Here is a 230,686-nt window from a genome sequence, read left to right as displayed (position 1 = left end):
GGCTGCCGGTGATCAGGCTCGCGGGCCGGCCCACCCAGATTTTCGAAGTGGCGGACAAACCGCTGTCACAACTCGATCTGGAAGAGCTTGTGTTCCGCCTTCCGCTCGAATACGGCGTGATGTTCTGGCGGGCTCGCGCCGACAAGGACGCACTGGTCGTGCAGCTGGAAGTGACCGACGAGCACGCTCGATCGGCATGCTCGGAGTTGGAAGCTTCGATCCGGCGAGTGCTGTCAACTCCGTGCGAGGTGACGCCGGTCGAACCTGGAACCCTCATGCCGACGGATGTTCTCACTCACAGTCGAGACATACTCAAGCCGCGAAGCCTCTTTGGCCCTGATGAGGATTGGGCAAGTGGAATTCTCTACTATTGATGCACCCGCGCAGGACACGCAGACCATGGTGAGCGTGGGGCTTACCCATGAAATGCCGTCGTCCACACGTATGTTGCTGGCCGGCGACGGCTCGACCACAGTGCTCTTGGAGGCCCTCGTAGGCACGCGCCTACGTGTACGCGTGGCGTCGCAGCAACTCGTGCCGTTCACAAGAATTCCGAAGTCGATTCGGGAGGCCCTGGCGGCTGACGGTGTGTCGTGTTTTGTCGAGCGCCGCTCGGAGCTTCACAGTTCGAAGAACGTGGTGGTCAGCCGCAATCGTGTCATCTCTGTCCATAGTGGATTCGAGGCACACTTTCCCGCCCACGACACCAAACCGATCGGTCATCGGCTCCGCGAGGAACGCCTGCCGCAGGCGCGGGAGATGCTTGCCAGCGGTGTCACCCTTGCGTCGGCCGAATTCGACTCCCGATCCTGCGCTTTCAAGGAGTACGTGATCAACAGCCCTTCGCGTTCTCCGCTTTACGTTGCCGAGACGTTCAACCCGGACGTCGTTCGGTGTGCTCCACTGCGTCAGATACCAGGCACAAAGGAGAGACATGAATTCCAACGATGATTGCTCAGATGAAACAGAGATCTTCGACGCAATCGTGGTGGGCGGTGGCCCCGGTGGATCCACGACGGCGTCCTTGATCGCTCGCGACGGGAACCGTGTGCTGCTGCTGGAGGCCGAGACTTTCCCGCGCTACCAAATCGGAGAGTCCCTCCTGCCCTCCACCATCCACGGCGTGTGCGCCCTCCTTGGCGTCGACGACCAACTCCGCGAAGCCGGCTTCCCCGTCAAGCGGGGCGGCACCTTCAAGTGGGGAGCCAACCCCGAGCCGTGGACGTTCGCCTTCGAGACGTCTCGCAACCTGCCTGGTCCGGTCTCCCACGCCTACCAGGTCGAGCGCATGAAGTTCGACAAGATCCTGCTGGACAACGCCGAGAAGCTGGGCGTCGACGTGCGGTACAACCACAGCGCGACGGGAGTCGTACGCGACGACGACGGTCGCATCGCCGGAGTGACCTACCGCGACACCACGCAGCAGACGCGTACCGCCACGGCACGATTCGTCGTCGACGCCTCCGGTTCGGGCAGCCGACTGCACAACGAGGTCGGCGGCCGGCGCGAATACTCCCCGTTCTTCCGCAACCTCGCTCTGTTCGGATACTTCGAGGGCGCCAAGCGCCTTCCGGCGCCGAACTCGGGAAACATCCTGTGCGTCGCCTTCGACGCCGGCTGGTTCTGGTTCATCCCCCTGAGTGACACGCTGACCAGCGTCGGCGTCGTCGTGAAGCACGAGATGGCCGCAGAGATTCAAGGCGACCCGGCCGAAGCTCTGGAAAAGCTGATCGCGAAGTGCCCACTGATCTCCGACCATTTGGACGGTGCTCGCCGAGTGGAGGAGGGACCCTACGGCCAGTTGCGGGTCCGCAAGGACTACTCGTACGACCGCACGAGCATCTGGGCGCCAGGAATGTGCCTGGTCGGCGACGCCGCGGTCTTCATCGACCCCGTCTTCTCGTCAGGCGTCCACCTGTCGACGTACAGCGGCATGCTGGCGGCACGCACCATCAACAGCGTTCTGGCCGGCGACATCGCCGAGGAAGCCGGATGGCAGGAGTTCGAATTCCGCTACCGCCACGAGTTCGCGCTCTTCCGCGACTTCGTGACCGCCTTCTACGAGATGCACGTGGATGAGGACTCCTACTTCTGGCAGGCTCGCAAGATCGCGGGGCAGCCTGGCGATGCGAAAGCGGCGTTCGCCGAGCTCGTCGGAGGCGTGGCGGGCCTCGACTTTGCCAGGCCCGACCTGGACAGCCCTGAAGGAAACACCACCGATCTGGTCCGAGCTGCTGCCGCGCTGACCTCGGTGACCACCAACAGCGACGAGGACGGCACATGCCCCGTCCCCGAGGACACGTCACCGGTCGTCATCGGCGCCTTGAGCGCCATGGTTCCCCACAGCGCCAAGCACGACGCGGCGTTCACGGACCGTCTCGCGGTCTCCCCCGATGGACTTCGCTGGTGCTGACCGACGTCGTGAGCGAATCCGGGTAAGGCGGCCCCGGCGAGGGAGAGTTGGGCCCGGCAGGTGCAACGACTGCCGGGCCTTTGGCATGTCCGGCGTCGAAGCGGCCTGCCGTGGCTTCCACCGGTTCAGCCGGCCATCAGCTTGCGGACCTCGGTGATCAGGCCGACGAGGGCCTCACGTTCGGGGAGCGTTGTTTCCGGGTGCCACAGGTCCACGAGGAGGCAGGTGCGCGGCCTGGCGCCGTTGTTCCACGCCTCGTGCACGAAGGAGTAGTCGAACAGCAGGCACTTGCCCTCCTCCCAGCGCCGAGTCTCGTCGGCGACCGTGATGCCACACCCCTCGGGGATGTCGACCGCCAGGTGCAGATTGATGCTGAAGTTCCACAGGTCGCAGTGCGGGGCGATCGACGCGCCGGGAAGCAGCGTCGAGAAGTGACTCTCCAGGAGGGGACAGAGCTTGCCCTCGTCGACGACCTCGCGGGTCAGGATGTCGTACGCGGTGGGCACCAGAGCGGCCGAGGACTCGACCGGCCCGCCGTCGCGGAAGAGGTACAGCGCCTGCCAGTTCTCCTGGCGCGTCAGATAGTGCTCGTAGTCGGAGAAGGCGCTCTTGCGATCGGACCAGGCGTCCGCGAGCTCCCGCTTGATGGCGTCGTGTCCGGCTTCGAAGGCGCGGACCACGGGTTCGATCTCGGGGTGCTCGTAGGGATCGTGCCAGGGCGTCCGGGAGATCCCGGGCATGATCCACTTGGCGTCCTTCTGCAGCGGATGGCGCTCCTGCCGCTTGGCGTACACCATCTCCTCGACGCGTGTGAGGGAGCCGGCTCCGTGCCGGTCCTTCACGTCCTGGAAGATCTGCTCTATCTCGGGTGTCATGTCTCGCTCTCTCTGGCCACGCATGTCTGCTCGACGTGCTCGTGCAGGGTGGGAAGGCGTGAGGGCAGCGCGGTCATTTGGCTGCGACTTCGACTTCTCGTCGCTTTACGGGAGTTGGTTGCTGCTGGGCGGCAAAGCGGTCGATCAGGGTGAGTGCGGGTGCCGTCAGCACCGTGGTCACCAGCGTCATCACCACCAGCATCGCGAACACGGTGGGAGTGATGATCTTGAGTTCCAGTCCTACGCCGAGCACCACGAGCTCGGTCAGCCCCCGGCAGTTCATCAGGGCGCCGAGTGAGAGCGACTCCTGCCAGCCAAGGCCGGTCAGTCGGGCCGCACCGGTGCTCCCCGCCCATTTGGTGACGGTCGCGACGGCGATGATGAGGGCGCACCAGCCCCACAGGGCGGGGTCCGCGCCGATCAGCCGGAAGTCGGTGTGCAATCCGGAGTAGGCGAAGAACAACGGCAGCAGAAGCACCACGGTGACGCCTCGCACCTGTTCCACGGCTGCAGTCTGCACCGCACCGCGCGGAACGATGACGCCGAACAGGAACGCCCCGAAGATCGGGTGGATGCCGATCCAGTCGGTGGCGAACGATGCCAGCAAGATCCCTGCGAGGAGCACGAGCAGGAGTGCTGTTCGATCGCCCAGCCGATCCGCGTGACGCTCGGCCAGCCGGGCCAGCAAGGGCCGCAGTCCGTACATCATCACGGAGATGAACACGGCGGTCAGGGCGGCAGTGGTGAGCACCGAGGTCCAGGAGGTGCCCCGTCCCAGCGCTGTCGCCAGGGCAAGCAGACACCAGGCGGTGATGTCGTCGACGGCTGCGCACGTGAGGGCGAGTGCACCTACAGGGGTGCGGTCGATCTTCCGGTCCGTGAGGATCCGGGCGAGGACCGGGAACGCGGTGACGCTCATGGACACGGCGATGAACAGCGCGAACGCCGGGAATCCGATACCGCGGTCGGCGAACCGCCCGTACATCACGAAGGCGAGGAGAAACCCGCCGATCATCGGCACAGCCACGCTTACGTTGCTGACCAACGCCGCGACTTTGCCGCGACTGCGGACGTGCTCCACGTTCAGCTCGTACCCGATCAGGAACATGAAGAAGACCAGGCCCACCTGGGCCAGTGCGTTGATCACAGGCAGTAGGTCCGCGGGAAAGAGCCACTGCTGCCCTGAGGGCCAGACGGCTCCGAGCAGTGAGGGGCCCAGCGCGATGCCGGTCAGGATCTCACCGATCACCGGGGGCTGTCCCAGCCGCCGGCATCGGCGGCCCGCGACATGGCCGCAGACGATGATCAGGGCAAGCATCAAGAAGAGATGCGACATTTGAGAGACGGGCGGCGGGTCAAAGGCGAGTTCAGTCATTACAGTTCCCCCGTCCTGGCGATGCCCGGCCATATTGCGGTCAGCGATTCCGGTCGAGCCATTTCCGCATGACTGCAGGCGATCTGGGTGACTTCGAGGCGTCCTGATACGTGCGCGTTCCACTCGGTCGCGGTGTCCACTTCGGCGGGCCTTCCGTGGCCCGCCTCGTAGAACTGGACATCCCCGTCGAATTCTCCGGGAACGTGTTCCGTCATGATCCGGTGGTTGTTCCTGTATATCGCGGCGATTTCTGCGAGATGCCGCTCGGCGAGCTCGGTGAACAGGCTGCGGTCGCGGCGCAGTGCTGCCACGATTCCCGTCATCGTGAGTGGCTCCTCGCCGTCCGCGGCCCGCACGCCGAAGAATTCGGCGAGTCCCGCCGCCACCTCGTCCTCGGTGACCGGGAGCGGCGTCTCTGTCTCGTGCGCGGGGTAGGCGTCGAGCAGTGCCAGGGTCTCGACCTGCTCGCCCTGTGCCCGTAGTTGGACGGCCATCTCATGGGCGACGACGCCGCCGAAGGACCAGCCCATCAGGTGGTACGGGCCCGATTCCTGTACGGCACGGATCTGCCGGACGTAGTCGGCTGCCATTTCCCGGAGAGAATCCGGGAGCGCGTCCTTGCCGTCCAGACCTCGCGCCTGGAGGGCGTAAACGGAGTGTTCCGAGGAGGCGATGCCGGCCAATGGCGCATAGCACCAGCCGATTCCGCTCACGGGGTGGACGCAGAAGACGGCCGAGCCGCCGCCGTTGTCCTTGATGGGCAGGAGCACGTCGAACCCCTCCCCGGTCGAGGACCGGCCCAGCTCGTCAGTGAGCGTGGCAACGGTGGGCGCGGCGAAGAGGGCTCGAATGGCGAGTTCGTCGCCAAGGACGTCCCGAATGCGGTTGATCAGCTGCACTGCCAGGAGGGAGTGGCCGCCCAACTCGAAGAAGTTGTCGTCGATGCCGACCGTGGGCACGCCCAGGATTTCCGCGAACAGGCCGCACAGGATTTCCTCCCGCGGGGTCCGCGGACCGCGCCCGGCCGCGTCCGCTTCGAACACGGGTGCCGGCAGAGCCCGCCGGTCCAGCTTGCCGTTGGCGGTCTGCGGGAGCCGGTCGAGCATCACGAACGCGGACGGAACCATGTACTCCGGCAGCAGTCCGGCCACGTGCTCGCGCAGGGCCTCGGTGTCCACGGTGCCGTTCCCGGCCTTGGCGACCACGTAGCCCACGAGGCGTTTGTCGCCGGGCTGGTCCTCCCGGGCTATGACCGAGACCTGCGACACCCCCGGGAAGCGGCCCAACACCGCCTCGATCTCGCCCAGTTCGATGCGGAACCCTCGGATCTTCACCTGGTCGTCGACCCGGCCGACGAACTCGAGCTGCCCCTTGTCGGACCAGCGGGCGAGGTCGCCGGTGCGGTACATGCGGCTGCCGGCCGGACCGAAGGGATCGGCCACGAACCGCTCCGCCGTCAGATCCGGACGCTTGTAGTACCCCCGGGCCAACCCCGCACCCGCGATGTACAGCTCCCCGGCGACCCCTGCCGGAACCGGCTGCAGATTGCCGTCCAGGATGTAGGTCTGCGTGTTGTGCAGCGGGCGGCCGATCGACGGCGTTCCCGTGAGGGGGCCGTCCGTGGACCAGATCGTGGCGTACACCGTTGCCTCGGTCGGGCCGTAGACGTTGCAGACGCGGCCGGCTCGGAGTTCGGCCTTGACCTCGGTGGCGGCCTGGGCGGTCAGGGCCTCGCCGCAGAACACCACGGTTTCCGCCGTGGTGCGCACGTCGCTCTGGGACACGATCCGGGCGAGCGCGGACGGCACCCCACTCACCAGCACCGGCGAACGGTCATCGGCGTTCCGGTCGGCGAGGGCCAGCAGATCGCGCAGTACCTCGATGCGACCGCCGGTCAGCAACGGTCCGAACATCTCGAACACGGAGACGTCGAAGTTGAGCGACGTGGTGAACAGGACGTGGGCCAGGGGCTGTTCACCGAACTCGGCACGGGCCCAGGCGACCAGGTTCGCCACGTTGGCATGGGTGACGACGACGCCCTTGGGGCGGCCGGTGGAGCCCGAGGTGTAGATGACGTACGCCGGGTGCAGCGGTTGCAGGACGCTGATCCGGTCCCGGTCGGTCGGGTCGGTGGCGGGCCGGGTCTCCAGGGCGGCGACCACCTCGGGAGAGTCCAGGACCAGGCGAGGAGTCCGGGAGTCGTCCGGGAACATCCGCTCGGTCTCCTCGACGGTGAGAACGAGCGCCGGATCGGCATCCTGCAGCAGGTAGGCGATCCGGTCCGCCGGATACGCGGGGTCGAGAGGCATATAGGCAGCTCCCGCCTTGAGCACGGCGAGCAGCGCCACCATGGTCTGCGCCGTACGCGGCAGAGCGAGAGCGACGAACTGTTCGGGGCCGGCTCCGTGCGCGATCAGGTGGTGGGCCAGGCGGTTGGCCCGCTCGTTCAGCTCGCGGTAGCTCAGGTCGGTGTCCGAGGCCAGGACTGCCGGGCGCTGTGGTGTCAGGGCGGCCTGCGACTGGAAGAGCGTGGGAAGAGTCGTGTCGGTCAGCTCGGCCTCGGTGTCGTTCCACTCCTCCAGGATCTGCCGCTGCTCCTGCGCGGACAGGATCTCGACCTGGCCGAGCGACCGGTCCGGATCCGCGACCGCCGCTTCCACCACGCGCACCATCCGGGCCACGATGGCTTCGACGCTCGCCTGGTCGAACAGGTCCGTGCTGTAGTGCAGCAGGCCGTCGATCCCGGCCGGACCGGTGTCGGCCCCGTACTGCTCGGTGAAGTTGAAGGCCAGGTCGAACCTGCTGTACTCGAACGCGACCGGCTCCTGAGCCACCGTCAGGCCGGGCAGGTTCAGCGCACTGCCTCCGGTGGCGTCCAGGCCGAAAATGACCTGGAACAGGGGGTGGCGGACCAGAGATCGCTGGGGGTTGATGGCCTCCACGAGGCGTTCGAACGGTACGTCCTGGTGGGAGTACGCGGCAAGGTCGGTCTCCCGGGTCCGGGCGAGCAGTTCCCGGAACGTCGGGTCGCCCGACGTGTCGTTCCGCAGGACCAGGGTATTGACGAAGAAACCGACCAGGTCGTCCAGTGCCTCGTCGGTACGTCCCGCGACCGGAGTTCCCAGCGGAATGTCCGAGCCCGCACCCAGCCGGCTCAGCAACGTGGCAAGAGCGGCCTGGAGCACCATGAACAACGTGGTGTTCGTCTCCTGGGCCAGACCGACCAGCGCACCGTGCAACTCGGCGTCGAACCTGATCGGAACGGTGTCACCGCGATAGTCGGTCACCTTCGGCCGGGGGCGGTCGAAGGGCAGCTCGAGCTGGTCGGGGATGCCGTCCAGGGTGTTGGTCCAGAACTCCAGCTGCCTGCTCACCACAGAACCGGGGTCGTCCTCCGTACCGAGGAGCTCGTGCAGCCACAGGGTGTAGTCGGCGTACTGCACCGGGAGTGCGGACCACGCCGGTGCCTGGCCCTGGAGCCGGGCGCGGAACGCGGTCTCCACGTCGCGTCCGAGCGGCCCCATCGAGGTGCCGTCGCTCGCGATGTGATGCACGAGCAGCAGCAGGACGTGCTCGTCGGAGCCGACGGTGAACAGCGTCGGCCGGAGCGGGAGCTCGGTGGCCAGGTCGAACGCGTACTGTCCCGCGTCGCGCAGCACTGTGTGCAACTCGCTTGCGGAGCAGGTGACTCGGTGCAGTTCTACGTCGACGGTGTCGATCCCCAACACGACTTGGACCGAGCTGCCGTCGATCTCCTGGAAGACCGTCCGCAGGCTCTCGTGGCGTACCACCACATCCTTCAGTGCCTGTGCGAGGACACCCGCGTCCAGGTCTCCGGTGATCCGGAATGCCACCGGGACGTTGTACGTGGCATTCGCACCCTCCAGCTTGTTCAGGAACCAGAGCCGGTTCTGCGCCGGCGACAGCGGGATCCGGGGCGGACGCTCCGTCGCGGTCAACGGGGACCTGGCTGAATCCGCCTCCGCGATCTGGGCGGTGAGGGTGGCGACGGTGGGGGCCTCGAAGAGGGTGCGTACCGGAAGTTCGACGTTCAGGGTCGAGCGGATGCGGCTGGCCAGGCGGATGGCGAGGGTGGAGTGGCCGCCGAGCACGAAGAAGTTGTCGTCGATGCCGACCGTGGGCACGTTCAGGACCTCGGCGAACAGGCCGCACAGGATCTCCTCCTGCGGGTTCCGCGGGCCGCGCCCGGTACCGGCCGTCGCCGGCAGGTCGGGGGCGGGGAGGGCGCGGTGGTCGACCTTGTTGTTGGTGGTCAGCGGGAGCTGGTCGAGGACCATGAACGCGGTGGGGACCATGTACTCCGGCAGCAGGCCGGCCGCGTGCTCGCGCAGGGCTTCGGTGTCCACGCTGTGTCCGGTTTCGGCGACCGTGTAGGCCACGAGGCGTTTGTCGCCGGGCTGGTCCTCGCGGGCCATGACCGCGACCTGGGCGAGCCCCGGGAAGCGGCTCAACACCGCTTCGACTTCGCCGAGTTCGATACGGAAGCCGCGGATCTTCACCTGGCTGTCGGCTCGGCCGACGAACTCCAGCAGCCCCTTTTCGGACCAGCGGGCCAGGTCGCCGGTCCGATACATACGGCTGCCGGCCGGTCCGAACGGATCGGCCACGAACCGCTCCGCCGTCAGATCCGCACGCCCGAAATACCCCCGCGCCAACCCCGCACCCGCCAGATACAACTCCCCGTCCACGCCTGCCGGAACCAGCGACAAGTTCTCATCGAGAACATAGGCGCGCATGCCGTCCAACGGACGCCCGACGGGTATCGGCGCGGGCACCGAATCGGCGGTGGTCCAGCGGGCCTGGGTCGCGAACAGGGTGGTCTCGGTCGGGCCGTAGGCGCAGCGCACCACCGTGTCCGGGCAGTGCTCAAGAACCCGGCGTACCGCGGTCGGGGAGATCACGTCACCGCCGGTGATCACCTCTCGTACGTTCGCGAAACAGCCCGGATCCTCCTCGGCCATCACCCGGAACAGACCCGCGGTGATGTCCAGGCCGGTGATCTCCTCCTCGATGATGAGACGCGCCAGTTCGGCGACGCCCAGCTCGCCTTCCGGTGTGATGACGGTGCGTCCGCCGTGCAGCAGCGGGACCCAGAAGGCGTACGTCGAGGGGTCGAAGGCGTACGAGGCCAGCAGCAGCACCCGCTCATGCGCGCCCGCCCCGAACATGCCGTCCACGACCAGGTCGAGGATGTCTTGGTGGGTGACCGCAACACCCTTGGGACGCCCGGTAGAACCCGACGTGTACATCACGTACGCCAGCTGATCAGGCCTGCTCTCCACCCCCGGGTCTCCGACGGGCAGTCCGGCCAGCTGCACGTCCTCGTCCACCACCACCAGGACAGGCGCACCGGGCACTCCACGGTCACGCATGGCCCGGTCGGTCAGCAATACCGGCGCGGACGTCTCATCCACGATCGACTGCATGCGCTCCAACGGATAACCACTGTGCAGCGGCAGGTAGAACGCCCCGGCCTTGAGCACTGCGAGCAGGGCGACGGCCAGGTCCACCGAACGTTCCATCAGCACCGCAACCGGCGCCTCCGGACCCACCCCCAAATCCAGCAGCCGGTGCGCCAGTTGATTCGCCCGCTCATCCAACTCCCGGTACGACAGCTCCCGCCCGGCACACCGCACCGCCACCGCACCCGGCGAACGCAACACCTGAGCCGCAAAAGCCGCCGGCACCGAACCGGCCTCTAGCTGCTCGCCGGGCTCCGCGCCGGCCCACGACTCCAACAACTGCACGCGCTCGTGCGTATCGATCACGTCGATTTGACTGATCGTCAGTGCCGGATCAGCAACGGCAGATTCCAGGACGCGGACGAGGCGGGTGAACAGACGCTCCACGGTCTCCCGGTCGAACAGCTCCGCCGCGTACGTGACATACGCGCGCACCGGCCCAGGAAGACCTTGATCGGTGTACTTCATGAGGAAGTTCAGGGACAGGTCGAATTTCGCCGTCTGCTGTTCCCCCACGATCTCCTGGACCGTCAGGCCGGGCAGCTCCAGGGCGTTGCCCTCGCCGGTCTGGACATTGAGCAGGACCTGGAACAGTGGGTGGCGGGCCAGTGAGCGCTGGGGGTTGACCGCCTCGACCAGCCGCTCGAACGGCACGTCCTGGTGGGAGTACGCGGCCAGGTCGGTCTCCCGGACCTGCTCAAGGAGTTCCAGGAACGTCGGATTCCCCGATGTGTCCGTCCGCAGGACCAGGGAGTTGATGAAGAAGCCGACGAGGTCGTCCAGTGCTTCGTCGGCGCGTCCTGCGACCGGGGTGCCGATCGGGATGTCCGTCCCGGCGCCCATCTTCGTCAGGGCCACCGCCAGTGCCGCCTGCGCCACCATGAACGTGGTGGCGCCCGTCGAACGGGCCAGTTCGGCCATCCCGCGGTGCACATCTGCGTCCAGCTCGAAGAAGACCGAGTCGCCACGGTAGCTGGCCACCTTCGGCCGGGGGCGGTCGAAGGGCAGCTCGAGCTGGTCCGGGATGCCTTCCAACGCTTGTGTCCAGAAGGCCAGTTGTTCACTCACCAGGGAGTGCGGGTCTTCTTCCGGGCCGAGGAGCTCGTACTGCCACAGCGTGTAGTCCGCGTACTGCACCGGCAACGCCGGCCACGACGGCTCGCTCCCCTGGAGTCGGGCCCGGAAGGCGATCTCCAGGTCACGCCCCAGCGGCCCCATCGAGGCACCATCACTTGCGATGTGGTGCATGAGCAGCAGCAGTACCTGCTCTTCGGGTTCGACGGTGAACAACGTCGCCCGCAGCGGGAACTCGGCCGACAGGTCGAACACATACTGACCGGCATCCCGCAGCACCGCGTCCAACTCGTCCGCATCACAGCTGACCCGATGCAGCTTCACGACGGCGGCATCCTTGTCCAGGACCACCTGGGCCGGGTTCCCGCCCACCTCCTGGAACACGGTCCGCAGGCTCTCGTGCCGTGCCACCACATCGCTCAATGCCTGTTCGAGCGCATCGGCGTCGAGCTTCCCGACGATCCGGAACGCCGCCGGAACGTTGTAGGTGGTGCTCGCCTCTTCGAGCTTGTCGTGGAACCACAGCCGGTTCTGTGCCGGTGACAGCGGGATCCGCTCCGGGCGTGCCATCGCGGTCAGCGCGGGCCTGGCCGCCCCTGCTTCCGCGACCCGGTCGGCGAGGGCGGCGACGGTGGGGGCCTCGAACACGTTGCGCACCACGAGTTCGGCGCCCAGGACCGAACGGATGCGGCCGGCCAGGCGGGTGGCGAGCAGGGAGTGGCCGCCGAGCTCGAAGAAGTTGTCATCGATGCCGACCGCCGGCACGCCCAGAATCTCGGCGAACAGCCCGCACAGGATTTCCTCCTGGACAGTCCGCGGACCCCGCCCGCCCACTGTCGTCACCTCGTACACCGGCGCCGGCAGAGACCTCCGGTCCAGCTTGCCGTTCGTGGTCAATGGCAGGCGGTCAAGGATGACGAAGGCGGACGGAATCATGAACTCCGGCAGCAGCCCGCCCACATGGGCACGCAAGGCGTCCGCGTCCGCCCCCTCCTCGCTCCCGGCTCCAGCGGCCACATAGGCCACCAACCGCTTGTCACCCGGCTGGTCCTCGCGCACCACGACCACCACCTGCGACACGGCTGGGTGACGACCCAACACCGCCTCGATCCCGCCCAGTTCGATGCGCAGCCCGCGGATCTTCACCTGGTCGTCGACCCGGCCCACGAACTCGAGCTCGCCATCCCCCCGCCACCGCACCACATCACCGGTGCGGTACACCCGTGCCTGGGGGTCGTCCGAGAACGGGTGCTTGATGAACCGCTCCGCGGTGAGCTCCGGGCGGTTCCAGTAGCCCCGGGCCAGTCCAGGGCCGCCCACCCACAGTTCGCCAGGAACGCCCGGGGGCACGAGAACACCGTTCTCGTCCATGACAAACACCTCGGTGTTTGCCACCGGCCGGCCGATGGGGATCTGCGCGCTCCGGGGGATGTTCCGGTCCACCCGGTAGCTCGTGGTCAAGACCGTCGCCTCGCAGGGCCCGTATCCGTGGATGATCCGTTCGGGCGCCCACGGCCCGTCCACCAGCTCGTCCACCACCGGCCGGTCGATCGCTTCACCGCCGTAGAAGACGGACTTCACTCCGGCGAGGAGGTCGGGGCAGTCCTGCAGGTGCTGGCGCAGGAGGGGGGCGGTCAGCCACATCATGGTCACCTTGCGGCGACGCAGAGCGGCCTTGAGCGTGGCGGCGTCGAGGAGAACCTCCTTGTCCATGACCGCCAGGGCGGCTCCGGACGTCAGCGCGGGCCAGCATTCGAAGGTGAAGGCGTCCCAGGAGAAGTTGGAGGGCTGGGCCATGACGTCGCCGGGCCCGAGGCCGGCGAAGAGGTCGCTGTCGACGAACCGGCAGATCGAGCGGTGCTCGATCATGACGCCCTTGGGGGTGCCGGTGGAGCCCGAGGTGAAGATCACGTGGGCGAGACTCTCGGGGCCGACCGGCACACCGGGGTCCGTGTCCGGCCGGGTGGCGATCTCGGGCCAGTCCTGGTCCATCAGCACCGGCTCGGCGGATGTGTCCCCCAGTCGGTCCTGGAGGCGGGCGTGGGTGATGACCAGCGGAGCACTGGTGTCCGCCACCATGAACTCCAGTTGATGTACCGGGTATTCATGGTTGAGCGGCACATAGACAGCGCCCGCCTTCAGGACGCCCAGGACGGCGACCACCGCGTCAAATCCCCGTTCGACACAGATCGGAACCAGTTGCTCCGGGCGCACTCCGCGGGCGATCAGGTGGTGGGCGAGCTTATTCGCCCGTGCGTTGAGCTCGCTGTAGGTCAGCTCCTCCGCGCCGCGCAGCACCGCCGGCGCGTCCGGCGTTCGGGCCGCCTGCTCCTGGACCCTCTGGTGCAGGGTGGTGTTGTCGGCGTAGGGCGCCGTCGTGTCGTTGCGCTCGATGACGAGCTGGTGATGTTCCTCCGGGGAGAGGATGTCGATGCGGCTCAGCGAGAGGTCCGGGTCCACCGCGACCGCGGCGAGCAGCCTCTTGAAACAAGCCGCGATCCGCTGTGCGGTTTCCGCGGTGAACAGATCGAGGGCATAGCCCAACCGTCCGCTGATCCCGTCGGGGGCGTCGCCGTCCGCGTGCTGCTCGAAGAGTTCAAGTGTGAGATCGAACTTGGCGACCTCGGTGTCGCTCAGACTCGCGTCCGCGGTCAGGCCCGGAAGGTCCAAATCGACGGACGTGTTGTTCTGCATGGCCAGCACTACCTGGAAGAGGGGGTGCTGGGCGGTGGAGCGCACCGGGTTGAGTTCGTTCACCAGGAGCTCGAAGGGGACATCCTGGTGCGCGAAAGCCTCCAGGGACACCTCTCGCACCCGGGCCAGCAATTGCTGGAAGGAGGGATCGCCGGTGGTGTCGGTCCGGATCACCAAGGTGTTCACGAAGAATCCGACCAGGTCGCCCATCGCCTCATCGGTCCGGTTGGCAATGGGCGTACCCACCGGGATGTCGTTCCCCGCGCCCAGCCGCGAGAGCAGCGCGGCGAAGGCGGCCTGCATCACCATGAACAGACTGGCCTGGTGGGTACGGCCCAGGCTGATCAGGCGTCGGTGCAGCTCTGCGTCCAGCTCGAAGGAGGCCGTGTCGCCGCGGTGGCTGGGCACGTTCGGCCGGGGACGGTCCAAGGGCAGTTCGAGCCGGTCCGGGATTCCTTCCAACGCCTGCGTCCAGAAGGCCAGTTGTTCACTGACCAGGGACTGGGGATCTTCTTCCGCACCGAGGAGCTCGTACTGCCACAGCGTGTAGTCCGCGTACTGCACCGGCAACGCCGACCACGACGGCTCCTCCCCCGCACACCGTGCCGCATAGGCAAGGCTGATGTCGCGGGTCATCGGAGCCACCGACCATCCGTCGGATGCGATGTGATGCGTCAGCAGCAACAGGACGTGTTCGGTCTCCGACAGGGCGAACAGACGGAACCGTACCGGCGGGTTCACCGCCAGTTGGAAACGCTCCCTGACAAGGGCCGAGATCGCCGTGGGCAAGGCGGCCTCGTCGGTCTCCACCACCTCGAAGTCCCGCATCGCCCGAGCCGCCGGCAGGATCTGCTGGAACGGCACGCCCTGGGCGTCCTCGGGGAAGACGGTCCGCAGGCTCTCGTGCCGGTCCACCACATCCTCGAGTGCGGCCCGCAGCGCGGACCTGTCCAGCTGCCCGGAAAGGCGCACGGCGAGGGGGAGGTTGTAGGTGGCAGTCGTCTCTTCGAGTTTGTCGAGGAACCACAGCCGGTTCTGTGCCGGTGACAGCGGGATCCGCTCGGGGCGTGGCCTCTTGGTCAGCGCGGGCCTGGCCGTCCCTGCTTCCGCGATCCGGTCGACGAGGGTGGCGATGGTGGGGGCTTCGAAGAGGGTGCGTACCGGGAGTTCCACGTTCAGGACCGAACGGATGCGGCCGGCCAGGCGGGTGGCGAAGAGGGAGTGGCCGCCGAGTACGAAGAAGTTGTCGTCGATGCCGACTGCGGGCACGCGCAGGACCTCGGCGAACAGGCTGCACAGGATCTCCTCCTGCGGGGTGCGGGGACCGCGTCCGGTCCCGGCCGTCGCCGGCAGGTCGGGGGCGGGCAGGGCCCGTCGGTCCAGTTTGCCGTTGGTGGTCAGCGGGAGCCGGTCGAGCACCACGAACGCCGAGGGCACCATGTACTCCGGCAGCCGGCCTGCCACCTGCGCGCGCAGGGTCTCTGTATCCACCACGTCGCTGTGGCCCGGCTCGGCGACCACGTAGCCCACCAGACGTTTGTCGCCGGGCCGGTCCTCCCGGGCTATGACCGAGACCTGCGAAACCCCCGGGGCACGGCCCAACACCGCCTCGATCTCGCCGAGTTCGATGCGGAACCCGCGGAGTTTCACCTGGTCGTCGGCCCGGCCCAAGAACTCCAGCACACCTTCGTCGGACGAGCGGGCCAGGTCGCCGGTGCGGTACATGCGGCTGCCGGCCGGCCCGAAGGGATCGGCCACGAACCGCTCCGCCGTCAGGTCCGCCCGACCGTAGTAGCCCCGGGCCAGCCCCGCGCCCGCCAGGTAGAGCTCTCCGTCCACTCCCGCCGGGACCAGCGACAGCGCCTCATCGAGAACGTAGGCCCGCATGCCGTCCAGCGGGCGCCCGATCGGCAGCGGCGCCGGCAGCTCGCTCCCGCTGGTCCACGGACGCGTCGTTGCGTACAACGTGGTCTCGGTGGGGCCGTACGCGCTGCGCACGACGATGTCCGGGCAGTGCTCCAGGACCCGGCGCACCGCGGTCGGGGAGACCACATCACCGCCGGTGATCACCTCGCGCGCACCCGCGAAGCAGGCCGGATCCTCCTCCGCCATCACCTGGAACAGACCGGCGGAGACGTCCAGGGCGGTGATCTCCTCCTCAGCGATCAGCCGGGCCAGCGCCGCCACGCTCAGATCGCCGTCCGGCGTGATGACGGTGCGCCCGCCGTGCAGCAGCGGGACCCACAAGCCGTAGATCGAGGGATCGAACGCGTACGGAATGACCATCAGGACCCGCTCGTGCACGCCCGGCTCGAAGATGCCGTCCACGACCAGGTCGAGGACGTCTCGGTGGGTGACCGCCACCCCCTTGGGACGACCCGTCGAGCCCGACGTGTACATCACGTACGCCAGCTGCTCGGGCCTGCTCTCCACACCCGGATCACCGACCGGGAACCCGGCCGACTCCTCCTCGTCGTCCACCACCACAACCACAGGAGCAACAGGCAGACCACGGCCGCGCATCGCCCGGTCGGTCAGCAGTACCGGCGCGGACGTCTCGTCCACGATCCACTGCAACCGCTCCAGCGGATGAGCACTGTGCAGCGGCAGGTAGAACGCGCCCGCCTTGAGCGCCGCCAGCAGGGCGACCACCAGGTCCACCGATCGGTCCATCAGCACCGCGACCGGCGTCTCCGGACCCACCCCCAAATCCACCAACCGGTGGGCGAGTTGATTCGCCCGCTCGTCCAACTCCCGGTACGTCAACTCCCGCCCGGCACACCGCACCGCCACCGCACCCGGCGAACGCAACACCTGAGCCGCGAAAGCCGCCTGCACCGATTCGCCGACCAACGCCAAACTCGGCTCAACTGACCGACCGTCGGCAAGATCACCAGCATGTGCAGCACGCATCGCCAATCACTCTCTTTCGGTGTTGAGGTCGCACGAATTCGCAGCTAGTCGGAAGTGCGGGGCCCCGGCAGCATGGATCGGCGCGGAAAATGGAAAGCATTCAGGAAATCGGCTTCGAAGAGCCGGTCGAGGATCACCGAACTACTCGTCGGGTCCGTCCGGCGTGGCGGCGCCGAGTCGCCGATCGCGGAATCTCTGGAGAATCTCCACTGCGGGAACCCTGGAGCCGGGCGCGCGGAGACTCGATTCGCGATCGCCGCCGAACCTCGAGCAGACGAATATGTGCGCGTCGTAGGCTGTCGACATCGCCTCGAGCAGCACCTTGTAGGACTTGCCGACGGCCGGAGCGGGCGACGCGACCAGCGGCTTGACCCGATGGAACAAATTGAGCAGTATCCGGTGATCGCGCAACTGGAGACCGCTGAACTTGGCATTGATATGCGGTGGCAGCATCGCAGGCCGTACCGCGTCCGTGTAATGCGTGCGCGTGAAGTCTCCGGCGTACCGCAGCGACGCCCCGGACCCGATCATCAGTACCGTGGCGTCCTCAAGCAGCCGGCAAGCGCTGTCGATGTCTTCCGGATCGTCCTTGAGGCAATCCTCAAGGCAGCCGACCGACACGATCAGCGCCTGGATGAGCGCGAAGAACACTTGATGACCGAGACGCCAGCGGATCAGGGGATCGCCCTTCGCGTGGACGGCCCCCATGTCCGTGCCCTGCACCTGAGCGCGAGCTGCGTACTCGAACGGTGTGCCGGCCACTCCGATGCGCCACAGCATGTGGAATGTGGTCCAGAACGCCTCACGCAATTGGGCTCGTTCACCGCTGCTGAGACTTATCCCGGCTGACAGCGCGTCGTTGAGCTGGCTGCGGAGGGCTTCGAGCATCGTGCAGGTGAACGTCTCCACCGAATTCCCGGTGACCCTGATCGCGCCGAAGAACAGATCGTGTTCCTCGTAGAGGTCCTCCGGCAGGGTCTTTCGCTCCGCGTCGGTGTACTTGGTGGCAGCGGCCGGTGCGGCCAGGCAGGCCAGGGCGGCATCGACTGCGGACAGTGCGCGTCGGTCGGAGTCCTGTGGCGTGATGTCGATGACGGTCCGCAACGCGTCCGCGGTGCGCTGGTTCATCGTGCCGGTGAGGGCGCCTCTTGAGACGGGAAGCTCCTCCGCCTTCAGCAGGTGGAGGGGTGGGATATCAGCATGATGAGCCTGCACTTCACCATCTGCAGCACGCATTGCCAATTACTCTCTTTCGGTGTCGAGATCTGGAAAAGGCCGAGAGCTACGCCGCCGGCGCGTCCTCCGTGTCACGGTTCCACTCGGACTTCGAGGACTGCCAGCCGTCTTCGTCCGCCCCGCGTCGCCAGTAGCCGGAGATGGACAGCTGATCGCGTGTCAGGCCGCGTTCCAGCCGAAAGTGATGCCGAATCGCTTTCACGAAGTGCGCCTCACCATGGACAAAGGCATGGACCGTTCCGGTCGGGAAGTCCAAGGCGGAGACGGCCGCTTGGAGCGAGTCGCCGATCTGACGCTCTCCGCGGTGCAGCCAGATGATCTCGGCATCGGCCGGTGTCTTGATCTCCTGCTCCTCTTCCGGGCCGGAGACCTCGACGAACGCTTTGGCGATCGCTCCTGGCGGCATTGCCTCCAGGGCAGCCCCGATCGCGGGCAAGGCGCTCTCGTCTCCGACGAGCAGATGCCAATCGGCCTCCGCCGCGGGCGAGTAGCCGCCGCCGGGACCGCTGAAGTAGATCTCTTCCCCGGGCTTGACCTTCGCGGCCCAGGGGCCGGCCAGACCGCTTTCACCGTGACAGACGAAGTCCACGGACAGTTCGACCGCAACCGGGTCCCACCGACGGACCGTGTACGTACGGGTCCTGGGCCACTGATCCCGGGGGAAGTCCCGGCGAATGGCCGCGATGTCGAAAGGCTCGGGGTACCGGACATCCTCCAGAGGGAAGATCAACTTGATGTAGTGATCGGTGTGCTGTCCGGCGGTGAATTCCCGCAGGCCCGCACCGCCCAGCACGACCCTGGCCATGTGCGGGGCCACCCACTCGACGCGCAGCACCCGCCCTCGGTGCAGCCTCGACCTATTGGACGTCGGTTTGTCGGACATCATTGGCTCCTCGCCTGCTTCATCATCAGGACTGCTTCTTCAACGCTGCTTCTTCAGGCCTGCTTCTTCAGACCTGTTTCTTCAGCGCTTGAGCCAGAACCGGAGCAATATCCGCGAGCGCATCCGCACTCATCATCTGCATGTGCTCGAACGGGGTCGCGTGCCTTTCGATCCGACCGTTCACATACGGTTCCCAGACGTCCGCAAGTCCGGTGGACGCACCGTCCCGCCCGGCCGCTTCGAAGAAGAGCATGTCGCCGTCGAACTTCTCGGGGGCTGTCGCTCGGCTGATCCTGAGGTTGTTCGCCGTGATGTCGATGAGAGCGGCAACGGTGCGTTCCTCAAGGCTGGCCAGCGTTCCGCCATGGGACTTGAGAATTTCGAGGATCCGTGGCATCTCGATCGGGTCGTCGCCCGGCTCGGCGTAGAAGGCCCCGATCCCGTCGAACGCGAGCTCCAGGAGATCACGCCGGCTGCGCGTGCTGTCCTCGCTGGCATGCCCTCCGGTACCGGCATCGACCACAGCCAGCAGGGACACCTCCTCGCCCTGCTGCTGGAGGCGGGCCGCCAGGTTGTGGGCGACCTTGCCGCCGAAGGACCAGCCCAGGAGGGCGTACGGGCCCGACGGCTGGATCGCCCGGATCTCATTCAGGTAGTCCTCGACCATTTCATCCAGATCGGCGGGGAGCGGCACGTCCGCGGCCAGGCCACGGGCCTGGAGCCCGTACACCGGGTGCCCCTTGGGGACGTAGCGCAGCAGCCCGGCGTAGCACCAGGCCATGCCGCCTCCGGGGTGCACGCAGAACAGAGGCGAACGGACGCCGGCCGGTCGCAGGCTGAGCACGGACTCCAGTGCGCTGTCCTGCTCCCCGCTGTCCGCCTGACCCAGGTTCGACAGAGCGGCCACGGTGGGAGTTTTGAGCAGGCGGTGAATCGAGAGCTTCACGCCCAGGATCGTCCGGATCCGGCTGATCAGGCGGGTGGCCAGCAGGGAGTGGCCGCCCAACTCGAAGAAGTTGTTGTCGATTCCGACCTTGGGCACGTTCAGGACCTCGGCGAACAGCCCGCACAGGATCTCTTCCCGCGGTGTTCGCGGACCGCGTCCGGCTCCGGCTGTCCTCGACATGTCCGGGGCGGGCAGGGCCCGTCGGTCCAGTTTGCCGTTGGTGGTCAGCGGGAGCTGGTCGAGGACCATGAACGCGGTGGGGACCATGTACTCCGGCAGCAGACCCGCCGCGTGCGCACCCAGGGCCTCGGTGTCCACGCTGCGTCCGGTTTCGGCGACCGCGTAGGCCACGAGGCGTTTGTCGCCGGGCTGGTCCTCCCGGGCGATGACCGCGACCTGCGACACCCCCGGGAAGCAGCTCAACACCGCCTCGATCTCGCCGAGTTCGATGCGGAACCCGCGGATTTTCACCTGGTCGTCGACCCGGCCGACGAACTCGATCTGCCCCTTTTCGGACGAGCGGGCCAGGTCGCCGGTGCGGTACATGCGGCTGCCGGCCGGCCCGAAGGGATCGGCCACGAACCGCTCCGCCGTCAGATCCGCACGCCCGAAGTAGCCACGGGCCAACCCCGCACCCGCCAGATACAACTCCCCGTCCACGCCTGCCGGAACCAGCGACAAGGTCTCATCGAGAACATAGGCGCGCATGCCGTCCAACGGACGCCCGACCGGCACCGGCGCAGGTACCGAATCGGCCGTGGTCCAGGGGGCCTGGGTCGCGAACAGGGTGGTCTCGGTCGGACCGTAGGCGCAGCGCACCACCGTGTCCGGGCAGTGCTCAAGAACCCGGCGCACCGCGGTCGGGGAGATCACGTCACCACCGGTGATCACCTCCCGTACGCCCGCGAAACAGCCCGGATCCTCCTCCGCCATCACCCGGAACAGACCCGCCGTCACCTGAAGCCCGGTGATCCTCTCCTCGATGATGAGACGCGCCAGCGCCGCCACACTCAGATCGCCGTCCGGCGTGATGACGGTGCGCCCGCCGTGCAGCAGCGGCACCCACAGTTCGTACGTCGAGGGATCGAACGCATACGGAGCCACCATCAGCACCCGCTCATGCGCCCCCGCCCCGAACATGCCGTCCACGACCAGGTCGAGGATGTCGCGGTGCGTGACCGCAACACCCTTGGGACGACCCGTCGAACCCGACGTGTACATCACGTACGCGAGTTGCTCCGGACGGCTCTCCACCCCTGGATCGCCGGCCGGCAGCCCGGCAAGCTGCACATCCTCGTCCACCACCACCAGGGCAGCACCAGTGGGCAGACCACGCTCGCGCATCACCCGGTCGGTCAGCAGTACCGACGCGGACGTCTCGTCCACGATCCACTGCATCCGCTCCAACGGATAACCACTGTGCAACGGCAGATAAAACGCCCCCGACTTCAACACCGCGAGCAGGGCGACGGCCAGGTCCACCGAGCGGTCCATGAGCACCGCCACCGGCGCCTCCGGACCCACCCCCAGATCCAGGAGTCGATGCGCGAGTTGATTCGCCCGTTCGTCCAACTCCCGGTACGACAGCTCCCGCCCGGCACACCGCACCGCCACCGCACCCGGCGAACGCAACACCTGAGCCGCGAAAGCCGCCGGCACCGATTCGCCAACCAACGTCAAATCCCACTCAAGTGACCGATCGTCGACGAAATCGGCAGCACCTGCAGCATGCATTGCGGATCACTCTCTTTCGGTGTTGAGGTCGCACGTGTGTCGCATGGGGAGGGCACTGTCACGTTGCTTGAGCCTCGTGAAGTGATCTTCTGTGTCGGCCATCCGGGTCCCGGGAGGGGCTGCTCGTGGACGCCGCGCCGTCGTGCGAGGGGGCGCAGGTGGTGCGCCAAGTCCGGCCAGGGCTACGCCAACCGGCTGCGCCGCCTCGTGAAGGGCTGCGAGTACGCGCCCGGGGTGCTGGTCACCGACAAGATCCGCTCTTACGGAGCTGCCCACCGCGAGGTCATGACGTCCGTGGTGCACCGAAGTTCGAAGTGCCTCAACAACCGTGCGGAGAACGGCCACCAGCCCACCGCCACCTGCTCGCCGACCGCACCTACCGAGCCGAAATGACCGAACTCTCGTAAGCGAGCGAGCCTGTCTCGTGACGGTGGGTCTCGGTGGCGACGATCGTCGGAGTCATAGGGGTTCCCTTCTCGGTGGTTCGCCCGTTGGCGCCGGGGCCGCCCCTTCGGCGAGGCCTGCTCCTGCGAACACCTTGCGGGGCGGCGCTTGAGATCCCCTTGAGAAACGGATCGGCCGTGCTGGACCACCCCTGTCGGCACGAACGCGTCCTGGCCGAGAACGTCTGATCAAGGCCTCGACCGGACAAGCACAAGGCCCCTTGCGAATCGCGGTGACGCGCGGCCGCTCAGGCCGCGGCCGGCAGCAGGCGCCTGGTCAGTTCGCCGATGAGGTCGGCGTCCGCATAGTCCGCGAGGACGCCGGGCGCGGTGAGGTCGTCGAGGTTCATGCCGTGCAGCGTGAGGTAGAGCAGGACGACGTCGATGCGGTCGCCGGGCAGGCCCGCGTCCAGGTGGAAGCGGACGTTCTCCTCGACCACCCCGCTGAAGATCTTGTTGAGCTCGGCGCCGAGTTCGGGGCGGCGGGTGCCTTCCAGGCGCAGTTCCAGCATCGCCAGATAGCAGCTGCGGTCGGCGTCCATGCGCTCGCGGACCTGCCGGAGCAGGAGCGCCACCAGGTCAGTCGACGGCGCGGCCCGCATCGTCGTGGCCAGCGCGGACGGATCCGGGGTGAGGCGCTCGCTGGTGCGTTCCATGATCTGCCGCAGCAATCGGGCGCGGTTCGCGAAGTAGTTGGAGCAGGTGCCGATCGGCACCTTGGCCTCGGCGTCGACAGCACGCAGGGTCAGGCCGCGCGAGCCCTCGCGGGCGAGAACTTCGATGGCCGCGTCGAGCAGTGCGGTGCGGCGTGCGGGGTTCTGACGCATCGGATCCTCCGGGGGATGTTGACACCACTGCATCTGCAGTACTACATTCAAAGTACCACGAACGAAGTGGTCACCGAAAAGCCAAGGAGAACCCATGCGAATCCGTTCCAGCAACGAGACCGGCACCAGCGCCTTCACCCAGTTCAACGGCGGCGGCCGACGCGGCCAGGGCTTCCGACAGCCCAAGCCGCACTCCGTACCCCGACCGCGCCCGCTGCCCAAGCCCGGAACCCGCCGGTGAGAACAGCGCAGGAGAACCGCACAGCCCTCGCAGCGCCCACGCAACGCACCGCAGAACACAACCCGAGGAGCCCCATGCGAATCCGCATCACCCACCAGGCCGACACCAACGCCTTCACCCAGCTCAACGCCGGCGGCCGACGCGGCCAGGGCTTCCGACAGCCCAAGCCCCGCTCCGTACCCCGTCCGCGCCCGCTGCCCAAGCCCGGAACCCGCCGGTGAGAACAGCACACGAGGGCCGGACTACCGCCCTCGCGCCGACCGCCCAGTCAGCAGTGACCTCAAGGAGCCCCCATGCGAATCAACTTCACCCACCAGACCGACACCAACGCCTTCACCCAGCTCAACGCCGGCGGCCGACGCGGCCAGGGCTTCCGACAGCCCAAGCCCCGCTCCGTACCCCGACCGCGCCCGCTGCCCAAGCCCGGAACCCGCCGGTGAGGTTCAGTGGGCGGGGGTCGGGCGGGAGCCCTCCGGGAGTGTCCGGCCCGGAGGGCAGGCGATGGACTCGGCCTCCACCAGGGCGAGGAACTCGGGCCAGTCAAAGACCCGTTCGGCCCGGTGGTCCGCGATCGGGGCGTGACACCACAGCACCGGGCGGGCATGGCCGGCATCCACCAGGGCATCGCAGTTGCCCGGCGAGTCGTCGAGGAACACATCGGTGGGCCGGCAGCCCTTGTCGGCGGCGATCGTCAGCGAGTCGACCGGGAAGTCCCACTTGCCGAGCCACTGGGCCGTGCGATGCCAGGCCAGTGACGCAGGCACCCCCGCGACGGCGCGGGCGGTGACGTAGTGCAGGCGATGACCGGCCCGGGCAAGGGCATCGGCCGCCTCCAGGGCACCCGGCAGCGGGTCGCCCTGGGTGAACAGCACACCGTCGTGCACCGCACGACCGCACAGCGCGAAGAACTCCTCGGCCGTCAGGCCCCATTGATGGACGTACCAATCCCAGGATTCGGGCTCCGCCGAGCACGGACGTTCCAGTACGTCGGTGGCGTAGCGCGAGATGACGTCGACGAAGGGGTAGAGCACCCCGTCGATGTCGAGACCGATGTCGAGCTTGCGGGTCATGGCAGCCCTTCCTGACACCTTCCGGCAAGACCTGCCCCGCATCGTGGGGCGCCCCGCGCAAGGGGCGCGCAACACCCGCTCCGGCAGCAGCCGTCGAGCAGACACACACCGCACTTGCTCCGCACTTGCCCCCCTCTGGCTTTGGTTCAAGAACGAGCCAGGACCCCCCAGGACCCCCCAGGACCCCCAAAAGGACCCACCCCTCACACCGGAGGCCGTAGACCCGTGACGCAGCGACAGCAAGCCGAACCCATCGCCGTCATCGGCATCGGATGCCGCCTCCCGGGCGGGATCGACACCCCCGACGCGTACTGGCAGTTCCTCCTCGACGGCCGAGAGGCGGTGGGCGAACTGCCGCCCGAGCGCTGGCAGGCGTACGCCGACCGGCCGGGCACGGCCCGCGCCCTGCGCAACGCCCCGCGCAGGGGCGCCTTCCTGGCCGACGCCGCCGGTTTCGACGCCGCGTTCTTCCATGTCACGCCGCGCGAGGCCGAGTTGATGGACCCTCAGCAGCGGCTCACCCTGGAGGCGAGCTGGGAGGCCTTGGAGGACGCGGGGATCGCGCCCCACACCTTGGCGGGTGGCGACGCCGGCGTGTTCATGGGCGTGGGGTCCGACGACTACGGGCGGCAGATGCTGGAGGACCTGCCGTCCATCGAGGCCTGGTCCGGGATCGGCGCCTCGCTGTGCGCGGTGGCCAACCGGGTTTCGTACGCCCTCGACCTGCGCGGCCCCAGTCTGATCGTCGACACCGCCTGCTCGTCGTCGCTCGCCGCCCTGCATCTGGCCTGTCAGAGCCTGCGTGGCGAGGAGTGCGGTGTCGCGCTCGCGGGCGGGGTGCAGTTGGTGGCGGGGCCCGGACTTTCCCTCGTGCTCGGCGCGGCGGGTGCCACCTCCCCCGACGGCCGGTCGAAGTCCTTCGACGCCTCGGCCGACGGCTACGGCCGCGGTGAGGGCGTCGGTGTCCTGGTCCTCAAGCGGCTGTCCGACGCGTTGCGCGACGGCGATCCGGTACGCGCCGTGATCCGCGGCAGCGCCCTGCGCCAGGACGGCCGTACGAACGGCATCATGGCGCCCAGCGGCCCGGCCCAGGAGCAGGTCGTGCGCCAGGCGCTGCGGCAGGCCGATGTCGACCCGCTGACCGTTGATTTCGTCGAGGCGCACGGCACCGGCACCCGGGTCGGCGACCCCGTCGAAGTGGGCGCCCTGGCCCGGGTGTTCGGGGCGGACCGGCCGGAGGGCAGGCCCTGTCTGATCGGGTCCGCCAAGGCCAACATCGGGCATCTGGAGGCGGGCGCCGGGGTCGCCGGCGTGATCAAGGCGGTGCTCGCCCTGGAGCACGGGGTCGTGCCGCCGACCGCGAATGTCACCACCCTCAACCCCGATGTGGACTGGGCGAGTTCGGGCCTGGATGTGCCGACGGCCCCCGTCGAGTGGCCCGAAGGACAGGACGTACGGCGGGCCGGGGTGTCCGGTTTCGGGTACGGCGGGACGGTCGGTCACGTCGTTCTGGAGCAGGCTCCCGAGCGGGCCGGCGAGGAGCGCCGGGCCTCGGACGGGCCCCGCCTGTTCGCGGTGTCGGGCGCCTCCGAGGACGACGTACGGGCACAGGCCGCCTCGCTCGCGCGGTGGTTGCGCGAGCCGGAGGCCCGGCCCGGTCTCGACGACGTCTCGCACACCCTGCTCGCGCACCGCACCCACGCGGCGTACCGCGCGACGGCGGTCGCGGCGGGCCCCGAGGAGCTGGCGGCCGCCCTGGAGGAGCTGTCGCGGAGCGGGGCGAGCCCCGCCACCGCGACCGGACGCGCCCTCGGCTCCGGTGCGGGTGATCCCGTGTGGGTGTTCTCCGGGCACGGATCGCAGTGGGTGGGGATGGGGCGTGAACTCCTCGCCGAGGAGGCCGAGTTCGCGGCCGTCGTCGAGCGGGTCGAGTCCGTCTTCCAGGAGGAGCTGGGGATCTCGCCGCGTGAGGTGCTGCTGCACGGGCCGTTGACGGACACGTCCGTGGTGCAGCCGATGATCTTCGTGGTGCAGGTCGGCCTCGACGCCGTGCTGCGCGCCAAGGGGCTGCGGCCAGGCGCCGTCGTCGGGCACTCCGTCGGTGAGATCGCGGCCTCCGTGAGCGCCGGGGTGCTCTCCCTCGACGACGCCGCCCGGCTTATCTGCCGCCGCTCGCGGCTGCTTCGCCGGGTCGTCGGCGCCGGTGCGATGGCCATGGTGGGCCTGGAGTTCGCGACGGTGCAGGAGCGGCTGGCGGGCCGCGAGGACGTGGTCGCGGCGATCGCCGCTTCGCCCGTCTCGACGGTCGTGTCGGGCACGCCCGAGGCGGTGGCCGAGCTGTGTACGCGGTACGAGGCCGAGGACGTGATGGTGCGCCGGGTCGCCTCCGACGTCGCCTTCCACAGCCCGCAGATGGACCCCCTGCTCGACGAACTCGCCGCGGCGGCAGCAGGGCTGACGGTACGTGAACCGGCTGTTCCCCTCTATACGACCGCCCTGGACGACCCCCGCTCCCCCGCGCCGCGCGACGGCGCCTACTGGGCGGCCAATCTTCGCAACCCCGTCCGCCTGGACCGGGCCGTCGTCGCGGCGGCCGAGGACGGACACCGTGTCTTCGTCGAGCTGTCCGGGCATCCGGTGGTAACCCACTCGATCGGCGAGACCCTTGAACACCTCGGCCACAGCGAGGTGTTCGTCACCGGCACCCTGCGCCGCGAACGGGGTGAGCGGGCGACGCTGCTCGCTCACCTCGGCGCGCTGCACTGCCACGGCGGCGTACCGGACCCCGGAGCGCTCGCCCCCGACGGGGCCCTGGTCGCGCTGCCGCGGCGGGCCTGGCAGCACACCCCGTACTGGCGCACCGGGTCACCGGGCGGTGCCGCGCCCGAGGAGCACGACGTCGACTCGGGCACCTTGCTCGGCGCGGAGCTGACGGTGGCGGGGGCGGTGTCGCCGCGCGTGTGGCGGACCCGGCTCGACCACGACAGCCGGCCCTATCCGGGCTCGCACCCGATCCACGGCGTCGAGGTCGTGCCCGCCGCCGTGCTCCTGCAGACGTTCCTCGCCGCCGGGGGCACCGGCGTACTGACCGACGTACGCCTCAAGGTGCCGGTGACCGTGGCGGGCGAGCAGGAGATCCACGTGGTGCGCCAGGACACCGAGGTGAGCATCGCCTCGCGGCGGATCGGCGCCGACGGTCAGGGGCAGGACGGGGACGGCGGCGCGGGCGCGTGGAGCGTCCACACCGTGGCCTCGCTGCGGGACGCCGAGCATGCCACGGACTGGCTCGACGACCTCGACCTGGGCGCCGAGCTGCCGGAGCTCAGCCCGGACGCGGTGGTCAAACGTCTTGACGCGGTCGGCGTCGGCGACATCGGTTTCCCCTGGGAGTCGCAGGCGCTCGCCGGGGACGGCGACCGACTGCGCGCCCGGCTGCGGCTGCTGCCCGCGACCGCGCCCCGGGGGCTGGCCGCGGCGTCCCTGCTCGACGCGGTGTTCTCGGTCGCCCCGCTCGCCTTCCCCGACGACGGGGTGCTGCGCATGCCGTCGGCCGTCGAACGGCTTTGGCTGGCCGGGGAGTTGCCCGACCACGTCACCGTGCATGTCCTCACCGACCCGGCCTCGCCGGGCGACACCACCCATGTGGTGGTCACCGACGACGGCGGGGCGGTGCTCAGCACCCTCGACGGGCTGCGGTTCGCGACCCTGGAGGGCGACGTACGGTCGTCCGTGCCGCCGCAGCGGCTCGCCCACACGCTCGACTGGCGGCCGGTGGAACTCGCCGCGGAGCGCCGGTCCCGGCTGCGCACCGTGGCGCTGGTCGGCGAGGCGGCGTACGCGGACCGGGTGACCGCGACCCTGACGGCCGCGGGCCTGCGCTGCCTACGGGTACAGGCGGCCGACGAACTGGGGCCGCTGATCGACGAGTTGGGCCGCGACGACGCGGTCCTGGTGCTGCCCGACCTCGAAGGCTCCGCCGCTGGTGCGCAGCGCTCGGCCTGGCGGCTCGCCGCCACCGCCCAGCTGCTGCTCGCCCGCTGTGGAGCGCTGCCGCCCCGGCTGTGGGCACTCACCTCGGGCGCCTGGCAGGCACGCGGGGCGGACGCGGTCGCGCAGAGCGCGATGTGGGGGCTGACCCGGGTGATCGCGGGTGAGCATCCCGAGCTCAACGCGCGCGCCCTTGACCTCGACCCGGATGTCGCACTCGACCTGCTGCCCGACGTGCTGCGCTGCGCACCCGAGCCGGAGATCCTGCGGCTGACCGCGGGCGGTGCGACGGCGGCCCGCATGGTGCCGTGGTCCGCCGGCGACACCGGCCCGCGTGGCGAAGGCTCCGCCGACGGGCTGCGGTGCCGCGCCGACGGTACGTATCTGATCACCGGCGGACTCGGTGCGCTGGGCCTCGAAGTGGCGAAGTGGCTGGTCGGCCGAGGCGCGCGGCGCCTGGTGCTCGCCGGCCGGACGGCCCTGGAACCGCGTGCCGCCTGGCCGCAGCTCACGGACCCCGCCGCGCTGAAGCGTGTGGAGGCGGTACGACATCTCGAAGCGCTCGGCGTGACCGTGCGGAGCGTGTCCCTCGATGTCGCCGACCCGGACGCGGCGGCCGCCGCCCTCGATCCCGAAGCGCTCGGCCTGCCGCCGATCTGCGGCGTGGTCCATGCGGCCGGCGTGCTCGACGACCGAATGCTCGCGGACCTCGACGAGGCGTCGCTGGAGGCCGTGCTGCGGCCCAAGGCGAAGGGCGCGCTCGTCCTGGACGCGCTCTTCCCGCCCGGCAGCGTCGACTTCTTCGTGCTGTTCTCCTCGGTGGGCTACCAGTTGGGGCTGACCGGCCAGTCGAGTTACGCCGCCGCCAACGCCTGCCTCGACGCGCTGGCCCGCCACCGCCGGGCCCTCGGCGACACGGGCGCCACGAGCTATGCGTGGACGTCGTGGCGCGGCAGCGGCATGGGCATCAGCGACTTCGTGGAGGCGGAACTCGCCGACCACGGGGTGGGGTCCGTCGATCCCGCCGACGCCCTGCGCGCCTGGGAGTACACCGGCGACGGCGGGAGCGGCTATGTGGCGGTGGTCCCGGTCCTCGGAGCGGTGACGCTGCCCGTGCTCCAGGAGCTCGCGGCCGCCGAGGCCGACGCGCCGGGCGAGCAGGACGATCCGACCGAGCTGATCGGAGGGCTCGGGCCCGACGAACTCCATGCCCTGCTCCTGGCCGAGGTGGGCAAGCAGATCGAGGCCGAACTGGGCCTGCACGCCGCCCAGTTGGACGTACACCGGCCGCTGACCGAGCTGGGGCTCGACTCCGTGATGACGCAGTTGCTGCGGCGCGGACTGGAGAAGAGGTTGCGGATCAAGCTCCCCGCCACGCTCGTGTGGAAGCACCCGACGGCTGCCGCCGTCGCGGGCTTCCTGACCGAACGACTCAGTTCCGCCTCCGCGTAGCCGCTCCGCTGGGAGGCCGGTTTCGAATCTGCGGGCGCGTCGTGGCTGGGCGCGCAGTTCCCCGCGCCCCTTCGGGGCACGACCTCCGAACCCCCATGAAAGGACCCGGACGATGCGACACGACGACATCTTTCTCGCCGGTACCGGCGCCTGGCATCCCAAGACCGTTCCGGTCGACGATGCCATCGCCGACGGCCGCTACACCCGTGAGTTCCAGCGCGAGACCGGGCAGCAGCGGGTCGCGGTCGCCGACGACCCGGCCGACTCGCAGCCCGCGATGGCGATACGGGCCGCGCGCACCGCCCTTGCCCGTTCGGGGCTGAGCGCCGACCGGTTCGCCCTGCTCCTGCACGGCGTGGCCACGCACAACGGGCTCGCGGGCTGGAACGCCGCGTCCTACATCCAGGACCAGGTCCTCGACGGGCACGGCATCTCGTACGAGATCCACCAGCTGTCCAACTCGGCGGTGGGAGCGGTGGAGTTGGCCGCCGCCCACCTGGCGGCCGCCGCCCCGGGGACCGCCGCGATGATCACCGCGTCGGACCGGTTCGGGGAGGGTGCCTGGGACCGCTGGCGGGCCGCGCCGCCCGTCTTCGTCTTCGGTGACGGCGCGGGGGCGATCGTCCTGAACCGTGGTGCCGGCTTCGCCAAGGTCGTGGCCACGGTGTCCGTCGCCGACACCGGCCTGGAAGGGATGCAGCGCGGCGCGATGCCGTTCTCGCCCGATCCGCAGGACGGCTATCCGATCGGCTTCTTCGACCGGGTGATGGAGTTCTCCGACACCCTCGACGACGGCCTGGACGAGGCCAAGCGGCGGATGGCCGACCTGATGCACCGGGCCGGCGAGCGCGCGTTCGCCGAGGCCGGTGTGGCCGCCGCCGACGTACGCCATGTGGTCACCCCCGCGCTCGGCCGTGAGGCCCTGTACGAGCAGTGCCTCGACCCCCTGGGCGTCGGCATCGACCGCAGCACCTGGCACATCGCCCGCGAGCTCGGGCACGCCGGCTGCACCGACCAGTTCGCCGCCCTCGACCGGCTGGTCGAGGACGAGGCGTTGGAGGCGGGCGACCGCGTGCTGCTCGCCGGTGTGGGCGGCGGCTACAACTGCACCCTCGTGGTGCTGGAGTTCACCGAGACCCCGGAGGCGGTGCGATGTACCCCATGACCAGGACCGAACGGCAGACACCGAAGGACGTTCAGCGGTTTCTGACGCCCGGCACTTACATAGACAGCGACCACCCCGCGGTGCGGGAGGCGGCCGGGCGCATCGCGCCGGACGCCGAGGGCACCGACAAGGCTCGCGCGCTCTACGAGTGGGTGCGTGACTCGATCGGCTACTGCAGCATCCCGCCGGGGCGCCGCATCTCCATGGGCGACTATCTGCGCGATCTGGAGACGTACCGGGCCAGCAGTGTGCTCGCCGAGGGACACGGCTTCTGTGTCAGCAAGGCGTCCCTGTTCACGGCGATGTGCCGGGCGTCGGGCATTCCCGCGCGGCCGGCCTTCGCCGATGTGGTCAACCACCACTACAGCGGCCGCCGGATCCGGGGGGCCACGGGCACCAACGTGTTCGCCTGGCACGGCTTCACCGAGGTCTGGCTGAACGGCAGTTGGGTCACCCTGACGCCGATGTTCGACAAGGCGCTGTGCGCGCGGCTCGGCGTCGACCCCGTCGCCTTCGACGAGGAGCGGGGTGCGCTGCTGCCGCAGACGGACCGGCGCGGTGCGGCGTTCTTCTCGTACGCCGCGTCGCACGGCAGCTTTCACGACGTACCGGCCGGATACATCGCCACGGAGATTCCGGGGCGCTATCCGGGTCTCGACGACTACCGCCAGGTGTCGGACTCCCGCACGGGGCCGCCGCCTGCCTCGGAAGGATGATCACTTTGGAAACGGCACGACTTGTCGCGTTACTTGCGGCGACCTTGGCGGCGGGCCTCGTGAGCGGCCTGTTCTACGGGTTCGCCTGTGCGGTCATGCTGGCGCTGCGCGGCAGTGACGACCGTACGTTCATCGAGGTGATGCAGCGCATCAACGTCTCGATCCTCAACGGGTGGTTCGTCCTCGGCTACATCGGCTCGTTCCTGTTCACCGCGGCGGCCCTCGGGCTGCAGCTGGTGGGCGACGGTCCGCGGGGCCCGGTGTGGCCGACGGGCGGGGCCCTGGTGGTCTACCTGGTGGCGATGAGCGTCACCAACCGGGTGAACATCCCGCTGAACAACACCCTGCAGGCGGCCGGAGCGCCCGCCGGGATCGCCCAACCCGCCGTGGTGCGCGAGCAGTTCGAGGCCACCTGGGCGCGCTGGAACGTGGTGCGGGCGGTGCTGTGCACGGCCACCATGGGCCTGCTGTGCTGGGCGCTCGTGGCGCACGGCGCCGCGTACTGACCCGATCCGACGCTCTGTTCAGCTGGCTCCGCACCGGTGCCGGGCCGCTGAGGCCCCGCACCGGTGCGGCCGTCTCTAGTGACGCGACGCCGATTCGGCTGCCGTCTCGCGGCCGTGCAGCTTCAGGGCCTGGGCGACACAGCCCACGGCGACCGTGCACAGGATGGTGCGCACGATGTTGGTGGCCGACCAGACGCCCTTGAACTTGTCGATGACCGACAGGTCCTTGGCCTTGGCCGGGTTGCCCAGGTCGGCGAGTTCCATGTTGATCGGGATGTTCACGGAGAACGTGATGAGCAGCGCCACCAGGTAGAGGCCGGCGGCGATCCCGGCCCAGATCGCCACCTTCTTGCGGCCTCGCTTGTACTCGAGGATCGCGGCCCACACGATGACGACGAGCGCGGCGACGAAGACCATGCCGAACGGACCGCTGTTGTCGATCAGGTCGTTGAAGTTCTGCATCGCGGTCAAATACTGGACGTCGTCGAGACGCTTCAGGCCCGGCATGATCGACAGGTCGAAGGTGAAGAACAGACCGGCGAGCAGCCCCATCATGACGGCCGCCGCCACGAGCAGGGGTCCGGAGGCGCCCGCTCCCTTGCTGCGTGGCTGGAGCGGCTGCGGTGCGAACTGGGGGCCGGGCTGGTAGCCCGGACCACCGGGCCCTGGTGCGCCGTGCCCCGGACCACCTGGTCCCGGAGCGCCGGATCCCGGAGCACCGTACGGGCTGTACTGGTTGGCTGTCATCGAAACGACCTCACTCTGGTCGTGCGGGGATTCGCGGACAGGACTGCGGACAGGGCTGCCGACGCGCGAGCGCAGTGAGCATAGGCGCGCCGACGCACCTTCTGCCATGGCCCTTTGACCAGGTCTGGATCAAATTTCGACCAACTTCTGTGGCGGGCTTCGAGTGAGGCTTCAGCGCTTCTCCGGCGGTCCTTGGGACGGTGACCCCCGACCTCCCCGTCCATGTCGTTGTCAGGAGGCGCCCATGTCGGCGCAGATATCCGCGCAGGTGTCCGCGGAAGCGGCCACCGAGGTGTCCCGGCTGCCGGTGGCACCCGTCCCCGAACCCCTGCAGAGCCCACTCGCGAAGCCCTCGCGCACGCGCGGCCGGCTGCGTCGCGCGACCGCGCTCGGGGTGATCGCCGGGTGCAACGCGATGATCCAGCTGGACGATCCGATCGTGAACATCGCACTGCCCGGGATGCGCGAGGGGCTCGGTCTGTCCGCCGTCGACGCGGCCTGGGTGATCAATGCCTATCTGCTGGCGTTCGGCGGACTGCTGCTGCTCGGCGGCCGGGCCGGTGACATCCTGGGCCGCCGCAAGGTGTTCCTGGTGGGCGTGGGCCTGTTCACCGCGGCCGCCTCGCTGCGCGGGCTCGCGTCGTCCGGGGAACTCCTCGTCGCCATCCGCGCCGTGCAGGGCATCGGCGCCGCGCTCGCGGCGCCCAGCGGGCTGGCGCTGCTCCTGAGCATGTTCGCGGAAGGGGCCTCCCGGAAGCGGGCGATCGCCGTGTGCACGGCGGTGGGCGCGGTCAGCACGGCCGGCGGGCTGCTGCTCGCGGGGGCGCTGGCCTCGCTGAGCTCCTGGCGCTGGGTGCTTTTCCTCGATGTGCCGCTCGGCCTCGCGATCCTGGTGCTCGCGCCGCTGGTGCTGGCGGAGACGCCGCGCCACCGCGGCCGGTTCGACCTGGCGGGCGCCCTGGTCTCGGCGCTGGGCGCCGCGAGCCTGGTCTACGGGCTGGCGCAGGCGGCCGAGCGGGAGTGGAGCGACCCCTTGGTGCTCACCTGTGTGACCGCCGGGGCCGGGCTGCTCGCGGTGTTCGCGCGGATCGAGCGGCGGGCGCAGCAGCCGATCGTGGTGCCGCGGCTGTTCGCCGACCGGGACCGGGTGCTCGCGTACGCGGTCACGCTCGCGGTGCCCGGGGCGCTGATCGGCACGTACTTCTTCCTCAACCAGTTCTTCCAGCGCCAGAACGGCTGGTCGCCGCTGATGACGGCGGTGGCGCTGCTGCCGCTGCCGGTGACGATGGCCGTGACGGCGGGGGCCGCGGTGCGTCTTGAGCGCCAGTTCGGGCCGAAGCGGCTGCTCGCCGGCGGGGCGGTGCTGCTCGTGACCGGCAACCTGTCCCTCGCGACCCTCGGGCAGGGCGGCTCGTACGCGACCGTCGTGCTGCCCGCCCTGGTGCTGCTCGGCGCCGGGATGGCGTGCAGCGTGCTGCCGCCGACGATCCTCGCCACGTCCCGGCTGCACAGCAGCGAGGCCGGTGCGGCGGCCAGTGTCCTCAACGCCCTGCAGACGCTGGGTGGTTCCATCGGCCTGGCGACGCTGGTCACGGTGTCGGTGCACGGCGACGGCATGTCCGGCGGCTTCCTGACCGGCGCGGTGTTCGCCGTGGTCGCGCTGCTTTCCGCGGCGTTCCTGCGGCCGGGCAGGACCGCCCAGTGAGCAGGGTCCACCGGGCGGGCCCCGGGCATGTCTCGTCGATACATGCCCGGGTCCGTCCGGTGGACCTTCTGATCAGGTGCGTCAGGTGCGTCAGGTGAGCCGGATGCGTCAGGTGATCTTCATCTGGGCCATCATCCCCATCGCGGAGTGGTCCAGCATGTGGCAGTGGTAGACGTACGTACCGCGGTACGTGTTGAACGTCGCCTGCACCTTGACCGTCTCGCCCGGCAGCAGCCGGACGGTGTCCTTGAGTCCCGACTCGGACCCGTCCGGCTGCTGGCCGTTGCGCTCCAGGACCCTGAACTGCACCAGGTGCATATGGAAGTTGTGCGGCGCCTGCTTGTTGGGGTTGGTGACGGTCCAGATCTCGCTGCTGCCGTGCCGCACCGTGACGTCGATGCGGTTCGGGTCGTAGATCTTGCCGTTGACGTAGCCCTGGGCCCCCTCGCGGCCGTCCTCGTCCATGCGCAGCTCGATGGCGCGCTCCCCGGTGACCGCCGGCAGCGCCGGCAGGGTGCGCAGCTGGGAGGGGACGGTGCTGGGGTCGGACTCCTTGCGTACGACGTCGAAGCGGAGCACCTGGCCGACCTGTTCGGGGGTGCCGGGTCCCAGGGTGTTCTCCAGGACCAGCTTCGTGCCGACCGGGTAGCGGGCGAAGTCGATGACGACATCGATGCGTTCGGCGGGTGAGAGCATCAGCGCGTCGGTGGGGTGCGGGCGCGGCAGCAGGCCGCCGTCGGAGCCGATCTGGGTGATCGGGCCGCCGTCGGCGAGGCGCAGCCGGAAGAAGCGCATGTTGGACGAGTTCAGCAGCCGGAAGCGGTACTTGCGGGCCGCGACGGCCACGTACGGCTGCGGCTTTCCGTTGGCGAGGATCGTGTTGCGGCCGAGCACGTCGTCCATGATGTGGACGAGGGCGCCGTTCCCGTCGAAGTGCGCGTCGCGCAGGGCTATGGGGATGTCGTACGCGCCCGACGGCAGGCCGAGGCGCTGCTCGACGTCGTCGGTGAGCAGGTAGGACGCCGAAAGCCCGCGGTAGACGTGCTCGGACTCCATGTGGTGGGCGTGGTCGTGGAGCCACAGGGACGCGTGCGGCTGCTTGTTGGGATAGGTGTACGTGCGGCTCTTGCCCGGGGCGAAGGTGTCCATCGGGTCGCCGTCGCTGTCGGCCGGCACGGACGCGCCGTGCAGATGCACCGAGGCGGGCATGGTGAGGCCGTTGAGGTGCCGGATGACGACCGGGCGGCCGGACCTGGCCTTGATGGTGGGGCCGGGGAACGCGCCGTTGTAGGTGAGCACCTCGGTCTGCAGCCCGCGGAATATCTCCTTGCGGGCTGGGCGCATGGTGATCGCGTACGTGTCCTGCCCGCCCGCGGTGGACACGGGGGTGAGCACCGGCGGGATCGGCAGGGCGACCCGGAACGGCTCGACCGGCGGGGCGGCGATCGCGGCGGGTGCCGTGCCGTCGTGCTCGGCGCCGGCGGCCTCGCGCGCCGAGAACACCGGGGTGAGTGCGGCCGAGGTGACCAGCCCCGCGCCGGTGGTGGCCAGGGCTGCGCCGAGCACGCTGCGTCGGGTGACCATGCTGTCTCCTTCGGGACCTGGGTCCGGGGAACGGCGCGGGCGGGCGGTGGCCGCCGGGGCGCACCGGTTGCGGGGTGAGTGCAGCACGCGGCGCCGGAGGGACCCTCGGGTACCGGATGAGTGCCGGATACGGCCAGGCCAAAATGCGGTATTGCGCCTGTCTTGCGGGGTGTTGCGTATACCTACTGCGTCCGATCCGACGCACCCGGAAGGCGCTCCCGTGGATCTTCGCTATTGGCTTCCGCGTGCCGTGGATGTGATCGAACGCTGGGGTGAACGGTTCGGGCCCTACACACCGCACCGCTCGCACCAGATCGACGACGACGAGTTCGCCCTCGCCTTCGAGCGGCTTTCGAAGCGGCTCGACGACAACTACCCCTTCTTCCACCCCAGTTACGCGGGGCAGATGGTGAAGCCGCCGCATCCGGCGGCCGTCGTCGGCTATGTCACGACGATGCTGTTCAACCCCAACAACCATGCCGCCGAGGGCGGCCCGGCGACCACCGAGATGGAGCGCGAGGTCATCACCGCGCTCGGTGACATGTTCGGGCTCACCGAACCGCTCGGGCATCTGACGACCAGCGGCACGATGGCGAACCTCGAGGCCCTGTACGTGGCCCGTGAGTCGCACCCCGGTCGCGGTGTCGCCTTCAGCTCCGAGTGCCACTACACCCATGAGCGGATGTGCCAGGTACTCGCCATGGAGGGGCACCGGGTGCCGGTCGACGGCCTGGGGCGGATCGAACTCGACGCCCTGGAAGGGCTGTTGAGGACCGGCCGGGTGGGCACCGTGGTGGTCACCACCGGCACAACGGGCCTGGGCGCGGTGGACCCGGTGCACGAGGTCCTCGCGCTCGCCCGCCGGTACGGGGCGCGGGTGCATGTCGACGCCGCGTACGGCGGCTTCTACGCGCTCCTCGGCCGCTCCGACCGTACGGAAGGCATCGACGCGGCACCCTGGCGGGCGATCTCCGCGTGCGACTCGGTGGTGGTGGACCCGCACAAGCACGGCCTGCAGCCGTACGGCTGCGGCGCGGTCCTTTTCAACGACCCGCACGCGCGGCGGCACTTCGCGCACGACTCGCCGTACACCTACTTCACCCAGTCCGAGCTGCACCTGGGCGAGATCAGCCTGGAGTGCTCGCGCTCGGGCGCGGCCGCGGCGGCGCTGTGGCTGACGCTGCAGCTGCTGCCGCTGACCCGGGACGGCTTCGGCGCCCAGCTGGCGGCCAGCCGCAGGGCGGCGGTGCGCTGGGCGGATCTCCTCGTCGAGTCCGAGGTGTTGGAGCTCTATCAGCGCCCGGAGCTCGACATCGTCACCTATGTGCCCGCCGCCCGCCCCTGGTCGCTGTCCGCCGTGGACGCCGCCAGCGGACGGCTGCTGCACGACAGCATGCACGCTCCGCAGGACCCGGTGTTCCTGAGCGTGCTGCGGGCGGACGCGGATGCGTTCGTACGGCGTCATCCCGGGGTGGTCCGGGACGCGGACACCGCCCGGGTGATGCGCAGTGTCCTGATCAAGCCTGAGGCCGAGCTCCATCTCGACCAACTGCACGCCCGGGTCGAGCAGTTCGCCTCCCGGAGCGCGGACGAGCAGGACGAGCGGCCCGTCGGCACCGTTTCGCAGAAGGGAATTCCCGTGTCCTTGTCCCAGGTTCCGGCGACGTCCGGCGCTGTGCGCCCGGCCTCGCCGGCCGACGCGGAGGAGCTGGTCGCCCTTCTCGCGGCCGCGTTCTTCGACGATCCGCTGACCCGGTGGATCACACCGGACGACCGGCGCCGGGCCGAGGTGCTGCCCGGATTCTTCCGCGTCTTCCTCGATCTCTCGCTGGAGCACGACGGCGTGCTCACCACTCCGGACCGCTCCGCGGTACTGCTCTTCCTGCCTCCCGGGGCCTGGGAGCAGGTGGAGGCGCGCGGCGACGAGTTGGAGCGGCGCTTTCGCGAGGTGCTCGGCGACGAGGCACAGGCCCTCGCGACGATCACCGCCCTGCAGGCGCAGCGCCATCCCGTCGACCGTCCGCACTACTACGCCTCCTTCGGCGCCGTGCGCGCCGACGTCAGGAAGAGCGGCCTGATGTCGGAGCTGATCGGGGAGATGGTGGCGCGGGCCGACGTGGCGGGCTGCGGCACGTACGCCGAGGCGAGCTCGCCGGGCGGCGCCGCTTCCTGCCTGCGGTTCGGCTTCGAGTACGCGGGTGACGACATCGTGCTGCCCGACGACGGGCCGCGCCTTCGCCCGCTGTGGAGGGAGCCGCAATGAGGGGCGACGAGAAGCTGCGGATCTTCTCACCCGCCGAGGTGGAGCGCGGCGAGGTGGAGTTCGGCCCCGTGTCGCGCGAGGAGGCGTTCGGCGAGCATCTCGGTGCCCTGCGCCAAGTCCTCGACTGGAGCGTCGAGTTCCTGGTGTCCGGGCATCCCTCGCTCGGCCGCTCGGGGCCGGTGTGTCCCTATACGCAGCCGTCCCTGCGCAAGGACCTGTTCCTGCTCGCCCTGCCCGCGAACGGTGCGGGCGGCGCACACCTCACTGATGCGGTGGCGCGGCTGCGCGAGTGGTACGAGAAGCTGGCGACGGACCTCGACGCGGACGAGCAGGAGCTGCTCACGCTGCTCATGGTCCTGCCGGAACTCGACCGCGCCGACTCCACGGAGCTGGACGCGCTGCAGTTCGCGGCGAAGGACGAGTTCGTCGCCGACGGGCTGATGCTCGGGCAGTTCCATCCGGTGTGTGAGGAACCCGGCCTGTGGAACGAGGACTTCAGGCCGCTGCGCTCTCCGGTGCCGCTGCTCGCGGTGCGCCGGCTGCTCGTCTTCGATCTGCCGTTCCTGATCGGTGCCGACCGTCATCTGACCGACTATCTGCAGCGGTTCGCCCCGGGGATACCGGCGCGGATGCGGGACCAGCTGGTGAGCCGGGTGGTGTCCTGACGCGAGACACGACGAGGGCGGCGACCTCCCGGTGGGGAGGTCGCCGCCCTCGTCGTGTCAGGCCGCGCGCAGGCAGTCCTCCAGGAAGGCGAGGGCCCGCAGGTGATAGGCGCGGGCCGCGTGGCCCATGCTGATGTTGTGGCCCGCGGCCGGTTCGCGGTCGACCCGCACGCGCGGGGCCGCGGTGAACTGGCCCGCCAGGGACGCGAGGGACGCGTCGTCGGTGCGCCACCAGATCTCGTGCTCGGCGAAGGTCAGTCGCACCGGGACGCGTACGTCGGCGGCGAGGCGCGGGAAACGGACCGGCCACGGCGGCAGCCGCTCGTGCTCCTCACGGTCCGGCGTGGGGGTCATCAGTCGGCGCGCGGCGCGGAACGTGCCCGGCGGATAGAGCCGCATCGGGCCCCAGTTGAGCCGGAACGCGCCGTCGGCGAGCGAGGCGGGAAAGCCGTACGCCTCCGGGGCGTAGTCGCGCCCCATCCCCGAGATGTCCATCCCCACAAGGGAGTTGTCCCTGTCCCCGGCCGCGAGCTGCAGGGCGAGCTTGCCCCCGTAGGAGTGGGCAAGGAGGAAATACCCGGCGCCGATGTCGTACTGTTCGGCGTACGTGGCGAGCGCGGCCCGCACCGTGACCGCCTGCTCGGCGAGGGGCTGTCCCATGGGCAGTTGACGGGCAGAGAGCCCGTACCCGGGGCGGTCGAGTGCCAGGACGGGATGGCCCAGGCGGGTGGCGAGGGCGAGCAGGGAGGCGTCGGGGTGGGCGCCGCCGTGGAAGTACCCGGCCCGCATGCCCCGCCCGTGCACGGCGACGATCACCGCCCGCGGCGCGCGCATCCCGTCCGGCTCGGCGTACAGCCCGGACAGCGTGATGCCGTCGGCGTCGAGCGTGATCTCCCGGACCCGGGGGACGGGGGCGACGGGCAGTGTCCGGACGGGGGTGGGTGCGGTCATCGGGAGGGTTCCTTGTCGGGGTGACGAAAGCGGCGTACGAACGACGGGGCGGGGTGCCCCGTCGTCGGTCCCGGCCCCGGTGTCACACTCCCCCGGCCGGCGCCGCGAGGCGCAGGGTGCGGGTGTCCGTGGTGCGGGAGCGGTCCAGTTCGGCCAGCCACTCCTGCGGCCGGCCCGTGCGCAGCAGGGCGGTGGCGACCAGGAGGCCGGCGAAGCCCTCGTCGAGGAGGCGGGCCGCGGTGCGGGGCGAGTCGATCGCGCTGGCGCTGACCGGGCAGGGGGTGCCGGTGGCGCGGACCGCGGGGAGCAGGGCGAGGCTGCGGTCGATGTCGCCCGCGCCGCGCTCACGGTTGCGTATGTCCTTGTTGTTGACGGCGATCACGCAGGCGTCGGCATTCGGGACCGCCGCCAGCTCCTCCTCGCCCGTGATCTCCACGAACGGGGTGAGGCCGATCCGCAGGGCGGCGGTGACCAGGTTGCGCAGGCTGGACGCGGGCAGCAGCGCCGCAGTGAGCAGCACGGCCGACGCGCCGAGTTCCTGGGCGGTCTCCAGCTGGCTCGGCCGGGTGATGAAGTCCTTCTGCAGCAGCGGCAGGCTGGTCATCCGGGCCACGTCGCGCAGCAGTTCCGGGGTGCCGCCGAACCAGCGTCCGGTCACCACGGAGATACAGGGCGCGCCCGCGGCCTCGTAACCGGCGACGATGTCGGCGGGGGTGCGTCCGGCGATCAGGTCGATGCCGTCCGCGTCCTGGCGTTTGACCTCCATGACGAGCGGGCGTTCGGCTCTCAGCAGGGCCTCGATGAAGTGGGACGTCATGTCTGCTCCTTCGCGAGCGGTACGTACTGTGCGGTGCGCCAGGCCCGCGTGAGGTCTCGCACGGCGTCCGCGGTGAAGCGGCCACGGTCGTCCCGGGCCGCGGTGTCGACGTCGATGCCGTGGAACCGGGGATGCTCCGCGACGGCGTCGTAGCCGGACCGGCTCTGCGGGCTGATCCCGCCGGCCAGCCAGAACGGCAGCGTGAACCGGTCGGCGAGGCCCAGTACGTCCCGCTCGTCGAGCCGGACGCCGGTGCTGCCGACGCGGCCGTCGTCGGTGGCCGCGTCGAGGAGGAACAGATCGGTGCCCGCCCGCTCGTACGCGCCGATCAGCGGGCGTTCGAGGCAGCGGCCGCCGCGTACGTGCAGCACCTTGATCAGGTACGCGTCGGGCAGCAGGGAGCGCAAGTCCTTGACGAAGGCGGGTGGTTGGTAGGCGTGCAGCTGGATGTGGCGGATCCCGGCGGCGCGGGCGACCGCGGCCAGGGCGCCCGGGTCACCGAGGAAGGTGACCAGGACGGGGTGCAGCACGCCGGTGGCGCGAGCCGCCGCCGCGAGGGCGGTCAGCTCACGCTCCGGCAGTTCGGCGGGGCCGCCGGGGACGCCGTGCCACAGTCCGACACGGTCGGCTCCGGCGGCCGCCAGTACCTCGATGTCGTGCGGGGCGGTTGCCCCGCAGACCTTCAGTACGGGTGCGGGTGCCGTTTTCATTTGCCCAGGCCCAGCATCGAGGCGATGCGGGTGTACTGGATCTCGTTGGTGCCCGAGTAGATCGTGCCGCCGACGGCGTTGCGCACGTCCTGCTCGAGCCCGTACTCCGACATGTAGCCGTGTCCGCCGAAGATCTGGACGGCGGCCAGACTGCTGGCCACATTGGACTCACTGGTGATCAGCTTGGCGATGGCCAGGTCCGTGGTGACGTTCTCGCCGGCGACGAGGCGTTCCCCGGTGTCGTACAGCCATTTCCGTGCCGTCTCCAGGCCGATCTTGGTGTCGACGATCTTGTTGGCGACCGCCTGGTACGAACCGATCGGCTTGCCGAAGGACTGGCGCTCCTTCGCGTAGTCGACGCAGCGGGTGAGCCGGTGCTGCATCTCCCCGACGTTGACGATGAACGAGTAGAGGATCTCCCGCTTCATCACGTAGTCGAGCACGATGAATCCGCCGCCCACGCGGCCGAGGACCCGGTCCTTGGGAATGCGGCACTCGTCGAAGTACAGCTCGCTCAGCGGCGAGGTGCGCAGTCCCATCTTCTTGACCGGGTTGCCGACCGTCAGGCCCGGGGTGTCGCGGTCCACGAGGAACGCGGTGACCCCGAGGGCGCCGCCGTCGGGACGGGTCCGTGCGTAGACCACGAACACATCGGCGACGGGGCCGTTGCTGACGAACGTCTTGCTTCCGCTGAGGACGAAGTGATCGCCGTCGCGGACCGCGCGCGTGGCCATCGCCATCGCGTCGGACCCGCCCTCGGCCTCGGTGATGGCATGCGCACCGATGGCCTCGCCCGAGCAGATCAGGGGCAGGTACCTCTCCTTCTGTCCGGCGGTGCCGAACTTCTCCAGGGGGACGCCGGTGCTGGCCAAGGTGGTGGTCACCGAGAAGTTCAGCCCTGCGTCGCGGCAGTGTTCTCCCAGCCCTTCGAGGACGTACATCGTGGTGAGCAGGGACTGGCCGAGGCCGCCGTACTCCTCCTCGAAGGGCAGGGCGAGAATGCCCGTCTTCTGGACCAGCTTCCACTTGTCCCAGGAGAACGTGGAATGCTCGTCGTTGACTATGTGGTCGGCGCTGAGCGCCTCACCCCACCGTGCCACGCCTTCCCTGAGGTCGGCCTGGTCGGTGTTCCATCGGATCACTGAGGACCACCTTCATAGGTTCGCGTTCAGTACGCGGAAGACATCTGATCGTCGAGGCTGTGCACCTCGTTGCCGTTGAGTGCGGGGCTGAAGACACACACGAGCCGGAGGTCCTCCTGCGGGCTGGCCACCAGGTAGTGGGCGTCGTGCTTGTCGAGCGCGTACATCCGCCCCGGCCAGATCGGGTGCGAGGTGCCGTCGAGCTCGATCACTTCTCCGGAGCCGCCTATGCAGTAACAGGCCTCCAGGTGGTTGCGGTACTCCAGGCGGGACTTGGTGCCGGCCCGCACCACGGTGTCGGTCAGCGAGTAGCCGACGCCGTCCGACGCGAGCAGGAAGCGCCGGCTCAGACCGTTGCCCCACTCGACTGTCTTCACGTTCTTGATGTCTCGGATGATCATTGGCAACTCCCGGTTCTGTCAGGTGCGGTGGCCCGCACGGGTTGGAGGGACCGGACGAACGAACGGAAGTCGCCGACCACGTCGCGCCCCTCGGTCAGGGCGGTCTCGATCCGGGCGACACCTGCGGAGCCGATGATCACGGCATCGGCTCCGGCGGCATGTACTGCTTCCACGTCGTCGCGGTTCCTGACCCCGAAGCCGACGGCTATCGGGGACGTCGTGTGGGCCCTGAGCGCGGTCACGGTCTCTTGGAGCGCCGCGTGTCCGGCGACGGGCGCGGTGCCGCTGCGTCCGTAGTGGGCCACGAGATACAGATAGGCGGAGGCCTCGGCGCCCGCCTCGGCCATGGTCGGCTCGGGGCTCTGCCGGTAGCAGGTGGTGACCACCGGCAGGCCGGCGGCGCGGGCCGCCGCGTAGTAGGAGGTACGCAGCCGGGGCGGCAGGGCGTGGACCAGGAGGCCGTCCGCCCCGCTGCCCGCGATGTCCTTGACCGCGCCGTCGAGGTCGCGCCCCTTCAGGGAATGGCTCCAGTCGGCGAGCAGGGCGATCCGCAGCCGCCGCAGCCGGGGGCGTACCCGGGCGATGAACGCGAGGACGTCCTCCAGGTCGACGCCGCGCTCCAGGGCGCGCGTCGCGGAGCGCCTGATCACCGGGCCGTCGGTGACCGAGTCCGGGAAGGGCACGGCCAGTTCGAGGCAGTCCACGCCCTCCTCGTCGAGCATGAGGACGAGGTCCTCGAAGACGTCGAGGGGCGGATCGCCCGCGTTGAGGAACAGCGCGAGGCCGGCGCCCGGGGCACCCCGGTGGGTGAAGAACTCAGCCATGAGTCGCCTCCGGGACCAGGGCTTGTGTCGGAAGTGGCGTCGTCCGCCCGGAGGGCGGGCCCTGCGGCGTCCGGTGCGTGCTCTCGGCGTGCCGGCCGGAAGTCCTCGTACTGGACGTACTTGGGCTTTCGGCCGGTGCGGCGAGAGTGCGTGCCGGGCGTCGCGGGGCAGACGCCACTTCCGACACAGGCCCTGGAGTTCGGGGCCGGCGGGCTGCGGCACGCATCCGCTCGACGAGGTCTCGGGCCGCACCGGTGGCAACGGCTTCGCGGGCGGCGGCGTACGCGGTGGGCCAGTCGGCGCTGTGTCCGCTCGCCACCGCGAGGGCGGCGGCGTTGAGGCAGACCGTGTCGGTGGCCGGTCCGGTGCCGCCGAGCACGGCGAGGAAGTGCTCGGCCGCGTCGGCCGGCGCCACCGGGCGCAGCGCTGCGAAGGAACCGCCGGCCGGGGTGAGCGAGTCGGGCAACAGCCGTACTCCGCCCGGGCCTTCGGGACCGTACGTATGGATGGTGTTGTCGGCGAAGCCGAGCAGTTCGTCGGCGCCCCGGTCGTTGGCGGTGAGCCAGATGCGGCGGCCCGCCAACCCGGCGGCCAGGTCCCGCAGTTCGGGCCCGGGCATGGTGTGCGAGACGCCGGTGACCTGCGCGGCGACGGGCAGGTCGGCGAGGAACGGGCCGAGCGCGTTGAGGAAGCGCCCGAACGGTTTCATGCTCAGCGGAGCCACGGTCCGGGCGAGCCTGGCCAGTTGGGCCGGGTAGACGAAGGGGCCGGCGAAGGCGATGCCGTACTGCTCGAGGGTCCTTTCGGTCTGGGAGTACGAAGCGGTGAGCCGCACGCCGAGCCGTTCGAGCAGGTCGACGGAGCCGAGGCTCGAGGTGTAGGCGCGCGAGCCGGTCTTGACGACCGGCACCCCCATGGCAGCCGCGACGAACGCGGCTGCCGTGGAGATGTTGAAGGTCGCCGGTCCGCCGCCGGTGCCGACGATGTTGACGGCGCCGGGCCAGGGGCCGACGGGTGGCGCGGGGCGCCGTTCCAGGAGGGAACCGAGCAGGGCGCGCAGGGTCTCGGGGCCGGGGAGCCTGGTGGTCAGGGAGGCCAGCAGGACGACGGCCTGCTCCTGTCCGAGCGAGCCGTCGTCGAGCTGGTCCCACAGTGACCGCCATGTCTCGCGCTCGGCCACCGGGCGCTGTGCGAGCAGGCCGGTGAGCGCGTCATGCATGTCAGCCACCGACCCCCTGCGGCGCTGCCGCGATGAAGGTGTCGATCGCCGCCACGCTGCGGAAGTTGTTCGGGTCGAGGTCGGCGTCGCCGACGTCGAGGCCGAAGTGGTCCTCCACCCAGGCGATGAGCTTGAGCACGCCGAGGCTGTCGATGACGCCGTCCGAGAGGAGGTCGTGGTCGTCGCTCAGCTCATGGACGCCGAGGTCGGGCAGGAACTCCTCGATGACGAACTTCTTGATGGTGTCGATGTTGTTCATGACGTCCTTCCTTCGGCAGTGGACAACTCGCTGAGACGGTCGAGCGCGGTGCGGTCGACCTTTCCGGTGGAGGTCTTGGGGAGCGGCTCGTCGACGATCCGCAGGGTGGAGGGGACGGCCGCCTTGGGCAGGCTGCGGGCGCAGTGCTCCTTGAGCTGCAGGCTGTTGAGGGCGGCGCCGGGGGCACGCTGGACCGCGGCGATCAGCTTGCGTCCGGTGAGCGGGTCCGGCTTGGCGACGACGCCGGCCTCGAGGACGGCTGGGTGGCCCTGCAGGATCTGCTCGATCTCGGCCGTGTTCACGGCCACGCCGCGGACCTTGACCTGGAAGTCGCTGCGGCCGGTCAGGTGCAGCGTGCCGTCCGCGCCGCGGCGCACCAGGTCGCCGGTGCGGAACCAGGCGCGTTCGTCGAGGCCGAGCGGGTGGCCGGTGAACTTGCCCTGGTGGCGGGTCCGGTCGAGATAGCCGGCGGCCTGGAAGGGCGTGGAGACATAGAGTTCGCCGGCTCCGGCGCCCTCGACGGCGGCGCCGGCCGCGTCGATGACGAGTGCGTCGACGCCGGGCAGCGGCCGGCCGATGGGGACGGGCGGGAACGCGGTGGCCGTGGTGTCGACCTCGTGCACGAAGCTGTCGTTGGTCTCGGTGCAGCCGTAGATGTTGTACAGCCGCGCGTTCGGGAAGAGCCGGGGCAGTTCGGCGAAGGTGCGGTCGGGCACGGCGTCGCCGGTGAACATGGCGTGCCGTATCGCGGGCAGGGTGGCGCCCTTGCGCCGGGCCGCGTCGATGAGCAGGCCGTAGAGCATGGGCACGGCCTGGACGACCTGTACCTCGTGGCGCTGCAGCAGATCGAGCAGGTGCCGGCCGTTGACCGCGTGGTCGGGGTCGACCAGGACGACCCGCCCGCCGTGGGCGAGCGTCGTCCAGACGTCGAGCAGGCACAGGTCGAAGTTGAGCGGTGCGTGGTTGAGGACGGTCGTGCCGGGGCCGATGCCGAAGGCGGGGCCCGCCCAGCCGGTGAACCGGTCCACGGCGCCCGCGTTCAGCGGCACGATCTTGGGCAGTCCGGTGGAGCCGGACGTGGTGAGCATGAAGGTGGTGCCCTCGGGCAGCGGCTGCGGCTCGGCCGCCGTGGCCGGAAGCAGCCGCTCCGGCTCACCTTCGGGGGCGAGCACCTGACGGCAGCCCGCCTGGGCGAACAGGTCGGCGAGCGAGGTGTCCGCGAGCGCCGGGGACGGCAGCAGGAAGGGACGCCGGGACGTCAGGCAGGCAAGGACCAGGGCGATGGCGCCGGGTGACTTGGGGGCGAGGATGCCGACGGGTTCGCCCGGGGCGAGACCGAGCACGGCGAGGCGCTCGCGTTCCCGGCCGACCGCCTCGTACAGCTCTCGGTACGTCGTCTCCTCGCCGTGCCAGACGAGGGCCGCGGCGTCGGGCTGTGCACGTACGCGGGTGAGGAAACCGCCGACCAGACCGGCGTGCTCAGTCATCGCGGCCTCCGTCCGGCACGGGCGGCGCGAGCTCGACCCAGCCGCTCTTGACCGCGGGGCCCGCGGGCGTGCGGCAGGTGAAGCGCACCGTGCGCAGCTCGGCGTCCGGCTGCAGCGTCACGTCGAGGGCGACGCCGGGCGGTACGGGTGCGGAGAAGCGGCCGCCGACGGCCCGGACGCGGGCGATGTCGCCGTCCGCGTACCGGTCCGCGATGTCCTCGCAGACCAGGGCGATCACGCTCATGCCGTGGGCGATGACCGTCTCGAATCCGGCCGCGCAGGCGGCGTCCGCGTCGAGGTGGATGGGGTTGAGGTCGCCCGAGGCGTGGGCGTAGCCGCGTATCGAGTCCGGGGTCAACTCGTGGGTGACGGTGTCCGCTTCGCCGACCGGTCCTGCCGGGGCCGGGGGCGAGCCCGCCGGGATCGCGCCGAAGGGCTCGATGCCCTTGGCGCCCACCAGGAGGGCGCTGGTGACGAGTTCGGCGAAGGTGTCGCCGTCGGCGCCGGTCAGCCGGGTGCGGACGGCGACGCGGGTGCCGCGCGGCTCGCGGCGGGCGCCGAGCACGTCGAGGGCCACGGTGACCCGCTCCCCCGCGCGCACCGGCCGCTCCAGGCGGATGTCCTGGCCGAGGTGGACGACGGACGCCTCTTCCCCGGCGGTCAGGGCCCGCACGGTGCGGTCGGCGACCGTGTGGCCGAGGACGAAGGTGTGGACCGGGGACGCGTCGCCGCTCGCGGGGGCGCCCAGGGCGACGCGGACCGCGGTGCGGTAGGCGGCGATCTCCTGGGCCGACGCGGTGCGTTCGGCGGACCGGACCGGGCCGCTCGTGGCGGTGGTCGTCGCTGTCGTGTCGGTCGTGGCGGTCGTCGACGTCGTCAGGGTCGTCATACCGGCACCACCACCACGGAGGCGTTGTGGCCGCCGAAGCCGAAGGAGTTCGACAGGGCGGGCCCCGAGGCGACGGCACGTGGGCTGCGGTGCACCACGTCGATGTCCATTCCTGGCTCCAGGCGTTCGTGGTTGGCGGTGGGCGGTACCTCGCAGGCGCGCATGGCCCCTACGGCGGCGATGAGTTCGACGGCGCCGGCGGCCCCGATGAGATGGCCGATGACGCTCTTGGACGCGGTGACCGGCGGGCCGCCGGGCCCGAACACCTTGTTCAGGGCGGCGGCTTCGGCCCGGTCGTTGTGCGGGGTCGAGGTGCCGTGGGCGTTGATGTGGACGATGTCGGCCGGGGTCAGGCCCGCGTCCGTCAGGGCCGCGGTCATGGCCCCGGCCGCGCCCGCACCGTCCGGCAGCGGCATGGACAGGTGATAGGCGTCGGAGGTGGCGCCGTACCCGGCGACCTCCGCGTACTGACGGGCGCCGCGCGCCTTCGCGTCGGCGGCCCGCTCCAGGACGACGAAGCCGGCGCCCTCACCCATCACGAAGCCGTCGCGGTCGGCGTCGAACGGGCGGCTGGCGCGCTCGGGTTCGTCGTTGCGCAGGGATACGGCGTTGAGGTTGCCGAACCCGGCCAGGGTGACCGGGCTGAGCGTCGCCTCGCAGCCGCCCGCGATGACCACGTCGGCGCGGTCGCTCTGCAGCAGGGCCACCGCGTGGCCGATGGCATCGGCGCCGCTGGCACAGGTGGTGGCGATGGTGGTCGCCGGGCCTGTCCAGTGCAACCGCATCGCGATCTGCGCGGCGGCCGCGTTGGGCATGGTGAGCAGCGGCATCAGCGGGTTGACCCGGTGGGGTCCGTCCGCGGTGAAGTGCGCCGATTCCTGGTCACTGGTGGTACGGCCGCCGACCGCGTTGCCGACGACGACCGCGGTACGGGCCGGGTCGGGGGCAGGTGCGCCCGCGTCCCGGTGGGCCGCGAGCGCCGCCGTCGTGCCGTACAGCGCGAACGGGTCCATCCGGCGGGCGTCCTTGGCGGACACCAGGCCCACCTCGTCGAGTCCGCGGACCCGGCAGCCGATGCGCACCTTGTGCCGGCTCAGCTCGAGGTGGTCGAGCGTCGCCGCCGTGGACCGGCCGGATCGCAGCGTCGCCCACAGCTCGTCGGGGGTGCAGCCGCCGGGGGTGACCACACCGATGCCGGTGATCACTACGGGGGCCCTGCTGGTTGCGGTGGCCATGTTGGGTTTCCCTGCACTCTCGTCCGGGTCCGGCCACTCAGGCCGGGATGATCCGGCACTCGCGGGCGGACTTCAGGAAGGCCTCGGCGGCGAGGTCGATGTCGGCCTCGGTGTGCCGGGCGGTGACGGCGATCCGCAGTCGGGCCAGGTCGTTGGGGACGGCCGGGGTGACCACGGGAAGTCCGATGACGCCGTTCTTGCGGCAGGCGGTGGCGAGGTCGTACGCGGCGTCGTCGGAGCCGGCGATCAGCGGGAGCACCGCCGTCTCGCTGTCCTGGGTGCGCAGCCCCTCGGCGTTGATGATCCGGCGCAGCCGTGCCGACTGCTCCTGGATGTGGGTGACCCGCTCGGGCTCGCGCTGCAGGATGCGCAGCGACTCCAGGGCGGCGCCGGCCTGGGCCGGGCCGAGGGCGGCGGAGAACAGGAACGGCCGTGCGGCGTACCGGAGATGACCGATGAGCTCGCTCGGCCCGGCGATCCAGCCGCCCATGGAGGGGATGGCCTTGGAGAGGGTGCCGAGCTTGATGTCGACCTTGGCCTGCCAGTCGAAGTGCTCCTCGATGCCGCGGCCGGTGGCGCCGATGACGCCGAGTGCGTGCGCCTCGTCCACCATGAGCAGCGCGTCGTGCTCGTCGCACACCTTGCGCAGCTCGGGCAGCGGGGCGATGTCGCCGTCCATCGAGTAGACGCTGTCGACGATGACGAGCCGTACGCCGCCGGGCTCGGCGGCGGCAAGGCGGCGGGCGAGGTGGTCCACGTCGTTGTGGCGGAAGCGGGTCACGGTGGCGCCGGAGAGGCGGCAGCCGTCGACGATGCTGGCGTGGTCGTACTTGTCGATGAAGACGGTGTCGCCGGGGCCGACGATGCCGCCGACGGTGCCGACGTTGGCCGCGTAGCCCGAGCCGAAGACCATGGAGGTCTCGCGGTCGGCGAACCGGGCGACCTCCGCCTCGAGTTCCTCGTGCAGCGGGATGGATCCGGCCAGTGCGCGCACTCCGTGGTTTCCGGTGCCGTAGAGGTCCACGGCCGCCTTGGCGGCGGCGACCACGCGCTCGTCGCCGGCCAGGCCGAGGTAGCTGTAGCCGGACATCATCAGCAGCCTGCGGCCGTCGAGGTCGGCGTACGCGCTGTCGCGCTCGACGGTGTAGGCGACGAAGCTGTTGCGGCGGTCCGGGCTCCACTCGAGTGACTGCACGCGCCGTCGCGTGGCCGCCAGTTTCGGCTCCAGGCGTTCCCATCCTCCGGATGCGTTCACGTGCGTCTCCTCATCCACTTCTCGGTTCTTCGTCAGGTCCCGCGCGAGTTCTTTTCTAGGTCGTGGCCCGCAAGGCGGCCGCAATACGCCGCCGTGGGGCACGAATTGCGCTTGCTCGAGCGGGAATTGAAAGGACCTTGAGTTCGCGATGGCAGGGTCCGAGCTGTCTACGCGCGAGCGTTTCGGCCACTGCTGAATGTCATGCCATTCCGGGCGCCGGCTCCAGGGGGATTCACGTGCTGATCAGAATCGTTGGCCTCGTCACGATCGAACACGACGGCATTCCGCCGCAGCATTTGTCGAGTGCGCAGGCCCAGGTGGCCTTCACCCGGCTGATCCTGGAGCGCACCACCGGCACCAGCCGGGACCAGCTCGCCGACACCGTGTGGCCGGAAGGGCTGCCCGACACCTGGGCCTCGGCGCTGCGCAGTGTGGTGAGCCGGGTGCGCGCCTATGTCACCAGCCCGCTGCAGAAGCCGGGCGAGACGCCGCTGATCGCGCAGAGCGGCCGGTATCTGCTGCATCTTCCCGACGACGCGGCCGTCGACCTGGAGGCCGCGGACATGGCGGTGACCGAGGCGAAGGAGGCCTTCGCCGAGCGCGCGTACGCGGTGGCGCAGCAGCTCGCGGCGGGCGCCGTGTCCAATCTCCGGGGCTCGTTCCTGCCCGCCCACGAGGGCGAGTGGGTCAACGGCATCCGCGACCGGGTGGACGAACTGCGCCTGACCGCACTGGAGTTGGCGAGTCTGTCGGCGTCGGCGCTGCGCGACGACCACCACGCCCTGCGGTACGCCGACGAGGCGGTGCGGCGCTCGCCGCTCCGCGAGAGCGCCTACCGCTGCCGGATGGCGGCGTACGCGGCCGTGGGCAACCGGGCGGACGCGCTGCGCACCTACCAGCGGCTGCGCGAGGTCCTCGCGGAGGAGCTGGGCATCGATCCGGCGGCCGAGACGCAGGCGGCGTACCTGGAACTCCTGCAGACTCCGGAGCTGCCGCAGCCGCGCGACATCGCGCCGGGGCCGGGGCCCCAGGACTCCCTGGACCCGCACCTGTTGGGCGCGTTCGACGCGCTGCTGCCGCCGGGGCGCTGACCCGGCGACGTACCGGCCAGAAGCTCCCCCCGCGGACACACGGAAAGGGAGCGGCCGGCTGCGGGGGAACAGCCGGCCGCTCGGGAACATCGACGCGTCAGGTGATCGAGACCCCGCTGTCGATGCTGATCACTTGGCCCGTCATGCAGTCCTGTTCCAGGAAGAGCCGCATGCTGCGGGCCACCTCCTCGACGGTCACGAAGCGGGGCACCGGGGCCTTCTCCTCCATGCCGTCCTTGACCCGGTCCGGGAGGTCCACGGTCATCCCCGTGATCATGAATCCCGGGGACAGGGCGTTGACCGTCACCCCGCGGCGGCCGCACTCGGCGGCCAGGGTGCGGGTGAAGCCGATGAGCCCGGCCTTCGAGGCGGAGTACGCCGTCTGGCCGGCCGTCGCGATCAGACCGGACGGCGAGACGATGTTGACCACCCGTCCCCACCGCTGCCGCAGCATGTGCGGGACACTGGCCCGCGCGGTGTGGAACGAACCGATCAGATTCGTCTGGATCACCTGTGCCCAGTCGTCCGGCGACTGCATCGCCATCAGTCCGTCCTTGCGGATCGCACCGTTGTTGACGAGTACGTCGATGGGGCCGAGCCGCTCCTTGACCTCCTCGTACAGCGCCGTGACGGCGGCGTACGAACCGACGTCGCCGGTGACCACGGCCGAGTCGTTGTGCAGTTTCTCCTGCACGGCCCGGGCCGCGGCTTCGGAGCTGTTGTAGTGGACCGCCACCCGGCAGCCGAGCGCGTCGAGTTCGACGGCGAGGGCCTGGCCGAGGCCGCCCGAGGCGCCGGTGACCAGGGCCACCGGCTGCTCGGGGCGGCTTCCTAGGGTCTTGCCACCGCTCATGTCTTGTCTCCACCCCACTCAAGCAGGACGGATCCCCAGGTCATACCTGCGCCGAAGCCGGCCAGCAGGACCAGGTCGCCGTCGTGGATGCGGCCTTCCTCGAGTGCCTCGGTCAGGGCGATCGGGATCGACGCGGACGCCGTGTTCCCGTACTTGTGCAGATTGGTGACCAGGGCCTCGGGCCGCAGGCCCGTATGGCTGAGGATCGAGTTGATGATCCGGATGTTGGCCTGGTGCGGGATGACGTGCTGTACGTCCGCCGCGTCGACCTTGGCGGTCGTCAGGGTCTCCCGCACCGTGCGTACGGTGTAGCGCACGGCGTTCAGATAGATCTCGTTGCCGTTGATCTGGGCGTAGTGCAGGCCCTCGCGCACGGTCTCCTCGGTGGTCGGCATCCGGCTGCCGCCGGCCAGGACCTTGAGGCTGCCCGTGCAGCTGCCGTCGGCGCCGAGGTTCCATCCCTTGACCCGGTCCTCGGCGGCCGGCACGAGCACCACCGCGCCCGCCCCGTCACCGACGAGGATCGACAGATCCCGGTCGGCCGGATTGGCCGTGAGGGTGTGCGTGTCGGAGCCGATCAGCAGGATGGGCCGCGGATCGATTTTGATCAGTGCCATGGCCTGGACGAGGCCGTAGACGAAGCCCGCACACTCCGAGTTGACGTCGTGTGCGCTGCCGGCGATTCCGAGTTCGTGGTGGACGAACGCGGAAGTCGCCGGCGAGGGCTGCTCGGGGGTGGCGGTGGCGACGATCAGATGGGCGATGTCGCCGCCGCCGAGCCCCGCCTTGTCCAGTGCACGTCGGCCGGCCTCGACAGCCAGAGAGGCAGTCGTCTGGCCCGGCCCGACGGCCCGTCGCTCTTGGATCCCGCACCGGCTGACGATCCACTTCTCGTCGACGCCGAAGCGCTGCGCGAGCTCCACGCTGGAGACCACACGCTCGGGTACGGACATGCCCCACCCGGTGATGTCGAAGCCGTTCACAGGCGCTCTCCCGCTCAGACCTGGGCCGGCGCGAGCGCGACGATCCGGTCGTAGACGACGCGCAGCGTGGTCGTGTCGTCGATGTCGGCGAACAACGACTCGTCTGCGGGAATGTGCGGGTACTCGTTCTGGAAGCCGTACAACCACTCCATCAGGTCAAGCGAGTCCACATCCGCAATGTGCTGCAGCGGGTGGTCGGGGTCGACCTTCTGGGCTCCCGACACGGCCTCGAGCTGGCTCGCCAGTTCTTCGATGGTGGGCAGGGACATGAGGTTCGGTCCTCTCTCGCGGGTGCTCCGGCTGCTCCGGACGTCCGGCTGTTCGTGAGATGCATGGAAGCCGGTGGCACGCAAGGCGTGCGCAACAGCGCCGTTCGGCGTCCGTCTTGCACATCTGTTGCGAGCAACACGCTTGTCTCGACCCCGACAGCCCTATGCCGGACAGGAGTTGAGGACGCAATGACGACGGTCACTGACAGGTCGGTCCCCGAGGTCGACGCGATCAGGCACCACTACGAGGTGAGTAACGACTTCTACCGCCTCCTGCTGGGCCCGACGATGATGTACTCGGGCGGCTACTGGGAGGAGGGCGAGGGCCTCACGGAGGCGCTCGACGAGGCTCAGGAGCGCAAGCTCGACCGGTTCGTGGAACTCGCCGACGCCGCGGGCGCACGCCGCGTCCTGGACGTGGGCTGCGGCTGGGGAACCATGATCAACCGCGCCACGACCGTGCACGGCGTGGAGCAGGCGGTGGGCCTCACGCTCAGCCGCACCCAGGAGGCGTTCATCGCCGGCCTCGACAACCCGCGTCTGACGACGCGCGTCGAGAGCTGGGAGGACCACACCACCGACGACCCCTACGACGCGGCGTTCTGCATCAACGCGCTGGAGCACTTCGTCTCCTCGACGCTGCCGCCGCGCGAGCGCACCAAGAAGTACCGGGTGTTCTTCAACAAGGTCGGGAAGAACCTCAAGCCCGGTGCGAAGTTCGTGCTGCACACCATGACCGCCGAGGCCCTGCCGATGAACCGGCAGCTGCTCGACGACCTGAAGTTCCTGCAGCGCTCCGAGTTCGAGAACTGCCACATCCCGCACCTGCACGAGCTGACGCAGGCCGCCGAGGGTCTCTTCGACGTCGTCGAGATCGTCAACGAGCGTGAGTCGTTCGCGGTCGCGTGCCGCGCCTGGCTCGAGCTGCTCGCCGCGCGTCGGGACGAGGCCGTCGCCCTGGAGGGCGAGGAGGTCGTGGCCCGCTTCGAGCGCTACCTGGACATCTTCGCGTACACGCTCGAGGACAAGTTCTTCAACAACTTCCGCATCACCGTCGCACGGCGCTAGGAGGGCCGACATGACTAGCATTCTCGAACCTCCCGCCCAGAGGGGGGCACCCGCCGCCGAACGCACCGGCGGCGGACCCACCCGGCATCTGCGGGTGGCGGTCATCGGCACCGGATTCTCCGGCCTCGGCATGGCGATCCGGCTGCTGCAGAAGGGAATTGACGACTTCCTCGTCTTCGAGCGGGCCGACGAGGTGGGCGGCACCTGGCGCGACAACTCCTATCCGGGGTGCGCCTGCGACGTCATGTCCCACCTCTACTCCTTCTCGTTCGCGCAGAACCCGGGGTGGAAGTCGACGTTCGGCAAGCAGGCCGAGCTGCACTCCTACCTGCGGGACTGCGCCGACCGTTTCGGCGTACGTCCGCACATCCGCTTCGGGCACGAGCTGCTCGGCGCGACCTGGGACGAGCAGACCCGGTGCTGGCACCTGCAGACTTCGCAGGGCGAGTACACCGCCCAGGTGCTGGTCACCGGCACCGGGTATCTGAGCGAGCCGGCCGTGCCCGACATCGAGGGCCTGGCGGACTTCGAGGGCGAGGTGTTCCACTCCTCGCGCTGGAACCACGACCACGAGCTGGCCGGACGCCGCGTCGCCGTCATCGGCACCGGTGCCTCCGCCATCCAGTTCGTGCCGAAGATCCAGCCCGAGGTGGGCCACCTCGACCTGTACCAGCGCACCCCTCCGTGGGTCGGCCCCAAGAACGACAAGGCCACCAGCGCGCTGCAGTCCTTCCTGCTGCACAAGGTGCCCGGCTACCAGCGCTTCCGGCGCAACTTCAACATGTGGGGCCGGGAGATCCTCGCCTTCGTGATGGCCCGCCCCAAGGTCGCCGGGAAAATGCAGAAGATGGCGAGCGACCACCTCGCAAAGAGCGTCGCGGACCCGGAGCTGCGGGCGAAGCTCACGCCGGACTATGTGATGGCGTGCAAGCGGCTGCTGTTCTCCAACACCTGGTATCCGGCGATCCAGCAGGACAACGTCGAGCTCGTCACGGACTCGATCGCACGGGTCGGTGCCAAGTCGGTCGTCTCGGCCGACGGCACCGAGCGCGAGGTCGACACCATCATCCTCGGCACCGGCTTCCAGGCCACCGACCGGCCGGTCGCCGGGCGGATCACCGGCCGCGGCGGCGCGCTGCTGCGGGACGTGTGGCGGGAGAACGGGATGTCCGCGCACCGCGGGACCACGGTGGCCGGCTTCCCGAATCTGTTCATGCTCCTCGGCCCCAACACCACGCTCGGACATTCCTCGCAAGTGGTGATGATCGAGGCGCAAATCGGCTACGTCATGGACACACTCAAGGAAATGTCCAAGCGCAATCTCGCGAGCGTGGAGGTTCGCTCGACAGTCCAGTCAGCCTGGAACGAGGCGCTCGCCGCACGACTCGACGGGACCGTCTGGAACGCTGGAAACTGCCGCAGCTGGTACCTCGACGAGCACGGACGCAACCCCTCGATCTGGCCAACGTACACGTGGCGATTCCGCCGACAGACACGGCGATTCGATCCGCACGAGTATCAGCTCGCCACAAGCGTCGGAGCGGGGAGACCGTCGGTGCACCACGCTTGAGCAACGGGAGTTGACGACGATGACGAGGAAGCTATCGCGCCGCGGGGTCCTGGGCGGCATGGCCGCCACCGCGGTGATCGGCTGGAGTGCGACCCAGGGCTGGGCCACTGCGGGCGAGGCGGTCGACGCCGGGCCGCTGGCCGCGATCCCCCCGCTGGACGGCACGCTGGAGACCACGCCCGAGCAAGTGGCACCGTACGGCGAGGACTTCGGCAAGCTGAAGAGCGGGGCCCCGTGGGCGGTGCTCAAGCCCGGCTCGGTGCAGGACATCGTCAAGATGGTCAACTACTGCCGTGAGAACAAGCTCAAGATTGCGATGAACGGCCGCAGCGGGACGGGCAACGACATCGAGTCGCACTCCTGCTACGGCCAGGCCGAGGTACCGGGCGGCGTCTCCATCGACGCCCGTGGCCTGTCGAAGATAGTGAGCATCGACTCGCAGAGTGCCTGCGTGGAGGCCGGTGTCACCTGGGCCCAGCTCACCAGGGCCACCGCCGACAAGGGCAAGACGCCGCCGGCACTCACCGACTATCTGCACCTGTCGGTGGGCGGCACGCTCAGCCTCGGCGGCATCGGCGGCACCGTTCAGCGGTACGGCCTGCAGACGGACAACGTCCTTTCGGTCGACGTGGTCACCGGCACCGGCCAGCTGGTGACCGCGACGCCGTCCAGCCCTCCGGGTCTGTTCGACGCGGTGCTCGGCGGCGGCGGCCAGTGCGGCATCATCGTCCGCGCCCGGCTCAAGCTCATCCCCGCGCCGGCCCGCGCGACGGTCTTCAGCCTCTACTACAAGGACCTGACGACCTACCTGGCCGACTCGGAGAAGGTCATGGCCGACGGGCGCTTCAGCGCCCAGGCCGGCGAGCTGCTGCGCACCGCGGACAACACCGCTTGGCAGTACAAGCTGGAGGCGGCGGCGTACTACTCGGGCACGACGCCTCCCGACCGGGCCAAGCTCCTCGCGGGGCTGCGCGACGACCGGCCCGCCGCGACCATCGAGGACGGCACCTTCCTCGACTACATGTTCCGCCTCGACGCCTACGAGGTGTACCTGAAGGAGCAGGGGTTCTGGGACCAGCCGAAGCCTTGGCTGAGCCTGTTCCTGCCCGCGTCGAAGACGAAGGAGTTCATGCAGCTGGTGGAGAGCCAGCTGACTCCCGAGACCCTCGGCGGCGGCTTCCTCCTCTTCTACCCGTATCCCATCTCGAAGGTCCGCCGCCCGCTCACGGTGCAGCCCGGCGGTCAGATCGGCTATCTCTTCGACCAGTTGAACTTCCCGTCGCCCGGCACCGGAAAGCCGGAGATCGACAAGATGCTGGAGCAGAACCGCCGGCTCTACGACAAGGCCGTGGCGCTCGGCGCCAAGCGCTACCTCGTCGGTGCGATACCCAACATGACCCAGGCCGACTGGAAGCGGCACTTCGGTTCGCGCTGGGACGCGTTCGCGGCCGCCAAGAAGCGGTACGACCCCGCGAACATCCTCACCCCCGGTCAGGGATTCTTCGCCTGACCCTGCCCACAGGAGTTACGGCATGACTTACGACCTCATCGACGAAGCAGTCGTCGACGCGCCGCCCGCCGCTGTCTGGGACGCGCTGCTCGACGAGTTCCGCGGCGGCGGCCGCTGGTGGGTTCCGTCCAACACCTTTGCCCCCGGGTCGGGTTCGCCCGACGAGGTGGGCGGCGAGGTGAAGGTGACGGTGCACACCAAGGGCGTCGACAAGGGCGGTCCCAAGCTCAGGTTCACGGCCCGGACGACCGCGGTCGAGCCCGGCAGGCGCCTGGAGATCGAGTACGTCGACGGGGTCTTCCGGGGGCCGAGCGAGTTCGTGCTCGACCCGGTGGACGGCGGCAGGCGGACGCGGATCGGCATGCACTTCCGGGGCCGTCCGCACGGCTGGCTGAAGCTGCTCGCGAAGGTCGCCGACGTCGGCGCCGAGCACTCCAAGGCCACCAGTTCCGCCTTTGTCGCCCTGGACGGCCTGCTGGCGAAGGAGCGGGCATGACGACGGCACTGACCAGGCCGGTGGCCGCGGAGACGACGGTGCACACGGACGACGGCGCACGCCTGGCCGTCACCGTGCTCTCGCCGCTCGGTCCCGCCTCCGGCACGACGGTGGTCCTCGCACACGGCTGGGCCGCGGCCCGCCGGGTGTGGGGCACCGTCGCCGACCGGCTGATCCGCGAGGGTCATCGGGTGGTCCTCTACGACCAGCGCGGGCACGGCGCCTCGACCTCGGGGCGGGAGCCGTTCGGGATCGACCGGCTCGGTGCGGACCTCGGGGCGGTGCTCGACCACGTCGAGGCGCCGGACGCGATCGTCGTCGGCCACTCCGGCGGCGGCTTCGCGGCCCTGTCGTACGTCGCCGGGGGCAGCCGGAAGCTGGCCGGCCTGGTGCTGCTCGGCACGGCCGCGCACGATCAGGACACCCCGGACAGCGAAGTGAAGATGATGGGCAGCGCCCTGTTCTCCCGGGCACTGCGCAGGCCGGCCCTCGGCCGCAAGCTGCTCGGCCAGACCATGGGCAAGCGGGTCGACCGGCGGGCCCTGGAGGTCAACCGGCAGATGTTCGCCGCCACTTCGCCCGAGGTGCGGGCGGACGCCTTCCGTTCGTCGCGCGGCATGGACCTGCGCGAGCCGCTGGCCGCGGTGCGCATCCCGGCCGTGGTGCTCGCGGGCGACGGCGACCGTGTCATCAAGCCGGAGCTGGGCCGTGCGGTGGCCGACGCCCTGGTGGAGGCCCGCTTCGAGGAGCTGGCGGGGGCCGGACACATGCTGCCCCTGGAGACCCCCGAGGCGGTCGTACGGGCGGTACGCGAGCTGGTGGACCGGCAGCCCTGAGCGGGCGTCCGGGCGGTCCTGAGCGGGCGGCCGGGCCACGCGGATACGAGCGCGGGTGTGGGGACGTCGAGTGACAACTCGACGTCCCCACACCCGCGTTGTCGTACGCGGCACGCCTGCGGCGGAGCTCGTCCGACGTGCCGCCCAGCCGGGCCGCTGCGGGGCGCAGCCGACATCGCGGCCACCCGGCCCGTGATCGGGCTCGGCCGACGTCACGCCCAGCCGGCGCACGGCTGGACTCGGCCGGCGTCGCCCCCGCTCAGCTCGCGACCAGCCTCAGTCGACATCGCGCCCACCCAGCCCGCGCCGAGGCTCAGCCGCCCAGGATCACCGTCCCCGAGGGCGCCTCCAGGTCCAGCGCCTCCTTCGCGGCGCGGCTCGTGCGGTACTCCTGGGGGCTCATGCCGCGCACCCTCTTGAAGGCCGAGCTGAGGGCGAACGCGCTGCTGTAGCCGACCCGGTGGGCGGCGGTGGCCACGGTGATGTCGGGCTCGCGCAGCAGGTCCGCGGCGAGCGTCAGGCGCCAGGACGCGAGGTAGGCCATCGGCGGCTCGCCCACGACGGCCGTGAACCGGCGGGCCAGGCCCGCCCGTGAGACGCCGACCTTGCGCGCGAGGGAGTCCACCGTCCAGGCCTGCCCGGGGTTGTCGTGCAACAACCGGAGCGCGGGGCCGACCGTGGCGTCGGACTGGGCCCGGTACCAGGCGGGGGCCCCGGCGCCGGGTTCGGCGAGCCAGGCCCGCAGCACGCTGACGAAGAGCAGGTCGAGGAGGCGGTCGAGTACCAACTCCTGGCCGGGCTCGTCGCGATGGATCTCCTCGGCGAGCAGCGGGACGAGGGGGTTCTGGTCGTTGCCCACCGGGCGTACGAGCAGCGCCGGCAGCGCGTTGAGGAGCCTGCGGCCGACCTCGCTGGGCGCCTGGTAGGTGCCGCTGAGCATCACCGCGGAGCTCTGCCCCTGGATGTCTCCCCAAGTGCGCACGCCGAGCGCCATGGTGTCGGTGACGTCCTCGCCGGCCGTGGTGTTGCAGCGCTGTTCGGGGCCGACGACGATCTGGACGGGAGTGCCCCGGGTGTCGGCGATGGTGTACGCGTCGGGGCCGCGCAGCACCGCGACGTCGCCGGGACGCAGCAGGACCGGGGTGCCGTTGTCGGGCATCGCCCAGGCGTCGCCGCGCACCATGGTGACCAGGGAGATCGGGGCGCGGTCCTCGATGCGCATCGCCCAGGGCGGGTTGAAGACCGACTTGAGGAGGAAGGCGCCACGCGCCTTCGGACCCTCCAGAAGGCCGGTGAGAGCATCCATGTAAGGCCCCACTGCTCGGAGTTGGTCGCGCTCGCCCCCCACGCGGGGGAATTGGAGGGGGGCGAGCGCAGCTGCGGGACGGGGTGGTGCGCCCCGTCGGGGGTGCGGTCCGCGCCGGTCAGCCGGCCTTGGTCCGCAGGGTCAGGGCCCGGCCCAGACAGAGCAGGGCCGCGGTGCAGGCCAGGGTGCGGACCTTGTTGGACGGCACCCAGGTGTTGGTGAACTTCTCCCGGAGTGCAGCGAGTTCACGGATGGTGTCCGGGTCGCCCGCTTCGGCGAGCCTGCGGTTGAGCGGGACGTTGATGCCCACCGTCAGGGCGACGGCGGCGGCGTAGCAGGCCAGCGCTCCCCAGGTCCAGCGGGCCGCGGCCCGCCGCCCGTGGCGCTGCAGTTGGCCGCCGGCCACACCGGTGGCCAGGAAGGCGCCGAAGAAGACGAGGCCGAACAGGCCGTTCTCGATGGCCTCGTTGATGTTCTGCATGGCGGCCAGATAGGTGCGGTCGTCACCGCGCTCGAGTCCCGGCATCACGGAGACGTCGAAGGCGAAGTACAGGCCGGCGCTGAGCCCCATGGCGATCGTCGCCGCGTACAGCGCGGGCCCGGCCGCCGGGGCGGCGGCGAGGTCGGGTGCGGGTCGGTCCGTGGGCATGGGGGCTCCTAAGCGCCGCTTGGTCAAAGGGAGTTGTCCCGTGGTGGAGTGGTGGTCGGGAGCGGTCCGGCCAGCGAGCGGAACGCCCCCGCCGTGTTCGGGGGCGTGCTGCTCGCTTCGAAGGCGACCTGCTGTCAGCGTGGCCGGGTGATCGCGCCGAGGCCGCGTTCGTACCTGCGACGCAGCACCGTGCGGCCGAGCAGACGTACCGGCGGCGGCATCGTCGCCGACACGTGCCGCACCGATGCCTCGCCCGCGCCGTCGAACATCCACGGCGGCAGATACGTGAGGACCTTGGGCGGCGCGGTCCGCACCAGGCGCTGTTCCAGGTTCAGATAGTCACGGGGCTCGAGCCGCATGAAGACCGGGAAGACGATGTCCTCCTCGTCCTTGAGGTGTGCGTGCAGCACCTCGCCGAACCGGCCGGCGGCCGGCGCCACCGCGGCGGGGTCGCCGCCGGGCCTGAGCGCGGCGGACACCCCGTCCATGGCGGCGTCGAGTTCGGTGTGGTCGTCCGCCAACTTGCGTGCCTGGTCGGCACATTCGGGCAGCTTGCGCAGCAACTCGGGCCAGAGCAGCTCGTCCTCGCTGCGGTGGTGCCAGTCGATGACGCCGCGCAGGCGTTGCCACCACTCGCCCGCGCCGGCGAGGCCGGCGCCGGTCAGGGCGGGTGCCGCGGCGGTGAGCCGGCGTGCGTCGCGGCGCATCGCCACGTGCATCAGGGCGAAGCCATGGAGGTGGCCGGGGAGCACGTCGAGCCGTTCGCTGGACATGGGCGTACTCATGGCCACTCTCCTGACGTCGCCGGTCGGACGGTGTACTCAGACGTTCCAGACGCCGGTGGCTGCGGCGTCCCGGGCGAACTCGGCGAAGTCCTTCGGCTTGCGGCCGAGGGCCTCCTCCACGCCGTGCACGAGGTGGGCGTTGCGCCCGTCGAGCACGTTCTCGAACAGCTCGGCAAATTCCTCGGGCAGACCGTGCTCCACCAGGGCGGCGCGGTACTGGTCCTTGGTGATCGGGATGTACTGGATCTGCCGGCCGGTGGCCTTGGAGATCTCCTCCGCCACGTCGCCGAAGCTCAGCAGCCGGGGGCCGGACAGCTCATAGGTCTTGCCGATGTGCTTGGGGTCGGTGAGCGCCGCCACGACGACGTCGGCGATGTCGCCGGCGTCGACGAACGCCTCCACGGCCGATCCGGTCGGCAGGGCGATCTCGCCGGCCAGGACGGGGTCGAGGAAGAAGCTCTCGTCGAAGTTCTGGTTGAAGAAGCTGGAGCGGACGATGGTGAAGTCCGCACCGGAATCCTTGACCTTGTTCTCACCGATGACGGCGCCCTCCTCACCGCGGCCGGAGAGCAGCACCAGGCGGCGCGCACCCTTGGACACGGCGAGCTTGGAGAACGCTTCGACGTGCTCGGCTGCTCCCGGGAAGGCGAGGTCGGGGTAGTAGGTGATGTAGACGCCGGAGACGCCTTCGAGGGCGGCCTCCCAGGTGCCGGCGTCCTCCCACACGAAGGGCGGCTCGCCGGAGCGTGATCCGACACGCACCGGCAGTCCCTTGGCGGTGAGTCGCTCGGCAACCCTGCGGCCGGTCTTGCCGGTTCCGCCGATGACCAGTGTCGTGGACTGCGTGTTCTCTGTGTTCGTCATAGGGATCAGTCAACTCCTGTGCGGTGAGACGAGCCATAGCCACAACGCTCAACCACATACGCGGACGTCTACGAAGGAGCGGATGGCATGCGCGAACACCGGGAAGCCTAGGCAGCCACGAATCCCGGGGCCATTGCCGGGCCCGAATTCTCCAGCGGCCCTCTAGCGCGATTCGAGCGAGGCACTGCTGAAATCATTCCGGGGAATGCCTGGGGGACCGGCCTTCCGACTTGGCTGCGGGCCGAAATTATTCCTTGGAAGCTGCACTCCGATTCTTTTCCGTCACGGCTTTCCGACGCTTCTGTCCCGCGTACAAGGCACTGTTCGGCGCCTGGCCCGCTGTTTCTCCACCGTTGCTCTAGCGGATTCGGCCACTGTCTCCACCATCGCGAGGTTCTCCAGGAGCGCTTCATGACGCATGCAGTGATTGTCAGTAACCGGCAGAGGTACGCATTGTGGCCGAGTGGCACCGAACTGCCCGCGGGCTGGCACCTGACCGGCTGGAGCGGTGCCGAACAGACCTGTCTCGACCTGATCGCCGAGCTGTGGGACGACGGGAGCTTCACCCCGCCGCGCCAGGCTCCCCGGGTCGCCCGCAGGCCGTCGCTCGTGCTGCTTGCCGGCGCCCGGCTGTGGGTGCGCGAGGCCCGGGCCGACGAGGCGCGTTCGATCGCCGCCGGCGACGGTGGCGGGCTCAACTGGGCGGAGGGCAACCGGAGTTCGCTGCCGCAGGCGGCGGCGCATGCGCACTGTGCGGCCCTGGACGCCGGGACGCACCGGCCGGGCTGGGGCCTGTATCTGCTGATGCGCACCGCCGACGCCCATGTGGTGGGCACCATGGGCTTTCGGGGGCCGCCACGCGACGGGGCGGCGGAACTCGGCGGATTCGAGCTCGTCGAGCAGGCCAGGGGCCAGGGTTTCGCCGGTGAGGCCCTGGACGAGCTGGCCCACTGGGCGCTGCGGCAGAGCGGCGTCCGCGAGGTCGTCGCCCGCGTTCCCGCCGTCCCTGCCGCCGCCTCCCCCACTGCCCTCTCCCCCGCCATGCCCTCCCCCGCCTCCGCCGGGCACCTCGCGGCCCGGCGCGCACTGGAACGCGCACGTTTCGAACCGGAGCCCGAGACCGATGGGCACGTCCGCTACGTCCTGACCCACTGACCGCGTACCGCTGAGGAGCAAGGTGTCCGAACGCCGTACGCCCCCGTCCCCGTCCCCCGCACAGGCAGGCGGAGCCCGGCCGGCAGCGCCGGCCGCGCCGACCCGGCCACCCCGTGGCCCCAGGCAACCACTCGTCCGTCCACGCCCGTATGGGAGGCTCCGATGCACGACCGCACCAGGCCAGAATCCAGCCCGGCCACCCCACCGTCCCCGGGGCCCGCGCTGACCGAGCTCGACCAGCTCGCCACGGACGTGGGCAGGCTGCTCGACCGGATCGGGATCGCACCGGACCGGATCGACACCCGGTTCGCGCGCACCGCGGCCCGGCACCCCGCCCGTACCGCCACCTGCGACTCCGACGGCGAGGCCACGTATCTGGAGCTGGAGTGGCTGGCCGACGACGTGGCCCGGCGGCTCGAGGGCCGTGCCGAGCCCGGTCGGCCGGTGGCCGTGCGGGCCGCGCGCACCCGGTTCGCGCCGGCGGCGGTCATCGGCGTACTGCGTGCCGGTGTGCCCTGCGTGCCGCTGGACGCCGACGACCCGGCGGACCACCAGGCCTATGCGCTGGAGGACTCCGGCGCCGGGCTCATCCTCACCGACTGCGGTCTGCTCGAGGACGAGGTGCCGCTCCTGAAGGCGGGCCCGTTCGTCCTCGCCTCGCGCCTCCTGTACGGGGCGGACTCCGGGCACGAGCCGGCCTCGCTCCCCCAGGGCAGCGCGTACGTGATGCACACGGCGGACTCGGGCCCCGAGGGCCGGGTGGTCGGGCATGCCCAGGTGCTCGCCCACCTGGATACGGCCGTGCCGCTGGTCGACACCGGCCCGGACGACGTGTGGACGCTCTGCCATCCGCTGAACGCCGACCTCAGCGTGTGGGAACTGTGGGGCCCGCTGCTCCACGGCGGCCGCCTGGTGATGGCCGACCACGAAGCCGCCACGGACCCGGATCAGTTGGCACGGCTGCTCGCGGACCGTCGCGTCACCGTCCTCAGTCAACGTCCGGACGCCTTCGGCCAGTTGGCGGCGGCGACCGGCGACGGGAGGATCCGGCTGCCCGCACTGCGCCGCGTCGTGCTCGCCGACGGGGGCTCGGCGGCCGCGGATGTACGCAGCTGGCAGGACGGCGGCACCGCGCCGAACGCGAAGGTGGTCGCCCTGCCCGATGGAGCAGGGCTCCTCTGAGGCGATTGCACCGTCCCGACCGAACGGCTGGGGGCCGCCACCGCGTGAGCGGTGGCGGCCCCCAGCCGTTCGTGCGACCGGCGTCGGTCAGTACGTGACCGGTGTGGGTCAGTAGCGGTAGTGGTCGGACTTGTACGGGCCCTCGACCGGGACACCGATGTAGTCGGCCTGCTCCGGGCGCAGTTCGGTGAGCTTCACGCCGAGGGCGTCGAGGTGGAGGCGGGCGACCTTCTCGTCCAGGTGCTTGGGCAGCACGTAGACGTCGGTCGGGTACTCCTCGGGCTTGGTGAACAGCTCGATCTGGGCGAGGGTCTGGTCCGCGAAGCTGTTGGACATCACGAAGGAGGGGTGCCCGGTGGCGTTGCCCAGGTTCAGCAGACGGCCCTCGGACAGCACGATGAGGACCTTGCCGTCGGGGAACGTCCAGGTGTGGACCTGCGGCTTGACCTCGTCCTTGACGATGCCCGGGATCTGGGCCAGGCCGGCCATGTCGATCTCGTTGTCGAAGTGACCGATGTTCCCGACGATCGCCTGGTGCTTCATCTTGGCCATGTCGCTCGCCATGATGATGTCCTTGTTGCCGGTCGTGGTGACGAAAATGTCGGCCTTGTCGACGACCTCGTCCAGCGTGGTGACCTGGTAGCCGTCCATCGCCGCCTGCAACGCGCAGATCGGGTCGATCTCCGTGACGATGACGCGGGCGCCCTGGCCGCGCAGCGACTCCGCACAGCCCTTGCCGACATCGCCGTACCCGAACACGACCGCGGTCTTGCCGCCGATCAACACGTCGGTGCCACGGTTGATGCCGTCGATCAACGAGTGACGGCAGCCGTACTTGTTGTCGAACTTCGACTTCGTCACCGCGTCATTGACGTTGATCGCCGGGAACAGCAGCGTCCCGTCACGGTGCATCTCATACAGACGGTGGACACCGGTGGTGGTCTCCTCCGTCACACCGCGGATCTCCGAGGCGACCTGGGACCAGTCCAGCGTGGTGCTGTGGAGGAGTTCGAGGATGACGCGGTGCTCGTCGTTCTCGGCCGTCTCGACCGCGGGGACCTTGCCGGCCTTCTGGTACTCAAGTCCCTTGTGGACGAGGAGGGTTGCGTCGCCGCCATCGTCCAGGATCATGTTGGGGCCGGGCTGGCCGGGCCAGGCCAGGGCCTGCTCGGTGCACCACCAGTACTCCTCCAGCGTCTCGCCCTTCCAGGCGAACACCGGGATGCCCGCGGCGGCGATGGCGGCCGCCGCGTGGTCCTGGGTGGAGTAGATGTTGCAGGACACCCAGCGGACCTCCGCGCCGAGCGCGACCAGGGTCTCGATGAGGACGGCGGTCTGCACGGTCATGTGCAGCGAGCCGGTGATCCGGGCGCCGGCCAGCGGCTGCGTGGCGGCGAACTCCTTGCGGATCGACATCAGGCCGGGCATCTCGTGCTCGGCGAGCGTGATCTCCTTACGGCCGAACTCGGCAAGGGACAGGTCCGCGACCTTGAAATCCTTGAAGTCAGCGTGGGGCTGCGAGGACATGAGCACTCCTTGAGTTCTGGATGTTCTGGTGGATCTCGAGCGTCGCGGTCGACTTGTTGAGCGTGATGTAGTGCAGCCCGGGGGCGCCTTCGGCCAGCAGCCGGTCGGCCATGGCGGTGGCGTAGGCGACCCCGATGCGGTGCCCTTCGGCCGGATCCCCGCCGGCTGCCTCCAGGCGGCGGGCGAGCTCCGGTGGGAAGGCCGCGCTGCTGAGTTCGGCGAAGCGGCGGATCTGGCGTACGTCGGTGGCGGGCATGATCTCGGGGATGATCGGGGTGTCGCAGCCCGCCGCGGCCACCCGGTCGCGCAGCCGCAGATAGTCGTCGACGTGGAAGAACATCTGGGTGATGGCGTAGTCGGCGCCGGCCCGGCACTTGTTGACGTAGTGCCGGATGTCGCTGTCCCAGTCGGGTGAGCGCGGGTGCCGCTCGGGGAAGGCGGCCACGCCGACGCTGAAGTTCCCCGACTGCCTTACCAGGGAGACCAGTTCATGGGCATGGGAGTAGCCCTCCGGATGCGGGATCCAGGGGGCGTTGGGGTCGCCCGGCGGGTCGCCGCGCAGGGCGAGGACGTCGCGTACGCCGGCGTCCGCGTACTGGCCGATGATGTGGCGCAGTTCGGCGACCGAGTGGCCGACGGCGGTGAGGTGGGCGACGGGCCGCAGGGTCGTCTCGGCCGCGATGCGCTTGGTCACCTCGACCGTACGGTCCCTCGACGAGCCGCCCGCACCGTAGGTGACGGACACGAACGTCGGTGCCAGGGGCTCGATCCGGCGGATCGCGTTCCACAACGTACGTGCGCCCGCTTCGGTCTTCGGCGGGAAGAACTCGAACGAGAAGGAGCGCTTCCCGCTCGCGAGGGTGTCGCGCAGGGAGGAGGTCATGCCCGGCCTCCCGCGTTGAAGTACGTCGCTTCGGGGTGGTGCAGCACGATGGCGTCGGTGGACTGCTCGGGGTGGAGCTGGAACTCCTCGGAGAGCTGGACCCCGATCCGCTCCGGCTGCAGCAGATCGGCGATCTTCGCCCGGTCTTCAAGGTCGGGGCAGGCGGGATAGCCCAGGGAGTAGCGGCAGCCCTGGTATTCGGTGCGGAACATGCCGTCCATCGAACCCGGGTCGTCCGCGGCGATGCCCAGTTCGGTGCGGACGCGGGCGTGCCAGTACTCGGCGAGGGCCTCGGCCAACTGGACGGACAGGCCGTGCAGTTCGAGGTAGTCACGGTAGGAGTTGGATTCGAAGAGCTCGGCCGTGGCCTCACCGATCTTCGAGCCCATGGTCACGACCTGCAGGCCGACCACGTCGATCTCGCCGGACTCCTCGGGGCGGAAGAAGTCCGCCAGACACAAATAGCGGCCGCGACGCTGACGGGGGAAGGTGAACCGGGTCCGTTCGTTGCCCTGCTCATTGAGAATGATCAGGTCCTCGCCCTTGGAGACACAGGGGAAGTAGCCGTGGACCACAGCCGCTTCGAGGAGGTTGTCCGTCTGCAGCCGGTCCAGCCAGCCGCGCAGGTGGGGACGCCCCTCGGTCTCGACGAGTTCCTCGTACGTCGGTCCGTCGCCCTTGCGGGCCTGCTTGAGGCCCCACTGGCCCTTGAACAGGGCGCCCTCGTCCAGCCAGGACGCGTACTCCTTGAGCTGGATGCCCTTGATGACGCGGGTGCCCCAGAACGGCGGGGCGGGGATGGGGTTGTCGACAGCCACGTCCGAGCGGGCCGGGCCCTCCTCGATCCGCTCCTCGACCACAGCATTTGAAGTCGCCTTGACGCGGCGCTGCTTGAGCTCCGGGAGCGTCGCCCCCGGTACTCCGCGCTTGACCGCGATCAACGCGTCCATCAGACGCAGACCCTCGAACGCGTCGCGGGCGTAGCGGACTTCGCCCTCGTAGATTTCGTGCAGGTCCTGCTCGACGTACGCCCGTGTCAGCGCGGCGCCGCCCAGGATGACGGGGAAGTCGGCGGCCAGCTTGCGCTGGTTGAGCTCCTGAAGGTTCTCCTTCATGATCACCGTGGACTTCACCAGCAGACCGGACATGCCGATCACATCCGCACGGTGCTCCTCGGCCGCCTCCAGGATCGCCGAGACCGGCTGCTTGATCCCGAGGTTGACCACGTTGTAGCCGTTGTTCGACAAGATGATGTCGACCAGGTTCTTGCCGATGTCATGCACGTCACCGCGGACCGTGGCCAGGACGATGGTGCCCTTGCCCTCCGCATCGCTCTTTTCCATGTGCGGCTCCAGGTGGGCGACCGCGGTCTTCATCACCTCGGCGGACTGCAGCACGAACGGCAACTGCATCTGCCCCGACCCGAAGAGCTCACCGACGACCTTCATGCCCTCCAGGAGGGTGTTGTTGACGATGTCCAGGGCCGGCGTGCTGGTGAGGGCCTCGTCGAGGTCGGCCTCCAGGCCCTTCTTCTCGCCGTCGATGATGCGCCGCTGCAGACGCTCCTCCAGCGGCAGGGCCAGAAGCTCCTCGGCCTTGCCCGCCTTCATCGACTTCATCGTGGCGCCCTCGAACAACGCCATCAGCTTCTGCAGCGGGTCGTAACCCTCCGCACGGCGGTCGTAGATCAGGTCGAGGGCGACCTTCACCTGCTCCTCTTCCAGCCGGGCGATCGGCAGAATCTTGCTCGCGTGCACGATCGCCGAATCCAGGCCCGCCTTCACACACTCGTCCAGGAAGACGGAGTTGAGGACGACGCGGGCGGCCGGGTTGAGACCGAAGGAGATGTTGGACAGGCCCAGGGTGGTCTGAACATCGGGGTGGCGGCGCTTCAGCTCGCGGATCGCCTCGATCGTCGCGATGCCGTCGCCCCTCGACTCCTCCTGACCTGTGCAGATGGTGAAGGTCAGGGTGTCGATGAGGATGTCCGACTCGTGGATGCCCCAGTTGCCGGTCAAGTCCTCGATCAGACGCTCCGCGATGGCTACCTTGTGCTCGACCGTGCGCGCCTGGCCCTCCTCGTCGATGGTCAACGCGATCAGCGCGGCACCGTGCTCCTGCGCCAGCTTGGTGACCTTCGCGAAGCGGGATTCGGGGCCGTCGCCGTCCTCGTAGTTGACGGAGTTGATGACCGCGCGACCGCCCAGCTTCTCCAACCCGGCCTGAATCACCGGCACTTCGGTGGAGTCCAGCACGATCGGCAACGTAGAAGCAGTGGCGAAGCGGCCCGCCAGCTCTTCCATGTCCGCGACACCGTCCCGGCCGACGTAGTCGACGCACAGGTCGAGCATGTGCGCACCCTCACGGATCTGATCCCGCGCCATCTCCACACAGTCGTCCCAACGGGCCTCGAGCATGGCCTCACGGAACTTCTTCGACCCGTTCGCGTTCGTCCGCTCACCAATGGCCATGTAAGAGGTGTCCTGCCGGAACGGCACCGTCTGATACAGCGAGGCGGCACCCGGCTCCGGACGCGGCTCACGAGCAGTCGGAGCCATGCCGCGAACCCGCTCCACCACCTGGCGCAGATGCTCCGGCGTCGTACCGCAACACCCACCGACCAGGGACAGGCCGTATTCACGTACGAACGTCTCCTGAGCGTCCGCCATCTCCGAAGCGGACAGCGGATAGTGCGCGCCGTCCTTACCGAGTACCGGCAGGCCGGCATTGGGCATGCAGGAGATCGGGATCCGCGAATGCCGGGCCAGATAGCGCAGATGCTCGCTCATCTCCGCCGGGCCGGTCGCGCAGTTGAGGCCGATCATGTCGATGCCCAACGGCTCCAACGCCGTCAGGGCGGCGCCGATCTCCGAGCCCAGCAGCATCGTGCCGGTCGTCTCCACCGTCACCGAACAGATCACCGGAAGGTTCGTACCGGTCGCCTCCAGAGCCCTACGGGCACCGAGAATCGCGGCCTTGGTCTGCAGCAGGTCCTGCGTCGTCTCCACCAACAGGGCATCCGCACCACCGGCGATCATGCCCTCGGCATTGATCTGGTACGCGTCCCGCAGCGTGACGTACGGGGCATGGCCCAACGTCGGCAACTTCGTGCCGGGACCCATCGACCCGAGCACCCACCGCTGACGGCCGTCCTTCGCACCGAACTCGTCCGCGACCTCGCGGGCGATCCGGGCGCCGGACTCCGAAAGCTCGAAATTCCGCTCGGGAATGTCGTACTCGTTCAACGCGGCGAAGTTCGCACCGAACGTATTCGTCTCCACGCAGTCCACACCGACCGCGAAATACTCCTCGTGCACCGACCGCACAATGTCCGGCCGGGTCACGTTCAGAATCTCGTTACAGCCCTCGAGCTGCTGAAAGTCATCGAGCGTGGGGTCCTGCGCCTGAAGCATCGTGCCCATCGCCCCGTCGGCCACCACCACACGAGTGGCAAGCGCCTCACGGAGAGCGGAGATGCGGGTCGCCGTCATGGTGTGCGCTCCAGGAGCGGGGCGAGTTCCGCCGCGGCCTCGGCGCCGTACGCGCGCGTGGCCGTCGCCAGGAGCTGTGCGGCGTCCACGCTGTACGACTGTGAGCCGACCGTGTCCAGGGCGAGTGAGGCCAGTACGCAGCCGAGTCGGGCCGCGGACTCCAGTGGCAGTCCGTCGCCGGCCGCGGCGAGGAAGCCGGCGCGGAAGGCGTCACCGACGCCGGTGGGGTCCGCCACGTGGGCGTCGGGTACGGCCGGGACCTTGACCGGTGGCTGGTTCGCGGCCTCGATGCGTACGCCCTCGCCGCCCAGCGTGGTGATCCAGGTGCCGACGCGTTCGAGGACGTCGCCGCGTTCCCAGCCGGCACGTTCGAGCAGCAGGGCGGACTCGTACTCGTTGGTGAACAGCCAGCGGGCGCCGCACACCAGGTCCCGTACCTCCGAGCCCTCCAGGCGGGCGAGTTGCTGGGAGGGGTCGGCGGCGAAGGCGAGGCCGAGGTCCCGGCACTCCTCGGTGTGGCGGAGCATCGCGGCCGGGTCGTTCGGGCCGATCAGCACGAGGTCGGGCCTGCTCTGCCCGCCGGTGAGGTGCCAGAGGTCGATGTCGCGGGCCTCCTGCATGGCACCGGCGTAGAACGACGCGATCTGGTTGGCATCCTGGTCGGTGACGCAGGTGAAGCGGGCGGTCTGCCGTTCGGTGGAGACGTGGACGGCGCCGGTGTCGACGCCGTGTTCCTTGAGCCACACCTCGTACTCGGCGAAGTCGCTTCCCACGGCTCCGACGAGGAGCGGTTCGAGACCGAGGCTGCCGAGCCCGAAGGCGATGTTGGCCGCGACTCCGCCCCGGCGCACTTCGAGCGCGTCGACCAGGAAGGAGAGCGAGACATGGGCGAGCTGGTCGGGGATCAGCTGATCCGCGAACCGGCCGGGGAAGACCATCAGATGGTCTGTGGCTATGGAGCCTGTCACCGCGATACGCACCTGAACTCCTGAACTCCTGATCGGGCGGCCGAAGGCCGGGGCCGGTGTCGGGGTCGGGGCCGGGGGATGCTGTCCGCCCCCTGGGCCGGTGAGGTGGCGCCCTCGGCGCCGGACGGACGCCGGTTCGGACGCCCGTCGGACGCCCGTCAGACTCCTGCGGCCGCCTTGAGCGCCTGCGCCCGGTCGGTCCGCTCCCAGGTGAAGTCCGGCAGTTCGCGGCCGAAGTGGCCGTATGCTGCTGTCTGGGCGTAGATCGGGCGGAGCAGGTCGAGGTCGCGGATGATCGCGGCCGGGCGGAGGTCGAAGACCTCGGTGATGGCCTTCTCGATGCGTTCCTGGGCGACGGTGCCGGTGCCGAAGGTCTCGACGAAGAGACCGACGGGTTCGGCCTTGCCGATGGCGTAGGCGACCTGGACCTCGCAACGGGCGGCGAGGCCCGCGGCGACGATGTTCTTGGCGACCCAGCGTGTCGCGTAGGCGGCCGAGCGGTCGACCTTGGACGGGTCCTTGCCGGAGAAGGCGCCGCCGCCGTGGCGGGCCATGCCGCCGTAGGTGTCGATGATGATCTTGCGGCCGGTCAGACCCGCGTCGCCCATCGGGCCGCCGATCTCGAACCGGCCGGTGGGGTTGACCAGGAGGCGGTAGTCCTCGGTCTCCAACTTGATGTCGTCGTCGGCGAGTTGGGCCAGTACGTGCTCGACGACGTGCCGGCGTATGTCGGGGACCAGCAGCTCGTCCAGGTCGATGCCGGCGGCGTGCTGGGAGGAGACGACGACGGTGTCCAGGCGGACCGGGCGGCTGCCCAGGTACTCGATGGTGACCTGGGTCTTGCCGTCGGGGCGCAGGTAGGGGACGGTGCCGTCCTTGCGGACCTCGCTGAGCCGGTGCGAGAGGCGGTGGGCCAGCTCGATCGGCAGCGGCATCAGACTGGGCGTCTCGTCGGTGGCGTACCCGAACATCAGGCCCTGGTCGCCGGCGCCCTGGCTGTCGAGCGCGTCGTCCTCGGCGCCTTCGACGCGTCGTTCGTAAGCGGTGTCGACACCCTGGGCGATGTCGGGCGACTGGGCGCCGATCGACACGGACACACCGCAGGACGCCCCGTCGAAGCCCTTGCCCGACGCGTCGTAGCCGATCTCCAGGATCTTTTCGCGCACGAGGGTGGCGACATCGGCGTACGCGCCGGTCGTCACCTCGCCCGCGACGTGCACCTGGCCGGTGGTGATCAGGGTCTCGACCGCGACGCGCGAGGACGGGTCCTGGCGCAGCAGCGCGTCCAGGATCGTGTCGCTGATCTGGTCGGCGATCTTGTCAGGGTGTCCCTCGGTCACGGACTCCGAGGTGAACAGGCGACGGGACATGGCTCTCCAGAAGGGTGAGTTCTCAGTACGTTCGGCGTGCAGGGAGGTCATCACGTTCGGCGTGCATGAGGTTCCTCGCGTATGAAGTTCATCCCGCGCGTTCCGCGGCGGCTTCGAGCGCCCGCGCGAGGTCGTCGACGGGGGTGGCGGCGTTGGTGAGCACCACCAGCGGCGGGGCGGCGCCCTCCGCCACCAGGCGCCGGGCGAACTCGTACGCGGCCGCGCCGCCGCCGGAGAAGCCGCCGAGCACCAGGCGTTCGCCGTTGCCGATGAGGGCCGGGAGCACGGCGTGCCGGTCCGCCGCCGTGGCCGGCACGGAGCTCAGCAGGACCACCGCCTCCGGGCCGGGGTAGGAGCGGGCGAGCTGTTCGTATCGGGAGTCCGGCAGTTCCGGCGCCGCGATGAGGCAGACCGTGCCGGCATCGGCGTGTGCGGCGACCCTGAGCGTACGCAGCAGCGGCTCGGGGCGCGCTGGGGCGGGGCTTGCGAGGGCGCCGAGCAGCTGCCGGATGGTCATGAACTCGTCGGCGTCGTAAGGGAGTCGGCGCAGCAGCCGGCCGACGTCGGCGAGGACTTCGGAGGCTTCCGGGAGCCAGGCCAGGTCGTGCGAGAGGGCCAGGACGAGGCCGTCGGTGCTGTCGCGGTGCGCGACGAGGGTGAGGGGGAAGGCGGTGTCGGCGTCGAGGGTCGTGGGCGTCGACACGCGGATGCCGTGGGCGGCGAGCTCGGCGGGTGGTGCGACGGCGGGCTGCAGGTTGCTCTGGAAGACGAGCAGGCTCCCGGGGGCGGACTGCCCCTCTCCGGCCTGTCCGTCGCCGGGCTGCCCCTCTCCGCGCTGCCCCTTTCCGGGCCGCCCCTCTCCGCGCTGTCCGTCTCCGCGCTGTCCGTCGTCGGGCTGTCCGTCGCCGGCCCGTACCACTCCGATCTCGGCAGCCGGCCGGTCGGTCCAGGCGCGGATCTGGCCCGCGGAGACCCATTCGTACGCGGACAGGGCGAGGACGTCGTCACGCAGCACGGTCAGCAGGCGCGGCACGGTGGCGTCCGGGTCGATGTCGACGGAGAGCGGCAACGGGTTGCGCAGGGCGCCGGGCATCCGTTCCACGCTCTTGAGGGGAATGCCGCGGCCGGACACGGTCACGCTGAAGGTGACGGGGGCCGTGCCGTCGGCGCCCGTGCCCCGGTAGAGCAGCAGGGCCCAGACCGCCTGCAGCGCGCTGGACTCGGTCGCGCCCCAGGTGCCGGCCCACGCACTGAGGCGGTCCGTCTCCTCGGGGGTGAGGCGCAGCCGGGCCCGGCCCGGTCCGCCGCGCCGGCCGCTGCCGCCCACCGGGCCGGGCAGGCTCGCCGCTCCGGCCGACCGGGCGGCCCGGGTCCAGAACTCCCTTGCGGGGGTGAGGTCCTGGGCGGCCAGCCAGTCGCTGTAGTCGCCGAGGTCGGGGCGCCGGTGACCGCCGGGCAGCCGGCCGTCGGCGAGATAGGCACGGAAGAACTCCTGGACCAGGAGGCGGACGCTGAAGCCGTCGAGCAGTGCCTGGTGGTAGGTCAGCAGCACCCGGTGGGGCCGCTCGGTGCCGTCCGGGGACGCGTGCGGCGGCGAGGCCTCGCCGGACAGGACGGTGACACGCAGCGGTCCCGGGCGCCGCGGGTCCACGCCGCGCGACCGGTCGGACTCGACTAGGGCGTCCCAGACATCGGCGATGTACGGCAGCCGTACCACCTCGGGCGTGACCCGCTCGTGCAGCACGATCCGGGCGTCGGGGGCGTCGTCGAAGGCGGCCCGCAGCACGCTCTCGTGGTCGAAGACCGACTGCCAGGCGGCCACGAACCGTTCGGGGTCGAGCGGCCCGTGCCAGTCGAAGGTGAGCTGTTCGATGTGGCGGCCCGCGCCGGGCTGTGCGTCGGAGGCGGCAAGGAGCTCGCACTGGAGCGGGCTGGGTGTGACGAAACCGCTGACCGGTCCCGGCGGCGGCGCACTCGTCACGGGCGCACCGTCCTGGGCATCCGGCGGGCCGTAACGGGCGTCGTCGGTCGACCACTTGGCCGTCGGACCGGCGGTGAGCAGATCGGCGAGCAGCCCCACGGGGAAGTCGTCCGGCGCGCCTGCGGGGACGGTGGACACCGCGGTGAGCGTCAGCGTGTGGTGGCGGGGGCCGTGCCGGTGCAGCTGATAGCGCCAGACCGGTCCGTGCGGGCGGTGGGCGGTGACCTCTTCGACGGCCGCCTCGAGCCCGGCGACGTCCAGGGTGCCGCACAACTCCAGGGCGGGCACGGTGCCGTGAGAGGGGCTTCCCGGGTCGACGACCACGGTCAGCGGCGCGCCCCGGGGCACGTACGAGGATCGGTCGGTGGTCATCGGAGCACCCCCTCCTCCCCTCTCTGCGAGCGCGGAACGAGTATGCGAGGGTCCGCCCATACGGGGCTGACACGGCGCTGACACGGCGGTCGGCCGGAGGGTCCTTGCGTCCCGTCCGTCACCTCGCCGCGCCTGTCGTGCCGGCCCGTCCGTCACCTCATCCCGTTCGTTGTGGCGTCACCTCGTCGCGGTCCGTACGTCGGTGTGCGGGGCCGGCCGCGGCGGTGGGCCGGCCGGTCGTGGTGGCGGAGCGGCCGGTCGCGGAAGCGGGGCGGCCGGCTGGGCGCAGCCCCGTCTCGAACGCGTAGATCGCCGCGTGGACGCGGTTGCGCAGCCGGAGCTTGTTCAGCAGGTTCTGCACATGCGTCTTGACCGTGTGCTCGGAGAGGGTCAGGACATCCGCTATCTCCGTATTGGACAGGCCGCGGGCCAGCAGGCCCAGGACCTCGCACTCGCGTTCCGTGAGCTGTTCGGGCCCCACGTCGGAGACGGTCGTCGCGCAAGGGCCGCCCGGCGCCTCGGACCCGAGCTGCTGTTGTGCGGAGTGCGGCACGACGGCGTATCCGGCGGCGGTCAGCACGACCGCGGAGGCCAGCTGGGCGGCCGTCGCCGTGCCGGGCAGATGGCCGCACCCGGCGGGTCCCTCGGCGGGCTCGGGTCCGCCGACGGTGAGCAACCGGCAGTCCCCCGGCGGCAGTTCGGGCTCGGAGGTGCCGTGTGCGAGCAGTACGTCGGGGCGCAGGGCCACCGCGTCGGCGAGCGCGTCGGGCCCAGGCTCTCCCTCGCCGACCACCTGGACGGCGGGCTGCCCTTCCAGGAGCGCCTTGATCCCGCCGCGGGCGAGGGCGTCGGTCCCGAGGACGTACACCCGTACCGACTCGTTCGCTCCGGTGGCACGCTCGGGAGGAGTCGACGCGCCACCGGAGAGCACCTGCAGGGAGGCAGGGCGGGTCAACGGCAGCGCCGAGAAGCCCGACTGTCCCACGACGGCCTCCTCGTCTTGAGTCCGCAACCGTCGTCCAGCACGCTAGTCCCGCGCGCGTGCCCGGCTCGCGTTCCTCCAGCGCGCCTTGACCGGGGCCCGAACAGCTCTCTGCCCGCGCTCTCGGCCCGCTCCTTCGAGCAGCCCGGCTCAACCGTCAGCTTCGAAGAGCCCGGGTCAGCCGTCCGCTTCGAGGAGTTCGGCGACCGCGCCCATGAAGCCCTCGTCGAGCATCGTGCGGGCCGCCGTATCGCGGGAGGTGTCCAGGCCCGAGTCGTGGCAGGCCACGCTGATCAGATAGCGGCCGAGCACCCGGTGGGTCGCGAACGCCCACTCGTCACGGGCGGCCGGGGTGCCGTCGGGGGCAAGGAGGCCACCGCTGTCGACGCCGAATCCGAACTCGGTGAAGCCGAGGCGCAGCCCCTGGCCGAGGGCCTTGGTGTAGGCCTCCTTCAGGGTCCACAGGCGCAACATGCCCGCCACCTGCTCCTGTTCGGGCAGCAGGTCGAGTTCGGCGCGTTCGGCGGGCGTGCACACATGGCCCTGGAGCAGCTCGAACGACATCTGCCGGTCGGCGGGTTCGGCGTCCACGCCGATCCGTCCGCTGCGGCTGATGCCGACGGCGATCAGGTCGTCGGTGTGGGTGAGGCTTACATCGATCTGGTCGAGGCCGCGCAGGTACGGTCTGCCGCCGATCTTGTACGCGAGGTCGAGCTCGGCGGGTTCGGTGCCGAGGGCGGCGGCCGCCGTGAACTTGACTGCCAGGCGGGAGGCGACGAACCGGTAGCGGATCGTCGGGTCGGCGGTGTTGCGGTAGCGCTGCCAGTCGCGGCCGAGCAGCGGGCGCAGCGCGGGGTCGGCGACGGCGACCGAGAGCCATTCGCCCCAGGTCGTGTGGACCACGGCGTTGCCGCGCAGGTCCATGCCCTCGCGCACCTTGTGCCAGGGGCCGCTGGGGCCGCTGATGTGTACCGGGGCGGTGATGCGGTCGGCTCCGGCGTCATGGGTGCCGGGCAGTCCGGTGGCCTGTGCGGCTGCCGGCCCGGTGGACTGTCGACCGGGCCGGTCGGTGGGTCGTGGGCCGGCCGACTCGAAGGCCTGTGTGACGGGCACCTCTGTGTCGTAGGTGCTGGTCAGCCCTGCGTCGTAGCTGCTGGTCAGCCCCGTGTCGTAGGTGCTGGTCAGGGCCATGTCCTGACTGCTGGTCAGCCCGGTGTCCGTCAACGGTCCGTCCTCCCTGGATGGTGGTGCGAGGCCGTGGTCTGGTCATTGCGCGAGCGACGTGGCGTCCAGGTCGCAGCTGAGGCCCTGCCGGTAGCGGCGGACCAGTTCGTCGAGGACGTGGTCCAGACAGCCGTCGGGCAGTTCCGGCACGGCGATGCCGAGCCGGTCGCCGATGCGGGACAGGGCGAGCACCGCCCAGGCCGGGTGGGCGAGGAACGAGTCCGTGCCGTCCTGGCCCTCCCAGATGCCGAGGACCGCCGCGGCGGCGACGATCAGGCAGTAGCGGTCACCCAGTACGCACACGGCGGGGTCGGCGAGTGCGGTGGCGCCGTACGCGGGCAGGTTCCGGCACTGTTCGCGCAGTGCGCGCAGCTCGTTGACGAAGCCCTCGGCCAGTTCGGCCAGTACGGCGATCTGGCCGCCCACGCCGCGCGACGGGGCGAGGCGGGTGGCGGAGCCGATGAGGGAGGCGGCCATGAAGTCGCCGCCGCCTGCGATGCCGAGCAACCGGTAGTCGAGGGCGGGCAGTTCGGCTCCCCTGCGGAAGAGCTCGGGCGGCGGCTCCTCCTCGGCGAACCAGGCGCGCTCGGCGAGGGTGCGCAGCTGCGGGACGATCACCGCCTGGCAGGAGGCGGTGCCGGCGTGGCCGAGCCCGGCGACCGGCAGGTCGCGGACGAGCTTGTCGAGGGCTCCGTACTCGGGGCTGTCGTGCTGGTAGCCGCGGGCGCCGAGGACGGTGGCCAGCTCCTCGAGGTTCTCCCGCAGCAGGTCGGGCACGACGTACTTGACGGCTGCGGCGGCCACATGGGCGCGGTCGGGGAGCAGGCTGAGGGCGCGCAGCACGACGGTGGCCATGCTGTCGCAGGCGAGGAGGTCGGCGAAGACCCCGGCGAGCGGCTTGGTCCAGCGGCGGGCGATGGGGGTGCTGCGGCCGGTGGTCGCGGCCCGCACGGCGGAGTGCAGGACGGTGTCGGCGGCCGCGGTGACGACGCCGCAGATCAGGCTGCGGTTGACCTGGAAGGTGCGCAGGGCGAGGGCGACGCCCTCCCCGGTGCGGCCGACCAGGGCGTCGGCGGGGACCGGGCAGTCGGTGAACTCCAGGCCGGAGAAGAGCGCTCCGCGCATGCCGGGGGTGGCCACGCGCGGCAGGATCCGCGCCGCTTCGGCGGGCAGCTGCGCGGGGTCGAGGAGCAGCACCGAGTGGCTGCGCGGGCCGCGGGCCTGATCGGTGCGGGCCCAGACGACGTGAGCGCCGGTGCGGGACGCGTTGATGATCACGTCCTTGCGGCCGTCGAGGCGGTAGCCGCCGTCCGGTGCGGCGCCGGCGGTGAACTCGTGCCGCAGGATCGCGTTGGCGTGGGCGAGTTCGTGGTGCAGGATCGTCGCCCGGCCGCCGCCGAGCAGCAACTGCGCGAGGTGGCGGCGCTGTTCGGGCGAGCCGGCCGCCCAGACCGCGGAGACGGCGAACAGTGAGCTGATGCCGAAGCCGAAGCCGAGCGCGACATCGCGCCTGAAGACCGGGCGCAGGGCGCGGGCGAGCAGATCGGCGCGGGTGAGCCGGCCGCCGTGCTCGACGGGCACGAACTCGGCACCGAGGCCCGTCGAGGCGAGCAACTGCTCGGTCCGCGCGGGGGGAATGCACCGGGCGTCGGCGTCGAACAGGGCGTGCAGCCCGTGCGGGTTGGTGGTGTCGTACGGGTCGCCAAGGAGCTCTTCGAGTCGGCGGGCCCGGTCGAGCGCGTCCGCTTCCCACCGGCCGGGGTCGGCAGCGGCGGCAGCGGCGAAGGTGGCGGCGGCAGTGGTCATGGCGGCGGTGTCAGCTCCCTCGTCACAGGACGTGCACCTCACTCGCGCCCGTAAGCAGACCCTGGCGTTCTCGACTAGACGCCCGCTCGACAACGCCTCGACGCCCCGCCCTGGAGTCGGCCACGACATCCGGAACCGTGGCTGCCGTTCTGGCCGGAAGTGACTGATCAGCGGCCCAGAAAATCAATTCGGCTCCAGCGGTTCCGGAGCGGATGTGGACCATTCTTCGAGCGTTCCTCGAACCTCTGCGGGTGATTCCTCGATGGAAAACAGAGGCTGCCGCGACCCGTCCGTACCGGACGAGCCGCGGCAGCCGTGGTTGGTGCTACTGCGCGAATTCCTTGCGAATCAACCTGTCTTGCGACGGAAGAAGCGCTTCTGGCCGGCGGGTCCGCTCATGTTCTTGACCCGCATACGGCCGTCTTCATGCGCCTGCTTGTTGCGTGATGCTCGGGTCTTCGCCTCCAGGGCCTTCTTGAATTTGTCCTTGGCCTCGGTCTGCGACGAAGAATCGGAGTTGAATGATTCGGTCATGCAATCCTCCAGACATTTCTATGCGACTGCTTCGGCGGGATTTCCGGTCTTGCTCGGCGCCTCGGCCGCCTCCGCCTCGGCCTCTGCCGGGCTGGGACGGCCGCCGAGGAAGGAGCCGAGTACGGCTGCCAGGACGAAGAGGCCGACGTTGACGGCGAGCGTGCTCGCCGTCGCGGAGGGGAAGTCGCCGCTCGGGGTCTCGCTGCCGACGCGGCTGAAGTAGACGGCGCCGACGCCCGCGACACCGGCGGCCGAGCCGAACTGGATGGCCGCGTTGAGCACGCCGGAGCCGACGCCCGCGTCCTGCGGCGGCACGTCGCCGAGCACCACGGCGGTGAGGACCGGGGCGGTCAGCCCGAGGCCGAAGCCCATGACGAGCTCCGCGGCGGCCAGGGCCACCCAGTTGAGGTCGGAGCCGCCGGAGGTCACGGTCCAGATCACCCCGCCGGCGCCGGCCGCCATGAGCAGGGCGCCGAGCCGTACGAAGTCACGGCCGCGGCCGCCCGAGAAGCGCCAGGCGATCTGGAAGGTGGCGATGATGCCCACCGGCCAGGCCGCGAGGACCAGGGCGGTCTTCAGGACGGACCAGCCCAGGCCGAACTGCAGGTGGAAGGTGAGGACCAGGAAGAACGAGGCGACGCCGCCGTAGCAGAGCACCGTCAGCGGCAGGCCGACCTTCGCGGACCGGTACTTGAACAGGGTCGGCGGGATCAGCGCGGCTCCGTCGCGGCTCTGGCGGCGGCGCTGGTGCGCGACGAACGCGCCGAGCACGAGGACGGCGAGCGCCACCATGGCGAACATCCAGCCGGGCCAGCCCTCTTCGCGCCCCTGCACCAGCGGGTACATGAGGCCGAGGGAGGCCGTCGTGAGGAGCAGCACGCCGACGATGTCGAGCCGCAGCGGGGTCTCGGAGCGGGTCTCGGGCATGAACTTCGCGGCGATCGCGAGGGCGGCCACACCGAGCGGCACGTTCACCAGGAACAGGGCGCGCCAGCCGAGGCCGAAGACGTCCCACTCGGCGAGCAGTCCGCCGAGCAGGGGTCCGCCGACGCTGCCCACGCTGAGGGCGATGCCCATGACGGCGAACGCCGACGGCCACTCCTCCTGCTTGAACATCGTGATGATGACCGACACGGCCTGGGGCACCATCAGTGCCGCCATGAAGCCCTGACCGAACCGTCCCGCCACGAGTACCTCGGCGTTGGTGGCGACGGCGCACACGACGGAGGCCGCGGTGAAGCCGGTGACCCCGATCAGGAACAGGCGCTTGCGCCCGTAGATGTCACCGAGCCGGCCGCCCGTGATGAGGAACAGGGCGTACGCGAGGGTGTAGCCGGCGAGTGTCCACTGCGCGGTGCCGAATACGGCTCCCAAGTCCTTTTGGATATCGGGGAGTACGACCGTGACGGCATTCGCGTCGAGATTGTCGAGGAATGACGCAAGCGTCACCACGGCCAGTGCGATCCAGCGGTTACGCACCACCGGCTCTTTGTCTTCGTTCTTTGCCGTAGGCACTGAATCAGCTCCTAGTGTTGCGGTCTTTATGGGGGGGTTCGGTCACGCACCGGGCCATAGGAGCCCCGGCCGTACGGCTTTCGCTTCACGCCAGGTCGCCGAGTACGGCGTCCAGGGCCCGGTCCATTTCGTCGTCCGACAATTCCTCGGCGGCCTGAAGGGCGTCCGCGGCCGTCTGCGCGACCGTTTCCCCTCCAGTCTTGGGCCCGGCGAGGTCGAGGAGTTGGGCGAGGAGTCCGCTCTGCTGCAGCTGTTGGGGGGAGATCCGGCCAAGCGCCCACGCGGCCTGTTCGGCCGGGTCCTGCGGCGGGGTGTCGGCCGTCGCGGCTCCGTCGTCGCCCGGGCCGGAGCCGAGGGCGAGGCGTACGTGGAGGAGTTCGGCGATGGCTCGCGGCGTCGGGTAGTCGAAGGTCAGGGTGGACGGCAGCGTCACCCGGGCAAGGGCGGCGAGCCGGTTGCGCAGCTCGACGGCCATCAGGGAGTCCCAGCCGAGCTCGCGCAGCGCCTTGTCGGCCTCGATGCTCCGGTCGTCCGACAGGCCGAGCACTCCGGCCACTTCCTGCTGGACGGAGCGCAGCAGCGAGGCGAGCTGTTCCGCCGCGGGCAGGGCGACGAGCCGCTCGGTGAAGGCCGCGCTCTGCTCGGCGGCGGCTGCGGCACGCCGCGGCCTGGGTCGCACGAGTGCGCTGAACAGCGGCGGCACGGCCACCGAGTCCCGTTGCAGCTCGGCCGTGTCGAGCTTGATCGGCACCAGGTGAGCCTGCGGCCGGGCGAGGGCGGTGGCGAACAGGCCCATGCCCTCCTCGGGGGTGAGTGCCCCCGAGCCCTGACGGCGCAGCCGGCCCAGCTCGGCGTCGTCGAGCCCGGCCGTCATGCCGATGCCGGCCGACTGCCACAGGCCCCAGGACAGGCTGAGTGCCACCAGGCCGCGGCTGCGCCGGTGGGCGGCGAGCGCGTCGAGGAACACGTTGCCCGCCGCGTAGTTGCTCTGCCCCGGCGCACCGAGGGTGCCGGCCGCGGAGGAGAACAGGACGAACGCGCTGAGGTCCAAGTGCGCGGTCAGCTCGTGCAGATGGACGGCGCCCGCGAGCTTCGGGCCGAGGACGCGGGTGAACCGGTCGGCGCTCTGGTTGAGCACGACGCCGTCGTCGAGGACGGCCGCCAGGTGCACGACGGCGGTCAGTGGGTGCTGCGCACCGGCCTCGTCGACGATGCGGGCGACCTCGGCGCGCTTGGACACGTCGCAGGCCAGGATCCGCACGCTGGCGGCTCCGGCGTCCTCAAGTTCCCGGATCATCTCGTCCGCGCCGGGGGTGTCAGGGCCGCGCCGGGAGGTCAGGACGAGGTGGCGTACGCCGTGTTCCCGCACCAGGTGGCGGGCGACGAGGCGGCCCAGCTCGCCGGTGCCTCCGGTGAGCAGCGCGGTGCCGTCGGGGTTCATCGCCGTCGGGACGGTGAGGACGAACTTTCCGGTGCTGCGGCCCTGCGCCATGAGCCGGAAGGCGGCGGGCGCCTCCCGGACGTCGAAGGCGGTGTGGGTCAGCGGACCGATGGCACCTTGCTCAAGGAGGCCGACGAGGGCGAGCAGCATCTCCTGGATGCGGTCCTCGCCGCTCTCGATCAGGTCGAACGCCTGGTAGGCGACGCCGGGATGGGCGGTCGCGGTCGCGTCGGCGTCGCGCACGTCCGTCTTGCCCATTTCGAGGAAGCGGCCGCCCCTGGGCAGCATGCTCAGGGAGGCGTCCACGAATTCGCCGGTCAGGGCGTTGAGTACGAGGTCGACGCCCTCGCCGTCGGTGGCGTCGAGCCAGGTCCGGGCGAAGGCCGTGTCCCGGGAGGACGCGATGTGGTCGTCGGCCAGGCCGAGTTCGCGCAGGGCGGACCATTTGCGGGTGCTCGCGGTGCCGTAGACCTCGGCGCCGATGTGCCGGGCCAGTTGGACGGCGGCCATGCCGACGCCGCCGGCCGCCGCGTGGATGAGCACCTTCTCGCCGGTGCGCAGGGCGCCGAGGTCGGTGAAGGCGTAGTACGCGGTGAGGTAGGCGAGCGGCATGGTCGCCGCTTGTGTGTGGGTCAGCGTGTCGGGGATCTTCACCATCCAGCGGGCGTCAACGGTGACCTCGGTGCCGAACGTGCCGACGGCCAGGCCCATGACGCGATCGCCGGGCCGCAGTCCGGTGCCGCCCGGGGCGGCCTCGACGACGACTCCGGAGCATTCGAGGCCGAGTTTCGGGGCGTGCACCATGTCGAGGGCGTTCAGTACGTCGCGGAAGTTCATGCCCGCGGCCCGGATCTGCACCCGGACGTGGCCCTCGGGCAGCGGCTCGCGGTCCGCGGCCCGGAACACGAAGGTGTCGAGCCGGCCCTTCTCCTCGATGTCGAGCTGCCAGGTGTCGCCGTGCGTCGGGACGGCCGGGGTGGCGGCCGAGCCCGGCGCCACCGCGCGTATCAGGCGCGGCGCCAGGGCCTCGTCGCCGCGCAGGGCCAGCTCGGGCTCGCCCTCGGCGGCGAGTGCGCGCAGCAGCAGGGCCGGGTCCGGGGTGTCCGCGCCGATGTCCAGGAGGCGCAGGTTCCGCTCGGGGTGTTCGGCGCGCGCGACGCGGATGAGGCCCCACAGCGGGGCGTCGGCCAGTGCGGACACCGGGTCGGCGGGTCCGGCCGCGACGGCTTCCCTGGTCACCCAGATGACTTCGGTGCGTTCGAAGCGCGGGTCGTCGAGGAAGCCCTGGAGTCCTTCGAGGGCTTCGATCACCGCGTCCCGTGCCTGCCGGGCCAGGGCGCAGCCCTCGCTCGCGGACGGGTCCGGGTCGGCGGCCGTCAGGTCGACGATGATCCGTCCCGGCTCGCCCACGCCGGGCTCCAGGACGGCGCCCGGGTCGGACAGTGCCTCCACGCCGATGAGGCCGGCCACGACGCCGCCGCGTCCGATCACCAACTGCGCACCCGTACGGGGCTGTTCGCCCTCTTCGAGCTCGGGCAGGGAGCGCGTCTGGTACTCCACCTGGTAGAGGTGGTCGGTGGCGCCGGGTTCGCCGATGCGCAGCTGTTCGGCACTGGCCCGGCGCACTTCGAGCCCGGCGACGGCCGCGACCGGGCGGCCGGTGGTGTCGGTGGCCACGACGGTCGCGCGGGAGTCCCCGGTGAGTTCGACGCGTACGCGGATCTCGGTGGCGCCCGAGGCGTGCAGCTCGACCCCGGACCAGGCGAACGGCAGCAGGACGCTCGACGGGTCCCGCTCGTCATCCTGTCCACCGGTGGCGGCGAGGGTGTGCAGGGCGGCGTCGAGCAGTGCCGGGTGGACGCCGTAGTCGCCCGCTTCGAGCGGGTCGGGCAGCCGGACGACTCCGTAGCCGACGCCGTCCTTGCGCCAGAGTTCGGTCAGGCCGCGGAACGCGGGACCGTACTCGAGGCCTTGCGCGAACAGGTCGTCGTAGAACCCGTCGAGCGCCACGCGCTCCGCACCGGGCACGGGCCACCGGCCGAGCTCGGCGAGCGCGTCGGCGGCCGGAGCCTGCGGCTGCTCGTCCACTGCCTGCCCGGAGGCGTGCAGGGTCCAGGCAGCGATGTCCGGGCTCTTCTCCCGGCAGCTGTGGATCTCGATGGTGCGGGTGCCCTCGTCGGTGGCGGCGCCGACCTTGACCTGCAGCCGGACCGAGTCGTCCGCGCGCAGTACGAGGGGTTCCAGGATGGTCAGTTCACCGATCCCGGCCGCTCCCGCGCGCTGGGCTGCGGCCAGGGCGAGCTCCAGCAGACCGGTACCCGGGACCAGCACCGTGCCGAACACCGCATGGTCCCTCAGCCACGGCTGAGCCGACGCGGACAGTCGGCCGGTGAACAGGTGCCCCTCTCCCCCGGCCAGGGTCAGCGCCGCACCCAGCCACGGGTGCTCCGGCGACTCCAGACCGGCGGTCGTCACGTCGCCCGACCCCGACGAGGGCTCGGTCCAGTACCGCTCGCGCTGGAAGGCGTACGTCGGCAGCTCCGCCGGCGTCGGCGACGTACCGGCGAAGAAGCCCGCCCAGTCCACGTCCTGCCCGCAGGCATGCACGGCGCCGAGCGCCCGCAGCAGGGCGCGGACCTCGTCGAGCTCCGGCTCGTCGCGCCGCTGCGTCAGGGAAGCGGTGAAGCGACTGGCGGAGTCCTCGGCCACGCAGCCTGCCGCCATCGCGGAGAGCACGGCAGCCGGGCCGCACTCCAAGTACCTTGTCGCCCCTGCCTGTTCGAGGGTGGTGATCGCGTCGAGGAAGCGTACGGCTTCGCGGACCTGGCGCACCCAGTAGGCGGGGTCGCGCAGACCCTCGCCCTCGGCAAGGTCGGTGTCGAAGCGCTCGCCGGTCACCGTGGAGACCAACGGGATCCGGGGCGCTGCGAAGGCGCAGGTCCGTGCCACGGTCTCGTACTCGGCGAGCATCGCGTCCATGTGCGGGCTGTGGAAGGCGTGCGACACCTCAAGGCGGCGCGTCCGACGTCCCACCCCGGTGAAGTGCTCGATCACCTCGGCGACCGCGGCCTCGTCGCCGCTGACGACTGTCTGTACGGGGCCGTTCAGCCCGGAGACGGAGATCCTGCCGTCGATCCCGGCCAGGACCTCCAGGACCTCTGCCTCCGGCGCCTCGACCGAGGCCATCGCCCCGCCCGACTCACACGCCTGCATCAACCGGCCGCGTGCGGCGACCAGTTGGGCGGCATCCGGCAGCGAGAGCACCCCGGCCACGTGCGCGGCGGCCAGCTCACCGATCGAGTGCCCGGCCACCACCCGAGGCTCCACACCCCAGGCGGTCCACTGCCGGTACAACGCCACCTCGAACGCGAACAACGCGGGCTGCGTGAACTCCGTCTCGTGCACCAGCCGCGCTTCCGCGCTGTCCGCCGCGGCGAACACGACGTCCGTCAGCGGCCGGCGCAGGAAGGGATCGAGAGCCGCGCACACCTCGTCGAAGGCGGCCCGGAAGACCGGGAGCGCGTCGTAGAGACCACGCCCCATCCCCACTCGCTGCGAACCCTGACCGGTGAACAGCACCGCCAACTCACCCTCGACCACGGCGTCTTGTGCGACATTCGCGTGCGGGGTGCCCTCCGCGAGTGCGCGGAGGAGTCCGGCAGCCTCCTGCGTGGTGGTCGCCAGGACGCTCGCCCGTGTGTCGAAGTGCGTACGGTGCAGGGCCGCGGTCGTCGCGAGGTCCGCGAGCGGCAGCTCGGGGCGGGTCTCCAGCCAGGACGCCCAGCGCCCCGCCTGCTCGCGCAGCGCCTGCTCGCCCTGCCCCGACACCAGCACGGGATACGGGCCGTGCGGCTCTTCGGCTCCGGTTTCGGCCTCGACCCGGGCGGGTGCTTCCTCCAGGACGACGTGCGCGTTCGTACCGCTCAGGCCGAAGGACGAGACGCCCGCCCGGCGCGGACGGCCGGGGTTGCGGGTCCAGGGCTTGGCGTCCTGGAGGAGCTGGAGGCCGCTGCCGTCCCAGTCGACGAGGGAGCTGGGCTCGTCCGCGTGCAAGGTCTTCGGAAGCGTCTCGTGCTGCAGCGCGAGGATCATCTTGATCACGCCCGCGACACCGGCGGCGGCCTGCGCATGCCCGATGTTCGACTTCAACGAGCCGAGGTACAGGGGCCGGTCGGCGTCACGCTCCGGGCCGAACACCTCGGCCAGGGCGCCCGCTTCGATCGGGTCGCCCAGCGACGTGCCGGTGCCGTGGGCCTCGATCGCGTCGATGTCCGCGGGCGTGAGGCGGGCGGTCTGCAGTGCCTCCCGGACGACGCGTTGCTGGGAGGGGCCGTTGGGGACGGTCAGGCCCTGGCTGCGGCCGTCCTGGTTCACGGCGCTGCCACGGATGACGGCGAGCACGCGGTCGCCGTCCCGCTCCGCCGCCGACAGCCGCTTGAGGACCAGTATGCCGACGCCCTCGGACCAGCCCGTACCGTCGGACGCGGCCGAGAAGGGCTTGCAACGCCCGTCGGCGGCAAGGCCCTTGAGGCGGGAGAACTCCACGAACGGGGTCGGGGTCGACATGACGGTGACACCACCCGCGAGCGCGAGTTCGCATTCACCGGCACGCAGCGCCTGGGCCGCCAGATGGATCGACACGAGCGACGACGAGCAGGCCGTGTCGACGGTCATCGCCGGACCCTGCAGACCCAGCGTGTAGGAGACACGGCCGGACAGGACGGCACTCGCGTTGCCGGTGCCGAAGTAGCCGTCCAAGGCGTCCAGGCTGCCGTTGCCGTAGTCGGAACCCATGGTGCCCAGGTAGACGCCGGTCCGGGACTCGTTGAGCGTGGCGGGCCGGATGCCCGCGCGCTCCAGGGCCTCCCAGGAGGCTTCGAGGACGAGCCGCTGCTGCGGGTCCATCGAGATCGCCTCGCGCGGGCTGATCCCGAAGAAGGACGGGTCGAAGTGCTCGATGTCGTCGAGGAATCCGCCGGTACGTATGTAGCTCTTGCCGACGGCCGCGGGGTCGGGGTCGTACACGTCGAGGGCGTCCCAGCGCTCCGGGAAGGTGCTGATCGCGTCCCCGCCGGAGGCGAGGAGGTCCCAGAAGCGCTCGGTGGTGTCGACGCCGCCCGGCAGCCGGCAGGCCATCGACACGACGGCCAGGGGCTCGTCGGGCGTGGCGCGGTCGTCGGTGCGGCGTGCGGCAGTGTGCTGCTTCTTCGCGGCGGCGCTCAGGTCGAGGCGTTCGAGCAGCAGGCGTGCCACCGCCGTGGGCGTGGGGTGGTCGAAGGCGAGGGTCGACGGCAGTTGCAGGCCGGTCGTGGCGGCGAGGCGGCGGCGCAGTTCGACCGAGGTCATGGAGTCCATGCCGAACTCCTGGAAGACCTGATGTTCGCCGATGCCGTCCGCGCCGGAGCCGCCGAGTACGGCCGCGGTCTCGGCGCGGACGAGCTTCACCAGGGTGCGCAGGCGCTGCTCCTCGGGGAGCGCGGCAAGGCGGCCACGGAAGTCGCCGGTGTCGGTGCGGCCGCTGTCCGCGCGGCGCGGCCTGGTGCGGACGAGCCCGCGCAGGAGCGGGGCGATGTCCGCACCCTGGTCGAACGACCTTTGCAGCGCCGTGAGTTCAAGGCGGACCGGCACCAGATGGGCGCGGGTCCCGGCGAGGGCGGCGTCCAGGGCGCGCATCCCCTGCCGGTCCTGGAGTGCGCCGACGCCCTGGCGGCGCATGCGGGCGAGGTCGGCGCGGCCGAGGTGGGCGGCCATGCCTGCCTCGTGCTGCTCCCACATGCCCCAGGAGAGGCTGACGGCCGTGCGGCCGGTCGCGCGCAGCTGGGCGGCGAGAGCGTCCAGGTAGGCGTTGGCCGCCGCGTAGTTGCTCTGTCCGGGGCCGCCGAGGACGCCGGACACGGACGAGAAGAGCACGAACGCGCAGTCGCCGAACTCCTCGGTGAGGTCCCGCAGATGGACGGCGCCGGCCACCTTCGGGGCCAGGACCCGGGCGAACCGTGTGGCGTCCTGGTCGGCGAGCAGGCCGTCGTCGACGATCCCGGCCAGGTGGAACACGCCGGTCCACGGGTGCTCCGGCGCGGCGGCCGAGAGCACCGCCGCGACCTGGTCGCGTTCGGCCATGTCACAGGCGGCGACCTGGACGGTCTCGGCGCCGGCGTCGAGGAGTGCGCGCACCGCGTCGTCGGCTCCGGGGGCGTCGAGCCCGCGCCGGGAGGTCAGGACCAGGTGGCGGATCGCGTGCTCGCGCACCAGGTGGTGGGCGAGCCGCTGCCCCAGGTCGCCGGTTCCGCCGGTGATGAGGACCGAGCCCTGCGGGTCCAACGCCGGTACGGGCGCGGCCTGTTCGTCGCCACTCGGCTCCTGCGGGTCGGCAGTCGGCACCGGTGCCAGACGGGCCGCGAGCAGCTGCCCGCCGCGTACGGCGATCTCCGGTTCGGCGGACGCCGCGAGGGCGAGCCCGAGCTCCGGGCCCTGCGACGGGTCGGCGTCCAGGTCAGCGTTCTGGCCTGCATCCAGGTCGGCGTTCTGGTCGGCGTCCAGGTCGATCAGGCGGATCGCCCGGTCCGGGTACTCGGCGCGGGCTGCGCGCACCAACCCCCACACCGCGGCCTGTGCCGCTCCGTGCAGACGGTCCGTGTCGGTGGCGGCCACGCTGTCGCGGGTGATCCAGACCAGCTCGGTGTCTTCGAGCCGCGGCTCGGCGAGAATGCGCTGCGCGGCGGTCAGTGCCTCAAGTGCCGCTGCCTGTACGGCTTGTACGTCATCCCGTTCGCCATCGGAGGCGGGCTGCGCGGCCGTCGCGTCGACGATCAGCTGGTGCGGGGCTTCGTGGCCCGTGTCGAGGTAGGCGAACAGCGCGTCCAGGTCCGCGAAGTGCTCCTCGCCCGGGATGGCCCGCAGTCCGGCCGAGGTGCCGAGCACCCATGCGGAGATTTCAGCGAGAGCCGCCTGGTCCACCGAGGGAGTCGGAGCCGGGAGCGGGTTGCGCAGCGTGCCGAATTCCACGGCGTACACATGCTCAAGGGGTTCAACCACCCGTATTTGTTCGGGTGTTGCCTCGCGCAGCCCGAGGCGCCGCACCTGTGCGACCGGGGAGCCCATGGTGTCGGTAGCCCACAGGCGGGCGGACCGGTCGCTCTCGTCGAGCTCCAGTCGCACCCGCAGGGTGTCGGGGCCCACGGCCCAGCACTCGACGCCGCTCCACTCGAACGGCAACAGCACTCGCGCGCCGGAGCCCTGCTCTGAGCCCTGCTCGGAACCCTGCTCCCCCGGCCCGCGCAGCGCGGCGAGCGCGTGCAGCGAAGTGTCGAGGAGGGCCGGGTGGATGCCGTACTCCTGGCCCTGCTCCTGACCGTGCTCCTGGCCGTGCGCATTGCCGGACACGGAGACGGGCAACTGCACCAGGGCGTAAGCGGTGTTGCCCTTGCGCCAGAGTTCGGTCAGGCCCTGGAAGGCGGGGCCGTACTCGAGGCCGAGGTCGCCGAGGGCGTCGTAGTACCCGTCGAGGTCGACGCGTTCCGCGCCGGGCACGGGCCACTCGCCCAGCTCGGCGCCTTCGTCGTGCGCCGGTCCGGCGGCCTGCTCCAGGAGCTCGCCGGCGGCGTGCCGGCGCCAGGTGCCGTCGGGGCTTCCTTCGACGCGGCTGTGGATTTCGATGGTGCGGGTGCCCTCATCGGTGGCGGCGCCGACCTTGACCTGCAGCCGGACCGCTTCGTCCGCGCGGAGTACGAGGGGCTCCAGGATGGTCAGTTCACCGATCCCGGCCGCTCCCGCGCGCTGCGCGGCAGCCAGGGCGAGCTCAAGGAGACCGGTGCCGGGGACCAGCACGGTGCCGAACACCGCATGATCCCGAAGCCACGGGTGGGAAGTCATCGACAGCCGGCCGGTGAACAGCTCCCCCTCGCCGCCCGCCAGGGTCAGCGCCGCACCCAGCCAGGGATGCTCGGGAGACTCCAGCCCGGCCGTGGTCACATCACCCGAGCCGGACAAGGGCTCGGTCCAGTACCGCTCGCGCTGGAAGGCGTACGTCGGGAGATCCACCAGAGTCGGCGACGTACCGGCGAAGACGCCCTCCCAGTCGATGCCCTGCCCGCCCGCGTGCACCGCACCCACGGCCCTCAGCAGGGCTCGCGACTCGTCCGGGGCGTCCGCCGCGCGCTGCGAGGGCACGAAGACGCGACCCTCACCCGTGACGCAACCTGCCGCCATCGCGGAGAGCACGGCGGCCGGACCGCACTCCAAGTACCTTGCGACACCGGCCTGTTCGAGGGTGCCGATCGCGTCGAGGAACCGTACGGCCTCACGGACCTGACGCACCCAGTAGCCCGGATCACGCAGACCCTCACCCTCGGCGAGATCCGTGTCGAACCACTCGCCCGTCACCGTCGAGACGAGGGGAATCTGCGGCGCCGCGAAACGGCACTGGCGCGCGACGGTCTCGTACTCCGCGAGCATCGCGTCCATGTGCGGGCTGTGGAACGCGTGCGACACCTCAAGACGACGCGTACGACGCCCCATGGCCGCGAAATGCTCGACCACCTGCGAGACCGCAGCCTCATCACCACTGACGACCGTCTGCACCGGCCCGTTCAGACCACCGATCGAGATGCCTCCGTCGATCCCGGCCAGAACCTCCAGGACCTCCGACTCCGACGCCTCCACCGACGCCATCGCCCCACCCGACTCACACGCCTGCATCAACCGACCACGCGAAGCGACCAGTTGAGCCGCATCCGGCAGCGAGAGCACCCCGGCAACATGCGCGGCGGCCAGCTCACCGATCGAATGCCCGGCCACCACCCGAGGCTCCACACCCCAAGCAGCCCACAACCGGAACAACGCCACCTCGAACGCGAACAACGCAGGCTGCGTGAACTCCGTCTCCTGCACCAACGCCGCATCCGCGCTGCTCACCTCGGCGAACACGATCTCGGCAAGAGGCCTGGACAGCACCGGGTCCAGTGCGCCGCACACCTCGTCGAAGGCAGCCCGGAACACCGGGAACGCGTCATACAGACCACGCCCCATCCCCACCCGCTGGCTTCCCTGACCCGTGAACAACATCGCCAACTCGCCCTCGGCGACGGCGCCTTCCACCACATCCGGGTGGGGGGCGCCCTCGGCCAAGGCCCGTAGGCCGTGCACGAGTTCGGCCGCGTCCGTCGCCAGGACGCTCGCCCGCACGTCGAAGTGCATACGGTGCCGGGCAGCCGTCGTCGCCACGTCGGACAGCGAGGTGTCCGGGTGACTCTCCAGCCAGGTGGCCCAGCGTCCCGCCTGCTCGCGCAGTGCGGACTCGTCCTGGCCGGACAGCACCACGGGCACGGGCAGCGTCACGGGCGGTTCGTCCCGCTCGGTGGCGTCGGCTTCGGCGGCCGGGGCGACCGGCGGTTCTTCGACGATGACGTGGGCGTTCGTACCGCTCAGGCCGAACGACGAGATGCCCGCCCGGCGCGGGCGCCCCTCCTCCCGCTGCCACGGACGTGCCTCCTGCAGCAGCTCAAGCCCACTGCCGTCCCAGTCGATCAGCGCGCTCGGCTCGTCCGCGTGCAAGGTCTTGGGCAGCGTCTCGTGCTGCAGCGCGAGGATCATCTTGATCACGCCCGCGACACCGGCGGCGGCCTGCGCGTGCCCGATGTTCGACTTCGACGAGCCGAGATGGACGGGCCGGTCGGCATCGCGTGCGGGGCCGAACACCTCGGCCAGGGCGCCCGCTTCGATCGGGTCACCCAGGGAGGTGCCGGTGCCGTGGGCCTCGATCGCGTCGATGTCCGCGGGGGTGAGGCGGGCGGCCGCGAGCGCGTCCTGGATGACGCGACGCTGGGAAGGACCGTTGGGCGCGGTCAGACCCTGGCTGCGACCGTCCTGGTTCACGGCGCTGCCACGGATCACGGCAAGTACCCGGTCGCCGTCCCGCTCCGCCGCCGACAGGCGCTTGAGGACCAGTACGCCGACGCCCTCGGACCAGCCCGCGCCATCCGCTCCGGCCGAGAAAGACTTGCAACGCCCGTCGGGAGCCATCGCCTTGAGGCGGGAGAACTCCACGAAGAGGGAGGGGGTGCTCATGACCGTGACGCCGCCGGCGATGGCGAGTTCGCACTCCCCTTGCCGCAGCGCCTGCGCCGCGAGGTGCACGGAGACCAGGGAGGAGGAGCAGGCGGTGTCGACGGTCATCGCCGGGCCCTGCAGACCCAACGCGTACGAGACACGGCCGGAGAGGATGCTGCTGGCCTTGCCCGTCCCGACGTACCCGTCCAGCGCCGACAGATCGTGGCCACGGACGTCGCCGTAATCCGAGTTCATGGTGCCCAGATAGACACCCGTACGGCTGCCGACCAGCCCGTCAGCCGCGATGCCCGCGCGCTCCAGGGCCTCCCACGAGGCTTCAAGGACGAGCCGCTGCTGCGGGTCCATCGAGATCGCCTCACGCGGGCTGATCCCGAAGAACCCCGCGTCGAAACGCTCCACGTGCTCGTCCGCGAGGAACCCGCCCTCACACCCGTAACTCTTGCCCTCGACCTCGGGGTCGGGGTCGAACACGTCCAGGCCCCGCCACCGGCCCGGGAAGCCGCTCACCGCGTCGCCACCGGACGCCAGCAGCCCCCAGAAGCCCTCGGGCGACTCGATTCCGCCCGGCAGCCGGCACGCCATCGCCACCACGGCGATCGGCTCGGTGCGTGCGGCGCGTTCGGCGCGGAGTTCCTTCTCTGTGCTGAGCAGTGCCGCGGTGGCGCGCCTCAGATGGGACTCGAGCTTCTCGGCGGCGGACCCGCTCATGAGTTGACTCCAAACTTGTCGTCAAGGAACTGGAGGAGGTCCTCGGTGCTGCCTTCGGCGTCGGGCTCGTCGTCGGCCTCGGGCTCGGCCTGCGTGACGATCTTGGCCAGGCCGTCCTTGAGGTCGAGGAGGCCTCCTGCCAGCCCTTGTGCTTCGAGCTGTTGCGGCGTGGCGGAGCGCAGGAGTTCCACCAGGCCGTCGATCTGCGTCTTGGTGAGGGTGGCGGTGGCGGCGCGGCGGGAGCCGCCGGTGCCGGCCGCCGGGGCGAGCTGTTCCAGGAGGAATCCGGCGATGGCGGTGGGCGTCGGGTAGTCGAAGGCGAGGGTCGCCGGCAGGGCGATGCCGCTCTCCGCGGCCAGGCGGCGACGGAGCTCGACGGCCATGAGGGAGTCGAGGCCGACCTCCTTGAAGACCTGTTCCGCGCCGAGGCCTTCGGCGTCGGACAGGCCGAGGACGACGGAGGCCTCGCGCTGGACCGTCTGCAGGAGCAGTCGCTGCTGCTCCTTCTCGGGGAGTGCGGCGAGCCGGTCGCGCAGGGCCGCCGGTGCGGCGGTGGCGTCCTGGACGCGGCGCATCCGGGTGCGCAGCAGGCCGCGGAGCAGGGCGGGGGTCTCCTCGCCGTTGTCCATGGCCCGCTGGAGTGCGCCGATCTCCAGCTTGGCGGGTACGTAGTGCGCGCCGCCCCTGGTGAGGGCCGTGTCCATGAGGCGCAGGGCCTGCTGTGGGGTGAGCGCGCCGATGCCCTGGCGGCGCATGCGGGCCAGGTCGGCCTGGCTGAGGGTCGCGGTGAGGCCGACGCCGGCCTGCTCCCACAGGCCCCACGACAGGCTGGTCGCGGGCAGCCCTTGGGTGCGGCGCTGTTCGGCGAGTGCGTCGAGGAACGCGTTGGCCGCGGCGTAGGTGCTCTGGCCGGCGCTGCCGAACACACCCGCCACCGAGGAGAAGAGCACGAACATCGACAGGTCGAGGTCCTTGGTGAGTGCGTGCAGGTGCGCCGCGCCCGCGACCTTGGGCGCCATGACGCGCCACATGCGCTCGGCGTCCTGGCCGACGGCGAGGCCGTCGTCGAGGACTCCCGCCAGATGCACGACACCGGCCCAGGGGTGGGCGGCATCGACGTCGTCGAGGACCGCGCGCAGCTGCTCGCGTTCGGTGATGTCGCAGGCCACGATGCGTACGCTCGCGGCGCCGGCCGCTTCGAGGTCGCGGGCGAACTCGTCGGCGCCGGGGGCGTCGGGGCCCTGCCGGGAGGTCAGGACGAGGTGCTGCACGCCGTGTTCGCGCACCAGGTGTCCGGCGACCTGACGGCCGAGCTCGCCGGTGCCGCCGGTGATGAGGAGGGTGCCGGCCGGGTTCCAGACCGGGCCGACATCTTCCTGGTCCGGGGCCGCGGTGGCGCGGGTCAGGCGGGGGGCGAGGAGCTGTCCGCCGCGTACGGCGGTCTCGGGTTCGGCCGATGCCGCGAGGGCGCGGCCGAGGAGTTCGTCGGAGGCGGCCGCGTCGGCGTCGACGAGGCGCACGATCCGCTCGGCGTACTCGGAGCGCAGGGAGCGGACGAGTCCCCACAGGGGGGCGCCGGCCAGGTCGTCCCCGCCGTCGCCGAGGACGGCGGCGCCGTGCGTGAGCCACACCAACTCGGTTGATTCGAGGCGGGGTTCGCCGACGATCCACTGCGCCTGGGCGAGTGCTTCGCTGGTGACGTCGCGGACGGTGGCCGCGATGTCGGTCGGCCCGGGAGCCACCGGTACGTCGATCACGAGGCGCTGCGGCGGCTGTGCGCCTTCGTCCAGGCGGGCGCGCAGGGTCTCGGCGTCCGCGATGCCGTCGGCGTGGAGTGCGGCGGTCAGCGCGGCGTTGTCGCCGAGCAGCCAGGTGCGCTGCTGTGGCGGCGTACCGGAGGGCAGGTTCAGGGGCTTGAGGGCGACTTCGTAGAGGTGATCGACGGGCCGTCCGGCGCGGATCTGCTCCGGTGTGGCCTCGCGCAGGCGCAGGGCGTGTGCTCCGGCGACGGGCCGGCCCTGGGCGTCGGCGACCCAGATGCGGGCGGCCAGGTGCTCGGTGTCGAGGTCGATGCGGACGCGCAGCGTCGAACTGCCGACCGCGTACAGCTCGGCGCCCTCCCACTCGAAGGGCAGCAGCACCCGCTGGTCGTCGGCGTCCTTGTCGCGGACGGCCTGCAGGGTGTGCAGGGCGGCGTCGAGGAGGGCGGGGTGGATGCCGTAGTCCTGGCCGGGCACGTCCTCGGGCAGCCGGACCAGGCCGTACGCGGTGTCGCCCTTGCGCCACAGTTCGGTCAGGCCCTGGAAGGCGGGGCCGTAGCCCACGCCCCGGTTCTCCAGGCGCTCGTAGAAGCCGTCCAGGGAGAGGCGTTCGGCGTCGGCGACGGGCCAGCCGGCCAGGTCGGCGAAGCCCTCCTGGTCGATGTCGGCGCCGTCGTCGAGGAGGCGGCCGGTGGCGTGGCAGGTCCAGGTGTCCTGGTCGGCCTCGCGTCGGCTGTAGACGGCGACGGAGCGTTCGCCGCCGAGGCCGGGCGGGCCGACGGCGACCTGTACGTCGACCGCGGTGTTGCCGTCGAGGACGAGGGGTTCGGCGAGGGTGAGTCCGCCGACCTGGGCGGCACCGGCTTCGCGGGCGCCGGCCAGGGCGAGTTCGAGCAGTCCGGTGCCGGGCACCAGGACGGTGCCGAAGGCTGCGTGGTCGCGCAGCCAGGGGTGGGTGGCGAGGGACAGCCGCCCGGTCAGGACCTGGCCTTCGCCGTTCGCCATGGTGGTGACGGCGCCGAGCCAGGGGTGGTGGGCGTCGGCGAGGCCCATCGAGCGGGCGTCGCCGCGGGTGGGTGCGGCGTCGATCCAGAAGCGCTCGCGCTGGAAGGCGTACGTCGGCAGATCGGCCGGCGTGTACGGGGCGGGCCGCTCATCGCCGGGCCCGGCGAGCGCCCGCGTCCAGTCGGCGGCGTGGCCCTGGACGTGCAACAGGGCGAGGGTGCGCAGGAGTTGGTCCAGGCCGCCCTGGTCGCGCTGGAGCGTCGGCACGACGAGGCCGCCCACGGCCTCGCTGCCGTCGGACAGCGGCATGACCAGTACGGGGTTGGGGCTGACCTCGACGAACACGTCGTGCCCGTCCTCCAGGAGCCGGGCCTGGGCCAGGTCCAGACGCACGGGCTCGCGCAGGTTGCGGCACCAGTAGTCGGCGTCGAGCTCGGTGCCGTCGAGGGGGGCGCCGGTGACGGTGGAGTAGAAGGGGATGGTGGTCGGCTGCGGGCTCAGTACGTCGAGCTCGGCCCGCAGGGCGGGCAGCAGCGGATCCATGTGGGCGCTGTGCGAGGCGCAGGACGAGTTGAGCTTTCCGCAGACCACGTCGTCCTCGTCGAGGTCCATGAGGACCTCCATGACGGCGTCGGCGTCTCCCGAGATCACCGTCCAGCGCTCGGTGTTGACGCCGGCGATGGACAGGGCGTCCCCGTACTCGGCGATGTGCTCCCGCACTTCGGCGACGGGCAGTTCGACGACGGCCATCTCGCCGCCACCGCCGTCGCGCTGCAGTGCCTGGCTGCGCAGCGCCACGATGCGGGCGCCCTCCTCGACGGTCAGCGCCCCGGCGACGACGGCCGCGGCGACCTCGCCCTGGCTGTGTCCGGCGACCGCCGCGGGTTCGAGGCCGAGGGATCGCCAGGCTGCGGCGAGTCCGATGTACATCGTGAACAGCACGGGCTGGACCACGTCGAGGCGCTCGAAGGGCAGCTCGGCACGGTCCTCACCGCGCAGCCGGGCGAGCGGGGAGAAGCCGGTGTACGGGCGCAGCGCCTCGTCGCACTCGGTGGCCGCGGCCAGGAACGCCGGGCTGTGGTCCAGGAGTTCGCCGGCCATGCCCTCCCAGTCGGTGCCCTGCCCGGGGAAGACGAACACGGTCTTGCCGCGCTGCTTCGCCGCGCCGGACACGATGTTCGGGTGGGGCGTTCCTTCGGCGAGTGCGCGCAGGAGTGCGGCGGCCTCTTGGTTGGTGGTGGCGGTGATTCCGGCGCGTGCGTCGAAGTGCGTACGGTGCAGGGCGGCCGTCGTCGCCACGTCGGCCAGGGGGATGTCCTGGTGGTTCTCCAGCCAGGTCGCCCAGCGTCCGGCCTGCTCGCGCAGTGCGGGCTCGCTCTGGGCGGAGAGCAACACCGGCAACACCGTGGGCGGTTCGGCCGCGATGTCGTCGGTGGTGTGCCGCAGCGGGGGTTCCTCGACGACGACGTGGGCGTTGGTGCCACCTAGGCCGAACGAGGACACGCCTGCCCGGCGCGGACGCTCGGGGTTGCGGGTCCAGGGCTTGGCGTCCTGGAGGAGTTGGAGGCCGCTGCCGTCCCAGTCGATCAGTGAGCTGGGCTCGTCCGCGTGCAAGGTCTTCGGAAGCGTCTCGTGCTGCAGCGCCAGGATCATCTTGATCACGCCCGCGACACCGGCGGCGGCCTGCGCATGCCCGATGTTCGACTTCGACGAGCCCAGATAGACGGGCCGGTCGGCGTCACGCTCCAGGCCGAACACCTCGGCCAGCGCGCCCGCTTCGATCGGGTCACCCAGCGACGTACCGGTGCCGTGGGCCTCGATCGCGTCGATGTCGGCGGCTGTCAGGCGGGCGGCCGCGAGCGCGTCCTGGATGACGCGACGCTGGGAAGGACCGTTGGGCGCGGTCAGGCCCTGGCTGCGACCGTCCTGGTTCACGGCGCTGCCACGGATCACGGCAAGGACCTGATCGCCGTCCCGCTCCGCCGCCGACAGGCGCTTGAGCACCAGTACGCCGACACCCTCGGACCAGCCCGCGCCATCCGCTCCGGCCGAGAAGGACTTGCAACGCCCGTCCGGGGACATGGCCTTGAGGCGGGAGAACTCCACGAAGGTCGCGGGGGTCGACATGACGGTGACGCCGCCCGCGAGGGCGAGTTCGCATTCGCCGGTACGCAGGGCCTGTGTCGCCAGATGGATCGACACGAGCGACGACGAGCAGGCCGTGTCGACGGTCATCGCCGGGCCCTGCAGGCCCAACGCGTACGAGACACGGCCGGAGAGGATGCTGCTGGCCTTGCCCGTCCCGACGTACCCGTCCAGCGCCGACAGATCATGGCCGCGGACATCGCCGTAGTCGGAATTCATGGCGCCCAGGTACACGCCCGTACGACTGCCGACCGCTCCTTCCGGACGTACGCCTGCCCGCTCCAGGGCCTCCCACGAGGCTTCGAGGACGAGCCGCTGCTGCGGGTCCATGGAGATCGCCTCGCGCGGGCTGATCCCGAAGAACGCGGCGTCGAAGCGCTCCACGTGCTCGTCGGCGAGGAATCCGCCCTCGCACCCGTAGCTCTTGCCCTCCACCGCAGGATCCGGATCGAACACGTCCAGCCCGCGCCAGCGCGCCGGGAACTCGCTCACCGCGTCGCCACCGGACGCCAGCAGCCCCCAGAAGCCCTCGGGCGACTCGATCCCGCCGGGCAGCCGGCACGCCATCGCCACCACGGCGATCGGCTCGTCGGCGACGGTGCTCGACTGGGGGCGGCGCTGCTGCGGGGCGCTGTCCGGGGCCTGCAACTCCAGGCGTTCAAGGATGAGTTCGGCGATCGCGGTGGGGGTCGGGTAGTCGAAGGCGAGGGTCGCCGGCAGGGCGATGCCGCTCTCCGCGGCCAGGCGGCGACGGAGCTCCACCGCCATCAGCGAATCGAGACCCAGTTCCTTGAAGATCTGTCCCGCGCCGATCGCCTCCGGTCCCGGCATGCCCAGGATCACGGCGGCCTCGCCGCGGACCACGGTCGTGACGGCGGCGAGCCGGTCCTGCTGCGCCAGCGCCTGCAGCCGGCCCTTGAGGCCCGCGGCACCGGTGCTCGCCGAGCCGGCGCGGCGGCGCCGGGTGCGTACCAGGGAGCGGAGCAGCGCCGGTATGTCGGAGCCGCCGTCCAGGGCGCGTTGGAGTGCGTCCTGCTCCAGCTTGACGGGGACGAGGTGGGCCCGGTCGTGACCGAGCGCTGTGTCCAGGGCAGCGAGGCCCTGCGCCTGGTCGAGGGCGCCCACGCCCTGACGGCGGAGGCGGGCCAGTTCCGCCTCGCCGAGGCTCGCGGTGAGGCCGATGCCGGCCTGCTGCCACAGGCCCCAGGACAGGCTGGTGCCGGGCAGGCCCATGGCGCGGCGCAGGACGGCGAGGGCGTCCAGGTAGGCGTTCGCGGCGGCGTAGGTGCTCTGGCCGGCGCCGCCGAGGACACCGGCGGCCGAGGAGAAGAGGACGAACGCGGCGAGATCCAGGCCGAGTTCACGGCTCAGCTCGTGCAGGTGGAGGGCGCCTGCGGCCTTCGGCGCCCATACGTGGGCGAGCCGGTCCGCGTCCTGGGACTGCACGATCCCGTCGTCCAGGACCGCCGCGAGGTGGAAGATCCCGGTCCACGGGTGGTCTGCGTCCACGCCGGTCAGCAGGGCCTCGACCTCGTCGTACGCCGATACGTCACAGGCCACGATGCGTACGCTCGCGGCGCCGGCCGACTCCAGGTCGTCGATCAGCTCCTGCGCGCCCGGGGCCTGCGGGCCGCGCCGGGAGGTGAGGACGAGGTGCCGCACGCCGTGGCCGCGTACGAGATGACCGGCGAGCAGCCGGCCGAGCTCGCCGGTGCCTCCGGTGATGAGCACGGTGCCCTGCGCGTCGAGGGGTGTGCCGGAGCCAGTGGCCGGGGCGGCGGGGGTGAGCCGCGGTGCCCTGATCTCCCCTGCGCGGACGGCGAGTTCGGGCTCGCCCGCCGTGGCGAGGGCCGGTGCGAGCTGCGTCAGGTCGTCGGGTCCCGAAAGGTCGACGAGGCGCAGCGACCGGTCGGCGTGTTCGGTCCTGGCGGTGCGCAGCAGGCCCCAGGCGGGAGCGGTCGTGACCTCGGGTACGTCGCCGTCTTCGGCGTACACGGCCCCGCAGGTCAGCCAGACGAGCTCGGTCTCGGCGAGTGCCGGCTCGGCGAGGAGTCGCTGCAGCGTGGCGAGGGTGGCTGCCGTCAGCTCCTGCGCGGTGCGCGGGGCATCGTCCCCGGCCAGGTGCGCGGGGGTCGTCGAAAGGTCCACGACCAGTCGGGCGGGCACCTCCCGGCCGTCTGCGAGGTGGGCGGCGACGACATCCACATCGGCGACATGGTGGGCGTCCAGCTCGGTCACGGGCGTGCCGTTCCCGCCGAGCACCCAGGTGGCGCCCTCCGTCGGGTCCGCCTCGAGCCGGGGGGCCGCCCGGAATTCCACCTGGTACAGGTGCTCGGCGGTGTTGCCCGCCCGGATCTGCTCGACGCTCGCCGCGCGCAACTGGAGGGCGCCCGCGGCCACGGGCTGCCCGGCCGGGTCGGCCACGACGATCCGGATGCCGGACTGTTCGGCGTCCCGCCGGATGCGTACGCGTATCTCGGTGCTGCCGGTGGCGTGCAGGTCCACGTCCGTCCACTCGAACGGGAGCAGCACCTGTCCGTCGTCGTCGCCCGTCTCGCCCTGTACGGCGACGAGGGGGTGCAGGGCGGCGTCGAGGAGGGCCGGGTGGATGCCGAAGTGGTCGGCGCCGAGGCCTTCGGGCAGCCGGACGAGGCCGTACGCGGTGTCGCCCTTGCGCCACAGTTCGGTGAGGCCCTGGAAGGCGGGGCCGTATGCGAGGCCACGGGCGGCGAAGGCGTCGTAGAAGCCGTCGAGGGGGAGCTGTTCGGCGCCAGGGACCGGCCATTGGGCCAGTTCGTCCGCTGCTTCCGTTGCTTCCGTGCCGTCGTCGGCCGTACGTACGGCTGCGCTTGCCGACAGTTCGCCGCTCGCGTGCCGCCGCCAGGTCGCGCCGGGCGGTGCGTCCTCGGGCTGGCTGTAGACGGCGACCGGCCGGCGTCCGCTCTCGTCGGGCACGGCGACGACGACCTGGAGCCGGACGGTGGCGTTCTCCGGGAGGAGGAGCGGTTCGAGCAGGGTCAGCGCGGCGACGCCCGCGGCGCCGACGTGATCGGCGGCGGTGAGGGCGAGTTCGAGCAGTCCGGTGCCGGGGACGAGGACGGTGCCGTGGACCGCGTGCTCCTTGAGCCACGGCTGCTCGATGAGCGAGATGCGTCCGGTGAACAGATGCCCCTCGTCGCCGGCGGTCATGGTGAGCGCACCCAGCCAGGGGTGCTCCGCCCCGTGCAGGCCGAAGGAACGGACGTCGCCGGTGTTCTTGGCGGGCTGGGTCCAGTAGTGCTCGCGTTGGAAGGCGTAGGTGGGGAGCGGGACCAGGGCCGGGGTCATTTCCGGGCCGGTGTTCAGGACGCGGTCCCAGTCGATGGTGTGGCCTTGGGTGTGCAACAGGCCTACGTTGCGCAGGAGTTGGGCCCTGTCGCCCTTGTCGCGGGCGAGGGAGCCGACGACGATGCCGCCGTGCTCGGCGCTGCCGTCCGTGAGCGGCATGGACAGGACCGGGTGTGCGGACATTTCCACGAAGACCGTGTGCCGGTCCTCCAGGAGCCGGGTCAGCGCCTGGTCGAAGCGGACCCGCTCACGGAGGTTGCGGCACCAGTACGCGCCGTCCAGCTCCGCACCCTCCGCGATCTGGCCGGTCACCGTCGAGTAGAAGGCGATGTCCGTGGCCCTGGGCACGATGCCCGCGAAGTCCTCCGCGAGGGCAGGCAACAACGGGTCCATCTGGGCGTTGTGCGACGCGTAATCCACGTTGATCTTCCGGGCGTACACATCCTGCGCCTGAAGATCCGCCACCAGCGCGTCCAGCTCTGCGGCCTGACCCGAAATCACCGTCGAACCAGCCGTGTTCACCGCCGCCACCGACAACGCATCACCGTAAGGAGCCAGGAACTCCTCGACTTGGGCCACAGGACGCTCGATCAACGCCATCCCGCCCTGCCCTGCACACGCGAGGACCGCGTGCGAGCGACGCGCCACGATCTGCGCCCCCTGCTCCAAAGTGAGAGCACCGCTCACCACACCGGCAACGACCTCGCCCTGCGAATGACCGACAACAGCAGCCGGTTCCACACCCAGCGACCGCCAGAGCGCGGACAGGCCCACACCCATCGCGAACAGAGCAGGCTGGACCACATCCACCCGGTCGAACGGCGGGTGATCGCCCTCCTCCCCCGCCAACACCTCACGCACCGACCAACCCGTAAACGGCGCGAGCGCCGCATCACACGCATCGATCGTCGCCGCGAACACCCCACCCTCGGCGAGGAGTTCACGCCCCATCCCCACCCACTGCGAACCCTGACCCGGATACACGAACACCACCCGGCCACGCCGAGCAGCCGCCCCCGTCACCACCGCATCATCAGCCCGCCCCTCAGCCACCGACCGCAGCCCCGCCACCAACTCCTCGACCGAACCCGCCAGCACGCTCGCCCGCGACTCCAAATGCGAGCGATGCCGAGCCGCCGTCACGGCGATGTCAGCGAGCGGCACATCGGTGCGGCCCTCCAGCCAGGACGCCCAGCGCCCCGCCTGTGCCCGCAACGCACCCTCACTCGCGCCCGACACCACGACCGGCACAGGAACGGGCAGCTGCGCGGGCGGTGCGGTCTGCTCGGTGTCGTCGGCCTCGGCGGCCGGGGCCGTCGGGGGCTCTTCGACGATGACGTGCGCGTTCGTACCGCTGAGGCCGAACGACGAGACGCCGGCGCGACGCGGACGGCCCTCCGTCCGTGTCCATGGCGTGGCGTCCTGGAGGAGAGCGAGGCCGCTGGTCTCCCACTCGACCAGGGCGCTCGGCTCGTCGGCGTGCAGGGTCTTGGGCAGCGTCTCGTGCTGCAGGGACAGGATCGTCTTGATCACGCCGACCACGCCTGCGGCGGCCTGGGTGTGCCCGATGTTCGACTTCGAGGAGCCCAGGTAGACCGGCCGGCCGGTGTCGCGTGCGGAGCCGAACACCTCGGCGAGGGCGCCCGCTTCGATCGGGTCGCCCAGCGACGTACCGGTGCCGTGCGCCTCGATGGCGTCGATGTCGGCGGGGGTCAGTCGGGCGGCGGTGAGGGCTTCTTCGATGACGCGCTGCTGGGAGGGGCCGTTGGGGGCGGTCAGGCCCTGGCTGCGGCCGTCCTGGTTCACGGCGCTGCCCCGGACGACGGCGAGGATCCGGTCGCCGTCGCGCTCGGCGACCGAGAGCCGCTTGAGGACCAGCATGCCGACGCCCTCGGCCCAGCCCGCGCCGTCGGCGTCGGCCGAGAAGGACTTGCAACGCCCGTCCGGGGCCATGGCCTTGAGGCGGGAGAACTCCACGAAGAGGGTGGGGGCGCTCATCAGGGTGACGCCGCCGGCGAGGGCGAGTTCGCACTCGCGCTGACGCAGGGCCTGCACGGCCAGGTGCAGGGAGACCAGGGAGGACGAGCAGGCCGTGTCGACGGTGACGGCCGGGCCCTGGAGACCCAGTGCGTACGAGACTCGGCCGGACAGGACGCTGCTTGCCTTGCCGGTGCTGACATAGCCGTCGAGGGCGTCCAGGTCGCGGCCCAGATCGCCGTAGTCGGAGCCCATGGTGCCCAGGTAGACGCCCGTGCGGGACTCGTTGAGCGTGTCGGGCCTGATGCCCGCCCGTTCCAGCGCTTCCCAGGAGGCCTCGAGAATCAGCCGCTGCTGCGGGTCCATCGACATGGCCTCGCGCGGGCTGATGCCGAAGAACGAGGCGTCGAAGTGCTCGATGTCGTCGAGGAATCCGCCCTGTCGGGAGTAGCTCTTGCCGACGGCGTCCGGGTCCGGGTCGAACAGGTCGAGGCTCTTCCAGCGCTCCGGGAGACCACCGATCGCGTCGCCGCCCGAGGCAAGGAGCTCCCAGAAGCCCTCGGGTGTGTCGATCCCGCCCGGCAGCCGGCAGGCCATCGCCACCACGGCGATCGGTTCCACCCGCTGGGCCTCGAGGTCGGCCGCGCGCTTCTGCAGGGCGCGGATCGCGGGGAGGGCTGCTTCCATCCGGTCTTGATGCGAGTTCGACACCATCGAGCCTTTCTGCGCGACCGGCGCGCGACCGAGCAGCGGTCTCATGAAGCGGCCGTAGTCGACGTGTGGGCTGCCCCGGACGGGCAGATCAGGGTCCCGACCATCCAAAGCGGAACCGCTTGAGCAAGGGTCGAAGGCATCTGGAGGTGCGGCAGGCATGCCGAAGGCCCCCGCCTCGTGTCGAGGCGGGGGCTCCGGGGCCGGAAGGTGGCGGGGCGGTGTCGTCGCGCCTCGGCGGAGGCCGCCGAGAGCGTCGTCTCAGTCGAGGCCGTCGATGCCGGCCTCCGCCAGGAACGCGTCGAGTTCCGCGCTGAGTTCGTCGACCGACCGCTCGTCCTGCGGCTGCTGCTGCGCACCGGCGGCGCCCGCGATCTCAGCGAGTCCGTCGGACCCGGCGGCGGCCCCGGCAGCACCGGATCCGGTCGCCCCGCCGACACCCGCAGCGGCGGTCGTACCGATGCCCGTCGGCAGGTCCATCTTGCCGATGATCAGCCGGGCGATGTGCTCGGGCGTCGGGTGGTCGAAGGCCAGCGTCGCGGGCAGCGAGAGGCCGGTCGCCGCGGACAGGCGGCGGCGCAGCTCCACCGCCATCAGCGAGTCGAGGCCGAGCTCCTTGAGAACCTGGTCCGGGGCGAGCGCCCCGGCGCCCGCGAGGCCGAGCACGGCGGCGACTTCGCGCAGCACCAGGTCCGTCGCCTGCTCCTGACGCCGGTCGGGCGCGGTGGCGAGCAGCTGGTCGCGCAAGGAGCGCTGTTCGGTGGCTGCGCCGCCCGCCCGGCGCAGCGGGGGCTTCACGAGGGCCCGGAACAGGGCGGGAGCGTCACGTCCCTGGTCCAACTCCCGCTGGGCGGCACGCAGATCGAGCTTTGCCGGTACGAAGTTGTCGGCGGGGCGGGCGAGTACGGCGTCGAGCAGCCGCAGGCCGGTGTCGAACGGCAGCGGGGCGATGCCCTGCCTGCGGAGCCGCTCGATCTCGGTCCGGCCGAGGTCCGCGGTGAGGCCGATGCCGGCCTGCTGCCACAGGCCCCAGGCGAGGCTGGCGGCGGGGCGGCCCTGGGCCCGCAGGCGTGCCGCGAAGGCGTCGAGATAGGTGTTAGCGGCGGCGTACACGCTCTGGCCCGCGGTGCCGACGGTGCCGGCCGCGGACGAGAAGAACATGAGGGCCGCGAGGTCGAGTTCCGCGGTCAGCTCGGCCAGGTAGCAGGCGCCCCGCACCTTCGGCGCCATCACCCGGTCGAGGCGGTCCGCGGTCTGGGCGACCACGACGCCGTCGTCCAAGATGCCGGCGAGGTGCAGGACCGCGGTCCAGGGACGGTCGGGCCCGGCGAGGGCGAGGACCTTGGCGAGCTGGTCGCGGCGGGCCGCGTCGCAGGCTTCGACGCGTACGGATTCGGCGCCCTCGTCGGTGAGTTGCCGGACGAGTTCCGTGGCGCCGGGGGCTTCGGCGCCGCGCCGCGAGGTGAGGACGAGGTGCCGGACGCCGTGGCGGCGCACCAGGTGCCGGGCCACTTCCCGGCCGAGCTCGCCGGTGCCCCCGGTGATGAGGACCGTGCCCTGCGGGTCGAGGGAGCGTACGGCATTGTCCTGCTGCGCCGCGTCGGCGCGGACGAGGCGGGCGGTCAGCAACTGGCCCTCGCGTACCGCGATTTCCGGTTCGCCGGTGGTGGCGACGGCGGTGGGCAGCAGCTCCCGGTCGGCGTCGTCCGGGCCGAGGTCCACCAGACGCAGGGTGCGCTCGTCGTGTTCGGCGCGCGCACAGCGGAGCAGTCCCCACAGCGGTGCGTACGGCAGGCCGTCGAGCTGGTCGTCGTCGGCCGCGGCGACGCTGCCCCGGGTGACCCAGACGAGCTCCGTCGACGCGAGGCGCTCGTCGGCGAGCAGGCCCTGGAGCAGGGCGAGTGCGTGTTCCGTGGCGTTGTACGCGGCTTCGGGCGCGCTGTAGAAGGGCGGCCGGCCCGTCATGTCGACGACGATCCGGGCGGGGGCGGTCGTGCCCGCGTCGAGCCTCGCCGTGAGCGCGTCCAGCGCGGTCAGGTGCTCGGCGCCGAGGGCGGCCGCGAACTGTCCCGTGCCGTTGAGCAGGATGTCCGCCGTGGCACCCGCACCGGGCGCGGCGGCCGGGAGCGGGGTGAACGCGAGCCGGTGCAGGTCGTCGGCGCCGGGGGTGAGCGCGGCCCGCAGCTGGTCCGCCGTGGCCCGGCGCAGATGCAGTCCGCCGATCCGTACGACGGGCTCACCGGCCGCGTCGACGGCCCAGGCCTTGATCGACTGTCCGGCTTCGGAGGGCGCGGGCTCGACGTCGATCCGGATCCGCAGCTCGCCGCTGCCCGCGGCGTACAGCCGCACGTCGCTCCACTCGAAGGGCAACAGCGCCCCGTCGGGTTCCTGCTGACCTGCCGTGACGCCCTTCATCACGTGCAGGGCGGTGTCGAGGAGTGCCGGGTGCACGTTGTAGTCGGCGCCCGCGCCCGGTTCCGGGAGGCGTACGAGGCCGTAGGCGGAGTTGCCCTTGCGCCACAGTTCGGTCAGGCCGCGGAAAGTGGGGCCGTAGTCGATGCCCTGGGCGCCGAACCGGTCGTAGATTCCGCCCAGTTGGACCTGTTCGGCACCGGATACCGGCCACTGCGCCAGTTCGGCGAAGGCGTCGGCCCCGGCCCCGGTGGTGCCCCCGGCGGCGGGAACGTCGGCCGCCGAGTCGAAGAGTTCACCGCTCGCGTGCCGGGTCCAGGCCTCACGGGAGCTCTCCGGGCGGCTGTGGATCGTGAGCGGGCGGCGGCCGTCCGTGGACGCTCCCACGGTGATCTGGAGACGTACCGCCTCATTGATCACCAACGGTTCGGCCAGGGTCAGCTCGGCGACGCCCGCCGCGTCGACCTCGTGGGCGGCGGCGGTCGCGAGCTCCAGCAGGCCGGTGCCGGGGACGACTGTCTCGCCGAAGAGCACGTGGTCGTCCAGCCACGGGTGGTCGTCGCGGGAGAGGCGCCCGGTGAGGAGATGGCTGTCCCCGTCGGCGAGCGGGGTGACGGCCCCCAGCCACTGGTGCGGCGAGGAGTCCATGCCGAGGGATGTGGCGTCGCCGGTGGGCCTGGGGGCGTCGGTCCAGTAGTGCTCGCGTTGGAAGGCGTAGGTGGGGAGCGGGACCAGGGCCGGGGTCATTTCCGGGCCGGTGTTCAGGACGCGGTCCCAGTCGATGGTGTGGCCTTGGGTGTGCAACAGGCCTACGTTGCGCAGGAGTTGGGCCCTGTCGCCCTTGTCGCGGGCGAGGGAGCCGACGACGATGCCGCCGTGCTCGGCGCTGCCGTCCGTGAGCGGCATGGACAGGACCGGGTGTGCGGACATTTCCACGAAGACCGTGTGCCGGTCCTCCAGGAGCCGGGTCAGCGCCTGGTCGAAGCGGACCCGCTCACGGAGGTTGCGGCACCAGTACGCGCCGTCCAGCTCCGCACCCTCCGCGATCTGGCCGGTCACCGTCGAGTAGAAGGCGATGTCCGTGGCCCTGGGCACGATGCCCGCGAAGTCCTCCGCGAGGGCAGGCAACAACGGGTCCATCTGGGCGTTGTGCGACGCGTAATCCACGTTGATCTTCCGGGCGTACACATCCTGCGCCTGAAGATCCGCCACCAGCGCGTCCAGCTCTGCAGCCTGACCCGAAATCACCGTCGAACCAGCCGTGTTCACCGCCGCCACCGACAGCGCATCACCGTACGGGGCCAGGAACTCCTCAACCTGCGCCACAGGACGCTCGATCAACGCCATCCCACCCTGACCGGCGCACGCAAGGACCGCCTTGGAGCGACGGGCCACGATCTGCGCCCCCTGCTCCAAAGTGAGAGCACCGCTCACCACACCGGCAACAACCTCGCCCTGCGAATGACCGACAACGGCAGCCGGTTCCACCCCCAACGACCGCCACAACGCCGACAGGCCCACACCCATCGCGAACAGCGCAGGCTGCACCACATCCACCCGGTCGAACGGCGGATGATCACCCTCCTCCCCCGCCAACACCTCACGCACCGACCAACCCGTGAACGGCGCGAGCGCCGCATCACACGCATCGATCGTGGCCGCGAACACCTCACTCTCAGCGAGAAGTTCACGCCCCATCCCCACCCACTGCGAACCCTGACCCGGATAGACAAACACCACCCGGCCACGCCGAGCAGCCACCCCCGTCACCACCGCATCATCAGCCCGCCCCTCAGCCACCGACCGCAGCCCCGCCACCAGACCGGCCAGATCCGAAGCCACGACACTCGCCCGCGACTCCAAATGCGAGCGATGCCGAGCCGCCGTCAACGCCACATCGGCCGGCGAGATGTCCTCCCGGCCCTCCAGCCACGACGCCCAACGCCCCGCCTGCTCACGCAGCGCCTGCTCGCCCTGCCCGGACACCACCACCGGCACCGGGCCCGACCCCGCCGAGGGCACGGCATCGGCCCCGACCCCGCTCGCCTCGCGGACCGGCGGCTCCTCCACGATCACGTGGGCGTTCGTACCGCTGAGCCCGAACGACGACACGCCGGCGCGACGCGGACGCCCCTCCGTCCGCGCCCAGGGCGTGAGTTCGTCGACGACGTGCACCGAGAGGTCGTCCCACGCGATGTTGGGGTTGCGCGGTGTGCTGCGCAGCGTGGCCGGCAGGGCGTCGTGCTGGAAGGAGGCGAGCATCTTGCAGACTCCGGCGATGCCGGCGGCCGACTCCAGGTGGCCGACGACGCTCTTCGCGGTGCCGATCCCGAGTTCCCGGCCGGGCTCCCGGCCCTTGCCGTAGACGGCGTCGAGGGCCTGGACCTCGATCGGGTCGCCGAGGGACGTTCCGGTGCCGTGGCACTCGACGTAGTCGACGTCCGTGGCGGCCAGTCCGGCCGACCGCAGCGCGGCGCGGATGACCTTCTGCTGGGAGGTGCCGTTGGGCGCGGTGATGCCGCTGCTGGCGCCGTCGTGGTTGACGGCAGTGGCGCGGATGACGCCGAGGATGTTCCGGCCCTGGGCGATCGCGTCGGACAGGCGCATGACGGCGATGACGCCGACGCCCTCGCCGCGCCCGTATCCGTCGGCGTCGGCGGAGAAGGTCTTGCTGCGGCCGTCGGGCGACAGGGCGTGCGAGCGGCTGAGCGCCACGAACATGCCGGGATCGGCGAGTACTTGGACGCCGCCCGCGAGGGCGAGTTCGCACTCGTCGTTGCGCAGGGCCTCGCAGGCGAGGTGCAGGGCGACCAGGGAGGACGAGCAAGCCGTGTCGATGGACAGGGCGGGGCCCTGGAGGCCCAGGTGGTAGGAGAGCCGGCCGGCGTTGAAGCTGGAGAGGGCGCCGGTCAGGGTGTACGTGTCCGGGGCGGAGGTGCGGCGGTACTTGCCGTACTCGCCCTCGCCCGCGCCGACGAAGACGCCGGTGCGGGAGTCGCGCAGGTCGCGCGGGCGGATGCCGGCGTGCTCCAGGGAGTTCCAGGCCGCTTCGAGGAGCAGGCGGTGCTGGGGGTCCATCGGTTCGGCCTCGCGCGGGCTGATGCCGAAGAACGACGCGTCGAACGAGGCTACGTCGCCGAGGAAGGAGGCATGCCGGGCGTACGTCCTGCCCTCGGCGTCCGGGTCGGGGTCGTAGAAGGAGTTGATGTCGAACCGGTCGGCCGGAACGGTCGCGACCGTGTCGCGGCCTTCGGCGAGCACCTGCCAGAGGCTTTCGAGGTCATGGGCCTCACCGGGCATGCGCAGGCCGACGCCGACCATGGCCAGGGGCTCGTCGCCACGCCGACTCGTCGAGGCGTCCCCCGCACGCGTACCGACATCCGTACGCGTACCGACATCCGTCCCCGTACCGACATCCGTCCCCGTAGCGGCGTCCGCAGTGAGTGCGGGAGCGAGTTCGCCGAGCAGCCACCGGGCGGCGGAGCGCAGGTCGGGGCAGTCGAAGATGAGGGTCTTGGGAGTGCTGACGCCGGTACGCCGCTGAACGCGTTCGGCGAGGTCCACGGCCATCATCGAGTCGAAGCCGAGATCCTTGAACCCGCGCTCCGGGTCCAGGGATTCGGGGTTCCGCACGCCGAGAACGGCCGCGGCCTCGGCGGCGAGCAGGGCGCACAGCTGTGCCTCGCGGTCCTGGTCGTCGAGGGCGAGGAGGGTTTCGCGCAGGGGGTTCGCCCCGGCGTCCGACGCTGCGGCGGTGTGCTGCTCCAGTGCGGCGCGTGCCTGCGGTATCTCGCGCAGGAACGGACGGTTCCTGCCCTCCGTGTAGGTGGGGGCGGCCCGGTCCCAGTCGATCTGGGCGATCACCGTGGAACGGCCCGTCGCCAGCGCCGCGTCGAGGGCGGTCAGGGCCCGGTCGACGGCCATGGGGGCGAGGCCGATGCGGCGCAGTTGGGTCTCGGCGGCGCCGTGCGTCATGCCGCCGTCGGCCCAGGGGCCCCACCCGATGCTCAGGGCCGGTCGTCCTTCGGCCCTGAGCTGCGCGGCCAGGGCGTCGAGTGCGGTGTTGGCCATGGCGTAGTTGGCCTGTCCTACGTTGCCGAGTGCGCCGATGACGGAGGAGTAGAGGACGAAGGCGTCGAGGTCGTGGCCGAGGGTGACCTCGTGCAGCAGCCTGGCGGCGCGCAGCTTGGGTGCCGATGACGCGGCGAGGGCTTCGGTGTCGAGTCGGTCGATCAGCCGGTCGTCGAGGGTGCCCGCGGTGTGGAAGACGGCGCGCAACGGCGCCTCGTCGCGGTCGATCCCGGCGATCAGCACGGCCAGTTGGTCCCGGTCGGTGACGTCGCAGGAGGCGAGCGTGACGCGGGCTCCGGCCGCTTCGAGGGCTTCGGTGAGTGCGGTGGCGCCATCCGCGTCGGGGCCGCGCCGGGATGCGAGGACGAGGTGTTCGGCGCCGTGCTCGGCGAGCCTGCGTGCCAGATGGCCCGCGAGGGCTCCGCTGCCTCCGGTGATCAGTACGGTGCCGCGCGGGGACCAGGGGCGCAGGGCGGTCTCGGGGGCGGCCCGGCGCAGTCTGCGCACGAAGCGGCCGGCGGGGCGCAGCGCCACGTGCTCTTCCGGGTCACCCGGCGCCGCGAGGGCGGCAACGAGCTGCTGCATTGCGGCGGTTGCCTGCTCGGGGTCGGCGGGGAGGTCGATGAGGCCGCCCCAGCGGTTGGCGTGTTCCAGGGCGACGACGTGGCCGAGTCCCCAGGCGCCGGCCTGCTCGGGGCGCGGCGCGTGGTCATCCGCGTACGCCTGGACCGCGCCACGGGTGATGAGCCACAGCGGTGCGCGTACGGCGGCGTCGCCGAGGGCCTGCACGAGCGCGAGGGTCTGGGCGGCACCGGTGGTCGTGTCGGGGTGGTCCGGGTGCGGGGTCTCGTCGGCCTGGGTAAGGGCGAGGACGCCGGTGAAGGGGGTGTCGCCGAGTGTGCCCTTCAGGTTCGCGAGCAGGGTGGCGTACGTGGTGCGGTCGCAGCCTGCGGCGAGCACATGCGCACGTGCGCCCGCCTCGGTCAGTGCGGCGGCGACGGTGTCGGCGAGGCTCTGGGCGATCGCGGGGGCCACCAGGAGCCAGTGGCCGTCGAGGGCGGGGGCGGTACGGGGGGTGGCGAGTTGGTCCCAGGTCTCCTCGTACATCCAGTCCGCGATGTCGGCGGCGCGGTCGCGCCGGGCGCGCCAGTCGGCGAGGTAGGGCAGGAGGGTGGCGACGGCCGAGGTGTCGGTGACGCCGAGCAGTTCACCGAGGCGCTCGGCCTCACCGCTGTCGACGGCCTGCCACAGGGCGTCGTCCGTGCCCTTGGTGTCATGTGTCGTCGTGCGGTCGGGCGCGTCGAGCCAGTAGTGCTCGCGCTGGAAGGCGTACGTCGGCAGGTCGACCAAGGTCGGGGACGTACCCTCGAAGACCCTTGCCCAGTCGAGGCCCTGCCCGCCGCCGACGTGCAGCGTGCCCAGCGCGCGGAGCAGGTCTCGCGACTCGTCGGGGGCATCGCCCGCGCGCTGCGAAGGTATGAAGACGCGGCCCTCACCCGTGACGCAGCCTGCCGCCATCGCGGAGAGCACGGCGGCCGGACCGCACTCCAAGTACCTTGCGACGCCCGCCTGTTCGAGGGTGCCGATCGCGTCGAGGAAACGTACGGCCTCACGGACCTGACGCACCCAGTAGCCGGGGTCGCGAAGACCCTGACCCTCGGCCAGATCCGTGTCGAACCACTCGCCCGTCACCGTCGAAACGAGCGGGATCTGCGGCGCCACGAAGGAGCAGGACCGCGCCACGGTCTCGTACTCCGCGAGCATCGCGTCCATGTGCGGACTGTGGAACGCGTGGGACACCTCAAGACGACGCGTACGACGCCCGATGGCCGTGAAGTGGTCGACCACCTGCGAGACGGCGGCCTCATCACCACTGACGCCTGTCTGCGTCGGCCCGTTCAGACCGGAGATCGAGATGCGCCCGTCCAGCCGGGCCAGGACTTCCAGAACCTCTGCCTCCGATGCCTCCACCGAGGCCATCGCCCCGCCCGTCTCGCAGGCCTGCATCAACCGGCCGCGTGCAGCGACCAGTTGAGCGGCATCAGCCAGCGAAAGCACCCCAGCCACATGCGCGGCGGCCAGCTCTCCGATCGAGTGCCCGGCCACCACCCGAGGCTCCACACCCCAAGCAGCCCACAACCGGAACAACGCCACCTCGAACGCGAACAACGCGGGCTGCGTGAACTCCGTCTCCTGCACCAACGCCGCATCCGCGCCTGCCGGATCCGCGAACACCACCGCGGCCAGCGGCACCCGCAGATGCGGATCGACGGCCGCGCAGACCTCGTCGAACGCGGCCTGGAAGACCGGGAAGGCGACGTAGAGGCCACGCCCCATCCCCACTCGCTGGCTCCCCTGACCGGTGAACAGCACCGCCAACTCGCCCTCGGCGAGGGCACCTTCCACCACATCCGGGTGGGGTGTCCCGGCGGCGAGTGCGCGCAGTGCCTGTTCCGCCTCGTCGGCCGTGGCCGCGACGGCCACCGCTCGCTGTTCGAGGTGGGAGCGACGGCTCGCGGCGGTGTACGCGATGTCGCGCAGTGCCGCGCGGGAGGCGCCGCGCAGGTGCCCGGCGAGGCGGGCCGCGTTCTCGGCGCGGGCCGCGGCGGTCTTCCCGGACACGGTCAGGGCGACCGGCGCCGTCGAGGTGTGCTCCTTGGGGCGGCCGGAGACGACGCCCCAGTCGATGTCGAAGCCGTCGCACCACAGGCGTGCCGCGACGTCCTCCAGGCAGTGGCGCGACGGGCGGCGGCGGTCGCCCGCGGCCAGGGCGGCGGAGCGCTCGTCGTGCCGCGTCCGGAGGGTGCGCTCGACTCCGTACTGGACGATCGGGTGCGGGGCGATCTCCACGATGCGCAGTCCGCGCTCGCGGGCGAGTGCGGTCACGGCCTCGGGGAGCAGGAAGGTCTCCCGCATGTTGCGCAGCCAGTAGGACGCGTCGAGGGACGTACCGTCGATGAACCCGTTGGTGACGGTGGACCACAGCGGCACGGCCGTGGGTCGGGTCTCCACGGCGCCCAGGCGGCGCAGGAGTTCGGGGCCGAGGTCATCGATCTGCGGGTTGTGCGCGGCGAAGTCGATGTTGACGCGGTGGGTACGGACGCCGCGCTCGGCCAGGGTCCGCTCCAGTGCGGCGATGACGTCCGGGGACGCGGAGAGGCAGACCTGGCCGGGGGCCAGATGTCCCGCGACGGCCGCGTCTCCCCCGGCCTCGGCGACCACGCGGGCGGCGTCGCCGGGAGAGAGTTCGGCGGCGAGGAGGCCGCCGCGGCCGGAGATCCGCTCGGCGGTCAGCTGTGCCATGGTGCTGATGACGCGGGCGCCCTCGGCGAGCGGGAGCGCGCCCGCGATGACGGCGGCGGCGACCTCTCCGATGCTCTGGCCGACGACGACGCCGGGTTCGAGGCCCCAGGCCTGCAGGGTCCTGGCCTGGGCGACCTGCAGGGCGAACAGGACGGGCTCGACGACGTCGGTGCGGTCGAGGCGGGACTCGGCGCGGTCGGCGAGGAGTTCGTCGACGACCGACCAGCCGGTGGCCTCGCGCACGGCGCGGTCGCAGTCGTCGAGGGCAGCGCGGAAGGCGGGTTCGGCGAGCAGGTCGCGGCCCATGCCGAGCCACTGGCTGCCGTGTCCCGAGAAGAGGAAAGCGAGTTCGGGGCGGCCGCCGGCGGGCGTCGGGGGGCGGGTGCCGATGCGGTCGTGCAGGGCGTCGGCGAGCTGGTCGTGGTGGGTGATCGCGGCGACCACGCGGTGGTCGCCGGTGCCGGCGCCGAGGAGTTCGGGCGCGTACCAGGCGTGGCCCGCCCGGGCCCGGTCGGCGAGTGCGTCGGCGGACTCGCGCAGCGCCGAGTCGCTGTCCTCGGCGAGCGGTACGAGCAGCCGGCGCCGGAACGGGGCTTCCTCCAGGGCGACATGGGCGTTGGTGCCGCCGAAGCCGAAGCCGCTGACACCCGCGTACCGGCGTTCCGCGGTGGGCCAGGCCTGGCGCCCGGCGACGACCTGGAGGCGGTGGGTGTCGAAGTCGATGTGCGGGCTCGGGTTGTCGAAGTGCAGGCTGGCGGGGAGTTCGCCGTGGTGCAGGGCGAGCGCGGTCTTGATCAGGCCGGTGACGCCCGCGGCGGGTTCCAGGTGGCCGAAGTTGGTCTTGGCGGAGCCGATCCGCAGCGGTTCCTCGCGTCCCTCGGCGAAGACGCTGCCGAGGGCCTGCGCCTCGACGGGGTCGCCGAGCGGGGTGCCGGTGCCGTGCGCCTCGACGTAGGAGACGTCCTTGGGGGCGATGCCCGCGGCCTGCCAGGCGGCCCGCAACACCGCTTCCTGGGCACGGGGGTTGGGCGCGGTGAGGCCGTTGGAGGCGCCGTCGTTGTTGACGGCGCTGCCCCGGATCACGGCGTAGACCCGGTCCCCGGCGGCGAGCGCGTCGGAGAGGCGGCGCAGCACGATGACGCCGCAACCCTCGCCCCGTACATAGCCGTTGGCATCGGCGTCGAAGGCGCGGCACTGCCCGTCGGGGTTCATGCCGCCGAACTTGGTCATGGCGACGGTGGTGTGGGGGTGCAGCAGGATGTTGACGCCGCCGGCGAGGGCGAGGTCGGACTCGCCGCTGTGCAGGCTCTGGACGGCCAGGTGGGTGGCGGTCAGCGAGGAGCTGCAGGCGGTGGCGACGGCCAGGGCGGGGCCGTGCAGGCCGAGGGTGTAGGCGATACGGGCGGGGATGATCGAGTTGTCCCAGCCGACCGCGGAGTGGGTGCCGATGGCTTCGGGGTCGGCGCCCGTGGCGAGGTGGTACTCCTGCGCCATGGTGCCGATGAACACGCCGGTACGGGAACCCGCGAGGTCCCCGTGCACGATGCGGGCGTCCTCCAGGGCGGCCCAGGTGGTTTCGAGGGCCATGCGCTGCTGGGGGTCCATGTGCCGGGCCTCGGTGGGCGAGATCCGGAACAGTTCGGCGTCGAAGCCGGCGACGTCGTCGAGGAATCCGCCCCAGCGGGTGGTCATCCGGCCGGGGGCGCGGATGTCGGAGTCGAGCCATTCCTGGGCGTTCCAGCGGTCCCCGGGTACTTCGCGGACGGCTTCGACGCCCCCGAGCAGGCTCTCCCAGAGCGCGTCGGGCGTCTCGATGCCGCCGGGCAGCCGGCAGCCGAGGCCGACGATGGCGATGGGTTCGGCGGCACTCGCCGCGCGCGCCCGCGTAGGCTTCGCGGGCGCGGGGGCCTCCTCGCCTGCCAGGTAGCCGGCGAGGGCGGCCACCGTGGGGTACTGCCACACGGCCCAGCCGGGCACCGGCCGGTCCAGGCGCCGGGAGGCCTCGGCGGCGAGCCGCATGAGCTGCGCGGAGTCCAGTTCGAGCTCGCGCAGCGGCCGGTCGTCGGCCACGGAGTCCGGGCCCACGTCGAGGAGTTCGGCGAGGATCGTGCGCAGCAGTCCGGCGATGTCCTGGGCCGTCGCCGTGGTGGCGGATGCGTCGCGGTTCACCTGGGCAAAGCTCATCGGCTCTTCCTTGATGCTCGTCGGACCGGGCTCGGGCGCGGGTCGCAAGTCCCAGCGGCAGCGAGGGAGACAGCGGGTCGAACGGGACCGGCCACGTCACGAGCGGGCCTGAGCCCACGTGACGTGGCCGGTGTGGTGCCGGGGAGTGCCGGTCGGGCCGGCGGCAGCAGTCGGAACTCGGGCGATGCCACGGCGTCATCATGGTTCCGGCCGCTTGAGCGTGGGTCGAACTCGGCGGCCGTACGAGGTCCGTCGACGACCGTACGAGGTCCGGCGGGCCGGGCCCGGCACAGGCACCGTACGAGGTCCGGCAGGCCGGGTCCGGCAGCGCTCCTAGAAGGGCACGCTCATGTCGAGGCGCTGGCGCAGGGCGGCCAGCATGCCCCCGTGGTAGGCGTCGTGCATCTGCACCAGGGACAGCGCCCAGCCCAGCGTGGAGAGCCGCTCCATCCAGTACGCGTCGAGGGGTGCGGTGATCTCGCGCTCGGTCTTGCGGTGCAGGTCCTCGACCGTGAGGTTCTCGACGACGGTGCGCAGCCTGGCATGCGTTCCCTTGTAGAGGGCGAGCATCTCGTCGAGCGGGGGCGCGTCGGTGAAGTTCACATGGGCGCAGTCGTCGGACCAGTCCGCGTAGAACTGGCCGTCCAGCGTGAGGATGCCGTCCTCGCCGTAGAGGTACGCCACGTAGTCCTTGGAGCACATGAGGTGTCCGAGGTACCACAGGGCGGGCAGCTGGCCGTCGGGGGCGGTGCGCGCGGTCTCGTCGGTGAAGCCCTCCATGAGGGTCAGCACCATTTCGTAGGTGAGGTCGAGGTCGCGGACCAGGTGGGCGGTCAGCGCGTCCTGCTGGGTGAGGGTGGCGGTGGTCACTGCTTGTTCCTCCTGCGTTCGGCGCGCTCGGCGCGCTGCTTCCGTCGTTCCGCGCGCTGCTCGGCGAGCTTGGCGGCCACATCGTCGAAGGTGGGCAGCTCAGGGCTGTCGCTGGTCCAGCGGATGCCCTCCCACGTGTACGCGATGTCCTTCATGCGGCGTACGGCGTGCTGGTGTTCCTCGCTGTTGAGGAAGACGTCCAGGGAGGCGTTGTCCTCCCAGATGGTGAGCGCGCGCGAGCTGTTCCAGTTCTTGTCCGACACGCCGAAGACCGCGCCGAGGAGTCCGTCGCGCTCGAAGAAGTCGGTGAGCAGGGCCTCGTTGAGCTTGGCGGCCTCCGCCTCGCCCTCCTTCTTGGGCCAGCCGTTGGACTCGGCGACCACGTAGCTGGCGGGCAGCGGTCCGCGCAGCTCGCCGGTCTCGTCGAAGGCGGGGCCCAGCCAGCCGAGCACGACCCTGCGGTCGGACTCGTCGCCCTCCGCGTACTCGTCGAGGGTGGTGGGGCGCGGGCGCCCGTCGATCAACTCCCCGGTGGGCGAGGGGTCGAGGAGATCGGAGGTGTCCTCGGCCTCCGCCTCGGCGGCGGCTGCGGCAGCGGCCGCCGGGCAGCCCGCCGCCCGCATGGCGGCCAGGGTGTCGGTGGTGTCGGCGGTGGTCTCCGCCTCGGTGATGCTCATGTCACTTCTCCTTCCGGCGCACCGGGAGCTTCGCGTACTCGAGGATGACCATCCGCAGGACCAGCTGGCGTACCTCGCCGTCCAGTTCGAGCGTCGGCAGCACCGGGACGAGGACCTTGAACATGGCCTTGATCTCCTCGCGGGCCAGCGCGGCACCGACGCAGCGGTGCATGCCGTTCCCGCCGAAGGAGACGTGCCGGTTCGGCTTGCGGGTGATGTCGAAGGCGTTCGGGTCGGAGAAGGCGTCCTCGTCCCGGTTGCCCGACGGGTAGAACAGGGCGACCGTCTCGCCCTTGCGGATCTTCTGGCCGCCGATCTCGGTGTCCTTGACGCAGGTGCGTACCAACGTCACGGCGATCGAGGTGTACCTGATGATCTCGTCGACCGCACTGTCGAGGAGCGACGGGTCGTCGATCAACTTCTGGAGCTGGTCGGGGTGTTGGAGCAGCGCCCGGATGCCGCCGGCGATGACGTTGCGGGTGGTGCCGTTGCCCGCCTGGACCAGGTTGAACAGCATGTACGACATGTCGTGGAAGGCGAGCGGCTGCTCGTCCACGGTGGCCTGCACCAGGCGGCTGAGCACGTCGGTGCCGCCTTCGCCGCCCTCTTCCATCCGCCGCCGTACCAGGGCGGAGAAGTACTCGTCGAGGGCGCCCATGGCGCGCATGAAGCGCTGCATGGCCTGCTGGCCGTCCGCCGTCGCGAAGTCCGTGTGGAAGGCGGTGGCGGTGTCCTTGTGGTACTCGAAGAGTTCGTCCCAGTCCTCCTCGGGTATGCCGAGGAGCTCGAATATGACGGCCAGCGGGAGCAGCGCGGAGAGCTCGTACGCCACGTCCGCGGTGCCGCGCTCGTCCAGGGTCTTCAGGAAGTCGGCCACATAGCCCTTGGAGAGCTCGGCGAGCCGCTCGGACCTGGCCTCCGAGGCCTTGGTCGTGAAGCAGGGGTACATGGCGGCCCGGACCTGCGTGTGCAGCGGGGCGTCCATGAGGCCGAGGCCGACGGGGTAGTCGGCCGGGTGGCCGTAGAGCCCGGCGCGGCGCTCGCGCTCGATCTCCCACGGGTCGATCTCGTCGGGGGTCTCGACGCCGATGCGCTGTTGGTGCGAGAAGAACTCGGTGTTGCGGGACACCCAGGCGATGTCCTCGTGCCGGCTGATCAGCCAGAACGGCTCGTACCCCGGCTGCTGGTACCAGTGGACGGGTGACTCCCGCCTCAGTGTGGCGAGTTCCGCCCAGGGATGGTCCTCGTAGTACAGCGAGTCGCTGGTGACGTCGATTTCCGCTACTGCGTTCATGTCGGGCCCGGCCTCCTTTACTTCGGGTTGTTCTGGCTGAGGAATGCGACGACGGTCTCGACCGTTTCCGACTGCTTCGCCGGGGCGTCGAAACCGGCGTCGACGAGGCGGGCCGAAGGTGCCTCGGACGCAATGCGTTTGGCGATCGACTCCGGCTGCCGGCCGCCTGTTCCGGGGAGCACGAGAAGCGGCGCCGGGAAGGCGGCGATGTTGCCCTCCGGCACGGAGAAGTAGGCGGAGTCGGCCGGGAAGATGGCGTCGCGGTAGCGCACGAGCGTGGTGATGTACCGCTCGCGCCGCAGGGCCAGGAACTCGTCGTGGAATTCCGCGTCGTCGTGCAGGCGCTGTGCGAACGGCCCCGCGGCCGGGTTCCGCGCGAAGCTGCCGTCCTGTGCGGCCGCCTCGATCACCGCGCCGAGTCCTTCGGTCTTGGGGTCGTCGAAGGAGGCCGCGCGCGGCAGCCGCATCGCCTCGTCGAAGAGGCCGAAGAAGTCGCCGAGCGTGTTGGTGCCGTCGCGGCCGACGGGCTCCTGGGCCACCACGGAGAGGATCCGCTCGGGTGCCTCGGCGGCGAGCCGCCAGGCGTGCGCACAGCCGATCCCGGCCGCGACGACATGGACGCGGTCTACGCCGACCTCGTCGAGGACGGCCAGTTGGTCGGCGACGGTCTGCTCGTACGAGAACGGGGCGGCGGGGGCCGGGCTGCGGCCGGCGTGCCGCTGGTCCATGGCGATGACCTGGAAGTGCGGCGCGAGTTCGGGCACGGGGTGGTAGAAGTTCGTCTCCCACGCCGCCGTCTCGCTGTGCACGCTCCCGGGGGCGAGGAGCAGCACCGGTTCGCCGGAGCCGCTCACCTCGTAGTGGATGTGTGCACCGTCCGGCCGCACGATGTCAGGCATTGTCGTCTCCTGGGGTCTCCGGAATGGCGCGCAGGAGTTCTGCGGCCATCGCCTCGTAGTTCTCGATCGGAGCCGCGTGACTTCCGGCGATGGTCCGGTGCACGAAGTCTCCGCGGGTGTATTCCTGCCAGGCCTGCACGTGTTCGGCCGGGAGGACCGGGTCGTCCGTCGCGGAAATGGCGTGGACGGGAATGCGCAGGGCGTCCCTGGAGTCGTTCTCCATGGAATTCCGGTGGCTGAGGGCCAGGACGTGGTCGTCGCGCAGCGCCTCGCGATAGTCGGTGAGGAGTTCTTCGCTGGCCAGGATGGCGTCGGGCAGGATGCCGACGAGCGCTGCCGCCAGGTCCTCGAAGCTCATAGTTTCGAGGGACTTGGCCAGCTCCTCCATGTGCCGCATGCCGGGCGGCGGCGGCGAGTTGGGCGGCAGACCGCAGGCCGGTACGAAGGTGAGCGCGGGCCCGTCGGGCCGGTCGGCCAGTGCGTGGGCTAGCTCCCAGGCCAGCCAGGATCCCTGACTGTGCCCGTACAACACCGTCGGTACGGGGTCCCGGTCCATGAGTTCGCCGACGATGCCCCGCACCACGGCGCCCATGTCGGTGGCGGCGGGTTCCAGGGCGCGCTCCGCCCGGCCCGGCAGCTGTACGGCCAGCAGCTCGACGTCGTCCGGGAGCATCCGGATCAGCGGGACCTGGGCGGCGGTGGTGCCGCCTGCTCCGGCGACGCAGACGATCCTGGCGCGCGGTTGCAGGACCGGCTTCATGGTCCGCAGCCAGCTTCCCGGGCCGGCCGCGTCGGCCTGGGCCTCGGCGGTTTCGGGCAGCACCTTGGCGATGACCGTCCGCGCGATGCCGACGCATCCGGCCTCGCCCAGGACGAGCCGGGTCGGTACCTGGGCGCCGGTGATCCGGGTGATGCGGGCGCGCAGGCCGACCGCCATCAGGGAGTCCATGCCGAGCTGGACGAGCGGCTGGGCGTCGGGGATGTCCCCGGCGGCCAGGCCGAGCACCGGGGCGATCTCGTCCTTCAGCAGGCCGAGCACCAGGGCGAGGCGCTCCTCCTCGTCGTGCGCGAGGAGCCGGTCATGGAATCCGGGGTCTCCTGCGGCGCTCCGGCGGCCTTGCCCCGGGGACGCCTCGTCGGTCTGTCGTTGCAGCCACTCGGTGAGCAGCGGCATCAACTGGGCGACGCCTTCGCGCAGTTGCTCGGGGGCACCGATCAGCTCCGCGACCCGGTCCGCCTCGCCCGAGTTCACGGCGTCCCAGAACGCCTGGCCCTGTCCCTTGGCCGCGCCACGGCCGGGGAGGGCCTGCTCCCGCCAGTGCCGCTCGCTCTGGAAGGCGTAGGAAGGCAGCGGCACGACGGCTGTGGCGTCGGCGCCGAGGACGCGGTCCCAGTCGAGGGCGTGGCCCTGGACGTGCAACTCGCCCGCGTTGTACAGGAGTCGGGACAGTCCGCCCTGTTCGCGGGCGAGCGAGCCCACGACGACGCCACCGCGTTCGGCGCTGCCGTCGGTGAGCGGCATGCCGAGCACGGGGTGGGCGGAGATCTCCACGAACACGTGGTGTCCGTCGTCGAGCAGCCGGTCGAGGGCCTGGTCGAAGCGGACCGGCTCGCGGAGGTTGCGGCACCAGTAGGTGGCGTCGAGTTCGGCGCCGTCGGCGATCTGTCCGGTCACTGTCGAGTAGAAGGCGATGTCCGTGGCCTTGGGCACGATGCCCGCGAAGTCCTCGGCGAGGGCGGGGAGGAGGGGGTCCATCTGGGCGTTGTGCGAGGCGTAGTCGACGTTGATCTTCCGGGCGTATACGTCCTGCGCCTGAAGATCCGCCACCAGCGCGTCCAGCTCTGCGGCCTGACCTGAAATCACCGTCGAGCCAGCCGTGTTCACCGCCGCGACGGACAGCGCATCGCCGTACGGGGCCAGGAACTCCTCGACTTGGGCCACAGGACGCTCGATCAGAGCCATGCCACCCTGGCCGGCGCACGCGAGGACCGCGTGCGAGCGACGGGCCACGATCTGCGCCCCCTGCTCCAAAGTGAGAGCACCGCTCACCACACCGGCAACGACCTCGCCCTGCGAGTGCCCCACCACCGCGGCAGGCTCCACACCCAGGGAACGCCACAACGCGGTCAGGCCCACGGCCATCGCGAACAGGGCGGGCTGGACCACGTCCACCCGGTCCAGCGGCGGGCGGTCCGCGCCCTGGTCTGCACTCGGGTCTGCGCCCTGGTCTGCGAGTACGTCCCGCACGGACCAGCCCGTGAAGGGGCGGAGCGCCGCATCGCAGGCGTCGATCGTCCGGGCGAACACCTCGCTCTGCGCGAGGAGTTCACGCCCCATCCCGGCCCACTGCGAGCCCTGCCCCGGATACACGAACACCGTCTTGCCGCGCCGCGCGGCCGTGCCCTGGGCGACCGCGGGATGCGGCACCCCCTCGGCCAGGGACCGCAGCCCGGCCACGGCCTCCTCGACCGACGCGGCACTCACGCTCGCCCGGGCGGCGAAGTGCGTGCGGTGCCGCGCAGCGGTGGCGGCGACATCGTGGAGCCGTACGCCGGGGTTGGCGTCGAGCCAGGACGCCCAGCGTCCCGCCTGCTCGACGAGCGCGGCCTCGCTGTGCGCCGACACCACCACCGGAAGCGGCGTGGGCGCGGCCGTCTCGGCGGACTCCCCCGGCTCCCACAGCGGCGGCTCCTCCAGCACGACATGCGCGTTGGTGCCGCCGAGGCCGAAGGCCGAGACGCCGGCCCGGCGCGGTCCGTCCTGGGCTTCCCACGGCTTGGTCTCGGTGTTGACGTAGAACAGATTGGGGTCGAGCCCCATCTCGGGGTTCGGGCTCTCGAAGTTGAGGCTGGGCACGAGTTCGCCGCGGTGCAGACAGAGCGCGGCCTTGATGAGTCCGGCGACGCCCGCGGTGGCGTCGGTGTGGCCGATGTTGGTCTTCACCGAGCCGATCGCGCAGGGCTCCGCCCGCTCGGCGGCCGCGAACACCTGCTGCAGCGCCTGCACTTCGATGGGGTCGCCCAGGGCGGTGGCCGTGCCGTGGGCCTCGATGAGGCCGACGGTGTCGGGGCTCACCCCGGCCTCGGCTTGCGCGGCCGCGATGACCCGGGCCTGGCCCGCGACGCTCGGCGCGGTGAAGCCGACCTTGTTGGAGCCGTCGTTGTTGATGGCGCTGCCACGGATGACCGCGTAGATGTGGTCGCCGGAGGCGAGGGCGTCGGAGAGCCGGCGCAGGACGACGACGCCGACACCGTCGGCGAGGACCGTGCCCGCGCCCTTCTCGTCGAAGGCGCGGCACTTGCCGTCCGGCGAGAAGACCAGGCCTTCCTGGTGGAGGTACCCGAGTTCGAGGGGCAGGGCAAGGGAGGAGCCACCCGCGAGGGCGATGTCGGACTCGCCGCGCAGCAGGGACTCGCGGGCCAGGTGGGTGGCGACCAGGCTGGTCGAGCAGGCGGTCTGGACGGTGAGGGCGGGGCCGCGCAGGTTGAGCTTGTGGGCGACGCGGGTGGCGAGGAAGTCGTTCTTCGTGCCGACCATCTGCCGGTAGACGTCCGACATCTCGGTGGCCTCTTCGGCGCCCGCGTACTGGGCGCCGCCGGAACCCGCGAAGACGCCGACGCTGCCGTCGAAGGAGGCGGGCCGCACCCCGGCGTGTTCGAGGGCCTGCCAGGAGCACTCCAGGAAGAGCCGGTGCTGCGGGTCCATGATCTCGGCCTCGGCGGGCGAGCAGTCGAAGAACTCGGCGTCGAAGAGGTCGGCGCCCGTCACGACTCCCTTGGCCGGTACGTAGTCGGGGTGGCCGAGCAGGTCCTCGCCGATGCCGGCGGCGCGCTGCTCCTCCGCGGTGAAGTGGGTGATCGACTCGATGCCGTGGCGCAGGTTGTGCCAGTAGGCGTCGACGTCGGGGGCGCCGGGCAGCCGGACCGCCATGCCTACGATCGCGACCGCGTCCTGTTCCGTGGACCGCTTGCGCCCGGTGAACTCCGGTCCGGGGAGCGGTGTTTGGCCCTCGTCACGCAGATGGGCGGCGAGCTGGCGGACGGTCGGATAGCGGAACAGGACGGAGAGCGGGAACTCGCGGCCGAGCCCGGCGCACATCAGCTTGTGCGCTTCAAGGGCGGTCATGGAGTTGGCGCCGAGGTCGAAGATGCCGCGGTCCGGGTCGATGTCTCCGTGCCCGAGCACCTCGGTCCAGGCGCCGGTGACCAGCGCCTCGACGTCGTCACCGGTGACGGCGGGCCGCGGCCGCGACTCGGTCGGTGCGGGCAGGGCGAGCAGGGCGCCCCGGTCGACCTTCTTGTTCGGGGTGTGCGGCAGCTCCTCCATGCGGAAGAGGCGGCCCGGGACCATGGCTGCGGGCAGCCGCTCGGCGGCGTGGCGCAGCAGGTCCTCGTCGAGAGCGGTGCGGTTCGCGGCCGGCACCCAGTAGAGGCAGAGCCGGGGGTCGCCGGCGATGTCCTCGCGGACCACGGCGGCGCATTCGGCGACGGCCGGGTGCTCGCCGGCGACGGCCTCGATCTCGCCCAGCTCGATGCGGTGCCCGCGCAGCTTGACCTGTGCGTCGGCCCGGCCGCAGAACTCCAGGGTGCCGTCGGCGCGGTGGCGGACCACGTCGCCGGTGCGGTACATCCGGGCGCCCGGCGCGTCGGCGAAGGGGTCGTCGACGAAGCGTTCCGCGGTCAGCTCGGGGCGGTGCAGATAGCCGCGGGCGACCCCGAGGCCACCGATGTACAGCTCGCCCCGGGTGCCGCGCGGGACCCTGCGGCCCTGAGGGTCGAGTACGTACAGGATGTTGTTCAACAGCGGTTCACCGAGGGCGACTTCGCCGGGTACGGCGTTCCAGGCGGCGGACCAGACGGTGGTCTCGGTGGGCCCGTACATGTTCATCAGGCCGTCCGGGCACAGCCGCAGGAGCTTGCGGGCGAGGCCCCGGTCGAGGGCTTCGCCGCCGACCAGCATCCGGTCCAGGCCCTGTACGAGGGCCCGGCCGTCGGCGTCCGCGAGGAGCATCCGGGCGAGCGACGGGGTGCACTGCAAATGGGTGGGCGCGTACGGCAGTTGGTCGGCCCAGCGGGCCGGGCCGCCCTCGGCGACGACCACGCGGTAGCCGCGGGTCAGGGTCCAGAGCAGCTCCAGGGTGGAGATGTCGAAGGACAGGCTCGTCACCGCGAGCCAGGTGTCGCCGGGGCCGCCGCCGACCCGCTCGTCCATGGCGGAGCAGAAGTTGGCGAACTGGGCGTGCTCCAGCTGCACGCCCTTCGGCTTGCCCGTCGAGCCCGACGTGTAGATGACGTACGCGAGGTCGGAGAGGGCCGCCGCGGCCTCGATGTCCGCCAAGTCGGCGTCGGGCGCCGGGGCGGGCAGCGCGTCGGCGAGGAGCACCTGGATGCGGTCGTCCGCGATGTCCGCGGAGCCCGCCCGGGTGGAGACGACGACGTCGAGGCCGCTGTCCTGGATGACGTGGTCGAGCCGGGCCTTGGGGTAGTCGGGGTCCATCGGTACGTAGGCGCCGCCGGCCAGCCAGGTGGCGAGGACCGCGACCACCAGGTCGGCGGAGCGCGGCAGATGGATGCCGACCAGGGTCTCGCCGGTGACGCCCGCGGAGCGCAGCTGTCCGGCCATCGCGGAGGCGCGGAGCACCAGGTCGCGGTAGGAGACCTCGCCCGCGTCGGTGATCAGGGCGGTCGCGTCCGGGGTGCGGTGGGCCTGGTGCAGGATGCGGCGGATCGCGGTGTCATCGGTGACCTCGGCCGCGGAGGTGCCGCCGGTCTCGGCCAGCCAGGACGCCTCCGCCTCGTCGATGACGCGGAGTTCGCTGATCGGGCGGTCGTGCCCCTCGACGAGGGAAGCGAGCAGGGTGCGGAAGTTGGCCACCAGGCGGTGGGCCGAGGCCCGGTCGAGGACGCCGGGCAGGAATTCGAGTTCGCCGCGCAGGCCGTCGTCCGCCGGGGCGATCGTCATGCCGATCTCGGACTTGGCGACGCCGCGCGGCCCGCCTCCCACGGCCGCTCCGGGCAGGTGGGTCCAGCCGGTGTCGCCCTCGCCCAGGTCGGGGAAGGTGTTGGCCCGGTAGTTGAAGACGGCGCTGAACAGCGGGTTCTCGTCGCCGGTGCGCTCACCGCCCGCGACCTTGAGGATCTCGGTGAGCGGTACGTCCTGGTGGTCGAGCACGCCGAGGATCCGGGGCGCGGTCGAGGCGAGCAGCTCGTCGAAGGTCGGGTCGCCGGTGAGGTCGCAGCGCAGCGGCAGGGTGCCGACGAGGAAGCCGAGCGTGCCCTCCACGCCCGGGAGTTGGCGGTTGGCCCAGACCGTGCCGAGTCCGAAGTCGTACGACCCGGTGGTGCGGGCGAGCAGCACCGCGAAGGCGCTCGCGTACACGGTGTACGGAGTCAGGGAGGCGCGGGCGGCGAGGTCCTGGAGGCCGGTGCTCAGCTCGGCGGGGATCGTGAAGCCGACCGTGCCGTCGTGGGCGTCCGTGCCGTCGACGCCGTCCGCGCCGTCGACGCGAGCGGCCGGTGGCAGTTCGAGTCGGCCCATCCCTTCGAGCTCGGTCGCGTAGTGGTCGAGCGAGGGCGCGAAGTGGCCTTCGGCGAGGGCGCGTTGCTCCCAGGCGGCGTAGTCGCCCAACTGGTAGGAGATCTCGGGCAGTTGCGGATCGCGGCCGTCCACCAGCGCGGTGTAGGTGTCGAACAGTTCGCGGGTGAGCAGCGACAGGGACCAGCCGTCCGTGACGGCGTGGTGCAGGAAGAGGCCGATCAGCTGTCCGCCGTCGTGGGTGTCGGCGAGCAGGCAGCGCAGCATGCTCGGCCCGTTCAGCGCGAGGGGGATGCGCTCCTCGTGCCGGACGCGCGCGTCGAGCTGCTGCTCGTCGAGGCCCGAAAGGTCCTCGTGGGCGAGGGGCAGGTCGTACTCGCCGTGGACGACCTGCACGAGTGCGCCGTCCCGCATCTCCAGGCCGGTGCGCAGCGCTTCATGACGGTCCATCACGTGGCGCAGGGCGGCGGTGAAGGCGTCCGCGTCGAGGCGGCGGGCGGTGCGCAGCAGCAGCGGGGTGTTGTACTGCGCGCTGCCGGGCTGCATCTGTTCCAGGAACCACAGCCGGCGCTGTCCGTCGGTCGCCGGGTGCACCGCGCGCTCCTCGGCGCGCTGCAGGGGCGGCGCGGCGGGGGCACCCTCGATCTCGCCCAGGGCGTGCTCGATGAGGTATCCGGCCACGTCGTGCGGGGTCGGGTGCTTGAACGCGAGGTTGGCCGGCAGGGTGGCGCCGGTGAGGTCGGAGAGCCGGTTCCGGAGCTGCAGCGCCATGATCGAGTCGAGGCCCAGCTCCTGCAGCCGCTTGTCGGCGGGGACCGGCTCCGGGGCGCCGAGGACGGCGGCGGCCTCCTCGCGCACGACCTCGGTGAGGCTCGCGTGGCGGGCGTCCTCGTCGAGCGCGCGGAGGCGGGCGCGCAGTGCGGCCGGCCCTTCGGTGGCGCCGGTGGGCTGCTCCTGGCGCTTGCGGAGCAGCGCCTCGCGCTCGGCGGGGTCGAGCTCTCGGTAGCCGGCGAAGTCGCTCCAGTAGGACGTGCGCCGGAAGGCGTACGTGGGCAGCGCGACGGCGGCACTGCGCGGGGCGGTGCCGAGGATCCGGGTCCAGTCGACCTGATGGCCCTGGGCGTGCAACGTGCCGAGGGAGAGCATGAGTTGGGACATGGAGTCGGCGTCGCGACGCAGGCTGCCGACGACGGCGCCGTGTGCGTCGGCGGTGGCGGCGGTCAGCGGCATGCCGAGGATCGGGTGCGGGCTGATCTCGACGAAGACGCCGTACCCGTCGGCCACCAGGCGGTCGAGGGCGCGGTCCATGCGTACGGTCTCGCGGAGGTTGCGGCACCAGTACGCGGCGTCGAGTGCGGTGCCGTCCATGACCTCGCCGGTCACGGTCGAGCAGAAGGTGATGCTGTGGGCGGTGGGCCGCAGGTCGGTGAGCTGTTCACGCAGCCAGGGCAGCATCGGGTCGATGTGCGCGCTGTGCCCGGCGGTGTCCGACTGGATGCGCCGGCAGAAGACCTCGCGGCCCTCCATCTCGCCGAGGAGTTGCTCCACGGCCGGGACGTCGCCGGATATGACCGTCGAGCCCGCCGTGTTGACGACCGCGACCGACAGGGCGGCGCCGTAGGGGGCGATCAGCTCCTCGACCTCGTCGACCGGCAGCTCGATGAGCGCCATCGCGCCGCGGCCGCTGCACTCGCGGCGCTGACCCTGGGAGCGCAGCGCGGCGAGCCGTGCGCCGTCCTTCAGGCTGAGCGCCCCGGCCACCACGGCCGCGGGCACCTCGCCCTGGCTGGAGCCGACCACGGCGGCGGGTTCCACGCCGAGGGAGCGCCAGACGGCGGCGAGGCCGATCATCACCGCGAACAGGGCGGGCTGCAGCACGTCGATCCGCTCGAACGACGGCAGTTCCTCGCCCTCGGGTTCGGTCAGCAGGTCCATGACCGACCAGCCGGTCCAGGGGTGCAGCGCCTCGTCGCACTCGGCGATCGCCGTCCGGAACACCTCGTTCTCGGCGATCAAGGCGCGGCCCATGCCCAGCCACTGCGAGCCCTGGCCGGGAAAGACGAAGGCGACCTTGCCCCGGTCGCGGGCAGAGCTCGTCACCACGCCGGGGTGCGGGCGGCCTTCGGCCAGCGCGGTCAGGGCCGCTGCCGCTTCGTCGGCGTCGCCCGCGACGACGGAGGCCCGCGCTTCGAGGTGGGTGCGGTGCAGCGCGGCGGTGCGCAGGACGTCCTGCCACGGGGTGTCGCCGTGCTCGGTGAGCCACTGCGCCCAGCGGCCGGCCTGTGCGCGCAGCGCCTGCTGGTCGTGGCCGGAAAGCAACAACGGCCTTGCGGACGATGGGAGTTCAGCGGTCTCGGGCGCTTCGGCGGGGGTGGTCGCGTCGGCGTCGACCGTGACGGGGGCGGGCGCGGGGGCCTCCTCGACCACCAGGTGCGCGTTGGTGCCGCTGATGCCGAACGCCGAGACGCCGGCCCGGCGCACCCGCTCGCCGCGCCGCCACGGGCGCGGTTCCTGGAGCAGGCGCAGGCCGCTGTCGGCCCAGTCGATGTGCGGGCTGGGCTCGTCGGCGTGCAGGGTGCGCGGCAGCGACTCGTGCTGCAGGGCGAGGACCATCTTCATCAGGCCCGCGACGCCGGCCGCGGCCTGGGTGTGGCCGATGTTGGACTTCGACGAGCCGAGCCAGACGGGCAGTTCGGAGTCACGGCCCGGCCCGAAGACCTCCGCGAGGGCGCCCGCCTCGATGGGGTCGCCGAGCGGGGTGCCGGTGCCGTGGGCGTCGATCGCGTCGATGTCGGCGGGGGTGAGCCGGGAGGCGGCGAGGGCGTCGCGGATGACGCGCTGCTGCGCGGGTCCGTTCGGCGCGGTCAGGCCCTGGCTGCGGCCGTCCTGGTTGACGGCGGAGCCCCGGATCACGGCGAGCACCTTGTCGCCGTCGCGCTGCGCGGCGCTGAGCGGCTTGAGGACGAGAATGCCGACGCCCTCGGACCAGATGGCGCCGTCGGCCCGTGCGGAGAAGCTCTTGCAGCGCCCGTCGGGGGCCATCGCGCCGAGCCTGCTGGACTCGACGAACATGGCCGGCGAGGCCATCGCGGTGACACCGCCGGCGAGGGCCAGATCGCACTCGCCGCTGCGCAGTGCGGCGACTGCGGAGTGCACGGCGACCAGCGAGGAGGAGCAGGCGGTGTCCAGGGTCAGGGCCGGGCCCTGCAGCCCGAGGACGTAGGAGACGCGGCCGGAGACGACGCTGCTCTGGATGCCGGTGCCCTGGTAGCCGTCGAAGCTCTCCAGGGGCGCGTTGCCGGTGTCGTAGTCGGAGCGCATGGCGCCCAGATAGACGCCGGTCCGGCTGCCGCCCAGGGCGTCGGGCCGGATCCCGGCGCGCTCCAGGGCCTCCCAGGACGCCTCCAGGACGAGGCGCTGCTGCGGCTCCATGGACAGGGCCTCGCGCGCGGACACCCCGAAGAAGGCGGCGTCGAACTCGTCGAGCCCGTCGAGGAATCCGCCTTCGCGGGCGTAGCTCTTGCCGATCGCCGAGGGGTCGGGGTCGTACAGGTCGAGACCGTCCCAGCGGGCCGGCAGCGGGCCGATGGCGTCGCGGCCGTCGTCGAGCAGCTGCCAGTAGTCCTCCGGGGTGCGGACGCCGCCGGGCAGCCGGCAGGACATGGCGACGATCGCCACTGGCTCGTAGCGCTGGTTCTCCAGCTCGGCGTTGCGCTTCTGGAGCTGGAGGACGGCGGCCATGGCTCGCCGAAGCCGGTCCTCGTTCGCCTGGGAGTTCATCTCCGCCATCCGTCTCGTTCCGGGACTTCGCAAAAGGGGTGCGCGCGGGTCAGCGCTCGACCGTGACGTCCATGTAGGCCGGGAACTCCGGCACCCGGGTCCCGTCGTGCTCGAGCACCGACACCTCGCCGTCCTTGGCGACCTCGCGGAAGCCGGCGAACTTGTAGGTGACGAACATCGTCCGGTTGCGGCTGGTGGGCACGAATTCCGCGCGCAGCCGGGCGCCGGCCTCGTGGGCGCTGCGGATCAAGTGATTGAGCAGGACGGAGCCGACGCCTCGGGACATGACGCGGCAGGACATGAGGAGCAGCTTCAGCGTCCAGGCGTCGGCGCCGCGCTCGACGAGGGCGAGGCCGATCTTGCCGTAGGTGCCGTAGGTGTCCTCCAGGCCCGCGACCAGGAGTTCGTGGTCGGGCGAGACGCGGAAGGCATCGAGTTCGTCGTACGAGTAGGTGTATCCGGTGGCGTTGAGCTGGTTGGTGCGCACCGTCAGCTCCTCGGCACGCTGCAGGTCGCGCTCCTGGGCGGGCGCGATGGTGAAGCGCATGCCGAGGGAGGCGAGGAACTGCTCGTCGGTGCCCTCGTGGGTCTCCTCCGCCTCCTTGCGGCGGATGTCGGCGCGGTAGAGGTGGCGGCGCTCACGGCTGTCGGCGGTGACGAACCGCGGCTGCATTTGTGGCAGTTCGGGGATGCGCTCGGCGTCGAGGGCGTCGATGCAGAGCACCTCGGGGTGCGCGAAGCGGACCTCGTCGCGCTCGAAGGGCTGGTCGTCGACGAACGCCAGGGTGTCGATGCCGATGTTGATCGCCTCGGCGACTGCCCGGACGGAGGCGGACTTGTTGCCCCAGTTGATCTGCGGGTGCAGGAAGTACTCGGCGATCCCGAACTCGGTCAGCTTGGCCATGGCCGCGTCGTGGTCGTTGCGGCTGGCGATCGCGTGCAGGATGCCGCGCTCGTCGAGGGTGCGGAGCACCTCGACGACGACGGGCCGCAGCTTGACGTCGCCGTCCTCCAGGAGCACCCCGTCCCACACCGTGTTGTCGAGGTCCCACACCACGCACTTGACGGTCGTCGTCATCGCACACTCCTCAGCGCCCGTTCCTGGAACGCGTACTCGGCCAGGCCCACTTGGTGAAGCTGCGAACTGCCCTCGATGACCTCCATGACCCGGGAGTCGCCGAGGTAGCGCTGCACGGAATAGTCGGAGCTGCAGCCGTTGGCGCCGTGGATCTGTACGGCGTCGGCGGCGGCCCGGGTCGCGGCGGTGGCCGCGAAGTACTTGGCCGTCGAGGTGGCGGCGAGCGCACCGGGATCGTGCCGGTCGCGCAGCCGGCCGGCCTCCAGGCAGAGCAGCCGGGCCGCGTGCGCGTCGGTGTACATGTTGCTGATCATTCGTCTGACCAGCTGGTGTTCCTTGATGAGGGAGCCGAACTGGACCCGGCTGTTGGCGTAGTCGACGCTGGCGTCGAGGCAGGCGTCGAGGATGCCGACGCAGCCCCAGCCGACGGTGTAGCGGCCGAGGTCGAGGGCGGCGCCGACGACGTGGGAGACGCCGAGGCCGGGCCGGGCGAGCAGATTGGCGCCCGGGATCCGGCAGTTGTCGAAATACACGTTGGCGGTCATCGAGGCGCGGATGCCGATCAGGTCCTCGATGAGCTCGGTGCGTACGCCGGGGGTGTCGCGTTCGACGAGCAGGGCCGTGGGCCCGGCGTCGGTGCGGCCGACGACGACGAAGACGTCGGCGCTCTCCCCGTACGTGATCCACTTCTTGTGGCCGTCGAGCAGCCAGTCGTCGCCGTCCTTGGTGAGGGTGGTGGTCACGCCCGCCGCGTCGCTGCCGGCGCCCGGCTCGGAGACGGCGAGCGCGCCGATCCGCTCTCCACTGGCGAGCCGGGGCAGCCAGGTGTCCTTCAGGGCGCGCCCGCCCCAGCGGTTGACGGCGTGGGCGACCATCGTGTGCACCGTGAGCAGGCTGCGCACCGAGGAGCAGGCACGGCCCAGTTCGCCGGCGAGCAGCCCGAGGGTCACCGCGTCGCAGCCGCCGCCCCCGTACTGCTCGGGCACCGGGAGGCCGAGCAGCCCCTCGTCGGCGAGCAGCCGGATGGTCTCGGGCGGGGTGCGCTGCGCCTCGTGGTACGCGTCGGCGTGGGGTGCGATCTCGCGGTCGGCGAAGTCCCGGAACTCCTTGGCGGCCTGGGCCTGTTCCGCGGTGAGCATGCTGGTCATCGTCGTCGCGTCCGCTCTCTTGCTCAGTGGGGTACGGGGGCGGACAGCTTGCGGGTGACGAAGGAGTCGAGTGCGCTGATGGACTGGAAGTACTCGAGCTCCAGGTCCTCGTTCTCGACCGTGATGCCGAACTCGTGCTCGACGAAGGAGACGAGCTGCATCGCGAACATCGAGCTGACGAAGCCGAGTTCGAAGATGTTGTCGTCGTCCTTGAGGTCGTGCACCGGGAAGAAGCGGGACAGATACTCCGCGATCCTGGCCCTGGTGTCCGTGCTCATTTCTCTTCCGTCCTGTCGTCGTCGGATGGATGGGTGCGCCGAGCCGCGTCACTCAGCTGTACTTGTGGAAGCCCTCGCCGCTCTTCCGCCCGAGCAGGCCGGCGGCGACCATCTTCTTGAGCAGCGGGGCGGGCCGGTACTTGCTGTCGTTGAAGCTCTCGTAGAGCACCTCGACCGACTTGAGGATGGTGTCGAGGCCGATCAGGTCGGCGGTCTCAAGCGGGCCCATCCGGTGGTCGAAGCACGAGGTGAAGATGCGGTCGACGTCCTTGGCGGGGGCCACGCCGTCCTGCACCAGGAAGGCCGCCTCGTTGATGGTGAGCATGAGGACGCGGTTGGAGACGAAGCCGGGCACGTCCTCGACGACGATGCACTCCTTGCCCATCTCCGCGAGGAAGCGGCGGGCGGTGTCGATGGTCTCGGGCGTCGTGTGGTGGCCGCGGATCACCTCGACCATCGGCTTCATCGGGACCGGGTTCATGAAGTGCATGCCGACGACCCGCTCGGGGCGCTCGGTGATGGAGCCGACGCGGGTGATGGAGATCGCCGAGGTGTTCACGGCGAAGGTCACCTCGGGGCGGACGATCTTGTCGATCCGGTCGTACACCTGCTGCTTGATGCCCCAGTCCTCGGTGACGTTCTCGACGACGAAGTCGGACTTGGCGAGCAGCTCGTAGTCGGTGGTGAACTCGATCTTCTCGAAGACCGCCTTCGGGTCGACCCCCGAACCCTTGTTGAACAGGGCGTACGTGCGCAGGCTGGTGCGCAGCTCCTTGCGGGCGTCCTCGAGCACCTTGTCGGAAACGTCGACCAGGACCACCTGATGACCGGTCTGGGCGAGGTTCTGTGCGACGCCGACGCCCATCACACCGGCGCCGACCACTCCTACCGTGGCGAATTCCATGATGCGTACGACTCCGTTAGCGAGTGCCGCGTACGGCGTAGATGTTGTGGATGTCCGTGCCGACGTACAGCTCGTCCTGCTCGGCCCTGGCGGTGAAGCCGCGGCTCTGCAGGAGCGCGACGAGCCGGGCCACCTCGCCGTCCGCGTCGTGCGCCTCCAGGACCATCTGCTGGATCTTGGGCCAGTCCTCGTCGGCGATGCCGTCGATGACCTGGCGCTCGCTCTTCTGTACGTCGATCTTGATGAGGTCGATGCGCTCGATGCCCTGCTCCCGGATCACGGCGCTCAGCGGGCGCAGCGTGGCGGTGAACTCGATGGCCTCGAAGCGGACGTCCATCAATTCCTCGGCGTGCGAGGTGAGTTCGGCGACGTCCGCGTCGGCGGTGGTCTTCTGCTGGTTGGCGATGATGGTGCGCAGGTTGTGCTTCTCCTCCGCCTCGTCGGGGTGGAAGGAGGACATGCCGGAGCTGCGCGGGTAGAAGGTGAACTGCGCCTGGCTCTCGCTGTCGGAGATGCCGATGTTGAACAGCTGGGCGTTCACGTTGTGTTCGGCGGCGTTCTGGCTGAGCAGCTTGAACATCGGCGGGGCCGGCTCGAAGGTGAAGACCCGGACGTCCTTCGCCTCGTAGTGGGCGAAGAGCGTGAACAGGCCGATGTTGCCGCCGACGTCGACGACCGTGGCGCCGTCCGGGATGGAGATCCCGTTCTTGGCGTAGGTGCGGTGGTCGAAGATGTCCTCGTAGAAGTGGAGGGTCTCCGCCTCGTTCTGGTGGGAGATCTCCAGGCCGTTGGGCAGCCGGAAGCGGGCCTGGGAGCCGGCCGTGTGCGAGGACGCGTCGTCCTCGCGGATCAGCTCGCCGCCGGCCTTCAGGGTGTCGATCGCCGCGGCCATCCGGGTGAGCGTCGACCACTCGTAGACCTGGCGCAGGGTGAGCTCGACGCCGAAGGTGCGGTTGATCCGCAGGATCAGCCGGGAGGCGAGCAGCGAGTTGCCGCCTACCTCGAAGAACCCGATGTCGTACGGGAGTTGCTGCTCGGTCTTCAGCAGCTTGGCCCACAGTCCGTGCAGCTCGGCCTCGGTGGCGGAGGCCTCGTGCGCGCTCGCGCCCGGCGCGTCCGGGACGGCGGCGTCCGGCTCGGCGATCAGCTCGGCGGCGGGGAAGGCGTCCCAGTCGATGTCGGCGTGCGCGAGCCAGAGGCGGCCCAGGGCCTTGAGCGCGACGGCCGAGTCGGAGTGGCGCTCCAGCGGGTGGCGCATCGCGGCGACGATGGTGCCCGCCTCGCTGCCGCGGACCACGGTGGCCATGCTGGACAGGGTCTGGCCGGGGCCGGTCTCCAGGAGCAGCGGGCCGTTGCCGACGGCCCGCAGCCCGTCGGCGAAGCGGACCGGGCTGACCAGGTGCTGCGACCAGTACCCCGGGTCGGTGGCCTGCGCGTCGGTGATCGGGGCGCCGGTGACGTTCGAGATGTACGGGATGCGCGGCGGGTTGAGCGTCAGCGTCCGTGCGAGTTCGGTCAGCGGACCGGTGATCGAGCTCATCATCTGGGTGTGGAAGGCGTGGGTCGTCGTGACGCGGCGGCAGACCACGCCCTGCGCGGTGAGGCGCTGCTCGAGACCGGCGATGGCCTCGGTCGGGCCGCCCGCCACACAGAACTCCGGGCCGTTCACGGCGGACAGCGAGATGCCGACGGACAGCAGCGGCCGCAGCTCGTCCTCCGGCAGCATCACGGCGAGCATGGAGCCCTTGGGCAGCTCGTCGATGAGCGCGGCGCGGCGGGCCACCAGGGTCAGCGCGTCCTTCAGGGACAGCACCCCGGCGAGGGTCGCGCAGACGTATTCGCCGAGGCTGTAGCCGATCATCATGGCGGGCTTGGTGCCCCACGACTCCCAGAGCTTGGCCAGGGAGTACTCGATGACGAAGAGCGCCGGCTGCGCCAGCCGGGTGGCGTTCAGACGGCGCTCGTTCTCGCTCTGCGGGCCGGTGTCCCGCCCGAGCATGCGACGCAGGTCGACGACGGGCGCGGTGGGCTGTTCCGGGGTCGGGTCGGGGAAGACCACTTCCCGTATGTCCAGGCCGAGTTCGGGGGCCAGGGCCTCGGCACAACTGTCCACGGCCGCCCGGAAGACGGGGAAGTCGCGGTACAGGTCGCGGCCCATGTCCTGGTAGTGGTCGCCGAGGCCGGGGAACATGAAGGCGACCGGGGCAGTGGACTCGCCGGGCTCCTTGGCGCCCAGTTCGGCTGCGGTGCCCTCGCCGGCCAGGACCGCGCCGCGGTGGCTGCCGTCCGGGGTGCCGATGTTGTACATCCGCGTCGGCGCGTCCGCGGGCGCGGCGGCGGCGAGCCGGGCCTTGAGGCCGGCGGTCGCGGAGTCGAGGGAGGTGCCGTCGGGCCCGCTGACCAGCGCGAGGTGCCACAGCACGGGCTCGGCCGGCGGACCCGCCGCGGCAGACGTCTCCTCGGCATTGATCGTGTAGGGGCTCATGCCACTCCTTGAATGTCCGTGGTCACCCCACCCTCGCCAGGACGGCTAGAGCGGGACCGGAGCAGCAGTGGACGAGGCCGCACCGGATTGCAGAAGCTTCTGGTGGTCACCGGGGCGGCCGGTGGATGACGTATGCGCGAGAGCGGATGACGACCGGCGTACGGCGTACGACCTGCGCGGACCCTGGACCGAAGGACACGGACCGCAGGGCGCGGGGCGTGGCGGCGCCCCGCGACGGGTCACAGGACGCGGATCGCCGACTCCGCGTGCCGCTTGGCCAGTTGGAGCGTCGCCGTGGAGTTCCGGCCCAGCGCCTCGCGTACGTAGCGGCGGGCCCGGGTGAGGTCCGCGCCCGCGCCGAGCACCTGCTCGACGGCCTCCTCGCGCAGCACGACGCTGTGCTGGGAGCTCACCGTCACGCCGCTCTCGTCGGGCAGCACCGACCACTCGCCGGTGTGCGCGTCCATCAGGGCGGGCGTCGCGGTCTGCTTGTAGACGATGCGTCCCGCGTGCGGGAAGCAGATCCGTACCGACTCGGTGGTGTGTGTGGAGCCGTCCGCGGTGCGGGTGTCCATCTTCATCACCTGCACGCCGGGGGCGTCCTCGGTCAGCTCGAGGCTCGACACGTGCGGGACGAGGTCGGGCCAGTCGCCGACCCGGTAGAGGAAGTCGTAGACCAGCTCGGCGGGGCCGTTGACGCGGACCGTGTCCTCGAAGGAGAGGATCAGCTCGTCGAACTTGGTCCAGCGCTCGGCGATCCGTCGCAGATTGCCCAGCTCGGCACGGGAGTTGGTGTCGATGGCCCGCTCGACCCACTCCACGTTCGCGGCCTGGTCGCCCACCACCGTGTAGTCGTGCAGGAGGGTGAGCCGGCTGTCGCCGCCGGGTAGCTCCTCGACGATCCAGGTCCCGTTCATCGTCTCGACCGGGTTCTGCGGGTTCTGTTGACGGAACTGGATGATCCGCTCCGTCGGGTCCTGCACCCGGTGCGAGAGCCAGGACCTGATCTCCCCGTTGGCGACGGCCCACATCCGCAGCCGCTCGTTCGTGCCGTCGAACTCGAGCCGCTCGACATGCACGTTCGGCGGGAAGAACAGCGGCCACTGCTCCACGTCGGAGATCAATCCGTAGACCACCCCGGCCGGCGCGGCCACCTCGACCGCGTGGGACGTACGGTGCACTCGCTGACCCGTCATGGCCAACACCTCTTTTCTCAGGTTCCGGTAGGGGGATCAGAGCGCGAACTTCCGATGGGACGCGCACCGACTCGAGGCAGGCTCGAAGGGCGCTCGAACCGGCTCAGAAGTTGCCGAGACCGCCACAGACATTGAGCGCCTGCGCGGTGATGGAGGCGGCGGGCGGGGAGACCAAGTAGCCGACCAGACCGGCGACTTCCTCGGGCGTCGAGTAGCGGCCGAGCGGGATCTTCGCCTCGAACTGCTCCTGGACGTAGTCCTCCGTGGTGTCCCAGGCGGCGGCGTACCCCTTGCGCACCCGCTCCGCCATCGGCGTCTCGACGTAGCCGGGGCAGACCGCGTTGACGGTGACACCGGTGGGCGCGAGCTCCCGGCCCAGCGCCTTGGTGAACCCGACGACGCCGTGCTTGGAGGCGCTGTAGGGGGCACCGAGCAGGACGCCCTGCTTTCCTGCGGTGGAGGCGATGTTGATGATCCGGCCCTGGGGCGAGTCGGCCAGGCCGCCGTTCTTGAGCACCTCGCGCGTCATCAGGAACACGCTGTTGAGGTTGGTGTCGATGATGTCGTACCAGAGCTCGTCGGCGATGTCGGCGGTGACGCCGCCACCGCTGCGGCCCGCGTTGTTGACCAGGACGGTGAGGGGCCCGTACCGCTCGACGGCGGCGCGCACGACGGCCGCCACGGACTCCGGGGAGCGGACGTCGGCGACCATGCCGTCGACGTCCAGGCCCTCGTCGGTGAGGTCGGCGATCGTCTGCTTGACGTCGAGGGCGGTGCGGGCGCACAGGAAGACACGGTGGCCGGCGTGGCCCAGCTGGCGGGCCACCTCCAGGCCGATGCCGCTGGTGGCCCCGGTGATCAGGGCGACAGGCTGGTTGCCGGACACGTCATTGCTCCTTCAGCCGGTGGGCGGGTACGGGGAGTTGGGGTCCTGGTTCGACCCGGGCGGGTTCCGCGAGGGGGGCGAGTGCGCCGATCGGGGCGAGTGCCCGGCCCAGGGCGCCCCGGGAGAGCACGGCGCCGCGCGCGGCGACATAGCCGTCGGGGCGGACAAGCAGCCAGCCGCCCGGTGCGAGACCGAGGGCCCCCCGCAGCCGGCTGTCGGGGTCGGCGAGCGGGGCGGGCCCGTCGGTGCCGCCGACGGTGCGCACCGAGAGCCACTCGGCGTACTGGACCGCTGCCGTGATGGCCACGCCCTGGGGCACGTCGCCGGGTCCGGTGCCGCCCGTGGCGAGCAGCAACGACCAGCGCGGATCGCGTAGTTCGCCGTGGAGTCCGCGGCAGCCCCGGTCCTCGGGGGCGTGCACGGCCGCGGCGGTGACGCGCTCGCCCGGCACGGGTCCGGCGCCCCGCTCGGAGCGCCTGACGCGGGAAGTGGTCAGGGAGCTGTCGGCGTATCCGATGCGCAGTCCGGACATGCCGCCGAGCACCTTGCGCTGGATGGCGCGGCGCAGCACCGGCACATTGCGTACGACCGTGAAGACGACCGGCAGCATGACCGAGGCGAGCAGGTTCTTCAGCTGGACCAGGAAGGTGGCGGTGCGGGTGGCGCCGAGGAGCGCCTTGCCGATCGGCACCCGCTCCTCGCTGTAGGTGTCGAGCAACTCCCGCCCTGCATGGCCCTGGTGGACCGATGCCAGCTTCCAGGCGAGGTTGTACGCCTCCTGGATGCCGGTGTTCATGCCCTGGCCGGAGGCGGGGCTGTGCACATGGGCGGCGTCACCGGCCACCAGGACGCGGCCGCGCTGCATCCGTTCCACCATGCGCTGCTGGAACGTGAAGACCGAGGTCCACTCGGCCTCGCCGACGTGCACCGGGCGGCCGAGGCCCGCGGAGAGCTTGGCGGTCAGCTGCTCCTCGACGCCGCGCGGGTCGGTCGCGCGGTCCGTGGGCGCGGTGTCGAGGAGCCGCCAGTGTCCGTCGCGGGCGTAGGGCACCATCATCAGCGCCTGGCCGCCGGTGTGCGTCCAGTAGATGGTGTCGGGCGGCAGGTCGGTGGTGACGGGGGCGTCGGCGAGCATCCAGGTCTCGCTGGTCTCGCCGAGCAGTGCGAGACCGAGGAGTTTGCGTACGGTGCTGTGTCCGCCGTCGCAGCCGACCAGCCAGGACGCCTCGACGCTCTCCTCGGTGCCGTCGGCCGTGCTCAGCCGGGCCCGCACGCCGTGCTCGTCCTGCTCGAAGCCGGTGAGCCGTACGCCCCATTCGATCTCGACGCCGTGCCGGGCGACGGCGTCGCGCAGCACGGCCTCGGTCTCGGTCTGCTGGATGACCAGCGTGTAGGGGTACGACGTCGGCATCGTGCGGTAGTCGGCGTCCAGGCGCACCAGGCGGCGCCCCTTCGCGTACATGGTGAAGGCACGGTTCTGCCGGCCCCGGGGCAGGATGTCGTCGACGACGCCCATCTGGTCGTACGTCTCCAGGGTGCGCGGGTGCGTGGCGACGGCCCGGCTGGTGCGGGCGGGCCCGTGGGCGGCGTCGACGAGCCGGACCTTGAGGCCGCGGCGGGCCAGCTCGTGGGCGGTGGTCAGGCCGACCGGCCCCGCGCCCACGACGAGGACCTCCGGGTGGCGCTGTGCGCGGGGGCCGCTCACGCGCTGTCCTCGACGGTCTCGTACAGGCCCGGGTCGGGGGTGGCCAGCGGGCCGAGGCCCTTGACCAGGGACTGGAACTCCTCGCTGCGCACGGCCTTGCCGTGGGCGGCGGCGTCCTGCCAGACGGCGAGCTCCAGATAGACGTGGGGCGCGCCCGCGTGGCGCAGGGTCTGGTGGCTGACGTAGCCGGGCTGGGCGGCCATGTAGGCGGTGAGCTTGCCCTTGACGTCGAGGAAGGTGTCGATGTCGCCGTGCACGGTCAGCTTGTTGACGAAGGTCACCACGGTGTTACTCCTTGGGTCTCGGTTCGGTCGCGGGCGGCCGTCAGGCGGCGGCGCGGGTCTTCAACTGCTGTCTGAGAGCGCGGCGTTCGGGCTTGCCGGTGGGTGTGCGGGGTATCGCTTCCAGGGCCTCGGTGAGCCGGATCTGCTCGTGGTGCGCGAGGCGTTCGTTGGCGCGCTGGGTGATCGAGTCGAGGACGTCGAGGATGCCGATGCCGTCTCGGGTGTCGTCCCATCCGTACGTCTCTTGCGCCGCGTCGTCGCGCAGCACGATGCCCGCCCAGACGATGCCGCCGTGCACGGGGTCGGGCCAGTCGGCTACCACGCAGTCGGCGACGCGCCGGTCCTCGGCGATGATCTGCTCGATCTGGCTCGGGGAGACGATTTCGTTGTCGTACTTGAAGATGTCGACGAGCCGGTCGACGAGGTACAGCTCTCCCTCGTCGTCGAGGTAGCCGACGTCGCCGGTGGCGAACCAGCCGTCCGCGTCGATCCGCGGACAGCCCTGCTCGCCGAGATAGCCGGCCATCAACTGCGGGCCCCTGACCTGCACTTCGCCGGTGGACCAGATGTCGACGGGGGTGCGGGTGCCGATCTCCACGAGCCGGCACTCGGTCCCCGGCACGGCGGTGCCGACCGAGCCCGAGCGGTAGCGGTCCGGGCGCTGGCAGTGGGTGAGCGGGGAGAGCTCGGCCATGCCGTAGCCCTGGATGACGGGGACGCCGAGCCGGGCGCGCAGGGTGCGGGCCGCCTCCGGCCGCAGGCCCGAGCCGCCGGAGAGCACGGCCGTCAGGTGCGGCCCTCCCGGCAGTTGGGGAGCGCCGGTGAGCCGCTTGTCGGCGGCCAGCCGGTGCAGCCGCGCGGGCAGCCCGAAGTAGTGGGTGGCGTCGGCCGCGGCGGCCGCGGCCAGCGAGGCGAACGGGTCCGGGTCCTGGCACAGGACCTGGCAGGCGCCCGCGTACACCGCGGAGTTCAAGTGCATCACGTGGTGCAGCGGCAGGTGGTTGAGGGTGACCGAGGTGCGGGTCAGCCGGTGCGCGAGCGCGGTCTGGCGGGCGTTGGCGACCAGGTTGCGGTGGGTGAGCAGGACGCCCTTGGGGCGGCCGGTGGTGCCGGTGGTGTACTGCACGCAGGCCACCGAGTCGGGCGCGACGGTGTGGCCCTGCTGGAGGCGAGGGCGGCCCTGCTCCCGTACGACCGTGTGCAGGGGCACCGCGTCCGCCGGGACCACGCCGTCCGCCGCGTCGGTGACCACGATGGTGCGCAGCTTCGGCAGGGCGCCGCGCATCTTGGTGAGCAGCTCGGCCGTGGGCGTGGGCACGAAGGCCACCTCGACCCCGGCCGTGGCGAAGACGTGCCGCAGACCCTCTTCCCTGATCAGGGGGTTGACGAGGACCACGACGCCGCCGCTGCGGCTGGTGCCGTAGTAGGTGGCGGCGAAGACCGGGTCGAGGACGTTGGTCACGCCGATGCGTACGCCGCCTCTGCCCTTGGTCTCCCGGTGCAGGAACTCGGCGACGCGGTCGGCCTGTTCGTCCAGCTCCCGGTAGGTGACCGGGGTGTCCGAGCCGCCCGCCGTACGCAGGGCGATGCCGTCCGGGTCACGGTCGGCCGCCGTGCGAAGGAGGCCGTCCAGCGGGACATCCGGATACGTGAAGCTCGGCACGACGCTGTCTCCTCCGGCTCGACGGTGCTGCGGTCGGTGCGTTGGTGGTTCGTTGGGTGTTCGTTGGGTGTTCGTTGGTGCTTCTTTGGGTGCACAGCCCACCGTCCGTCGCCGCGCTTGAGGAATGTTCGAAGGCCGCTCAATCTGTGCCACAGAGAGTGTCCGTATCCGAACAGGGCTCCGACGGTACGAAGGAGTGGTCCATGGCCACCGAGACACTCAGCCGCCCCGGCACGGTCGCCGAGGCGATCGACATCGGCGTGGTGTATCCGCAGGTCCAGCAGTTCTACGCGCACCAGATGCAGCTCTTCGACTCGTTCGACGCCGACCGCTGGGCGGGTACGTTCACGGAGGACGCCGTCTTCAATGTGCCGACGCTGGACCGGCCGGTGCACGGACGCGCCGAACTGGCCGCGAACGTACGCCGCAACAAGTCCCAGGCCGCCCGCACCGGCGAACAGACCCGGCACTGGATCGGCATGCTCGACCTGATGCCACAGCCGGACGGCACGCTCAACACCCGTTGCTACGCGCTGGTTTACGTCACCCCGCGCGGCGGCGAGTCGAAGCTGCTGCGGGTGTGCGTGATGGAGGACATCCTGGTGCGCTCGCGCGCCAAGTGGCGTACGCGCTACCGCCTCGTGACCCGTGACGACCTGGCCTGACATGCCGAGGAGCCGGTGCGTCCGGGCACCGGCTCCTGGCAGCGCGAGGGGCTGCGCGAGGGGCGGCCGCTCTCAGGCGTGAGAGGCCGGCCGGCCTCAGGCGTGACAGGCCGGCAGCCCGCCGTGGTACTCGCTCATCTCCCGGAACAGCGCGGGGATGTCCAGCGGATCGCCGGGCGCCGCGCCCAGCGCCTCCGCGTAGGCCCGGTGCAGGTTGGGCACCAGGCGTTCGGCGTCGATGAGGTCCGCGTACGGTCCGGGGCCGGCCTCGACGGCGAGCTCGCGCGGGCTCAGCCCCGCCGCGATGCCGCCGGTGGCCAGGGTCTGCAGCCGGCGCAGATAGCCCTCGTTGGCGTCGAGCAGCTCGGGGCCGCCGACCGGTCCGTGCCCCGGCACCACGGTGTCGGCGCCGAGACCGCGCAGCACCCGCAGGGCCTCCAGCGAACCGGTGACCGAGCCCATGGGGCAGAACGGCGTGGCCCCCGCCATCACCAGGTCGCCGGTGAACACCACCCGCTGCTCGGGCAGCCACACGACGGTGTCGCCGGTGGTGTGCGCGGGCCCCACATGCAGCAACTCGACCTGTGTGGAGCCTACATGGAGGGTCATCCGGTCCCGGTAGGTGACCGTCGGCGGCGCGATCCGCAGGTCGCCCCAGCACACGTCGGGCCACAGCCCGGTCAGGTGCAGGCCGGCCGTGGTGATGTCCGCCCGCGCCCGCTCGTGGCCGATCACCACGGCCTCGGGGAAGACGAAGTTGCCGAAGGTGTGGTCCCCGTGGAAGTGGGTGTTGACCAGGAGCCGGGGCGGCCTGGGCGCGAGCCCGAGCGCGGCCGCGCGCAGCCGGCGGGCCCGCGCCTCGGTGGCGACCGTGTCGACGAGCGCGCTGTCCGCGCCGTTCGCGATCACCCCCGCGTTGTTGAGACACCAGCCGCCGTCGGACTGGACGTACGCGAAGACCCCGTCGGCGATCTCGGTGAGCGTCGCGCTCTGCCCGGCACGAGTACCCGGGACGTGCGCCGCGGCGCGTGTGCCCGGCACGGTCAACTCCTCGCCGGTTCGGGGCGGGTGGCCTCGAACAGGTCGGTGCGTACCTCCACGGGGTCCGTGCCGTACGCGATCTTGTGGGTGATGCGCGCACCGATCGGGGTGCGGGTCACCAGGGCGGCGGCGCGGGCGCGGGCGAAGGTGGCGACGGCGCCGCCGCGGCCGAGCAGCGCCTTGGCCTGCATCCGCTGCATCCGGTGCACGGCGGCCGCGGCGGGCCTGCGCCGCTCCTCGTACGGCAGCAACCGCTCCCTGCTCGCGTCGCCCGTGCGGACCGCGTCGACCAGGACGGGGTGCGCCGCGGCCGCGTCCTGGAGCGCGAGGTTGATGCCCTGCGCGCCGATCGGTCCGTGGGTGTGGGCGCTGTCGCCGATCAGGACGAGTCCGTCCTGGACCCACTGGCCCGCCTGCCCGGCGAACACGTCGAGCAGTTTCAGGTCGGACAGGCTGTGCAGGTGTTCGTGGATGAGGTCGGCGAACTGCGGGAGTTCGGCGGCCAGTTCGCCGCGGATCGCGCCGATGCCGCGGGCCGCGGCCCGGTTCCAGGTCCGGTGGCCGAGCGTCCAGCCGATCCGCAGCCGGTCGGGGTGGGTGTCGTGGACGAGCAGCGCCCCGCCCTCGGTGCGGTGCACCCGTACCCGGCCGGTGGCACGGTCCGGTGCGGGCAGCGCGAACCAGACCACGTCCTGGTCGAACGCCTCGATGCGGCCGGCGTCGATCCCGGCGAGCATCCGGGTGCGGGAGAACCGCCCGTCGGCGCCGACGACGGCCGTCGCCCGCACGGTCACGGTGGTGGATCCCGAGCGCTGCGCCACCACTCCGGTGATGCGCTCGCCGTCCCGCAGGAGCCCGTTGACGCGATGCCCCTCCAGATAGGTGAAGCCGTCCAACTCCTGGCAGGCGGCGAGGAGTTCGGCCAGCAGGTGCTTCTGGGGCAGCGCGAGCAGGCAGTCGTACGGGGCTTCGAGGCGCCGGTAGTCGATGTCGAGCAGCAGCCGTTCGTCCTGCAGCACCTGGAAGCCGTCGAGCGCGCAGGCGCCGCGGTCGCGGGCGGCGGTCAGGACGCCGAGCTGGTCGAGGACGCGCTGACCGCCGGGCTGCAGGATCTCGCCGTGGAAGTCCCGGCGCAGCTGCGTGGAGCGCTCCACCAGCGTCACGCCGATCCCCGAGCGCAGCAGCATCAGGGCCAGGGCGAGCCCGGCCGGGCCCGCGCCGACGACGCAGACGTCGCTGTGCGGTTCGCCCACGCTGTCCATCGTGGGCACGCTCACCTGAGTCATGGCACGGCCCCGGTCAGGCCGCGGTCCGCTGCGCGGACAGGGCCTCGTTGACGAGGTCGAGGTACTGGCGCGGCGTCTGCGCCTCGTCCAGGGCCTCCTCGTCGAGCCGGACGTCGTAGTCGCGCTCGACGACGCCGGTGGTCTGCAGCAGGGCGAGCGAGTCGTAGCCCAGGTCGAGGAAGAGGGTGTCCAGGGCGTCTTCGTTCAGGTCGATGCCCTCCCCCTCGCCCGCGGCGTCGCGCAGCAAAGCGGTGAGTGCAGTGAGCTCAAGGCGTTCCACGGTAGGCCTCTCTCTTATCCGGTCGTGCGTCTCGTGCATCTCGTGCATCTCGTACGTCTCATGCGTCTCGTGCCAGTCGTGCTTCTCGGGTTGCGGGCGCCGCTCAGCCCGCGGCGCGGACCACCGTCGCGGCGTTGAAGCCGCCGCGTCCGCGGGCCAGGACCAGGGCCGTACGCAGCTCGCGGCCTCGTCGGGGCGCGCCGGTCACCAGGTCCACGGGGCAGTCGGCGGCGGTCCGCCGGGTCCCGGTGGTCGGGGGAATCACCTGATCGCGCAGGGCCAGGACGGCGGCCGCCAGGTCGAGGGCCGAGCCGCCCGCGGCGAGCCGTCCGGTCATCGACTTCGGCGCGGTCACCGGTACCGCGTACGGGCCGCACAGTGCGGCGATCGCCTCCGCCTCGGCCCGGTCGGCGGCGCGCTCGCCCGCCGCGTCGGCGAAGACCACGTCGACCTGTCCGGGGGTGATCCCCGCGTCGGCCAGGGCGAGTTCGGCGGCTTCGAGCAGCCGGGGCGTACCGGTGCCCGGCGCCGGGTCGAAGGTGGCCGCGCAGCCGGCGACGGTGGCGAGCACGGCGGCGCCACGGGCGCGGGCCGCGTCGCCGTCCTCCAGGACGAGCAGCGCGCCGCCCTCGCCGACGACATGGCCCGAGGCATCGGCGGAGAAGGGCAGATAGGCGCGGTCCGGGGTGGGGCTGGTGCTGAGGCCGCCGCCCGCGAGATGGGCGGTCCAGCCCCAGGGGCAGAGCGCGGAGTCGATGCCGCCGGTGACGACGGCCTGGATGCCCTTGCGCAGCTGGCGCCGGGCGGCCGTGACGGCATCGAGGCCGCCCGCCTGCTCGGAGACGATGACACCGCTGGGGCCGCGCAGGCCGTGCTTGATGGAGATCTGGCCCGAGTTGGCGGCGTAGAACCAGGCGAACGACTGGTACGCGCTGACGTGCCGGCTGTTCTTGCTCCACAGCTCCTGCAGTTCGCGCTGGCCGAACGCGAAGCCGCCCGCGGCATTCGCGGTGACCACGCCGACCGCGTAGTCCGGCAGCCCCGCCGGGTCGAGCTGCGCATGGCTCAGGGCCTCGGCCGCGGCGGCGAGCGAGAGGCGGGTCACCCGGTCGGTCTGCGGAAGGAGCTGGCTCGGTACGTGGTCCTCGTCGACGAAGCCGGACACCTCCCCGGCCAGGCGCGCCGGATAGCCGGAGGCGTCGAAGCGGGTGACGGGGCCGATGCCGCTCTCGCCGCGCAGTACGGCGGCCCACCAGGCCTCGGTGCCAAGGCCGTTGGGCGCGGCGACACCGATGCCGGTGACGGCCGCCTCGACGGTGCGGGCTCCGAAGAGGCCTGCCCCTTCGGTCAGGGTGGCGGTCATGCGGCCTCCCCCAGACGCCGGGTGGTGAGCACCATGGCGCTCTGGAAGCCGCCGAATCCGCTGCCGACGCTGAGCACCGTGTCGGTGCGCTGCTCGCGGGCGACCAGCGGGGTGTAGTCCAGGTCGCAGGCGGGGTCGGGCTCGTGGAGGTTGGCGGTCGGCGGCACGGTGTCGTGCTTGATGGCCAGGGCGCTGGCCGCGATCTCCAGGGAGCCGATCGCGCCGAGCGAGTGGCCGATCATCGACTTGATGGAGCTGACCGGCACCCGGTGTGCGTGATCGCCGAGGCTCCGCTTGAACGCGGCGGTCTCGTGCTTGTCGTTCTGCTTGGTGCCGGAGCCGTGGGCGTTGATGTAGTCGACGGCCTCGCGGTCGAGCCGCGCCTCGTCCAGGGCGACCCGGATGGCCTCGGCCATCTCGCCGCCGTCCAGGCGCAGTCCGGTCATGTGGTACGCGTTGGAACGGCTGGCGAAGCCCGCGATCTCGGCATAGATCTGGGCGCCGCGACGTCGCGCGTGCCCGTACTCCTCCAGGACGAGGACCGCGCTGCCTTCGCCGAGGACGAAGCCGTTGCGGGTCCGGTCGAAGGGCCGCGAGGCGGTCTCCGGCTCGTCGTTGCGGGCCGAGGTGGCCCTGATCGCGTCGAACGAGGCCAGCGTGATGGGGGTGACGGGTGCCTCCGAGGCGCCGGCGACCATGACGTCCGCGCTGCCGTCCCGGATGACTTCGACGGCGTGGCCGAGGGCGTCGAGGCCGGACGTGCAGCCGGTCGAGACGACCGCGACGGGCCCCTGCGCGCCGACGTCGCGGGCCACTTCGGCCGCCAGCGAGCTGGGCACGAAGTAGTCGGCGAGCCGCGCCTCGGCCCGGGTGTGGTCGAGCAGCCAGTGGCTGCCGCGCTCGCTGACGTCGGCGTAGATCTCGTCGAGTCCGGTGCTGCATCCGACGGCGCTGCCCAGGGTGACCCCGGTGCGTACCGGGTCCGCCCCCGACGAGCTCGCCGGCAGCCCGCTGTCCTCGACCGCCTCGCGCGCCGCGGCGAGCGCGAACTGGGCGGCGCGGTCGAGGCGGTGTGCCTCGCTCGGCGAGATGCCGTGGGCGGCCGGGTCGAAGTCGGCCTCGGCGGCGATCTGCGAGCGGAACGAGGAGGCGTCGAAGAGGGTGATGCGGCGGGTCGCGGTGCGGCCGTCGGTCAGCAGCGACCAGAACGCCTTGGTGCCCACACCGCCGGGTGCGACCACTCCGATGCCGGTGATGACGACGCGCCTCATCGGGGGCCCCTCACGCTGGTCGGGACATGCACGGTGGTCCTCCTTGGGTCGGGCGAGAGGTCAGGCGAGCGCGCCGGCCGGGGTGCGGTCGTCCGCGGTGCGCCGTGCCACCAGGCAGGCGCGCCGGAGCAGGCGCGGCAGCTCGTGGCCGCGGACGAAGAAGTGGTCGCCCGGCACGGTGCGGGTGATCACGGGGCCGGTGCTCCAGCGCCGCCAGCCCGCCATCACCTCGGGCTGCGCCAGGGGGTCGTCCGCCCCGGCGACGGCGAGCAGCGGCACGGGCAGCGGCCCGCCCGCGAGCGGGACGCGGGCGGCGACGCGCAGTGCGTCGGCGAGGGTGAGGTCGTCGCGGAGCACCGGCATCACGGCCCGGTGCCAGAACCCGCCGGCCGTGGCGTTCGCCGGCACGGCGCCCACGTCGCCGAGCATGCGCAGCAGCTCCTCGTCGCTCTCGCGGCAGGCGTCCGACAGATCGGATGCGGCGTCCGGCGGCGGGCAGGCCCCGACGGCGAGCAGCGCGGGCGTGGGCAGTCCGGCCTCGTACAGGGCGCGGGTCAGCGTGTACGCCACCATCGCGCCGAGGCTGTGTCCGTAGAGGACGTACGGGGCGCTGGGCCCCTGCTCCCCCGTGAAGTGCCCCATCAGATCGGCGAGCAGGGCCTCGCGCCCCGTCACCCGCTCCTCGCGGCGCCGTCCTTCCCGCCCCGGCAGCAGATGGGGCACGGCCCGCACCTGGTCGCCGAGGTCGGCGGGCCAGCCGTAGAAGGACGACACACCCGCCCCGGCATGTGCGAAGCAGTGCAGTGCCACGGGCTGCTCGTCGGCCATGTCCCGTCCCTCCTCGAAGAGTTCACCGCTCCCGAGGATCACCGACCGCCCTTGAGATGCGCTCGAGGGCCGGGCCATCCGACGGCCTGGCCCGGACCGCACGGTGCAGCAGAACTCAGGCCGCGTAGAGATCGAACGTGGAGCTGCGGCGCGGCCCGCAGATGACGTCGAGCGCCGGGTCGACCGTGAGCATCGCCTGGTGCAACCGCTGGAGCTGCGGTGACGGCTCCACGCCCAGGTCCTCGATCAGCCGGGCCCGCAGCCTGCGGTAGACGTCGAGGGCCGTGGCCTGCCGGCCCGACCGGTACAGCGCCACCATCGCCTGCGAGTGCAGCCCCTCGTGCTGGGGGTGACGGGCGATCAGATCGGTGAGCTCGGCGATGAGTTCGGTGTGCCGGCCGAGGCGCAGATCCGCGTCGATGCGCCGCTCCACGGTGACGAGCCGGCTCTCCTCGAGGCGCATGACCTCTATCTCGAGGATCGGTCCGACCCGTACGTCCACCAGGGCGGGCCCGTTCCACATCGCGAGGGCGTCCCGGAAGGCGTTCGCGGCCCGGTCGTCGGCGCCCTCCTCGAAGGCGTTCTGGCCCGCCGTGACGAGCTGTTCATAGCGGTGCACGTCGACCTGCTCGGGCGGTATCTGCAGCAGATAGCCGCCGTGGCGGGTGGCCAGGACCTCCTTCGCGGAGCCCGGCGCGTCCGGGCCCATGGCGGTACCGAGCCGTCGGCGCACCTGAAGGATGTACGTCTGCAGCGTGGTCATCGCGCTCTGCGGGAGCTCGGTCCCCCAGATCTCCTCCATGAGTGTGGGCACCGGGATCACCCGGCCCGGATAGAAAGCGAGCAGGGCCAGAATCTGCCGTGGCTTACCTGCCGTCGGAACGATGGATCCCCCGTTGACATCGGCGCTCAACGGACCCAGAACCCGTATCTCCATGGTGTCCTCCGTACCTGCTCGAGCTCCTGCGATGGCTGAAGGCTGTCGCAGCGCCGAACGCTAGCCGGGGTGGGCCCGCCTCCGTCGGGATCTCGACCCGTGCTCAAGCAGCCCTCCAACCAGGCAGTTTGGATCAGAGAACGGTCAACTCAAGAACGCTTGTACGGGTACTTGAGCGGTGCTCGCGCGGCCGACGCGGACCCGGCGGCAAGGGCTAGTGTCCGAAATCCGACTGGAGTCCGTCGACGGAGCGATCATGGAACTGCGCCTGTTCGTGTTCCACCACGCCGGTGGTTCCCATCTGCTGTACCGCGACTGGCCGTCCCTCTTCCCCGCCGACTGGGACGTACGCCTGCTCGACGCGCCGGGCCGGGGCCTGCTGGCCGACCTCCCGGCCATCGGGGACGTGGACGAACTCGTCGATCACTTCCGCACCACGCTCGCCCCCGAACTCACCGGCACCTACGCCCTGTTCGGGCACAGCATGGGCGGCCTCATCGCCTATGAGCTCACCCGCCGGCTGCTCGACGAGGGCCGCACCCCGCCCGTCTGGCTCGGCCTCTCGGCGCGCGCCGTACCCCGTCCCGTCCATGAGCGCGAGCAACGCCATCTGCTGCCCGACGCGGAGCTGCGCCGCGAGCTGGCCGCGATGGGCGGCACGCCCGCCGCCGTACTCGACGACCCCGAGCTGTGGGAGCTGTTCGCGCCCGCCATCCGCTGCGACCTGCGCCTGGTCGAGACGTGGACGCCCGCGCCCGAGACGGGCCCGATGCCCGTACCGCTGTCCGTGTACGGCGGCACCGAGGACGCGACGGCGCCGCGCGCCCGGCTGGCCCCGTGGTCCGAGCGCGCCGAGCGCTTCCTCGGTCTGCAGCTCTTCGCGGGTGGGCACTTCTACTTCCAGTCCGACCCCGCCGCGCTGACGGGACGCATCACCCACGACATCCGCCGGGCCCTCCAACTGGCCCGGCCCGCCCGCACGGTGGGGGCATGACCGTCCTGGGCGTCGGCCGGCCCGCCACGGTCGACGGCCGGTGCGACGAGCAGACCGAGTTCCGGATCCTGGGGCCGGTGGAGATCCGCAACGGGCGCACCCAGACGGACATCGTGCCGTCCGGGTCCAAACAGCGCGCCCTGCTCTCGGCGTTCGTGATCCACGCCGGGCAGCTGCTCTCCGTCGACCAGCTCACCGAGGAACTCTGGGGCGCCAAGCCCCCGTCGAACGCCCCGAACGCACTGCAGGCCCATGTGGCGCGGCTGCGCAGGCTGCTGCCCGCGCCGGGCGAACCGGACGCGCCCGACCCCGGCCATGAGTGGATCAGCACCCTGCCCACGGGCTATCTGCTGAGCCTCGGCCGGGCCACCACCGACGCCCAGCACTTCCACCGGCTGTCCGCGAAGGGCCGCGAGGCCGCGGCCTTCGACGCCGGGCACTCGGCCCAACTCCTGCGCCAGGCCCTGTCGTTGTGGCGGGGGCCCGCACTGCAGGACAGCCGGTACGGGCCGATCTGCACCCGCGAGGCGGACCGTCTGGAGGAGAACCGGCTGACCGCGCTCGAGGCGCTGTACGGGGCGCGGCTGCACTGTGCGCAGCACGGCGAGATCACCGGCGAGCTGGAGAAGCTGACGGCCGACCATCCGCTGCGCGAACGCTTCTACGACCTGCTGATGGTGGCCCTGTACCGCAGCGGCAGGCAGGCCGAGGCGCTCGGCGTGTACGAGCGGGCCCGCCGCCGTCTGCTCGACGCCCTCGGCGTCGAGCCGGGCCCCGCGCTGCGCGGCCGGATGGCGTCGATCCTCAACCACGCCCCCGACCTCGCCGCTCCGCAGCAGCCGCGGTACACCGCGATCCCCGCACGCTCCGCGACGCTGACCGACGCGCTGGACCTCGGCGGCGAGATCGCCCGGATGCAGCGCCGCATCGATGAACTCAACCGCGAGCAGGAGGCGTTGGTACGCCGCTTCGACACCTTGGTCGCGCAGCTGCCCGAGACCGCGCCGGCGACGGAACCGGGCGCCTGACCTTCGCCCGCCGACGGCCCGCGACGCCTGCGCGCCCGGCCGGCGCCCCGCCCCCTTACAAAGGCAGCCGCTCCACTTCAGAGGCAGACGCTCAACGCCCCCACCGCAGCAAACAGGTCCCCAGCGTCATCCCGCCGCCGAACCCGGCGAGCAGCACCAGCTCCCCGTCGGTCAACTGCCCGGCGGCGCGCGCGTGGTCGAGGGCGAGCGGAATCGAGGCGCTGCCGGTGTTGCCGTGCAGCTCCACCGGGAGGTGGACACGGGCCGCCGGCAGCCCCAGCTCGGCCGAGACGCCGCGCAGCATCTCACCGTTGGCCTGGTGCGGCACGAAGTGGGCGACCTCGTCGCCGCTCACGCCGAAGGCGTCGAGCGTGCCCGCCACGAAGTCCGGCAGCTGCGTGACGACGAAGTCCCGTACGCCCCGCCCCTGCATCCGGAAGAAGTGATCGCCGCGGGCCACGGTCTTCTCCGAGGCGGGCTCCCGGCTGCCGCCCGCGGTGACGCCGATGAGGTCGTGCAGATGCCCGTCGGTGCGCATGCCGGTGCCGAGCAGGCCCCGGCCCTCGCGCACCGGGCCGAGCACCACCGCGCCCGCGCCGTCGCCGAACAGCGGGGCGGTCCTGCGGTCCCCGAAGTCGAGGATGCGCGAGTACACGTCGCTGCCGATGACGAGGGCGAGCCGCCGCTCACCGGTGGTCTCGGGCGCGGCGAGCAGCCTGGCGCCGGTGTGCAGCGCGGCGATGAACCCGGCGCACACGGCGTTCACGTCGAAGGCCGCCGCCCGGTACGCGCCGAGCCGGTGCTGCACGAACGCGGCCGTGGCCGGCTGCGGATGGTCGGGCGTGGACGTCGCTACGATGATCCACGCGATGTCGTCCGGCTCGGCGCCCGCATCCGCCATGGCCTGCACGGCGGCCTGCACCGCGAGGTCCGAGCAGGCCTCGTGGTCGGCCGCGTACCGGCGCTCGCGGATGCCCGTCTTGCGTTCGATCCACTCGCCGTCGACCCGGGCCAGGGCGCCCACCATGTCGTTGCTGACGATGCGTTCGGGCAGATAGGAGCCGGTGCCGATGATGCCGGTGCCGCCCAGGGCGGGCGAGTAGACGCCCATCAGACGGCCGCCGGCGTCCGGGCGAGGGCAAGGCGCTCCGCGACCGTCCCCAACACCTCGTCCTGCTGGTCGACCAGGAAGAAGTGCCCACCGGGCAGCACCCGAAGACGGAATCCGCCCAGGGTGAGCCCCTCCCAGGCACGCACCTCGTCGACGTCGGCCTTGGGGTCGTCGTCGCCGGTGAACGCGGTCACGGGACAACTGAGCGAGGCTCCCGGCCGGTAGCGGTAGCGGCGTACGGCCGCATAGTCGCCGCGCAGCGCCGGCAGGATCATGTCCAGCATCTCCGGGTCCTCGAGCAGCTCCCCGCCGGTGCCGTCCAACGCCCTTATCTCCGCGATGACTTCCTCGTCCGTCCCCGGCTGCCGGCTGTCGTCGCGATCGAGGACGGGCGCCCTGCGCCCGGACACGAAGAGCTCGGCGGGACCGATCCCCTCGGCCTCCATCCTGCGGGCGATCAGAAAGCCCAGGATGGCCCCCATACTGTGCCCGAACAGCGCGTACGGCCGCTCGTCCGCCGCCGGTCGCAGCGCGTCGCAGATCTGGTCGGCCAGCGTCTCCAGGTCCCGCACGGCGGGCTCGTCACGCCGGTCCTGGCGGCCGGGATACTGCACGCCGAACACCTCGGTCCGGGGCGCGAGGGCTCGGGCCACCGGGAAGTAGAAGCTGGCGGATCCACCGGCGTGCGGCAGGCAGAACAGGCGCGTGGGCGCGTCGGGGGCAGGGCGGTAGTTCCTGAACCAGGGGCTGTCGCCGGGGATTCCCGTCATGAGTTCTCCTAGCCGATTCCGAGCGGACCTCGTTCCAGGGTGGAGAGCCCCGAGCCCGGCCACACCCCCTAACCAGCCCCTGACTTGGGGCGCGCGGGTACAGGGGGTGTTCAGGGGTGCCGTCGGCCGTCCGCCGTGTTCCACGCTCGATCGGAGTGCTTCGCCATCTCCTCGGCCCTCAGGGCCTGTTTCCGAACCCCCGTCGTCCGCGCGGAGCGCGGGCGTAGCGGCGGTTCGGAAACAGGCCCTCAAGAGAAATCAGGGAACTCACGTGGACGAGATCATCACTGCCCTTCTCTCCGAGGACGCGACGCCCCAGGACTTCGCGGGCCTGAAGGTTCCGGAGAGCTATCGCGGCGTCGTGGTCCGCAAGGAGGACACGGGCCTGTTCGACGGCATGGCCTCGGCCGACAAGGACCCGCGCAAGGCCCTGCACCTGCAGGACGTGCCGACGCCGGAACCGGGCCCGGGCGAGGCCCTGGTGGCGGTCATGGCGAGCTCCGTGAACTACAACACCGTGTGGAGCTCGATCTTCGAGCCGCTGCCGACGTTCGGCTTTCTGGAGCGGTACGCGAAGAGCGTCCCGGCCGCGGCCCGGCACGACCAGCCGTACCACGTCCTCGGCTCCGACCTCGCGGGCGTCGTGCTGCGCACCGGCCCCGGCGTGAACCGCTGGCAGCCCGGCCAACGAGTGGTCGCGCACTGCCTGTCGGTGGAGCTGGAGAGCTCCGACGGCCACAACGACACGATGCTCGACCCCGAGCAGCGCATCTGGGGCTTCGAGACCAACTTCGGCGGTCTCGCCCAGCTCGCCCTGGTCAAGTCCAACCAGCTGATGCCCAAGCCGGAGCACCTGACGTGGGAGGAGGCCGCGGCGCCCGGTCTGGTCAACTCGACCGCGTACCGCCAGCTCGTCTCGCGCAACGGCGCCGGCATGAAGCAGGGCGACAACGTGCTGATCTGGGGTGCGAGCGGCGGACTCGGCAGCTACGCGACCCAGCTCGCGCTCGCCGGCGGCGCGACGCCCATCTGCGTGGTGTCCAGCCCGCAGAAGGCGGAGGTCTGCCGGCAGATGGGCGCCGAGGCGATCATCGACCGCAATGCCGAGGGCTACCGGTTCTGGAAGGACGAGGAGACCCAGGACCCGCGCGAGTGGAAGCGGTTCGGCAAGGACATCCGTGAGCTGACCGGCGGCGAGGACGTGGACATCGTCTTCGAGCACCCGGGCCGCGAGACCTTCGGCGCCAGCGTCTACGTCACCCGCAAGGGCGGCACGGTCGTCACGTGCGCCTCCACCTCGGGCTTCCGGCACGAGTACGACAACCGCTACCTGTGGATGTCGCTGAAGCGGATCGTCGGCTCGCACTTCGCCAACTACCGCGAGGCGTGGGAGGCCAACCGCCTGGTGGCGAAGGGGAAGATCCACCCCACGCTGTCGAAGGTGTACCCGCTGGAGGAGACCGGGCAGGCCGCGTACGAGGTGCACCGCAATCAGCACCAGGGCAAGGTCGGCGTCCTCGCGCTCGCTCCCCGCGAAGGACTCGGCGTACGCGACGAGGAACTGCGCGCGAAGCACAGCCGGGCCATCAACCGCTTCCGTGAAGGCGAGGCGCAGACCTCATGACCGACCAGACCGGAGAGACCGGACAGACCGGACAGACCAAGATTTCCCTGCCGGTGTACGGCGTCGTCGGCCTGGGCTCGATCGGCGAGTCCCTGCTGCGGCTGCTGCACGCGGCCGGGCACGCGGTGATCGCCGTCGACACCGACCTCGATGTGCTCGCCCGGGTGGACAAGCGGCTCAAGGCGCTCGACGGCGGCCCGTCGGGTCCGGAGATCACCTTCACCGCCGACCACTCGCTGCTGCGCTCGGCGGGCCTAATCGTCGAGGCAGTGCCGGACTCGGCGGCCGCCAAGTCCCGGGTGCTGCACCAGATCACGGCGGCCTGTGAGCCCGGCACCCCGATCCTGACCAGCACGGCGGGGCAGTCCGTCGCCCGCCTCGCCATCGCGACCGGGCGGCCCGCGGACGTCGCGGGGCTGCGCTTCTTCACCCCGCCGGTGCCGGGCGCGCCCGTCGTCCCGGTCCGCACGGCCCTGACCTCGGCGAGCACCGCCGAGGCGACCGACGCGCTGGTGGCTGCCGCGTCCCTGGTGCCGGTCGAGGTGGGCGCCGGGCCCGCCGCCGACGCCACGGCGCTGGTCCTCGGCCTTCTGAACCGTTCCGTCGTGCTGTGCAGCGAGGGCTACGCCACGCAGGCCGACATCGACACGGCGATGCGGCTGGGCTGCGGACTGCCGCAGGGCCCGCTGGAGATGCTCGACCACATCGGTCTCGACACCGCCCACGAGGCCCTGACCGGCCTGTGGCGGCGTACCGGCGACTGTGCCTTCGAACCCGCCCCGTTGCTGAGCCGGATGGTCGCCGACGAGCGCTACGGCCGTAAGACCGGTGACGGCTTCTACGCCTACGACGAGTGCGGCGACAAGCTCGCTCCGGCGGCCGACGGACCGGCCGTCTCGGGCGCCCGGACGGTTCGGCGCGTGGGCGTCGTCGGCTCCGGTGCCATGGCCCGGGGCATCGCCGAGGTCACCGCGGCGGCCGGCCACCCGACGGTCCTGGTCGCGCGCGGCGCGGACAAGGCCGCGCAGGCCCTGGAGGCGATCGCCGAGTCGCTGACCCGCGGGGTACGCCGGGGCAAGGTCACCGTCGAGACCAAGGCCGCGGCCCTCGAACTCCTCAGTGGCGCACACGAGTTGTCGTCGCTGGCCGACTGCGATCTGGTCATCGAGGCGGTCGCCGAGGATCTCGACGTCAAGCGCGCGGTGTTCACGGCGCTCGGCGAGGCCTGCGCCCCGGGCACGGTGCTCGCGACCACGACCTCCAGCCTCTCCGTCGCCGCGTGCGCCGAGGCCGCGGGCCGGCCGGGCGACGTCGTCGGCATCCACTTCTTCAATCCGGCTCCGGTGATGAAGCTGGTGGAGCTGGTGCGCACGGACACCGTCGCCCCGGACGTCCTCGCCACCGCGCTGGCCTTCTGCCGGGGCCTGGGCAAGACCACGGTGCCCTGCCCGGACCGCACCGGGTTCATCGTGAACAGCCTGCTGTTCCCCTACCTCGGCGCGGCCATGGCGCTCCTCGACCGCCCCGGCACGGACATCGAGGTGACCGACAGCGCGGTCCAGCGCGGATTCGGCTATCCCATGGGCCCGTTCGCGCTGCTCGACACCATCGGCCTGGACGTCTCGCTCGCCATCCAGGACCGCCTGTACGAACGCTTCATGACGCCGGAGTACGAACCCTCCGCGCCGCTCGCCGAGTTGGTGGGCGCCGGCTTCCTCGGGCGCAAGAACAAGCGGGGGCTGCGCACGGGCGGGGCTACGCGCTGACCTCGCGGCAGAGCGCGGCCCGGGCCGCGCTCTGCACGGCCGGCTCCCGGCCCGGCTACGCCGCGATCAGCTCCGCCAGGTCCGACCGGGACTTCAGGCTCAACTTGCGGTAGATGCGCGTCAGATGCTGTTCGACCGTGCTGGGTGTGACGTACAGCCTGGCGGCGATGCCCCGGTTGGTGCAGCCGTGCGCGGCCAGGACCGCGACCCGCTGCTCGGCCCGGGTCAGCGCGGCGATCGGGTCGCCGTCGCGCTGCGCACCGCCGCGCAGGGCCCGCGCGGCCGCGGCCGCGGGGGTGCGCCAGTCCAGGACGGTGCCGCCCGGCGCCGGCTGCCAGGGCGCGGTCAGGTCGCGGCAGGCGTGGAAGTCGCCGAGTGCGGCGCGCGGCCGGCCGACGGCCAGCTGGAAGTGGCCTCTGGCCAGCAGGTAGTGCGGCCCGGCCCGGGTGCGGAACATCGCGTCGGGCACCGGGATCCGCAGCTGCCGCGCCGCCTCCTCGTACCGGCCTCGGCGGGTCGCCGCCAGGACGGCCGCCGACAGCGGCATTCCGATGGCCACGCCCCACGCCCCCGGACCGAGCAATTCCAGGGCCTGGTGGGCTTGTTGGGAGGCACGTTCGTACGCCCCGGTCCTGGCCTCGACCACCGCGGCGGCCGCCGCGAGGACCGCGCGTCGGGCCACGGTGGCGCCCGTCGGGTCCGCGTCGGCCAGCAGCGCGGACCACTGGGCGGCCCGCTCCGTCTCCCCCGCGTGCAGCAGGGCGGACAGGACACCGGCGACGGAGGGCGGGGGCGAGGCGTGGTCATGGGCGAGCGTCTGCAGTACGCGCTCCGCTTCCCCCTCGGCTTCTTGAGGTGCTCGTACGCCGGTGGGGCCGGGCAGCGCTGCGAGGGTTTCGGGGCAGATGTGCCCGAGCCGGGACCACAGCTCGCGCGCGGCGGCGGGAAGGGCTTGGTCACGGAGGCCCAGGTGCCCCACACCGGTGACGGCACGCGTGGCCTCGGTGATCCGTCCGTGCCACAGCAGCAGGCCCAGGGCCCCGACGGCCCGCCCGGTTTCGAGCCGTCCGGCCGCCAACTCGCCCTCCAGAGGCGGCAGGTACTGGACGGCCGCGGCCGGGTCCGCTTCCCATGCGGTGCGGGCAAGCATTTCGAGCAGGGCGGCGCGCTGCTCCGCGTCGCCGCTCGCCCGGTGTGCGGTGCGCAGGAACTCCGCGGCCTGCCGGGGTTCCCGGTCCCGCAGCGCCCGGCTGCCCGCCTCGACGAGCTGGGGCACGGCCCATGCGGGTGCCGGCTCCATGCCGCCCATGGCCTGTGCGGCCACCAAGTGCCGGGCCACGGCGCGGGGTTCACCGCCGCTCTCGCTCAGCAGCCGGGCGGCCTCGGTGTGCAGCCGGCCGCACTCCGCAGCGGGCAGTTCCTCCAGGACGGCCGCACGCATCCCTTCGTGACGCAGCCGCCCGCCGAGGAGCAGGCCGGTGGCGTCGAGGGCTTCGAGGGTGCGGGCCGCGGCCCGTTCGTGGACGCCGAGCAGCCGCGCGAGCAGGGTGAGCGTCGCCGCGTCGCCGAGTACGGCCAGGGCGCGTGCGGCAGTCCACGCCGCCGATCCGGCGGGGCGCAGACAGGCGATGACCGCCTGCTTGTACGCGGACCCGGCCACCGGTCCCGACGGCCGTACCGGTTCGCAGGCGCGGTGGTCGTCGAGCAGGGCGAGCAGCAGCCGGAGGTTCCCGCCGGTGGCCCGGTGCCAGGCAGGGGCGAGCCGCCGCGCCGCCAATGTGTCGAGGCCCGCGCCCGTCGGCGCGCCCAGGAACGCGGTGACCCCGTCCTCGTCCAGCGTCCGCAGCTCCACCGCGGTGCACCTGGCATGCCCGAGCAGCGCGGCCAGCGGCGCGGGCGGGGCGGAGCGGGGCTGCGGCCGGCCCGCCATGAGCAGGAGGATCCCGGAGGCCGCGAAACGCCCGCACAGGTAGAGCAGGCAGCGCGCGGACGGCTCGTCCGTGTGCTCCACGTCGTCCACGACGACGACCACGGGGCCGTCGGTGTCCCGCAGCGCCTCGTACAGGGTGTCCACGGCGGCGGCGTTCGTTGCTTCGCGCCCGGTGTGGCTGAGCAACTGGCCCACCACGCCGAGCGGCAGCTCCGCCTCGGCGGGCGACGCGGCGGCGCTCAGTACCGGAAGGCCGAGCTCCCGGGCCCGCCGGGCCGCACGGTCGAGGAGTGCGCTCTTGCCGGTGCCGGGGCTGCCGGTGACGTACGCCGCACGGCCCACGCCCCGTCGGACGTCCGCGAACAGCTCGTCCAGCAGGGCGAGTTCAGGACCTCGCAGCTGCGACTCCACCGGCCTCCCCCTGTCGTCGGCCTCCGCGTGCCTCGGCGGCCGCCTCTTGGGGAAGTCTGCACAGCGGGCCGGAATCCTCGCTGGTACCCGGCCGGAGCCTCGCTCGAACCGCTGGTCGCCGCGCCCTGGACCGCTGGGCGCCGGTGCCCTGGTGAAAGGTCTAGGGCGTGTCCGGCGGATCTTCGCGGAAGAGCCCGCGGCGTCTGGTGCGTGCTCTCGACGTGCGCCCGGATCGCCCTCGTACTGGACGTACTTGGGTGATTCGGGCGTGCGGCGACCGGGGGCACCCCCGGCCGGAGGCTGGGGGCGCGTGCCAGGCGTCGCGGGCCCGCGAAGATCCGCCGGACACGCCCTAGCGGTGCCCGGCGGGCGCGTCGGGCAGCGCCAGGTGGCGCGGTGCGGACCGGCCCCAGGGAAAGCCGTGATGCAGTTCGACGACCCGCGCCGTCGTGGCGTCGGCGAGAACGGCGACCGCGGCCAGCACATCGGGCACGGGCTCGAGTTCGACGAATCGCCACCGCTCGGCCCAGTCGCCCTGGGGCGGCCGGAACCCGAGCACTCCGCGGTCCTCCCCGAGGGTGAAGGCGAAGCTGTCGAAGGGCAGTCCGAGCCCTAGGCCACGCGCCTTGGAGTACGCCTCCTTGAGCGTCCACAGCCGCAGTGCCCTGCGGTCCCGGGGACGCCCCTGCGGGGCCTGCGCCACCCACTCGCGCTCCTCGGCGGCGAACGTCTCGACGATGGTGTCGAAGCCCTGGTCCCCGCGGTCGAGCCGTTCGACGTCCACTCCGATGCGCTGATGGCGGACGACGCCGAGGAGGTTGTGGCCGTTGGAGTGCGACAGGTTGAAGTCCAGTTCCTTGCCGCCGCGCGGCAGCCCCGCGGCGGGTTTCTGCAGAAACGGCCGGCCTCGCGAGGAGCGCCAGATCACGGCCTCGGCCTCGGGCACACCGGCTTCGAGGGCGAGGACCCGGCGCACCAGCGCATGGGCGACGAGGTACTGGCGCCGGTCGCGTTCGAAGAGGAACCTGCCCGCGATCTCCTGTTCGTGCTCGTCGAGCCAGTGCTTGGCCAGGGTGGCGGCGATACCGGGTGCGAGTTCCTCGTTGGGGCAGAACCACAGTTTGAGCGGCTCCGGCGGGCCAAGGGGGGCCGCCGGGCCGTCCGCCACCGGCGCGGGGCTGGTCATCCGGTCGGCTCCGTCTCCGTCCGCGGAGCTGCCTGCTCCGTCGCCGGTGCCGACGCCACAACCGTCGTCCCCGCCACTGCTGTCGTCTGCGCCACTGCTGTCGTCTGCGTCGCTGTCGTGTCGTGGGCCAGCCACAGCGGCTGCCGCAGGAACGCGGAGAACGGCAGCGCCACCGCGGGCCGTCCGGTCGCCGGTTCGAGGGCGGCCCAGTCCACGTCGAGGCCGGACAGCCACAGCCGCGTCAGCTGCTCGATGCGGCCGCCGCGCCACAACGCGGTCAGGTAGTCCCGTGTCTCGGGCACCGAGCCCAGGCTCAGCGGGTCGGCGACGCCCTCGCGCAGGTCGGCGCAGCGCACATCGGCGCCCTCGGCGGGGGCCCGGCCGGTGGCGTACTCCCGTAGGGCTGCGACGAGTTGGGGCAGGTCGCGCACCAGCAGCGCGAGCCGGCAGGGCAGCGCGGCCCGTCCGGCGCGCAGGGCCCGCGCCACATCGGCGAGCTCCACCCGCTGCGGGCCCGCACCTTCGGAGGTGTGTCCCGCCAGTCCCGCATCCGTGACCGCGGCGGCGAGCCAGTCGGCCAACCGGCCCGCGGTGGCGGCGAGATGGGCGGGCGTGGGTGCCGAGAGGAGGACCAGTTCGTCACGGGGCACGGTGTCGTCCCACGCGGTGCCGGCGGGACCGGCGGACGGGGCGGCCCGGCCCGGCGGAACGAACTCCTCCAGGACCGCGCCGGCTCCGAGCCCGCTCTCGCCGCGCACGTCCACGACGGCCCGGCGCGGCAGTTCACCGCCCTGCTCGTCGCGCGGGCGCGGCCACGCCTCGGCCACCGCGCCGTCCCGGGCGGGCGCGCGGGTGGCGTGCCGCAGTTGGAGTACGGCCGTGGTGAATGCCGCGAGTCCGGTGACGGCCCCGGCGTCGCCGATGCGGCGTACGGCGCTCTCCCGTGTCTCGCGCAGGCCGGCGCTCCCGTGCGGACCGGGTGCGCTCGCGCCTTCGGGGTCCTCGGGTCCGGTGAAGGTGGTGGTGACGACGGCGTGCACCCGGTCCCCGTCCGCGAGCGCGCGCGCCAACGGCTTGAGCACCACGGCACCGACGCCTTCCCCGGCGTCGTCGCGACCGCGGGAGGGGTGCAGCAGCAGCTCGACGCCGCCGGCGAGGGCGGCGGCGCACTCCCCGCGGCGCAGGGCGCCGACGGCGAGGTGCAGCGCGACGAGCGCGGAGGACTCACCGGTGTCGACGGCCTGCCCGGGCCCTGTCAGCCCGAGCAGGCCGGACAGTCTGCCGGGCAGCGTCCAGTGACCGCTGCGGGGCATCTCCCGCCCGCCGCGGGCCCAGTTCTCGGCGGCGAGCAGAGCGTAGTCGGCGGCGCTGACACCCACGAAGACGCCGACGCCACGGGGTTGGCCGCCGCTTCCGGTCAGGGCGTCGAGACGGGCTCCGGTGCAGCCGGCGTCCTCCAGCGCCTCCCAGGCCGTTTCCAGGAACAGCCTTTCCTGAGGGTCCATCAGGCGCCCCTCGTGGGAGGTCAGTCCGAAGAACTCCGCGTCGAACTCGGCGGCTCCGGCCAGGAAGTGACCGCGCTGTCCGGAGGCGAGGGGCGCCCGGCACGGCCGGCCGGCCGGTTCGGCGGACGAGGTGTCGCGCCCGTCGCGGAGGTTCTGCCAGAAGGCCCCCAGGTCGGGGGCGAGCGGGTATCGCCCGGCCATCCCCACGACCGCGAACCGGTCCTCGACGGCGGGCAGTTGACCGCCGTCCGGCGCGGAACCGTTCTTCGGCGCCGCGGGGGCCGCGGGCGCGTATGCGCCCGCGGCCGGTTGCAGGGCCGAAGGCGAGGTCGCGTGCCCGGGCAGCGAACCGGCGGTCACGGTCGCGCCGCCGCCCGACGATTCGATCCCGGCGAGCAGCTGCGCGGCCCGGCCGCGGTCCAGGGTGCCCGCCTTGAACCGGGTCAGGATCTCCCGTTCATCCATGAGGTGCAGTTCCCGTCCGTTTCATCCATGAGGTGCGGTTCCCGTCCGGCAGGAGATGCGGTTCCCGTCCGGCCTCAGGAGCGTCGTGCCAGCAGGTCGAGCGCCTCGTCGACCGTGAGCCGGTCGACCTGCACCGCGTCGAGCAGCGCGTCGATGTCCGTCGGTCCGGTCCCGGCGGGCCGCGGCGCGGGAGCCGGGGTGGCCTGCCTGACGGGCGCGGCAGGCGCGGCGGGTGCGGACCCGGGGCCGAGGGCGGCGATGTGGGCGGCGATCGCGGCGAGGTTCGGGTGCTCGTAGAGCATGACCGCCCGCTCGTGCAGGTGGTAGGTGTGGTTGACGACGGCCACGAACTCCGCGCCGAGGATGGAGTCGAGGCCGAGCAGGTTGAAGCTCGCGGTGGTGTCGATGTCCCACGGGTCGCAGCACAGGATGCGGGCGAGCTCCTCGCGGAGCACATCGAGCACGGCCTGTTCGCCGTAGGCCGAGGGACCGCCGGTGACGACCGGGCCCTGGGCCTCGGCGGCGACCGGGGCCTGAGCCTGGACGGCGCGTTCGGGCTCGACAGCCGACGCCCTCGACGCGGGGCTGGGAACCCCGAGTTCACGGGCCACGTGCCGGGCGAAGGCCAGCGGTGTGGGGTGGTCGAAGAGCGCGTCGGCCTTGATCTTGATGCCGTACCGGGCGTTCACGGTGGCCACGAACTCCACCGTGAGCAGCGAATCGAGGCCGAGCGACCGGAACGTCTGCTCGGGGTCGATCTTCTCCGGCTTCAGTCGCAGTACGCCGGCGAGCGCGCCCACCAGCTCGCCCAGCACATCGGCGGCCGCCACGTGGGGGGCCGTCATGGAGGGGGTCTGACGTTCACGGGGCATGGGTTGACTCCAAGGGGTCCGTCCCGGCTTGCCTTGCCGACAACGGAAGTATCGAAGATGGGTCGGAGCACGGACATCGTCGACCGTGCTGAACTGATGGCCACGACCTGGTCCATGGGAGGGACTGTCCCGGGCGGCGCTACGCCGCGCGAGCGAGCTCCCGTTCCGGCGATCCTCCTGTCGGCTCAGGCCACTTGGGATCCGACGGGTTCGACGGCCGACCCGGCGGCCGCCGCAGGTGCCTTCGGCGGGTGCGTGCGGTACCGCCCCAGGTCGTGCGGCGGTACGAGGACCGACAGGAGCGGTTCCCACAACGCGCCGATCCGGTAGCTGAGTTCGGCGGACGGGAGGGGTGTGCCCGCCAGGACCTCGATGCCGCAGACGGTCGCAAAGAGCAACGTCTCCGGTCCGTCCTGCGCCGTGTGCTCGCGCAGCTCCCCCGCCGCGCGGGCCTGGCCGAGCAGCCGTAGCACCTCGGTGATCCACACCTGGTGGAAGCCCACGACGGGCGGCTTCCGTCCGGTGCACTCCTTGCTGATCCGGAAGCCGGCCCGCATCAACGGGTCCGAGCGCAGCTTGGCCGCCAGCCAGTGCGTGAGGTCGATGACGGCCTGCACTGGCGCCGCGCCCTGCTCCCACTGCCGCTGGACGAAATCACCGAGGAGCTCACGGCCCCGCTGCTGAACGGCGTCGGCAAGCCCGTCCTTGGAGGCGAAGTGGAAGTACAGGGCCCCCTTCGTCATCCCCGCCGCACCGGCGATCTGCCCGATGGTGGCGTTGGCATAGCCATGCCGGTCGAACATCTCCGCGCCCGCAAGGATGAGCCTGCGGCGTGTCTGCTCGGACCTGGTCTGCATCTCGGCTCCTCTCACTGCACAACCGGCGCTCCCCCATGGCGCCGCTGTCAGCCGACTCCGCTGAGCCGCTCACCGCCGGACCGCGGGGCATCGAGGACGGGCTCGGGACCGGCCATCAGGACGGAACGCTGCAGCCGTCGCAGCCCTGCGGAGGGTTCGAGACCCAGCTCACGGACCAGCGCGGTGCGCAGCCGCTGATAGACGTCGAGCGCCTCGCTGCGGCGGCCCGAGCGGTGCAGGGCCAGCATCAGCTGACCGTGCAGGGTCTCGTGGGTGCGGTAACGGCGTACCAGGACGGTCAGTTCACCGAGCAGCTCGCGGTGCCGGCCGAGCCGCAGATCGGCCTCGATGCGCTGATCGAGGGCGCACAGCCGCGTCTCCTCCAGCCGCCGGGTCTCCATCTCCAGTTGCGGTCCGGTCTGTACGTCGGCGAGTGCGTTGCCGGTCCACAGGTCGAGCGCCTCCCGCAACTGGCGGGCCGCGCCCGGGAAGTCACCGGCGTCCATCGCGCGGTATCCCGTGCCGGCGAGCCGCTCGAACTCGCGGATGTCGCTGGAGCCGCCCGACGTGTTCAGGAGATAGCCGCCCGGCGTGGTGACCAGGACGTCCTTGGCGGTGCGCGGCGGGGCGTCCTCGGGAGCGTGCTCCAGGGCGCTCGAGATCAGATCGCGCAGCTGGAGGACGTACGTCTGCAAGGTGGTGCGCGCGCTGCGTGGTGGTCGCTCCGACCACAGCTCCTCGACCAGTGCGGCCAGCGGAACGACCTGGTCGGCATGCAGGGCGAGCAGGGCGAGCACCTGCCGCGGCTTCGGCGCCGTTGGTGTGACCGAGGCGCCGTGCTCCCGCACGGCCAATGCCCCCAGTACCTCGATGTCCATGCCGTTTCCCCTATCCGTGCATGAGTCGTCGTCGTCAGTCGTCAGCCATCGGACTTCAAAGCCTTCACAGCTACCTCTCTGAGTAAAAAACGGGACGGACGGTTTGTCAATACGAAACCATGCACGCCGTCCGTAGCAGGCTTGGACTCCGTCTCCACCCAAGCAATACTCCATTGGATGCGGACACTTACCGACATTCCAGCCCCAGGCGCCGCGGGCATGCCTGTAGGAGGGGTGGACGATCACCCCTCCTGGACTGCTTCCAATCAGACCGCCCGGTCTATTTTTGGTGAGGCTGTTCCTCGCGCGACGGGGGCAGGGCGTCCTGGCCGGCCCCCGGCACCATCACGTCCTGTGTCGGATGCGAGCTGATCGCCGGCTCCTGGCACACGCCGGCGAGGCGCGGCAGCATGAGGTCCCAGAAGCGCGCGATCCGCTGCTCGGAGAGCCATTCGCTGTTGGCGCTGCCGAGCACCTCGAACCCCACGGTGGCCGCCATGATGGCGGGCGCGGCCGCCTCGGGGGACACTCCCTCGGCCAGCAGTCCTTCCCGGTCGGCGCGGCGCAGCGTGTCCTCGATCCACTGCTGCCAGGCCCACCGGAGTTCGGAGACGTCACCACGGGACAGGTCGTTGCACAGCTCGAAGCCCGCCCGCACCACGACGTCCTCCGCGAGGCGCCGCATCAGCCCGTGGGTGGCGTCCACGAGGACCTGCAGGGCTCCGCCCCCGTCGCCGGGCGGAGCCAGCTGCGTGAGGCCGCGCACGGTCTCGCGGGCCTCGTCGTGGACGGCCTGCGCCAGCGCCAGTTTGGTCTCGAAGTGGAAGTGGAGCGCGCCGTTGCTCACCCCGGCCCGTCTGCTGATCGCATTGAGCGAGGCGGGCGCGAAGCCGTCCTGGGCGAAGACCTCGGCCGCGGCCCGGATCAACGACTGGCGGGTGCGCGCCGCGCGCTCCTGCTTGACCATCAAGAGTCTCCTGGCTGACGGGACACGGCAGCAGGACGCGGCGGGACCCGCCGCGCCACGCCCTTCTGTCCGTGCCCCTGTGCGGTTCCTATTGCGGGGGGTTGCCGTGCTTGCGGGACGGCAGGTCGGCGTGCTTGCTGCGCAACATCGCGAGCGAGCGGATGAGGACCTCGCGGGTCTCGGCGGGGTCGATGACGTCGTCGACGAGGCCGCGTTCGGCCGCGTAGTACGGGTGCATCAGTTCGGCCTTGTATTCCTTGACCATGCGGGCCCGCATGGCTTCGGGGTCGGCGGCCTCGGCGATCTGGCGACGGAAGATGACGTTGGCCGCGCCCTCCGCGCCCATCACGGCGATCTCGTTGGTGGGCCAGGCGTAGGTGAGGTCCGCGCCGATGGACTGGGAGTCCATGACGATGTACGCACCCCCATACGCCTTGCGCAGTATCAGGGAGATCCGGGGGACGGTGGCGTTGCAGTAGGCGTAGAGGAGCTTGGCGCCGTGGCGGATGATCCCGCCGTGTTCCTGGTCGACGCCGGGCAGGAAGCCGGGGACGTCCAGGAGGGTGACGAGGGGGATGTTGAACGCGTCGCACATCTGCACAAAGCGCGCGGCCTTCTCGGAGGCCTCGATGTCCAGCACACCTGCCAGGGCCTGGGGTTGGTTGGCGACGATCCCGACGACCTCACCGTCGAGGCGGGCCAGGGCGCACACGATGTTGCGCGCCCAGCGCTCATGGATCTCCAAGTACTCGCCGTCGTCGACGAGTTCGGCCATGACCTGCGTCATGTCATAGGGCCGGCTCCCGTCCTCGGGCACCAGGTCGAGCAGGTTCTCGGACCGTCGGTCGGCGGGGTCCTCGCCCCGGACCACGGGCGGGTTCTCGCGGTTGTTCGCCGGCAGCATCGAGAGCAGGAAGCGGACCTCGGCGATACAGGTCTCTTCGTCGTCGTACGCGAAGTGCGCGACACCAGACGTCTCGGCATGCACGTCCGCGCCGCCGAGGCCGTTCTGCGTGATCTCCTCACCGGTGACCGCCTTCACCACATCGGGACCCGTGATGAACATCTGCGAGGTCTCACGGACCATGAACACGAAGTCGGTCAGGGCCGGGCTGTAAGCCGCGCCGCCCGCGCACGGGCCGAGCATCACGCTGATCTGCGGGATCACCCCGGACGCCCGGGTGTTGCGCTGGAAGATCCCGCCGTAACCGGCCAGCGCGGAGACACCCTCCTGGATACGGGCACCGGCACCGTCGTTCAGGGAGACCAGCGGCGCACCGGCCGCGATGGCCATGTCCATAATCTTGTGGATCTTCGTGGCATGAGCCTCGCCCAACGCACCACCAAAGATCCGGAAGTCATGCGCGTACACAAAGACCGTGCGGCCCTCGACCGTGCCCCAGCCCGTGATCACACCGTCGGTGTACGGCTTCTTACCCTCCAGGCCAAAACCCGTCGCGCGGTGGCGGCGGAGCTGCTCGACCTCCCTGAACGAGCCCTGATCCAGCAGGAGTTCAATCCGCTCACGCGCCGTCAGCTTGCCCTTCGCGTGCTGCGTCTCCGTCGCCTTCTCGCTGGGCCCCGCCAAGGCGAGCTCACGGATCGCCCGCAGCTCCACGGTCCGCCCACGCGCACCGAGCGGTACGCAATCGACCATGGAGAGGTCGCCCACCACCGTCATGTCAGTTCCCTTCCTCAACGGCACGCCGGCCAACCAGCGCGAACAGCATAACAAACCGCTTATGCGGTTTCCGGGATAGGTGGCAAGTGATCCTCACTGCCAGCTGCGTGGAGCCCGATAGCCCGCCGTGCGATCCCAGCGGCCCCACGAGGACGAGTGGGGTCGCTCCCCCTGTCCGTCCTCCCGGTCCGCCGCGTATCGCGCGAGCAGGGAAAGCAATGCCGCGGTCACCGCGGCCAACTCCTCGTCCTGCACCTGGCCGCGCTCGACCCGAACCACGTCGCCCGCGCTCTGCACGTTGTCCACCGCGCCTCCTTCGCCCTCCGGATACGGTCTGCCGTATCGCTCAAGAAGGACTGGGGTGTCGCTAGACAGCGGATCCACGACGTCACCCGGGCCGCCGCACACGCCACGGAAGCGCGCAGCGCGCCGCATCAGAAGATTAGACCGGAGCGTCTGTTTCCGCTATGGGTCGAGACAACTCCCGTGCCACGCCAAGGAAAATGGGCCGACTTTTCGTCAATTCGCCCTGGGGACCGTCAAATTGCCGCGCGCATCACAGCGGCAGGGTGATGCCCATCTCCTGCATCGCCTGGGAGGGCGGTCCGCCCTCGGACCGTTCCGTCTTGCGGCCCTTGTCGCCCGGCGCCAGCGTGCGCGGGTCGACGGCTTCCGCCGGCGCCCCGCTGGCGTACAGCCCGCCGGGGGCGGTGTCGCGGTCGTGGGGCAGCAGCCAGAACACCCGCCTGCGGAACGTCCCGGACGACCGGGAGGCCTTGGCTCCCGGGCCGAGCATGGCGTAGCCGACCATGCGGCCGTCGCGGTGGTAGGCGGGCTTGCCGCGGCGCGACGGCAGCCGGTCGAGGCTCTGACGTACGTAGTCGAGGTCGCTGGTGTCCTCGAGCCAGACGAGTTCGGCCTCGTTGCCGATCTCGTCCGCTGCGATGAGGGCGCTCATGCTGCCTCCCCGTCCGTGAGCAGTCCGATGCCCGGGTAGTACTTGCGCTGGTTGGACAGAATCATCTGCTTCGGCGAAGCCAGCCCCACGGTCTCGCGGACCCTGGCCGCGAATCCGCGGGAAGAGATCGCGGGAGCGCCCTCATTCTGGCACCAGCTGCGGTAGGCGGCGTAGAGATGGGTCTGCTCCGCCCGAAGTTCGGGATCAAGGACACAGGCCTCGCCGATGAACCGGCCGGTGTGGTCCTCCGTCTCCGCGTAGGCGCTGGTGGCGATGCGGACGCGTTCGGGACCGGTGAGGTCCTTCGCGCCGCCGAGGTAGCGGCGCGCGCCGTCGATGAGCCAGTTGAGGATGCCGGGCCCCTCCTCCGTGACGAGGATGTCCGCGAGGTTGTCGATCTTCCGCTCGTCGGAGACGACCCGTTCGAACGGGATGAGCCGCATGCGGCGCCAGAACGCGAAGCCGCCGGTGCCGACTTCGGGGCGGTGGTTGCCGAGCAGCCAGAGTTTGTGGGTGGGTTCGAAGCTGAAGAAGTCCTGCCGCATCCGGCGGGCCTTGATCCGGTCGCCGCCGGTGAGCAGCTTCACCCGGGCCTCGTCGAACTTGTCGCCTGGCTTGACCTCGCTGCACACGATGACGCGTCGGCCGTGCAGTTCGGCGAGGTCGGTGGGGTGTCCCTCGTAGGGGCGGGCCATCAGGAAACCGGGCGGCGCGGCGTCCGCGTAGTCCCCGAGCAGTTTCATGAGGACGTCCAGGAGTACGGACTTGCCGTTCTTCCCGGACCCGAACAGGAACGGCATGACCTGCCCGCCGACGTCCCCGGTGAGGGAGTAGCCGAGCAGCAGGTGCAGGAAGTCGATCATCTCGGCGCCCTCGACGTCCTCGCCGAAGGTGTCGGTGAGGAACCGGTTCCAGCGCGGCGTCGGCATCTGGCGCGGGGCGAGCGAGGTGGCGCGGGAGTGGAAGTCCTTGTTCGGGTCGGGGGTGCGGACGCCGCCGGTGCGCAGGTCGACGATGCCGGCGAGGGTGCACAGGGAGTAGGGATCGGCGTCCAGGAGCGCGGCGTTGAGGACCATGCCGGGGGCCGACTTGGCCTGGGTGAGCATCGCGTTCATACCGCTCGTCGACAGGGCGCGCCTTCGGTGCTGCTGCAGCGCCGTGCTGCTGTGCAGGCCGCGCGGGTCGTCGGCGGCGAGGGCCTCGGCCAGGTCGCCGGCCGCCCACAGCACGGTGTCGTCCTCGTCGATCTGCCAGCGGGTGCCGTCCCAGCAGAACCAGCCGAGGCCGGGGATGTGCCGGTAGTCGTTGGCGTACAGCTTGACGAACAGTTTGGCGTTGCCACGGTCGGTGAGCGTATCGGGCAACAGCCCCCGCGCCGTGGCCACTTCAGGTCCCTCACGCCGCTGCTGCGGAACCTGCACAGGTCCTTGGGCGAGGATCTGCGCGGCCACCGACTCGGCGTCGAAACTGAAGAGGGTGTCGTCCTCGTCCGCGTTCACTGACGGCTCCCGAGGGGCAGAGGGCGCCTGGCACCGGCGTTGAGACCGCTGCGGATGATCAGTGCGCTCCGGCGGTCCTGGCCCGGTCTGGCCTGTTCGGCCACCTCCTTCAGTACGTTCTCGGCCTCGGTCTCCTCCAGATGGCCGGCGGCGACCAGCCCTCCGGCGGTGTACGCGGCCCGGTTGAGCTTCTCGGAGAACGCCGCGCCCTCGGGAACGGAGGCGCACGCGGCGACCTCGGCGAGCACGCCGGCGAGCACCTTGGCCGCCTGGCCGCGGCCTCCCCCGGCCGCGACGACGGCCTGGCGGGCCCGTGGCGGCACGGCGCGAGGCGCGGGTACGCGGGCCCGGTCGGGCTCCAGATGGCCGGTGCGCTCCAACTCCGCTGCCAGCCAGGGCGGCAGCGAGGCCGGTTCGCGCACCGTTCCGAGCGGCGTGTAGGTGCCGTCGCGCGTGGTGGTGCCGGGCGCGACGATGTATCCCCCGTGGGCCCGCACATCGACCTGCCAGGCCAGTGCCCGCCCGTTGCTGGAGCCGGCGGAGCAGTGCCAGCGGTGACCGGGGCGGGCCCGGTACCAGACGTGCAGGCCCCCGGAGGGGGTGCGCACCCGCAGGGTCGACTCGTCGGCGGCCGGGCTGGTGACGCCGCGCAGGGCGGCGAGGACGGCGAGGGTGTGGAATCCGTTGGCGAGGCCGGTCAGGTCGATGTCCGCGGAGATCGCGATGCCCGGTAACAGCCGGTCCCTGCCCGGGAGTTGCTGATGATGTGCGTCGACATCGATGACGACGAGCCCTGCGGGCCCGCAGGCGACTCCCACTCCGAGGGCGGGGTTGCTCCCCCACCACCGCTCGATCCTGGTGGCGTCGAGGGTCGCGGCGTGGAATCCGTGGCACCAGCGGCCGGCGGCCGCGCACCCGCACTCCTGGTGCGTATGCCCCGTATCCCGGCAGGCCTTGCAGTTTCCCGCCGGCGTCTTGCGTCCCGCGGCGAGCGGATGGACCGGCCAGCCGCGGCTCGCGCACCACCGGGCGGTCGCGAGTGCGGGCACGCGTGAGTCGCCATGCAAAACCCGCAGCTCAGCTGCCATGCACTTCCCCCGTCAGCGACTCAAGCGACTCAACTGAGAAACAGACTAGCGAAACTGTTGTTCGCAAGCGGCCGGTTGGGAAGGAAGTGAAGGTCACCCGCGGGCCAGCGACCGGGACTGCCACCCCCGGCGACTGGTTTACCCCTTGGTCGCTCCTGCCCCCAGCAGGAATCCCCTGCTCAGACAACGTACGCGACACCAAGAAGCGACTGAAGCGACTCAAGCTCCCTATATATGACGCACACACGCACACGCGAATGTCTCCATATACCTGGAAGTTGCGTCGCTTCAGTCGCTGCCTTGCCCACGCGTGGCCTATGACCTGGGAATTCTTTTCCTAACATGCAAGCGACCGAGGGGCAGTTGAGTCGCTTCCCCTCGGTCGCTGAACCGTTCGAACCGGCCCGGCCGAAGCGACCGACTCGGTCGCCGCCTCAAGTGCTTCTGGGGCGGCTCTCGATTTTGCCCGGGCATCTCTGACCTTCTCGTCCCGGGTTCGGTCGCTTCGGTCGCTCGGGTCGCTGTCGCGCCCCGCCGTTGGTCGGCGTGCGGCAGGGCGCGACAGCGACCCGGACTTCGTTCGTCTACAGGAAGACCGGCAGCGACCTGAACCCGTTCATGATGAAGGACTCCATCGGCTCGAGCGCCTTGACGGGAACGGCCAGCGAGAGGTCCGGGAACCGCTCGAAGAGCGCGGCCAGGGCCAGCGACGCCTCCAGCTTGGCCAATGGGGCACCGACGCAGAAGTGCGCCCCGTACCCGAAGCCCATGTGGTCGCGGCGCCCGGTGCGCAGCAGGTCGAACACCCCGGCGTCGTCCCCGTAGTGCTGCGGATCGAGGCTGGGGGCGGCGAAGTTGACGATGATGGGATCGCCCTTCTTGATGGCCACACCGTCCAGGTCGATGTCGTCCACCGCGAACCGCATGGGCGAGTAGCCGCCGGGGCCGTGGGCCCGCAGCGTCTCGGTGACCACGTCGGCCCAGTCGGCCCGGCCGGCCCGCACGTGCGCCAACTGCTCGGGGTGGGAGAGCAGTTCTCCTGCCGCGTTGGTGATCAGCGTGCGGGTCGTTTCATAGCCCCCTGCGATCAGCAGGTTCAGGCTGCCGAGCAGCTCCTGCTCACTGAGCCGGTCGCTGTGGTCCCGCGCCGCGATCAACGCGGAGGTGACGTCGTCACCGGGCTCGGCCCGCTTTGCGGCCACCAACTGGCCGAGGAGCTCGAAGAGTTTGGTCTGCGCCGCAATGATCTCGGCGGCCGATGCCGTGGTGCTGAAGACGGTGTCCGTCGCGGCGCACAGCTGAGCTCTGGCAGCGGCGGGGACGCCGAGCGTCTCGCAAATGATCCGCATCGGCAGCACGCCGGCGAAGTCGTCCCGCAGGTCCACCTGCTCCCCGGCGGGCCGTGCGGCCAGGTCCTGGATCAGTTCCTCGATGATTTCTTCGGCACGCGGCCGCAGCGCCTCGGCGCGGCGTGCGGTGAACGCCGCCGCGACCAGTCGTCGCAGCCTCGAGTGCTTCTCTCCGTAGGCGAACAGCATGTTCTCGTTCGCCACCCAGGTGTAGAGCGGCCATTCCTGGGTTATGCGCCCTTCGATGAACGCCGGCCAGTGCTGCCTGGCGTCCTTGGAGACCCGTGGGTCGGTCAGCAACCGCTTTACCTGGTCCTCGCGAACGACGGCCCAGGCGATCACCCCCCCGGGCAGTTCCACTTGGACGGCCGCCCCCTGAGTCCGCAACATCGCGGTCTCACCGGCAAGATCACGCCCCATCACATCGAGCGCATACGGACAAGCTGCAGTTTCCGATCCCATCGGTACCCCTCCAGTCGGTCATTGCATTTCGCGTTCGGACCATGAACACGCGAGGCGATCCCCCTCGTCGAATGACCGTGGGGCGCGATCAGGCAGACATTGCCACCGCCTGCTCCTCACGCAGCTTCATCGCCTCTTCGTACGCCTTCGCCCCTCGCTCCGGCGCGAAGTCCAGTTTCACGAGGACACCCGGTACCGCAATGGACGCCAGCAGCCATGTGTAGAGGTCGGCCACCCGTTCCAGCATGTCCTCGCGCTCGGTCATGATGTTCGACAGCACCTGGACCCCGGTGAAGGCACCGACGGACGACTTCGCGAAGCGGTCCAGGTCGACATGGGGAAGGATCTCCCCCGCCTCCTTCGCCGCCTCGAAGAGAGCCCTGGAGTGGTCCTGCCACCCCTGCATCGGCACCCGCCGGTCCAGGCCGTCCTGCGGCATACCGCTGTCGACGGTGAGTCGCACACTGCCCCGCACGATGGGGTCGCCCGTCTCCTTCATGAGCAGGTGCGTGAGCATCAGCGACTCGTCCACCACCTCTTGCAGCTTCAGCTCCCGCGGCGGGACGGGCGGCAGCACGTCGACCTGTTGCGCGAGCACCCCTTGGGCGAGCTCCTCCTTGGACGTGAAGTGGAAGTAGAGAGCTCCCTTGGTCATTCCAGCCCGCTTCAGGATCTCCGAGATCGTCGCCGCCTCGTATCCGACCTCGTCGAACACCTCGGCAGCAGCGACGAGGATCGCCTGTCGCGTCCGAATAGCCCGCTCCTGTCGCGCCACAGCGCACCTCCCTCAATCGCCCCCGTAACCGACCCCGCCTGACTGACGGGCGCGTACCACACTGACGAAACAAAACCAGCAGGTACGTATCTTACTGGAGATTACGCAACGTAGCGAGACCCGCCCTGGGTAACCCCTGGTGTCGACTCCTCACAGTTCGTGACGACGCGGCGCACCGGTGAACCGGAATGTCCGTAAGAATAAAACCAGGTGACCGGTTTTTCAAGTGTTCCTCGAGTCAATCTCCACCTGAAGAATCCCTGGTCGAACTGAGCCCTCAGAGGATCAAGTACCCCTAGTCGCCGACTAGTTGAGGAATCGGTGTGGTGCACCGCAAAGGAGGCTTGAAAAGAAACCGGTTGGTACGTATCTTCATGAATCCGAGCTCTCGCCCATCCGGTCAAGCGTCCACTGCGGAGATGTCAATGACCCTGCAGACGTTCCAGGAGCCCCCTCGCCTCGAGGCCTCCGCTCCGACGGAGCCGAACGAAGCAGTAAGCCCGAGCGACCTGTCGTTTTTGCCCATACCACCGACCGACCCCAGCCGTGAGCTGGCACATCTGCTCTTCGACCGGGAGAACCGGCGCCGCCTGCACGGCATGTGGCGCCGCCTCATCTCGACCGAGGAGTTCCGTCATCGCTCCGGTCTGTCACCGGCCGAGCGTATCGCCCTGTCCTACGACCGCCTGCGCATCCTCAACGAGACGGTCGGTTCTCCCGAGGCGCTGGCGAACGATCCCAGCACACTGGCCAGCCTGCACGAGTGGACCGGGGTGGTGGACGGATCACTCGGCACCCTGGCCGGCATCCACTACAACCTGTTCCTGGGCAGCCTGCTCGACCAGGGCGACCGCGACGGCACGGGAGACCGCCGCGATCTGTCCGACTTCACCTCACTGCGCCGCACAGGAACGTTCCTCTGCACCGAGCTGGACCACGGGAACGACGCGGCGGCCCTGCAGACGACAGCCGAACTCAACCGCGAGACGGGCGAGTTCATCCTGCACACGCCCCACCCGGGCGCACGCAAGTTCATGCCCAACACGAGCCTCATCGGCGGCCCGAAGAGCGCTCTGGTGGCGGCACGGCTCGTGATCGACGGTGAGGACCACGGGGTCTTCCTGTTCCTGACGCCACTCAGTGACGCCTCGGGCCATCTGCCCGGCGTGCGCGTCCAGGCACTTCCCTCCCGCTCCGCCTCCCCCGTCGACCACTGCCTCACCACCTTCGACCAGGTGCGGCTGCCCCGCGAAGCGCTCCTGGAGGCCGAGCACGGCCGGCTGAACGACGACGGCACGCTGACCAGCAACCTGGGCAACCGTCGCAAACGATTCCTGCGCTCGATCGACCGCATCACCACGGGCAAGCTGTGCATGAGCGCCGCCGGCATCGGAGTGACCCGGGCGGCCCTGGCCATCGCGGTGCGTTATGCCCACGACCGCCACATCAGCGGCCCCCGCGCCGGTGAGCGCGTCCCGCTCACGGCACACCGCAGTCATCACAGCCGGCTGCTCCGCTCCGTGACGACCGCGTACGCCATGACCTTCCTGCACCGCTCGGTCGTCTCCCGCTACGTCCGGCACACCGCCGCGGACCGCGCACAGGCCGAGCGCCTGGTGGCGATAGCCAAAGGCTGGATCACCTGGCAGGCCCGCACGATCACCACGGAGTGCCGCGAACGCTGCGGCGCCCAGGGGCTCTTCTCCGCCAACGGGCTCGCCGACTTCCCGTTGAATCTCGAGGGTGCGATCACCGCCGAGGGCGACAACCTCGTGATCTGGGTCAAGGCCGCGGCTGAGATGATCTTCGGCCACCAGACGGAACGCCGCGACCGCCCCGAGCTTCCCGTCGAGAACCGCTCATTGACGGACCTTCACTTCCTGCGCGGCCTCCTCGCCGAGGTCGAGGCCCTGTGGCAGGCAAGGGCGAGAACCGCCCTGCGGAGCGGGCCCGCGCGCGACCCTCTGGCCCGCTGGAACGACGCGTCGGCGCCCGCACTGCAGATGGTCTCCGCCCACGCCCAGCTGCAGGCCGCCGACGCCTTCATCGAGGCGGCCGCCCAGGCCGTGGACCCTGCCACCCGTCTGCTCATCGAGGACCTCTGCCGCCTGTTCCTGCTGCAGCAGGTCAGCGAGTACACCGGCGACCTCCTCGCCGAGGGTCACCTCTGTGTGTCCCACGTGCGTGAACTGCCGGGCGCCGTCGACGCGACGATCAGTTTTCTCGCCCCGCACCTGATGACGCTCGTCGACGCCTTCGACCTGCCGGCCGGATACCTGGCCGGCATCCCGATCGCCAGCGGCAGCCACATCGGGCAGCACGTGGACGAGTTGACCGGTCTGAGCTCCCTCACGCCGGCCTGACGGGGCCGCGCAGCAGGACACGACACACGGCCGCCGTCACCGATCCTCCGGTGACGGCGGCCGTGACTGCTACAGATCAAGCGTGAGCCTGCCGGTCCTGCACCGGCTGACGCACAGCATCACCATGGCGTTGGAATCGCGCTCCTCGTCGGTGAGGACGTCGTCGCGGTGGTCGGGTTCGCCGTCCAGGACCCCGGTGACGCAGGTGCCGCACCAGCCTTCCTCGCAGGAGTAGGGAACCAGCGGCACCGCCTCGCGCACCACCTCCAACAGGGTGCGGTCCGCGGGGACTTCGAGGGTGCTGCCGGTGCGGCCCAGCACGACCTCGAAGGCCTCCTCGTCCCCCTGCTCCCGCGTCCCGTCCTGCTCCGGGGCCGAGCCGAAGCGCTCCACGTGCAAGGCGCCGCGCGCCGGCCACTGCTCGCAGCGGTCCTCCACCGCCCGCAGCAGCGCCTCCGGACCGCAGGCGTACACGACGGTCCCGGCCTGCAGGCCCTTGAGCGCCTGGTCGAGATCGGGGTGACCCTCGGTGTCCTGCGCCACCAGCGTCACGTCCCCGCCGGTGAGGCCGGACAGTTCGTCGACGTACGCCATCGCCTCCCGGGTCCTCGCCCCGTACACCAGCGACCAGGGCGCACCCGCACCGGCCAGATGGCGCACCATCGGCAGCAGCGGAGTGATGCCGATGCCGCCCGCGACGAAGACGTACCGCTCCGCCTCGACCAGCGGGAAGCGATTGACCGGTGCGCCCACCAACAGGCGGCGGCCGGTGAGGTCACTCGTGTGGATCTCCTCCGAGCCGCCGCGGCCGTCGCGCTCGCGCAGGATGCCGAGGCGGTAGCGGGAGCGGTCGGCCGGATCGCCGCAGAGCGAGTAGTGCCGTACCAGCCCCGAGGGCAGCGTCAGTTCCACATGCGCGCCGGGCGCCCACGGTGCGAGATCCGCGCCGGTCGGGTCGGTGAGGACCAGGCCGAGGATGCCGTCGGCCTCCTGGATCGTCTCGCTGACCACGAGCTCACGGGCGGTCGGGGTACGGTCCACCGGATCACGTCCTCGCTGGGGTACGGGCCCGGCGGGCCGGCCGGGCATGGGTGCGGTGCTGCCGCTTCAGCGTGGTCGGCCGCGCTCAAGGATCACTAGGAAAGCGGCACACCCTCCCTCGGGACTGCAGCCGTCCCCAGGCGGGGGCCTGCGGTAATCTTGCGATCACTGACGGGCCGTTGTGGTACAGAATCGGGTGATTGCGCAAGTGCCGGAAAGAACCCATGAGTTCGGCCAGTACGGCGCACGGGGCATCAAGGGCAGCGAGGCCGTCGCCCGTCGCCTCGATTCCCTGGCCGGCGGCGTCGCCTCCCCCGTGACCTCCCACCGGGGCCTGATGGCGCGGCTGCACTACCTGACCAAGTCCGCCCACGCCCGCGGCGAGGCCCGCACGGCGGGCCTGACCGCCACCGACCGCACCGTGAAGGCGTGGCTCGCCGGCACCCGCAGCCCGTCCAGGGCCAACCTCGAGCGCATCGCGCAGGCCTACACCGCGGTCCGCCGCAAGAACGTGGCCCGCTACCTCCTGGGCCGCCTCAACGCCCGGGGCGGCACCCGGGTCGAGATCCACCCGCTCAACCAGTCCCAGGTCGACCGCCGCTTCCAGCGCGTCCTGGAGTACCGCAGCCTCAACATCCGTCAGTGGGACCGCATCGTCACGGCCTGGTCCGCCGACGACCCGCAGGCCCTGGACACCGCCTGGATCGACCAGATCGTCGACCTGGGATCGCAGTGGGGGCAGTACGAGTACGTCACCAATGTGGGCTTCGCCGCCTGACGGCCAGTCATCGATTCATCGATCCAGCCATCGATCCAAGCTCGACAGATATCCAACACATTGCGCCAACTCATGGGTCAACTGCGTTAGTAAAGTGCCCACATGAGTTCATCAGCCACTTCTGGCGATCGAGAAAAAGTCGTATCCAAACTCCCCGGATGGCTCAGGCAGGACCTCAAGGTCCGGGCGGCACAGCACGGCATCGAGATCCAGGCGGCCGTCGAACAGGGCGTTGCCGCGTGGCTGGCGCTCGCTTCCGCCCGCACCGCCGTCGACACCTCCGGTGCCGACACCTTCGCCACGTTCCTCCCCCGCGGGCAGTGGGACACCTTCCGGCAGGTCTCCGGCGACCGACGCCTCTCCCTCACCCAAGGCCTCGCCCAGGCGGTCCAGTTATGGCTGGAGAAGAACCCGCCGCCCACCCGGGTACGCCCCACGCACCCGCGCCGGCGCATCGTGTGCAACCAGAAGGGCGGCGTCGGCAAGACCGCGGTGACCGCCGGGCTCGGCGAGGCCTTCTCCGAGGACCCCGGCACCCTGCATCCCGTCCGCATGTCCCGGCACTTCGCCGACCGGATCGCGGACGACGCGACCGCCGATCAGGCCGACGCGCCGCTCGACGTGGAGGACCTGCCGGGCCCGGGCCGCCGCACCCTCCTCGTCGACTTCGACCCGCAGCGCCACCTCACCAAGCAGCTCGGCCGCCAGGAGATCCCCATGGATCCGGCGACCGAGAGCCTCAGCAAGTTCATGACGGGCGAGGCCAGGGGCGACATAGCCGGCCTCGTCGTACCCATCGACGACGACCGGTTCGGCGGCCGCCTCGACCTGCTGCCCGGCTGCCAGGACGGCTTCCTCCTCGACGTGGCCCTGTCCAAGGTCCGCTTCAGGGAGGCCGCACTCGAACGCGCGCTGACGCCGCTCGAGCACCGCTACGACGAGATCATCGTGGACTGCCCGCCCAGCCTCGGCCTCAGCATGGACACCGCCCTCTACTACGGCCGGCGGCGCGAGGACGAGGATCCCGGCAGCTCGGGCCCCCTCATCGTGGTGCAGGCCGAGGACAGCAGCGCCGACGCGTACGACCTCCTCGTCTCCCAGATCGAGGACCTCCGCGACGACATGGGCGTGGAGATCGACTATCTCGGCATCGTCGTCAACCTCTACGACCCGCGGCGCGGCTTCATCGCCACCTCCTCGCTCGACGCGTGGATCGGCATCAAGGACCCACGGGTCGTCGCCGTCATCGGCGATCTCACGGACCAGCGCAAGGCCGTCCGCCTCAAGCAGCCACTGCTTTCGTTCGCCCCGCGCGGCGAACAGGCCGTCACCATGCGCGCGCTGGCAAGGGAACTGGCATGAGCGGCAAGCGCGTTGCCGACCAGCTGGGCACCGGTGCCTCCTTCGGCGCGACCCGCGGCGGGGTCAGCGCGCGCCGCCAGGCGATGGCGGCCACCACCGGCGCGCCCACGGCCGCGGCCCCGGACAGCCGGCTGCGTACGCTGCCGCTGACGCACCTGGTGCCGACCCGCTTCAACCCGCGCCGCGCCTTCGGCACCGAGGACGACCTGCGCGAGTTCGGCCTCAAGCTGAAGAAGAAGCAACTGCAGCCCGCGGTCGCCGTCACCCGCGAGGCGTACCTCGCACTGTGGCCGGACGAGCGGGAGCACCTCGGCAGCGCCCAGTACGTCATCGCCAACGGCGAGCGCCGCTACCGAGGTTCGCTGGCTGCCGAACTGTCCACGCTCGAAGTGGTCGTCGACGACGAGGTGGCCCGCTCCAGGGCCGATTTCCTGGACGCGGTGCTCTCGGAGAACAACGACCGCGAGGACCTCAATCCGGTCGAGCGGGCCTTCGGCATCAGGACGATGGTGGAACAGCTCGGCGGCAAGGCCAAGGTCGCCGAGCACTACGAGAAGTCCGCCGGCTGGGTCACCCAGCAGATGTACCTCCTCGACCTGGCGCCCGAGCTGCAGGCCCTGGTCGCCGCCGGCGAACTCCCGGTACGGGAGACCCGTTCGCTGGTGAAGGTCCCGCAGGAGCAGCAGGTCGAGGCGTGGCGTGCCAAGGTCGTCCGGCGTGCCGAGGACAAGGCCGAACCCAGGTCCAGGCCGAGGCCGAAGCGGTCCGATCCGGCCCCCCGCCCCTCGCAGAGCTTTACCGCGGTAAAGCCCGCCGACGCCTCGACCACTCCCCCGGGCGAGGTCATTCCCGCGGCGTTCTGGAGCGACCCCCTCTGGTTCGATCAGCAGCTGCGCAGGTACATGTCCGCCGAGAACCGCGAGAAGCTCATCTATTTGCTGCAGGCCTCTGACGAGGATTGATCGGCCTTCGGTCGCAGCGAGCGGTCATCGCCCGAGGTGTCGGAGGTGGCCGCTTCCGCGTGCCCGGCTCCGGCGTCCTCGCTCCGCGCATCCCGCAGGGGCGAGGTGTGCGCGCCCTCGCCTCGTGCGGGGGTGCCGGTACGCCCGTCTTCCCGATCCCAAATACCAGGAGTGGGCCGAGAGGGGGTGGGATCAGCCGTGCGTGGAGGGGGCTCAGCCGTATCGGTTCGAACCCATGGGGAATGCCCAGGGGATGGGGACGAGCCCATGGGGTCGAAGCGCGGAGCGCTTCGGTTCGGGAACGCGGAGCGTTCCAACGCCGGGAGTGCGGAGCGCTCCAGGGCTGTGCGCCGCGAAGCGGCGATACCTGCTGCTTCCGTCGCGTAGCGACGGCGCGGTGAGTCTGCGGAGCAGACCGCGCGCAAGGGTCACGTTATTTACCGGGCGCGTTGGGGGCGAGGGGTGTCACCTCTACCGCGCGGCGCAGCTGCTCCATCCTGATCGGCATCGGCTCCCATCCGTACTGGCCTGCCATCAGCCAGTTCAGGGCCGTTATCCCCCGGGCGAAGGCCTGCGTCAGGCCTTGTGGGCGCAGGGTGATGCCGGGCGGCCCCGCCTTCGTCGGCACCAGCGTCACCCACAGCGCGGAGCGGCCTCCGGTCAGCGGTTCCACGAGGGTTCGGCGGACCTCCAGCCAGCGTCGTACGGCCACGCGGGTGCCTTGCCGCAGCGCGTACCACTCGATCTCCGGCAGGGGCTCCAACTGGTCGTGGGCCGCGACGATCCGCTGGAAGGTGGCCTCGGAGACCTGGTTCCGGCGGCCCCACAGCACGGCGCGTACCGAGGAGGGGTCCACCTCGGCCAGTGCCGCTATTTCCTCCGCACGGTTCGGCGGCGCCTTCTGCTGCCTGCGCCGCAGGCCCACCGCCCGCTCCCCCGCCGCCAGATCGGCGAGCCGCAGCGCCGCGAGCTCGCCGGAGCGCGGTGCCGCGTCGAGGGCGAGGGACACCATGGCCAGCAGGCGCGTCCGGTCCTCGTACGAGAGCGCCGTCCCGTCGCGCTCCAGCGGGCCGGTCGCGGCCATGTCCGCGAGGCGCGCGTAAATCGTCCCCAGCGACTCGGGCCGCACGGTCGTCTTCGGCTCCGGCTGCTGCACGGAAGGCAGCGGGACGGGCCGGCCCTTCGGCACCACCAGGCCGGCCATGATTCCCAGGCAGTCCCGCACGATCCGCAAGGTGGCCGGCGGCAGCTCCGGAGCCGTGCCCCGCCCCGGCGTCAGCGCACGCAACTCCCCCGCCTGCGCGAGCTCCCAGAACGCCTGCAGCGCCGCCCGGGTGAACAGCGCGGACGCCGCACGCCGCGCCCGGCCGGGCATCTCCTCCCGGTGCAGCGCCCGGTCCCACATCCCGACCACCATCCACAGCTGCCGGGCCCGCACCGGCGACACCTTCACCGGCAGCCCGCCCGCTCCGGCGATCGGGGCCCGCGCCTCCCACGCGGTCTGGTCGCGCGGCGCGACCCGCTGCACGGCCTCGGCCAACTGCCGCACCGACGCCGCCCGGTAGCCGGGCACGTCCTCACCTTGCTTCATCTGGTGCACCTTCCCCTGGACCGGTGACGGTCCGATGCTACGGCTGGGTCACGTTATTTGCGGGGCGAATCCGGAGACGGGACGGGTCCGCGTATGGATCCGGCCGGGTGCCGCTAGACGCCCGTCGCGCCGTCGACGCGTTCCCTGAGCAGGTCTGCGTGGCCGTTGTGGCGGGCGTACTCCTCGATCATGTGGACGTAGATCCAGCGGAGGCTGACGTCCTGTCCCATGAAGCGGCCGGTGTCGGTCAGGGCGCGGTCCGCGCAGGCCTTACGGGCATCGGCGATCTCCGTGCGCCAGGTGGCGAGGGCCCCGCGCAAGGTGGCGTCCGCGGCGAGTTCGAAGCCGCCGTCGGGGCCGTCCGGGTCGGCCGCCGGGTCGTGGATGGGCGGGGCCTGTTCGCCGGCGAGGACCCGGCGGAACCAGTTCCGCTCCACTTCCGCCATGTGCTGTACGAGGCCGGTCAGGGTGAACCCGGACGGCGGGACCGCCGCGGTGGCGGCCTGCTCGTCGTCCAGGCCCGCGCACTTCATGGCGAGGGTGGTGCGGTGGAAGTCGAGCCAGCTCTCCAGCGTGGTGCGTTCGTCGGCGTTCAGCGGTGGCATGGGGCGTTCGATGGCGGACATCGGTCGATTGTCGCCGGTGCCGAAACCGCTCACGGACACGGCCCCACACCTTGCGCTCATCGCCCGATGCACCCGGACGGACCCGCGTTCGGACCGGCCCTGCTGCGCCACTCCCGCCGAGGGGTGAGTCTGGGAGGACCGACCCCCTGATGGCGAGGAAACCCGTGCGCCGGGCCGGGGGCCTGCACGTAGTACCTGGGAAGGGAAGACTGATGGCGAAGGCCTATCTGGTGGGAAGCGGCATCGCGTCGCTGTCTGCTGCGGCGTTCCTGATCCGCGAGGGTGGCTTCGCGGGCTCGGACATCGTGATCCTGGAGGAACAGGACCGCGAGGGCGGCAGTCTCGACGCGTCCGGATCGCCCGAGACCGGCTACACGATGCGCGGCGGCCGGATGTTCGAGATCCACTTCGAGTGCACCTATGACCTGCTCGGCTCGATCCCTTCGCTGGACGACCCGTCGAAGTCGGTCACCGAGGACACCTTCGCCTTCCACGAGGACTTCGCCTGGGACGACCACGCCCGGCTCGTCGACGCCGCGGGCAAGGTGGTGGACGCGCACTCCATGGGCTTCTCCGAACGCGACCGCCTCGAGCTGGTCAAGTGCGTGGGCACCCCCGAGCGACTCCTTGACGGCAGGCGCATCGTCGACTGCTTCCACCAGGACTTCTTCCGTACGAACTTCTGGTGGATGTGGTGCACCACCTTCGCCTTCGAGCCGTGGCACAGCGCGATCGAGTTCCGGCGCTACCTCAACAGGTTCATCCATCTCTTCGAGACCTTCGACTCCATGTCGGGGATCTACCGCACCCGTTTCAACCAGTACGACTCGATCGTGCGGCCGCTGATGAAGTGGCTCGACGATCAGGGCGTGAGCGTCCAACTCGGCACCACCGTCACGGACTTGCGTCTGGCCGAGGGTGACGCCCTCACGGTCGAGGCCCTCACCTGGACCCGGGGCGGCACCACGGAGGAGATCCCGCTCGGCCCCGACGACCTGGTGCTCGTCACCAACGGTTCGATGACGGCGAACTCGACCGTCGGCTCCACCGGTGCCGCTCCCGCCCTGGACGCCTCGGGCGCCGGCGGCTCCTGGGAGCTGTGGGAGACCCTGGCGGCCAAGCGTCCCGGCCTCGGCGATCCGTCCGTCTTCAACTCCTCGATCGAGGACTCCACCTGGGAGTCCTTCACCGTGACGACGAAGGACCCCACCTTCTTCGAGCTGATGGAGAAGTTCAGCGGCAGCGAGGCCGGCAAGGGCGGGCTGATCACCTTCAAGGACTCGGGCTGGCTGCTGACCATCGTCCTCAACCACCAGCCGCACTTCCACGAGCAGCCCTCGGACACGTACGTGTGGTGGGGATACGCCCTCTTCCCGGACAAGGAGGGCGACTTCGTCAGGAAGCCGATGCGTGAGTGCACCGGCCGGGAGATCCTCGACGAGGTGCTGCAGCATCTGCGGTTCGAGGAGGGTCCCGAGATCCTGGACCACTCGATCGTGATCCCGGCCCTGATGCCGTACATCACCAGTCAGTTCCTCGTGCGCAGCGCGGGCGACCGGCCGCAGGTCGTGCCGGAGGGGTCCACCAACCTCGCCTTCATCGGGCAGTACGCCGAGGTTCCGGACGACGTGGTCTTCACGGTCGAGTACTCGGTCCGCACCGCCTGGACCGCCGTCGCGGGGCTGCTCGGCCTGGACCGGCAGCCCCCGCCCGTCTACAAGGGCGGCCACGACCCGCAGGTCCTCGTCGAGGCGCTGCAGACCATGCACCGTCGCTGAACCGACCGCGTCCTCTCCGGGGCCGGGGCCTTCTCCGGGCCCAGGTCACTCTCCGGGACCGGGACAGGGTCAAGGAGCCTGCCGCAGCGGGTCCTTGACCCGGTCCCGGACGACGAACCAGCCGAGCGCCAGGGCGCCCGCGATCGGGATGAGCAGCAGGACCGTGTTCCGGCCCGGGCCGTCCGTGTCGAACCACATCATCACGATGATGCCGAGCAGGAACGCGATCGTCGCCAGCTCGACCCAGGGCGAGGCCCAGAGCCTGAAGGCGGGGCGTTCGGCAAGGCCTTGCCGGGTGCGGCGGACGAACGCCAGATGGCAGAGCATGATCATGACCCAGGTGCTGATGACGCCGAGGGCCGCGATGTTGATGACGATGCCGAACGCGTCGTCGGGCAGCCAGGCGTTGAGGCCGACGCCGAGCAGGATGACGCTCGATGTCATGAGGATGCCGCCGTACGGGACGTGGCTGCGGCTCATCTTTGAGGTGAAGCCGGGCGCCGAGCCGGCGGCGGCCATCGAGCGCAGGATCCGGCCGGTGGTGTAGAGGCCGGAGTTGAGGCTGGACATGGCGGCGGTGAGGACCACCAGGTTCATCACGCCGCCCGCGGCGGGCACGCCGAGGCCGGACAGGACCGTCACGAAGGGGCTCTGGCTGCTCGAGTACGCGGTCCAGGGCAGCAGCAGGGTCAGCATCACGACGGACCCGACGTAGAAGATCGCGACCCGCCACATGATGGAGTTGACGGCCTTCGGGACGACCTTGTGGGGTTCGGCGGTCTCGCCCGCGGTGACGCCGACCATCTCGATGGACGCGTACGCGAAGACCACGGTCTGCGAGACCAGGACGACCGGCAGCAGTCCGAGCGGGAAGATCCCGCCGTGCTCGGTGAGCATGTGCAGGCCCGGGACCTCGCCGCCGACCTCGCGGCCGCTGGCGAGGACCCAGATGCCGATCAGCAGGAAGGAGACGATCGCGACGACCTTGACGATGGCGAACCAGAACTCCATCTCGCCGAAGGTCTTGACCGAGATGAGGTTGATGCCGAGCACGATCGTCAGGGCGACGAGGGCGAGGGCCCACTGCGGGATCGACGTGAACATCGACCAGTAGTGCACGTAGAGCGCGATCGCGGTGATGTCGGCCATGCCGCTGGTCGCCCAGTTGAGGAAGTACATCCAGCCGGCGACGTACGCGCCCTTCTCGCCGAGGAATTCGCGGGCATAGCTCACGAAGGCGCCGGAGGAGGGGCGGTGGACGACGAGTTCGCCCAGCGCCCGGACCACGAAGAACGCGAACACCCCGCAGACCGCGTACGCGACGGCAAGGCCGGGGCCGGCCTTGGCGAGGTTTCCGCCCGCGCCGAGGAAGAGTCCGGTGCCGATCGCGCCGCCGATGGCGATCATGCTGATGTGGCGGGGTTGGAGGGTCTTGCTGTAGCCGGCGTCGCCGGCGTCCATGACGGGACCGGCGTCCGTCGGGTCCGGTGCTGCGGGGGCGGCGTCGAGGTCGTCCTTGGTCACGGGTGGCTCTGCTCGCCTTCAATTTCGCCCAACAATGGACAAATAGCGTCAATTGGTTGGGGACCCTACCGCACGCGGGCGCCGGAATCGTGGTGCCCCGAAGCCGTCGACCGGCTGTCCATCGGCTGTCGATTGACCGAGGTCGCCGCCGGAATCCACAATGGGCCCATGAGCCCGCACCCGACCTCCGCCCTGGGGACCTTCTGTGTCCCGTGGCGGCGCGGGTGCGAGCGCTCGGGCCGTTAGCTGCCCGGAGTCCGTCGCTTCTCCCGCGATGTTCCAGGAGTTCCGTCGCCTCCCGCGATGCTCCGCGCACGGCCCCCGCCGGCTCGACTTCCAAGGATCACCATGGTGTTCACCACGCCCTCCCCCTCCCCCACTGCCGCCACCACCTCTTCCCTGCGCGAGGCCCGTGTCCCCGCGGACGGCCTGTTCGAAGGGCGCCGGGTGCTGCGGCGCGTGCCGGAGGGATGGGACGAGCGGCCGTACGAGCACTTCGAGCTCGTTCCTCAGGGGCGTCTGATAGGCGCCGAGATCCGGGGCGTCGACCTGTCCCGGCCACTGTCCCCCGCGCTGCGCGAGGACCTGAACCGGGCGCTGATCGAATGGAAGGTGCTGTTCTTCCGCGGCGCCCGGATCACCTCCGACCAGCAGCGCGCCTTCGCCCTGAACTGGGGCGAGTTGGAGACCAATCCGCTGCTCGCGCGGGGCTCGGCCGACGACGTGGTCCGCTTCGACAAGGGCGCCGACGCCACTGCGACCTTCGAGAACGTCTGGCACGCCGACGTCACCTTCCGTGAACGCCCGGCCCTTGGCGCGGTGTTGCAGCTGCGCGAGGTGCCGCCCGTCGGCGGTGACACCCTGTGGGCCGACATGGCGGCCGCGTACGACAACCTCACGCAGGAGGTGAAGGACCGCATCGACGGGGCGCAGGCCGTGCACGACTTCATCCCCGGCTTCGCGCGCTTCTACCGGCCCGAGCAACTGCTGCCGCTGCAAGGCGAGTTCCCGCCGGTCACCCATCCCGTGGTGCGCAGGCACCCGGAGACCGGCCGTCGGATGCTCTTCGTGAACACGTCGTTCACCACCCGCATCGTGGGCATGGACCGCGCCGAGAGCGACCGGCTGCTCGGCCACCTGGTGCGCCAGGCCCAGGTGCCGGAGTACCAGGTGCGGTTCCGCTGGCAGGCGGGGGACGTCGCCTTCTGGGACAACCGCGCGACGCAGCACTACGCGGTCGACGACTACTTCCCGCACCGCCGGGTCGCCGAGCGGGTGGCGATCGCCGGGGACCGCCCGCGCTGAGCCCAGCCGCCGGTCGCACGCCGCGGGGGGCCTCGCCCGGCCCGAATCGGTCGCCGGGCGAGGCCATCCCGGTGGCGCTGCAGCGGTGGCGGAGCGTGGCGCCGTGGTGCGGCCCATCCGGGGCGGTAGTGCTACAAGCACACCGCGCGGGTCCGGGCCGGGATCGGGCCGGGCCGCGGGCGCAGGCATGCCATGACGCCCTCGGTATCCGCCCTCGCGTACGAGAGGGGCAGCCCATGGGCACGCCGAAAACGCCGAGGACGCGTCCTCGTTCCGTCCGCCGCCGTCTGACGACGGGCCTGTTGGCAGCCGCGCTGATCGGTGCCGCACCCCTGCCCACCGGCCAGGCCTGGGCGGTCTCCGGCCCGCATGCCGACGATCCCGGCGACCCCCACGGGCACGGCGCGGACGACAGCGCGAGGCCGCGGCCGCAGCGGCTGCCGACGGGCCCGATCCAGGACGCCTTCGCGGTGACGGTGCGCCCGAGGAGCACCGATACGCGGGCCGCGGTCAAGGGCGCGCCCGAGCAGGTGACGTACGAAGTCACGGTCCGCAACCGCACCGGCCAGCGCTTTCCGGAGGCCGAGATCGTCCAGATGCTCGCCGGCGGCACCGAGACCCTGCACTACGAACCCGATGCCACCCTCGACCAGGAGTGGCTGGTGTGGTCCGCGGACCTCGCGGGCGAAGAGCGCATGACGGTGCGCTCGACCGTCCTGGTACCCCCGTCCGACAACACCGACGTGCCCCGGTCGGGGACCGCCGTGTGCGTACGTCCCTACCCGGGCGCGGGATTCAGCGGCTGCGGCGCCGACGGCGCGCCCGTGGCGGCACCCGGGCCGCAGAAGCCACGCCCCGCGGCCGGTGCGCCCGGCCGGGCGGCGGGCGAGGATCCCGTGGTCGACGGGAAGCATCCCGATGCCGGGGAGGACGCGAGCGTGACCTCGGCCGCGCAGGACGAAGGTGCGGCCGTGGCCGGCCGGGTGCCCCTGATCCTGGGTCTGCTCGGCGGCGCGGTGCTCCTGGCCTTCCTGCGGCGTGCCCGCCGGCGCAGGCGTCGCGTCATGTGGTGAGGCGGTGGCGGGGCGCTGTGCAGTGGGCGGGCAACGCAGGCTCAGGAGCCGAGTGCGTGTCCGGTCGTCGCGTCGACGTGCTCGGGGATGTCGTCGTGGCGGTCGCCGACCGTCGACGTCCCGGCGGGCTCGAGCATCAGGATCGAGGCGGCGGTGGGTGCGTACGGCTTGTGCTCGGTGCCCCGCGGGACGGTGAAGACCGCGCCCTTGGACAGCACGACCGTGCGCTCCCCCGCCTGCTCGCGCAGGTGGATGTGCAACTCGCCCTCGAGCACCAGGAAGAACTCGTCGGTGTCCGCGTGGACGTGCCACACGTGCTCGCCCTCGACCTTGGCGATGCGTACGTCGTAGTCGTTGACGCGGGTGACGATGCGCGGGCTCCACAGCGCGTCGAAGGTGGCCAGGGCCGTGGTGAGACTGATGGGTTCGGTGCCGTGTGTGGTGCCGTGTGTGGTGCCGGACTCGATGCCGGGTTCGGTGCTCATGCGGGAAGTCTTGCCGGTCGGGCCCGGTTCGCGTGAGTGCTATGAATTGCACATGGCGCAAGATTCCTCGCACGTTCAGGCGGCGGGTCCGCACCGGGTGGCCGTGATCGTCGACGAGAACTCGAACCCCTTCGAACTCGGCTGTGCGACCGAGGTGTTCGGGCTGCGCAGGCCCGAGATCGGCCGCGATCTGTACGACTTCCGGCTGTGCTCGCCCGCGCCGAGGACCCTCATGCGGGACGGCTTCTTCACCCTCACCGGGGTCGCGGGCCTGGAAGTGGCCGACCGCGCCGACACCTTGATCGTGCCCAATCGCCCGGACGTCGACGTGCCGCGCCGCCCCGCGGTGCTCGATGCCGTCCGGCGGGCCCATGCGCGCGGCGCGCGGCTCGTCGGCTTCTGCAGCGGTGCCTTCACGCTCGCCGAGGCCGGGGTCCTCGACGGGCGCCGCGCCACCGCGCACTGGCAGTGGGCGGACGACTTCCGGGCCCGCTTTCCCGCGGTCCGGCTGGAGGAGGACGTGCTGTTCGTCGACGACGGGGACATCCTCACCGCCGCGGGCAGCGCGGCCGCGCTCGACCTCGGCCTGCACCTCGTGCGCCGCGACCACGGCGCGGAAATCGCCAACTCCGTGAGCCGACGGCTGGTGTTCGCCGCGCACCGCGGCGGCGGGCAGCGGCAGTTCATCGAGCGCCCCCTGCCCGAGACCCCCGACGAGTCCCTCGCACCCGTCCTGGCCTGGGCCCAGGAACGCCTCGACGCACCGCTGACGGTGACCGGCCTGGCGGCACACGCCGCGGTCAGCCCCGCCACGCTGCACCGCCGCTTCCGTGCCCAGCTGGGCACGACACCGCTGGCGTGGCTCACCCAGGAACGCCTCACCGTCGCCTGCCGGTTGATCGAGCGGGGCGAGTCACGCCTCGACGTGGTCGCACGGCGCAGTGGTCTGGGCACCGCCGCCAATCTGCGTGCCCTGATGCGCCGCGAGACGGGGCTGAGCCCGTCGGCGTACCGGCGGCGGTTCGGTCGGCAGGACCGGACCACCGACGGTTACGACGAAGGGCAGGAAAGCGTCAGCACGTCGGCTTCACCGGGTGGGCCGGGTCGAGGGCGTTGAGCGCCAGCTGGGCGGCCACCTGGTCGTGCGCCATGCCGAGGTGCGAGGGCATGCGCAGCGGGCAGACGTCGGAGAGCAGGATGTTCTTGGCGTTGGCCGCCTTCAGGTAGTGGTCCTGATAGCGGCCGAGGACGGCGTCGCGCTTGGACAGGATGACCGTGTACGCCACACCGGGGACGGTGTCACCGCCCGCGTTGAGCTTGCGCAGGAACGCGGAGCCCTGGACCTGATCGGTGCACGCGTGGCACGGCAGCGGCAGCTCGTCGCCGAGCTTGCCCAGCGGATCGAGGAACGCCTTCAAGAAGGCCTCGAACCCGGGCTGTTCGGCGAGCAGGTCGTCGAGGAACGCCACCCGGCCGCCGTGGTTGGGCGGCGAGATCCCGACGAAGGTCTGCACCTTGGCGGCGCCGCCCTCGAACTTCAGGTACTGGCGCGGCAGCACGCCGCCCTGCGAGTACCCGACGATGTCGACCTTGCGGGTGCCGGTGGCGGCCAGCACGCCGTCGACGAAGACGGCCAGCTCCTTGGCCGACTTGGCCATCGACGCGGTGCCGCCGACGAGCAGGCCCGTCAGCGGCTCCCGGCCGTAGTCGAGGGCGAAGACGCAGTAGCCCGCCTTCTTGTACGTGGGTGCCGTCAGGACGAATTCATGGCGCAGGGAGAGGGTCCCGTGGACCAGGACGAGGGGGCGCGGGTGGCGGGCGCTGGGTTTGCAGCTCCAGTCGTTGACCCCGCGGAGGAACGGCGTGGCCAGTTTCCGCGCGGCCGGCACGGGGTCGGCGGCCGGTGCACTGTCGTCGGCCGCGGCAGCGGCCGGGGCGCCTGCGCTGTCGTCGGCCGCGGCAGCGTCCAAGGTCGCAGAGCCGGCCAGCACACAGGCGGCCATCAAGGTGAGGGCGGCCCGACGCAGCGGGCGGCGCCGGCGGAAGGCCGATTGCCTGGGCATGTCCAGCTCCCGTGGTGAGAGGGGTGAGGCGGCGGAGTCTCAGACTCGCCGTCGCCCGACGGCTCCCGCACCTGGTCCGCGCCCATCCGGGTCAGCGCGCCCCTGCGGACACGCGCCAGCCCCGGATACGTACCGGAATATTCCGCCGCGTATCCGGGTTGAGCCCCGCAAAGGAGGCCACCCGTGACGGACACGTACTACACCCATGGCAGCGCGGCCGAGCGCTGGGAGCGCGCCCGGCTCTTCTTCGAGGCGAAGGACTTCACCGCCGCCGGGCGGGTGCTCGCCCACCTCGTCGACGAGGTGCCCGAGCAGGTCGGACCGCGACTGCTGCTCGCCCGCGCGTACTACCACTCGGCCCAACTGACGCGCGCCGAGACCGAGTTGCGGACCGTGATCAGCCACGACCCCGTCGAGGGATACGCGCAGCTGATGCTCGGCCGCACCCTGGAGCGCCAGGGCCGGGACGCCGAGGCGGCCACCCATCTGCGGCTCGCCGAGGCGCTCGGGACCTCCGTGTCCTGACGTGTCCTGACGTGTCCTGATCGTGCGCCGGTACGCGGTCGGTTCAGTACGCGGACACTCCGGTACGCGGACGCCGGTCAGGCGGTGAGTTCCGCCTGGCCCGGCGACGCGGGGGCCAGCGCGTGCCGGATGTACCACTCGGTGGCGAACAGCTGCTCCCGGGTCGACGGCGGCATCTGCGCGATCAGCCCGGGCAGGGCTCCCCGCTCCACCTCGCTGCGATGCGCGAGCACCGCGGCGATCTTCCGCTCCAGCCAGGGCCGCACGTCGACGGTCGCCGTGACCCGCTCGTCGGGCACGCTGTGCACCGCCTTGCGCGCCCCGATCACGTCGCGCAGTGCGGGCACGGCCGAGTGCGGGTGCGTGGCCAGGTACAGGGCACTCGGCTGCCAGGGGTCCCCCGCGTCGGGGTAGAGGCCCGCGAGCCCGGCCGCCTGGGTGGCGAGCAGGGTCACCCGATGGGTGTGCAGATGGTCCGGGTGCGCGGTCAGCCCGCCGTAGGCGTCGTGCGTGACCACGATCTCCGGACGGAACTCCCGCAGGTGCGCCACGAGCCTGCGTACCGCCTCATCGAGCGGCGCGTCGCACCAGCGCGCCCTGGCGGGGGCCGACTCCGGCACGCGCGCGTCGGCGTAGCCGAGCATGCGCGGCTCTCCGGCGCCGAGGATGCGCAGCGCGTCCGCCAACTCCCCTGCGCGCGCCGTGTTTTCGGCCCAGGTCGCCGTGACGACGGCCGTACGCGCGCCCGCGGCCGCGTGCCGGGCCAGCACTCCGCCCGCCGACAACGACTCGTCGTCGGGGTGGGCGAACACCGCGAGCAGGCTCGGCACAGTCGTGGACACCGTCACGGATGGATTGCACCACAATGAGGATCCCGGTGAAGGAGGTGGCTGTGCATGGTGGTCGGGTGGGAGTGGGACGAGACGCTGTTCGAGGGCAGCGCCGGCTACTACCGGCGCGGGAGGACTCCCTACGCTCCCGGGCTCGCGGACGTGCTGGCCGAGGCCCTCGAACTCGACGGGCAGGGGCGCCTGCTGGACGTGGGCTGCGGGCCGGGGACCGTCGCGCTGCTCCTCGCGGACGAGTTCCGCGAGATCGTCGGGGTGGATCCGGACCCGGGGATGATCGCCGAAGCCCGGCGCGACGCCGCCCGGCAAGGGGTGGGCGGGAAGGCGCGGTGGGTGCGGGCCCGGGCCGAGGAACTGCCCGCGGATCTGGGGACGTTCACCGTCGCGACCTTCGCCCAGTCCTTCCACTGGATGGACCGCGATCCGGTGGCCGCGACCGTCAGGGGCATGCTCCGGCCCGGTGGGGCGCTGGTGCACATCTCCGACGTGAAGACGACGGAGGAGGAGCCGGGCGTCGAGGGCCTGCCGTATCCGCCGGTGCCCGGTGCGGCGATGGACGACCTGGTCAGGACCTATCTGGGGCCGGTGCGGCGTGCCGGCCGGGGAGTGCTGGTGCAGGGCACGCCCGGCGGTGAGGCCGAGGTGTACGGGCGGGCCGGCTTTCGCGGTCCGCAGCGCCTCCTCGTTCCTGGTGGGCAAGTGCTGGAACGTACGAGTGACGACGTCGTCGCGGGGGTGTACTCGATGTCGTTCTCGGCCCCGCATCTGTTCGGCCCGCGACGCGACGCCTTCGAGGCGGACCTGCGCCGGCTGCTGCGGGAGGCGTCGCCTTCGGAACGGTTCTCCGAACGCGGGCCGAGCACGGAGATGTTCGTGTGGCGGTGACGCCCGCCGGGCTCGGTGTGGTACTGACGCCCCGTCAACAGCCCGTGCTACTCCCGGGATTGAGCGAGGAGCCGCCGGAGCCAGCGGGTGCGGGCCTCGCGTGCGTCCTGGCTGAGGGACGCCTTCGGCGCGATGCCGTCGAAGCCGTGGTAGGCGCCGGGCCAGACGTGCAGTTCGGCCTGGCCGCCGGCCTGCCAGATGGCGTTCGCGTACGCCACGTCCTCGTCGCGGAACATCTCCGCCGACCCGACCTCGACGTATGCCGGCGGGAGTTCGGAGAGGTCCGTGGCGCGGGCGGGGGCCGCGTAGGGCGGCAGGTCCGCGGCTCCGTGGCGCTCGCCGAGGACCGCCTTCCACACGGTCTCGTGGGAGGTGAGGTCCCCTATGCCGAGGCCCGACATCTGGTGGCTGGAGAGGGTGGCCATCCGGTCGTCGAGCATGGGGCAGAGCAGCAGTTGCCCCAGCGCCCGGGGGCCGCCCCGGTCACGGGCGAGCAGGGCGAGGGCCGCGGCGAGGCCGCCGCCGGCGCTCTTGCCGCCGATGATGATGCGGTTCGGGTCGACGCCCAGTTCGGCCGCGTGCGCGGCCGCCCAGACGAGTCCGGCGTAGCAGTCCTCCAGCGGCGCGGGGTACTGCGCCTGCGGGGCCAGCCGGTACTCGACCGAGAGGACGGCCAGCTCCAGCGGGAGGACCCACTCGCGCAGGATCCGCGGGAGCACGGACCACGCGTTGCCCATGATCATCGCGCCGCCGTGCAGGTAGTACAGCAGCGGCAACGGCCCGTCGACGCCGGCCGGGCGTGCGTGGACCAGAGTGACGTCCGGTGCGTCCGGCGGCCCGGGCACGGACAGCTCCGTCACCTCGAAGCGGCCGTCGGCGCGCAGGTCCTCGGCCGTCGGCCTGGGTCTGCTCGTGGCGTCCCGCTGCTGCCGGGCCGCGAGGTTGGCCGGGGTGACCGGCTCCCTCGCCGTCGGGTCCAACGCGGCCAGTACGACGGCGAGTTCGGGGTCGAAAGGGGGTGCCGCCCCCGGTGCCGGGGCGGGTCCGGGCCGGGACTGCGTACGACGGTCACTCATACGGCGTATCCCACCACACCGCCCTTCCCCCTCGGTGCGTCGGCTGCGCCGTGCGGCGTGCGACGAGGCGCATCCTTGGGGTACTCGCGCCGTACGCAGTCGTCATCGCCCTCGCCTCGCCCTCGCGCGGTGTGTGACGGCGGGAAGCAACACCCCTTGGAGGCACCCCTTGAGTGAGCATGGCTGGGCCTGGGTTCTGCTGCTGGTCGGCGCCTTGGTGCTGATCGCCCTGGCGGGCTGCGCGTTGGTCCTTCTGGTACGGCTGGTGCGGGCCCGGCGGCTGCTGAGGGACGCCGGGATTCCGGTGGAGAACAAGCTCGCCTTCTGGGGAGCGCTGATCTATGTGATCTCGCCGGTGGATCTGCTTCCGGATCCGGTGTACCTCGACGACATCGGGGTGCTGCTGCTTGCCCTGCGTACGCTGCACGCCGCGGCCGCGCGCCGAGGAGTCCCTGACGGGAACGCCAGGACCGCGCTATGACGTGGACGCGCCCCAGCCGTTCGGGCACTGGGCGGGGGGCGTGCCGGTGGCGCGGGCGACGACGACGCCTACCGGCGACTCACTGCCGGTAGCCGCTGAGGAACCGCCCGATCCGGCTGATGGCAGCGTCCAGGTCGTCGGCGTGCGGCAGGGTCAGGATGCGGAAGTGGTCGGGGCGGGGCCAGTTGAAGCCGGTGCCCTGGACGACCTGGATCTTCTCGCGGAGCAGCAGGTCGAGGACGAACTTCTCGTCGTCGTGGATCGGGTGCACCTTCGGGTCGATGCGCGGGAACGCGTAGAGCGCGCCCTTCGGCTTCACGCAGGACACGCCGGGGATCTCGTTGAGCTTCTCCCAGGCGCGATCGCGCTGTTCGAGGAGGCGGCCGCCCGGTCCGGTGAGGTCCTTGATGGACTGGCGGCCGCCGAGCGCGGCCTGGATGGCGTACTGCGCCGGGGCGTTGGCGCACAGCCGCATGGAGGCGAGCATCGTCATCCCCTCCAGGTAGCTCTTCGCGTGCTGCTTGGGTCCGGTCACCACGAGCCAGCCGGAGCGGAAGCCCGCCACCCGGTAGGTCTTGGACAGACCGCAGAAGGTGAGGACGACCAGATCCGGGGCGAGGGCCGCGGCGGAGTGGTGCACGGCGTCGTCGTACAGGATCTGGTCGTAGATCTCGTCCGCGAAGACCATCAGCTGGTGGCGGCGGGCGAGGTCGAGCATGCCCTCGATGATCTCCTTGGGGTAGACCGCGCCCGTCGGGTTGTTGGGGTTGATGATGACCAGGGCCTTGGTGCGGTCCGTGATCTTGGACGCCATGTCGTCGAGGTCCGGGTACCAGTCGGCCGACTCGTCACAGATGTAGTGCACGGCCTTGCCGCCGGCGAGGGTGGTGACGGCGGTCCAGAGCGGGAAGTCGGGGGCGGGGATGAGGACTTCGTCGCCGTCCTCGAGGAGTGCCTGTACGGCCATGGAGACCAGTTCGGAGACGCCGTTGCCGAGGAATACGTCGTCCACCGTGACGTCGGTCAGGCCGATGGCCTGGTAGCGCTGGGCGACGGCCCGGCGGGCGGAGAGGACGCCGCGCGAGTCGGTGTAGCCGTGCGCCTGCGGGAGCATCCGGATCATGTCCTGGACGATCTCTTCGGGCGCCTCGAAGCCGAACAGTGCCGGGTTTCCGGTGTTGAGGCGCAGCACGCTGTGCCCCGCCTCCTCCAGCGCGTTGGCCTGCTCGATCACCGGACCCCGGATTTCGTAGCAGACCTCGCTGAGCTTGCTCGACTGCCGGAACTCCATGCCGTGCCCTCCCTCGATCCGTGTTGCTTGGTTTTACCAAGTGAGAGCTTGGAAAGTCCAACACGTTGTCTAGACTGCGTCGCATGTCACCACGTCAGCCACGCCGTCGCAGCTACGACCAGTACTGCGCCTCGGCCCGCGCTCTCGACGCGGTCGGGGACCGCTGGACCCTGCTCATCGTCCGGGAGTTGCTGGCCGGACCGCGCCGCTACACCGATCTGCACGCCGATCTGCCCGGCGTCTCCACGGACGTCCTCGCCGGCCGGCTGAAGGACATGGAGAGCCACGGCCTCGCCACGCGCCGCAAGCTGCCGCCGCCCGGGGCCGTCACGGTGTACGAACTCACCGCGCGCGGCGCAGAGTTGCTGCCCGTACTGACCGCGCTCGCCGAGTGGGGCGCACCCGAACTGGCCGAGCGGCGGCCCACCGACGCGGTGCGGGCGCACTGGTTCGCCCTGCCGCTGCTGCGCCGCCTGCCGGCGAGCGGGAGCCCGGCCGTCGTCGAAGTGGTCCTGGACGAGGGGGTGTTCCACGTAAGGCTCGGGGGCGAGGGTCCGGCGTACGGCGACGGGCCGGCCTCGCTGCCGGACGCCCGCCTCGTGCTCGACGCCGACACGTGCCGCGAGGTGGGCGACGGGGTGCTCGGCGTCGAGCAGGGCATCAAGGCGGGGCGGATCGAGGTGCACGGGGACGGGCCGTACGCCGCCGAACTGCGCGGCGAGGCAGCCGCGTCCTGACGCCTGCCCGGCGCCCGGCTCTCGGCACTCGGCGCTCGGCACTCGACTGAAGCGCCGCCGCGGGCTGTCAGCGGGCCGTCGGCAGCCTGAGCACGAAGCGGCCGCCGGGCCCGTCCGCGGGCGCCGGTGCGGTGAGGGTTCCGCCGTGGGCCGTGGCGATGTCGCGGGCGATGGCCAGACCGAGGCCCGTGCCGCCGGCGTCCCGGCTGCGGGACTCGTCGAGGCGGGTGAAGCGGGTGAAGATCCGCTCGCGGTCTGCGTCGCAGACTCCGGAGCCGTCGTCGAGGACTTCCAGGACTCCCCCGGCGGTCGCCGTCACGGTGACGCGCGAGGCGGCGTGGCGCTGGGCGTTGTCCAGGAGGTTGTCGAGGACCCGCGCGAGCTGGGTGCGGCTGCCGTGGACCAGGACCTCGCCCGGGGCGTCGAGGGCGACCGGCACCCGCTCCCCGGTACGGCGTCGTACGGTCGCGGCGGCCAGCTCGGACAGGTCGAGCGGCACGTGGTCGGGGTACTGGCCCGCGTCCAGGCGCGCGAGCAGCAACAGGTCGTCGGCCAGCTGCTGGACGCGTACGACATCGTCGAGAAGCTCGTCGCCGTGCAGGAGTTGGGGGTGCGCGATGGCGACCTCGACGTGGGCGCGCAGCGCGGCGATGGGATTGCGCAGCTCGTGCGAGGCGTCGGCGACGAAGCGGCGCTGGCGGTCCATGGAGTCCTGGAGGCGGTCCAAGGTGTCGTTCATGGTGGTCGACAGGCGGGCGACCTCGTCGCGCGAGGCGGGCACGGGAACGCGGCGCCCCAGGTCGCGTTCGGTGATCTCGGCGACCTCGGCGCGGATGGCCTCCACGGGGCGCAGGGCGCGCGCGGTGTTGCGCCACGTCACGGCGGCGACCAGGGCGAGCAGCAGCGGGATGCCGGGCAGCATCGCGCTGAGGATGAGGTGCTGGGTGTACTCGGCGGTCTCCAGGGACGTGCCCGCGTAGACCGTGGCGGGCCGGCCGTTCTCCGTCGTGCGCACCGCGACCAGGCGGTACGGGCGCTCGGCGGAGCCCGAGGCGATGCGCACGCTGCGGGCCGCGGCCGAACTGCCGGACGAGGGCACGAAGGTGGCGACCGGTCCGCGGCCGGCCAGGTTCTCGCTGGCCGCGAGGATCCGGCCGTCGTCCGTGACCACCTGGAGCAGGCTGTCCTCGCCGTCGGGCACGGCGAGCCGCGCCACGAGGTCCCCGTCGGCCGCGGACTTCGCGACGGCCTCGGCCCGGGCCTGCGCGGTGTGCTCGGCGGAGTCGGCCAGGCCGGTCCGGGTGACGGCGAGCAGCGCCGTACCGGCGGCGACCAGGGCTACCGCGACGACGGCAACGGCGCCCACGGTTGCCTTGACGCGGACCGAGGAACGGGGGAAGCGGGGCAGTCGTGGGAGCCGCTGGAGTCCCGGGGTGCGTGGGGTGCGTGGAGTGCGTGGAGTGCGTGGGAGATTCGCGCTCATGCGGCGTCGGCCTTCGCCGGTACGAGGCGGTAGCCCATGCCGCGCGAGGTGTGCAGCAGCTTGTCCGCGCCCTCGGCGAAGGGCTGGTCGATCTTGCGGCGCAGGGCGCTGACGTGGACCTCGACGACGTTGGGGTCGCTGTCGGCGGGAAGGTCCCAGACCTCCTCCAGGAGGGTGCCCTTGGAGACGGTGACGCCGGGGTTGCGGGCGAGCACCGCGAGGAGGTCGAACTCCTTGGCGGTGAGGGCGAGTTCGGCGCCCTGCCGGGTACAGCGCTTGTGTGCGGGTTCCAGGACGAGGTCGCCGAGCTCGATGCGCTCGGGCCTGCCCGCGCGGCCCCGGCGCAGCAGGGCGCGCAGCCGGGCCTGGAGCACGAGGTAGGAGAAGGGCTTGGTCAGGTAGTCGTCAGCGCCGGTGTCGAGGCCGGCCGCCTCGTCGTACTCGCTGTCCTTGGCGGTCAGCATCAGGATCGGGGTCCACAGGCCGGCCGCCCGGACCATGGAGCAGACCCGGTGGCCGTCGAGGCCGGGCAGCATCACGTCGAGGACGATGGCGTCGTAGTCCTCTTCGAGGGCGAGCCTGAGGCCTTCGTTGCCGTCGTGCGCGATGTCGACGCGCAGGCCCTCGGCCTCGAAGCCGCGGCGCAGTACGGAGGTGAGGGAGACCTCGTCCTCGACGATCAGGATGCGGCTCATCGGGGCTTCCGTATGCAGCTCATTGCGCAGATCCTAACGATTCCGCCTGTTTGTTCGGCTCATACTTCTGGCCATGGGCCGGACCTCCGGCGTCGTTCGGCCTTCGGCCGGGATTTTCCCCTCCCCGCCCCTTCCCGTAAGGCTGCGCCGCCTTCCGCCCTGCGGGCGGTGTCCTCAAACGCCGGACGGGCTGGTTGATGCCTGGCGGGGTGAAGGAGGAGCGCGGCACGGGCTGATTGGGCGCCGGGCGGCACGAAGGATCAGCGCGGCACGTGCTGCGACCAGTCGTAGTGGTCCTTGCCGAAGTTGTCGGAACGCTCTCGGATCTCGTCGTACGACGCGTGGGAGTCGCCGTCCTTCTCGTGTGCGACGACCTTGCCGGTCTTCGCGTCGACGTCGATCTCGTGCTGCACCGCACCGTCGGTGACCTCGATCTGCCACAGCGGGCGGCTCTCGGTGCCCTGGATCGACAGTTCGGAGACGAATCCGGAGCCTGCGGCCTTGAGTGCCGCGCCCGCGGCGTCGTCCCGGTCGACGGTGGCGGCGGCCAGCTTGGCGAGAGGGATCCTCAGGTACGAGCGGGCCCGGTCGGGCATCCGGTCGGCGCGGGTGCTGAGCAGTGCGCCGGTGGTGGCGTCGACGGAGATGTTGTGGACGCGCGGCTCGGAGGCCATCACGTCGACCTTCCACACGCCGTCGTCGAGCTCCACGTCGGTGACCTTGCCGCCGGACACCGACTTCTCGGCGGTGGCGGTGGCCGTGCCGCGCGAGGTCTTGGGGCCACCCTTCTCCGTGGGCGCGTCCGTGCCGCCGGCCGGCTTCGCCGCGGCGCCGTCTGCGGCGGCAGGTGCGTTCGTCTCGCGGGGCTTGTCCACCCCGCCGTCCGTACCGGAAGAGCACGCGGTGGCGGACAGCGCGAGTACCCCGGCCAGGGCCCCGACCGTGACGAGACGGCGGGTGGTGGTGCGGGGGCGGATGCGCATGGCGGGCTCCTGTTCGTCGTTCGGCGCCGGCGGGTGCTGCCGACATCCATGACGATCACGTACGCACCTGAACCCTCCCTGAAGAATCCTGAAGGCAGCTTCAGGGAGGGACGCACTTGTGGGCGCGACCTCGGGGGCACGGTTACGGAGCGCGACATTCCGTCGAACAGTCGTCACAGAATGCGAACAACTGATCACGGTGCGTGAATGGGCCTGACTGCCCCTCACCCGTAGGGGCGCTACGGAAAGGCCATCAACGTGTCCCCCAGCACCAAGTTCGCCGCGGTCCTCGCCGCGGCCGCGCTCGCTCTCCCGGCCGCCGGTGCGGCCCACGCCGACTCCGCTCCGGCCGACCCGCCGATGCCCGCCGCCAACGGCTCCTGCACCGGCGGCGACATCACCTGGACGGCCACGCCCGGCGTCGGTCTCACCTCGAAGCCGGTCAAGTCCAAGGGCTTCGGGTCGCTCACCGGCTGTTCCGGTGTGGGCATGCCGATGAAGAGCGGCACCCTCGAGTACGAGCAGGACGCCACCGCTTCCTGTCTCAGCGGGTTCAGCGGCCCGTCGAAGGCGAAGATCACCTGGGACAACAAGATGGTCAGCTATGCGGAAATCCCCAGCTGGACGCTGCCCAGCACCGGCGACGCGACGCTGACCGGCCGGTTCGCCAAGGGCGCGTTGGAGGGTGCGACGTTCTCGATCCACGTGACGTACGACGGCGTCACCGTGAGCAACGCCGCCAAGTGCCTCACCCCGGAGGGGCTGGACAGCGGCAACGCCAAGGTCGTGAGCGCAACGATCATCACCCCCTGAGCCGCGCGTACGCCGTACCCGGCAAGGGAGAGCCGAGGGCCCACAGGTCCGTCCGGACCGGTGGGCCCGTCCACATCCGAAGGTCCATGCAGGGGGGCGATCGTCTAGGAGAAATGCTCATGGCGACATCCGTACGCCAACATCCCCCGAGGCCGGGCCGACGCCCCCGGCTCCGCGTCCCGATCGGCCTGGCGCTCACCGCGGCCACCGTCGGGCTGTCCCTCGCGGCGCCGCAGACCGCCGTGGCGGACGACGTGATCAGCGAGGAGTCCTTCGGCAACGCCGCGCTCGCCCACCCCGACCGGTGGTACAGCTCCTGGGACGTCCCCAAGGGACAGACGACCGACCCGACCGGCTGGGCCTGTCTGACCGCGGCCTCCGGCGAGCAGGGTCCGCTCAAGGCATGCAAGGGCGGCAAGGCCGAGGACAAGCCGGGCGACGGCTCGCTGCGGCTCACCGACGCCGAGAGCCAGCAGACCGGCTTCATCCTCACCCGCGGCGCCTTCCCGTCGGGCAAGGGGCTGCGCTTCCAGATCGGGGTGTCCTCGTACGGGTCGAGCACCCCGGCCTCCCCGGCCGACGGCATCAGCCTCTTCCTCCTGGACGGCAGTGAAGCCCTGCCCAAGGTCGCCGGCATTCCCGGCGCGGGCCTCGGCTACTCGGGGGTCCCGGGCGGCTATGTGGGCGTCGGGCTCGACGAGTTCGGCAACTTCGCCAAGAACGGCATGGGCGGCAAGGGCGGGCCCCCGGAGGCTCAGCCGAACTCGGTCACCGTGCGCGGTGCGACCGCGGCCAAGAACGCCTGGGTCTCCACCAACACGCTGAAGTCCGGCCAGACCATCAGCGACCCGACGTCCAAGGACTGGAAGGACGCCGAGCGCACCGTGCGGGTCGACGTGTCGCCCACCGGCGTGATGCGCGTCGACATGGACTTCAAGGACGGCAAGGGCTTCGTCCCCGTCATCGAGCCCAAGGACCTCAACAAGATTCCCGGGCAGCCCGCCATGCCCTCGACGCTGCGGCTGGGCATCGCCGCGAGCACGGGCGCCTACACCAACATCCACGAGGTCTTCGAGGGCAAGGTCGAGACGCTCGGTCCGGACCTGTCCACCACGCTGGTCGCCGACGGTGCCGTGACGCCGGGCCAGGAGGCCAAGTTCACCGCGACCACCAGCGACTCCGTCACGGCTGTCGCGTCCAACGGTGAGATCACGCAGAAGACGACGTTCCCCAAGGGCGTCACCCCCAAGTCGGCCTCCGGCGACGGCTGGAAGTGCACCGTCGACGGCCAGACGGTGACCTGCAAGCGGCCCGGCACCGGCGACGACGCCCTGCAGCCCGGCAAGTCCGCACCGCCGGTCACCATCCAGGCCGACGTCGCCGCGGACGCGAGCGGCGCCGCCGAGGCGAAGACCGACACCAGCACCCCGGGCCAGACCGGTGGCGGTGGCAGGTCCAACCCGTTCGACATCACACCGCCCAAGGCGAAGGCCCCGCAGACGTCCACCGCGGTGGTGCCGGACGGTGCGGTGACGCCGGGCCAGGAGGCCACGTTCACGGCCACCACCAGTGACGCCGCGACGGCCGGCCCGACCACGGGCGAGATCAGGCAGAGCACGACGTTCCCCGCGGGCGTCGTCCCCAAGTCGGCCTCCGGCAGCGGCTGGACGTGCACCGTGGACGGTCAGACGGTGACGTGCAGGCGGCCCGGTTCCGGCGACGACGCGCTGCAGCCCGGCAAGTCCGCACCGCCGGTGAGCATCCAGACCGATGTCGCCCCCGACGCGAGCGGCCGGGGCGAGGCCAAGTCCGAGACGGCCACCCCCGGTCAGCAGGGCGGGGACAGCAAGTCCAGCCCCTTCGACATCGCGCCCGCCCCGGCGGCGCCCCCGCAGACCACCACCAAGGTCGCCCCGGAAGGCGCGGTGACGCCCGGCAAGCAGGCGGCGTTCACGGCGACCACCAGCGACGCCCCGGGCGCCGGTCCGACCACGGGTGAGATCACGCAGAAGACGACGTTCCCCGACGGCGTCACCCCCAAGTCGGCCTCCGGCGACGGCTGGACCTGCGCGGTCGAGGGTCAGACCGTGACCTGCAAGCGGCCCGGCACCGGCGACGACGCCCTGCAGCCCGGCAAGTCCGCACCGCCGGTCACCATCCAGGCCGACGTCGCCCCCGACGCCAAGGGCAGGGGCGAGACCAAGTCCGAGACCAGCACGCCCGGTCAGAAGGGCGACGACAGCAAGTCCGGCCCCTTCGACTACGCGACCCCCGCGGCGAAGCCCGCCGAGATCACCGCGGCCCTGCAGCCCAACGGCGCGGTGCAGGGCGGCCGGACGGCCGTCTTCACCGGCCTCGTCTCCAACGCCAAGTCCGCGGGACCGACGACCGGACCGGTCACGGCCACGTACACCTTCCCCAAGGGCACCACACCCCTCGCCGCCAAGGGCACGGGCTGGACCTGCAGGGTCGACGGCCAGACCGTGAACTGCACGCATCCGGGCACGGGTTCCGACGCGCTGCTGCCCGGACTGAGCTACCCGCCGATCGAGATCGGCGCCAATGTGGCCAAGGACGCGAAGGGCGACCAGTCCGCGAGCGGTCAGGCCGGCGTCAACGGCGTACCGTCGAAGGCCGGCAGCTATTCGTACGACGTCCTGCCCGCCAACTCGGACGCGCCGTCGGGCCCGCCGGTCCTGACCGTCGAGACGCGGCCCGTCACCGCGGTCGAGCCGAACAACGCGGCGACCTTCACCGAGGTCGTACGCAACGACGCGCAGGCGGGACCGACCGTCGGCAAGATCACCGTCAACCCCACCTATCCGAACGGCGTGTACCCGACCAGCGCCTCCGGCGACGGCTGGGACTGCACCGTCGACGACCAGAACGTCACCTGCACCCGCCCCGGCACCGGCGAGGACACCCTGCTGCCGGGCCGCACCGCACCGCCCATCAAGGTCGAGGCGCAGATCGACCCCGACGCCAAGGGCCTGGTGTACGGCGTGAACCGGGTGTCGACGCCGACCGACCCGGGCGACGGCCAGGAGCTGTCGTTCTACGTCGACGTCCCCTCGGGCCCCGTCCCGGACGGCAGGCTGCCGGTGCTGAACGTGGACACCCGGCCCATGGGTCCGGTCGTGGCCGGTCAGGCGGCGGCCTTCACCGCGACCGTGGTGAACGAGGCCAAGGCAGGACCTACCACCGCCGAGGTGAAGGCCGAACTCACCATGCCGGCGGGCGTCGGACCGGTGAGCGCGACGGGAGACGGCTGGAAGTGCTCCATCAAGGACCAGAACGTCGCCTGTACGCACGCGGGTTCGGGCCCGGACGCGCTGCAGCCGGGGATGAGCCTGCCGCCGATCACCGTCAAGGGCGAGGTCGGCCCCAAGGCGGCACAGCAGGAGCCGGGCGTCGACTCGGTGTCCACCGCGGGCGACCCCACCTCGGGCACCCAGCGGAAGTTCATGTTCCGGGTACTGGGCGGCTGAGCACGTGAGCGGCTCAGGCTGAGGGGCTTGCCCCTCGCAGCACCCACGGCCTCTGGGGCCGGGCATCCGCCCGGCCCCAGAGGCCGCTGTGCATCAGGTGGTCAGCAGCACACCCGCATAGCTCGCCGAGGCGACCACGATCCACGACCCCAGGCCGAGCAGCGCCATCTTGGCCCCGGAACGCGCCAGCGTGGGCAGGTGGACCGCGGTGCCGAGGCCGAACAGGGCCGCGGCGAGCAGGAGTTCCTGTACGAAGTCGGCGGCGTCCAGTGCGCCGGCGGGCAGCAGTCCGGTGCTGCGCAGCGCCACCATCGCCAGGAAGCCGACGACGAACAGCGGCACCAGGGCGGGCCGTCGCCCGCCGGTCGTCACCGCGCCGCCCTTGCGTCGGCGGATGCTGATGGCCACCCCGGCGACCAGCGGTGCCAGCATCGCCACCCGGATCAGTTTCACCATCACGGCCTCGGTCAGGGCGGTCGGCCCGGCCGACTGGGCGGTGGCCACCACCTGGCCCACGTCGTGCACGCTCGCCCCCACCCAGCGCCCGAACTGCAGCGGGTCCAGGCCCAACACGTGCTGCAGCAGCGGCAGTACGGCGATGGCGAGGGTTCCGCACAGGGTGACCAGGGCCACGGACGAGGCGACGTCGGAGGCGTGCTGCTCGTCCTTCTCGTCCTTGCCGAGCACCCCGCTCACCGCCCCGATCGCCGAGGCCCCGCAGATCGAGTAGCCGGTGGCGACGAGCAGCGGCTGGTCGCCCGTGAGGCCGAGCCTGCGGCCCAGCCACTGGGTGCCGAAGAAGGTCGCGAGCACCACGCCGAACACCATGAGGATCGTGGCCCAGCCGAGCCCCACCACATCGCCGAGGCCGAGTTTCAGCCCGAGCAGCACGATGCCGACCCGCATCAGGCGCTTGCCCGCGAGCGAGAGCCCGGCCCGGCCCCGTCCGCGTACGACCGCATGGACCCCGGGCAGATGCGCGGCCGCGATGCCGAGGACCACGGCCGCCGTGAGCATCGGCACCGCGGGCAGCGCGGCGTGCACGGCCTCGGCGGCCAGCACTCCTGCGACGGCGAGGGCGAGGCCGGGCGCATTGTGCCGCACCGATGCCGCGAGGCGGCCGCCGCGGGGTGGCGGGGGAAGCGGCGGAGCGAGCGGGGGTGGGCTGGTGCGCTCCACGGTGAGGGCCATGATCCTCAGCGTGCTCCGCGGGCGTTCCGGCCGGTAGACGCGAACTTGTACGCAGGTCATAGAGTTCACCTATGACCCCGAGCTCCTCTATGGCCTCCTCCGACAGGGACGGCGCACCCTCCGGCTTCGGCGAGGCGGCGCACACCTCGCAGCGCCCGCTGCCCGATCTGCATGCCCTGGAGCTCCTGGTCGCCGTCGCGGAGACCGGCAGTCTGGGCCGGGCCGCCGCACGGCTGCGCATCAGCCAGCCCTCCGCGAGCGCCCGCATCCGCACCCTGGAGCGCCGCCTCAGTCTGCAGCTCCTCGACCGCTCCACCTCGGGCTCCCGGCTCACCCCGGCGGGCGCGGTCGTCACCGACTGGGCCCGGGTGGTCCTCGAACAGGCCGTCGCGCTGGTCGAGGGGGCGGCCGCCCTGCGCTCCCGGCAGGAGAACAAGCTGACCGTCGCCGCGAGCCTGACCATCGCCGAGGAGCTCGTGCCCGGCTGGCTCGTCACCCTGCGCGCCGAGTCCCCGGACGCGCATGTCGGGCTGACCGTCACCAACAGCTGGGGCGTCATCCAGGCGCTGCGCCGCGGCGAGTGCCACCTCGGCTTCGTCGAGTGCCCGCGCGTGCCCGACGATCTGCACCGCTCGGTCGTGGGCCGGGACCGGCTCGCCGTCGTCGTGGCCCCCGACCATCCCTGGACCCGCCGCCGCAGGGCCCTGACGGGGCCCGAACTGGCCGATACCCCGCTGCTGTTGCGCGAGTCGGGCTCCGGCACCCGGGAGACCCTGGAGAAGGCGCTCAGGCCGTACGACGGGGTGGCGGTGCCCGTCCTGGAACTGGGCTCGACCTCTCCCCTGCGCAGTGCGGCCGCCCGGGGCGTCGCGCCCGCCGTGCTCTCCGCCCTCGCGGTACGCGAGGACGTGGACGCGGGCCGGCTCGTGGAGGTCGAGGTCGATCCGGCGGTCCCGCTGCACCGGCTGCTGCACGCGGTCTGGCCCAAGGGGCACGCCCTGCCGGAGGCGGCCCTGCATCTGCTGCGGGCGGCCAGGGGGCGCTGAATCTTCTGGCGCGACGGAGGGAACGTACCGGCGACGTGGGGGGGGTGAGGTCGATGCACCCCCGGCCCGGCGAGGGCGACGTACCCACGGCGTCTGAGGAGGGCGATGTAGCGGCGACGCCCGGGGAGGGAACGTACCGGGGACGCCTGGGGAGGGAACGTACCGGCGGCGTCCAGCGAGGGAACGTACCGGCGGCGTCCGGCGAGGGCCATGCAGCGGCGACGCCCGGCGAGGGCGACGTACCGCGACGCCCGGCGAGGGCCATGCAGCGGCGACGCCCGGCGAGGGCGACGTACCGCGACGCCCGGCGACGCACACGGCCTACCGGCGGCGTCCGGAAACGACCGGAAAGCTAAGGTCTGTCCATGCCGTTGTCGCACCAGGTCCCCGACCTCTCCGCCCTCGAACTGCTCCTCGCCGTGGCCAGGCTCGGCAGTCTGGGGCAGGCCGCACGCGAGGTCGGCATCACCCAGCCAGCCGCCAGCGCCCGCATCCGCAGCATGGAGAAGCAGGTCGGCGTGGCCCTGGTCGAGCGCTCCCCGCGCGGCTCCAAGCTGACCGATGCCGGGGCGCTGGTCGCGGACTGGGCGGGGCAGGTGATCGGCGCCGCGGAGACACTTCAGGCGGGCATCGAGGCCCTGCGTGAGCAGCGGGACAGCAGGCTGCGGGTCGCGGCCAGCCTCACCATCGCCGAGTACCTGGTGCCCGGCTGGCTGCTCGCCCTGCGCAAGCAGCGGCCGGACACCGCGGTCGCGCTCAGCGTCGGCAACTCCGCGGCGGTGGCCGCCCAAGTCCTGGCCGGAGAGGCCGACTTGGGCTTCATCGAGGGGATCGCGGCACCCGGCGGCCTCGACGAAGTGAAGGTCGCCGAGGACCACCTCCTCGTCGTGGTCGCCCCGCAGCACCCCTGGGCCAGGCGGCGCTCCGGGATCACCGCCGCCGAGCTCGCCGAGGCCGCCCTGATCCTGCGCGAGCAGGGCTCGGGAACCCGTGAGGTGCTGGCCCACGCGCTGGCCGGTGCGGGCGGCCCGGGCAAGCCGCTGCTCGAGCTCGCCTCCACCACGGCGGTCAAGGCCGCGACGCTGTCGGGCGCGGGCCCGGCCGTGCTGAGCGATCTGGCGGTACGCGAGGAGGTGGCCGCGCAGCGGCTGATCCCGGTGCCGGTGCGGGACACGGACCTGACCCGGTCCTTGCGGGCCGTCTGGCCCACGGGGCACCGGCCGGCGGGTCCGGGCCGGGATCTGCTGGGGCTGACCCGGCGAGGGTGAGTCGTCCTCCTCGACCTGGGCGTCGGCTCCAACTCCCCCGCATGCGGACCGCGGAGTGAAGCTCGTCTCAGCTTGTTGAATCCGACCCATTGGCACATGTACGGATAGAAGTTCACGAATCCGGATCAGCCCCACCCTGATCCGTCATCCGCCGATCCACGCATGCGTCAAGAGAGCAGCCGCCCCCATGCACCACCCGTCGGGCACCCCCACGGCCCACGACAACACTGCCCGCACCCCCGAGATACCGGCCCAGCGGCAGCCCGTCGAGGCTGCGCGGCGCCGGGTCGTGGTCACCGGGCTCGGGGCGATCACACCGCTCGGCAACGGCGTGGACGAGCTGTGGCAGGGGCTGCTCGACGGCCGCTGCGCCGTGCGGCCGCTGCAGGGCGAGGAGTTCGCCGATCACCCGGTGCGGATCGCGGCCACCGTCGAGACGGATCCGGCCGAGCTGCTTCCCCGCGCGCAGGCGCGACGGATGAACCGGGCCGCGCAGTTCGCCGTGCTCGCCGCCCGCGAGGCCTGGCAGGACGCCGGTTTCGACCCGGCCGGAACCGTGCAGAGCGGGCTCGACCCGGAGCGGGTCGGGGTGTCCCTGGGCACCATCATCGGCGGCGCCCCGGTCATGATCGAGGGCGACCGGCGCCTGCGGGACAAGGGCGTGCGCGGGGTCTCCCCGCTCACCGCGCCGATGACAGTCCCCTCCCAGGCCTCCTCCCAGATCTCCCTCGACCTGCACATCACCGGTGAGGCCCGCACCGTCGTGAGCGCCTGCGCGTCCGGCACCGAGGCCATCGGCGCGGCCATCGACCGCATCCGGCACGGCTACCTGGACGTCGCCGTCGTCGGCGGCGCGGAAGCGGTGATCACGCCCGCCGTGATGGCGTCGTTCTGCTCCATGAAGGCGCTGTCCACCCGCAACGACGAGCCGGGGCACGCCTCGCGTCCCTTCGCCAAGGACCGCGACGGCTTCGTCCACGGGGAGGGCGCCGGCCTGCTCGTCCTGGAGTCGGAGGAGCACGCCCGGGCCCGCGGCGCCCGGATCTACTGCGAGGCCGCGGGCGCCGGACTGTCCGCCGACGCGCACCACATGGCCGCCCCCGACCCCACCGGCAACGGCATCGCCCTCGCCCTGCGCCGAGCGCTCAAGGACGCCGGGGCCGCCACGGACGACGTCGTCCATGTCAACGCCCACGCCACCGCCACCGTCGACGGCGACCTGGCCGAGGCGAAGGCCCTCGGCACGGTGTTCGGCGACGACCCGGCCACCCGCCGGCCGGTTCCGGTGACGGCACTCAAGGGCAACTTCGGTCATCTGCAGGGCGCCGCCGGCGGCGTGGAGGCCGTCGCCACCGCGCTCACCCTGCACCACGGGCTCATCCCGCCCACCCTGGGCTGCGACGATCTCGACGACGCGATCGGTCTGGACGTGGTGACCATGGTGCCGCGGCCGCTGCCCGCGGACGGCGACCTGGCGCTGAGCAACTCCTTCGGCTTCGGCGGCCACAACGCCGTGCTCGCGCTGCGCCGTTGCGTCTGACGGTGCGCGGGCCCGGGCACCGCTGCGTCTGACGGTGCGCGGGCCCGGGCGGACCCTGCTTCACCGCCCGTTTCTGCCGAACCGGGCGATCGCCGCCAGGACCGCGTCCTGCATGGCGGGGCTGCCGGTGTGCCCCGAGTCGTCGATGACCTTGAGCTCCGCGTCCGGCCACACCTTGGCGAGTTCCCAGGCCGACTTCAGCGGGCTGCCCAGGTCGAGCCGGCCGTGGATCAAGACCCCCGGGATCCCGGCGAGCCGGTGCGCGTCGCCCAGCAGCTGCCCGTCGTCGAGCCAGGCGTCGTGCGCGAAGTAGTGCGCGCAGATCCGGGTGAAGGCAAGGAGCCCGTCGTCCGTCTTGTCGCTGTACGCGCCCGGTGCGCCGAGGACCTCGTGCGCGATGACGGCATCCTCCCAGGTGCACCAGTCGCGGGCCGCCTTCGCCCGCACCGCCTCGTCCGGGTCGTTCATAAGCCGGTCGTAGGCGGCCACGAGGTTGCCGTCGCGGTCCGCCTCCGGCAGCGCGTCGCGGAACGCCTCCCAGGGGCCGGGCAGCAGGCGGCCGACGCCGCGGTACAGCCAGTCGGTCTCCTCGGGGCGGGTCATGGTCACGCCCGCGATGACGATCTCGGAGACCCGCTCCGGGTGGCGTTCGGCGTAGGCGAGGATCAGGGTCGAGCCCCACGAGCCGCCGAACAGCAGCCAGCGCTCGATGCCCAGGTGCTCGCGCAGCCGCTCCATGTCGGCGATCAGGTGCTCGGTCGTGTTCTCGCCCAGGCCGACGGCCGGGTCGGACGCGTGCGGCAGGCTCTCGCCGCAGCCGCGCTGGTCGAACAGGACGGTCCGGTAGACCTCGGGGTCGAAGTTGCGGCGGGCCCAGCGATGGCCGCCGTTGCCCGGCCCGCCGTGCACGCACAGGGCCGGCTTTCCCTCGGGGTTGCCGCTCGTCTCCCAGTAGATCTGCTGGCCGCCGCCGACGTCGAGGAGGCCCTCCTCGTACGGTTCGACGGGCGGGTACGGCCGGTCCATGGCGGTCTCCTCGCGAGTGTGGCCTGAGTCGTTGACAGCGCCCAGGGCTTCGGGAGATTGTGCACGGCGATCGAGACGCCTTTCGAAGGCGTGTGCCGATTCACGGCGCATTTCTTGTTATCGCGCCCCCTGCCGAAGGTCTCCCCTGTGTCGGCCGGGACGAGCGACGACCACGCGACGCCCGAGCGACAAGCGAACAGCCACCGAGCAACGACCGACTAGGGGAAGTGGACCGGCATGGACACAGGCAGGCGCGACCACGATCTGGTCACGGCGGCACGGTGTGGCGACCAGCAGGCGCAGGACGACCTGATAGCCGCGTATCTGCCGCTGGTCTACAACATCGTGGGCCGGGCCCTGAACGGACATGCCGACGCGGACGACGTCGTGCAGGAGACGATGCTGCGGGCCCTGCGCGGTCTCGGCTCGCTCGACGACCCGGCGAACTTCCGGTCCTGGCTGGTGGCCATCGCCATGAACCAGATACGCAACCACTGGCACGTCCGCAATGCCGCGCCGACCGCCCCCGGTCTGCAGGACGGCTACGACGTGGCCGACCCGGGCGCCGACTTCGTCGACCTCACCATCGTGCGGCTCGGTCTCGCCGGTCAGCGCCGGGAGGTGGCCGAGGCGACCCGCTGGCTGGACGACGACGACCGCGCCCTGCTGTCGCTGTGGTGGCTGGAGGCGGCCGGTGAGCTGAGCCGGGCCGAGGTGGCCGCGGCCATGGCGCTGTCGCCGCAGCACACCGCCGTGCGCGTACAGCGGATGAAGACGCAGCTGGAGACGGCCCGGCTGATCGTGCGGGCGCTCACCGCGGTGCCGCGCTGTGCGTTCCTCGACCAGGTGACCGGGGTGTGGGACGGCTCCCCGTCGGCGCTGTGGCGCAAGCGGATCGCCCGGCACGTGCGCGAGTGCGCGGACTGTGCGCGTTATGAGGCCGGACTGGTGCCCGCGGAGGGGCTGTTGGTGGGCCTCGGACTGGTTCCGGTGGCGGCCGGGCTGCTCGGCGCGGCGGCGATCGGCTTCGCGGGTGCGGGGGCAGGGGCAGGGGCGGACGGCGGGGCGGAGTTCGGCCTTGCGGGTCATCACGGTGGGGGCGGCCACGGGGAGGCTATGGGCTTCGCGGACCCGGGATTCGGAGCGGGTTCTGACGCGTATGGATCCGACTCCGGCGCGGGTGCTGGCGCCTACGGATCCGATTCGCATACGGCTTCTGACGCGTACGGCGCTCCGGGTGACGGCACCGGTGTCGTCGGCACGGTGGGCGGGGGCCGGGTGGAGGCCCGTCGGACGCGGCGCATACGCAGGCGGCGCGCCACGGTCGGTGCCGTGGCCGCCGCGCTGCTGGTCACCGGGGGCACGGTCGCCGGGATCGCCGTGCTGTCGCCGGACAAGCCGGAGGACGGCGACAATGTGCGGTCCGCGTCCACACCCGGGTCGCCGCTGCCTTCCTCGTCGGCGGCCTCGCCGTCCGCCTCGCCGAGCAACTCGCCCTCGACCAAGCCCAGTCCGTCGCGTACGAAGGCCTCCGCGTCGGCCAAGCCCAAGCCGAAGCCCACGACCCCCAAGCCGAAGCCGACCACGCAGCGGCCCGCGCCCACGGCCGATCCCGCGGACACCCCGGGCGCCCAGGTCCTGGCGCTCGTCAACGCCGAGCGGGGCAAGGCGGGTTGCAAGCCCGTGAAGTACGACAGCCGTCTGGCCCGTGCCGCGCAGCTGCACAGCGAGGACATGTCGGCGAACAACTACTTCGACCACACCAGCCAGGACGGCCGCACCTTCGCCGACCGCGCCAAGGCACAGGGCTACGACAACCCCGGCGCCGAGAACATCGCCCGCGGCCAGAACTCCGCCGAGAGCGTGATGGACGCGTGGATGAACTCGCAGGGCCACCGCGAAAACATCCTCAACTGCGGCCTGACCACCATGGGTCTCGGCGTCGTCACCAAGGACTGGACCTGGACGCAGGTCTTCGGCTGGTAGCCCTCAAGGCTCCTTTCACTCGTCGAGCAACTGCCAGGCCGGCACGACGCCCACGTCGGCGAGCGGCTGAGCGCAGCCGAAGGCGACCGAAAGCGCACGTTGCCGGGCCCGGCGCCGCACGTTCGCCGGGCCCGGCACAACCGGTCAGGAATCGAGAAGCACCGGACCCCTGTCCGCTCCTAACGTCATTGCCATGACCTCCATCGAATCCATCACCCTCGACGTGGCCGACACCGCGGCCGCCCACGACTTCTACTTCGCCGCGTTCGGCCTCGAAAAGCAGATCGGCCTGCGGTCCGCACAGGAACCGACGACCGGCTTCCGCGGGTTCACGCTGTCGCTGACGGTGTCCCAGCCGGGCACGGTCAAGGCCCTCGTCGACGCCGCCCTCGCCGCGGGCGCCACCGTGCTTGAAGCCCGTCGCCAAGTCGTTCTGGGGCTGCAGCGGTGTCGTACAGGCTCCGGACGGGGCGATCTGGAAGGTCGCCACCTCGGAGAAGAAGGACACCGGCCCGGCCACCCTGGAGATCGACGACATGGTGCTCCTGCTGGGCTGCGCGGACGTGGCGGAGACCAAGAAGTTCTACACGGAGCGCGGACTGACCGTGGCGAAGAGCTTCGGCCGCAAGTACGTCGAGTTCGCCTCCTCGGACAGCAGCCTGGTGAAGCTGGCGCTGTACGGACGCAAGGCCCTGGCCAAGGATGCGGGCGTCCCGATCGACGGCACCGGCTCGCACCGGTTGGTGATCGGCAGTGACGGCGGGTCCTTCGCCGACCCGGACGGGTTCGTCTGGGAAGCGGCGGCCGGACATTGAGCCGGAGCGACGCCATGCACCTCACGCTGCACGCGAGCTTCCTGCCGCACGACGATCCGGATGCCTGCCTGGCCTTCTACCGCGACCTGCTCGGCTTCGAGGTCCGGCGCGACACGGGGCACGACGGGAAGCGGTGGATCACGGTCGGCCCGGCGGGCGGGGCGGGCCCGTCCCTCGTCCTGGAACCACCGGCGTCCGACCTCGGTGTCACCGACGACGAGCGTCGGACCATCGCCGAGATGATGGCCAAGGGGACCTACGCGGGCCTCCTGCTGGCGGCCCCGGACCTCGACGCCGTCTTCGCCCGGCTGCAGGCCGGCGGTGCCGAGGTCGTCCACGGTCCGACGGAGCAACTGGACGGCGTACGCGAGTGCGCCGTGCGCGATCCGGCGGGCAATCTCCTGCGCATTCAGGAGGTACGCGGCTGACGAGGGAGCCCGGGTCCGCCGCAGTGCCGTGAGCGGTCGGCCCCGGGCGCGATCAGTGCGCGGCACGCCGGGAGTTGCCCGCTCCCCCTGTCCCGAGCAGCAGCACAAGCAGCGCGAGCAGGGCGAGTCCGCCGCCGATCCACAGGACGCCGGCCGTGGCGAAGCTGTCCACGGCCAGGCCTCCGAAGAGGGCGCCGAGCGCGATGGACAGGTTGAACATCGACACGTACAGCGAGGAGGCGGCCTCGGTGGCGTGCGGTGCCGCGTCGAGGATCCAGGTCTGGAAGGTCACTGGGACGGCCCCGTAGCCCAGGCCCCACAGGATGAGGATCGCGCCGGCCGTGTAGACGTCGTGGTCCGTCACGGCGAGCAGCACCATGGCCGTGGTGAGGATCGCCGCGATGCCGACGGCCGTCTGCCGCAGCCGCTTGGTGATCAGGGCGCCCGCGAGGAAGTTGCCGCAGATACCGGCGACTCCGAAGGCGAGCAGCAGCGCCCCGATCATGCCGGGCTCGACGCCGTCGGCCTGCAGGACCGGCCGGACGAACGTGTACGCCACGAAGTGCCCGGTGATGACGAGGAACGTCATGGCGATGCCCACCCGCAGCGCGGCGTTGGCGCGGAACACCTTCGGCAGATCGGCGAACGTGAGGGTCGCCTCCGGAGCCACCTTCGGCATCAGGAAGATCATGCAGGCCAGCGAGGTGAGGCCGAGTATGCCGACGGCGGCGAACGCGGTGCGCCAGCCGCTGAAGTCACCGATGAGGGTGCCGGTGGGCACGCCGAGCACGGAGGCGGCCTCGACTCCGCCGAAGATGACGGCCGTTGCACGGGTGACGTGCCGCGCGGGAACCAGGCGCAGGGCGATGCCGCCGGCCAGGGACCAGAACCCGCCGACGCTGATGCCGATGAGGAAACGGGCAACGAGCACCACGGCGAAGCTGGTGGCGAAGGCGGAGGCGAGGTTGGCCGCGCCCACCAGGCCGATCAGCACGGCGAGGACCAGGCGCCGGTCCACCTTGCCGGTGGCGACCGTCACCAGCGGGGCCGAGACCGCCGCGACCAGACCGGGCACCGTCACCATCAGCCCGGCGGTGCCCTCGGAGACGTGCAGGGCCGAGCCGATCGGGGTGAGCAGACCGACGGGCAGCAGCTCGGAGGTCATCAGGGCGAAGATGCCCAGGGTCACGGCGAGGACGGCGAGCCAGCCCTTGACTGGTGAGGGTTCGACCACGGGCCCGGACACTTGAAGAGTTGTCATGCGCCCGAGCCTAGGTAGCCAAAGCCACCTGACCAGGGTGCATTATCGCGCGACAAACATGGGTCAATTCAGCGGCTGCAGGCGGTCCTTGAGGAAGGCGAGGATCTCGTCCCGGGCCCGCACCGTGGGATGTCCCTCCTCGTCGACCAGGTGGGCGGTGACCACGCTGTGCGGCGTCTCGACCATGTCGCGGAAGAACGGCGGCGGGTCGGTGCGGGCCGAACCGTCCGGCAGGACACGGCCGTCGAAGGCCTCGCCGAGCAACGCCCGGTAGGCGGCGAAGCGCTGCCCGGTGCACCAGCGGTCGCCCTCGAAGCGGTAGGCGAGGACGCGCAGGCCGTCGCGCGCGATGCGGTCCCGTACGGCATGGGCGTCCTCGTCGCTGAGCTCGATGCCGGCGGGGTCGTCCAGGGGCAGTGACGGATGGTTGACCACGGGCGCGACGACGGCCGGCTCCAACGCCATGGCGAGGGCGAAGTTGCCGGTGAAGCACAGGCCGATGGCGCCGACTCCCGGCCCGCCGCAGGCGGCGTGGGCCTGCCGTGCGAGGCCGCGCAGCCAGGCCGTGACGGGGCTGGTGCCGCCCCCGGCGAATGCGCGGAACTCGGCGCTGACGCAGGCGCGTCGGACCACCTTCTCGCCGCCCTCGGCCGTGGGAAAGGCCCCGTCCGTGCCGAAGAGCGAGGGCACGTGGACGGTGAAGCCCGCATCCCGCACCCACCGCGCGAGGCGCAGGACGTCGGGGCTGATGCCCGGCATCTCCGGCATCAGTACGACGGCCGGCCCGGAGCCGGCGACGTACACCGTCTTCACCACCCCGTCCACGTCCACGAGTTGTCGGGAGAAGTCCGTGATCGCGTCGTCAAGACGTCCGTCGGCAGCACTCATGGGGACAGCCTGGAGCGAAGCACCCGCATCGGGGGAGGGGCCATATCGCCATGCCTGACGGTAATCTCGCCATCGGCCGGCGCCGACGCGCGCAGGCGCCGAGGAGGCGGGTGCGGCTGAGGAGGGAGTGTGGCCAAGGAGGTGAGTGTGGACGAGGAGCCGGGTGTGAGCGCGCTGCGGGTCGGTGTCCTGGCCTATCCGGGCTGCTTCGCGTCCGAGGTGTTCGGCATCCCCGATCTCCTGACGATGGCCTCGCACGTGGCCGGTCCCGAACGCCCCGGCTACGAGGTGTCGGTGCTCTCGCCCCGTCGTCGCGTCGCCGCATCCGGCGGAGTGGTCCTCGCCGTCTCGCCGCTGCGCGAGGTCGACGTCCTCGTCGTGCCGGGGTTCGAGCTGCTGCCGGGCCTGGACATGGACGCGAAGCTGGCGCCGCTCGCCCCGGAGGTCGCGGCGATCCGCGCGCACGCCGCCACGGGCCGGGCCGTCGTCTCGCTGTGTGTCGGGGCGTTCCTGCTCGCCGAGGCGGGGCTGCTCGACGGGCGCCGGGCCACCACGGCCTGGCTGTTCGCGGACGAACTGGCCCGGCGCTGCCCGGACGCGGAGGTTCACCCCGATCGCCTTGTCGTCACCGACCGAGGTGTGACGACCGCGGCGGCCTTCAGCGCCATGTACGACTTCGCCCTTGAGCTGATCCGCCGGCACAGCGGCGCCGGCGTGGCCAGGACCACCGCGCGGGTGGCGCTCGTCGACGACGCGCGCGTGTCCCAGGCGCCGTACGTCGACGCGAGGCTGCTGCCGCGGCCCGGGAACGCGTTCTCGCACCGGGTCATGCGGCGGCTCGACCAGCACCTGGCCGACCGCTACGACCTCGCGGGGCTGTCGGACGCGTTCCATGTCAGCACCCGGACGCTGCTGCGCCGCTTCGCGGACGAGACCGGCCTCAGCCCGCTCGAGTATCTGCAGTCGTCGCGCGTCCGCCGGGCCCGCCATCTCCTCGAGACCACGGACCGGACCGTCGCCGCCGTCGCCGCCACGGTCGGCTACCGGGACCCGGCGACCTTCGCCGCGCTGTTCGCCCGGCACACCGGCCGGCGCCCGCGGGACTACCGGGCCGCCTTCCGGCGCGGCGGCGGCACCTGAGAGCCGGGGGCGATGGGGGGCGGGGGACGCGGCGGACCGACCGGTCAGGAATCGAGAAGCGCCGGTGCCCGAGCCGCGCCTAGCCTGAAATCCAGAGGCCCGACGCACCGGCCGCCTCCACGACCTCAGGAGTGACCATGACCAGCTCTCCCACCCAGGGCATCAAGACCGTGCTGCACCCCGTCGCCGACCTGGCGAAGGCCAAGGAGGTGTACGCCGCACTGCTCGGCGTGGCACCGACGGCCGACAGCCCCTACTACGTCGGTTTCGAGGCCGCGGGCCAGCACATCGGCCTGGTGCCGGCCGGCGGGCCGCAGGGCATGACGTCACCGGTGGCCTACTGGCACGTGCCGGACATCGAGGCGAAGCTGGCCGAGCTGACCGCCGCCGGGGCCACAGTCCAGCAGCCCGCGAGGGACGTCGGCGAGGGCCGCCTGGTCGCGTCCGTCACCGACCTCGACGGCAACGTACTCGGACTGGTGCAGGACCGCTGAGGGCCCGCATGAAACAGAACGTTGCCGCCGACGCGTCTACAAAGTAGAACCGACGTACTGCACGAAGCCGGTCGGATCAGGCCAGGCGATGCGACGGGGACCACGAGAGCGGCCCCCGCCCGAGAATGGAGACACGACACCCATGGCCAAGAGGACGCCCTCGCCGTCGCCTGCGCCGCACGCCGCCGACAGCCACGACCTGATCCGCGTCGTCGGCGCACGGGAGAACAACCTCAAGGACGTCAGCATCGAGATCCCGAAGCGCCGGCTGACGGTGTTCACCGGTGTCTCCGGCTCGGGCAAGAGCTCGCTGGTGTTCAACACGATCGCCGCGGAGTCGCAGCGGATGATCAACGAGACGTACAGCACCTTCGTACAGGGCTTCATGCCGACCCTCGCGCGGCCCGATGTCGATGTCCTCGACGGGCTGACCACGGCGATCACCGTCGACCAGCAGCGGATGGGCGCCGACCCGCGCTCCACGGTCGGCACCGCCACCGACGCCAACGCGATGCTGCGCATCCTCTTCAGCCGGCTCGGCAAGCCGCACATCGGCTCGGCCAAGGCGTTCTCCTTCAATGTCGCCTCGATCAGCGGCGCGGGCGCGGTCACGGTGCAGAAGGCCGGCAAGACCGTGAAGGAGCGCCGCAGCTTCAGCATCACCGGCGGCATGTGTGCGCGCTGCGAGGGCCGCGGCAAGGTCTCCGACATCGATCTCACCCAGCTGTACGACGACTCCAAGTCGCTCTCGGAGGGCGCCTTCACCATCCCCGGCTGGAAGTCGGACAGCCAGTGGACCGTGGGCGTCTACGCCCAGTCCGGCTTCGTCGACCCGGACAAGCCGATCCGCAGGTACACCAAGAAGGAGATGCAGGACTTCCTGTACGGGGAGCCGGTCAAGGTCAGGGTCAACGGCATCAACCTCACCTACGAGGGGCTGATCCCCAAGATCCAGAAGTCCTTCCTGTCCAAGGACAAGGAGGCGATGCAGCCGCACATCCGGGCGTTCGTGGAGCGGGCGGTCACCTTCACCACCTGTCCCGACTGCGACGGCACCCGGCTGAACGAGGGCGCCCGCTCCTCCAAGATCAAGCGGATCAGCATCGCCGACGCCTGCTCGATGGAGATCAGGGATCTGGCCGAGTGGGTCCGCGGACTCAAGGAGCCGTCGGTGGCGCCGCTGCTCGCCGCGCTGCAGCAGACCCTCGACTCGTTCGTGGAGATCGGCCTCGGCTATCTCTCGCTGGACCGTCCCGCGGGCACGCTGTCCGGCGGCGAGGCGCAGCGCGTCAAGATGATCCGCCACCTCGGGTCCTCGCTCACGGACGTCACGTACGTCTTCGACGAGCCGACGATCGGCCTGCACCCCCATGACATCCAGCGGATGAACAACCTGCTCCTGCGGCTGCGCGACAAGGGCAACACGGTGCTCGTCGTGGAGCACAAGCCGGAGGCCATCGCGATCGCCGACCACGTCGTGGACCTCGGCCCCGGCGCGGGTACGGCGGGCGGCACGGTCTGCTACGAAGGCAGCCTGGAGGGACTGCGGGGCAGCAAGACCGTCACCGGCCGTCATCTCGACGACCGGGCCACGCTCAAGGAGACGGTGCGCGAGTCCACCGGCGCCCTGAAGATCCGCGGGGCGAACGCGAACAACCTGCAGAAGGTGAACGTCGACATTCCGCTGGGCGTGCTCACCGTGATCACGGGTGTCGCCGGTTCCGGCAAGAGCTCGCTGGTGCACGGGTCGATCCCTGCCGACGAGGGCGTGATCTCGGTCGACCAGACGCCGATCAAGGGTTCGCGGCGGAGCAACCCGGCGACGTACACCGGTCTGCTCGAGCCGATCCGCAAGGCGTTCGCCAAGGAGAACGGGGTGAAGCCGGCCCTGTTCAGCGCCAACTCCGAGGGCGCCTGCCCCACTTGTAACGGCGCCGGGGTCATCTACACCGACCTGGCGATGATGGCCGGCGTCTCCACCACGTGTGAGGACTGCGAGGGCAAGCGGTTCGACGCCTCGGTGCTCGACTACCACCTGGGCGGCCGCGACATCAGCGAAGTGCTCGCGATGTCGGTGACCGAGGCGGAGAAGTTCTTCGGCGCGGGCGAGGCCCGCACACCGGCCGCGCACAAGATCCTGGAGCGGCTCGCCGACGTCGGGCTCGGCTATCTCACCCTGGGCCAGCCGCTGACCACGCTGTCCGGCGGCGAGCGGCAGCGCCTCAAGCTGGCCACGCACATGGGCGACAAGGGCGGCGTGTACGTCCTGGACGAGCCGACCACGGGTCTCCACCTCGCCGATGTCGAGCAACTCCTCGGTCTGCTCGACCGGTTGGTCGAGTCCGGCAAGTCGGTCATCGTCATCGAGCACCACCAGGCGGTCATGGCGCACGCCGACTGGATCATCGACCTCGGTCCGGGCGCCGGGCACGACGGCGGCAAGGTCGTGTTCGAAGGCACCCCGGCCGATCTCGTCGTCGCCCGCTCCACCCTCACCGGGGAGCATCTCGCGGAGTACGTCGCCGACTGATCCGCGCCCCCCGGGCGGGCGTCGACACGGACGTTGGCCGGGTGCGCCGGGCCGGACCGGGGAGTTACCCTCCCCGGTCCGGCCCGGCGCCATGTCCACCTCGCCTCGCCGGTGGCCAACATGCCTCTGTAATCTGCTTGTTGACCTTGAACCGAACGGCACTTCCGGAGGCAGATCCATGGCCGAGCACGCGATACCCACGGATGCGTCCCAGGAGTTGCGCGACCGGATCAACACCGCGCAGCCGCACACGGCCCGGATCTGGAACTACTGGCTCGGCGGCAAGGACCACTACGAAGTCGACCGGGCGGCCGGTGACCAGATCCGCGCACTGCACCCGGGCATCGGGGACTACGCCCGCGAGGACCGGCTGTTCCTGGGGCGTGCGGTACGGCACCTGGTCACCGAGTGCGGCATCCGGCAGTTCCTCGACATCGGCACGGGCCTGCCGACGGCCGACAACACGCACACCGTCGCACAGGGCCTGGCACCCGAGTCCCGCATCGTCTACGTCGACAACGACCCGCTGGTGCTCGCCCATGCGCGGGCGCTGCTCACGAGCTCGCCGGAGGGCAGGACCGACTACCTGGACGAGGACCTGCGCAATGTCGACTCCATCCTCGAACACGCGGCGCGGACCCTGGACTTCAGCCGGCCGGTCGCGCTGGTCCTGCTCGGTGTGGTCATCTTCCTCGGCGACGACGACGATCCGCGCGGTGTCGTCGGGCGCCTGATGGACGCGCTGCCGTCCGGGAGTCATCTGGTGCTGTCGCACACGATCACGGATCCGTCGATGCCCGATGTGGACGAGGCGGTCGCGTTCTGGAACGAGCACGGCACGCCCAGGCTCACGCAGCGCACGCCGGGACAGGTCACCGGGTTCTTCGACGGGCTGGAACTGCTCGAGCCCGGCGTGGTGTCGTGCAGCCGCTGGCGGCCGGAGTCGGGCGCGGGTGAAGTGCCGGACGAGGTGGCCATGTTCGCCGGGGTGGCGCGCAAGTCCTGAGCCCCTGCGGTCCGTTCAGGACAACAGGCGTGTGGCGAGGCGGACGAGCGGGTCCTCCAGGGCGCGCAGGCCGTCCAGGTCGTCGGCGACCAGGCGGGCGGTGACCAGATGCGCGATCGCCGCGACCAGGGCCTCGGAGTTGAAGCGCCGCTCGTCCTGGTCCTTGTCTTTGTCTTCGGGGCCCGGGCCGGGGTCTGCTCCGGCTCCGGCTCCGGCTCCGGCTCCGGCAGGGAAGATCTCCGCGATCGCCTCCGCGAAGCGTCGTTGCCCCTCCCCCCGGCGGGCCATCGCCTCGGGCCCGGCGGCGTGCACCTCCACGAGGAACAGCCGGGCCACGGCGGGCTGTTCGGCGAGGGTGTGCAGGTACCGGCGCAGGAGTCGGCGGAAGGTCTCGGCGGGGTCGGAGGCCGTTCGGTCCGGGCCCGGACCGGGCGGCCGGGCGACGGAGAGCAACTCCGTCAGCTGCCGGGTGGCGGCGTCCAGCGCCTGGACGAAGCAGTCCTGCTTGGACCGGAACTGCTGGTAGAACGTCTCGCGCGAGACCCCGGCGCACCGGATGATCTCGGCGACCGAAGTGCCCGCGTACCCATGCTCCTTCATGACGTCCGCGGTGGCTTTCAGCATGCGCGCGCGCTGGGAGGACACCACTTGTTCGCGGCTGAGGCCATGCCTGCCGCTGGGCAGCGAAGCGAGCTCATCCACGCCTGTCTCCTCGTGCGCGATCGGGCTCCAGGCGCAGCGCGGTGATCGTCGTGGCCAGCATCTGGTAGTGGCCGACCAGGAGCAGGAATTCGATCGCGCCGTTCTCGTCCAGGTGCGTACGCAGCCGCTCCCAGCCCGCGTCGTCGAGGTCCTGCCGCTCGTGCAGCTGATCGGTGGCGGCAAGCAGCGCCCGCTCGCGCGGACTCCAGCCGGGATCGCCGGGCCCGGCGACGACCCTCTCGACATCGCCACGCGTCACCCCGGCGCGACGACCGAGCCGCCGATGATGCTCGAACTCGTAGGCGCAGCCCCGCAGATGGGCGGTACGCAGGATGACCAGCTCGGTCTCGCGCCGCGGCAGGGTGCCACGCGGCATGAGCCGCCCCGCGAACCGCAGCCAGCCCCGGAAGAGGCGACGGTGGCGGCCGAGCGTGAGGAACAACGCAGGCGGCCGCGTACCGGCGACGAGCCCGGCGAGGCGGCTGAACACCCATACGGGCAGCCCGACTTCATCCCGCGTGCCGGGCGCGATACGCGGCCCATGGGGCGACCGGGCCGCCGACGCCCCGGTCACCGGCCTGCTCCCCCGGCCGGCAACGACTGGCCAGCCGCCCCCGGCACACGATCCGCAGCCCGGTTCGCAAGCCGCATCGCGAGCACGCACAACGCCAGCACCACCCGCATCAACCCGCACACCACACGAACACCACCCCACGAGCCACGACACGGCCCCTCCACCCACACCCCGATCACCGGACACCCACCCCAGCCTGCGAACTGCGCGCCGCGGCCCCCAGCGCACGGTCCGCGGCCCGGTTCGCAAGTCGCATCGCGAGCACGTACAGCGGCGGCGCCAATCGCTTCAGCCCGTGCAGTACGCGGATGCCGCCCGAGGTGTGTACGAGGTAGCGGCCGCGGCGCATGCCTTCCAGGATCGTCTCGGCCACCTCCTCGGGAGCGGCGGCCCGTTTGAGGAAGGCCGCGTGCAGGCGTCGCGCCGTGGGGGTGTTCCGGTCCACGCCGACGATCTCGACCGTGTCGGCGAGCGGTGTGGCCACCGCGCCCGGGCACACCAGGGTCACGCCGATGCCGTGGCGGCGCAGGTCGAAGCGGAGCACCTCGGAGATGCCGCACAGGCCGAACTTCGCGGCGCTGTACGGCGCGTGCCAGGGCAGGCCGATCAGCCCGGCGGCGGACGAGACGTTGACCAGGTTGCCACCGCGGCCCGCGGCGACCATCGCGGGCAGGAACGACTCGATGACGTGGATCGGCCCCATCAGGTCGACCTCCACCATCGACCGCCAGTGGCGGTGCTCAAGTCGCTCGACGGTGCCCCAGGCCGAGATCCCGGCGACGTTCATGACCACGTCGACCGGCCCGCCGTCCGCGTGGATCTCGCCGGCCATGGCACGTACGTCGTCGTACGAGGCGATGTCCGCGGCCCTGGCGTACGCGACGTCACCGCCGGCCGCCCGCACGGAACGTACGGTCGCGTCCAGGCCGTCGGCGTCGATGTCGGTGAGCAGCAGCACGGCGCCCTGGGCCGCGGCCCGCCGGGCGACCGCGCGGCCGATCCCACCGGCCGCGCCGGTGATGAACACCCGCCGCCCCTTCACATGGCTTCGGGATGTGGCCATCCGTTCCTCCTGAGCTGTCGGTGCCGACGAAGTGGTGCAGGAGGTGGTGCAGGAGGTGGTGCGGGGCGGACGCTAGCATCCACGAACAGCCATGTACATGAAAGTGGCGGCGGGGCTCAACTGGCCCTGTACAGGGTGAAGTTGCGGTACCGCGCCCCAAAGGGGCGCGGGGAACTGCGCGACCAGCCACGGACTTCCCGCGCATTCCACACCGGCGCTCCGGCTGAGCGCTCAGCGCTCATCCGGGGTCATGCGTGAGCGGCCAACGGCCCTTCGGTGCCGAACGCCACCGCCGCGAAGCGCTCCCCGATGCGTCGGTGGGTGGCGGCGTCCGGGTGGAGCTGGTCGGGCAGCGGCAGTTCGGCGAAGTCCGCCTCGCCGTAGAGGTCGCGGCCGTCGAGGTGGTGCAGGTTCGGGTCGTCGGCCGAGCGCTGCTTCACGAGGCGAGCCAACTCGTCCCGGATGACGGTGAGCGTCAGCTTCCCGGCGGCCCGTTCCGCGGGGTCGCCGGCGGCCCGGAACTTGAGCCTGCCCTCGGCGAGGGCGCTGAAGTCAGGGGCGCTGGGGCCGGGGGTGTCCTCGTGGATGGGGCACAGGATGGGCGAGACGACGAGCAGCGGTGTGGTGGGGTGCCCCTCACGGATGGTGTCGAGGAAGCCGTGCACCGCCGGCCCGAAGGCACGAAGGCGCATCAGGTCCGTGTTGACGAGGTTGATGCCGATCTTGACGCTGATCACGTCCGCGGGGGTGTCCCGCATCGCGCGGGCGGTGAACGGATCGAGCAGGGCGCTGCCGCCGAACCCGAGGTTGATCAGTTCCACGCCGCCGAGCGAGGCGGCCAGCGCGGGCCAGGTAGTGGTGGGGCTCTCGGCGTCGGAGCCGTGGCTGATCGAACTGCCGTGGTGCAGCCACACCTTGCGGTCCGTGTCCAGCGCCGGCTCGACGGGCGCGTCGGTGCGCAGGGCGACCAGTTGGGTGATCTCGTTGTGCGGCAGCCAGATCTCGACGTCCTTGACCCGGTCGGGCAGACCGGTGAAGCGGACCGTGCCGACCGGGCCCGGCCGGGTCTCGGCGGTGCCGGTGGTCATGTCCACCATCAGGACGTTGCCGCCGGTCACGCCGGAGCGCCGGGCGAGGCGTCCGTCGACCAGCAGGTCGTACACGCCGTCGGGCCGGGGCGGGGCGCCCTCGTAGGCCATCTTGGTGCGCAGGGTGTCCAGCTCGACGACGGTGGCGCGGGTACGGAACACCAGGCGTACGCCGGACGGTTGGGCCTCCGCCATCGCCAGCTGCCCGTCGGCGCACTGGGCCCTGGCCCGGGCGGGCAGCCGGTGCGGCAGCAGCCCGTGCTCGGTGCGCTCCAGTTCGAGCGCACCGCGCACGAGGTCGGCGGTCAGGGGGGTGGGGGTCAAGTCCGTCGCCGGGGGTGTGGCCGAGGTGTCCGGGGCGGGGTCGTGCGGAGAGTTCATGTCCTCAGCCTTTCATCCCGGATACGTGTTACGCGCATGCGTTTCGGCCCGCACGGCCCGCTCCGGCGGGGACGCCCGGCAACGCGTGGCCGAAGCAGCGACGCCTTGCCGAAGTGGCGACGCTTTGCCGAAGTGGCAACAGAACTCGCAGGTGCCGCACCGTTCCGCGCATGATCGAAAGGCAGGCCCCATCGAGAGCCCTGGAGGACGCATGACGCAGCAGGCCGCGGACGGCACCGGCACTGCCACCCACCGCCTTGTCCCCACACCCGCCGGCCGGATCCACCTGGTGGAACAGGGCGTCGGGCCGCTGGTCCTGCTCGTGCACGGATTCCCGGAATCCTGGTACTCCTGGCGCCACCAGCTGCCGGTCCTTGCCGCCGCCGGGTACCGCGCGGTCGCCGTCGACATCCGCGGCTACGGCCGCTCCTCCAAACCCGGTGACCTGGCCGCGTACCGGATGCTCGAACTGGTCGAGGACAACGTCGCCGTGGTGCACGCCCTCGGCGAGCGGTCGGCAGTGGTCGTCGGCCACGACTGGGGCGCGAATATCGCCGCGAACTCCGCTCTGGTCAGGCCCGATGTCTTCACCGCGGTGGGACTGCTGAGCGTTCCCTACGCCCCGCGCGGCGGACCTCGGCCGAGTGAGATCTTCGCGGGGATGGGCGGTGAGGAGGAGTTCTACGTCTCCTACTTCCAGCAGCCCGGACGGGCCGAGGCGGAGATCGAGCCCGATGTGCGCGGCTGGCTCGCGGGCTTCTACGCCGCCCTGTCCGCCGAGACCATGCCGCAGCCCGACGCCCCCGACCCGCATTTCGTCAGCCGGGGCGGGACGTTGCGCGACCGCTTCCCCGGCAGGGCGCTGCCCGGCTGGCTCGGGGAGCGTGAACTCGACTTCTATGCGGGCGAGTTCGAGCGCAGCGGCCTGACCGGGGCCCTCAACCGCTACCGGAACATGGACCGGGACTGGGCGGACCTCGCCGCCTTCGACGGCGCACCGCTCACCCAGCCGTCCCTGTTCGTCGGGGGCGCCCTCGATGCCTCCACCACCTGGCTGGCCGATGCGATCAAGGCGTACCCCGAGACCCTGCCCGGCCTGGTCTCCTCGCACATCCTCGACGGCTGCGGCCACTGGATCCAGCAGGAACACCCCGCCGAGGTCAACCGGCTCCTGACCGACTGGCTCGCCGCCCTGCCGGGCACGGCCCCTTCCAGGCCCTGAGGGTCCGGGCCTGCGCAGGGCCGGCCGCATGCGGTGCCCGCGTACGGCCACTTCTCGTACGCGACTTCTCGTACGCGCGTACTGCTACTTCTTGTACGCGCGTACCGCCTCCAGAGCCTGGTCGGCATGCGCGCTCATCCTGAGCTCGCTGCGTGTCACGTGCAGGACGGTGCGGTCCTGGCCGATGACGGCGGTGACGCGTTTCGTCGGTGCCAGCGAGAATCCGCGGGCCACTCCGAACCGCCCGCGCACCACGCCCTCGGGGTCGGCGAGGAGCGGGAAGCCGAGGCTGTGCCGCTCGGTGAACTCCTGCTGCCGCTCCACCGGGTCACCGCTGATGCCGACCGTGGTGGCCCCCACGGCGCCGAACTCCCCTGCCAGATCACGGAAGTGGCAGGCCTCGGCGGTGCAGCCCGGGGTGAGCGCGGCCGGGTAGAAGAACAGCACGACCGGTCCGCTCGCGAGCAGGTCGGACAACCGCCGCTCGGTTCCCGTCTCGTCCGGCAGCGTGAAGTCCTCGACCTTGTCGCCCACGGCGACGACCTTCGTCATGACCGGCCCTCCGTCGTGCGCGCCACGCTCCGGGCCCACAGCACCAGCGGCACCTGGAGCGGGAGCCGCCCCATCGCCGCCGCCTTGAGGGGAGTCGGGCGGTGCCGCCAGTCCACCGCCATCTGTACGTTGGCGGGGAAGACGCCCACGAAGAACGCCGTCGTCGCCTTCGCGGCGGCCCGGCGCGTACGCGGCAGCGCGACACCGGCGGCCAGCGCCAGCTCGACCACGCCGCTCGCGTACGTCCAGGTCCGGGGCGCACCGGGCAGGGCCCGCGGAATCGTGGCGTCGAACACCTTCGGAACGGTGAAGTGCGCGACCGCGCTGCCGGCCAGCAGGCCGGCGAGCAGCACGGGGGAACGGGACGACAGCGACACAGTGCCTCCTCTGATGACTGAGGTGATGACTGAGGCATGACCCTACTCGACGGTAAGTACCGTGGGTTCTCCCCGGGTCCACGCATTTCGACCACGGCCGGGCCCCCGTCGGCCGCCTCCAGGGCGGTCCGAGCATGATGAACCGCATGCCCTTCGCGATCTCGCCCACCATCCCGGCCGGGAGCCTTTCGTCGTCGACCCAGCCCGCTCTCCTCTCCCCCGACGGCGCCTTGCGGCTGCGGCCGTGGCGTGCGGAGGACACCGAGGTTCTGCTGCGGGCCTACCGGGACCCGACCATCCGCCGCTGGCACGTACGCCACGTCCTCACTCAGGACGAGGCCACCCGGTGGATCGCCGACTACGCCCGGTTCTGGCAGCAGGAGACGGCCGTGCAGTGGGTCATCACCGACGCTGCCGACGACGAGGCGCTCGGCCGGATGGCGCTGCGGACCATGAACCTCCAGGACGGCGTCGCCGAGTGCGCCTACTGGGTCCTGCCGGCCGCGCGGGGCCGCGGTGTCGCGCCGCGCGCCCTGGCCGCCCTGACGGAGTGGGCCGTGGGCACGGCCGGGTTCCACCGGCTCGAACTCGTGCACTCGGTGCACAACGAGGCCTCTTGCCGGGTGGCCGTCAAGAGCGGCTTCGCCCTCGAAGGCACCCGGCGCGAGTCACATCTGCATGCGGACGGGTGGCACGACACCCATCTGCACGGGTACGTCGCGGGGCGTGCCGGAGAGCTGTCCGCATGAGTGGTCCCCGAACGGTCAGGACTCCTCCGCCCCCGTCTCGGCGGTGAGGCCCGCCGCCAGGATTCCGGCGACGGCCGCGCGCTCGTCGTTGTCGGACGAATCACCCGTGGCGCCGACCGCACCGAGCAGGCGGCCGTCGGCGTCGCGTATGAAGACTCCGCCCGGAACCGAGAGGATCCGGCCGCCGGCGAGGGCGGTGACGGAGGCGAAGAAGGCGGGGGCGGCCTCCGCGCGCCGGCCGATCTCCCGGTTGTTGATGCCGAGGCCGAGGACGCCCCAGGCCTTCGCGACGGCGATGTCCGGGCGCAGGAGCCCGGAGCCGTCCTCGCGCGCCAGGGCGACCAGGGTGCCGCCGGTGTCGAGGACGGCCAGGGTCAGCGACTCCAGCTTCTCCTCGCGTGCGAAGGCGAGACCGGCCTGCACGATGCGGTTGGCCTGCTCCAGGGTGATGCTCATCTCGGGTTCCTTTCGGCGCGGTTGGTGTGGGTGACGTGGTCGGTGTGGATCCGCGGTCCGCATCCACTCAGCGGGCAGCGGTGTGCGAACCCGCCTGCTCCAGGACCGCGCGTACCGCGATGAGCGCCGATTCCAGGGCCCCTTGGATCCAGGCGTGCGCCACCGACAGCTGCTCTCCCGCGAAGAACACCCGTGGCCGGTCCACCGGGTGGGGTGCGCCGAGGGCACCCAGATAGCGGGCGTGCTGGCCGGGTGCGAGGTAGGCGAACGCGCCGCCGCCGATGCCGGGTTGCTCGTCCCAGTTCCAGTGGACGATGTCGGCGATGCCCGGGTGCAGTTGCTCCAGGGAGTCCAGGACGAGGCGGGTGCGGTCGGCCTCGGGCAGGGTGGCGAGGCGGCGGGCGTTGCCCTCCCACAGGTACGCGCCGGTGAGCACGGCCGGCTCGTGGGAGCGTGCGGGGTCGGCCGCGCTCCAACCTCCGTCGGTGGGGCGGGCGTTGTCGGACGGGTACCAGCACTGCTGGATCGGCAGGTCGGTGAAGCTGCCGCCGCCGTGGATGGCGTCGTCCAGCTCCCACACCCTGCGGTCCAGGTGCAGCAGGGTCTTGCTGCTGCTCGCGTAGTTGATGCCGCGCACGGCCTGCCGCTGGGCGGCGGGCAGCCCCGGCTCGAAGCGGATCTGGTCCAGGGCGGGCGCGGGCAGCGCGCACACGGCCCAGTCGTAACGCTCGTCCAGCGGTCCGGAAATGTCGCGGCCCTGGATGCGTACGCCGTCCTGATCGGCGTGCACGGCCTCGACGCGGCTGGAGAGTCTCAGGGTGCGCGGCGGCAGGGCGCGGACGAAGGCGGAGACCAACGCGTCCATGCCGTCGGTCAGTTCGACCTGGGCGACGTGGAAGAGGCCGAAGTAGTCGACCAGCACTTCGAGCAGCGCGGCATGTTCGTAGTGGGCGAGGCCGCTGACCTGGCCGACCAGGTCCCAGGCCGCCGGGGTGAGACGGCTGCCCGCGTACTGCCACAGCGATGTGGACATCAGCGCTTCGAGCTCGGGGTCGCCGACCTCCCCGGCGAGGACGGCCTTGTGCTGTTCGGGCCGCAGCCCGGACCACACGTGGTGCAGCAACTCCTCCAGGAGCAGCCGGGGATCGCGGTCCTCGGAGCCGGTCAGCCCGAACAGGCCGGGCAGGGTACCGGCGTCGCGGGCCCGTACCCTGCGGCCGTGCAGATGGAGGTACGCGTCCGGGTTGGCGTTGACGAAGGGGCGGGTGGCGAGGCCGAAGCGGCGTACGTAGTGGAGGGTGGTGTGATGGTTCGCGGGCAGCCGCATCGCGCCGAGCTCGCCGTGGGTGCCGTCCCAGAAGCGATGTGTGCGGATGCGGCCGCCTGGTCGGGCCGCTCTCTCGTACACCGTCACATCGAGCCCTCTTCGGGCCAGTTCATGGGCGCAGGCGAGCCCGGAGATGCCACCGCCGACGACAGCGACGCGCCCGGAGGCGCCCGGCCGTGCCTCGGCGAGGTCCGCGGGGAAACGGAAGTGCTCGTCGAACGGGCTGGGCGTACCAGTGATCGTTGTCATGCGTCGGACGCTATAGGGAGGGTCCCGGGCTGACGATGGAGAGAGGATTGCAGGTCCGTGAAATCGGTCGGGCTCTCCCAACTCGGGCCCGTGGACGCCCCGTTCGCCCCCTTGTCAGGCTGCCGGGAACGGAACGGGCCCCCGTCCCGCGACATGGCGTCGCGGGACGGGGGCCCAAGTGACCGTGGGAGTCGGCCTGTTCGCCCGGATCAGACGACCGGGACCGGGTACGTCGGGTACTCCACCCCGGAGACGTGCTGCACGACCCGGATGACCTGGCAGGAGTAGCCGAACTCGTTGTCGTACCAGAGGTAGAGGATCGCGTTGTCGCCGTCGACCCGGGTCGGGCCCGCGTCGATGATCGAGGCGTGGCGCGAGCCGATGAAGTCGCTGGAGACCGCGTCCGGGGCGGTGGTGAAGTCGATCTGGCGCTTGAGCGGCGAGGTCAGCGACACCTCGCGGAGGTATTCGAGGACCTCGTCGCGGTCGGCCTCGCGGCCGAGTCGCAGGTTGAGGATCGCGATCGAGACGTCTGGCACGGGGACGCGGATCGAGCTGCCGGTGATCGTCGCCTCGAGGTCGGGCAGCGCCTTGGCCACGGCGGAGGCGGCGCCGGTCTCGGTGATGACCATGTTGAGCGGCGCGGAGCGGCCGCGGCGGTCGGCCTTGTGGTAATTGTCCAGCAGGTTCTGGTCGTTGGTGAACGAGTGGACAGTCTCCACGTGGCCGCTCACCACGCCGTACTCGTCCGCCATCGCCTTCAGCGGCGGGACGATCGCGTTGGTGGTGCAGGAGGCGCAGGACAGGATCTGCTCGTCCGGCTTGATCATGTCGTGGTTGACGCCGTGCACGATGTTCGGGACGTCGCCCTTGCCCGGGGCGGTCAGGACGACCTTGTCGACACCGGGGCGCAGGTGCTGGGACAGGCCCTCGCGGTCGCGCCACTTGCCGGTGTTGTCGATGAGGATGGCGTCCTT

The 230,686-nt window shown here is 71.2% G+C and carries 157 protein-coding genes and 2 pseudogenes (2 of these 159 cut by a window edge); 53 read left to right on the top strand and 106 right to left on the bottom strand.

All coding sequences use genetic code 11. The features are described 5' to 3' along the window. The 3 genes in view from OG430_RS46960 to OG430_RS46950 are tightly spaced (each overlapping or abutting the next) and all read left to right on the top strand, a layout consistent with a single transcriptional unit that may run on beyond the window. Nucleotides 1-374, top strand: partial view of a phenylacetate--CoA ligase family protein gene (locus OG430_RS46960; RefSeq protein WP_327358863.1) — the 3' portion only. Its footprint begins 931 nt before the window's first position; the window shows 374 of its 1,305 coding nt (coding positions 932-1,305); its start codon lies beyond the left edge, outside the window; it ends in the stop codon at nt 372-374. Then, on the top strand, nt 355-951 hold the full coding sequence (locus OG430_RS46955; RefSeq protein WP_327358862.1) for a hypothetical protein: 597 nt from the start codon (nt 355-357) through the stop codon (nt 949-951). Before OG430_RS46960 ends, OG430_RS46955 begins: the two co-directional genes overlap by 20 nt. Next, the gene (locus tag OG430_RS46950; RefSeq protein WP_327358861.1) at nt 935-2,413 is read left to right on the top strand and encodes a tryptophan 7-halogenase; all 1,479 of its coding nucleotides are present in this window, start codon (nt 935-937) and stop codon (nt 2,411-2,413) included. The genes OG430_RS46955 and OG430_RS46950 overlap by 17 nt, the downstream gene beginning before the upstream one ends. 125 nt (nt 2,414-2,538) lie before the next feature. On the opposite strand, the gene OG430_RS46945 is transcribed toward OG430_RS46950, so the two are convergent. The 6 genes from OG430_RS46945 to OG430_RS46920 all read right to left on the bottom strand — a co-directional run bounded on the left by OG430_RS46945 (nt 2,539) and on the right by OG430_RS46920 (nt 21,566). Next, nucleotides 2,539-3,288, bottom strand: a complete 750-nt coding sequence (locus tag OG430_RS46945) for an aspartyl/asparaginyl beta-hydroxylase domain-containing protein (RefSeq protein WP_327358860.1) — start codon at nt 3,286-3,288, stop codon at nt 2,539-2,541. A 73-nt stretch (nt 3,289-3,361) separates the two neighbouring features. Further along, complete coding sequence (locus OG430_RS46940) at nt 3,362-4,624, bottom strand: cation:proton antiporter (protein ID WP_327358859.1); 1,263 nt, start codon at nt 4,622-4,624, stop codon at nt 3,362-3,364. A gap of 38 nt (nt 4,625-4,662) precedes the next feature. Continuing rightward, a complete protein-coding gene (locus tag OG430_RS46935) occupies nt 4,663-16,767 on the bottom strand; it encodes a non-ribosomal peptide synthetase (RefSeq protein ID WP_327358858.1) in 12,105 nt (4,034 codons plus the stop codon). Between the two features lie 201 nt (nt 16,768-16,968). Further along, complete coding sequence (locus OG430_RS46930) at nt 16,969-18,063, bottom strand: hypothetical protein (RefSeq protein ID WP_327358857.1); 1,095 nt, start codon at nt 18,061-18,063, stop codon at nt 16,969-16,971. A gap of 46 nt (nt 18,064-18,109) precedes the next feature. Continuing rightward, nucleotides 18,110-18,946, bottom strand: a complete 837-nt coding sequence (locus OG430_RS46925) for a siderophore-interacting protein (RefSeq protein WP_327358856.1) — start codon at nt 18,944-18,946, stop codon at nt 18,110-18,112. A 67-nt stretch (nt 18,947-19,013) separates the two neighbouring features. Then, entirely contained in the window at nt 19,014-21,566 is a 2,553-nt protein-coding gene (locus OG430_RS46920; RefSeq protein WP_327358855.1) for an amino acid adenylation domain-containing protein, read from the bottom strand. Nucleotides 21,567-21,821: 255 nt separating this feature from the next. Here OG430_RS46920 and OG430_RS46915 point away from each other — a divergent pair. After that, nucleotides 21,822-21,977 (top strand): annotated as a pseudogene (locus OG430_RS46915) (DDE-type integrase/transposase/recombinase); the annotation flags it as partial. A gap of 340 nt (nt 21,978-22,317) precedes the next feature. Here OG430_RS46915 and OG430_RS46910 read toward each other — a convergent pair. Beyond that, nucleotides 22,318-22,896, bottom strand: coding sequence for a TetR/AcrR family transcriptional regulator (locus OG430_RS46910; protein ID WP_327358854.1), 579 nt, complete (start codon nt 22,894-22,896; stop codon nt 22,318-22,320). Nucleotides 22,897-22,990: 94 nt separating this feature from the next. Between OG430_RS46910 and OG430_RS46905 the strand changes: the two genes are divergently transcribed. The 3 genes from OG430_RS46905 (at nt 22,991) to OG430_RS46895 (ending at nt 23,577) form a co-directional block, all read left to right on the top strand. Beyond that, nucleotides 22,991-23,137: a hypothetical protein gene (locus OG430_RS46905; RefSeq protein WP_327358853.1), complete on the top strand. Its 147-nt coding sequence runs from the start codon at nt 22,991-22,993 to the stop codon at nt 23,135-23,137. A gap of 74 nt (nt 23,138-23,211) precedes the next feature. Next, nucleotides 23,212-23,358 (top strand): hypothetical protein, encoded by a 147-nt coding sequence (locus OG430_RS46900; RefSeq protein ID WP_327358852.1) that lies wholly within the window; start codon nt 23,212-23,214, stop codon nt 23,356-23,358. A 72-nt stretch (nt 23,359-23,430) separates the two neighbouring features. Next, entirely contained in the window at nt 23,431-23,577 is a 147-nt protein-coding gene (locus tag OG430_RS46895) for a hypothetical protein (RefSeq protein WP_327358851.1), read from the top strand. A 3-nt stretch (nt 23,578-23,580) separates the two neighbouring features. On the opposite strand, the gene OG430_RS46890 is transcribed toward OG430_RS46895, so the two are convergent. Then, entirely contained in the window at nt 23,581-24,207 is a 627-nt protein-coding gene (locus OG430_RS46890) for a 5' nucleotidase, NT5C type (protein ID WP_327358850.1), read from the bottom strand. A 225-nt stretch (nt 24,208-24,432) separates the two neighbouring features. On the opposite strand from OG430_RS46890, the gene OG430_RS46885 reads away from it, so the two are divergent. From OG430_RS46885 to OG430_RS46870, 4 genes are all read left to right on the top strand, one after another. Further along, entirely contained in the window at nt 24,433-29,646 is a 5,214-nt protein-coding gene (locus OG430_RS46885; RefSeq protein WP_327358849.1) for a type I polyketide synthase, read from the top strand. A gap of 112 nt (nt 29,647-29,758) precedes the next feature. Then, nucleotides 29,759-30,811, top strand: a complete 1,053-nt coding sequence (locus OG430_RS46880) for a ketoacyl-ACP synthase III family protein (protein ID WP_327358848.1) — start codon at nt 29,759-29,761, stop codon at nt 30,809-30,811. Further along, nucleotides 30,808-31,527 carry a transglutaminase-like domain-containing protein gene (locus OG430_RS46875; RefSeq protein WP_327358847.1) on the top strand — a complete coding sequence of 240 codons (720 nt, stop codon included), beginning with the start codon at nt 30,808-30,810 and terminating at the stop codon, nt 31,525-31,527. Before OG430_RS46880 ends, OG430_RS46875 begins: the two co-directional genes overlap by 4 nt. Then, a complete protein-coding gene (locus OG430_RS46870; RefSeq protein ID WP_327358846.1) occupies nt 31,524-32,033 on the top strand; it encodes an anthrone oxygenase family protein in 510 nt (169 codons plus the stop codon). The genes OG430_RS46875 and OG430_RS46870 overlap by 4 nt, the downstream gene beginning before the upstream one ends. Nucleotides 32,034-32,108: 75 nt before the next feature. Here the strand turns inward: OG430_RS46870 and OG430_RS46865 are convergent, their stop codons facing one another. Continuing rightward, nucleotides 32,109-32,780, bottom strand: a complete 672-nt coding sequence (locus OG430_RS46865; RefSeq protein ID WP_327358845.1) for an anthrone oxygenase family protein — start codon at nt 32,778-32,780, stop codon at nt 32,109-32,111. A 244-nt stretch (nt 32,781-33,024) separates the two neighbouring features. On the opposite strand from OG430_RS46865, the gene OG430_RS46860 reads away from it, so the two are divergent. Continuing rightward, nucleotides 33,025-34,485, top strand: a complete 1,461-nt coding sequence (locus OG430_RS46860; RefSeq protein ID WP_327358844.1) for an MFS transporter — start codon at nt 33,025-33,027, stop codon at nt 34,483-34,485. Between the two features lie 108 nt (nt 34,486-34,593). Here OG430_RS46860 and OG430_RS46855 read toward each other — a convergent pair whose 3' ends face one another. Beyond that, nucleotides 34,594-36,069: a multicopper oxidase family protein gene (locus OG430_RS46855; RefSeq protein ID WP_327358843.1), complete on the bottom strand. Its 1,476-nt coding sequence runs from the start codon at nt 36,067-36,069 to the stop codon at nt 34,594-34,596. A gap of 220 nt (nt 36,070-36,289) precedes the next feature. On the opposite strand from OG430_RS46855, the gene OG430_RS46850 reads away from it, so the two are divergent. Beyond that, nucleotides 36,290-38,332, top strand: a complete 2,043-nt coding sequence (locus OG430_RS46850) for a pyridoxal phosphate-dependent decarboxylase family protein (RefSeq protein WP_442816675.1) — start codon at nt 36,290-36,292, stop codon at nt 38,330-38,332. Then, nucleotides 38,329-38,997, top strand: coding sequence for a DUF6875 domain-containing protein (locus OG430_RS46845; protein WP_327358842.1), 669 nt, complete (start codon nt 38,329-38,331; stop codon nt 38,995-38,997). The genes OG430_RS46850 and OG430_RS46845 overlap by 4 nt, the downstream gene beginning before the upstream one ends. A gap of 57 nt (nt 38,998-39,054) precedes the next feature. Here OG430_RS46845 and OG430_RS46840 read toward each other — a convergent pair whose 3' ends face one another. The 12 genes from OG430_RS46840 to OG430_RS46785 all read right to left on the bottom strand — a co-directional run bounded on the left by OG430_RS46840 (nt 39,055) and on the right by OG430_RS46785 (nt 50,186). Further along, nucleotides 39,055-39,948, bottom strand: a complete 894-nt coding sequence (locus OG430_RS46840) for an alpha/beta hydrolase (RefSeq protein WP_327358841.1) — start codon at nt 39,946-39,948, stop codon at nt 39,055-39,057. Between the two features lie 82 nt (nt 39,949-40,030). Continuing rightward, nucleotides 40,031-40,765 (bottom strand): indole-3-glycerol-phosphate synthase, encoded by a 735-nt coding sequence (locus OG430_RS46835; protein ID WP_327358840.1) that lies wholly within the window; start codon nt 40,763-40,765, stop codon nt 40,031-40,033. Further along, the gene (locus OG430_RS46830; RefSeq protein WP_327358839.1) at nt 40,762-41,475 is read right to left on the bottom strand and encodes an N-(5'-phosphoribosyl)anthranilate isomerase; all 714 of its coding nucleotides are present in this window, start codon (nt 41,473-41,475) and stop codon (nt 40,762-40,764) included. The genes OG430_RS46835 and OG430_RS46830 overlap by 4 nt, the downstream gene beginning before the upstream one ends. Continuing rightward, nucleotides 41,472-42,617, bottom strand: coding sequence for an acyl-CoA dehydrogenase family protein (locus OG430_RS46825; protein WP_327358838.1), 1,146 nt, complete (start codon nt 42,615-42,617; stop codon nt 41,472-41,474). The genes OG430_RS46830 and OG430_RS46825 overlap by 4 nt, the downstream gene beginning before the upstream one ends. A gap of 26 nt (nt 42,618-42,643) precedes the next feature. Then, on the bottom strand, nt 42,644-43,018 hold the full coding sequence (locus OG430_RS46820) for an ectoine synthase (protein WP_327358837.1): 375 nt from the start codon (nt 43,016-43,018) through the stop codon (nt 42,644-42,646). Then, nucleotides 43,015-43,842: a tryptophan synthase subunit alpha gene (trpA, locus tag OG430_RS46815; protein WP_327358836.1), complete on the bottom strand. Its 828-nt coding sequence runs from the start codon at nt 43,840-43,842 to the stop codon at nt 43,015-43,017. Before trpA ends, OG430_RS46820 begins: the two co-directional genes overlap by 4 nt. Continuing rightward, nucleotides 43,835-45,061, bottom strand: a complete 1,227-nt coding sequence (locus OG430_RS46810; protein ID WP_327359491.1) for an anthranilate phosphoribosyltransferase — start codon at nt 45,059-45,061, stop codon at nt 43,835-43,837. Before OG430_RS46810 ends, trpA begins: the two co-directional genes overlap by 8 nt. Before the next feature lies 1 nt (nt 45,062). Further along, on the bottom strand, nt 45,063-45,320 hold the full coding sequence (locus tag OG430_RS46805; RefSeq protein ID WP_327358835.1) for an acyl carrier protein: 258 nt from the start codon (nt 45,318-45,320) through the stop codon (nt 45,063-45,065). Next, on the bottom strand, nt 45,317-46,807 hold the full coding sequence (locus OG430_RS46800; protein ID WP_327358834.1) for an AMP-binding protein: 1,491 nt from the start codon (nt 46,805-46,807) through the stop codon (nt 45,317-45,319). Before OG430_RS46800 ends, OG430_RS46805 begins: the two co-directional genes overlap by 4 nt. Further along, entirely contained in the window at nt 46,800-47,696 is an 897-nt protein-coding gene (locus tag OG430_RS46795; protein WP_327358833.1) for a MaoC/PaaZ C-terminal domain-containing protein, read from the bottom strand. Before OG430_RS46795 ends, OG430_RS46800 begins: the two co-directional genes overlap by 8 nt. Continuing rightward, nucleotides 47,693-48,931 carry a beta-ketoacyl-[acyl-carrier-protein] synthase family protein gene (locus tag OG430_RS46790; RefSeq protein ID WP_327358832.1) on the bottom strand — a complete coding sequence of 413 codons (1,239 nt, stop codon included), beginning with the start codon at nt 48,929-48,931 and terminating at the stop codon, nt 47,693-47,695. Before OG430_RS46790 ends, OG430_RS46795 begins: the two co-directional genes overlap by 4 nt. Before the next feature lie 37 nt (nt 48,932-48,968). Further along, entirely contained in the window at nt 48,969-50,186 is a 1,218-nt protein-coding gene (locus tag OG430_RS46785; protein WP_327358831.1) for an aminotransferase class I/II-fold pyridoxal phosphate-dependent enzyme, read from the bottom strand. A gap of 236 nt (nt 50,187-50,422) precedes the next feature. Between OG430_RS46785 and OG430_RS46780 the strand changes: the two genes are divergently transcribed. Further along, nucleotides 50,423-51,277, top strand: coding sequence for an AfsR/SARP family transcriptional regulator (locus tag OG430_RS46780; protein ID WP_327358830.1), 855 nt, complete (start codon nt 50,423-50,425; stop codon nt 51,275-51,277). 97 nt (nt 51,278-51,374) lie between these two features. Here the strand turns inward: OG430_RS46780 and OG430_RS46775 are convergent, their stop codons facing one another. The 3 genes from OG430_RS46775 to OG430_RS46765 are packed head-to-tail and all read right to left on the bottom strand — an operon-like array spanning nt 51,375 to nt 53,382. After that, nucleotides 51,375-52,130 (bottom strand): SDR family NAD(P)-dependent oxidoreductase, encoded by a 756-nt coding sequence (locus OG430_RS46775; RefSeq protein ID WP_327358829.1) that lies wholly within the window; start codon nt 52,128-52,130, stop codon nt 51,375-51,377. After that, nucleotides 52,127-53,113 (bottom strand): 3-oxoacyl-ACP synthase III family protein, encoded by a 987-nt coding sequence (locus OG430_RS46770; RefSeq protein ID WP_327358828.1) that lies wholly within the window; start codon nt 53,111-53,113, stop codon nt 52,127-52,129. The genes OG430_RS46775 and OG430_RS46770 overlap by 4 nt, the downstream gene beginning before the upstream one ends. 14 nt (nt 53,114-53,127) lie before the next feature. Further along, nucleotides 53,128-53,382 carry a hypothetical protein gene (locus OG430_RS46765; RefSeq protein ID WP_327358827.1) on the bottom strand — a complete coding sequence of 85 codons (255 nt, stop codon included), beginning with the start codon at nt 53,380-53,382 and terminating at the stop codon, nt 53,128-53,130. A gap of 189 nt (nt 53,383-53,571) precedes the next feature. Between OG430_RS46765 and OG430_RS46760 the strand changes: the two genes are divergently transcribed. From OG430_RS46760 to OG430_RS46740, 5 genes are read left to right on the top strand one after another with little or no spacing between them, the layout of a single operon-like run. Further along, nucleotides 53,572-54,450 carry a class I SAM-dependent methyltransferase gene (locus OG430_RS46760; RefSeq protein ID WP_327358826.1) on the top strand — a complete coding sequence of 293 codons (879 nt, stop codon included), beginning with the start codon at nt 53,572-53,574 and terminating at the stop codon, nt 54,448-54,450. 10 nt (nt 54,451-54,460) lie between these two features. Beyond that, nucleotides 54,461-56,020 (top strand): flavin-containing monooxygenase, encoded by a 1,560-nt coding sequence (locus OG430_RS46755; RefSeq protein WP_327358825.1) that lies wholly within the window; start codon nt 54,461-54,463, stop codon nt 56,018-56,020. A 19-nt stretch (nt 56,021-56,039) separates the two neighbouring features. Next, nucleotides 56,040-57,530, top strand: a complete 1,491-nt coding sequence (locus tag OG430_RS46750) for an FAD-binding protein (RefSeq protein ID WP_327358824.1) — start codon at nt 56,040-56,042, stop codon at nt 57,528-57,530. A gap of 22 nt (nt 57,531-57,552) precedes the next feature. Next, entirely contained in the window at nt 57,553-58,026 is a 474-nt protein-coding gene (locus OG430_RS46745) for an SRPBCC family protein (protein ID WP_327358823.1), read from the top strand. Then, complete coding sequence (locus tag OG430_RS46740; protein WP_327358822.1) at nt 58,023-58,862, top strand: alpha/beta fold hydrolase; 840 nt, start codon at nt 58,023-58,025, stop codon at nt 58,860-58,862. The genes OG430_RS46745 and OG430_RS46740 overlap by 4 nt, the downstream gene beginning before the upstream one ends. Before the next feature lie 313 nt (nt 58,863-59,175). Here the strand turns inward: OG430_RS46740 and OG430_RS46735 are convergent, their stop codons facing one another. The 4 genes from OG430_RS46735 to OG430_RS46720 form a co-directional block, all read right to left on the bottom strand. After that, entirely contained in the window at nt 59,176-60,168 is a 993-nt protein-coding gene (locus tag OG430_RS46735) for an AraC family transcriptional regulator (RefSeq protein WP_327358821.1), read from the bottom strand. Nucleotides 60,169-60,286: 118 nt separating this feature from the next. Continuing rightward, on the bottom strand, nt 60,287-60,817 hold the full coding sequence (locus OG430_RS46730; protein ID WP_327358820.1) for an anthrone oxygenase family protein: 531 nt from the start codon (nt 60,815-60,817) through the stop codon (nt 60,287-60,289). Between the two features lie 134 nt (nt 60,818-60,951). After that, on the bottom strand, nt 60,952-61,602 hold the full coding sequence (locus tag OG430_RS46725; protein ID WP_327358819.1) for a hemerythrin domain-containing protein: 651 nt from the start codon (nt 61,600-61,602) through the stop codon (nt 60,952-60,954). Nucleotides 61,603-61,638: 36 nt separating this feature from the next. Next, nucleotides 61,639-62,466: an NmrA family NAD(P)-binding protein gene (locus tag OG430_RS46720; RefSeq protein ID WP_327358818.1), complete on the bottom strand. Its 828-nt coding sequence runs from the start codon at nt 62,464-62,466 to the stop codon at nt 61,639-61,641. Nucleotides 62,467-62,877: 411 nt separating this feature from the next. Between OG430_RS46720 and OG430_RS46715 the strand changes: the two genes are divergently transcribed. Continuing rightward, nucleotides 62,878-63,621: a GNAT family N-acetyltransferase gene (locus OG430_RS46715; protein WP_327358817.1), complete on the top strand. Its 744-nt coding sequence runs from the start codon at nt 62,878-62,880 to the stop codon at nt 63,619-63,621. Between the two features lie 162 nt (nt 63,622-63,783). Continuing rightward, nucleotides 63,784-64,803 (top strand): AMP-binding protein, encoded by a 1,020-nt coding sequence (locus tag OG430_RS46710; protein ID WP_327358816.1) that lies wholly within the window; start codon nt 63,784-63,786, stop codon nt 64,801-64,803. A gap of 108 nt (nt 64,804-64,911) precedes the next feature. Here OG430_RS46710 and ahcY read toward each other — a convergent pair whose 3' ends face one another. The 29 genes from ahcY to OG430_RS46565 form a co-directional block, all read right to left on the bottom strand. After that, nucleotides 64,912-66,330, bottom strand: coding sequence for an adenosylhomocysteinase (ahcY, locus tag OG430_RS46705; RefSeq protein ID WP_327358815.1), 1,419 nt, complete (start codon nt 66,328-66,330; stop codon nt 64,912-64,914). Next, complete coding sequence (metF, locus tag OG430_RS46700) at nt 66,308-67,213, bottom strand: methylenetetrahydrofolate reductase [NAD(P)H] (RefSeq protein ID WP_327358814.1); 906 nt, start codon at nt 67,211-67,213, stop codon at nt 66,308-66,310. The genes ahcY and metF overlap by 23 nt, the downstream gene beginning before the upstream one ends. Next, nucleotides 67,210-70,704 carry a methionine synthase gene (gene metH / locus OG430_RS46695; RefSeq protein WP_327358813.1) on the bottom strand — a complete coding sequence of 1,165 codons (3,495 nt, stop codon included), beginning with the start codon at nt 70,702-70,704 and terminating at the stop codon, nt 67,210-67,212. Before metH ends, metF begins: the two co-directional genes overlap by 4 nt. Further along, nucleotides 70,701-71,684, bottom strand: coding sequence for a carbohydrate kinase family protein (locus OG430_RS46690; protein ID WP_327358812.1), 984 nt, complete (start codon nt 71,682-71,684; stop codon nt 70,701-70,703). The genes metH and OG430_RS46690 overlap by 4 nt, the downstream gene beginning before the upstream one ends. Nucleotides 71,685-71,830: 146 nt before the next feature. Continuing rightward, nucleotides 71,831-73,042, bottom strand: coding sequence for a methionine adenosyltransferase (gene metK / locus OG430_RS46685; protein ID WP_327358811.1), 1,212 nt, complete (start codon nt 73,040-73,042; stop codon nt 71,831-71,833). Between the two features lie 88 nt (nt 73,043-73,130). Beyond that, nucleotides 73,131-75,395 (bottom strand): condensation domain-containing protein, encoded by a 2,265-nt coding sequence (locus OG430_RS46680; protein ID WP_327358810.1) that lies wholly within the window; start codon nt 75,393-75,395, stop codon nt 73,131-73,133. Nucleotides 75,396-75,552: 157 nt separating this feature from the next. Continuing rightward, on the bottom strand, nt 75,553-76,380 hold the full coding sequence (locus OG430_RS46675) for a response regulator transcription factor (protein WP_327358809.1): 828 nt from the start codon (nt 76,378-76,380) through the stop codon (nt 75,553-75,555). 174 nt (nt 76,381-76,554) lie between these two features. Then, nucleotides 76,555-77,601 carry a 4'-phosphopantetheinyl transferase family protein gene (locus tag OG430_RS46670; protein WP_327358808.1) on the bottom strand — a complete coding sequence of 349 codons (1,047 nt, stop codon included), beginning with the start codon at nt 77,599-77,601 and terminating at the stop codon, nt 76,555-76,557. Nucleotides 77,602-77,643: 42 nt separating this feature from the next. Further along, entirely contained in the window at nt 77,644-79,407 is a 1,764-nt protein-coding gene (locus OG430_RS46665; protein WP_327358807.1) for an acyl-CoA dehydrogenase, read from the bottom strand. A gap of 348 nt (nt 79,408-79,755) precedes the next feature. Then, entirely contained in the window at nt 79,756-79,941 is a 186-nt protein-coding gene (locus OG430_RS46660; protein WP_327358806.1) for a DUF5302 domain-containing protein, read from the bottom strand. A gap of 18 nt (nt 79,942-79,959) precedes the next feature. Continuing rightward, nucleotides 79,960-81,456 carry an MFS transporter gene (locus OG430_RS46655; protein WP_327358805.1) on the bottom strand — a complete coding sequence of 499 codons (1,497 nt, stop codon included), beginning with the start codon at nt 81,454-81,456 and terminating at the stop codon, nt 79,960-79,962. 85 nt (nt 81,457-81,541) lie between these two features. Beyond that, nucleotides 81,542-93,670 carry an SDR family NAD(P)-dependent oxidoreductase gene (locus OG430_RS46650; protein ID WP_327358804.1) on the bottom strand — a complete coding sequence of 4,043 codons (12,129 nt, stop codon included), beginning with the start codon at nt 93,668-93,670 and terminating at the stop codon, nt 81,542-81,544. Beyond that, nucleotides 93,667-104,643, bottom strand: a complete 10,977-nt coding sequence (locus OG430_RS46645) for an SDR family NAD(P)-dependent oxidoreductase (RefSeq protein ID WP_442816674.1) — start codon at nt 104,641-104,643, stop codon at nt 93,667-93,669. The genes OG430_RS46650 and OG430_RS46645 overlap by 4 nt, the downstream gene beginning before the upstream one ends. 213 nt (nt 104,644-104,856) lie before the next feature. After that, nucleotides 104,857-116,565, bottom strand: a complete 11,709-nt coding sequence (locus OG430_RS46640; protein ID WP_327358802.1) for an SDR family NAD(P)-dependent oxidoreductase — start codon at nt 116,563-116,565, stop codon at nt 104,857-104,859. Nucleotides 116,566-116,898: 333 nt separating this feature from the next. Then, nucleotides 116,899-117,435, bottom strand: coding sequence for a DinB family protein (locus OG430_RS46635; protein WP_327358801.1), 537 nt, complete (start codon nt 117,433-117,435; stop codon nt 116,899-116,901). Beyond that, nucleotides 117,432-118,112 (bottom strand): hypothetical protein, encoded by a 681-nt coding sequence (locus OG430_RS46630; protein WP_327358800.1) that lies wholly within the window; start codon nt 118,110-118,112, stop codon nt 117,432-117,434. The genes OG430_RS46635 and OG430_RS46630 overlap by 4 nt, the downstream gene beginning before the upstream one ends. 1 nt (nt 118,113) lies before the next feature. After that, on the bottom strand, nt 118,114-119,406 hold the full coding sequence (locus tag OG430_RS46625; RefSeq protein ID WP_327358799.1) for a cytochrome P450: 1,293 nt from the start codon (nt 119,404-119,406) through the stop codon (nt 118,114-118,116). Nucleotides 119,407-119,423: 17 nt separating this feature from the next. Next, nucleotides 119,424-120,305 (bottom strand): alpha/beta hydrolase, encoded by an 882-nt coding sequence (locus tag OG430_RS46620; RefSeq protein WP_327358798.1) that lies wholly within the window; start codon nt 120,303-120,305, stop codon nt 119,424-119,426. Then, a complete protein-coding gene (locus OG430_RS46615) occupies nt 120,298-130,620 on the bottom strand; it encodes a non-ribosomal peptide synthetase/type I polyketide synthase (RefSeq protein WP_327358797.1) in 10,323 nt (3,440 codons plus the stop codon). The genes OG430_RS46620 and OG430_RS46615 overlap by 8 nt, the downstream gene beginning before the upstream one ends. A 49-nt stretch (nt 130,621-130,669) precedes the next feature. Next, the gene (locus tag OG430_RS46610; protein ID WP_327358796.1) at nt 130,670-131,698 is read right to left on the bottom strand and encodes an HAD-IIIC family phosphatase; all 1,029 of its coding nucleotides are present in this window, start codon (nt 131,696-131,698) and stop codon (nt 130,670-130,672) included. Next, complete coding sequence (locus OG430_RS46605) at nt 131,695-132,837, bottom strand: acyl-CoA dehydrogenase family protein (RefSeq protein ID WP_327358795.1); 1,143 nt, start codon at nt 132,835-132,837, stop codon at nt 131,695-131,697. The genes OG430_RS46610 and OG430_RS46605 overlap by 4 nt, the downstream gene beginning before the upstream one ends. Nucleotides 132,838-132,869: 32 nt before the next feature. Continuing rightward, entirely contained in the window at nt 132,870-133,124 is a 255-nt protein-coding gene (locus tag OG430_RS46600) for an acyl carrier protein (protein ID WP_327358794.1), read from the bottom strand. A gap of 52 nt (nt 133,125-133,176) precedes the next feature. Then, a complete protein-coding gene (locus tag OG430_RS46595; RefSeq protein ID WP_327359490.1) occupies nt 133,177-134,031 on the bottom strand; it encodes a 3-hydroxyacyl-CoA dehydrogenase family protein in 855 nt (284 codons plus the stop codon). 13 nt (nt 134,032-134,044) lie between these two features. Beyond that, entirely contained in the window at nt 134,045-136,513 is a 2,469-nt protein-coding gene (locus OG430_RS46590) for an FkbM family methyltransferase (protein WP_327358793.1), read from the bottom strand. 239 nt (nt 136,514-136,752) lie between these two features. Next, nucleotides 136,753-137,709, bottom strand: coding sequence for an aromatase/cyclase (locus OG430_RS46585; RefSeq protein ID WP_327358792.1), 957 nt, complete (start codon nt 137,707-137,709; stop codon nt 136,753-136,755). A gap of 103 nt (nt 137,710-137,812) precedes the next feature. Further along, nucleotides 137,813-138,595: an SDR family NAD(P)-dependent oxidoreductase gene (locus OG430_RS46580; protein ID WP_327358791.1), complete on the bottom strand. Its 783-nt coding sequence runs from the start codon at nt 138,593-138,595 to the stop codon at nt 137,813-137,815. Nucleotide 138,596: 1 nt separating this feature from the next. Continuing rightward, complete coding sequence (locus OG430_RS46575; RefSeq protein WP_327358790.1) at nt 138,597-140,300, bottom strand: FAD-dependent oxidoreductase; 1,704 nt, start codon at nt 140,298-140,300, stop codon at nt 138,597-138,599. Then, nucleotides 140,297-140,584: an antibiotic biosynthesis monooxygenase family protein gene (locus tag OG430_RS46570; RefSeq protein ID WP_327358789.1), complete on the bottom strand. Its 288-nt coding sequence runs from the start codon at nt 140,582-140,584 to the stop codon at nt 140,297-140,299. Before OG430_RS46570 ends, OG430_RS46575 begins: the two co-directional genes overlap by 4 nt. Nucleotides 140,585-140,624: 40 nt before the next feature. After that, nucleotides 140,625-142,247, bottom strand: a complete 1,623-nt coding sequence (locus OG430_RS46565; RefSeq protein ID WP_327358788.1) for a class I adenylate-forming enzyme family protein — start codon at nt 142,245-142,247, stop codon at nt 140,625-140,627. 203 nt (nt 142,248-142,450) lie between these two features. Between OG430_RS46565 and OG430_RS46560 the strand changes: the two genes are divergently transcribed. After that, nucleotides 142,451-142,912, top strand: a complete 462-nt coding sequence (locus OG430_RS46560) for a nuclear transport factor 2 family protein (RefSeq protein ID WP_327358787.1) — start codon at nt 142,451-142,453, stop codon at nt 142,910-142,912. 96 nt (nt 142,913-143,008) lie between these two features. Here OG430_RS46560 and OG430_RS46555 read toward each other — a convergent pair whose 3' ends face one another. The 7 genes from OG430_RS46555 to OG430_RS46525 all read right to left on the bottom strand — a co-directional run bounded on the left by OG430_RS46555 (nt 143,009) and on the right by OG430_RS46525 (nt 149,918). Beyond that, nucleotides 143,009-143,953, bottom strand: coding sequence for an MBL fold metallo-hydrolase (locus OG430_RS46555; protein WP_327358786.1), 945 nt, complete (start codon nt 143,951-143,953; stop codon nt 143,009-143,011). 2 nt (nt 143,954-143,955) lie between these two features. Further along, the gene (locus tag OG430_RS46550) at nt 143,956-145,230 is read right to left on the bottom strand and encodes an FAD-dependent monooxygenase (protein ID WP_327358785.1); all 1,275 of its coding nucleotides are present in this window, start codon (nt 145,228-145,230) and stop codon (nt 143,956-143,958) included. Between the two features lie 22 nt (nt 145,231-145,252). Further along, nucleotides 145,253-145,519 carry an acyl carrier protein gene (locus OG430_RS46545; protein ID WP_327358784.1) on the bottom strand — a complete coding sequence of 89 codons (267 nt, stop codon included), beginning with the start codon at nt 145,517-145,519 and terminating at the stop codon, nt 145,253-145,255. 103 nt (nt 145,520-145,622) lie between these two features. Continuing rightward, nucleotides 145,623-146,882 (bottom strand): beta-ketoacyl synthase N-terminal-like domain-containing protein, encoded by a 1,260-nt coding sequence (locus OG430_RS46540; RefSeq protein WP_327358783.1) that lies wholly within the window; start codon nt 146,880-146,882, stop codon nt 145,623-145,625. After that, nucleotides 146,879-148,153 carry a beta-ketoacyl-[acyl-carrier-protein] synthase family protein gene (locus tag OG430_RS46535; RefSeq protein ID WP_327358782.1) on the bottom strand — a complete coding sequence of 425 codons (1,275 nt, stop codon included), beginning with the start codon at nt 148,151-148,153 and terminating at the stop codon, nt 146,879-146,881. The genes OG430_RS46540 and OG430_RS46535 overlap by 4 nt, the downstream gene beginning before the upstream one ends. Before the next feature lie 60 nt (nt 148,154-148,213). Beyond that, complete coding sequence (locus OG430_RS46530) at nt 148,214-149,023, bottom strand: thioesterase II family protein (protein ID WP_327358781.1); 810 nt, start codon at nt 149,021-149,023, stop codon at nt 148,214-148,216. A gap of 73 nt (nt 149,024-149,096) precedes the next feature. Further along, nucleotides 149,097-149,918: an AfsR/SARP family transcriptional regulator gene (locus tag OG430_RS46525; protein WP_327358780.1), complete on the bottom strand. Its 822-nt coding sequence runs from the start codon at nt 149,916-149,918 to the stop codon at nt 149,097-149,099. A gap of 256 nt (nt 149,919-150,174) precedes the next feature. On the opposite strand from OG430_RS46525, the gene OG430_RS46520 reads away from it, so the two are divergent. Both OG430_RS46520 and OG430_RS46515 read left to right on the top strand, forming a co-directional pair. After that, complete coding sequence (locus tag OG430_RS46520; protein WP_327358779.1) at nt 150,175-150,912, top strand: thioesterase II family protein; 738 nt, start codon at nt 150,175-150,177, stop codon at nt 150,910-150,912. Next, the gene (locus OG430_RS46515) at nt 150,909-151,940 is read left to right on the top strand and encodes an AfsR/SARP family transcriptional regulator (protein ID WP_327358777.1); all 1,032 of its coding nucleotides are present in this window, start codon (nt 150,909-150,911) and stop codon (nt 151,938-151,940) included. The genes OG430_RS46520 and OG430_RS46515 overlap by 4 nt, the downstream gene beginning before the upstream one ends. Nucleotides 151,941-152,031: 91 nt before the next feature. Here OG430_RS46515 and OG430_RS46510 read toward each other — a convergent pair whose 3' ends face one another. Both OG430_RS46510 and OG430_RS46505 read right to left on the bottom strand, forming a co-directional pair. Then, entirely contained in the window at nt 152,032-153,051 is a 1,020-nt protein-coding gene (locus OG430_RS46510; RefSeq protein ID WP_327358776.1) for a 3-oxoacyl-ACP synthase III family protein, read from the bottom strand. Next, the gene (locus OG430_RS46505; RefSeq protein ID WP_327358775.1) at nt 153,051-153,821 is read right to left on the bottom strand and encodes a thioesterase II family protein; all 771 of its coding nucleotides are present in this window, start codon (nt 153,819-153,821) and stop codon (nt 153,051-153,053) included. Before OG430_RS46505 ends, OG430_RS46510 begins: the two co-directional genes overlap by 1 nt. Before the next feature lie 271 nt (nt 153,822-154,092). Here OG430_RS46505 and ccrA point away from each other — a divergent pair, with 271 nt between their 5' ends. Continuing rightward, nucleotides 154,093-155,445 (top strand): crotonyl-CoA carboxylase/reductase, encoded by a 1,353-nt coding sequence (gene ccrA / locus OG430_RS46500; protein ID WP_327358774.1) that lies wholly within the window; start codon nt 154,093-154,095, stop codon nt 155,443-155,445. Then, nucleotides 155,442-157,211: a 3-hydroxyacyl-CoA dehydrogenase family protein gene (locus tag OG430_RS46495; protein ID WP_327358773.1), complete on the top strand. Its 1,770-nt coding sequence runs from the start codon at nt 155,442-155,444 to the stop codon at nt 157,209-157,211. Before ccrA ends, OG430_RS46495 begins: the two co-directional genes overlap by 4 nt. Nucleotides 157,212-157,266: 55 nt before the next feature. On the opposite strand, the gene OG430_RS46490 is transcribed toward OG430_RS46495, so the two are convergent. From OG430_RS46490 to OG430_RS46425, 14 genes are all read right to left on the bottom strand, one after another. Continuing rightward, a complete protein-coding gene (locus OG430_RS46490) occupies nt 157,267-159,552 on the bottom strand; it encodes a helix-turn-helix transcriptional regulator (RefSeq protein WP_327358772.1) in 2,286 nt (761 codons plus the stop codon). A gap of 352 nt (nt 159,553-159,904) precedes the next feature. Next, a complete protein-coding gene (locus tag OG430_RS46485; RefSeq protein ID WP_327358771.1) occupies nt 159,905-160,738 on the bottom strand; it encodes a 4'-phosphopantetheinyl transferase family protein in 834 nt (277 codons plus the stop codon). Further along, the gene (locus tag OG430_RS46480; RefSeq protein ID WP_327358770.1) at nt 160,735-162,708 is read right to left on the bottom strand and encodes a beta-ketoacyl synthase N-terminal-like domain-containing protein; all 1,974 of its coding nucleotides are present in this window, start codon (nt 162,706-162,708) and stop codon (nt 160,735-160,737) included. The genes OG430_RS46485 and OG430_RS46480 overlap by 4 nt, the downstream gene beginning before the upstream one ends. Before the next feature lie 74 nt (nt 162,709-162,782). After that, a complete protein-coding gene (locus OG430_RS46475) occupies nt 162,783-163,553 on the bottom strand; it encodes a phosphopantetheine-binding protein (RefSeq protein ID WP_327358769.1) in 771 nt (256 codons plus the stop codon). A 212-nt stretch (nt 163,554-163,765) separates the two neighbouring features. Continuing rightward, nucleotides 163,766-164,437 (bottom strand): ScbR family autoregulator-binding transcription factor, encoded by a 672-nt coding sequence (locus OG430_RS46470; protein ID WP_327358768.1) that lies wholly within the window; start codon nt 164,435-164,437, stop codon nt 163,766-163,768. 47 nt (nt 164,438-164,484) lie between these two features. Further along, nucleotides 164,485-165,315: an AfsR/SARP family transcriptional regulator gene (locus tag OG430_RS46465; protein WP_327358767.1), complete on the bottom strand. Its 831-nt coding sequence runs from the start codon at nt 165,313-165,315 to the stop codon at nt 164,485-164,487. A 280-nt stretch (nt 165,316-165,595) separates the two neighbouring features. Then, nucleotides 165,596-166,282, bottom strand: coding sequence for a ScbR family autoregulator-binding transcription factor (locus OG430_RS46460; protein ID WP_327358766.1), 687 nt, complete (start codon nt 166,280-166,282; stop codon nt 165,596-165,598). A gap of 88 nt (nt 166,283-166,370) precedes the next feature. After that, nucleotides 166,371-167,963: an acyl-CoA carboxylase subunit beta gene (locus OG430_RS46455; RefSeq protein WP_327358765.1), complete on the bottom strand. Its 1,593-nt coding sequence runs from the start codon at nt 167,961-167,963 to the stop codon at nt 166,371-166,373. Between the two features lie 93 nt (nt 167,964-168,056). Further along, nucleotides 168,057-168,269 (bottom strand): acyl-CoA carboxylase subunit epsilon, encoded by a 213-nt coding sequence (locus tag OG430_RS46450; RefSeq protein ID WP_327358764.1) that lies wholly within the window; start codon nt 168,267-168,269, stop codon nt 168,057-168,059. A gap of 250 nt (nt 168,270-168,519) precedes the next feature. Continuing rightward, nucleotides 168,520-168,921 carry a DUF6009 family protein gene (locus tag OG430_RS46445; RefSeq protein ID WP_327358763.1) on the bottom strand — a complete coding sequence of 134 codons (402 nt, stop codon included), beginning with the start codon at nt 168,919-168,921 and terminating at the stop codon, nt 168,520-168,522. Continuing rightward, a complete protein-coding gene (locus OG430_RS46440; protein ID WP_327358762.1) occupies nt 168,918-170,420 on the bottom strand; it encodes a DNA primase family protein in 1,503 nt (500 codons plus the stop codon). The genes OG430_RS46445 and OG430_RS46440 overlap by 4 nt, the downstream gene beginning before the upstream one ends. After that, a complete protein-coding gene (locus tag OG430_RS46435; RefSeq protein ID WP_327358761.1) occupies nt 170,417-171,508 on the bottom strand; it encodes a bifunctional DNA primase/polymerase in 1,092 nt (363 codons plus the stop codon). The genes OG430_RS46440 and OG430_RS46435 overlap by 4 nt, the downstream gene beginning before the upstream one ends. A 584-nt stretch (nt 171,509-172,092) precedes the next feature. Then, nucleotides 172,093-173,217 (bottom strand): cytochrome P450 family protein, encoded by a 1,125-nt coding sequence (locus tag OG430_RS46430; RefSeq protein WP_327358760.1) that lies wholly within the window; start codon nt 173,215-173,217, stop codon nt 172,093-172,095. Between the two features lie 190 nt (nt 173,218-173,407). Then, entirely contained in the window at nt 173,408-174,094 is a 687-nt protein-coding gene (locus tag OG430_RS46425; RefSeq protein WP_327358759.1) for a ScbR family autoregulator-binding transcription factor, read from the bottom strand. A gap of 425 nt (nt 174,095-174,519) precedes the next feature. Here OG430_RS46425 and OG430_RS46420 point away from each other — a divergent pair, with 425 nt between their 5' ends. Beyond that, on the top strand, nt 174,520-176,457 hold the full coding sequence (locus OG430_RS46420; protein WP_327358758.1) for an acyl-CoA dehydrogenase family protein: 1,938 nt from the start codon (nt 174,520-174,522) through the stop codon (nt 176,455-176,457). Nucleotides 176,458-176,526: 69 nt separating this feature from the next. On the opposite strand, the gene OG430_RS46415 is transcribed toward OG430_RS46420, so the two are convergent. Beyond that, complete coding sequence (locus OG430_RS46415) at nt 176,527-177,498, bottom strand: PDR/VanB family oxidoreductase (RefSeq protein WP_327358757.1); 972 nt, start codon at nt 177,496-177,498, stop codon at nt 176,527-176,529. Nucleotides 177,499-177,706: 208 nt separating this feature from the next. On the opposite strand from OG430_RS46415, the gene OG430_RS46410 reads away from it, so the two are divergent. The 3 genes from OG430_RS46410 to OG430_RS46400 all read left to right on the top strand — a co-directional run bounded on the left by OG430_RS46410 (nt 177,707) and on the right by OG430_RS46400 (nt 180,600). Continuing rightward, entirely contained in the window at nt 177,707-178,276 is a 570-nt protein-coding gene (locus OG430_RS46410; protein ID WP_327358756.1) for a transcriptional regulator, read from the top strand. Nucleotides 178,277-178,378: 102 nt separating this feature from the next. After that, nucleotides 178,379-179,638, top strand: coding sequence for a ParA family protein (locus OG430_RS46405; protein ID WP_327358755.1), 1,260 nt, complete (start codon nt 178,379-178,381; stop codon nt 179,636-179,638). Next, nucleotides 179,635-180,600 carry a ParB/RepB/Spo0J family partition protein gene (locus tag OG430_RS46400; RefSeq protein WP_327358754.1) on the top strand — a complete coding sequence of 322 codons (966 nt, stop codon included), beginning with the start codon at nt 179,635-179,637 and terminating at the stop codon, nt 180,598-180,600. The genes OG430_RS46405 and OG430_RS46400 overlap by 4 nt, the downstream gene beginning before the upstream one ends. Before the next feature lie 433 nt (nt 180,601-181,033). Here OG430_RS46400 and OG430_RS46395 read toward each other — a convergent pair whose 3' ends face one another. Continuing rightward, nucleotides 181,034-182,191 (bottom strand): hypothetical protein, encoded by a 1,158-nt coding sequence (locus OG430_RS46395; protein WP_327358753.1) that lies wholly within the window; start codon nt 182,189-182,191, stop codon nt 181,034-181,036. 113 nt (nt 182,192-182,304) lie between these two features. Next, the gene (locus OG430_RS46390) at nt 182,305-182,817 is read right to left on the bottom strand and encodes a DinB family protein (protein WP_327358752.1); all 513 of its coding nucleotides are present in this window, start codon (nt 182,815-182,817) and stop codon (nt 182,305-182,307) included. A 212-nt stretch (nt 182,818-183,029) separates the two neighbouring features. Here OG430_RS46390 and OG430_RS46385 point away from each other — a divergent pair, with 212 nt between their 5' ends. Then, nucleotides 183,030-184,595, top strand: coding sequence for an oleate hydratase (locus OG430_RS46385; RefSeq protein WP_327358751.1), 1,566 nt, complete (start codon nt 183,030-183,032; stop codon nt 184,593-184,595). 69 nt (nt 184,596-184,664) lie between these two features. Here OG430_RS46385 and OG430_RS46380 read toward each other — a convergent pair whose 3' ends face one another. Further along, nucleotides 184,665-186,119 carry an amino acid permease gene (locus OG430_RS46380; RefSeq protein ID WP_442816673.1) on the bottom strand — a complete coding sequence of 485 codons (1,455 nt, stop codon included), beginning with the start codon at nt 186,117-186,119 and terminating at the stop codon, nt 184,665-184,667. A 348-nt stretch (nt 186,120-186,467) separates the two neighbouring features. Between OG430_RS46380 and OG430_RS46375 the strand changes: the two genes are divergently transcribed. Both OG430_RS46375 and OG430_RS46370 read left to right on the top strand, forming a co-directional pair. Then, entirely contained in the window at nt 186,468-187,424 is a 957-nt protein-coding gene (locus OG430_RS46375) for a TauD/TfdA dioxygenase family protein (protein WP_327358750.1), read from the top strand. 236 nt (nt 187,425-187,660) lie between these two features. Further along, on the top strand, nt 187,661-188,497 hold the full coding sequence (locus OG430_RS46370) for a hypothetical protein (protein WP_327358749.1): 837 nt from the start codon (nt 187,661-187,663) through the stop codon (nt 188,495-188,497). A 41-nt stretch (nt 188,498-188,538) separates the two neighbouring features. Here the strand turns inward: OG430_RS46370 and OG430_RS46365 are convergent, their stop codons facing one another. Then, entirely contained in the window at nt 188,539-188,982 is a 444-nt protein-coding gene (locus tag OG430_RS46365; RefSeq protein ID WP_327358748.1) for a cupin domain-containing protein, read from the bottom strand. Between the two features lie 52 nt (nt 188,983-189,034). Between OG430_RS46365 and OG430_RS46360 the strand changes: the two genes are divergently transcribed. After that, the gene (locus OG430_RS46360) at nt 189,035-190,099 is read left to right on the top strand and encodes a GlxA family transcriptional regulator (protein ID WP_327358747.1); all 1,065 of its coding nucleotides are present in this window, start codon (nt 189,035-189,037) and stop codon (nt 190,097-190,099) included. Here the strand turns inward: OG430_RS46360 and OG430_RS46355 are convergent. Beyond that, a complete protein-coding gene (locus tag OG430_RS46355; protein ID WP_327358746.1) occupies nt 190,056-191,045 on the bottom strand; it encodes an esterase/lipase family protein in 990 nt (329 codons plus the stop codon). The two genes, OG430_RS46360 and OG430_RS46355, sit on opposite strands and share 44 nt — an antisense overlap. Before the next feature lie 183 nt (nt 191,046-191,228). Between OG430_RS46355 and OG430_RS46350 the strand changes: the two genes are divergently transcribed. Next, nucleotides 191,229-191,570 (top strand): tetratricopeptide repeat protein, encoded by a 342-nt coding sequence (locus OG430_RS46350; RefSeq protein ID WP_327358745.1) that lies wholly within the window; start codon nt 191,229-191,231, stop codon nt 191,568-191,570. Between the two features lie 77 nt (nt 191,571-191,647). On the opposite strand, the gene OG430_RS46345 is transcribed toward OG430_RS46350, so the two are convergent. Beyond that, nucleotides 191,648-192,418, bottom strand: a complete 771-nt coding sequence (locus OG430_RS46345; protein ID WP_327358744.1) for a PIG-L family deacetylase — start codon at nt 192,416-192,418, stop codon at nt 191,648-191,650. A 48-nt stretch (nt 192,419-192,466) separates the two neighbouring features. Between OG430_RS46345 and OG430_RS46340 the strand changes: the two genes are divergently transcribed. Then, entirely contained in the window at nt 192,467-193,303 is an 837-nt protein-coding gene (locus OG430_RS46340) for a class I SAM-dependent methyltransferase (protein ID WP_327358743.1), read from the top strand. A gap of 47 nt (nt 193,304-193,350) precedes the next feature. Here the strand turns inward: OG430_RS46340 and OG430_RS46335 are convergent, their stop codons facing one another. Continuing rightward, on the bottom strand, nt 193,351-194,379 hold the full coding sequence (locus OG430_RS46335) for an alpha/beta hydrolase (RefSeq protein WP_327358742.1): 1,029 nt from the start codon (nt 194,377-194,379) through the stop codon (nt 193,351-193,353). A gap of 169 nt (nt 194,380-194,548) precedes the next feature. Between OG430_RS46335 and OG430_RS46330 the strand changes: the two genes are divergently transcribed. Next, nucleotides 194,549-194,860 (top strand): YkvA family protein, encoded by a 312-nt coding sequence (locus OG430_RS46330; RefSeq protein ID WP_327358740.1) that lies wholly within the window; start codon nt 194,549-194,551, stop codon nt 194,858-194,860. Nucleotides 194,861-194,939: 79 nt separating this feature from the next. Here the strand turns inward: OG430_RS46330 and OG430_RS46325 are convergent, their stop codons facing one another. Next, nucleotides 194,940-196,151 (bottom strand): pyridoxal phosphate-dependent aminotransferase, encoded by a 1,212-nt coding sequence (locus tag OG430_RS46325; protein WP_327358739.1) that lies wholly within the window; start codon nt 196,149-196,151, stop codon nt 194,940-194,942. Between the two features lie 83 nt (nt 196,152-196,234). Here OG430_RS46325 and OG430_RS46320 point away from each other — a divergent pair, with 83 nt between their 5' ends. Further along, nucleotides 196,235-196,888 (top strand): winged helix-turn-helix transcriptional regulator, encoded by a 654-nt coding sequence (locus OG430_RS46320; protein WP_327358738.1) that lies wholly within the window; start codon nt 196,235-196,237, stop codon nt 196,886-196,888. Nucleotides 196,889-196,955: 67 nt separating this feature from the next. Here the strand turns inward: OG430_RS46320 and OG430_RS46315 are convergent, their stop codons facing one another. The 3 genes from OG430_RS46315 to OG430_RS46305 all read right to left on the bottom strand — a co-directional run bounded on the left by OG430_RS46315 (nt 196,956) and on the right by OG430_RS46305 (nt 200,049). Beyond that, on the bottom strand, nt 196,956-198,371 hold the full coding sequence (locus OG430_RS46315; protein ID WP_327358737.1) for a sensor histidine kinase: 1,416 nt from the start codon (nt 198,369-198,371) through the stop codon (nt 196,956-196,958). After that, complete coding sequence (locus OG430_RS46310) at nt 198,368-199,066, bottom strand: response regulator transcription factor (RefSeq protein ID WP_327358735.1); 699 nt, start codon at nt 199,064-199,066, stop codon at nt 198,368-198,370. The genes OG430_RS46315 and OG430_RS46310 overlap by 4 nt, the downstream gene beginning before the upstream one ends. A 260-nt stretch (nt 199,067-199,326) precedes the next feature. After that, on the bottom strand, nt 199,327-200,049 hold the full coding sequence (locus tag OG430_RS46305; RefSeq protein ID WP_327358734.1) for a PepSY domain-containing protein: 723 nt from the start codon (nt 200,047-200,049) through the stop codon (nt 199,327-199,329). Nucleotides 200,050-200,307: 258 nt separating this feature from the next. On the opposite strand from OG430_RS46305, the gene OG430_RS46300 reads away from it, so the two are divergent. Continuing rightward, entirely contained in the window at nt 200,308-200,862 is a 555-nt protein-coding gene (locus tag OG430_RS46300; RefSeq protein ID WP_327358732.1) for a hypothetical protein, read from the top strand. 119 nt (nt 200,863-200,981) lie between these two features. Continuing rightward, nucleotides 200,982-204,350 (top strand): hypothetical protein, encoded by a 3,369-nt coding sequence (locus OG430_RS46295; RefSeq protein WP_327358731.1) that lies wholly within the window; start codon nt 200,982-200,984, stop codon nt 204,348-204,350. Nucleotides 204,351-204,443: 93 nt separating this feature from the next. On the opposite strand, the gene OG430_RS46290 is transcribed toward OG430_RS46295, so the two are convergent. Continuing rightward, nucleotides 204,444-205,541, bottom strand: coding sequence for a YeiH family protein (locus OG430_RS46290; protein ID WP_327358730.1), 1,098 nt, complete (start codon nt 205,539-205,541; stop codon nt 204,444-204,446). 71 nt (nt 205,542-205,612) lie between these two features. Between OG430_RS46290 and OG430_RS46285 the strand changes: the two genes are divergently transcribed. The 3 genes from OG430_RS46285 (at nt 205,613) to OG430_RS46275 (ending at nt 209,395) form a co-directional block, all read left to right on the top strand. Then, nucleotides 205,613-206,587, top strand: a complete 975-nt coding sequence (locus OG430_RS46285) for a LysR substrate-binding domain-containing protein (RefSeq protein WP_327358729.1) — start codon at nt 205,613-205,615, stop codon at nt 206,585-206,587. A gap of 365 nt (nt 206,588-206,952) precedes the next feature. Continuing rightward, entirely contained in the window at nt 206,953-207,855 is a 903-nt protein-coding gene (locus tag OG430_RS46280) for a LysR family transcriptional regulator (RefSeq protein ID WP_327358728.1), read from the top strand. Nucleotides 207,856-207,934: 79 nt separating this feature from the next. Continuing rightward, the gene (locus OG430_RS46275; RefSeq protein ID WP_327359488.1) at nt 207,935-209,395 is read left to right on the top strand and encodes a beta-ketoacyl-[acyl-carrier-protein] synthase family protein; all 1,461 of its coding nucleotides are present in this window, start codon (nt 207,935-207,937) and stop codon (nt 209,393-209,395) included. Between the two features lie 60 nt (nt 209,396-209,455). Here the strand turns inward: OG430_RS46275 and pip are convergent, their stop codons facing one another. Further along, a complete protein-coding gene (gene pip, locus OG430_RS46270) occupies nt 209,456-210,421 on the bottom strand; it encodes a prolyl aminopeptidase (protein WP_327358727.1) in 966 nt (321 codons plus the stop codon). A gap of 237 nt (nt 210,422-210,658) precedes the next feature. On the opposite strand from pip, the gene OG430_RS46265 reads away from it, so the two are divergent. The 3 genes and pseudogenes from OG430_RS46265 to OG430_RS46255 all read left to right on the top strand — a co-directional run bounded on the left by OG430_RS46265 (nt 210,659) and on the right by OG430_RS46255 (nt 213,650). Next, nucleotides 210,659-212,407: a sigma-70 family RNA polymerase sigma factor gene (locus OG430_RS46265; RefSeq protein WP_327358726.1), complete on the top strand. Its 1,749-nt coding sequence runs from the start codon at nt 210,659-210,661 to the stop codon at nt 212,405-212,407. Nucleotides 212,408-212,600: 193 nt separating this feature from the next. After that, nucleotides 212,601-213,222: pseudogene (locus OG430_RS46260) on the top strand (glyoxalase). A 14-nt stretch (nt 213,223-213,236) separates the two neighbouring features. Further along, nucleotides 213,237-213,650 (top strand): VOC family protein, encoded by a 414-nt coding sequence (locus tag OG430_RS46255; protein WP_327358725.1) that lies wholly within the window; start codon nt 213,237-213,239, stop codon nt 213,648-213,650. Between the two features lie 52 nt (nt 213,651-213,702). Here the strand turns inward: OG430_RS46255 and OG430_RS46250 are convergent, their stop codons facing one another. Both OG430_RS46250 and OG430_RS46245 read right to left on the bottom strand, forming a co-directional pair. After that, the gene (locus OG430_RS46250) at nt 213,703-214,911 is read right to left on the bottom strand and encodes an MFS transporter (RefSeq protein WP_327358724.1); all 1,209 of its coding nucleotides are present in this window, start codon (nt 214,909-214,911) and stop codon (nt 213,703-213,705) included. 63 nt (nt 214,912-214,974) lie between these two features. Continuing rightward, on the bottom strand, nt 214,975-215,799 hold the full coding sequence (locus tag OG430_RS46245; RefSeq protein ID WP_327358723.1) for a dienelactone hydrolase family protein: 825 nt from the start codon (nt 215,797-215,799) through the stop codon (nt 214,975-214,977). Nucleotides 215,800-215,928: 129 nt separating this feature from the next. On the opposite strand from OG430_RS46245, the gene OG430_RS46240 reads away from it, so the two are divergent. The 4 genes from OG430_RS46240 to OG430_RS46225 all read left to right on the top strand — a co-directional run bounded on the left by OG430_RS46240 (nt 215,929) and on the right by OG430_RS46225 (nt 220,969). Further along, a complete protein-coding gene (locus tag OG430_RS46240; protein ID WP_327358722.1) occupies nt 215,929-216,939 on the top strand; it encodes a GlxA family transcriptional regulator in 1,011 nt (336 codons plus the stop codon). A gap of 137 nt (nt 216,940-217,076) precedes the next feature. Then, nucleotides 217,077-217,433: a VOC family protein gene (locus OG430_RS46235; RefSeq protein WP_327358721.1), complete on the top strand. Its 357-nt coding sequence runs from the start codon at nt 217,077-217,079 to the stop codon at nt 217,431-217,433. A gap of 142 nt (nt 217,434-217,575) precedes the next feature. After that, nucleotides 217,576-219,963: an excinuclease ABC subunit UvrA gene (locus tag OG430_RS46230; protein ID WP_327358720.1), complete on the top strand. Its 2,388-nt coding sequence runs from the start codon at nt 217,576-217,578 to the stop codon at nt 219,961-219,963. Nucleotides 219,964-220,141: 178 nt separating this feature from the next. After that, nucleotides 220,142-220,969 carry an SAM-dependent methyltransferase gene (locus OG430_RS46225; protein WP_327358719.1) on the top strand — a complete coding sequence of 276 codons (828 nt, stop codon included), beginning with the start codon at nt 220,142-220,144 and terminating at the stop codon, nt 220,967-220,969. 15 nt (nt 220,970-220,984) lie between these two features. Here OG430_RS46225 and OG430_RS46220 read toward each other — a convergent pair whose 3' ends face one another. The 4 genes from OG430_RS46220 to OG430_RS46205 form a co-directional block, all read right to left on the bottom strand. After that, nucleotides 220,985-221,671, bottom strand: a complete 687-nt coding sequence (locus OG430_RS46220) for a TetR/AcrR family transcriptional regulator (RefSeq protein WP_327358718.1) — start codon at nt 221,669-221,671, stop codon at nt 220,985-220,987. Further along, nucleotides 221,664-222,245, bottom strand: a complete 582-nt coding sequence (locus OG430_RS46215; RefSeq protein WP_327358716.1) for a carboxymuconolactone decarboxylase family protein — start codon at nt 222,243-222,245, stop codon at nt 221,664-221,666. Before OG430_RS46215 ends, OG430_RS46220 begins: the two co-directional genes overlap by 8 nt. A gap of 175 nt (nt 222,246-222,420) precedes the next feature. Beyond that, nucleotides 222,421-223,308 (bottom strand): SDR family oxidoreductase, encoded by an 888-nt coding sequence (locus tag OG430_RS46210; RefSeq protein WP_327358715.1) that lies wholly within the window; start codon nt 223,306-223,308, stop codon nt 222,421-222,423. Nucleotides 223,309-223,556: 248 nt separating this feature from the next. Then, the gene (locus tag OG430_RS46205; protein WP_327358714.1) at nt 223,557-224,777 is read right to left on the bottom strand and encodes a GDSL-type esterase/lipase family protein; all 1,221 of its coding nucleotides are present in this window, start codon (nt 224,775-224,777) and stop codon (nt 223,557-223,559) included. A 211-nt stretch (nt 224,778-224,988) separates the two neighbouring features. On the opposite strand from OG430_RS46205, the gene OG430_RS46200 reads away from it, so the two are divergent. Further along, on the top strand, nt 224,989-225,999 hold the full coding sequence (locus OG430_RS46200) for an alpha/beta fold hydrolase (RefSeq protein ID WP_327358713.1): 1,011 nt from the start codon (nt 224,989-224,991) through the stop codon (nt 225,997-225,999). 84 nt (nt 226,000-226,083) lie between these two features. Here OG430_RS46200 and OG430_RS46195 read toward each other — a convergent pair whose 3' ends face one another. Both OG430_RS46195 and OG430_RS46190 read right to left on the bottom strand, forming a co-directional pair. Then, nucleotides 226,084-226,551: a peroxiredoxin gene (locus OG430_RS46195; RefSeq protein ID WP_327358712.1), complete on the bottom strand. Its 468-nt coding sequence runs from the start codon at nt 226,549-226,551 to the stop codon at nt 226,084-226,086. Beyond that, a complete protein-coding gene (locus tag OG430_RS46190; protein WP_327358711.1) occupies nt 226,548-226,928 on the bottom strand; it encodes a DoxX family protein in 381 nt (126 codons plus the stop codon). Before OG430_RS46190 ends, OG430_RS46195 begins: the two co-directional genes overlap by 4 nt. A 146-nt stretch (nt 226,929-227,074) precedes the next feature. On the opposite strand from OG430_RS46190, the gene OG430_RS46185 reads away from it, so the two are divergent. Further along, a complete protein-coding gene (locus OG430_RS46185; protein WP_327358710.1) occupies nt 227,075-227,677 on the top strand; it encodes a GNAT family N-acetyltransferase in 603 nt (200 codons plus the stop codon). Nucleotides 227,678-227,692: 15 nt separating this feature from the next. On the opposite strand, the gene OG430_RS46180 is transcribed toward OG430_RS46185, so the two are convergent. The 3 genes from OG430_RS46180 to OG430_RS46170 all read right to left on the bottom strand — a co-directional run. Next, nucleotides 227,693-228,133 carry a GlcG/HbpS family heme-binding protein gene (locus OG430_RS46180; RefSeq protein WP_327358709.1) on the bottom strand — a complete coding sequence of 147 codons (441 nt, stop codon included), beginning with the start codon at nt 228,131-228,133 and terminating at the stop codon, nt 227,693-227,695. Between the two features lie 67 nt (nt 228,134-228,200). Continuing rightward, nucleotides 228,201-229,709, bottom strand: a complete 1,509-nt coding sequence (locus OG430_RS46175; RefSeq protein ID WP_327358708.1) for a flavin monoamine oxidase family protein — start codon at nt 229,707-229,709, stop codon at nt 228,201-228,203. A gap of 209 nt (nt 229,710-229,918) precedes the next feature. After that, nucleotides 229,919-230,686, bottom strand: the 3' portion of a protein-coding gene (locus OG430_RS46170) for a glyceraldehyde-3-phosphate dehydrogenase (RefSeq protein ID WP_327358707.1). 678 nt of this gene lie beyond the right edge of the window; only the last 768 of its 1,446 coding nucleotides appear in the window; its start codon lies beyond the right edge, outside the window; the stop codon is at nt 229,919-229,921.

The organism is Streptomyces sp. NBC_01304, assembly GCF_035975855.1.
In the GTDB taxonomy this organism is placed as follows: domain Bacteria; phylum Actinomycetota; class Actinomycetes; order Streptomycetales; family Streptomycetaceae; genus Streptomyces.
This window is presented reverse-complemented; position numbering and strand designations above follow the sequence as displayed.

What these genes read in the sequence shown, in the direction of transcription:
- OG430_RS46950 (WP_327358861.1), top strand. Translation starts at nt 935, where the DNA reads ATGAATTCCAACGATGATTGCTCAGATGAAACAGAGATCTTCGACGCA.
- OG430_RS46945 (WP_327358860.1), bottom strand. Translation starts at nt 3,288, where the DNA reads ATGACACCCGAGATAGAGCAGATCTTCCAGGACGTGAAGGACCGGCAC.
- OG430_RS46940 (WP_327358859.1), bottom strand. Translation starts at nt 4,624, where the DNA reads ATGTCGCATCTCTTCTTGATGCTTGCCCTGATCATCGTCTGCGGCCAT.
- OG430_RS46930 (WP_327358857.1), bottom strand. Translation starts at nt 18,063, where the DNA reads ATGCGTGCTGCAGATGGTGAAGTGCAGGCTCATCATGCTGATATCCCA.
- OG430_RS46925 (WP_327358856.1), bottom strand. Translation starts at nt 18,946, where the DNA reads ATGTCCGACAAACCGACGTCCAATAGGTCGAGGCTGCACCGAGGGCGG.
- OG430_RS46910 (WP_327358854.1), bottom strand. Translation starts at nt 22,896, where the DNA reads ATGCGTCAGAACCCCGCACGCCGCACCGCACTGCTCGACGCGGCCATC.
- OG430_RS46905 (WP_327358853.1), top strand. Translation starts at nt 22,991, where the DNA reads ATGCGAATCCGTTCCAGCAACGAGACCGGCACCAGCGCCTTCACCCAG.
- OG430_RS46900 (WP_327358852.1), top strand. Translation starts at nt 23,212, where the DNA reads ATGCGAATCCGCATCACCCACCAGGCCGACACCAACGCCTTCACCCAG.
- OG430_RS46895 (WP_327358851.1), top strand. Translation starts at nt 23,431, where the DNA reads ATGCGAATCAACTTCACCCACCAGACCGACACCAACGCCTTCACCCAG.
- OG430_RS46890 (WP_327358850.1), bottom strand. Translation starts at nt 24,207, where the DNA reads ATGACCCGCAAGCTCGACATCGGTCTCGACATCGACGGGGTGCTCTAC.
- OG430_RS46880 (WP_327358848.1), top strand. Translation starts at nt 29,759, where the DNA reads ATGCGACACGACGACATCTTTCTCGCCGGTACCGGCGCCTGGCATCCC.
- OG430_RS46875 (WP_327358847.1), top strand. Translation starts at nt 30,808, where the DNA reads ATGACCAGGACCGAACGGCAGACACCGAAGGACGTTCAGCGGTTTCTG.
- OG430_RS46870 (WP_327358846.1), top strand. Translation starts at nt 31,524, where the DNA reads ATGATCACTTTGGAAACGGCACGACTTGTCGCGTTACTTGCGGCGACC.
- OG430_RS46865 (WP_327358845.1), bottom strand. Translation starts at nt 32,780, where the DNA reads ATGACAGCCAACCAGTACAGCCCGTACGGTGCTCCGGGATCCGGCGCT.
- OG430_RS46860 (WP_327358844.1), top strand. Translation starts at nt 33,025, where the DNA reads ATGTCGGCGCAGATATCCGCGCAGGTGTCCGCGGAAGCGGCCACCGAG.
- OG430_RS46855 (WP_327358843.1), bottom strand. Translation starts at nt 36,069, where the DNA reads ATGGTCACCCGACGCAGCGTGCTCGGCGCAGCCCTGGCCACCACCGGC.
- OG430_RS46845 (WP_327358842.1), top strand. Translation starts at nt 38,329, where the DNA reads ATGAGGGGCGACGAGAAGCTGCGGATCTTCTCACCCGCCGAGGTGGAG.
- OG430_RS46840 (WP_327358841.1), bottom strand. Translation starts at nt 39,948, where the DNA reads ATGACCGCACCCACCCCCGTCCGGACACTGCCCGTCGCCCCCGTCCCC.
- OG430_RS46835 (WP_327358840.1), bottom strand. Translation starts at nt 40,765, where the DNA reads ATGACGTCCCACTTCATCGAGGCCCTGCTGAGAGCCGAACGCCCGCTC.
- OG430_RS46830 (WP_327358839.1), bottom strand. Translation starts at nt 41,475, where the DNA reads ATGAAAACGGCACCCGCACCCGTACTGAAGGTCTGCGGGGCAACCGCC.
- OG430_RS46820 (WP_327358837.1), bottom strand. Translation starts at nt 43,018, where the DNA reads ATGATCATCCGAGACATCAAGAACGTGAAGACAGTCGAGTGGGGCAAC.
- trpA (WP_327358836.1), bottom strand. Translation starts at nt 43,842, where the DNA reads ATGGCTGAGTTCTTCACCCACCGGGGTGCCCCGGGCGCCGGCCTCGCG.
- OG430_RS46810 (WP_327359491.1), bottom strand. Translation starts at nt 45,061, where the DNA reads ATGCATGACGCGCTCACCGGCCTGCTCGCACAGCGCCCGGTGGCCGAG.
- OG430_RS46805 (WP_327358835.1), bottom strand. Translation starts at nt 45,320, where the DNA reads ATGAACAACATCGACACCATCAAGAAGTTCGTCATCGAGGAGTTCCTG.
- OG430_RS46800 (WP_327358834.1), bottom strand. Translation starts at nt 46,807, where the DNA reads ATGACTGAGCACGCCGGTCTGGTCGGCGGTTTCCTCACCCGCGTACGT.
- OG430_RS46795 (WP_327358833.1), bottom strand. Translation starts at nt 47,696, where the DNA reads ATGACGACCCTGACGACGTCGACGACCGCCACGACCGACACGACAGCG.
- OG430_RS46790 (WP_327358832.1), bottom strand. Translation starts at nt 48,931, where the DNA reads ATGGCCACCGCAACCAGCAGGGCCCCCGTAGTGATCACCGGCATCGGT.
- OG430_RS46775 (WP_327358829.1), bottom strand. Translation starts at nt 52,130, where the DNA reads ATGAGCGGTGGCAAGACCCTAGGAAGCCGCCCCGAGCAGCCGGTGGCC.
- OG430_RS46765 (WP_327358827.1), bottom strand. Translation starts at nt 53,382, where the DNA reads ATGTCCCTGCCCACCATCGAAGAACTGGCGAGCCAGCTCGAGGCCGTG.
- OG430_RS46760 (WP_327358826.1), top strand. Translation starts at nt 53,572, where the DNA reads ATGACGACGGTCACTGACAGGTCGGTCCCCGAGGTCGACGCGATCAGG.
- OG430_RS46755 (WP_327358825.1), top strand. Translation starts at nt 54,461, where the DNA reads ATGACTAGCATTCTCGAACCTCCCGCCCAGAGGGGGGCACCCGCCGCC.
- OG430_RS46750 (WP_327358824.1), top strand. Translation starts at nt 56,040, where the DNA reads ATGACGAGGAAGCTATCGCGCCGCGGGGTCCTGGGCGGCATGGCCGCC.
- OG430_RS46745 (WP_327358823.1), top strand. Translation starts at nt 57,553, where the DNA reads ATGACTTACGACCTCATCGACGAAGCAGTCGTCGACGCGCCGCCCGCC.
- OG430_RS46740 (WP_327358822.1), top strand. Translation starts at nt 58,023, where the DNA reads ATGACGACGGCACTGACCAGGCCGGTGGCCGCGGAGACGACGGTGCAC.
- OG430_RS46735 (WP_327358821.1), bottom strand. Translation starts at nt 60,168, where the DNA reads ATGGATGCTCTCACCGGCCTTCTGGAGGGTCCGAAGGCGCGTGGCGCC.
- OG430_RS46730 (WP_327358820.1), bottom strand. Translation starts at nt 60,817, where the DNA reads ATGCCCACGGACCGACCCGCACCCGACCTCGCCGCCGCCCCGGCGGCC.
- OG430_RS46725 (WP_327358819.1), bottom strand. Translation starts at nt 61,602, where the DNA reads ATGAGTACGCCCATGTCCAGCGAACGGCTCGACGTGCTCCCCGGCCAC.
- OG430_RS46720 (WP_327358818.1), bottom strand. Translation starts at nt 62,466, where the DNA reads ATGACGAACACAGAGAACACGCAGTCCACGACACTGGTCATCGGCGGA.
- OG430_RS46715 (WP_327358817.1), top strand. Translation starts at nt 62,878, where the DNA reads ATGACGCATGCAGTGATTGTCAGTAACCGGCAGAGGTACGCATTGTGG.
- OG430_RS46710 (WP_327358816.1), top strand. Translation starts at nt 63,784, where the DNA reads ATGCACGACCGCACCAGGCCAGAATCCAGCCCGGCCACCCCACCGTCC.
- ahcY (WP_327358815.1), bottom strand. Translation starts at nt 66,330, where the DNA reads ATGTCCTCGCAGCCCCACGCTGACTTCAAGGATTTCAAGGTCGCGGAC.
- metF (WP_327358814.1), bottom strand. Translation starts at nt 67,213, where the DNA reads ATGACCTCCTCCCTGCGCGACACCCTCGCGAGCGGGAAGCGCTCCTTC.
- metH (WP_327358813.1), bottom strand. Translation starts at nt 70,704, where the DNA reads ATGACGGCGACCCGCATCTCCGCTCTCCGTGAGGCGCTTGCCACTCGT.
- metK (WP_327358811.1), bottom strand. Translation starts at nt 73,042, where the DNA reads ATGTCCCGTCGCCTGTTCACCTCGGAGTCCGTGACCGAGGGACACCCT.
- OG430_RS46680 (WP_327358810.1), bottom strand. Translation starts at nt 75,395, where the DNA reads ATGACCACCGACCGATCCTCGTACGTGCCCCGGGGCGCGCCGCTGACC.
- OG430_RS46665 (WP_327358807.1), bottom strand. Translation starts at nt 79,407, where the DNA reads ATGACCACTGCCGCCGCCACCTTCGCCGCTGCCGCCGCTGCCGACCCC.
- OG430_RS46660 (WP_327358806.1), bottom strand. Translation starts at nt 79,941, where the DNA reads ATGACCGAATCATTCAACTCCGATTCTTCGTCGCAGACCGAGGCCAAG.
- OG430_RS46650 (WP_327358804.1), bottom strand. Translation starts at nt 93,670, where the DNA reads ATGAGCGGGTCCGCCGCCGAGAAGCTCGAGTCCCATCTGAGGCGCGCC.
- OG430_RS46645 (WP_442816674.1), bottom strand. Translation starts at nt 104,643, where the DNA reads ATGAGACCGCTGCTCGGTCGCGCGCCGGTCGCGCAGAAAGGCTCGATG.
- OG430_RS46640 (WP_327358802.1), bottom strand. Translation starts at nt 116,565, where the DNA reads ATGAGCTTTGCCCAGGTGAACCGCGACGCATCCGCCACCACGGCGACG.
- OG430_RS46630 (WP_327358800.1), bottom strand. Translation starts at nt 118,112, where the DNA reads ATGAGCATCACCGAGGCGGAGACCACCGCCGACACCACCGACACCCTG.
- OG430_RS46625 (WP_327358799.1), bottom strand. Translation starts at nt 119,406, where the DNA reads ATGAACGCAGTAGCGGAAATCGACGTCACCAGCGACTCGCTGTACTAC.
- OG430_RS46620 (WP_327358798.1), bottom strand. Translation starts at nt 120,305, where the DNA reads ATGCCTGACATCGTGCGGCCGGACGGTGCACACATCCACTACGAGGTG.
- OG430_RS46615 (WP_327358797.1), bottom strand. Translation starts at nt 130,620, where the DNA reads ATGAACTCCCAGGCGAACGAGGACCGGCTTCGGCGAGCCATGGCCGCC.
- OG430_RS46610 (WP_327358796.1), bottom strand. Translation starts at nt 131,698, where the DNA reads ATGACGACGACCGTCAAGTGCGTGGTGTGGGACCTCGACAACACGGTG.
- OG430_RS46605 (WP_327358795.1), bottom strand. Translation starts at nt 132,837, where the DNA reads ATGCTCACCGCGGAACAGGCCCAGGCCGCCAAGGAGTTCCGGGACTTC.
- OG430_RS46600 (WP_327358794.1), bottom strand. Translation starts at nt 133,124, where the DNA reads ATGAGCACGGACACCAGGGCCAGGATCGCGGAGTATCTGTCCCGCTTC.
- OG430_RS46590 (WP_327358793.1), bottom strand. Translation starts at nt 136,513, where the DNA reads ATGAGCCCCTACACGATCAATGCCGAGGAGACGTCTGCCGCGGCGGGT.
- OG430_RS46585 (WP_327358792.1), bottom strand. Translation starts at nt 137,709, where the DNA reads ATGACGGGTCAGCGAGTGCACCGTACGTCCCACGCGGTCGAGGTGGCC.
- OG430_RS46560 (WP_327358787.1), top strand. Translation starts at nt 142,451, where the DNA reads ATGGCCACCGAGACACTCAGCCGCCCCGGCACGGTCGCCGAGGCGATC.
- OG430_RS46540 (WP_327358783.1), bottom strand. Translation starts at nt 146,882, where the DNA reads ATGACCGCCACCCTGACCGAAGGGGCAGGCCTCTTCGGAGCCCGCACC.
- OG430_RS46535 (WP_327358782.1), bottom strand. Translation starts at nt 148,153, where the DNA reads ATGAGGCGCGTCGTCATCACCGGCATCGGAGTGGTCGCACCCGGCGGT.
- OG430_RS46525 (WP_327358780.1), bottom strand. Translation starts at nt 149,918, where the DNA reads ATGGAGATACGGGTTCTGGGTCCGTTGAGCGCCGATGTCAACGGGGGA.
- OG430_RS46520 (WP_327358779.1), top strand. Translation starts at nt 150,175, where the DNA reads ATGGAACTGCGCCTGTTCGTGTTCCACCACGCCGGTGGTTCCCATCTG.
- OG430_RS46515 (WP_327358777.1), top strand. Translation starts at nt 150,909, where the DNA reads ATGACCGTCCTGGGCGTCGGCCGGCCCGCCACGGTCGACGGCCGGTGC.
- OG430_RS46510 (WP_327358776.1), bottom strand. Translation starts at nt 153,051, where the DNA reads ATGGGCGTCTACTCGCCCGCCCTGGGCGGCACCGGCATCATCGGCACC.
- OG430_RS46505 (WP_327358775.1), bottom strand. Translation starts at nt 153,821, where the DNA reads ATGACGGGAATCCCCGGCGACAGCCCCTGGTTCAGGAACTACCGCCCT.
- OG430_RS46495 (WP_327358773.1), top strand. Translation starts at nt 155,442, where the DNA reads ATGACCGACCAGACCGGAGAGACCGGACAGACCGGACAGACCAAGATT.
- OG430_RS46485 (WP_327358771.1), bottom strand. Translation starts at nt 160,738, where the DNA reads ATGACCAGCCCCGCGCCGGTGGCGGACGGCCCGGCGGCCCCCCTTGGC.
- OG430_RS46480 (WP_327358770.1), bottom strand. Translation starts at nt 162,708, where the DNA reads ATGGATGAACGGGAGATCCTGACCCGGTTCAAGGCGGGCACCCTGGAC.
- OG430_RS46475 (WP_327358769.1), bottom strand. Translation starts at nt 163,553, where the DNA reads ATGACGGCCCCCCACGTGGCGGCCGCCGATGTGCTGGGCGAGCTGGTG.
- OG430_RS46470 (WP_327358768.1), bottom strand. Translation starts at nt 164,437, where the DNA reads ATGCAGACCAGGTCCGAGCAGACACGCCGCAGGCTCATCCTTGCGGGC.
- OG430_RS46465 (WP_327358767.1), bottom strand. Translation starts at nt 165,315, where the DNA reads ATGGACATCGAGGTACTGGGGGCATTGGCCGTGCGGGAGCACGGCGCC.
- OG430_RS46460 (WP_327358766.1), bottom strand. Translation starts at nt 166,282, where the DNA reads ATGGTCAAGCAGGAGCGCGCGGCGCGCACCCGCCAGTCGTTGATCCGG.
- OG430_RS46455 (WP_327358765.1), bottom strand. Translation starts at nt 167,963, where the DNA reads ATGACGGTGGTGGGCGACCTCTCCATGGTCGATTGCGTACCGCTCGGT.
- OG430_RS46445 (WP_327358763.1), bottom strand. Translation starts at nt 168,921, where the DNA reads ATGAGCGCCCTCATCGCAGCGGACGAGATCGGCAACGAGGCCGAACTC.
- OG430_RS46435 (WP_327358761.1), bottom strand. Translation starts at nt 171,508, where the DNA reads ATGGCAGCTGAGCTGCGGGTTTTGCATGGCGACTCACGCGTGCCCGCA.
- OG430_RS46420 (WP_327358758.1), top strand. Translation starts at nt 174,520, where the DNA reads ATGACCCTGCAGACGTTCCAGGAGCCCCCTCGCCTCGAGGCCTCCGCT.
- OG430_RS46405 (WP_327358755.1), top strand. Translation starts at nt 178,379, where the DNA reads ATGAGTTCATCAGCCACTTCTGGCGATCGAGAAAAAGTCGTATCCAAA.
- OG430_RS46400 (WP_327358754.1), top strand. Translation starts at nt 179,635, where the DNA reads ATGAGCGGCAAGCGCGTTGCCGACCAGCTGGGCACCGGTGCCTCCTTC.
- OG430_RS46395 (WP_327358753.1), bottom strand. Translation starts at nt 182,191, where the DNA reads ATGAAGCAAGGTGAGGACGTGCCCGGCTACCGGGCGGCGTCGGTGCGG.
- OG430_RS46390 (WP_327358752.1), bottom strand. Translation starts at nt 182,817, where the DNA reads ATGTCCGCCATCGAACGCCCCATGCCACCGCTGAACGCCGACGAACGC.
- OG430_RS46385 (WP_327358751.1), top strand. Translation starts at nt 183,030, where the DNA reads ATGGCGAAGGCCTATCTGGTGGGAAGCGGCATCGCGTCGCTGTCTGCT.
- OG430_RS46375 (WP_327358750.1), top strand. Translation starts at nt 186,468, where the DNA reads ATGGTGTTCACCACGCCCTCCCCCTCCCCCACTGCCGCCACCACCTCT.
- OG430_RS46370 (WP_327358749.1), top strand. Translation starts at nt 187,661, where the DNA reads ATGGGCACGCCGAAAACGCCGAGGACGCGTCCTCGTTCCGTCCGCCGC.
- OG430_RS46365 (WP_327358748.1), bottom strand. Translation starts at nt 188,982, where the DNA reads ATGAGCACCGAACCCGGCATCGAGTCCGGCACCACACACGGCACCACA.
- OG430_RS46360 (WP_327358747.1), top strand. Translation starts at nt 189,035, where the DNA reads ATGGCGCAAGATTCCTCGCACGTTCAGGCGGCGGGTCCGCACCGGGTG.
- OG430_RS46355 (WP_327358746.1), bottom strand. Translation starts at nt 191,045, where the DNA reads ATGCCCAGGCAATCGGCCTTCCGCCGGCGCCGCCCGCTGCGTCGGGCC.
- OG430_RS46340 (WP_327358743.1), top strand. Translation starts at nt 192,467, where the DNA reads ATGGTGGTCGGGTGGGAGTGGGACGAGACGCTGTTCGAGGGCAGCGCC.
- OG430_RS46335 (WP_327358742.1), bottom strand. Translation starts at nt 194,379, where the DNA reads ATGAGTGACCGTCGTACGCAGTCCCGGCCCGGACCCGCCCCGGCACCG.
- OG430_RS46325 (WP_327358739.1), bottom strand. Translation starts at nt 196,151, where the DNA reads ATGGAGTTCCGGCAGTCGAGCAAGCTCAGCGAGGTCTGCTACGAAATC.
- OG430_RS46320 (WP_327358738.1), top strand. Translation starts at nt 196,235, where the DNA reads ATGTCACCACGTCAGCCACGCCGTCGCAGCTACGACCAGTACTGCGCC.
- OG430_RS46315 (WP_327358737.1), bottom strand. Translation starts at nt 198,371, where the DNA reads ATGAGCGCGAATCTCCCACGCACTCCACGCACTCCACGCACCCCACGC.
- OG430_RS46310 (WP_327358735.1), bottom strand. Translation starts at nt 199,066, where the DNA reads ATGAGCCGCATCCTGATCGTCGAGGACGAGGTCTCCCTCACCTCCGTA.
- OG430_RS46305 (WP_327358734.1), bottom strand. Translation starts at nt 200,049, where the DNA reads ATGCGCATCCGCCCCCGCACCACCACCCGCCGTCTCGTCACGGTCGGG.
- OG430_RS46295 (WP_327358731.1), top strand. Translation starts at nt 200,982, where the DNA reads ATGGCGACATCCGTACGCCAACATCCCCCGAGGCCGGGCCGACGCCCC.
- OG430_RS46290 (WP_327358730.1), bottom strand. Translation starts at nt 205,541, where the DNA reads ATGGCCCTCACCGTGGAGCGCACCAGCCCACCCCCGCTCGCTCCGCCG.
- OG430_RS46285 (WP_327358729.1), top strand. Translation starts at nt 205,613, where the DNA reads ATGACCCCGAGCTCCTCTATGGCCTCCTCCGACAGGGACGGCGCACCC.
- OG430_RS46280 (WP_327358728.1), top strand. Translation starts at nt 206,953, where the DNA reads ATGCCGTTGTCGCACCAGGTCCCCGACCTCTCCGCCCTCGAACTGCTC.
- pip (WP_327358727.1), bottom strand. Translation starts at nt 210,421, where the DNA reads ATGGACCGGCCGTACCCGCCCGTCGAACCGTACGAGGAGGGCCTCCTC.
- OG430_RS46265 (WP_327358726.1), top strand. Translation starts at nt 210,659, where the DNA reads ATGGACACAGGCAGGCGCGACCACGATCTGGTCACGGCGGCACGGTGT.
- OG430_RS46255 (WP_327358725.1), top strand. Translation starts at nt 213,237, where the DNA reads ATGCACCTCACGCTGCACGCGAGCTTCCTGCCGCACGACGATCCGGAT.
- OG430_RS46250 (WP_327358724.1), bottom strand. Translation starts at nt 214,911, where the DNA reads ATGACAACTCTTCAAGTGTCCGGGCCCGTGGTCGAACCCTCACCAGTC.
- OG430_RS46245 (WP_327358723.1), bottom strand. Translation starts at nt 215,799, where the DNA reads ATGAGTGCTGCCGACGGACGTCTTGACGACGCGATCACGGACTTCTCC.
- OG430_RS46235 (WP_327358721.1), top strand. Translation starts at nt 217,077, where the DNA reads ATGACCAGCTCTCCCACCCAGGGCATCAAGACCGTGCTGCACCCCGTC.
- OG430_RS46230 (WP_327358720.1), top strand. Translation starts at nt 217,576, where the DNA reads ATGGCCAAGAGGACGCCCTCGCCGTCGCCTGCGCCGCACGCCGCCGAC.
- OG430_RS46225 (WP_327358719.1), top strand. Translation starts at nt 220,142, where the DNA reads ATGGCCGAGCACGCGATACCCACGGATGCGTCCCAGGAGTTGCGCGAC.
- OG430_RS46210 (WP_327358715.1), bottom strand. Translation starts at nt 223,308, where the DNA reads ATGGCCACATCCCGAAGCCATGTGAAGGGGCGGCGGGTGTTCATCACC.
- OG430_RS46205 (WP_327358714.1), bottom strand. Translation starts at nt 224,777, where the DNA reads ATGAACTCTCCGCACGACCCCGCCCCGGACACCTCGGCCACACCCCCG.
- OG430_RS46200 (WP_327358713.1), top strand. Translation starts at nt 224,989, where the DNA reads ATGACGCAGCAGGCCGCGGACGGCACCGGCACTGCCACCCACCGCCTT.
- OG430_RS46195 (WP_327358712.1), bottom strand. Translation starts at nt 226,551, where the DNA reads ATGACGAAGGTCGTCGCCGTGGGCGACAAGGTCGAGGACTTCACGCTG.
- OG430_RS46185 (WP_327358710.1), top strand. Translation starts at nt 227,075, where the DNA reads ATGCCCTTCGCGATCTCGCCCACCATCCCGGCCGGGAGCCTTTCGTCG.
- OG430_RS46180 (WP_327358709.1), bottom strand. Translation starts at nt 228,133, where the DNA reads ATGAGCATCACCCTGGAGCAGGCCAACCGCATCGTGCAGGCCGGTCTC.
- OG430_RS46175 (WP_327358708.1), bottom strand. Translation starts at nt 229,709, where the DNA reads ATGACAACGATCACTGGTACGCCCAGCCCGTTCGACGAGCACTTCCGT.